This window comes from Spirosoma pulveris (assembly GCF_054781875.1).
On the sequence record NZ_BAAGTO010000001.1, the window covers coordinates 57,672 to 288,357 of the forward strand.

Genomic DNA, 230,686 nt, shown 5'->3' on the forward strand with positions numbered 1-230,686 from the left:
TATGCTCGTCCGGATTTGGTATTGGCAGGCCGCACCGTATTCGGGCACGCGCCCGCCCGTGGGCAACAGTTGGAAGACCACTATTTCGGGTCGATCCCTCCGCGTGTCAATGCGTTCATGGTCGATTTTGAGTTCGAATCCATGAAGCTGGGTATGCCCGTTCGAACTCGGCACAATGAAGTGGCGCCGGGTCAATTTGAAGTAGCGCCAACGTTTGAAGAAGTCAACCTGGCCGTCGATCATAACGCGTTGTTGATGGACCTGATGGAGAAAATTGCTGCAAAGCATAACCTGAAGGTGCTTTTTCATGAGAAACCATTCGCGGGTGTCAACGGCTCGGGTAAGCATAATAACTGGTCGATGGGGACCAATACCGGCGTGAATCTGCTGGCTCCCAGCACCAAGCCAAAAGAAAGCCTGCGGTTTTTAACGTTCCTGGTCAATGTTGTCAAGGCCGTTCATGACAATGCCGATTTACTGCGGGCCAGTATTGCCTCGGCCGGGAATGAACATCGGCTCGGGGCAAATGAAGCACCGCCCGCCATCGTGTCCGTATTCCTGGGCGAAGCACTGACGCAGACCCTGAATGACCTGGAAACCAAGTCGGAAGTGACGGTCAACAAAGGTGATAATGTCTATTACAAACTGGGGCTGAATCGGATTCCAAGCTTGATGCGCGACAATACCGACCGGAACCGAACATCGCCGTTTGCCTTTACGGGTAACAAATTTGAGTTTCGTGCGGTGGGGAGTTCGGCTAATTCAGCGTCTACCATGACGGTTTTGAATGCGATTGTGGCCGATCAGCTCAATAAATTCAAATTTGATCTCGATGCCCGTCTGGCACGGGGTGAAAAGAAAGAACTGGCAATCGTCGACATCCTGAAAGAGTACTACGCCAACTCGAAGCGTATTTTGTTCGAAGGAAACGGGTACTCGGATGAGTGGGTTGAAGAAGCCGCCAGCCGGGGATTATCGAATATCAAATCATCGCCGGAAGCGTTGGGCGTGTTCGTACAGCCTGAATCATTGGCCCTGTTCGAGCGGACGGGTGTCATGAACCATGCCGAAGTGGAGTCGCGCTACGAAATTGAGCTGGAGAAATACATCAAAAATGTGCAGATCGAGTCGCGCGTAATGGGCGATCTGGCCATGAATCACGTAGTTTCAACCGCCTTGAAATACCAGAATAAGCTGGCTGAGACGGCCCGGAATTTGGTGGAATTGGGCATGAGTGCCGAAGCCGAGCCGATCAAGGATATCCTGCGCGAGATCTCGACCCGTGTTATCGAAATCAAAAAGGGCGTAGAGGCCATGATTGAGTCGCGGAAGAAAGCAAACAATGTTAATGATACCAGCGAACGCGCTAAACTCTACGCGACTGAAGTTAAAGACCATTTCGATCTGATTCGATATGAAGTGGACAAACTTGAAGAGGTTGTCGATGATGAAGACTGGCCGTTGGTGAAATACCGGGAACTGCTCTTCGTCAAGTAAATCAGGACTATTGAAGAGCTTACGGGGTTATGGGCTATATCTTCGGGCATAGCCTGTAACCCCGTATGAATAACAGGTCGAATTACCTTTCCCGTAAATAGTTACGTAATGAAAATTCCGCAGGGCCGTCCGTCGGTTCAGACAATGCTGGAGGAACTTACGGCCTTACCCCACCGGGGAGCCGCCACCTCTAATGAAGGCAAAGCCGCTGCGTTGTTGCAGGGATACCTTTCCGACATGGGTGCTGTAGTCCGAAAAGAGCCATTCGACACGCCTAAAACGTACGCTACCATTGTTTACTGGCTTATTGGGGGCATATTGACCGGGCTGGCGTTGATTCCGGTAACGGGCGTCGCGATCGGATTGGTCTGGTATTTTATCTGGCTGGGATGGCTCTATTTTAACTGGCGGTATTCGTTCATTACCCGCTTTCCGGTGCAGCACACAGCCCATAACGTAATTGGCCGGTGGCCGGCAAAAGGGCCTACTCCCCGGAAAGTTATCTTGATGGCGCATTATGATACCGCACCGATATCCCTGCTTTACGGACCCAAACAACAGGCTAACTTCCGGTTAGTACTCATCCTATCGTTATGGCTCATGCTGCTGGCCGGAGCCACTTCGTTGCTGGAAGTTGCCGGAATTGGGCTACCTTATATTATGTACCTGCGGTATGCGCTGATGGCTTACTTTGCCGTTCAGGCCATAGTGGGAACAGTCGGGTACTGGCGCAAAGGGTATTCCAATGGAGCCAGCGATAACGCGACGGGTGTTGCTGCCGCCCTCGCTACCGCCGATCAGCTCCGGCAGGCTAATTTGCCCGATATGAGCATTGAGGTCGTCTTAACGAGTGCTGAAGAAGTGGGTATGATTGGTGCGTATCAGTACGTGGAAGCACACCGGAAAACGTGGGACCGGACGCAGACTCTCGCCATAAACTTCGATACCCTCGGTGCCGGAACGCTCACCGTTGTGGAACAAACCGGTACTGCCGAACTGATCCGGTATGATAACGAGCCCACCCGGATTGCCCGTCAGTTACTCAAAACAGAAGCCTTCCGGGATCGGGCGCGGGTAGGGCAGTGGCACACCGCCGACTTCGATAGTGTCTGGTTTGTCCGAAACAGAATTCCCGTAATGGCACTGTGTGCATTGGATGAAAAGGAACAGATGCCTCGTATTCACCAGCCCAACGATACGCTGATCAATGTGGACTTGAGCCCTCTTCACACCGCTGTCGAACTAGCCGATGCCGTTGTTCGAACGTGGGCACGAGCCGATAAGAGCTAATCAATTGACCATTGCTGGACTGGTAAAATCAGCGGGGTGATTGTGCCGATTTCTTCATTTCATATTGTCGACCGTAGATATATCGTAACGATGCCCCAAACCCCCAACCGGTACCATTGGCAACGACCGTGGCCGTTTGTAAGGACGTTTTATTGACGGTATACGCCAGGTCGGAGCGGAGCGCATTGCCCAGGCCCCAGTATTTACGCGTATAAAACCCAAGTTCCAGTTGCGGAGATAAGCGGGCGGCATACTCAACACCCAACTCTGCAAGCCCTGTAATAGGTTTCGATACGGTTGTTGTGTTGGTCAGTCGGATCGTATCCGAGCGATTGCGTCCCCGGTACGTATAGCCGATCAGACTGAATTCGCCCATCTGGCCGCTGCCGTTGGGAACAAGCCAGGCGCCTGCGGTGAGCCAGAAACCAGTGCCGTTGGCAGCCCGTGATCCCAGGCCAATACGCCGTTTTATCCGGAATGGAATGCCGAATCCGGTATTCTGGTAGTTGAAAACCAGTGGGTTCGAGCCGTTTGCAACCCGAATATTCAGATGCGTTGGCGACTGAATATAACCGGTTTCTAAGGTCCACGCGTTCCGGTAGGTATACCCGAGGTAAACGCCCCAGTTTACTTTAGTCTGCGTGGGGGTGCTCACCAGTCCATCGATGGAGTTGCTCAGGATACTGCCATCACTCCGAAAGCCACCTTCAGCCCCGACATACCAGGTTTGGGTCTCGTCGAGCTGTTCGAGTAATTCGTGCCGTTTGTCAGCTTGCTTACGGGCTTTCGATACGTTCAGGTTCTGGTCGGGATCAGCCATGAGTACCCGCCGACGCACAACTGGCGGTGGGGCGTAATAACTTGTATCGATCACAACCTCCTGTGCCTGCGCCGACATGCAAAAGGCGACCAGAAAAGAAAGAAGCGAGATGTGTTTCATTCGTAATGATGGATTTGCAGGAAACTAAACAAAGTTATACTGACAGGTACGCAAATGGTACGATCGATGTTGCCGGTCCACTGAAATTCATTGGTATAGGGGAAGGGAGTGTATCTAAGAAAAAAAACTGCTAGAGGTACAAAATCAATAAGTTAGCGCAAATGGAATACTAAGCCGTAGGATTTTCAACCAGATGTCGTTTAAGGATATAAACTCGTCTTACATGAAAAAGATACTATTCATTCTCGTTATATCCTTACTAATTCTGCAAGGGTGTGCCAAGCTAAGTGAGCCGCTGGACGCATCCGTATCTGCTGGTTCGGCCCGACCCGAAATGGCCACGTATAACTATCTGGTTGAGCTACCGGCGCATATTCGACAAGCGCTGGTGGCAACGGACAATAGCCCGGCTGATAATCCAATTACGAATGAAGGAGCCGCCTTGGGACGGGTGCTTTTTTATGATAAGAATTTGTCGCTGAATCGGACGGTCAGCTGTGGTAGCTGTCACAAGCAAGCTACTGCTTTTGACGATGATGTTGCCTTGAGTAAAGGGTTTGCCAATGCCCGAACAACCCGCAATTCAATGTCATTGCTTAATATCCGTTTTTACAAATCGGGACGAATGTTCTGGGATGAGCGCGCGCCTACCGTCGAAAAACAAGCACTTCAGCCTATCCAGAATCCGCTGGAAATGGGCCTGACGCTGACCGAGCTCGAAAGCCGGGTCAAGTCGCTCACCTACTATCCGGATTTATTTCAGAAAGCGTTTGGCAGTCCGGCAATCGACTCGGTACGGATTGCGAAAGCGATAGCCCAATTTGAGCGATCTATCGTTTCCCATCAATCGAAATACGACAGGGTAAAACAGGGTTTAGAAACCTTCACGGCTGCTGAAGCGCGCGGAGAGCAGATTTTTCTGACCGCGCCCAATCCGGGTCCGGGTGGAGGGGGCGTTGCCTGTGCGGGCTGTCATACGCCCCCTATGTTCATCACATCGACACCCGCCGGGGGCTTTTCATTTCCGCTTCAATCGGGCATCAACGGGCAAAACCGCTTCAAAAGCGGGTCATTGCGGAATATTGCCACCCGAAAGTTTTTATTTCACACAGGCGCAATAGCCGACTTAAATGCCATGTTCAGTGGCCCACAGCCTGTACCTGCGCATGGCGTACCTCCTCAGGAGGCAGCTGCCATGATTGCGTTCCTGAATACACTTACCGACGCGGTCATCACCCAGGATCCTAAATATTCCGATCCGTTCCGCTAATGCCTATGGCTGTCCGTGCGCTCGGATAATGGCTTACCAACAGGAACTCGATATGGTTTCTGATTTAGAAATAGTAGCTTTGTCCCATGGCAAATTATAAGAATGATGGGTTCGACCCTGAGGAGATCAGTGCGCTCAAAGAAGAGTGCCTCCAGGAAGGCAAATCGTTTATCTATGTAGAAGATGACGATCTGGACGTACTGGAAGAAGGCGAATGCCGCCATATTCAGTTTCCCGGAAAATACCAGGGCCAGGAAGTTATTTTCGATACACTGGTTTACACGCTGCGGCTTCACCATAGCAGCTTAGTCTATGAGATGGCCGTTGAGGAAGTTCAGAAAACCTTCCCAACCTATGTGCCGCCCGAAGAGCGCAAACCCAATTATAAAATCACGCCTGAGCTGGAAGAGGAAGCCGAAACTGCCCTGACCGAAATCATCGGGGAAATTGAAGAGACAGAGACGGTTAAAGTGCAGGAACACGTTGAAGTTGATATGGAGTCCGATTATGGCATTGCGCTCGACGTGTGTCTGAATGTTGAAGAAATAACGGACGAAGTGATCGAAGATTTTATCGCTCATTTTCAGGCAAACACCCTTTCATTAGATACCACGCTGTATTCGTTTACCAGCGAAGAGGACGAAGAATAACGTACTAGCTAAGCATGAAGAGTGTAGAGTGAAGAACAGGAGCCTATTCCTGTATCCTTTATTCTACACTCTTCATGCTTAGCGCCAAACCACCAACTTATGCAACAGCCGGATTCACTTAACCAGGTGGCGGAGTTTCACCGCACCTTTCATGCCCCTATTTTAGAAACCCCACAAATTCCATCCGAAGCACGTAGTCAACTGCGGGTTTCATTGCTGGCTGAAGAACTGGATGAACTTCGTGAGGCCATTGCTGAAGGCGATATTGTCGCCGTAGCCGATGCCCTTTGCGATTTGCAGTATGTGCTGTCGGGCGCGGTTCTTGAATTTGGTCTGGGCGACTCATTCAAAACCTTATTCGACGAAGTACAACGGTCGAACATGAGCAAAGCCTGCCTGACCGTTGATGAAGCCGAAGCTACCGTAGCTCAGTACCAGGCCAAAGGGGTTCCCTGCCACTATATCGAATCGGATGGTAAGTACCTGGTTTACCGCGATGCCGACCGTAAAACACTCAAAAGCGTCAATTACTCGCCCGCCGATCTGGAAGGCATACTGCAAAACGTTCAGTAAGCGATTTGAACGCACGATGTCAATCCGTAACTGAAATACACTAAAGAATTGAATGGAAAACTATCAAGCTTCTGAAAGTCAGGCCGATGTAGTCGAACGCTTTCTGCGGTATGTGCAGATAGACACCCAGTCGGACCCGCAATCGACGACAAACCCGAGTACCGAAAAGCAAAAAGACCTGAGCCGGGTATTGGTGCAGGAACTGCTCGAGATGGGGATTACCGATGCCGAGATGGATGAATGGGGCTATGTGTACGCCACCATTCCGGCTAATTCTGAAAAGCCGACCATACCAACGATTTGCTTTTGCTCCCATGTCGATACCTCGCCCGATGTGACCGGTGCCGGGGTAAAACCCATCATTCACCGGCAGTGGAACGGCGACGATATCGTTCTGCCGGATGATCCAACCCAGCTTATCCGCGTAGCCGACCACCCCGATCTGGCCAATCAGCTCGGGAACGACATCATTACCGCCAGCGGTACAACCCTGCTGGGAGCAGATAACAAAGCCGGGCTGGCCGAAATCATGGCGGCCACTGCCTATTTACTGGCTCATCCGGACATAAAGCACGGCCGCATCCGGTTGCTGTTTACGCCCGATGAAGAAGTTGGACGCGGTACCGAAAAAGTGGATATAGCCAAACTCGGAGCCGATTTTGGCTACACCATCGATGGAGAATCGCTGGGCACGCTCGAAGACGAAACCTTCTCGGCCGATGCCGTAAAGATTACTATTCAGGGCGTTAGTACGCACCCCGGCTTTGCCAAAGGCAAACTCGAAAATGCCCTGAAAATTGCCGCCGATGTACTGGCTGTTTTACCGAAAAATGCCCTGTCGCCCGAAACGACGGAGGAGAAAGAAGGGTTCGTGCATCCCACGCGCCTGGAAGGCAATCAGGATAAAGCCGTTTTAGAGTTTATCATCCGAGATTTCACCGAAGTGGGTTTGCAGGAAAAGGAAACATACCTGCAAAATAAATTGAATGATGTGCTGGTCAATTATGCCGGCTCGTCGGCTCAGTTTGTTGTAAAAGAGCAGTACCGCAACATGAAAGATGTGCTGGATCAGCATCCCGCCGTTGTCGACAACGCACTCGAAGCCATTCAGCGGTCGGGGCTGTCGGCCAGACGGCGCAGCATACGGGGTGGTACGGATGGGTCCAGACTGTCGTTTATGGGCTTGCCCTGCCCGAACATTTTTGCTGGTGAACACGCCTTCCACTCACGGCAGGAGTGGGTATCGGTGCAGGATATGCAGAAAGCCGTTGAGGTGATTGTCAACGTAGCGCAGGTATGGGAAGAACGCAGCTAAGGCTGTTGCCATTCCCGTGCAAGAAGAAACAATCTATTGATGCCATGGGTTAAAGGGAAATTAAACTCAACGCTCATGGAAACTCAATTAGAACAGGAGGTACCTGTCGACACCGACGGTAAAACGCCCTATGATGTTACTACCGATGTAGCGGGCATAAAAACATTGTTCGTCAATGTATTTTTTATCGGTACGCCCGGTCATGGTAATCATTGGGTGCTGGTCGATGCAGGCTTTATGGGCTATGCCAGCCAGATAAGAAAGCGGGCAGAGGAATTATTTGGCCCCGGTACCCAACCAGACGCTATTATTCTGACACACGGCCATGCCGACCATACCGGTTCGCTGAAAACGCTGCTGAAAGATTGGGATGTGCCCGTGTATGCTCACAAACTTGAGCTGCCGTTTTTGCAGGGTAAATCAAGCTACCCGCCACCAGATCCAGCCATTGGCGGGGGCGGCATGTCGTATATGTCATGGGTGTTTCCTATTGGGCCGATGGACTTTGGCGACCGGATAAAAGCACTTCCGGACAATGGAAAGATTCCTGAATTACCCGACTGGCGGGTAATTCATACGCCGGGCCACGCACCGGGCCATATTTCGTTGTTTCGGGATAAGGACCGTACGCTCATTGCCGGCGATGCTTTCGTAACGACAAACCAGAACGCTATTACGGCGGTAGCTACCCAACGCGAGGAGTTTCATGGCCCACCGGCCTACTTCACCTGCGACTGGGAGGCTGCGAAAGAGTCGGTACTGAAACTGAACAATCTGAACCCGGCGGCTGTCGGAACGGGACATGGGGTATCGGTACGGGGCCTCGACCTGAAACTAGGATTGAATAAACTGGCGCACGAGTTTGAAGCCCGTTCTATTCCGTCGGAAGGTCGTTACGTAAAGCAATCAGCCATAACCGACGAAAATGGCATCGTGGACATGCCCGCACCGACCTCGTTCCACGTAGCTCGGGTACTTGGCCTTGGCATATTAACCGGCGTGGTTGGCTACGCGATCTGGTCCGTTGTGAAGCAGAACGACTAGTCGACATTACACGAAACAAAAAGCCCTGCCTAGGCAGGGCTTTTTGTTTTAAATCTGTTTTTGTCCGTAAGATTATTTCTCAAACGTAATTGTGTACTTACTTTTGAGAAAAAGAAGATAGTCTATGGCTCAGAAAAAGCCTAAATTTTATGTTGTCTGGCAAGGCCGAAAACCGGGCGTTTACGACAGTTGGGACGAGGCCAAGGCCCAGACAGACGGATTTGCCAAGCCCCTCTTTAAGTCATTTGACAGTAAACCCGCTGCGCTGAAGGCCTTCCAGGAAAAACCACATGTTCACATCGGCCAGGCACCCAAAGTGACGGGAAAGCAAGGTAAATTAACCGAATTAGTTGGCTTGCCGATTCAGGATAGTCTGGTAGTCGATGCGGCCTGGAATACTGCAACCGGTGATATGGAGTACCAGGGCATTTACCTGGCGACCAGGCAAAAGCTGTTCCTGATGGGGCCCTATTCAGATGGAACAAACAACATCGGTGAGTTTCTGGCCATTGTCCACGCTCTGGCGCTGCTGCATCAAAAAAATAGCAACATCCCGGTTTATTCCGATTCACGAACGGCCATTGGCTGGGTGATGAAAAAAAAAGCCAATACCAAACTTGAAGAAACTGCCCGCAATGCCGAACTCTTCGAACTGCTGGACCGAGCCGAAACCTGGCTAAAGACGCACCGTTTCGCCAATCCGGTTTTAAAGTGGGAAACTACCGTCTGGGGCGAGAACCCGGCCGATTTTGGACGAAAATAGGACCGGGAATCTAACAAGATTTAAACGATTTGCATGATTATCCGATTGGTGCTGGACTCAGGAGTTTGATTTTCCTGGTTAACCTGAATAATGGTTCATATTGATAACAAGTGTCTGATTTTTAGATAGTAATCTAGCCTAATTTTTGTCATCCCGACGCCAGGAGGGATCTTCTGTACAAACAAAAAACAATCCTACTACCGAAGATCCCTCCTGGCGTCGGGATGACAAAAATTAGGCTACGTTACAGCGGTTTACAAGCCATTATTCACGTTATTTAGGCCCTTTGGAGCCATTTATAATCCCGGACTCACGTTAGTTAACTTTTTATAGTCAATCATTTGTTTGTACTGGGCTAATGCTTGGTCGAGTGTTGGGCAGGTTAACGGATTTGAATAGCGGTGGTTACGCCCAGTCCCCAATAGCCGTAGGACACCGTAGCCTGTTTGGCGACAGCCGGAAGCTCATACTTTGCAACAAAAATACCCGAATCGGGGGCGGTTTCCTGCACGGGCACCTGAATAGGTTCCTTTCCATCGAGACTTACCAACACCCAGCCTGCTTCAACTTCGGTTGGATCCTGATTGAGGGCTGCGGTTAATTCGAGGGTAACGGTTTGCCCGGCTTTCCCTGTTTGTAACGGCTTTTTTCCTATAACGTCCAGGACTCGAATTCTCTGGGTGCCTAAAGGAGCGAAGGTGAGGGTGGCCATCCAGCCTCGGTTTGAGATGGCCCAGCCTTCGGTCGCATAGGCATTCTGGCCTATATGATCTCCTTTTCCGGCAACCGAATTGTTAGTCGGCAAAGACCTGCCGGGCCGGGGAAACTGGGCATCGAGTGGCGTACCGTCGAGGGTGCCGCGTACCTTGCCGAGCATACCGTAACCATCGGGGTGCGCGCTCGGCCAGCCATTTTCGACCCCTTCCCAATACCCATTAATGGCCAGCCGTTCGGGGCTTTTGTTGCTCAGATGTGCCCCAACAGGATTGAGGCCGAACACAAAGTTCACCTGCGACCAGCCAAGGGTACGTAACTCGCGGTCGCCGAGCAGATGCGCTACGGCAAACATCGAACCGCCCAGAGCTGGAGCACCACCCAGTTCTTTAGTGCGGGGATGCGCCCATTCGGTTTCGCTGTGAACCCGATACTGCCAGAAATTGGCTGTTTTCTGCTTCATATGGTCGCGCCAGGCCATGAGTTTCTCGCGGGTGCCTTTAGGCGCTTTATCGGGCGCAAAGAGCAGGAAAAATGCCAGTGCCTGCGGGGTAATATGCTCGGCGTTTCGAATCCACCACATATGCCGTGGATTGGTAAAATCCCAGTTTTTAATGATGTCGTCGGCGCTTTCCTGTGCCCAACGCAGGTACTGATCGGGCTGGCCGTCGGCGTCCTCTTTCTCCGAAAGGTACATGAACAGGTTGCTGAATACCGACTGCCCAAAGGCGTTGCCCATTTCGTTGAATTCCTGAAAGCCTTCGTCTACCCATTTGGTACTTTGCGTCCAGTGCCGAACTACTTTGTGCCGGTCGTAGGCCTGCCAGCGTTTACGGCACTCGTTGCGGTAGTTCAGGTAGGTTTGCCGGGGCAGGTAGGGCTTTAGAAACGTATGGTAAGCTGCACAGACGGCAGCCAGTTGGTCGAGGGTGTTCCAGAAGTCGTAGTTCATGCGCGGCTGACCTTCGTAACCGAGGGTACCATGCCGGTTGGCCACCGGGCCGTTGTAGTCCACATGGTGATAGGCAAACTCGCCATGCCAGAGGATGAGGTCGATCAGGTCGGCTGTTTTTTTGTCGCCGAGTTCTGTTGTCCAGCGGTCGAACAGGGCTGGGTTTGATGCATAGAAAAGCGTTTCGAAGGTTGTTTCAAGCCCGTAAGATCCCTGATCGCGTGAGGGGCCACCGCCGTACACCTTCGCTTCGTTCGAGTGGACGGGATCTTCAGAGCCGCGAACATCCACGAAAAAATCGTAGGCCAGTTTCGAGGAAATGCCTTCCATCAGGTGGTCGGCAATGCGAAAAGGTACACTAGACTCCCGACCTTTAATACTAACAACATACTCAACCCTGGCGTCTTTTGGGTTAAAGGCGGAAAAATCGCCCGCCCGGTCTGAAATCTTTCCGCTAAAGACAACGGCTTTGTCCGATTGCCGGATGAGCTGAAAGGGAGTTCCGTCGGCGGCTTCGTAGCAGACAAACCGTTTGGCTTCTCCGCGATTATAGCCTGCCTGATTGACCAGCGGCACAGCCAGCGGATTGACCTGAGCCAATAGGCTAAAGCTCACGAAAAGGCAGAGTAGCAGAAGTGTTGTTCTGAGGGTAAGCATAGGGGAAAAGCGTCTAGTCAATGGCTCAAGCATAGCACCTGATTTCCAGCAGCGAAGCAGGGGCCAGTCCATTCATGGCGCTGAGGTGCAGACTCAGGCTTCTGGTCTCCACCGGCTTGTCAAACCGGATAATCTGCTGGCTGAGGTAATTGCCGGTCTGCTCGTAAATGCGTTCGTTGCGGTCGTCACACAGAATAAAATCCCGGACGCAGAACGGCATTGCTGTTTCGGGGTGGGTCATTAGCACTGATTCCAGCGGGTGGTCAAAATCGGCATCGAAGTGCAAGACTACTTCCCGAATCTGTTGAGGACTTTCCCACTGAAGCGTTAGCGTAGGGTTCGTATCCTGAAGGTCAGCTACCCAGGCATTCGGCTGATAAGTAGGTCGCTGAACGCCATTTCGACTGTTTATTGGGGCAAATGGGCTCAGTGGTGGCTCGATCTGTAACGCGATATTATGCCCGTTGGGTCGGCGTTCGGGTGTCCAGAACTCAAACGCATCGACGCCAATGTCATTGGTAGGCTCCTGCCTGCCGTAGTTCGATACCGCCGGATTGGTTTTGTTGAACACTGATAACAGGCCTGTTACGCGCAACTGACTGCCCTGAATGGAAACGGCTTCGTTTTCCCCAAAACAGATAAAGGCATAGGTCGTGTCGGTCATTGGCGCATCGAACTGCAAGCTGACCGACTGTTTCCCGGTATGCAATGGAATCTCTCGGGTTTCCAGTGTCACGTCGGGCGTGTGGTTTTCGGGGCGACTGCTTCGGCGGAGTTCAATGGTCAGGGTGGTGTCCTGCGCGGCCGTCGCCCAGAACGTCAGTTTCGGAACGGGACCGGGTGTGAGGGGCAGCATCTGTGCCGCCGAATGGCGCAGAGGGATTAGCGGTCCGTCGGGCGGTAGTTCGCTTAGCCTAAGTTCGCTGGATGCCGATAGTCGGGCGAGGTGAACCAGGTTTTGTTCGTCCTGTAACCGAAGGCCGGGAATGTGGTGGCCCGTCTTCATCAATTCCGTTTGCAGCGTTTTTAGCCGCTCGCCGGTGAGATCGGCCGGACGAAGTTGCTGACGGGTACAAACGGCGGCTGCCATGCCCACAGCCTGCCCCACGTAGGCGCTTGTGCCCATCACCCGCGAAGAGCCAAAGGCCACGTGCGACGCGCTGATGATGCGGCCCGCCAGAAAGAGGTTATCGACGTTTCGACTGTAGAGGCACCGATACGGAATCTGGTAAATGCCTTTGCTGTGCCACTGGTTGCAGCCCGGCTTTTCGCTGAACACACCATCCGCCGGGTGCAGGTCGATCGACCAGCCGCCATACGCCACCGCATCGTCGTGGGTGCGTTGCTCCACAATATCGGCCTGGGTCAGCATGTAGTCGCCCTCAAACCGGCGACTCTCACGTTTACCGGGAATTTGCCCAACCCATTCAAGTGTCAGGTTTTGGGCCTCCGGAAACTGACCCGAATTTTTGATGTGGTTCCAGACACCAAACACCACTTTCCACAGTTCCCACTTAATGGTTTCGGTGTCGTGAACGGTGTCCAGCCGTCCGCCATATTCGATCCACCACAGCCGACAGCCGTAGTCGTTGACATTAAATGAACGAAAACGGGGGATTTTGGTGATGTCCTGCAAAGCATAGGCGGGCGGCACAAACCGAACCGGCTTTCCCGTATCTTTCGAGTAGAAGTACATGGAATGGCCCAGCAACTCGCCGTAATCGGCGGAGGGGGCGAACTTTTCGCCGAACTCCTCCCTCGATTCTGCCCCCATCCGGAAGGCTGCACCCGCCTGAAAAGCCATGATACCATCGCCGGAAGCATCGCAAAATAGGGGGGCGGTCAACTCGTAGGTTGTACTGTTTTGCGAGCAGAAAGCGCTCACGGATTTGATGCGGCTACTGTTCTCTTTCCCATCGTTCGGGTCCATCTCCACCGCATAAACGGCCGTGTTCAGCAGCAGTGTAATGTTGGGTTCCAGCACTACTTTTTCGAGCAGAATGGTGTCGTAAATAAGGGCGTTGCCCTCGGGATTGCGGTAGAGGTTTTCGAGCAGAATTTCGTCGATGGCACCACCTTCGCGAGCCCAGCGGTTGTTGTTGCCCATGTGGGAGGTGGCCCCCAGCACCCAGAGCCGCACTTCGCTGGAGGAGTTGCCGCCCAGCACGGGTCTGTCCTGCACCAGCAGCACCCGAATGCCCGCCCGGGCCGCTGTCAGCGCGCAGCAGACGCCGGATAGCCCTCCGCCAACAACCAGCAAGTCGGCTTCGTGGCGAATGCTCTTGAGTGTTCGTTTATCAGTTGCTTGCTCGCGTATCATTCGTTGAATCAATCGTTTGGGTAAGAATTGAAAAGCCGGTTGGTTTGAGGACTTCGACGGTTAGCGTCTTGTCGAAACCACGTACCGGAAACGTAAGGTTGGCCTGTTGGCCCGGCTGTAAATCGGGAATACTGAGCCGCAGTTTATCTACTTTCAGCTGGTACTTTTTGAGGGTGTAGGCCGGGAAGTCAGGACGGGCGGTAACCCGCAGGGTAATAGTATGAACACCCTCACTGCCCGTCGTCCAGCTTACTTTTTCGACGGTAACGGGGGCCATGCCGGTCTGGTGTGCCTTGTAAAGCAGCCGTTTCGAACGGTCGCCCCGAACGAGTCCCCACGGACGGGTGCCGTCCGGGTTGGTACCGTCGTGCCGACTTAGGTAATCGTTGAACGACCACCACGACGCACCTATTACATACGGCAGTGGCCGGATATCGTTCAGGAACTTCTCAATGTGCGTTACCTGACCGGCTTCGCCCTCTTTCCCATCAGCCCTTAAGCCGTATTCACTAACGAAAATCGGCTTGTCGGGGTAAAGCGAGTGGATGTGTTTCAGGATGTTGGCGTGGTTGCCATAGGTATTTGTCGAGATAAAGTCACAGTATTGGCTGGCTTCATCTTCCGGTTTTTTAGGCAGGGTATTCAATCGCATAGATGCGAAGGTGTACAGACGCGTAGGGTCGAGTTCGCGGGCGTAGGCGATCATATCTTTGGTCCACCGCTGGCCTGCCGGTTGCTCAGACAGGTATTCGTTACCCACGCTGTAGGCAATCACGCTGGGGTGATTCCAGTCGCGCTCGGCCATCTCCCGAAACTGTTGCCGAAACTTGGTGCGCATGGTATCGTTATCCATTTGCCGGGGTGTCAGCTGCCAGTTGCCCGCTTCGCTGATGATCAGCATCCCGTTGCGGTCGGCCCAGTCGTACACGGTTTCCGAGGGCGTGTAGTGGGTCAGCCGGTGCAGTTCCATACCCGCTTCTTTCATCAGGCGCATGTCTTTTTCCACCAGCCAGTCAGGTTCCAGTGAGCCCAGCCCTGTGTGGTCAACCACACGGTTTCCGCCCGCTACCTTGATCGGCTGGCCGTTCAGGAGCAGTTGTGCGTTGCGAACCTCTACTTTTCGAATCCCGAAATGCGTCCGAATGGTATCGGTAGCGGCAATGACCTGAAGATCGTACAAAGTGGGCTGATCGACGCTCCAAAGTTTTACGTCGGCGGCCTTAAGGACCGTTTCGGCTTCCAGTACCGTCGTTTGGCCAGCGGCAACGGAACCCGCTGGCTGCTTCCAGGTCAGCACAACGGGTTTGCCGTTTTGGGCCACCCGAAAGGCCAGTTTTGGCGTGATAGCTTGCTTACCTGCGTTTCGGATTCGGGTTTTCAGAACTAACGTCGCGGTGCCTTTTACTAAGTCTGGACTAGCTTCTACTTTGACCGTTTCGGCGTACACCTCCGGCTCGACGGTCAGGTAAACGGGCCGAATCAGGCCACCGTAGTTGAGCCAGCCCGGAAACGATTCGGGCAGGTTGTTATCCTTCGCCCCCGGTATGGTCGTTGTTTTCCAGGTATTGTTGTTAACCGAAATGGCGATGGTATTCAGCGCACCCTTGGCCGATTCTGGTTGCAGAAAGTCGGTAATGTCAAATTGAAACGGGGTGTAACCGCCCTCATGGGTCCCCACTTTCCGGTTGTTTACCCAGACCGACGTTTCGTAATAAGCCGCATCGAAATGCAGGATAACGCGTTTGCCGGGGGTGGATTGAAAGGGAAAAGTCCGGCGGTACCAGGCCGTTCCGGTATAAAACTGAAAGCGGGGATCGACCGAAAAACAGTGTGGCACGGTGACCTTTTCCCACCGATTCAGGGAGGCATCATCCCGATACCAGTTGCCGTGTTCGCCCGCATCGACGGGGTCAAGGGTAAACCGCCATTCGCCGTGCAGCGGAATGCCGTTCGGGTCGCGGATGGTGTATTGGGCAAAACTGGCAGAAGCGCAAAGCGTTATCAGTACCAAAAAAAGAAGTCGTTGACGCATAGCTAGGTTAAGGAAAGTTTAGGGGTGATTAACTTCCCGCATCAGGGGTGTCGCTTCGGGGAGTACCTGAATGCGGAGGGCGGCAAACCACGAAAAAGCGGCACCGCATAAAATGAGGATGGCAATGAGCGCCGTTACGCCCGCCCCCTGCGCCGTGAGCAGACTGAGCCCCAGCAGCATGAGTGCCGTAAACGCCAGCGCACCCGCAATAACTTTCAGCCCAAAACGATTTTGCCGTTTTGTTTCCAATGCCTCCAAAGCCGCATCGTCCGACGAAATCACGGGTGTATCGGCTTTTTCCTGCACATAGCGCAGGTAATCAGCACTAACGGTAGTTTGACGTGAGGCCAGCCATTCCGCAATGGCCAGCAGCAAAATGGGTACGCCCATGCCCATCACCATTTCTTCGGCCCGGCTCAGTTTGAAACCGATCAGCACCGGAAGAATCAGTTTAAAAAGCAGATTCAGGCCAAGCGTTGAACAGGTTATCCATAAGGTAGTACGGCCCGTTTGTCGTTTGGAAAACAGCGCCCAGATGGCCGGAGCCAGCAGTGGACCACCGGTTACGGCCCCAATGCTCAGCACCACTTCGACAATACCGCCCACATAAGGCACCAGCAGCGCAATGCCGATCATGCCCATACCGAACCCCCACGACGACAGCCGGGCTACCCGAATAAGTTGCCGGTCGGTAGCTCCGGGGTTGATGATGCCTTTGTAAATATCGTTCGTAAAGACCGCCGACACTACATTCAGCGCGGTGTTGGCACTGGCCGATGTAGAGAAATACATGCCTGTGAGCATTAGTCCCAGCAGGCCGGGTGGTAATACCAGTCGGCAGATTTCGAGGTACGCATTCTCCGTGTCGAGCCCCACCAGCGATGGGTTGATGGCCTTGTAGATCATGGGTGGCAGCATCCAGATTATCGGGCTGACGAGGTAAAGCCCGGCAAACAGAAACGCCACTTTACGGGCCGATTTAGGACTGTCGACGCTGGTGTACCGCTGCACGAACGTCCAGTTTCCGCCAATGTAAGCGATGTGGTAGAAAATGAACGCCAGTACGAACCCGAAGGTGTATTCGCCGTTAAGGGGTTCGAAAAAGGTAGCGGGTACCTTCTGCGTGAATGCTTCGAATCCGCCGACTTTATCGAACGCCAGCGGCATCAGGATGAATACGGCGGCCGATAACACCACAAATTGAAGAATATCGGTCACCATCACGGCCCACAGGCCACCAACGGCCGTGTACGCAATCATGAAAATGCCGAGGCCAATGGTGGTGGGTACCAATGGAAGACTTAGTGACACGCTCACCAGTTTCGCCACCGGATACAGCACCGATCCCTTGATAAAGATGCTGACCAGGGTGAAAATGAAAATGTAAGTTTTTTGGACGGGTAAGCCTAGCCGTTTCCGAATGAACTCAGCGGCAGTAAGAGCCCCCGTTTTTTTCCAGCGGGGGGCCAGCCAAAGTCCGGTGATGATGGCCCCAATGCACATGGTCCATTGAATAGTGATAGCCACCCAGCCGTATTTATAAGCAATGCTTCCCCACGCGACGAACGTACCTGCCGAAAAAAAGCTCATGAAGAGCGACAACCCTCCAATGAACCAGGGCACCGCTTCGCCCCCGGCAAAAAAGGACTTAAGGTTGCGGCCGGTACGGGCAAACAACATGCCGATGACCAGCACAAAGGCCGAAAAAATAACGATAACGGCGGTATCAATGGTTGTATTCATAAGCTGAAACCCTATCAAAAAATACGTTTATCTTAACTCCACTTCCAGTACCTGCTGACCGAAACCCGGTACGTCGATCGCGATGTCGCCTGCAGGAACAGCCTGGTTTGTTGGGAGCCAGCGGGCCTTGGTCATTGTTTTGTGAATGACGGCCGGGTTTAGCTTTACCGTTGTTTTCGTGGCCTGCGCCCGATTGTTCTGCAAAACGACATACAGCTTTTTCTGATCGACAGAGCGGGCCAGGATGTAGTCGATAACTGGGCTGTCGGGCTGCACCAGCCCTTCCTGAACAAGCAGACTGGCCGGTTGGCCATACACAGAACCCGCACTGAAACCGTATGTCTGGTGCGGCCCCACTTTAGGCGTTACGAACCCACGCGGAAACGTCACTTTTCCCGCCGAGCGGAGTTCGGCTTCGGCCATCAGGTAGTCGGTAAGCCAGCCGATCTGCCACCAGGCATGGTGCGGATACGGCCCCGACCCTTTATTCATCCGTTCCCAGTAGTAAGACGCCACACTCGTTTTCGGGTCGACAAACGCATCCCGGCCGATGGCTCCTGACCGGGCCATATCCGCGAAAATCGGTTCTCTCATCAGTTGATACATGCGGATGAACAAACCTGCGTGGCTGCACAACTGAATTGGTCCCAGCCGCGTGGCCGAGCCAAAAATGCCGCCATGCTCAAAGCTTAAGCCCGTCTGGCTGATTTCCCAGTCTTCGCGCGGAATCCCATTGACCGTTTTCGGTTTATGGCTGGCAATGGGGTGGGTGTAAATTGAGGTCGTGTAAATTTTAGCCGCCGTAATCGCCGAACGCTGATAACGGATGTCGTTCGTCAGGTCATATAAGTCCAGCAATGCCTGCGCGGACTGGCCCGTTGCGAAATCGGGCGCGTAGCGCGCATCGCCACAGACACCCAGAAAGCTCCCCGTCTCGACCGCGTTTTTGATGAACCAGTCGGCCCCTTTTCGGGCAGCAGCCAAGTATTTCGGGTCTTTCAGAATTCGATAGGCAACAATCAGCCCGTAGAAGGTGGGGCGCACATCCTGAACATCGGTGAATATCTCCTGTTCGGTGTTCCGGTCGTAGGCCACCGCCCAGCGGCCATCGGGTTTCTGCCAGGTCAGCAACCGGTCGGCACCCAGTCGCAGCCGTTCCTTGAGTTCCGTATTGGCCGGATCGAAGAGGAGCATGTTGCCCATGTCGAGCATGGTGTAGTACGTGAGACCAATCGGCTCCACGACGGAGCCCCATTCCTCTACAAACTTCTTCGACTTTGCCAGATAATACTGTCCTTCGGGTGCCCCTTTGAAGAAACTGTTGCCGGTTTCCTGCTGGGCCAGCTTGAAGTTTTGCGCGTAGGGAAGCACGTTTTCGGTCAGGAGCGGGTCTTGGGTGGCGTTGGCGAGCATCCACATGGCACCGTAGTCGGAGTTTTTCATGGCATCTCTGTCGGAGCCGACAACGCCACCCAGGTACGACTGTGCACCCAGTTTTTTGCCGTCAAACTCCTCTATATTCCACAGCGACGTTTTTGGGTCGGTGAGGTAGTGGTGCATCTTCTGGATACGTTCCGTCAACGACTGGGTTGACTGCCGCAGCGCCAGTGTTTCCCTAAATTGATAGATGTCGTACACGGCATGGTTAAGCGTTTTGAACCAGTCGCCATCCGTCAGACTGTATCGGAATGTATAGCTGATGCTTTCGCCGGGTTGCAGGCTGGATTTTGGCTCACCCAGCACCGGGTAGTAGAGCGTTGGTGAAAGCTGCGCCTTCCGGTTCATATGCGACAAGCCAATCTCCCAGTCAATCTGCGTGCTCTTATCTACGGCCCAGGGGTCACGCGATAGACCCGGTTCCGGAATAACTGCGATGGTAACGCCGGTTTTCGTCGTCAACATCGGGCAAAGGGTGCTGGCGCAGCGCTCCCGGTAAACGGCCGGGAGAGTTGGAATGCCGTGCCCGTAAGCATAGGCCAGCGCAAAGTTCGGCTGGAGTTTGTTGCCCTGAAAATAGCCCGGAATGGTTGCCCAGCCCAGATTCTGCTCCGAAACAGTGAACAGCGTTGGGCTGGCCAGCGAAAAATACCCCGACTTTCTGGCGGTTACGGTCTGTTTCACCACAATGTCCGACGGGAAGCGGGGATCGAATGACCAGACCGTACTGACCGTAGCCGCTTCTGTCTCGTGCTGAAATGACAGGCTATTCGGACGTGTCTGTTTTGCTTCTTTCGAAAAAAAATGCAGCGCCTTGCCCGCCTTGTTCAGCGACACCGGATTGGTACTTTCGGCCCACTGTTTCTGCTGGTAATGATATCTTTCGGCGGGAAAAGGCTGGCCTGTAATATCCTTAAAGGTGGTATCGGGCTTATCGGAAGGCTTATCGGCGGCATACAGCAGGGTGTTTTCGCCGGAGGGCGTCGACAGGTTTACCCAGTTCGCGCCTTTTCGTACGGTCACCTGACCAATGGCCCAGCCTGCCGGCGTATTTTTCCAGCTAATTCTGACGCGCTCATTTGCCAGTGCTACTGGCGGATTCGTTTGAGCCCGTACTGTGAGCCAGCCTACGCTTATAAGTGCAATTTTCCAGATAGAGTGCATTGAGTGAGTATTTACGATAGGACCCGGGCTATTTCAGGATTTTAGCTTGATCTGAATGTTGTACGATAAGTCCGAATCATCGGCATCATCCTTCGCTTTCACGGCCAGAAACAGCACCGATGGTTTCCCGTTTTCGAGCCAGACCTGCGGCTGATCGAGCCGGTGGAGCCGGTCGCTGACAGACCCGTTGGCCCAGCGCAGGTGAAAATCCGACACAAACGGATGCGCGGCCAATGCCCAGTCGCGTCCGGTTACAGACGTAAACAGCACCAGTGACTCTTTTTCTACTGAACCCGGCCGAGCCTGTTTGGTGTAAAAGCCCCGATAGTCTTTCACGATGGCGTAAAAACGGCCCTCACCGTTCCCGGTCGGCTGATACCAGATGAAGTTATCGTCGGTTGGAAATTGCTCCGTCGGATGATCGAAGAGGGTTATGTTCTCTTTTTTCCAGGGCCCTAAGGGGTTTGTTGCCGTAGCCAGGCCCATCCGGACCTTGCCGCCAAACGGCATCGGCCCCTCGCTCACGCCTTTGTAAACCATCACGTATTGTCCGGTCCGGCTGCGGGCTACGGTGGGGCTATTAACCAGCAAGCCATCGAATGAGCCGGGGGTTCTGTCGAGCAGCGGCTTGTCGAAGCGTTTCCACGGACCGGCCGGATGGTCGGCAACGGCTACCCCCAGCCGCTGGTTATTGCGGTGAATCCACCAACCATCTTTGGTGCCGTTGCGTGGACCGAAATTGCCGGAATAATAGAGGTAATACTTGCCTTCGAATTCCTGGATCAGCGGGTTATGCAGGTTGTCCGCATCCCAAAAGCCGGGTCGACGATCAAAAACCGAGCCCGTCACGGTCCAGGGACCAAGTGGGTCGTTGCTGGTGGCGTGGGCAATTTCGGAGTGCGTCACCCAGGCATTGAACCCCTCCTTACGGGGCCAGCGGGCAAACAGCATATGACAAACGCCGTCGACAGTGCGTACCATACCACCGCCCCAGATAAACCAGTCGGGGTCGCGCAGGATTGAACGGGGTTGTATGGGCTGCATTAGCGCGTTAATGTCGAGGGTATCAGACTTCTGGCCGGTCAGGTTGTGCCCAAGTGCCCCCATAGCGGAGCCCGTCAGGAACAACCCGGCGGCAGAAGCCAGAAACGTGCGTCGGTCGGTCATAGTTGACAACAAGGCAATAGGGTAGGGATTGTTCAGTTATTTCCAGGCTGGGTTTTGCTCCAATTTTGAATTGGTCAATACTTCGACGTTCGGGATGGGAAAGAATCGGTGCTTGTCCTGGACCGGCCTCGATGGATAATACGAGTTCAGCACATTGGCCACCATCTTGAATTTGCCCGTGCGGGTAAGGTCATACCAGCGATCGGCTTCGACAAACAACTCCCACGACCGTTCCTGCAACACGGCTTCGATGAACGCATCTTTGCTCAGGCCCGGCGTCAGGTCGGGGATGCCCGCCCGCCGACGAACGGTATTGATGGCGGTATAGGCAACGGCTGTCGGGCCATTCTGCCGCGCTTCGGCCTCGGCCGCAATGAGGTACACGTCGGCCAGTCTCAGAATCGGGAAGTTGTTTTCGCCGTTGGCTCCGTTGGAGTTGGGATCCAGAAACTTCTTGATAATCACCCGGTCTTTCAGCGTAGCATCGGCCTGACCAATCAGCTTGCCGGCTGAATTGACGTAGGCTGTATCGAGCAGTTGCCGACGCTTATCGGCCGGATTAAACGAATTGTAGAACGACATGTACCCAAAGGCTGATCCAAAGGCCGTTTTCGAGAAGACTGGTGGCGAATTGGCCGGGGCATAGAAACCAACCAGATCAGAACTATTCAGGCCACTCAGGGATGAATATTCAGCCGCAAAAATCTGCTCTGTTCGGGCCGCGTCCTCTTTAAGCGGATTGTACAGGTCCAGCACATTGGGCATCAGGCTGTAGCGGTTCGACTGAATAACGGCCTGGGCATTTTCGGCTGATTTTGCCCAGTTTCCTGCATACAGGTGCGCCTTCGCCAGCAGCCCCTGAGCCGCTCCGATTGCCGCCCGACCCCGGTCTTTAGGCGTTGCGGGCAGGTCCTTTATCGCCTGTTCAAAATCCTTGACAATGAGCGCGTACACGTCTTCAACTTTGCTTTTGGCGGCTTCCGTCGATGCTATATCTTTGGTACTGGTCTGTTTGATAGGGACCTCGCCAAACGTTTTAACGAGGTGGAAGTAATACAGCCCACGCAAAAAATAGGCTTCGGCCAGAATCTGCTTCTTTCGGGTGTCGTCCATCGCGATCTTCGGGACATTGTCGAGTACCTGATTGGCCCGGTTGATCCCGTTGAAACAATGCTGCCAGTAGCCACCAATCAGGTCCATGGTGGCATCGTAGGAGAACACCGTCAGTTGGTCGCGGCCGACGACGGCCCTCGGAAACGACTGATCGGCGGAGTAGTCGGGCAATTGTGTACCCACCCGGCCATACAGATCGGTGACGGGGGTATAGGCAGCTGTGAGAGCCGCTTCGGCATCGGAAGCAGAGGTATAAAACTGTTGGGGCGAAACGAAGGAGTAGGGCGTTTCGGTTAACTGACAGGCGCTCAGTTGCGCCAGTAAAAAGGTCAGCCCCAGAAATGAACAGATACGGGTAAATTTCATGATCGGTGTTGGCTACGGTTAGAAGTTGAGTTGAAGACCAGCAATGAACGACTTGGACACAGGGAACCCGATGTTATCCACGCCGAGGTTGAGGTTGTTCTGTCCGGCGGTGTTTACCTCCGGGTCATAGCCCGAGTATTTGGTCAGGGTAGCGAAATTGTTGGCACTCACATACACCCGCGAATTTGCTAACCAGGCCAGTTTGCCAGCGGCAGGAATCGTGTAGCCGAGGGTTATGTTCTTAAAGCGGACAAACGAACCATCTTCAATGTGAATGTCAGACTGGTTGACCCGCTGCCCCGTCGAGGCTTTCAGGTACTGGTTCGACGGGTTGGTGGGCGTCCAGCGGTTTACGTAGCTAGCGTATTGATTGATGGTACCCGCCCCGGCCTCCAGCCGGACTCTCGACACGGCAAAAATCTGATTGCCCTGTACACCCTGCACGAACAGGCTCATATCGAAGCCTTTGTACTTCAAGGTGTTGTTTATACCGAAGATATAGTTTGGGTTTGGGTTGCCGATAATGGTCTGATCTGCTCCCGAAATGGTCCCGTCACCATTCAGGTCGCGATACCGGATGTTGCCCGGAATGCGCCCCGTCGGGATGTTGTCGCCGGTTTGGTAAATACCATCAAAGACGTATCCATAGAACGAACCGATGGGCGCGCCAACCCGCAGGATGCTGTTGTTGGTGAAGGCGCCAACGGAGCCATCGCCACCACCGGGAATGATTTCGGTACGGGTCCCGTCAATGAGCGTCAGCTTGTTGCGGTTGGCCGAGATGTTGCCGTTGATGTCCCACTTCAGCGGGCCATTCAGCACACCCGCATTGACGGTTACTTCAATGCCCCGGTTCTCGACCGAGCCGAAGTTCCCAAATACAGACCCAAATCCCGACGAGAGCGGAATGGTCCGCGACAGCAGTAGATCGGTCGTTTTCTTGTAATACACATCAGCCGTTACCTGGATCCGGTTGTTGAGCAACCCGAAATCCAGGCCAATATCGGCCTGCGCACTTTTCTCCCATTTCAGGTCGGGGTTGCTGATGTTGGCCGCAGCAATCCCAATGGTGCGCACATTATTGAAATTGTAATTGCCAACCGAGTTGAGTCGCGATAGGGAATTGTAGAGCGGAATGTCGGCGTTGCCTGTTATGCCAAAGCTGGCCCGGAGCTTCAGGTCGCTTAATACCTGCTGCCCCTGCATAAATCCTTCTTCCGACACCCGCCATGCGCCCGCTACCGAAGGGAAAAAGCCGTATTTGTTATTCGCACCGAACCGGCTTGAGCCGTCGACGCGGCCCGTCAGTGTTAGCAGATACTTACTTTTGTAGTTGTAGTTTATCCGGCCGGTATATGAATCTAAGCGCCAGGCTTGTTTGTTGCTGGCAATGGTTAGAATAGATGCCTGCGACAGGTTGTCGTTCAGCACAAGGTCGTTGGGAAACTGCTGGCCGGTCATGGCATCGGCGGTTTGTACCTGCCCCTGTGTCGAAAATACGCCGGTCAGGTTTATATCATGCGTACCAAACAGCCGGTGGTAATTCAGCAGACTTTCGTGCAGCACCGTGTTGGTGTTGGCATTGCCTTTACCCCCAATGCCGTTTACCTGCGAACCGGCCCGGATGTTGCGGGTAACGTACGAGTCGCGGGTGTCCGTAACGAGGTCGCCCCCAAACGAGGCCCGGTAGGTTAAGCCATTGGCAATGGTCCAGTCGGCAAAAATGTTACCCAGAAATCGGCGGGTTGTATTTCGGTTCAGCACCTCCGTAGCCAGCGCAACGGGGTTGTTGAGGTCCAAGTAGCGGTTGGTGAAAATGGTCGGCGTACCATCGGCATTGTAAGGAGAAAAGACGGGCGGAGCGGTAAGGGCCGACAGAATAATTCCCCCCGCCGGGCCACCATCGCCCAGTGTGGCGGTAATGGCTCCATTATTAACGGAGTAAGTATAGGTCAGGCTCGTACCTATTTTGACGTTTTTACTGACCGTATTATCCAGATTGACCCGCACCGATCCCCGCTTAAAGTTGGAGTTTATGATGATTCCATCCTGATCGAAGTAATTCATCGACAGCGCAAACTGCGAGCGTTCGTTGCCGCCCGATACGGACAACTGGTGGCTCTGCATAGGCGCTTTCCGGAAAATAAGCGACTGCCAGTCGGTACCCTGCCCTAACTGATCGGGATTGGGGTAGAGCGTTGTACCGGAAATTTCGTTCTCATATTTGGCAAACTGCGCAGCATTCATCACATCCAGCGTTTTACGGATTTGCTGCTGCCCGTAATAGCCGTCGTAACTCACGCGAGTCTTTCCGGCTTTACCTCGTTTGGTGGTGATCAGCACGACGCCATTGGCTCCGCGCGTACCGTAAATAGCGGTGGCCGAGGCATCTTTCAACACCTCCATCGACTCAATATCATCGGGGTTCAGCGTCGACAGCACCGAGAGCCGGTTGCCATTGTCGTTGCCTAGGCCGCTGCCGCCCCCCGCCACCGGGTTGTCGCCCCCGGCAATGGGAAACCCGTCGACGACATAGAGCGGTTCGCTGCTGCCGCTAATCGAGTTATTGCCCCGAATACGAACGCTGATGCTGCCCCCCGGCGCACCCGAGTTCTGGGTGACCTGCACCCCCGAAGCCCGGGCCTGAAGGCCCTGAACGAAATTGGCAATCGGTGTTTGTTTCAGCTCTGCGGCTCTCACCGATGAAACCGATCCGGTCAGATCGCTCTTTTTTACCGTTCCGTAACCAACAACAATGACCTCGTTCAGCGAACGATTATCCGGTTGCAGGGAAATGGTTAGCTTGCTCTGGCCCGAAACCGGCACTTCCTGTGTCTGGTAGCCAATCGACGACACGATCAGCACGAGCGAACCCGCTGGTGCTGCCAGCGAAAACTCACCGTTGGCATTGGTCGTTGTACCCTGCTGGGTATTTTTGACCATAACATTGGCGCCGGGTATTCCCTGGCTGCTTTCGGCTGAGGTAACCAGACCGCTGACGGTAACGGACCGGTTCGATTGGGCTAGCACGGGTAATGCCAATACGAGCAGCAGGCCGATAAGCCACCCGATTTTTAGCTGAATTAAACTAGTGGTAGAAAATGGCATAAATAGAATATGGTAGTTTAAAGGGTTTTGCTGGAAAAATACAATATGAGTCGTGGGTCGTTGAGTCACTCTGTCAATTAACACATAAGCAGTTTAGTAGAACGGGTGGATGCTTATGAGCTGATAAGTGGAAGTTTTTTATTGTGTTTCTTCTTACAGCACAAAATTTAAAAAGTATAGTACAATTAGGTAGGCCATTTAAAAGTATTTTCCTTTGGGAACGCTCCCATTTTTTGGGAACGTTCCCAAAAGAGTGACTTCAATTCAAGGATGGGACTTGAGGGCACTCTTGTTTTATTACAATGGATGCCGTCATGTTTCGGGATTGGCTCAATTTGTAGTATGCGCCTAAATCACGTTTTTTGCTGGTTTAATGATTGCCGGCTTTCAAATGGGTATTTCTGAGCAAATACCCGCAACCATACTATGTTTTCCTTTAAGCAATTCACTATTCGGCAGGATCGAACAGCCATGAAAGTCTGTACAGATGCCTGCGTGCTGGGAGCCTGTGCTGATGTTGAGGGCGAGAGGACGACTGATCAGGTATCTCGAATTCTGGACATTGGAACCGGCACCGGCTTACTGGCGCTCATGGCGGCCCAACGGAATCCAAAGGCGATGGTCGATGCAGTTGAGGTAGATGAGGCTGCTTTTAATCAAGCGATTGAAAACGTAGCGGCAAGTCCGTTCGCTGACCGGGTGCGGGTTATACAGGACCGTATACAGCAATACCAGCCTGCCACTCGCTACGATCGAATCCTGACCAACCCGCCGTTTTATACCAATCACCTTCGGTCGCCGGATGCAGCCGTTAACCGGGCTCTGCATACCGACGATTTACCGTTTCCGGAACTGGTTGAGGCTGTTACCCGGCTGATACAGCCCACCGGGCAATGGTGGGTACTACTACCACCTTTTGAAACAGATTTGTTAACTGAGCTGGCCCGAAAAACGGGTTTACACACGTTTAAACGCCTGTTTCTGCGGCACAACTCACAAAAGGCCGCTTTTCGTATCGTGAGCGGATATTCTTATGTGAAAAGGCCCCTCGATGAGAAGACGCTGACAATTTATGAGCGTGTCGATGTGGCCGATCAGGCGAAAAGCCAGTCAAAAGAAATGTATTCACCAGAATTTCGGGCATTACTACGGGATTTTTACCTGATATTCTGAAAACTCTGCGACCTTTGTAAAAATCTTTGCGCCCGTTTCGGCGTGGGGCCGCCCGTGCGGTTCGACCTTGCGTTTAGAATATATATGCCAGAACCGCTTCAACTAACCATTTTAATTCCACTTTACAACGAAGATGAGTCGCTGCCCGAACTGCACGACTGGATTGTGAGGGTTGTAACGGAGCACCAGTATACATACGAAATTCTATTCGTTGACGACGGGAGCACGGATAATTCATGGAGCGTTATTGAACAACTGGCGAGTCGTAACCCGAATGTGCGGGGCATTCGATTTAATCGGAATTACGGCAAAACGGCTGCTTTGCAAACCGGCTTTATGGCTGTTCGGGGGCAGGTTGTCATTACGATGGACGCCGATTTGCAGGATAGCCCGGACGAAATACCGGAGCTGTATCGCATGATTACAGCGGATAAATACGATCTCGTTTCGGGCTGGAAACAGAAACGATACGACCCGATCACCAAAACGTTGCCGACCAAGTTGTTCAATGCGGTTTCGCGCTGGATCTCCGGGGTTCAGTTACACGATTTTAACTGCGGACTGAAAGCGTACCGGCAAAAAGTGGTGAAAACCATTGCGCCATCGCTTTACGGCGATATGCACCGGAATCTGCCCATTGTTGCCAATTGGGACGGTTTCAGCCGAATCGGAGAGAAAGTTGTGCAGCACCGGGCCCGGAAATACGGTACCACCAAATTTGGTTTGGAGCGTTTCGTGAACGGCTTTCTGGATGTGCTCGTTATCGGGTTTGTCCATCGGTTCAGCAAACGGCCCATGCACTTTTTCGGAACCTTCGGGACGCTGTCGTTTTTTATCGGCTCGGTACTTGCCATCTGGCTCATTATCGAGAAGCTCATCAATATTTCAAGAGGGGAGAAATTCCGGAATGTGACCGATAACCCGCTGTTCTTTTTCGGTCTGGTGGCGATTATTCTCGGAGTGCAATTATTTCTGGCGGGCTTTCTGGGTGAAATGCTCGTTCGGCAGAGTTTGAATCGCTCAACGGATCAACTGGTGGCCGAAAAAATAGGATTTACTGACCAAAACGTGCCGGTCTAAACGGCTTTTCTTTATCAATCAATAGAATAAATTAGTAATACAACCAACCAATGAAGAGTAATTTTAAAGCCCATCCCTGGCACGGCATTTCAATTGGCGACTTAGCGCCCAAACAAGTAACGTGCTTTATCGAAATCGTACCGACGGATACCGTCAAGTATGAAATCGATAAAACCACCGGCTACCTCAAAATTGACCGGCCTCAGCAATATTCCAACGTCCTGCCAGCCTTATATGGCTTTATTCCACAGACGTTTTGCGGTGAGCAGATTGCGCGTCTGGCCAGTGAAAAATCGGGCCGGACGGTTGAACTGGGCGATGGTGACCCCCTCGATATTTGTGTGTTGACCGAGCGTGAAATTACGCATGGCGACCTTATTTTACAGGCTATCCCCATTGGTGGTTTCCGCCTGATCGACAAAGGAGAAGCAGACGATAAAATTATCGCCGTTCTGAAAGGAGATGCCATGTATGGTCAATTTACCGAACTGGCTCAACTGCCCGAAGGTGTAGTAAAGCGGCTTCGCCACTACTTCATGACCTACAAAAACCTGCCCGATGAACCAGCCGTAATGGAGCTGGCCAACATCTATGGACAGGAAGAAGCGTGGGAGGTAATCCAGACCTCGATCAACGATTATAAGCTGATGTAAGGTTTACGCCATTCGTCCGCTATTTTCGCGTACTTAACACTTTTATAGCCCGGAAACTTACTTCCGGGCTATATTTGTATATAGCCCGATTTGGAAAGGCTTTACATTAATACTAATTCATGCGACAGTTTCTTAAATATGTTCTGGCCACAATCGTTGGCCTGCTGTTGTTTTCCTTTGTCGGCTTTCTACTCCTCATTGGGTTAGGAACGGCCTTATCATCTTCGGATAAAAAAACAACCGTTAAGGAAAACACCGTTTTAAAAATAGACCTGGACAAGCCAATTGAAGAGCGGAGTGTTGATAATCCGTTTAACGGGTTTGGACCGGTAAGTGGCGGAGGTGATGCCATTGGTCTGATCGAACTGAAAAAAGCGCTAAAAGAAGCGAAAGACGACGACAAGATTAAAGGGATTTACCTGCAAACCGAAAGCCCACAGGCCGGCTGGGCATCCCTTGAAGAAGTTCGTAATGCGCTGATCGACTTCAGACAGTCGAAGAAGTTCGTGTATGCTTACGCCGAAACAATGACCGAAAAAGGGTATTACCTGGCTTCGGTTGCCGATAAAATCTACCTGAATCCGGCTGGAGATCTGGAGTGGAACGGCCTGAATGCGGAGCTGTCCTTCTTTAAAGGAACACTCGATAAACTGGGCATTAAAGCCGAAATCTTCAAAGTGGGCGATTTTAAAAGCGCCGTTGAGCCGTTTATTCGGGAGGACATGAGCGACCCCAACCGCAAACAGGTAAACTCATTCCTCAACTCCGTGAACGACCACATGCTGGTTCGGATTGCGCAGAGCCGGAACCTGCGGGTCGATTCGCTCAAACGCTATGCCGATAACCTGACCATCCAGAAACCCGCCGATGCGCTTCGTACCAAACTGGTTACCAACATCGGTTATCAGGATGAGCTGGAAAGTGTGATCAAAAAGCAGCTGGACATCGACGAGAAGAAAAAGATCAACTATGTTTCCCTTAGCAAATACGAGGATTCGGAGAAAGTCGATACGGAATCCGAAGGAACCGGTTCGAGCCGGATTGCCGTTATCATCGCTTCGGGCGATATTCAGTCGGGGAAAAGCGGGGACAACAGCATTGGTTCCGAAACAATTGTCGACGAACTTCGTAAAGCGCGACTTGATGATAAAGTGAAAGCTATCGTACTGCGGGTTAATTCCGGTGGGGGGAGCGCCCTGGCGTCGGATGTGATGTACCGCGAAGTGCAGTTGGCCCGCAAAAGTAAACCTGTTATTGGCTCCATGTCCGACTACGCGGCCTCCGGCGGCTATTATATGCTCATGGGCTGTGACAAAATTGTAGCCCAGCCCAACACCATAACAGGATCTATCGGGGTTTTTTCGCTGCTGTTCAACACCGAAAATTTCTTTAAAGACAAACTGGGTGTCACCTACGACCGGGTGAAAACCAATACCAACGCTGACTTCCCGACGGGTACGCATGAAATGACGCCTTTCCAGAAGCAGACGATGCAGCGGGCCACCGAGCGGATCTACGCCGAGTTTACGGGTAAAGCCGCAGCCGGTCGCAAACTGCCGGTTGATAGTCTTCGAGCTATTGCCGGTGGGCGCGTCTGGACGGGTTCACAGGGGAAAGCCATCGGCCTGGTCGATCAGCTTGGCGGCCTGGACGATGCCGTCAAACTGGCGGCTCAGTCGGCTAAACTGAAAGAGGGTGATTATAAACTGAAATATCAGCCCCGGAAAAAAGAATTCTTCGAGCAACTGATGATGTCGTTCGGAAATGACGAGGATGCGAAGATTCAGGCTCAGCTTGGTGAGCTGGCGCCTTACGTAAAGTACATGAAAAAGCTAAAAACGATGCAGGGCATGCAAATGCGATTGCCTTTCGAAGTAGAGATTCGATAAAAAATAGTGCTTGGAGGGAGGGCAGCTAAGCGCCATATCTTGGACATATGGCGCTTAGCTGCCCTCAAAACTCTACTATTACCCAACTTTTCGATTCCGACCTATACGCGTTAAAGCCACAACCGTGGCCCGGTGTATAGGTCTTTTTTTTACCTTGCAATCAGCAACGTTATCCTGATGCAGACCCTTCCTGTTCACCTCGACCTCTTTGCCCTTATTATCCTTCTAGGTGTGGCGCAGGGCGTTTTTCTGGGCATTTTTTTTCTGACCGGCCAGCGGGTACACCGGATAGCGAATCGCTGTCTGGGGTTCTTTATGTTGGCTTTATCCGCCATGAGTGGTGAGATATTTCTGAATTATACAAACTACACGTTTCGGGTTCTGTGGACCAGCGACTTTGCGGAACCCTTCAATTTTGCCATCGGGCCGTTGTTTTACTTTTTTGTTTATGGGCGAATCCGGCAGCGATTACCTCGTTTCTGGGGCTGGCATTTGCTGCCATTCGCTATTTGGCTGGTAAACTCAATAACCTGGCATTACCAGCCTGTGGAAGTCAAATACAATGCGTACATCAACGCCCAGCATCCCGAGTTACCATTTATTCATCAGCAACCGTATTGGCAGGATGATTTTACGGGGCTTCGGGATTTTATCGATGAAATGACGTTGCTGAGCTGTGTGGTGTATGCTGTACTGGCCCTTCTAACCATACGAACGGCCAATCAAGGGCAAGACGGTAAAAAGCAACCCACGGTACACACGTCATTACGCTTGTTAAGTTTGCTCTTTGCGTTAGTGCCATTTCTGATTGTGTTGGTGAAGCCCCAGTTTTACAACGATGTTGGCGACTATCTGCTGGCTACGTACATGGCCGCCACCATTTATGCTACCAGTTTTTTAGTCATGCGGGGCTCGGATTTTTTTCTGGATATTCCACCCCCCGAGCTAACGGCGGTTGCAAACGAATCTCTGGCGGAACCAAAAAAGAAATACGAAAAATCGGCCTTATCGGAAGAAGTTGAAGATGCCGTACTAAATAAACTCGCCCGTCTGCTCGAAACCGAGAAGCCCTACCTCGACAGTGATCTCTCATTACCCAAACTGGCCGCCCGACTCGATACCAGCCCGCATCATTTATCGCAGTTGCTAAATGACCGCCTAGGGCAGACGTTCTTCGACTGGCTGGCAACATACCGTATTGCTGAGGCCCGGCAATTGCTCAGTGGACCGGCTACCAGTCATCTGAAAATCGACGAAATTTCTGAACGGGTAGGGTATAATTCGCCCTCTGCTTTTCATACAGCCTTTAAACGGTTGACCAATCAGACACCGGCGCAGTTTCGAGCCAGAGGGCTTGGACAAAGCGCCGAACCATAGAAGACTAGGTGTTTTTTGTTCGTCCCGATAGGCGCGAAGTGCTTATTTGCCGGGAAATAGGGCGTTAAGGGGGTATGATGAGCACTTTTGCTGCATCAACTCCGCAATGTGAAACCCCATGCAACCAACGTCCGTTTCTACCCCCAATCCTTCGCTGAACGTGATTTCTACCCGACGCTACGACCTCGACTGGCTCCGGGTAATCGCTATTCTAACCCTATTATTCTACCATACCGGCATGATTTACGTGTCGTGGAACTGGCACATTAAAAGTGTCGAACACAGCGTGCCCATGGAAGTCGTGATGCGCTGGCTGCATCGCTGGCGGATGCCGTTACTGTTCTTTATCTCCGGTGCCGGTGCCTTCTTTGCCCTCAAAAAACGTTCATATGGTTCGTTCGCCGGTGAACGCGTCCGGCGGTTGTTCGTGCCACTTGTTTTTGGGATGTTTGTAATCGTACCCCCGCAGATCTACATAGAATGGCTATTTCGGGGACGGTTCTCGGGGAGCTATGCCGAGTTCTACCCGGAGGTCTTTCACTTTCAGCCATATGAAGATGGCGGCACGGGCGGGGCTTTTAGCTGGCATCACCTCTGGTTTGTCTGCTACCTCTTTTTGTATTCGTTGATCAGTATCCCCGTATTTCGGTGGCTGAAACGTGAATCGGGCCAGCGTTTCGTTGACCGAATTGGCCGGTTGATTGCCCGGCCCGGTGGGGCGCTTTGGCTGGTTGGTTTTTTATTGCTGAATGATGTGGTTTTAGGCGGATTCTTCCCCCACGAAACCCACGCCCTGATCAATGACTGGGCTTATTTCATGAACAACCTGCTGCTCTTCTGGCTCGGTTTTATTTTAATCAGTCGAAAAAGCTTCTGGCAGATCATCACCGACCAGCGCCATTACTTTCTGGTAGCAACGCTTATCTGTACGGCGATTATGTATGGCTCCCGGTCGTTAATCAGTGATGATACCGTTGATGCGTCCAAACTGCTCACTACCTTGTTTAGCTTTAATCGACTCGGGCTGACGTGGTTTTCCGTCCTGGCCACAATTGCGTACGGGTATCGGTATCTGAACGTGAATCACCCGATTTTGCCACACTTAAACGAAGCCGTTTACCCATTTTATATCCTCCATCAGACAGTCATTGTGCTCATTGGGTATTATGTCATAACCCATACAGAATTAGGTGTTTACAGCGGATTTATGATCATTAGCTTTGCGACGTTGCTTGTTTGCATCGGCTTGTATTTGTTACTGATTCGGCCATTTAAGTTGATGAGAGTAGTCTTCGGGTTAAAATGATTGTTGGTTTCTGACATTTGATTTGCGATTTTTGATAACTCATAGCTCTTGGGCTAACGCGTTTCACTGCTCCCATTTGTTTCGGAGCTTATCATTAAAAAAGTAAATCCATGCGTACCAATTGGACTCGCGCTGAAATCGCAGAAATTTATAACTCGCCCGTGCTGGACCTGATGTACCGGGCCGCTACTGTTCATCGTCAACATCATGATCCGCAGGAAGTACAAGTCTGCACGCTGCTGTCGGTTAAAACCGGCGGTTGCCCCGAAGACTGTGCCTATTGTCCACAGGCTGCCCGCTACCATACCGCAGTGAAAGTCCATAAGCTGATGGAAGTCGATGAAGTATTGACGGCCGCTCAACGCGCTAAAGACACGGGAAGTACCCGCTTTTGCATGGGCGCTGCCTGGCGCGAAGTACGCGACAACAGCGACTTCGATAAAGTGCTCGACATGGTACAGGGCGTCAATGAAATGGGGCTCGAAGTGTGCTGCACGCTCGGTATGCTCACCGAAACCCAGGCGCAGAAACTGAAAGATGCCGGGTTGTATGCCTACAACCACAACCTTGACACCAGCGAAGAGTTCTACGGCGATATTATCAGCACCCGGACGTATGATAACCGCCTGGATACACTAGGCCACGCCCGTAAAGCCGGTATATCGGTTTGTTCCGGTGGCATTATTGGCATGGGTGAGTCGGATCAGGACCGGATTGGTATGTTGCATACGCTGGCAACCCTGCCGCAGCACCCCGAATCGGTCCCCGTTAACGCGCTGGTGCCCGTAGAAGGAACGCCCCTGGAAGACCAGCCGAGGGTGTCGGTCTGGGAAATGATTCGGATGATTGCTACAGCCCGAATCATTATGCCAAAAGCCATGGTCCGACTGTCGGCCGGGCGGGTTCGGATGAATACCGAAGAACAGGCCCTGTGTTTTCTGGCGGGTGCTAACTCCATCTTCGCCGGGGATAAACTCCTCACAACGCCCAACCCGAATGAAGACGCCGATCAGCAATTATTCCAGACCCTGAACATCCGTCCCCGAAAAGCATTTAAAGATGCCAGCCAGCCTGCTGTGGTGTTCGAACAAATACCTGTATAGGTTGATGGATTGCCCTTTTAAAGGCAGAACCGTCTAATATAATATATTGATGGCTGGTGAAGACTGGAAGGTGTGCCACGGTTTCAACCGTGGCACACCTTCGTTCTCACATTCCAGCCCGCCCCGCTTATAGATACGTAAATTCGTTTCCTGAGGGTATATACGAAATCTTTAGGCCAGGTAACTGGGGTTTTAACCAGGAAACGACCCACTCCATCCCAGCGGCTTCGCTCATGATATGGCCCAGAATAACCAGGGATAGCTTTTTGCCCTGACGCCGGGCGTCCCGCACGTACTCCGGTGTTTCCCATTCGCTGGTTTCTCCGCAAAAAATGACATCCGGTTTCTCTTTTTCGATCGCGGTAATCTGGCTACGCCCCCCCGATGCACCCGGCATGAACAAAATCCGCTGACAGGCCTGGGCAGGGTCGCCTACAACTCGCACCATTTTGATTCCCAACTTACTCTTCGTGTGATTGATAAGTTGACTTAATGGGGTAGTCGGCATTGTCAGCACATGCGGGTCTGAAGCACTGGCAAATTTGGCCCAGCCTAGAGCCGCTAACATACCCGCCTGAATGCCATCGGGCCGGTGGGAGTGGAGGTAATCATGAAAACGCCAGAGCGCAATTCCATTCTTTGTCAGTAAATCGTGCTTGTATCTGAACACGTCACTGGTTTCAAGCCAGTCCGTTTCATCAGCATGGTTGTAGAATGTTGGTTCGTGAGCGATGATAAAATTGGCCCCCGCAGCAATTGCTTTCTCAATGACATCTACGGTCGCAAACATCGTAGATACGATGCCTGTCACTTTTTGGGACGCACTACCTGACTTTAGTGTGTCGACCGTTTTGGGAAAGGGCGCATTCGGAATGGTTTTAAGTATGAGGTCCATGACCTGCCCAACCGTAAATGACTGTTGACTGGCCAGAGCTTCCTGATTCAGGCCCAGCGTTGGCAGCAGTAGGGCTGCTCCAACCCCTTTCGTAATAATACCTACAAATTCTCTTCTTCCGGCTAGTTCCTGTTCCTGCATGTTGGTTCACTATTTTGAGTTGTCTAAGATAGAGGTTAGGCACAAAAAAAGGTAGCCGGATCATTTCCGCTACCTTTTCAAGGGAGTTGTTATGAATTACAACCGCTTCGTGTATTCGTTTTCGGAAATTCTGTCGATTATAACTTCGGCCAGGCTCTGAGCGCGCTCTTTCTTCACCTCGGCTTTATCTTTCGACTCAACAGTAACATTGATGATGTGGTTGTTATAGAGAACGTGCATTGCACCTGTCGATGCGTCCCAAACAGCTTTGTCGCCAACATTCGAAACGGCCTCAAAGTGACCCGTGCTAACGGCATGGCCGGTAAGGGCTGGCGTTGCAGACGTAACACCGGCATGCTGTGGGTGGTTGTCGGCTGTCGTGTGCTTTGTTTCTTCCGGTACCGTTGTTTTAGCTGACGTCTCCGCGTTGGTTCCTTCGGTTTCTGGACCGCTGGTAGTTGAGTCATTTGCGGCTTCAACCGGCTCCGTCATAGCAATGGCTGGCTTGCCCTGAAACTGATTGTCGAATGTATACTCGGCCAGAAAGGTAGACGAGTAGGGACGTTTACCGCCAAACGAGACAATAACTTTATTGCCTGCCCATTCAAATCCGCAACCGGAATGCTCAATTGATTCTTCCAGTTTAGTCGTTTCTTCCAGGTTGAATGTCTGACGAACATACTCCTCTCCGAGTATATTACAAGGTTCGTCGTAGTTGGCATCGGTAGACAGTGCATTGACACCAGCGACTTGTTTCGCCAGTACCGGGCTGGCATCCATTTGGTTTGCAGGATCGGTAGTAGGAGCGGGGCTGCTGCAGGCTAAACACAAAACAGGGAAAGCCAGTATCAGTGATTTGATTTTCATGGGATGAATTTGAGAAAGCCCAAAATTAGCGTTTTCTTACATACCAGATGAGTAGTTATGTTGTTTTTGTCTTAAGTCAACGCTTTTCAATAAATGATTTTACTGAAGGGGACGGCAACCGTCAGGCCAACCCGAAGGCGGTCACTCGATTTTCTGCCCGGTAGAACAGAATGATTGATGTCAAAATAGTTTAACTGAAACTCAAAATTTGCCGCGGGTGCTCCGACTTTATCAATCAGCACAACGGGAATACCAACGGTCCAGTTTAAGGAATGGAAGGTGCCTATATTTTTTTCGAGAGACGAACTGAGGCCAATGTGCGACTCGGCCGGGTAGTAAACAAAGCCAACTTTTACTCTGGGCGTGAGAAAAGAGGCATATTCGCCCACGAAAAGTGAGCGTATGTTTCGCTGGGCCAGGGTAAGTGTGTCAAGCCCGCCCGAACTTTTGTACTGACTATAAGTGATCGTTTCCTGCGAAAAGCTTTGAACAGAATTGTTGAGGAGAAGATTGCCCTCGAACGAAAGAAATAACCTGCCCATTCTTTTTGACTCCAAGAATCGGGTATGCGTGAGCGCTAATTCGAACGGGTACGATTTTTTTGTTTCCGTCAGTTGAGTGTACGAGGGGAATACGGTAAAGCGCTGCAGGATGATCGGCAAATACGCATTGAGGGTTGTCCAATGAGTAGTAATTTGTTTGAAACGAGCCGTTTCGGCTAATTCGAGGTATTGCTGGGTGGCAAACTTCCTTGTGTACTCATCCCGTAAGCCCGCATAGAAGTTTTGGATCAACTCCGCTTTAATTTGCGCGAAGGCCGCATCCGAGAGGCCGTCCTGTTTAAGTGAATCGACAGATTTCCTAAAGTCGGCTTCTTTTGATCGTAATTCCCGTATGAGGAGATTCAGGATGGATGCCCGCTTTGTGTCCATTATGTTTTTCTCCCGGCAATCATTTATCGTGGTTTTAGGCTTACCTATCCAGGCTTTTTTCAGTGTAGCTCCCAATTCATTGGTATAGGGTTTGTCCGAGAAGGTTGACGCCAGCGCGTTCATCACATTGGCTTTAACGCCCACGACCAGAAATGACCTGACCGGCTCGTCGATGCCCGTAGCCTGAAAGAAATTATGATTAAGTGAAAAAACGCCGTCCTGGGTATTGAACGTAATGTAATTTTTATAAAACGAGAGGTTTTTATAATCAGTGAGGTAGCTCCCGATCCTGTCGGACAAAAACAGGTTCATTGCCCTGTTCGAGATCAGCTGTTGGTTCGTACAAGTAGTACTCCGGATAGCCGTATGAATGGAGTCCAGTTCAGCGATCAGCTTTGCCGACTCTTGCGCCTTTAGCCTGTAACCTGACCAGATCAGTATGATTGAGATAAGAAACGTTCGGGAGAGCTGATACATCTTTTAGGCTTAAAGATGTATTTTTTACTGACATCAGGTCCGGTTCACTGAGTGAACGGTAATCGTTGTGTAATTTTACGGTTGAATTCCCGTATGCATGTCTGATCTCGAAACCATTTCGCTTTCCCCTGGCCGTAACGTTTACTTTGCGTCCGATTTTCACCTCGGTACACCATCAATCCAGCAGAGCCTCGACCGGGAGCGGGCCGTGGTAGCCTGGCTGGACGCCATCCGGCACAATGCCGACGTGATTTTTCTGGTTGGCGATGTATTTGATTTCTGGTTCGAGTACAAGCATACCATTCCCAAAGGATTTATCCGGCTACAGGGCAAGCTGGCCGAACTTACCGATGCCGGTACGCAGGTTATTCTCTTCACCGGTAACCACGACATGTGGATGAACGACTATTTTACGCAGGAGTTGGGCATACCTGTCTATCGAAACCCGCGCCGGTACGACATCAACGGGAAGCAGTTTTTTATTGGGCACGGGGATGGACTCGGCCCCGGCGATTTTGTCTACAAACGCCTGAAAACAGTTTTTGAAAGCAGGCTGGCTCGGGGGCTGTTTCGCTGGCTACACCCCGACCTGGGTGTTGGTCTGGCTCAGGCGTGGTCGCGCCGGAGTCGCATAGGTAATCAGGAGAAAGGGGAAGACCATTTTTTGGGCGAAGACCGCGAGTGGCTCATGCAATACTGCCGTGAGGTGGAAGCCCAACGCCACCACGATTATTACATCTTCGGTCACCGGCACCTGCCGCTCGATCTGGCCGTTACGCCATCGAGCCGCTACATAAATCTGGGTGAATGGGTGTTCGCCAAAACCTACGCCGTGTACGATGGTAATCTGCTGAGCCTGAAAACGTGGGAAGTGAAATGATACTTTCATGACCATGTTAATGGCGCCACCAATGGCATCGCCCCCCTTACTTGGCGTCAGGGCCTTATTCACTTCCAGTTGGTCGAGTAGTTCAGACAGGAAAATGTCGAGTGGCACGTACCGGTACCGATTGTCGGGGCTGTGATTTTTTACCCCGTTGACAAGCGTGCAAATACAGGGTTTGTTGATGCCACGCAGAATAGCATACTGCCCGTTGCCATAGTGCTCGTTAGAAATGCCGGATACGAGCTGAATAACGTTCGTCTAATGGGGCGATAGTTCGATGGTACGTCCCGAAACGTCTATTCATTTTTGCACTGAACTGGGCAATTTCACGTTCTTTCCACTCTAAATCATTCACGGTCGGCTTTCTGGTAGAAGACAGTTGAAAGCAAATAAGTGGCGCATCCCTTATGGATTAACTTAATCCATAAAGGGCACAGAATTTTCGTGATGTAAAGGGATTATTACCAAATAAGGTACTCAGTTGTTCTCCTGAAGAATATCTTTCCGCGTCATGTTTTCGCGCGGGGCTTTATTCAGCTCACTTCGCCATTCTTTGGTCTTTAAATCACCCCGCTTGACGGAGCGAATAAAGTTAGCCCAGGCAAATGGGTTTGTAAACGCAAACGTGGGAGTTGCGCTGCGGCCAATGAGTGATTCACGCCCAAAAAACTGCTGATTTACGAAATTCTGGTGGTTGGCCAGGGCACCCATGGGCATGGTTGCGGCTTGCCGCATAATAGCTTCCGGACTGGTGTTTCGGGCCAGATTCTCGCGCTCTTTTTCGTCGGGGAGCTTCAAATTAACGAAGGCCTCTTTAAACAGTTCTTCCGTCGCGTACGGGTATACCTTTACTTCGGCCAGAGTTTTTACATCTTCCTGCAACGCTACAACTGCCGAGTACGTAAGGTCTGTAAGGCGACGGGGAATAATATGGTACTGCGTCCGGAAGCCGACATAGCTGAAAATGACACTGTCACCCGGAAAGACCGGCAGTGCAAAATAGCCGTTCGGAGCCGACAAGACGCCCTTTCCTGCTTTAGGAATATAAATATAGGCACCGGGAAGCGGCTCGTTCGTTTTACCGCCGGTGATGAAGCCAGTGAACGTGATTTGCCGTTCCTGCCCCTGCGCATGCGCGGTAGAAAAGAGGCCCGCCAGCGCCGAAAGCACCAGAAGACAGACTAAAAACGTCAATGACTTCTTCATAGACAAATGAACCATACTACAAAGTAAACGAGGAAAAGGCAGGTTATGGTTTCTGTTACCCGAATTTTAAGAGAATTTAGGCTTTTTAGGTTTATTTAAATGTACGAAGAGTAAGATGGCAAACACGTATCGAACAACGAGACTTAAAGAATAAAGCCTGATAATATCTGGCAGTCAGATGATTATCCGAGAGGGAAAAGCTATACTTGCTGCGTCTCGACTTACGCTATTTTTTCGTTAGTTGGCTCAGGCAAATAGCTTCAAAAAGGTAATAATAAAGGGGGCCGCCAGCAACAAACCGTCGAAACGATCCAGAAATCCACCATGGCCGGGAATGCTGCTGCCAGAGTCTTTGATGGCAATACTCCGTTTAAATAACGACTCGACCAGGTCGCCATACGTGCCCGTCACGACGATAATGCCGCCAACGCAATACCACTGCCAGGGGCGCAACTCGGGAGCCCAGAAGGTAAGCCCCAGGGCTACTAGTGCCGCAGCGGCTGCTCCGCCTATGCTGCCTTCCCAGGATTTTTTGGGCGATACCCGCTCAAAAAGTTTGCGTCGGCCAAATTTGGTCCCGGCAAAATAGGCACCGATGTCACTCGCCCATAAAAGCAGCAAACAGCCGGTAATGATCATAGGGTGAAACTTACCTCCCTGAAGCGCCAGGATGATCAGCAGCGCGAAGGGCATGGCCACGTAGATAATTCCCAGAAACGTAAAGCCAATATTGGTAAAAGGCTTCATGTCTTTCTTCTTGTACAGCTTGATCAGGAAGATCATTGACGAGGCCGGACAAATGAGGAAATAGTTACCGGTACCCATCTGGTCCGTTTCAATAAAATAAGCCAGTACGCAGATCATGGTGCCCACCACCGTGCCATAGGCTGTTAGCGGTTCGAAGCCGTCGAGGCCGAGCAGCCGGTAAAACTCACGCTGAGTCAGTGCACTCACCAGACAAAACAGGAGGGCAAACGTCCAGGCGTCATACCAAATCATGAATAAAATAAAGGGAACTCCCGCTACGGCCGCAATGACCCGTTGTTGAAGGTTCGTAAGTTTAGCTAAACGTTGCTTCATTCTCCAGGATTACTTTGGCCAGGATGGCGTCTTGAGTTGGTACGTGTACTTCGCTTTTTCCCCAGCCAATGGTAGGGTAACTGCTGCTCTGTTTGTTGATGACTACCGCAGAAATCTCATGTTCGAGCAATAGGGCTTTCGCCAGTTCGGCCCGATGAGGCAGTGGTGTTGAATAAATTACTTCCCAGTTTTCGGTCATATTCATGTGAGGGTTAGGCATCAGCAGGTAAAAGTAAGGCACCCGCGCAAACAGCATGTTTAGCTTTCCCGGCTTGCTGCCTGCCCGTCATTACTTTTCCTGAAATAATAAAGTAACACCAGTGTTAAGGCACCTGAAACCAGGGCACCAACCAAAGGTACTGTTTCTGTATCTTCAATATTCATGGAGGTCACTTTCTGCTGATGCAGATACACCATCAGGACGGTAAACCCATTGTTGACAAAGTGGGCCAGAATCGGAATCCACAGATTACCCGACCACAAATAAAGGTAACCAAATAATGCCCCGAGGAGCATCCGCGGAAAAAATCCGAGAAACTGTACGTGAATTGCACTAAAGAGGGCAGCCGCCAGCCAAATTCCGACGTGAACATTGCCCGTCCAGTAGCTTAAGTTGCGTTGCAGAATGCCGCGAAATAAGGTTTCTTCACCGATTGCCGGGATAATGGCAATCACCAATAGTGCCATCAGCAACTGGCCGGGCGTTTGAAAGGTGGTGAGGTATTTGGTAATACCTTCCAGTCCTTTTTCCTTATTCCGGATCCATTGCTCAACCGGAGCGAGCGTTTCGGGTAAATGAAGATTCTGGTTCCATTCGATGATCAGCCCGTCGAATGGCATAAAGGCAATGACAATGAAGGTAACAACGCCCACGCCTGCCACCTGCCAGAACGACTGGCGATTGAAGTGCGACCACGTCCGTCGTTCGATTAGATACCAGTACGCGAGGCTGGGCAACAGGAACGTGCCGAGGTGATTAACAGCCTGAAGCGTCATCAACTCATACCAGCTGCCGGGTGATTTAGCGGGTTGAGTCGCTAATGTTGTCAGATAAGCCTGAGCATCAACGAGACCCATGCCTTTGACAAGAGCCAGAATAACGAACAAAACCAGGGTGCTGACAACGCCCCCGATGAGTACAAAGCCGACGAGCATGGACAAGCCCCCGAGAGTGGGTGGTCGTGATGTAGTGCCCTGAGGCATATAACTTGGTTGCATAATTTCCTGAAATTTATATGAATGTATGCAACCGGTTAAAAAGCAGGTACTTGGAAGGTTGGGAATGAGGCAGCTCGAAAACAATCATCCTTTTTTCGGGTAATTTGCGCAATTTAACCAGAAAAGGGTAAACCATGGCTTTTCGTGAGCTTGGGGATGCGAGCTGGCTTAAAAAAACTAGCTACTGAACACTACAGCTCAGTTTTATTGCTGCTGCTACCGAAGCAGTCCATGTTGCTGCCACTATATATGCTTACGCATTCAGTATATTGTTAATAACTTATATAATACTTATAAGTACTTATATATTTAAAATAATATATTTAAGGTTATTTCTTTAGTCGTTACCTCTCTGCCATCCTGTTGACTTCCATCAATATGTTACAGCCCAACATTGATCAGCAATCCATCCATAACGGATACACTTTAGCGAAGAGTCAGGAAACTAAAGAAATTGGCTTTTGAGAGCGATTCTTAGACTTTATTAAGCTGAACACGGATCTTAGGGCAGCCCTACTTCTGATATTTATGTTCGGTCTTGTTTTACTTTATGTGTCAGAGGTGCCAAACGAACTTCATTTGCCACTGGGTGAAATAGCCATTAATTAGGTGTGCTGGGTATTTCAAATATTAATCATTACATTAAAATAAAAGATATCGTCAAATCGATTGTTGAAAATAAATGCACGTACAGAGTAGTTATTTATGATTCAACTAATGACGAAGTACCTAAGAAACGAGTGAGAACGGTTGGTGTAAGCCTGGAGGAGTACATGAATGATATAAGAAATACCTTGTTTTTCTTGTAAAATAAGTGGCGAGAGTTAAAAAAATATGACGCAAAAAATAATACAGAATTTAATCAGAAAATAGAGTTTAGGGTTCAAAATGATTTCATTGCCGGCTCTATTGTAGACTTTAAAAATTATTTCTTATATGGCTTTTATTTTCACAATACAATGTCATCAAGTAATCTGCAATTGTTGATCGATAAAGCCTACAGGATAAAGAATCTCTATTTTACAAACAGATCGCCGAACATTTTGAAATACAGCGGGCTATTGCTTATAAATCAGTTGAGTTTCGAGTAAATCAAGGATATACTTTAATTGAGCATGACGTAATCTAAATGGAACAGTTCCACTTGGGCAGCTTAAAAAATTATTACCCTAATCAGTTACATTTTCTTGTGCGCTCATAACATAGAACTAAATTCTACTAGGTGACTGGAAAACCTGCTGGCGTAGGCTGATTGATCTATTCGTTAAAAGTTAGAAAAGATGTCGGCCAATAGACTAAATTTACTTTTCAAGAGCCCCTCTTTAGGCCTCAACAGATTCGTCTTTCGATCTGGCAGTACACGGCTAAGAGTCGTAGGATGGGCAGCTGTGTTTATTATTCGTTTTCTTTACTCAACAAATGAAACCAGTTTTCCGGCAGCGCGTCAACAGGGCAACCCTATTGCTGTTCCTCTTCGCAGTAGTTGGTTGTAAGGAGGTTATAGTCCTCAATCGGACATACCAACGCATTCGTATCACCGATTTTTCGATACCGGTTCGTACGGTGCTTCCGCCCCCCAAAGCCTATCCAAACTCCATGACGATTCGGGTTAGTGGTACCATTAGTCAGCCGGTTGCGATGCATGTCGATCCACTCGCGTCCGGTCAGGGTTCTTATCCTATTCGGCGGGATACGCTGGCTGCCGGTACCTATACGGATAAATCCTTTCGGAGCGACTTCTATTCAACGAGCCAAACAGAACTGGTCGTAACGGGAGCACCGGGCACCACCGGCTCTCTAACCATCGAATGGTTCTGCCAGTAAACTTCCCTGAACGTTATGAAACACTACCTTATTCTGTTCATTGGCTTGTTGGCGTCGGCTCAACTAAATGCCCAGGCACTTATTGGGCGTAATTCTGTCCGTTTGGGCGTTGATCTGACCAAACTCGATGGGCCCGACGATCTGGGGCCGCGTTACGTAGGCCGGTTGGCCCATCATTTTCGTAATGACCGTGTTCTGGTATCGGCCGAACTGGGTTACATGCGAATTACGTCAATCAATCAGCCATTCAATGATGTTGTTCCGGAGCCTAACCGCAGAGAACGCTTCACTGCCGATGTTACTTTGCTTGCAGACCTGATGCGGCACCCGCGGCATGCTCTGCGTTTGGGTGTGGGGTTTTCTGCCTGGTACCGGCGTGATGACATCTACAGGGGTGGGGCGGCTCTGTTCTCGCCAAACGGCTTACAGGCTGTCGCAATCAATCGACAGACCAGCCAAACGTTGAACACCGGAGCGCACGTAGCTACCGAATACGAGTGGCTTTTTGATCCACGCTGGAGTGCCGACGTTCGACTGCGATTAGCTAATTTAAATGATACCGGCATGAGCTTCATGCTCGGCACGGGCATTAGTCACCGGTTTTAGCGGGGTTCGTTAGTGTCAGCCAGACGCTTGCCTCAGCCGTGCCACCTTTTCGAATGAACTCCCCTTAGTTTATACGGCTTGGTACATGGGTCTATTGGATGCTCAGGACGTTCCGTAACTTTACAGGCCGGTCCGCCGATGACATTTAGGGAACCAATTTGCGTCATGGATTGTGCTAAATCAATAGATTATGTCGGGGGCGGCTTCCTAAATTCGAATGGATTAACAGGAAATTTGTACCCCTTTTAACGGCTAGATAAATACATAAGCAGACAATGGTCAACATTGGTGATATACAACTACCGGATTTTCCGCTGTTACTGGCTCCCATGGAGGATGTGAGCGACCCGCCGTTTCGGGCGGTTTGTAAAGCAAACGGTGCCGATTTAATGTATACCGAATTTATCTCCTCGGAAGGTCTCATTCGGGATGCTGCCAAGAGCGTTCAAAAGCTGGATATATTCGAGTACGAACGGCCGATTGGCATTCAGCTTTTTGGTTCCGATGTGGAAACGATGGGCGAATGCGCCCGGATTGCCTCTCGCGCTAACCCGGATTTGATCGATATTAACTACGGATGCCCGGTGAAGAATGTAGCCTGCCGGGGCGCCGGAGCGGCTTTGCTGCAGGATATTCCCAAGATGGTGCGCATGACCGATGCTGTTGTGAAGGCGACACACCTGCCCGTAACGGTTAAAACCCGGCTTGGCTGGGATGAGTCTACCAAAAACGTGGGCGAAGTGGCCGAACGTCTGCAGGATATTGGTATCAAAGCGCTCACCGTTCACGGCCGTACGCGAGTGCAGATGTACAAGGGAGAAGCCGACTGGACCCTCATCGGCCGCATTAAAGACAATCCACGCATCCAGATTCCGATCTTCGGAAACGGTGATATCGACTCGCCAGAGAAAGCAGTGGAATACAAAAACCGGTTTGGCGTAGATGGTGTGATGATAGGCCGGGCCAGTATTGGGCATCCCTGGGTTTTCAATGAGATCAAACATTTTGTGCAGACGGGTGAGCACTTGGCTCCTCCGACTGTGGGCGACCGGGTGGCCGTTTGTCGGCAGCACCTTGATTTCTCGATCCGCTGGAAAGGTGAAATTTTGGGTCTGTTCGAAATGCGACGCCATTACGCCAATTATTTCAAAGGGTTACCCGATTTCAAACCTTACCGGATGCGTCTGGTCACCACCGATTCGTACAGTGGCGTGAGTGACATTCTCGACGAAATCCGGGAAAATTATATCATAGAACTTGTTTGACAGGGTCGCGGGACACACCCGCGACCCTATTTTTATGGCTGATGACTACTGAAGAACCCGTTGTTATTCCCCAAAACCGGCCCTTGCTGGCGTGGGTATTGTTATGTGCCCTGGCGCTGGTATGGGGCAGTTCATTCATTCTCATCAAACGAAGTCTAGGTGCTTTTCCACCAGAGCAGGTAGCCGCCGGTCGACTGGTGTTTGCTCTATTGTTCTTCAGCCCTTTTCTGGCCCGGCAAAGTCAGCAGACAGATATTCGGGCGATGGTCCGGCATCGATGGGTGGCGTTGCTGGCATCGGCCATTATCGGGTTTGTCATTCCGGCTTTTCTCTTTGCCGAAGCGGGTGCCCACCTCAACAGTTCGCTGTCCGGTGCACTCAACTCCCTAAGTCCTCTATTTACGCTCATTCTGGGCGCCGTATTCTTCGGTCAGGCCCTCAGGCTGAAGCAGGTTGCCGGAATTTTACTTGGGCTGGCAGGATCACTGTTACTCGTGTTTTTCAGCGCCACCGGTTCCTTTCAGATCAACGGGTACGCCCTCCTGATTGTCCTGGCAACCATATGTTACGGGTTGAACACCAACCTGATTGGCCGTTATCTGAGTCACTTACCAGCATTGGTATCAACGGCCTGGCTGTTTGCCTTTGCCGGTCCCATCGCCCTGCTTACGCTGGTCCCTACCAATTTTTTTAGTCGGGTGGTCGATGCACACAGCAACTGGTCGTTGTGGGCGCTGGTTACACTGGGCATATTTGGCTCGGGCCTGATGTCCATTTTCTTTAATCGGGTCATGCAACTGGCTTCTCCCTTGTTTGCGGCCTCCGTCACATATCTCATCCCTATTGTGGCACTCATGTGGGGGGTGCTGGATGGCGAAACAATTTATCTGGTACAGTTTGCCGGGATGGGCGTTTGCCTGATCGGTATCTGGTTAGTAAATAAATCGTAGGTTGCGGTTTTAGGGATGTACCGCTTCGATGGACGAACACGACAACCTAAACTTCGACACGACACAACAAGTATTCGACTATGTACACGGCAACCCTGACCAATACAGATACTCCACCCGTTAACATTGATTTCCTGAATGGACAGCCGGTCGTTAACGGCGAGCCCTTTGACTGGGATTTCGTTAAACTCAATGACCGGACGTTTCATATTCTGCACGAGGATAAATCGTTTACGGCTGAGCTGGTAGAGTTCAATACGGTCGATAAAACGGTCATGATCAAGCTGAATGGGCATATTCACCTTGTTCAGCTCAAAGATCGGTTCGACCTGCTACTCGAAAAAATGGGTATGAGTACGGTAGCCAGCAGCAAGGTCAATGAATTGAAAGCGCCCATGCCGGGGCTGATCGTTGGCATTAGTGTGCAGCCGGGCGATGTGATTCACAAAGGCGATAGCCTGCTCATTCTGGAGGCCATGAAAATGGAGAATCTCCTGAAAGCACCCGGCGATGGTACCGTTAAAAATATCCGGGTCAACAAGGGCGACCGGGTTGAAAAAGGACAGGTACTGGTAGAATTTGCGTAAGCTGGCTTTTGCTGGTATGGATACCCCCTATACCCGACGACGCTTTGTGAGACAAATGGCTTGGGCTGCCGGTGCGCTTCCGCTGGTAGCAACTTCAATTCCGGCGCTAGCCGGAGAGGTCGATCTACCACTGCCCGACGTGCATATTTTCTCGAAGCATTTGCAGTTTCTGAACTATGCCGATATGGCCAATGCCGCAGCCGAAATGGGCTTTGCCGGTGTTGACTTAACCGTTCGGCCGGATGGGCACGTTCGTCCGGAGCGGGTTGAAGACGACTTGCCGAAAGCGGTCGAAGCCCTTAAAAAAGCAGGTCTCTCCCCCAAACTCATGACCACAGCAGTGGGCGATGCCACGAACGCCGTTGATGTTCGGTTACTCAGAGCAGCGTCGAAAGCCGGTTTCAAGCTGTACCGGATGAAGTGGTATCAGTACGACGACCGCAAATCCATCCCAATGTCTATAGAGGGGTATCAGCAGCAACTGCGAGCGCTGGGAGAACTAAACAAATCGCTGGATTTGATGGGCTGTTACCAAAACCACGCAGGTTTGCTGGTCGGGGCTTCTGTCTGGGAGATCTGGGAGATGCTGAAAACCGCCGACCCATCGCACATGGGCGTACAATATGACATTCGACATGCCACCGTAGAGGGTGGCCAATCCTGGCCCAATGGACTGCGCCTGCTTCAGCCTTCGGTTAAGTCGATTGCCATAAAAGATTTTGTATGGTCGATAAAAAATGGGGTGGCAACCGTGCAGGACGTACCGTTGGGCGAGGGGATCGTCGATTATAAACGCTACTTTTCCCTACTGAAAAAATATGGCATTCAGGTGCCTGTCTCTCTGCACATTGAGTATCCGGTAGGTGGGGCTGAACACGGGGCAACTCAGTTGACTGTCCCCCAAAAAGAGGTGTTTAACGCTATGAAACGAGATTTAAACCGGCTCCGTGAACTCTGGAAATCGGCTTAAGATTAATTTTCCTGCCCGAACGTTCGGCCTTTTTCTTATCTTTGCCCGCAAATTTTCCCTTCATGACATCGCAAACAACGTATAAACGCATCCTGCTCAAGTTGAGCGGAGAGGCTCTGGCTGGTCCCAACGGATACAATATCGACCCGGCTATACTGGAGCAATACAGTCAGGAAATCAAACAAATCGTTGACTTAGGTGTCGAAGTAGCCATTGTTATTGGCGGGGGGAACATCTTCCGGGGCGTTTCCGGCGAGCGGTCCGGTATCGACCGGGTACAGGGTGACTACATGGGGATGCTGGCGACGGTCATCAATGCCATGGCACTTCAGAGTTCCTTCGAAAAGCACGGCATGTACACCCGGGTGATGTCGGCCATTAAAATGGAGCAGGTCTGCGAACCCTACGTACGTCGGCGGGCGGTGCGTCACCTCGAAAAAGGACGCGTCGTGATCTTTGCGGCTGGTACGGGCAGTCCCTATTTCACCACCGATACCACCGCCAGTCTGCGGGCTATTGAGGTTGAGGCCGATGTGGTATTGAAAGGTACCAAAGTCGATGGTGTGTACACCGCCGATCCTATGAAAGACAAAACGGCTACCCGGTATACGACGATTACCTTCGAAGACGTTTACGAAAAGAAATTGAGTGTGATGGACTTAACGGCCTTTACGCTTTGCCAGGAAAATAACCTGCCCATCATCGTGTTCAACATGAACACAAGAGGCAGCCTACTTAAGCTGGTGCAGGGCGATAGCGATCAGGGTACACTCATTACAATGAAATTACCAGAATAAAGAGTCTGAATTAATCTGTTTATGAGTATGGTGATTGAATCGACCAGGTAACCATTCACTCATTCGCTCATTCACCCATTCAATTATTGAAAAATGGAAGAAATCGAGTTATTTCTCGACGATGCAAAAGATACAATGGAGAAGGCGCTCAAGCACCTTGCCATTGAATTGACAAAAATTCGCGCAGGAAAGGCTAACGCGGGTATGCTCGACGGGATACAGGTAGAGTACTACGGAACGCTCTCTCCACTCCACACGGTTGCGTCCATCAACACACCCGATGCACGAACCATTGTTATCAAGCCGTTCGAGAAAAAGCTCATCAGCGAGGTGGAAAAGTCGATTCGTAACTCTAACCTCGGCCTGAATCCAAACAACGACGGTGAGCAGATTCGCCTGAGTATTCCCCCCCTCACCGAAGAACGTCGGCGCGACCTCGTTAAAAAGGTGAAACAGGAAGTTGAAACGGCGAAAGTCAACGTGCGTAACATCCGCAAAGACACCAACGACGACATTCGTAAATTAACTAAAGACGGTGTTTCGGAAGATGCCGTTAAAGTAGGTGAGGAACGTGTTCAGAAATTGACCGACGCCTTTATTGCCCGCATCGACGAGACGTTTGTGGCGAAGGAAAAAGATATCATGGTGGTGTAATGCTGGGATATCGACACTGTATAAAAGCCGCTTTCTTTCGAGACAAGCGGCTTTTCGTTTTCCAGCCCATTCCGAACGGTTTATCATGTATGTAGCTGAGGAACGATCGAAGGCATTCAGATCGCTAAAAGCTATTGTTTAAGCTTCTTTTTAATTTCCCCCGAACCCGTCTGTCGCATTGCCGATTTTATATAATCCAGGGCGATTCGCCGGATGGCTGGCTCTTCTACATCTGCTGTGCGTTCGCCCCGGTGTTGGTACGGAATGATCTCGCCCGTGAGCATGTCGAAAATGCCGTAGGGAAGCAGTTCGTATTCTTCGTACCCCCAGAATAAAAAGTCGATTGCATCGGAAGAGTCTTCGAATGCAACGGCATAGCTAATCTCCTGTTTGGCAAAAACAACGATGTAACGCATGTCAGCCTATACGAAATGTGGAGTCAAAGGGTTGCGTATCAGGCTTGATTTTTAGTGATTGACTGCCATCCCCTCCAGAATCTCCGTTTCAACAATCAGCCCGGCACGTTATCCGTTTTAGTACAAACATGTATCTTTGGGCTACGTACCTGTTGATTTTATGAACCAACCAACCCTTTTACAACCGAACCGGCGGACCGGCCTGGTCCCACACCTGATTGCCGTGCTTGGGCTTTTTGTGCTGGCCGTTATTTATTTCTCGCCGGTTATGTCCGGTAAAACCCTAGCCATGCACGATGTGCAGGAATCCGTAGCATCGGCCCGTGAGATCCGCGAAATTGCCAAAGAGACCGGTGAGAAGCCACAATGGACTGACGCCGTCTTTAGCGGAATGCCCGCCTACATGATCGATTATCGCTACCCTTATATTCTGGTTTACAAAGCCGTAATGGGTGTGGTGGAAGCGCTGCCCAACACCGCCAACGTCATTTTTGTGGTACTCCTCAGCATGTATGTGTTGTTGGTTGTACTCGGCTGTAATCCATGGCTCTCGGTACTCGGGGCCGTTGCCTATGGGTTCGGAACATTCGGCATAGTGAGTCTCGAAGCCGGGCACGTCTCCAAACTATTTGCACTGGGCTACGGAGCCGGTGTTCTGGCCGGGGTGATTCTGACGCTCCGGGGCCGATACCTATCCGGGGCTGCGCTGATGGGCTTTTTTACCTGTATGGAGTTTGGAGCCAACCACATTCAGATTACCTATTATCTGTTCATGACAGTGGGTCTGTATGTGCTATTTGAAAGCGTTGCGCTCATCCGCGCCGGAAAAGGACGGCAACTGGCGCTAGGTCTGGCCACACTGGCCGTTGCTGGTGCGCTGGGGGCCGGTAGCTTCGCCAAACGGGTGCTGGTGCTGAACCAGTACACTAAAGAGACCATTCGCGGCAAGTCGGAGTTGACGGCTAAAACGACCAATCCCGACGGAAAAGCACCATCCAGCGAGTCGAAAGGGGGGCTGGATAAAAACTATGCCTTCACGTATAGTTATGGCAAAGCAGAAACACTAACGCTCCTTGTCCCGAATGCTGCGGGCGGATCGTCGGCTGGGGGTGGTTTGACTACAGATTCCGAGTTCTACAAAGCCATGGCCAGCCGTGGAATTGACCCAGCGGCAGCCAAGCAAATGGCCGAACTTGGCGCGCCAACCTATTGGGGCGATCAGCCCATAGTAGGCGGTCCGGCCTATGCCGGGGCGGCTCTGTTATTTTTGTTCGTGCTGGGACTGTTCGTCATCCGGGGACCCATCCGGTGGTGGCTGCTGAGTGCTGCGGTGCTGATGATCATGCTGGCCTGGGGTAAAAATCTGCTGTTCTTTAACGAATTCCTATTTGATTACCTGCCGTATCTCAATAAGTTTCGGGCCATGACGATGGCGTTTTGCCTGGCCCAACTGTTCTTCGCGGCTGGCGCTGTGTTGGGTCTACAGACGATCATTAACCAGAAGATGACCCTGGCCCAACTTCGGCAACCGCTGCTCATCAGCCTGGGCCTGACGGCGGGCGTGGCGCTTATTCTGGCGGTGCTGGGTGGTGCCCTCTTTAGCTTCCAGTCGCCGGGGGATGCTGATATGCTGGCCAGAATTTTCGGCGAAGCGGGTCGCGAGTTTCAGTCCGCCCTTGTCAGCGACCGGCAGAGCCTGTTGCGGGCCGATGCATTCCGGTCGGTTATCCTGATTCTGCTGACAGCCACAGCCCTGTGGTTGTTCCTGACGAACAAGCTCAAAGCCGGGCTATTTTATCCCATCGTGCTGGCGATTGTTATTTTCGATCTGTTCTCGGTCGATAAGCGTTTCCTGAACAATGCCGATTTTGTGTCGAAAGCTGCTGCCAGTGTTCCCTTCGAGCCAACACCGGCCGATCAGCAGATCTTACAGGATAAGTCACTGGGATACCGCGTGTTCGATCAGACAGGTTCGTTCATGGAATCGAACCGGACGTCGTACTTCCACCGATCTGTTGGTGGGTATAATACGACACGTTTACGACGGTATAATGAGCTAATCAATTATGCCTTTCAGTACAATACGCTGCACATACTGAACATGCTGAATGCAAAATACGTGATCCAGCCGGGGCAGGCCGATCCGGCCAATCCGCAACAGCAATCGGGCCCTGTGGTGATCCCCAACCCCGACGTACTCGGTGCGGCCTGGTTTGTGGGTACGGTGCAGCAGGTGGCCAATGCAGACGACGAACTGGCGGCAATGAAAACACTCAATCCACGGGATTCGGCCATTGTTGACAAGCGATTCGCGGCTGAGTTGGGCAATTTGCCCGCCACCATGGATCATACGGGCAGCACCATCCAGTTGACGAGCTACCGCCCGGATAAGCTACTGTATACGGCAAATGCTACCCGCGATGGCCTGGCCGTTTTTTCGGAAGTTTACTACCGGGGACACGAAGACTGGCAGGCGTTTATTGATGGCAAAGCCGTTCCCCATCTTCAGGCCAACTATGTGCTGAGGGCTTTGCGGATTCCAGCCGGGAAACACACCATCGAGTTTCGGTTCGATCCGCCCCTTGCCCATACCGGCGATACAATCGACCTGATTTGCAATGTATTACTGATTGGCCTTATCGGTTTTGTCATCTTTGCAGAAGGCAGAAGCCGCCGTACGCAACCTGTCAATGAGCCTGAACCTGTGCTTCCGGTAACCCCGGTTGAGGTGACGCCTGTCGCAGAATCAACAAAACCGAAAGGAGTAAATCCAAAAGGAGCTAAGTCCCGGTAGGTGTACGCAAGTCTATCAAACACAAAGACGGGCCATTACGGCCCGTCTTTGTGTTTGATAGACTACAATGAATTACTTGAATCCGTTTCTGGCTGTTTAGCTACAGGAACGTTTTTTTGTGCCTTTCTGGGACGAGTTTTACCGTACGAGCCCCTCGAAATCTTACCTCTTTTTGACTTTTTATCACCTCTTCCCATAATCGTAACGGTTTTCGTTTAGTATACTGTTCACTACCAGAAACCGCTGCGATTGTTTTATTTTCACCGTGAATCAACCCGCTGTATAAGGCAACATTACTTCAATAACCGGGCTTCTACCCCCTCAACCGTAATTTTTACTGGTTTAATTTTGCCATCGGCATCGAAGTACATTTTGTCGATACAGGTTTCGCGGTGGTTGCCATCTGTTTCGGTTAAAGGCCGCCGGTGATAGACAATGTACCACTCATCTTTGCCGGGAACCTGGATAACCGAATGGTGGCCCGCTCCGGTGGCTACCTTGGGGTCCTGTTGTAAAATCTTGCCTACCCGTTCAAACGGACCAAAGGGTGAATCGGCTACGGCATAAGCGACGGAGTAATCGGGACCTGTCCAGCCTCCTTCCGACCACATAAAATAGTACTTTCCGTTCCGAACAAACATTGTTGGGCCTTCGACGTAGCCTTTGGGCGTAATTTCCCGAAACAGAGTGCCATCGTCAAATGGCTGAAAACCGGTAAAATCGCTTTTCAGCCGGGCTATGTTACAGTGTCCCCAACCGCCATAGAGCAGGTAATACTGTCCGTCTTTGTCTTTAAAGGCAAACTGGTCGATGGGTTGCGCGCCGTTATGAATCTGCCCGACGAGGGGTTTGCCCAGGTAGTCACGAAATGGACCGGCCGGATTATTGGCTACGGCCACACCAATGCCACCGGTTTCTTTTTTGTCATCATGAATATCATTGGCACCGAAGAACAGAAAGTATTGGCCATCTTTTTCAACAATAGCAGGTGCCCACATGGCTCGCTTCGCCCATTTAACGGCGGTAGAGTCCAGAATGCGGGGGTGTTTGGTCCAGGTCACTAAATCGGGCGACGAGAAGGCGTCGAAAAAAACCTGTTTTTCGTAGGGAGCCGAATAGGTTGGATACACCCAGTATTGTTTGTTGAAGAGGACACCTTCGGGGTCGGCGTACCAGCCGGGGAAGATGGGATTGCCGCTTTTTCGACCAGCCGAGGCCGGACGCTGAGCGAATGAACAAATTGAGAGTTGGGTAAACAAAAGGAGAATGATACTGAAGCGGAACATACTGCGTATACGTTTGTTAGGAATGCCGTAAAAGTAAAGCCGAATGATCGAATAACGTAATCAGTCAGTCAATACCAGGCTCCAAAGCCACTACTCAGCTATAAACAACGGCATACTTTTTGCCCGGCAGTGAACGGATGAATCCCTGAAATTCGAGCGTCAGCAGGAGGGAAGCCAGCCTACCCATTGGAATCTGGCTTTTCCAGCTTAACTCATCCACGTGCAGATCGGTCACTTGCCGGAGCAGGGCCAGAATCTGACTTTCTTCTTCAGTAATAGTTACCGGTAAAGCCGGTGGCGTTTTGGTTCGTGAAGCCGATGCACTGGATTGATCCCAGTTCATGGCTTCGATGATGTCTTTCGGGTTGGTATAAATCTGGGCTTTGTTCTCCCGGATGAGCTTGTTGCAACCCGCCGAAAAGGCCTGATTCAACTGGCCGGGCACGGCGAATACCTCACGGTGGTAATTGTTGGCATATTCGGCCGTGATCAGTGCACCGCCTTTGGCGGCTGCCTCCACCACCACAACGGTGTCGCTCAGGCCCGCGATGATGCGGTTTCGGGCGGGGAATAAATGGGCATCGGGTTTTGTACCGGGGCGGCTCTCCGTAAGTAAGCCACCCAGCACCAGCATTTCCCCCGCTGTTTTTTGATGAACATTCGGGTAGATAACATCCAGGCCGCTGGCCATAACGCCAATAGTAGGCAGGTTGTACGTCAGACTGGCCCGGTGAGCAGAAATGTCGATCCCATACGCCAGGCCACTGATAACGTGTACACCCAAAGGAGCTACCGCTTCGACGATCTCACTGGTAACCCGACGGCCGTAGTCTGTAGCTTGCCGGGTGCCCACCAGCCCAATTGTTCGCTGAACATTCAGGTTTGCCGTTCCCCGAAAATAGAGCAGGGCAGGGGCGTCGTACAACGTTTTAAGGCGGGTGGGGTAGGCTTTGTCGGTATAGAATAGGGCCGTAGCACCCAGTTTCTCCAGCCGCCCGATTACCTGTTCGGCCTCCGTCAGCACACCGGGTTTAAGAATAGCACGGGCTGTAACTTCCCCAATGCCCGGAACCTTCATCAGTCGGGCGAGTGGTGAGCGGAACACATCCGGCGCTGAGCCGCAATAGCTGATTAACTGGCGGATTAAAATACTACCAACGCCGGGAACCAGCGTCAGGGCAATTTGATGGTGAGATTCGGTGGACACGAAACAAAGGTCAGGCTAAGTATACAAACGGGTAGTATGCGTAACGTTTGCAAGCTTACAGCTTTCTGTCGGGAAAAACCAGTTTGAAATGGATTGATGAATGATAGGCTTGAATTCAGTAGCTTTATGTCTGGTCAAAAGCGGGATATACACAGAAGATAACCAGATGTAAATGGCACGTTAGCGATGATCCACTCTGCTACAGAAAACAACATAAGTCCGAAAGCTCCCCTGGTCAACAAATCTTACCTCCTCGAAAAATTTCCCGGTAAAGTTGGCTGGACGTATGCCGCTATCCCGGAAATTTTGCCGAACCCCCATACCTATTTCGGGTGGGTTCGCGTTTGGGGAACAATTGACGGTTTTGCCCTCCATCGGTATAAGTTGATGCCTATGGGAAACGGGACGTTATTTTTGCCAGTCCGGGCCGAGATCCGAAAAAAAATTGGTAAGCAGGCAGGTGATTTCGTTCAGGTTATATTGTTTGCCGATGACCTGCCAACTCAGCTTCCTGAAGAATTGCGACTTTGCCTACAGGACGAACCAGCGGCTTATAAAACGTTTTTAACGTATCCTGAGGCTAAACAAAGTACGCTGATCGACTGGATTTACTCGGCTAAAACGGAGGAAACAAAAGTCGAACGTATTGCCCAATCAATTGATAAGCTGATTAGAGACAAGCAGTAAGTAATGGTGTTAAGGCAGGAGATGGTTAGTGACGAAGTGGGGATAATGATCCTTAGTCGGCGTGTGGTTCTTCTGCTTCAAGAGGAGGTTGTGGCCTGTCGAGACCTGCCCGCATTTTTTCCAGAAACGTTTTGATGTGTTTCAGCTTGTTGATGTAAACCGCGTGTTCGCGCCGGTTGGACTCCTTAATCCTGAGGTATTCCCGCGCACCGGGTAAAGTATACCCTTTTTCGTTGGTCAACTCAAGGATCTCCTTTAGATGATCAATGTCGGACTGGGTGTAAACCCGATCGCCGGAGCGGTTTTTTTTGGGCTGAAGGGTTGGGAATTCTTTTTCGTAATACCGTAGTTTCGATGCATTGATGCCAAACATATCTGCCACTTCCCGAATCCCATAATACAACTTGCCGCCGTTTTCCATACCGCAAACTTGGAAAGCCATCGGAATAAACGCAAGTTTTGGCGTAAATTTGCGGCACTTACGTGAACTACATGATGACTTCCCACAAAATACGTCGGCATTTTCTCGACTTCTTCCAGTCTAAACAACACCTGATAGTTGCTTCCGCCCCGCTCGTTGCCAAAAACGACCCGACGCTGATGTTCAACAACTCGGGCATGGCTCAATTCAAGGATTTCTTTCTGGGCAACGGAACGCCCCCGTCCAAACGGGTGGCCGATACCCAAAAATGCCTGCGCGTATCCGGTAAGCACAACGATCTGGAAGATGTAGGGTTCGATACCTACCACCACACCATGTTCGAGATGCTGGGAAACTGGTCGTTCGGCGATTATTTCAAGAAAGAAGCCATAACCTGGGCGTGGGAACTGCTGACGGAGGTGTATAAACTGCCGAAAGACCGGCTCTATGTGTCGGTGTTTCAGGGTGATACCAAAGACAACGTTCCGTTCGACCAGGAAGCGTTCGACCTCTGGAAACCCATCGTTGGCGAAGACCGGATCATTTACGGCAACAAAAAAGATAACTTCTGGGAAATGGGCGATACGGGTCCCTGCGGCCCTTGTTCGGAGATTCACGTCGACCTGCGTACGCCCGAAGAGATTGCCGATAAGCCCGGCAAGGAACTGGTTAACGCCGACCATCCACAGGTTGTCGAAATCTGGAACCTGGTCTTCATGCAGTTCAACCGAAAGGCCGATGGTTCGCTGGAGCCGCTGCCCGCTCGCCACGTCGATACGGGTATGGGCTTTGAGCGTCTGTGCATGGCAATCCAGAACAAACGGTCGAACTATGACACCGATGTCTTTACGGGTACCATCAAGGTAATCGAAGAAATATCCGGCATCACCTACACCGCCGGTACCGGTATGACGGATGTCGCCATGCGCGTGATCGCCGATCATATTCGGGCTGTTTCGTTTGCCATTGCCGATGGACTGGTGCCATCGAATGCCAAAGCGGGTTACGTAATTCGGCGGATTCTGCGCCGGGCCATTCGGTACGGCTATTCCTACCTGAACCTGACCGAGCCGTTCATGACCAAACTCGTGCCAACACTGGCCATACAGTTTGCCGACGTATTTCCCGAACTCACCGCCCAGCGCGATTTTGTGGCTACCGTTATTCGGGAAGAAGAAATCTCGTTCTTACGGACGCTGGGAACGGGCCTCGGTCGCCTTGACCAGATCATCGGTCAGTTAACGACCGAGGGCAAGACAGAAATTCCCGGCGAAACGGTCTTTGAACTGAACGATACCTTCGGCTTTCCTGCCGATTTGACCGCGTTGATCGCCCGCGAGAAGCGCCTTACGATTGATGAGGCCGGTTTTCAGAAGGCCTTGCAGGAGCAAAAAGCCCGGTCGCGGAAAGATGCGTCCTCATCGGCAGGTGACTGGATCGACGTGAATGAGACCGACCGCGTTGAATTTGTTGGCTACGATCAGCCTGAAGCATACGCCCAGATTGTCAAGTACCGGAAAATTCAGAACAAGCAGGGCACACAGGTTCAGGTGGTGCTCGACAAAACACCGTTCTACGCCGAATCGGGTGGGCAAATTGGAGATACGGGTGTCCTCGAACTGTTTTCTGGTTCCGACCAGATCGGGACGCTGACGGTGCTGGATACCAAAAAAGAAAATGACCTGACCATTCATATCGTTCAGGACGTTACCGGCATCGACGATCTCTTTACCGAAGCTGATTCGGTTTACGCGGTTATTAACACGGCCCGTCGTGGCCTGACGAGCAGCAACCACTCGGCAACGCACCTGCTTCATGCCGCGCTGCGGGATGTATTGGGTACGCACGTAGCGCAGAAAGGATCGTACGTTGGTCCCGACGCCTTACGGTTCGACTTCTCGCACTTCAGCAAAGTAACCGATGAGCAACTGGCCGAAGTGGAGCGCATCGTCAACGAGAAAATTCGCGAAGACATTAGACTCGACGAGAAGCGGAACGTGCCCATTGCCCAGGCGAAAGAACTGGGAGCAACGGCGTTGTTTGGAGAGAAATACGGTGACTTCGTCCGGGTCATCACGTTTGATCCGGGCTACTCCGTTGAACTCTGCGGGGGAACGCACGTTCCGGCAACGGGCCACATTGGTCTCTTTAAATTCACGGGCGAAGGCTCCGTTTCGACGGGTATTCGCCGGGTGGAAGCCAAAACCTCGGCCGGTGCCGAAGCGATGATCAACGAACAGATGGCGGTTGTCAGCGAGTTGAAAGAGCTGCTGAAAGCGCCGAAAGACGTTGTGAAAGCCGTACAAACGCTGCTGGATGATCGGGCTGCCTTACAAAAACAGGTTGAAGCCTTACAGAACGAGAAAGTTCAGCAACTGAAAAACGAGTTGTTGATGAAAATACAAGCCGTTAACCAAAACGGTGGACCGGCGCATATGGTGCTGGTGGAGCGCGTAGAAGTGCCCAACGCCGATGCCCTTAAGCAACTGGCCTATGACCTGAAAGCGAAGGTGGACAACCTGGCTGTGGTGCTGGGTGCCGACATCAACGGCAAACCACAACTAGCCGTGATGCTGCCCGAGTCGCTTATTCAGGGTAAAAGTCTGAATGCTGGTCAGGTGGTTAAAGAACTGGCGAAAAATATCAAAGGCGGGGGCGGTGGACAACCCTTCTTTGCCACGGCGGGCGGCACCGATTTGTCGGGGCTGGATGCGGCTCTGACCCAAGGGAAAGAACTGCTGGGGTGAACCTCCAGTAAATCCAGGGCAACAGGTCAATTGCCACTCTACTTTCGTAATTGTCTGTCATGAAAATGAAATGGCTATGAACTGAATCTCATCCCAAAATGAGATTCAGTTCATAGCCATTTCTCATTTTATTGGTGATCTTAAAATTTAAGCGAATCTTAATCAGGTACGGTAAACTAATTGTTATTACAAATGTAAAAATCGTTTATTTTTGCTTTTAAATTATATACTATAAGTTTATCATATATGCGACAAAGTATACTTTTACTAGTACTCATTATTTTCTTTTCAAATTGCAGGCGAACCACAATAGACACAACAATAGTCCCCAAGCCCTCTCCTGGAACAATTGTCATAATTGGCTCATCGACAGCGGCAGGCTGGGGCGCTTCGGAATATAAATATTCATGGGCGGGCTTACTAGCCCAAGAGTTGGTGAATAATCGCGTTGTCAATCTGGCCAAAGGGGGGTACACCAGTTACCAGCTTTTACCCACAAATGCCAGTCATCCGGCTAACCGGCCCGATGCCGACACGTTACGAAATATAAATGCGGCTCTAAAAGAGAAGCCCGTTACGTTAATTCTTAGTATATCGTCAAATGATCTTGTTGCTGGCTACAGTGTTGAGGAAATCATAGCCAATTTCAATGCGATCCGGAGTAAGGCTTTAGCCGCTGGTGTAGCCCATGTAATTATAACGACGCCCTTACCGCGCAACTACAGCGCAGAAGTTACCGCCAACTTGTTGCTTCAGCGAGATCTGGTGCTGAAGAACTATGGCTCATCTGCCGTCAATATTTTTGACCCGCTTGCCAACGAGCAGAATCAAACAAAGCCGGAATACCTGAGTTCGGACGGCATCCACCCGAACGATAAAGGGCATGCTGTAATTTATAAACAAATCGGAGGTTTCATTCTTTAAAGGCCACAGGCCATAATCTACATGAATAACCTTGATATCAGTTACTATATATTTCAGGATTGGAAGGCAAATAGCGGTAATGTAAAGGCTCAGTTTGTTTTAACGCTGTTTCGCCTGGCCACCTGGGCTCGAAGCAATAAAATTCTGGTTATCGCCTTTATCTGGTACTTACTCTTCTATCGTTTTTTTGTAGAGTGGGTACTGGGTATTGAACTGCCGTGGAGTTTAAGGGCGGGTAGTGGCTTAAGACTTCAGCATGGGCAGGGGCTGGTGGTACACGGACAAACCATCCTTGGAAAAGGCTGTAGCCTTAAACACTCGACAACGATTGGCATCCGGATCAATCCCGATGGTAGTGTGGGCAGGGCTCCTATTATCGGGAATAATGTAGATATAGGCGCTCAGGTGTGCATTATTGGCGAAATTGAGATTGGCGATAATGTAGCGATTGGGGCGGGCTCTATCGTTATCAAGAGCATCCCATCAAACTGTGTAGTCGTAGGAAATCCAGCTCGTATCATAAAAGTCAAAGAAGTCACCGAGGCTATTTTATAGACGTCTGTGAGCCAGTTTTGCTGTTGTCTTTTCAGACCTAAATTATTTGTATCGCACGTATACTAAACACCGTGAAACTTTAGATGACGCTGACTGATTGCACGTTAGACGGTTCGTGCCGATAGTTTTTTTACAATGTGAGCGTAGTTTTAACCATAAAGCAACCTGAGAGGTTATCTTTCAGACTCCCGTTAGCCCGCCACTGAAGCAGAAATCGTACCTCGCTACGAAATTGAAGGGCTCGGTCTGTTTAATAATCGGTTAACAATGACTATAACCTCTCAACCCATTGGCGTATTCGATTCGGGCTACGGCGGCCTGACTGTTCTTCGTGAAATCGTCAAAAAGCTACCCCACTACGATTACATCTACCTGGGCGATAACGCCAGGACACCTTATGGTACGCGCTCTTTCGATACCGTGTATCACTATACCCTCGAATGTGTGCAGCACCTGTTCGACCGGGGGTGCCGACTGGTCATTCTGGCCTGCAATACGGCTTCGGCCAAAGCATTGCGAAATATTCAGCAGCTGGACTTGCCCGTTCAGCACCCCGACAGGCGTATTTTGGGTGTTATCCGCCCCACTACCGAAGTGATCGGTAACTATTCCAAAACGGGCCAGGTTGGTATTTTAGCGACACGTGGAACCGTTACGTCCGAATCGTATGTGGTTGAGATCGAGAAGTTCTTTCCCGGTTTGCACGTCTTTCAGGAGGCCTGTCCCATGTGGGTGCCGCTGGTCGAAAATGGCGAATACAATAGTCCTGGCGCAGACTATTTTGTAAAGCAGCACATCGACCGGCTGCTGGCCCAGGCACACAATATTGATACGCTCCTGCTGGCCTGTACCCACTACCCGCTCTTGCTTGAGAAAATAAAACAGCTTGCGCCACCCCATGCAACGATCCTTAGTCAGGGCGGCATTGTTGCCGACAGCCTGGCCAATTACCTGCACCGCCACCCCGAACTCGAAACCCAGTGCAGCAAACATGGACAGAGAACCTTTCTGACCACCGACTCCACCGAGGATTTTGACCGACAGGCAACCGTTTTTTATGGGCAGCCTGTTCAGTCCGTACATCTGGCTTTGTAAAACCTTAGAGCGCGACCCGGTAACTCAGGACAGGGATGAGGCCATTGGCATAATTGGTTCTTACCAAACCACTGGCAGGATCGAAATAGTAACTGAAAATATTCCTTCGGTTGATGAAATTCTGTAAATCGAGGGAGAGGGTGCGGGTCGAACGGGGGCGGTTTTTCTTCCAGCTTAAACGAAGGTCGGGACGTAAATAATCGGGAAACTGCCTGGTATAGGACTGGGTATCGACAAAAACGGTCTCGCCCAATCGCTTCGACTCCGCTACATCGACGGGGGTATATCGGTAGCCGCCATAGTAACTCATTTTCAGGTTCACCCCGAAAACATTCGCGCCGGATACCCATTCCTTACCCACCAGCAAACTCTGGGCGTGGCGGCCATTCCAGCGGGTACTGCGCCAGATTTGATCCGACCCCTGATACTCTGAATTGTACAGCGACGACGACAGCAGGAAATACAGACTGTTTCCCGAGGCTGCCTGAATCAGAAATTGTTCAAGTGTTAACTCAAGTCCGTAATTCCGGCCAAGGCCCGTGTTGGCAAGCGACCGGTCGGTGAGGCCGTCGAATAGGTTAATGATCGAGAAGGCGTCATGCTGGCTGGCACTGACTGGTATGTTAAACAAATGCTGGTAATACGTTTCGACTTTCAGCCGTAATGGTGGAGCATCCCGGCGGCTGTTGAGCCGTTGGTCGTACGCCAGCACATAATGGTGGGATCGGCTGAAACCCAGATTTCGGTTAGAGGCCATATTCTCCGACGGCGTAGTTGGAAGCACAAAATACGTTGCCGGGTTCTGCAACTGACTGTGCAGCCCGTAGCCCAGACTAATCGACTTATCGGGCGAGAAAGCCCAGCGCACCGAACCGCGTGGTTCGAAGACTGAGGTGCCATTTAACGCCAAATGCAGGTAATGGAGCCCGGCATTGATCGTCAGTTGTTCCGACAGTCGGTAGTTCCATTGACCAAATGCCTGTACCGTACTGGTCTGGTCGGTAACCCGAATGCGGGTTAACAGTCGCTGCTGATCAGCCTCCCACGATTTTTGCGACAGGTCGTACTGCAACTGTGTACCGATCAGGCCGGCCCGGAACGTTTGCCGGGGATTGAGTTTATAAGTCAGGGTAGTTGACAGAATTCGTTTCTGCGTTAAAAACGATTCGTCGTTACGTTGCGAAGGGGCATAATCAAACGCGGGTTCCAGACGTGAACTTTGGTATCGGTTTTCGTAGCCGGAAGCCAGCAGTATCGTTTTAAGTAAGGCTTTTCGGCCAAGAGGCAGGGTATGCGTGAGGCCAATGGCGCCCGTATTTGCCCGGAAGTTTTCATTATAACTTTCATAGGCTGATGTCCATTTTGTCGAATCGGTCAGGGCGTTGATCTTACTACTGCTCAGGCCGCCGAAACCAAAGAGGGTGAACGCTCCGGCTTTACGGGTTGGCAAATACACATTGAAGGATAAATCCTGAAAAACCCGGTCGCCGGTGCCAATGTCGATGCCCAGTTTGGAGATCAAACCGAGAGTCGAGTACCGGTAGTTCATCAAATAAGAACCTCCGTACCCTTTGGAAAATGGTCCTTCGGCGGCCACATCCAACCCCAGTACACCGGCCTGAATGGTGTATTCCCGCTTGGTATTGTTTCCCCGTCGAAGCCGCAGGTCAAAAACGCCCGACAACGCATTGCCGTATTCGGCGGGAAAGGCGCCTGTTAAAAAATCGGAGTTGGTTAACAGTTGCGCGCTCAAAATTGAAATGCCGCCACCGGCAGCCCCTAGATTGGCAAAATGATTGGGGTTCGGAATTTCGACGCCTTCCATCCGCCACAACAAGCCGTTGGGAGCATTGCCCCGGATAACAATCGAGTTACCGCCATCGTCGGCACCCACCACCCCGGCATAAGCCGTAGCCATTCGGGCCGGGTCGTTTACCGCGGCCGCAAATTTCTGCGTTTCCTCCACCGAGAAGGTTCGGGCCGAGACCGCAGCCATTTCATTGAGTGGTTTATCCTTGTCAAGCGTTGGCTTTACCGTTATTTCCGATAATTGGCTAACGGCTTCTTCCAGCGAAATGGGCAGTACCAGCTCTTTGCCCGCATCGATCGTGATATTTTGCAGCGTAGCCGTCTTGTAACCGACGACACTTATTTGTAGCGTTTGTCGACCCACAGGCACCTGGGTTAGCCGAAATTGTCCGCTGGCATCGGTGCTGGTTCCTTTCATTGGTGAACTGGTAAGGAGCGTAACCGTTGCACCGGGCAGGGGTGTTTGCAAACTTTGATCGACAACCGTACCCCTGATGGTCTGGGTGAACGATTGGGCCGGAAGAACAGTGGGAACGAGCAAAAAAAGGATTGATACAAGATGCTGGCGGAGCCTGAACGGAGTGAGGGCCATGGTTAATGAATTACATTGGTTTGCCCCTCAGACAGCCCGTTGCCGGATTACCCCTATGTTCGTGTAGTGTTTTTTTGTAATGCCGAGCTTGGACCCGAGGGCTTGTATTTGTTCAAAAAATAGTTTCAATGGGCATAGGGGTAAACCGTTGGCTAGTTGTCATAGGGGCGACCAAGTGTGTGTTGAGCGAAAAATGATAGCTTTACAGTCTCCCAGCAAACCAAAATCAGTTGTAGTGCTACCAACAGAGCAGGACATACTCTCGGCGATCCGGGCGGGTAATGAACGGGCATTCGAATCTGTCTTTCGGCAGTACTATGCGCCCCTTTGTCGATATGCCCGCCAGCTATTGCCCGACCCCGATGAAGCCGAGGAAGAAGTTCAGGCTATGTTTCTGGCCGTTTGGGAAAAAAGAGATAGTTTATACATTACTGCTTCCCTGAAGTCGTACCTCTACCGTGCTGTGCATAACCGCTGCCTGAATCGCATTAAACACGAATCCATACGCGACGAACATCGGGACTTCTCCTGTTCTAGTAGCGATGCTCATGTTGAGTCGCCCATGCAAAAAGTGTTGGGCGACGAACTGGCTGACCGAGTACAGGCTGCCATACAGAAATTGCCTGAACAATGTCGGCTGGCTTTTACCCTGAGTCGTTATGAAGAATTGAAATACGGCGAAATTGCCGACCAGTTGGGGATTTCAATCAAAACCGTTGAAAATCAGATCGGAAAAGCCCTCCGCATCCTGCGAACTGAACTGAGTGAGTACTTACCTGTTTTAACCTTGTGGCTGCTAAGTCACCCTGAGCAATGGCCGATCAACAACCCATAGACGACGCCCTGCTGGGCAAGTTTCTGGCGGGCGAAGCCGATCCAGCCGAATCGGCGCGGGTGAGGCAGTGGCTTGCCACCCACGAGGATGGCCCCGCACAAACCAGTCCCGACGATTTTGCTCGATTCGAACGCATCTGGGATGCCGCAAAGCCGGACTCCACCGAGGTCGATACTGATGCGGCCTGGCGGTCTGTTCAGCAAAAGATGCGGGTATCGGATCGAAATCCGGCCAGACGGAATCAGCCGGTTGTGAAACCCATGTCCGTGCCGCAACCGACACGTCGATTGTTGGACACTTCACCATTATGGCGCATTGCCGCCCTGCTAACGCTCGTAGCGGGTATGGGCTGGCTAACGGTCAAACTTATATTTTTTGGTCAGCGCCATCCGGCCGAAGGAGTGGTAGTGCTGACGGCCAATGAGCAGCCTATCAGTAAGACCTTACCCGATGGCACCCATATTTTGCTGAACCGGCATTCGACCTTGCAATACCCGACGGCTTTTGCGGAGGATCGCCGGCATGTTGCCCTGACGGGTGAGGCTTTCTTCGACGTAACGCCCGATGCTGCCCGGCCGTTTCACATCGACGCCCGCAAAAGCGTGATTCAGGTGTTGGGAACATCGTTTACCGTTCGGGCCTACGACGCCAATGTGAGCGTGGCCGTACGGACGGGGAAAGTGCGGTTTTCGAAGGGAAGAAAAGCCATTCTGCTTATCAAAAATCAGCAGGCCTCTTTCGACGCTTCGGGCGATACCATCCGACGGCTACAAGCATCACCAAACATGTTCGCGTATAAAACGGGGGTGCTGGTGTTCGAGAAAGAACCGCTGCGGGATGTTGTTCAGGCCATCAATCAATACTACAATGCCGATGTTCAACTGGCCAACGCCAAACTCGGTAACTGCCTGCTGACGACTCGTTTCGAGAAGACACCGTTAGAAACCGTCCTGAATGTTACCGCCGAAACGCTTGGTTTACAGGTTCGTCATGTTGGTAAACAGGTAATTTTAGACGGAAATGGTTGCCAGTGAATAGGGGGAAACCGGTTTATGGCTGTCATGGGGTAAAAAAGAACCTTCTGATGAATTCGTTTCGATCCTGTCTCCTCTGGCTCTGTCTTCTTGCGCAAACGCATGCATTCGCTCAGGGCATACCCCCACTCGAACGTCTGATTACGGTCGATATTCGAAACGCCCCCCTCGAAAATGCGCTGCGTGAGATTAGCCGGGCCGGACGTTTTGAGTTTTCCTACAACCCCGCCCGTATTGATGGGAAAGCTGCCGTAACCGTCCGACTGACAAATGCACCGGTTCGGGAGGTGCTTAACCGAGTCTTCCAAAGTCAGATTACGTTTAAGTCGCGGGGAAACTACGTTATTCTGGTCCGTACGGAAACGCCCGAATCGACCCCGAAGAACTTTCTGCTCGACGGTTATATTCTGGATGAGAAAACCGGCGAACGCATTGCGCAAGCCAGTATTTTCGAAAAAACGACCCTGGCTTCAACCGTCAGCAATCCGTTTGGATACTACCGTCTGCGCTTGCCAACGAATCTCCCGGCGGTTCGTCTGGACGTTCGAAAGCAGGCTTACGTGGGTGAAACTGTCCTGATTCGTTCGCGGCTTTCGCATTCGGTGAGCATCCGGATGACGCCCGTTCCGCCACGGCTATCGCTGGAAACACTACCGATCCGGGTAACGGAAGACACGGCCCAGTCGGTGAATATACTGGCTGCCGTAACGGTCGACCTGCCCGCTCCCGGTCTGGATTCAACGGTGCAGCCACGACCGAAATCTATTCTGGAGAAGGGCCGTGAGGGGATCACCCGGTTATTTGTGTCAGCCCAGCAATCCATCCACGATGTAAACTTGAGCCGGGATACTCTCTACCGCGATTGGCAGGTGTCGTTTCTGCCCTTTGTCGGTACCAATCATCGCCTGAGCGGACGCATCAGCAACCGCATCTCGGTCAATGCGTTGATTGGGTATTCGTTTGGCGTGCGGGCGTTCGAAGTGGGCGGTTTATTTAACCTCGTTCGGTCGGATATGACTGGATTTCAGGCGGCTGGCTTGGGGAATATGGTGGGCGGTAACGTCAGCGGGGTACAGCTTGGCGGGCTGTTTAATCTTAATAACGGCACAGTGGCGGGCGTACAGGCGGGCGGCTTATTCAACGTCAATACGAAACAGGCAGGGGGTGTTCAACTGGGCGGTCTATTCAATGCCAATGGGGGTGAACTGACGAATAGCATTCAGGTTGGTGGTTTAGTGAATGTGGCGGGCAAGTCGGTTCATGGGATTCAATTGGCGGGACTGGCCAACGTGGCGGTGGGTGATGTGCACGGCTGGCAGGTGAGCGGCATCGTTAACCGGGCGCGGTCGGTGCAGGGAGGGCATCAGATTGGCCTCATCAACCTGGCCGATTCGTCGGGCAGTGTGCCGATTGGTCTGTTCAGCCATGTGCAGAAAGGGGGGTACCGGCGGTTCGAAGTGGCGGCCACTGAAATTAATCTCCTCAACCTTACGTATCGAACGGGCGTTCGCCAATTCTACAACATCCTTTCCGCAGGTTATAATTTTGGGCGGGAGGGGAGCTCTGACCTGACGGCGGGCTACGGACTGGGTACAGGCTTCGTGCTGTCGCGGTCGACCCTGTTCACGGTGGAAGGAACGCACCATCATCATTTCTATTTCGACCAGCGCGATAATGGCGGCTGGAACAACCAGATTCGCCTGAGTGCCCTCATCGAAACAAAGCTCAGCAACCATTTGTCTCTGGCCTATGGTCCTTCCATCAACTGGTATTTTAGCACCGATACCATGATTCCGCCCGTCCGTAGGCCATCTATCCCGCTCTTTTCTGAAGAGACAGATGGCTTTAGCAATAGCCGCCACTGGGGTTGGATAGGGTTTCAGGTGGGACTTCGGTTCGGAAATTCGTAGAAGCCGGGTGGTGTTGAAGCGGCTATTTTTTACTTTCTTCTACCTTTTTTTCAATGGGAATTACCGCTACATCCCGTTCCCGTTCGGTCTGTTCAACGTATACGGCGTAATCTGCTGGTTCAATTTTTATCCCGAAATGATTGGCATAGGCCTGGGTGAACTCGGCCCCGAAGTACAGAATGGCCGCTGTATAGTAAATCCAGGTCAGAATTACGATGAGCGAACCGGCAGCCCCATAAGCTGAACTGGTGCTGGTGGTTTCGATGTACAGCCCAATCAGGTACCGGCCCAGCATGAAGAGCAAAGCCGTAAAAAAGGCACCCCAGCGCACATCTTTCCAGGAGATCTTGGCGTCGGGCAGCACTTTGAAAATGATGGCGAATAAAACACTCACCACAGCCGTGCTGATCAGGAAGTTAAAGCCACTGACCAGATAAACGCCGATGCCCGGCAAGTAGCGGGACAAAAAGTCGCTCATGGCTAAAATGAGCCCGTTGATGATGAGCGAAACAAGCAGCAGGAAACCCAGACTAACAACCAGTGATGAGGAAAGGAGCCGGTCTTTAATCAGTTTCAGCCAGCCCCGTTTTGGTTTCGCTTTTACCCGCCAGATCATGTTGACGGAATCCTGGATCTCAACAAAAATACTGGTGGCACCAATCACCAGCGTAATGATCCCAATAGCCAGGGCGGTGTTGGTTTTACCGGACAGACTCACACTTTTGATCATGTCCTGAATCTGCTTGGCGGCCTCATTGCCCACCAGTCCGTTTATCTGGGAGAAAATCTGTCCCTGAATCGCATCCTGCCCCAGAAAGATGCTCACGACTGAGATGATAAGTACTAACAGAGGAGCCAGTGAAAAGACAGTGTAATACGCAAGGGCTGCGCTTAGCTTCAGGCATCGGTCGTTCAGAAAACCATTGAAGGCATCCCGGATAACGATCCATGCGTTGGTGAAGAATGATTTAAGTGTGTTGGCGGTCATGGTCGTTGAGTGGTTTACGGGCGGCACCGATAGTTGTCATTGGCAAGGCTAGACGGCAGGTGTCTACAGAAACAACCAGAATAAAAGGGAGTTGTTGGCCTTCCTGTTTCGGAAAAGCATATGAATGGATCGTTCAGTATATTTTCCCATTCGTTTAGATTTCGAAACAACCGGCCTGTACAGGGGTTTCGATTGTATATATCGACTTACTTCAACTGTTATGAATTCTGCTGTAGAAACCTACCCGCCCGATGTACGGCCCCCTTCGCTGCCTCCTGTTCACGCTGTGAGACTGACGGTTAACGGTAAAGACACCGAATTGCAAATTTCTCCCTGGACAACGTTACTCGATGCGCTGCGGGAGTACATGGACCTGACCGGCACCAAAAAAGGGTGCGATCACGGCCAGTGCGGGGCCTGTACGGTATTGGTTAACGGCAAGCGTATTAACTCCTGCCTAACACTCGCCATCATGCAGGAAGGTGCCCAAATAACGACGATTGAAGGAATTGCTCAGACCGAAGGCAACGACAACGCAGGGCCGCTTCACCCCCTGCAAAAGGCGTTTATCGAGCATGATGCGTTTCAGTGTGGCTATTGCACACCCGGCCAGATCTGTTCGGCAGTGGGACTTCTGAACGAAGGCAAAGCGAAAACGACCGCTGATATTAAAGAGTTAATGAGTGGCAACATCTGCCGGTGTGGAGCTTACACGAATATCGTGGACGCCATTGAAGATGTTATGAACCAGAAAAACGCATGAATAGCTTCACTTACTTTCGAACAGATGCCGTAGACACCGCCGTACGCGAACGGGCATCGGAGCCAACCGCCAAATTCATTGCCGGGGGCACGAATCTACTCGACCTGATGAAGGAGAATGTGGAGCATCCCACACATCTGATCGATATTACCCGGCTCCCGCTGACCACCATCTCGGACAACGTAAATGGAGGACTTCGTCTCGGGGCGCTAGTCACGAATGCCGATACGGCATATAACGAGCAAGTCATTGAGCGCTACCCATTGCTGTCGCAGGCCATTTTAGCGGGGGCATCGCCCCAGTTGCGCAACATGGCTACCGATGGCGGAAACCTGTTGCAGCGTACCCGTTGCTACTATTTTTATGATACGGCAACGCCCTGCAACAAGCGCGAACCGGGTTCGGGTTGCTCGGCCCTTAATGGCTACAACCGAATCCATGCGATTCTGGGCGCCAGTAATCATTGTATCGCCACCCATCCATCGGACATGTGCGTGGCGCTGGCGGCTCTTGAAGCGGAAGTTCGGGTAACGGGTGATAACGGCGAACGTACCATCCCGTTTGCGGAATTTCACCGCTTGCCGGGCGATACACCCAACATTGACAATACCCTCGAACCGGGTGAGCTGATTACAGCAATCGATCTCCCTGCAAAGGGGTTTCCGCAGTACTTCCAATACCTCAAACTCCGCGATCGGGCATCCTATGCTTTTGCGCTGGTGTCGGTAGCAGCTGCGTTGGAAATGGAAGGCGGAACGATTACCGCTGCCCGGATTGCGTTGGGCGGGGTAGCACATAAACCTTGGCGGAAGCCCGAAGCGGAAGCTGCGCTGGTGGGTAAACCTGCCAACAAAGAAAACTTCCAGGCCGCAGCCGAGCTTTTGCTGGCGGGCGCGCAGGGCTATGAACATAATGCATTTAAAATCGAACTGGCAAAACGCGCTATTGTGCGGGCATTGGGCCAGGCCGCTAAACTTGAACTAACCGCATGAGTACGCCAATAGTAACAAATTCGATCGGAAAGCCCATTAACCGCGTCGACGGTGTCGATAAAGTGACGGGCAAGGCCAAATACGCGGCCGAGTTCAATGTGCCAGATCTGGCTTATGGGGTAGTTATTTCCAGCGCCATCACCAAGGGCAAAATAAAGTCGTTCGATGCCAGCGACGCGCTCAATCTGAAGGGTGTTCTACAGGTATTCACGCACGAAAACCGGCCCAAGCTGGCCTGGTTCGATATTAGCTATAAAGATCAGGATGCCCCGCCGGGATCGCCGTTCCGGCCCCTGCATAATGCTACGATCAAGTACAGTGGACAGCCAATAGCGCTGGTGGTAGCCGAAACCTTCGAGCTGGCGCGTTATGCCGCCACGCTGGTACGGGTCGAGTATGAAGAGCTCAAGCACGAAACCGATCTGGAAGCCAATCTGCACAAAGGCAGAAAGCCTAAACACGGAGTCGCCGATCTGTTAAAACCACCACCACCTAAACCTCGTGGTGATTTTGATCGGGTGTATGCCGAAGATCCGAATAAGATAGCGGGACGCTATGTGCATTCGGCCGAGCATCACAACCCTATGGAGCTGTTCGCCACCACGGTATCGTATGAGAAGAACGGCAAGCTGACAATTTATGACAAAACACAGGGCGTCACGAACAGCATCCTGTACGTAACGCAGGTGTTCAATATGCCATTCAGCGATGTACGAGTGCTTTCGCCTTACATGGGCGGTGGTTTTGGCTCGGGACTGCGTCCGCAATACCAACTGTTCATGGCCGTGATGGCCGCTCGCGAATTGAAACGTTCGGTTCGAGTTTCACTGACGCGTCAGCAGATGTTTACGTTCGGTCACCGCCCGGCCACTGTGCAGCAGGTAGCCTTGGGTGCTCAGTCCGATGGAACCATGAATGCGCTCTACCACGATGCCATGGGTGAAACCTCAAAATTTGAGGATTATACAGAAGTGGTCGTTAACTGGGGTGGCCAGCTTTATCCGCCCGAAAACGTTACTATGGAGTACAATCTAGTTCCGCTAGATGTGTATAGTCCGCTCGACATGCGGGCACCGGGGGGCGTAACGGGGATGTCGGCGCTGGAAGTCGCCATGGATGAACTGGCTTACAACCTCGGCATGGACCCGCTCCAGTTTCGGCTGAAAAACTATACGGATCACGATTACAACCAGGACAAGCCCTATTCCAGCAAGGAACTGCGGGCGTGTTACCAGCAGGGGGCCGAACGCTTTGGCTGGTCGAGCCGAACCATGGAACCGCGATCCATGAAGAAAGACCATAACCTGATTGGCTGGGGTATGGCGACCGGCATCTGGGAAGCCAACCAGATGCCCGCCCGCGCCGAAGCCGTGTTAATGGTGAACGGAAAACTACGCGTGAGCAGTGCCACCGCCGATATTGGTACGGGTACCTACACCATCATGACCCAGATCGCAGCCGATACCCTCGGCTTGCCGGTCAGCGATGTGTTATTTAAGCTTGGCGATACGGATATGCCGGTAGCGCCTATTTCGGGCGGTTCCTGGACGGCGGCAACCATTGGGACGGCGGTTCAGACGGTGTGTCAGGAAGTAGGTAAGAGCTTGCTGAAGCTGGCGAAAAACAAGCCTGATTCTCCGTTTAAAGGCGCGAAATGGGACGACGTCACCTTCTCCGACAAGCATATGCGGCTTAAAAGTGACCCATCTGTAGCAATTTCCCTGCAGGCACTTGTCGATCTGAATGGTGGAAAAGCGGTTCGGGAGGTATCGACCGGGCTGCCCAACGCACTGAAGCAGAAAGATTTCTCCCGGGCTACGCACTCCGCTGTTTTCGTGGAAGTGATGGTGGACGAAGATCTTGGCACGGTTAAAGTTACCCGTGCCGTTACCGCCGTGGCGGCTGGTCGTATCCTGAACCCCAAAACAGCCCGCAGTCAGATTCTAGGGGGGATGGTTTGGGGCCTTAGTAAAGCACTGGAAGAGGAGAGCGTCATGGATCATAATTTCGGTCGGTTTATGAACCATAACCTCGCCGAATACCACGTAGCGGTCAATGCCGACATTCATGATCTCGATGTCATATTTGTGGAAGAGCATGATGAAGTCGTGAACCCGCTGGGCATAAAGGGCCTTGGCGAGATTGGTATTGTAGGGATGCCAGCGGCCATTGCCAATGCTATTTTTCACGCCACCGGCCGCCGGGTAAGGGATTTGCCCATTCGGCTGGATGCGTTGCTATAAATTCATAGGCCCTAAAAAGCAGATTGGACAAATGCCATGTTTGTATAGACATGGCATTTGTCCAATCTGCTTTTTTTACAACCCTGTTAGGCCACTATTTTTCCATCCAGCACGGGGCGTTTGTCTTTGGTTTTGTTCAGGATACTCAGGCTGCTCTGAAACTCAACCTGAACGCCTTCCTTCCCAAATCGGCAGGTGACCTTATCGTAATGAGCCGTTTCAATGAAACGCCACAGCATAACAAAGGTCGTATCGTCCTGCCAGCCACCGCTCCCGGCCACTTTTCTGACGTTCCCCCCCGGCACAACCGTTGGGGTAAGGGACAGCGGAGCAACCGAGAACGTGGTTGTCCCGTCGCGCCAGCGACCCAGGCCGCAGAGTACCTGATGGTCACCCTGCTCGTCTTTCAACTTAAAAATACAGCCATCCTTGCCAAAAGTGAGAGAAACATCTTTCACGTGCGAGGCATTATCCGCAACGGCAAACGTCTTCCCGCTGATCTGGCTGGCGATCGAAGCACTGGTTTGCGAGGTAGCCGGAGGGAGGGTTAACGCGCCAAGCTTCTGGGTTAGTGCCGCCTGCTTAATTTTTTCGGCGGGTAGCCCGTTGCCCTGAAGCGCTGGCAAGATGTGGTCCCAGATGGCATTGAGAACGCCCTGCATGTCTGCAGTTTCGGAGGTTATCGCAATAACGGCATCTTCTTTTGGCAGTACGATGCAATATTGACCAAAGGCGCCATCACCCCGGTACGCGTCGTGGCGGCAACGCCAGAACTGATAGCCGTAGCCCTGAATCCAGTCGTTGACGGATTCATCACCTTTGCCACCTTTCGATTGAACTTCTTTTCTCGTTGCATCGGCAATCCACTCTTCGGCAATGAGCCGTTTGCCATTCCACATGCCTTTTTGCAGGTAAAGCTGCCCGAATTTGGCAATATCTTCGGTACGCAGCCGCAGGCCCCAGCCGCCGGTATTGATGCCTTTCGGGTCGACCTCCCAGTCTTCCCCTTCGATACCCAACGGGCCGAATAGGCGCGGTTTCAGGTATTCGACAACGGGTTGCCCGGTCAGTTTCTGCACAATGGCCGACAGCATGTATGTGGCCCCGCTATTATACACGAAGAACGTGCCCGGTTTATGCTCGACCGGCTGCGCCAGAAAGGCTTTTATCCAGTTTGTGTTGCCGCCTTCGCGCAGGGCTGGGGTCGAATCCTTATCGTGACCCGTCGACATGGTCAGCAGGTCTTTCACCCGCATAGCAGCCAGGTTATCGCTTACCGTTGCCGGTAATTCGTTCGGGAAGAACGAAACGACCTTATCTTCCACGGTCAGGCGTTTTTCGGCAACGGCCATACCAACGGCCGACGACGTAAAGCTTTTGCTGAGCGAATACAGTGTATGTTTCAACTGGGGCGCGTACGGCGCCCACCACCCTTCGGCTACTACGTGCCCGTGCCGAAGCACCATCATGCTATGAACATTCAGTTTGTTGGTTTCGATGGTATTGACAAAATCCAGCAGACCGCCGGGCGCAACCCCCTGGGCTTCGGGTAGACTGCGCGCCAGTTTGCCTGATTTGGTTGGCAATGCCCAGCCCGTTTCGGGTAGGGAAGCAACAACGGCAAGACCTGCCGCTCCAAAGCCAAGCTGCCGGAGAAAATCGCGTCGGTTAAGGTTCATCAGTTTAGAGGAGTTATCACAGTGATAGAAAAATAGGTTCATTGATCGAGGGTAGCAACAAAAGAGAAAGGCGGTACAGAATTACTAGTCGACACGGTTAAAATAAACCGGGTACCTTATATTCGTAAATCTGTCCCGAACGGGACCAGTCTGCACGGTTTACGTATGTCCAAACAATCGTTATTTTTTCTCCCGCCCGGATCTTTATGTCTGTTGCTTTTTCTAATTACTTCTTTGCCGGGCTTTGGCCAATCCAACGGTCAAACGCCCTACGAGCGTGATACAAGTCAGACGGCCACCTATCCCCAGATTATTAGCTGGTACCAGCAACTGGACCGGCAGTATGAGCAGGCCAAATTGATCGAGATTGGCAAGACGGACATCGGGAAGCCGCTACATCTGTTCCTGCTGGCGGCTGACAAACAGTTTACGGCCCGGCCGGATCGCGTTACGCTGTTGATCAATAACGGTATACATCCCGGCGAACCGGAAGGGATCGATGCCTGTATGATGCTGGCGCGTAACTTGCTGAAAGAAAAAACATTACCCCCAAATGTGTTGATCGCCATTGTTCCCGTGTACAACGTGGGCGGAAGCCTGAACCGGGGCGTGTCGCGGGTGAACCAGAACGGGCCAGTGTCCTATGGGTTTCGCGGCAACGCCCGCAACCTGAACCTCAACCGCGATTTTATCAAGGCCGAAGCCGACAATACAAAAGCGTTTCAGGCCATGTTCCAGTCCCTGAAACCACAGGTATTCATTGATAATCACACCAGCGACGGCGCGGATTACCAGCATGTGCTCACTTATTTTGCTACCCAGAAAGATAAGCTTCACCCGAAGTTGTCGGGTTATATGACGACGCGCTTTCAGCCGGAACTGGATAAACTGCTCATAGCGAAGGGTTTCCCGCCCGCACCCTACGTGAATCATGCCGGCGACACGCCCGAAAGTGGTTTGATTGGCTATAATGATACACCCCGCTATTCGACCGGATACGCGGCCCTGTTCAATTGTTTCGGATTCACGCTGGAAACCCACATGTGGAAGCCGTTTCCGGCCCGGGTTCAGGCATCGTATGTGTTCGATGAAGCCGTTATTCGTTTGTGTGAGCGCGAAGCCCAAACCATCCTGACCAACCAGAAGCGCGCTAACGAAGCCGTTCGTGTTCAGAAAGCATTTGTATTGAACACGAAACTTGACCGTAGTAAAACGGATTCGGTAACCTTCCGGGGATATGCTGCTGCCTACAAACCCAGCGATGTATCAGGCTTGAAGCGGCTCTATTATGACCGGTCGAAGCCGTTTACAAAGCGCGTCCCTTATTGGAACACATTCTCGGTCGAAACCCAGGTGGATAAGCCCCGGGGCTATGTTGTTCCGCAAGCCTGGCGGGAAGTTATCGGCGAGCTGAAACGGAATGGTGTTCGGCTGCAAACTCTGCCAAAGGATACGCTCATGACCGTTTCAGTCTATTATATCACGGACTATAAAAGCCCACAGCGTCCCTACGAAGGTCATTTCATTCATACAGGTGTGAAGGTGCGGACGGAGATGCAGCCTATACAATTTTACAAAGGCGATTATCTGGTTCAGACTGATCAGGCAACCAACCGGTACCTTGTTGAAACATTGGAACCGCAGGGTGTCGATTCCTTTTTTGCCTGGAATTTCTTCGACAGCATCCTCGATCAGAAGGAATATTTCTCCAATTATATTTTCGAAGACACTGCCGCCGAGCTGGTGAAAAACGATCCGTCGTTGCGTAAACAGCTGGATGAAAAAAAAGCAACGGATAAAGCATTCGCTGAAAGTGCGAACGCCCAACTGGATTTCATTTACCAGCGGACGCCCTATTACGAAAAAACGCACAATCGCTACCCGGTTTACCGCCTGAATTAACACACCATGACGATTGTACTGCGCATCTTTCTGATCAGCCTGCTATTGGTGCCCTGTTGCTTGTTGGCACAAAGCAAAATCCATACAAATACGTCTGAATCAGCTGAGGTTACCCTTATTCGGGCCTTGCGGCAGGAGTCAAATCTTGCCATTCAACACCGTGACCTCAAGGGCTTCGGCGAAGCCATGATGCCGGAAATTGACGTTACGCGGGGGAGTGGTTCGCATGTGTCGGGCCGGGATTCGGTGCTGGCCTCAGTAATGGTGCAATTCAAAGACCCGGATTTTCTGGGATATGTTCGCACGCCAGACAGCATTCAGGTCAGCACATCCAATCCGCTGGCGGCCGAGCACGGGCACTGGGTCGGTCGATTCAAACGGGCCGATGGTATTCAAACCATAACGGGGACCTATTTGTCGATGTGGAGAAAAACCGATAAGGGCTGGAAAATTCGTTCCGAACTGTTTGTGAGCCTGTCGTGCACGGGGAGCGCGGCTTGCGGGAAGTGATTGCCTGTGAACCGGGAAGGTTTCGATAATTACTACCTGCTACAGCAGCCTGGTTTTTCGTTGAAAAAGCTTATCAGATTTAAGTACTTGTCCTCCATTATCCAAGGGTGGAACCTACTGGATTGGAATACTAACTTGTCTTGGCCCGTCGAATACGTTTCAGCGCAGCGGCCAGCCGTTCCTGTGGTGTGTTTGTCCAACACTATGCCTTGTTATAAGATGGAATATCATTGCTATTGTTAGGTATTGGGAGTGTGTCCGTAATCAATAAAAATAGTGTAAGCATTTGTTCCTGATGCTCCTGGCGATGCATTTACGAACAAACTCTTACACTATTTTTTATTAATAAATTAAAGTTCCTTATACCCGTTATCCCTTCTTCTGCTCTTTCGCCCAGGCGTCTTTTAGTGTGACCGTCCGGTTGAAAACGGGGCGTTCAGTGGTGGAGTCCGCATCGAGAATGAAGTAGCCTTTGCGCATGAACTGAAAATTGGTCTGCGCACCCGAACGGGCCGCTTCGACCAGGGCTGGTTCAACAAACGCGCGGACCACTTCCAGCGATTTGGGATTCAGCAGTTCCTTGAACTCCCGCTCGTCGGCGGCCGGGTTCTCGACGGAGAAGAGCCGGTCGTACAAACGAACGTCGGCTTCGACCGCGTGAGGCACCGATACCCAGTGAATCGTACCTTTCACGTTGATACCCGAGGTGTCGGAACCGCTCCGGCTTTCGGGAATATACGAACAGCGCAATTCGATAATCTCGCCCGCGTTGTCTTTGACAACTTCATCGCATTTAATAATATAGGCCCCTTTCAGGCGGACCATACCTCCTGGATACAGCCGGAAGAACTTCTTCGGCGGGTTTTCCATAAAATCGTCCCGCTCGATGTACACTTCCCGGCTGAACGGCACATTACGCTCACCTGCTGCCGGGTCTTCGGGGTTGTTTTCGATCGACATGATCTCCTCACGGCCCGGCTCGTAATTGGTGATCACGAGTTTAAGGGGCTTTTCGTCGAGAACAGCCATGACCCGGTGCGTCGTTTTATTCAATTCTTCGCGAACACAAAACTCCAGCAAACCCACATCGATGAGGTTATCGCGTTTGGCGATGCCAATCCGCTCGGCAAATTCACGCAGGCTGGCTGGTGTGTAACCGCGCCGACGAAGGCCTGCAATGGTTGGCATCCGGGGATCGTCCCAACCATTCACATGACCTTCTTCTACCAGCAGTTTGAGTTTACGTTTGCTCATGACCGTATAGGTCAGGTTGAGTCGCGCAAATTCGATCTGACGGGATGGGAAAAGTTCGAGTTTATCAATAAACCACTCGTAAAGCGGGCGGTGTACTTCAAACTCCAGTGTACAAAGCGAGTGCGTGATGTGCTCGATAGCGTCTGACTGGCCGTGGGCGAAATCGTACATCGGGTAGATACACCAGGCATCGCCCGTACGGTGGTGGTGCGCGTGTTTGATGCGGTAGATGATCGGGTCGCGCAATTGCATATTTGGCGATGCCATATCGACTTTAGCCCGCAGAACTTTGGCCCCATCCGGATAGTCGCCCGCTTTCATGCGCCGGAACAAATCCAGGTTTTCGTCTACGGAGCGGTCGCGGTACTGACTAGGTCGGCCGGCCTCGGTAGGTGTACCTTTCTGAGCAGCTATTTCTTCGGCTGTGGAGTCGTCTACATAGGCTAATCCTTTCTGAATCAGTGTTTCGGCGAACTGATAGATCTGGTCGAAGTAATCAGAAGCATAAAACTCATTTTCCCACTCAAAGCCAAGCCAGCGCACGTCATTCTTGATGGAATCGACGTATTCGGTGTCTTCGGTAACGGGATTGGTATCGTCGAAGCGGAGGTTTGTCTGCCCGCCGTATTTATCGGCCAGACCAAAGTTCAGGCAAATGGACTTGGCATGGCCAATGTGCAGATAACCGTTCGGCTCGGGAGGAAAGCGCGTATGAATACGGCCCCCATTTTTGCCGGTGGCCAGATCATCTTCAACAATTTGTTCAATAAAATTCAATGAACCCCCGGCATGGCTGGGTTCGTCAGCGTCTCTGGTTACTTCGGACATGTCGCTAAATCGCTACTGGTAAAGGGCCGAAATTACGGCCTTTGAGCGGGTTTGACAAACATGATACCGAGTTGTTCTGAAATGAAAGACGATAGGTAGTTCTAAGCAGGTAGTATCCCGAATCGCCGTGAAAGACCGGGCTTGATTAAAAATATAAATTCTTCCTAGGGCCAGACAACTTCCGTGAATTTTAAGAACTGACTGAACATCAGGGGCATGGCTCTAGTTAATTCTTAAGCGCTGACTTTAGGAATATTACTTAAGTAAGCAAAGTTCTTTAATTAATTTATTATTAATCGCGAACAAAAGGGCAATCAGAACGAGTTGTTGGATAGTACACACTGTTGACTATCCCTTGTCGCGGTGTACCAATGCCACTTGTTGCTTTATGAAGAATTGTTGGTTTATCCTCTTTATTGCGCTGATGAGCGCATATTCGGGGACGGTTTTCGCGCAAAAAACAACCGATTCGTTAGCCAGACAGGCCTACCTCCCCGATTGTATTCAATATGCCCTCGGGCATCAGCCTATTGTTCGCCAATCCGTCATTGATCAGGAAATTGCTGAACGAACGGTACAAAGTTCGTTGTCAGCCTGGTATCCGCAGATAGGAGCGGGGTACAATATTTTGCACTACCTCAAATTGCCCGTCACCCTCATTCCTGATGCTACTACCGGCGAACGCCGACCGGTTGCGCTGGGGGCGCAGAACACCTCGACGGCCTCGTTTTCGCTAACGCAAAGTATTTTCAGCCGCGATCTGCTGCTGGCCAGCCGTACGGCTGATACGTACCGTGCCCAGGCGACTCAAACGACGGTTCGTAACAAGATCGATGTTGTCGTCAATGTTAGCAAAGCGTTCTATGATGTCATTCTGACGCAGCGTCAGGTAGAGATTTTAAGTGAGGACATCGTCCGTCTCCAGCGGAGCTTGCAGGATGCTACCAACCAGTACCAAGGGGGCATTGTGGATAAGACAGATCCCCAGCGGGCACGGATCGCTCTGAATAACTCCCGCGCCCAGCAGAAGCAATACCGCGATCTGGTGGGTGCCAAGGTGCAGACGCTTAAACAACTCATGGGTTATCCGCCCAATATGAACCTGAATCTAACGTACGATACGCTTCAACTGGCCAACGAAGTCATAATGGATACGACCCTGCTGGCAAACCCACAGAATCGGATCGAGTATCAATTGTTGCAATCACAGGGGCGGCTGCTGGAAGCCAACGTTCGGTATAACCGATGGGCGTATTTACCAACGGTGAGCGCCAATGCAAACTATAACTTACTGTTTCAGAACAATTTCTTTGGTCAGCTATACAATCAGACATTTCCGAACTCATTGATTGGTCTCTCGGTAGCGTTGCCCATTTTTCAGGGAGGGCGACGGATTCAGCAGACAAAGATTGCCGAGTTACAGGTGCAACGGCTCAACTGGGACCTGGCCGCGCTGACCAGTGCCGTCGATGCCGAGTATGCCCAGGCATTGGCCAATTACAAGGGCAACCTGGCTAATTACCTGGCCCTGCGCGAAAATCAGCTCCTGGCCGAAGATGTCTATCGCATTATCAATCTTCAGTACCGATCGGGTATAAAAACATACCTGGACGTTACCATTGCTGAAGCCGACTTGCGTACGGCACGACTGAATGTATTCAACGCCCTGTATCAGGTGTTGATCAGTAAGCTGGATGTTCAACAGGCTCTGGGCGCTATTCAATTCTAATTTTTTGACCTACTTCGGCACCGCCCGGCTTTGCCAGCATGACGAACGTTTTCTGGAACTATGAAACAGTCTATAAATCTATCTATTATAAGCTCTGTCATCGCTTTTTCGCTTGCCGCTTGTGGTGGTAAGAAAGATGACCAGCAACAGGCTCCACCACCCCCTACGGCCGTTTCGGCCATAAAGGCAGAAAAAGGTAACGCCACGTATTATGACGAATTCCCGGCCACCATCACCGCTTTGGTTGAAGTCGAAATTCAGCCACAGGTGGCCGGTAATATCACGGGTATATTTTTTCAGGATGGCCAGCAGGTTCGTAAAGGGCAGAAACTTTACACCATTGACCCTCAGCAGTACCGCGCAAGTTACGATCAGGCGGTGGCTAACCTGAACGTGCAGAAAGCGAACCTCAATCGAGCTCAGAAAGACGCCGATCGGTACAATACGCTGGCTCAGCAGGATGCCGTTGCCAAACAACTGGTCGATAATGCCAATGCATCGCTGGAAGCAACCCGCATGCAGGTAGAAGCCGCACAGGCCACGATTCGGCAGGTGGGTACTAACCTGAAGTATACCACCATCTATGCCCCGCTGGACGGCACCATCGGTATCTCGCAGGTGCGGCTCGGTGCCGCTGTCGCGCCGGGCTCAACGCCCCTTAACACAATCTCGTCCGACAACCCGATTTCCGCCGATTTACAGGTAGATGCTTCAGAGATTCCACGGTTTCAGAAGCTGCAAAACCAGACCAGCGTTGGTCGTGATTCAACCCTTGTGTTGACGATGCCCAATGGACGCAACTACAAATACCCCGGTTCTGTACGCATTATTGACCGCGCTGTAGATCCGCAGACAGGCACACTTCGGGTGCGGATCGCTTTCCCGAATCCGGATAAGGAATTGAAGGTGGGTATAAACGCCAATGTGCGGGTGAAAAATAGTACGGGGCAGCCTCAATTGCTCATTCCTTACCAGTCAGTTATTGAGCAGATGAGCGAATACTTCGTGTTTGTGGTGGGCGATAGCAGCAAAGTGACCCAGAAGAAAGTGACATTAGGCGCTCGCATTAACGATAAGGTAATTGTGAAGGAAGGCCTCAAAGAAGGTGAAACGGTGGTGACCGAAGGAACGCAGAAAGTTCGTGAAGGCGCAAAAGTGAGGGTAACTAATAGTAAGTAATAGGGGCGAGGAGTGAGGAGTGTGGAGCCTTCCGGCTGTGAGAAAAGAGAACATTAGTACATTCAGCTACTGTTTCCGGATGGCTCTTCACTCCTCGCTCCTCGCTCCTAACTCCTAAAAAAAATATGTTCGCAGAAATATTCATTAACCGACCCGTTACGGCTATTGTATCGTCCATTGTCATTGTGATACTGGGTGTGCTGGCCTTACTTAGCCTGCCGGTCAGCCAGTATCCCGATATTACGCCCCCCGTTGTTCAGGTTACGGGTACCTATACCGGTGCGGATGCCCAAACGGTGGAGCAAACGGTGGCGACTCCCATTGAAACCCAGGTGAACGGTACACCGGGAATGGACTACGTACAGACCAACGCCACCAACGACGGCCGCATGAGCATGAACGTAACCTTTAAAGTGGGGACCGACGTGAACATTGCCGCCCTCGACGTTCAAAACCGGGTAGGTATCGCGCAGCCGCAGTTACCGCAGGAGGTTACCCGGCTCGGCGTAGTGGTTCGGAAACGAAACCCGTCGCTTTTCATGCTGGTTGCCATGTATTCGCCGAAGGGTACGCACAACGTTTCGTTCCTGGACAACTACACCAATATATACATTCGGGACGCCCTGTTACGGGTGCCGGGTGTGGGTGATATTTTCAGCCGGGCCGATGACTTTAGTATGCGAATCTGGCTCAAGCCCGACCGGCTAGCGCAGCTGAATCTAACTCCGGATGAGGTGGTAGCCGCGTTGCAGGAGCAGAACCTGCAGGTGGCGGGTGGTTCGGTAGGGGCATCTCCTCAACCCGCTTCACAGGCGTTTGAGTACTCGGTCTTTACCAACAGCCGACTCAGCAAGGAAGAAGATTTTCGAAAAATTATTGTTCGAAGCGATCCGGCAAAAGGGTCGCTGGTGTATCTGAACGACGTAGCACGGGTGCAGTTGGGTAAGTTCTCCTATGCCAGTAACTCGTTTGTCGACGGCAAGCGGGCGTCGTATCTGCTGGTGTATCAGTTGCCGGGTAGTAACGCGCTGGAAACGGCCAAAGGCGTTTATGCGGCCATGGATAAACTGAAAGAGACGTTTCCGAAAGACATCGAATACGTGGTGCCATTTGAATCGGTTTCTGTAATTCAGGTGTCGATTGGCGAAGTGGTCGAAACACTGCTCGAAGCGCTGGTGCTGGTTATTCTGGTCGTATTCCTGTTCCTGCAAAGCTGGCGGGCTACGCTGATTACGTTGCTGGCCATCCCGGTATCCATCGTCGGCACCTTTGCTTTATTCGTTCCACTTGGTTTTACGATCAATACGCTTACGCTCTTTGCGTTCGTACTGGCCATTGGTATTGTGGTCGATGATGCCATTGTGGTGGTGGAAGCCGTGCAGGTAAACATCGACAAAGGCATGTCGCCGAAGGATGCTACGAAAGAGGCTATGCGTGAAATATCGGCTCCGGTAATTGCCATCGCACTGATTCTGGCGGCTGTGTTTGTGCCGGTGGGTTTTATTCCCGGCATCGTCGGACGATTGTATCAGCAGTTTGCTATTACCATCGCCGTTTCGGTATTGATCTCCGCTTTTGTCGCCTTGTCGCTGACGCCGGCTTTGTGTACGTTGCTGCTGAAACCCATGCACATCGACGAAAACGCGAAGGGGTTGAACAAGTTTTTTTACAAGTTTAACCAATGGTTTGAGCGGGTCACAAATGCCTATTCCAACGGGGTACAGCGGCTTATTAAAGCCACTCCGCTGGTCATTGTGGGGCTGGTTGTCGTGTATGTCGGGACGGGGTTATTATTCCGGGCCAAGCCAACGGGTTTTATCCCGACGGAAGATGAAGGCCGGTTGATCGTGACCTACGAAATCCCCGAAGCTGCTTCCACCACGCGAAGCCTTGAGGTACTTAACCGGATCATGACGATTCTGAAAAAGCAGCCTTATGTCAATCACTTTGCGGCTTTGGGTGGTCTGAACGCCATCACCTTTGCGTCCAAGTCGAACAGCGGTACAGTATTTATGCAGCTAAAGCCCTGGGAGGAACGTAAAGAGCGGAACATGCAGGCCGATTCGCTGGTGGTTAAGCTGCAGAAGGAACTGTCCGTTCTGAACGATGCCCGCCCGCAGGTGCTTCAGCCACCCGCTATTCCGGGTCTGGGTCAATCGTCCGGGTTTACCTTCGAAATTCAGCAGCGTGAATCCAACGACGATGTTCGGGCCTTTGACAACGTTGTGCAGAACTTTCTGGCGGAGGCCAACAAACGCCCCGAAATATCCCGTGCGTTTACCTACTTCACGGCTAAATCACCTGCTTACCGGGTCGACGTTGACCGGGACAAGTGTAAAAAACTGGGTATACCGGTCAGTTCGGTGTACACCACCATGCAGACGCTGCTGGGTAGCCAGTACGTCAACGACTTCATTATTTATGGCCGGAAATTTCGGGTTGTGGCGCAGGCTGATACCATGTACCGGGCCGACATAAAGGCCCTCAATAATTATTACGTCCGGAATAGTGGCGGACAACTGGTGCCGATCAGTACGGTGATCAAAACGAGTGTAATCGAAAATGCACCGTTGATTTCGCACTTTAACCTGTTCCGGTCGGTCGAAGTAAACGGTGGCGCCAAGCCAGGGTACAGTACCAGTCAGGCCAACGATGCCCTGCGCGAAGTGGCGGCTAAAGTGCTTCCCGCCGGTTACGCTTACGATTTTGGCGGGCTAAGCCGCGAGGAGATCAACGCAGGTAGCAGCTCGATTTATATTTTCATGCTATCCGTTGGTTTCGTTTTCCTTTTTCTGGCGGCTTTATATGAAAGCTGGTCGGTGCCGTTCTCGGTACTCCTCTCCGTTCCGATTGGGGCGCTGGGTGCCATTACCGCCCTGATCATCTTCCCCTATCTGACAAACAACGTTTACGCCCAGATTGGTCTGATTACCCTTATCGGGCTGGCGGCTAAAAACGCCATTTTGATCGTGGAATTTGCCAAAGAACGGGTGGATAAAGGGGAGGACTTACTCGAATCAACCATCGAAGCGGTTCGACTGCGTCTGCGCCCGATTCTAATGACGTCGCTGGCGTTCATTTTGGGTGTGTTTCCGCTGGCGATAGCGAGTGGAGCGGGTGGGGTTGCCCGTGCTACCATTGGCCGGACCGTACTAGGTGGTATGCTTGCCGCTACCTCGCTGGCCATTTTCGTCGTGCCGGTCTTATACGTTGGTATTACACGCCTGGCCTATGGTAAAAAGGGGTTGGCCGCGTTAAAAGAGAAAGGCGAACAAGCAAAACGGGATGAGAATCAGAATGGAACGACTGAGCTAACACCACAACCTGTTTCATCCAATGGACATTCCGGCGACAAAGTTCGTCACTGATCTGGTTAACAGTTTGCCAAGTAAAAAGGCCATTCCAAGCAGGAGTGGCCTTTTTACTTGATAGTCTTGTCGCTGTATCCATCTGTTTTTAAGAACGATTCCCTACATTTAGCAGGAGCAAAACAGGCTATTATGTTAGATCAGGTTATCACGGCGCGGTCTGCGTCTATTGGCAATGGGTTCGATGTCAGGCGGATTTTGCCGTATCGGCTGCAACGAATGTTAGGCCCGTTTATATTCATGGACCATGCCGGGCCGGTTAGCAAAACACCTGCCGAGCTGGTCAAGATGGATGTATTACCGCACCCGCATATTGGCCTCTCGACGGTGAGCTACCTCTTCGACGGGCAGGTGACTCACCGCGATAGTCTGGGCGTACAACAGATTATTCGACCCGGCGAAGTGAACTGGATGACGGCCGGCCGGGGTATTGCCCATTCCGAACGCTTTGAAGATCCGGCCCTGCTGGCCGCCAACGCCTTCGAAATGGTACAAACCTGGGTAGCGCTGCCCGAAGCCGTCGAAGAAAAAGCGCCTACCTTTACAAATTACCAACCCGACGCGCTCCCGATTTTTACAGACACCGGTGTCTGGATGCGGCTGATTGCCGGTGATGCTTATGGTCTCAAAAACGGCGTCGCAACCGATTCTCCACTTTTTTATGCGCACGTAATCTTGCAGCCCGGCGCTCGTTTTGGTCCGCCAACGGGTTTCCCGGAACGCGGGGCTTATGTGGCGAAGGGCAGCGTAGAGGTCAACGGGCATACGTATGGCGTAGGGCAGTTGCTGGTTTTCAACAAGGGCGTCGACCCGGTGGTAATTGCCAGAGAAACCAGTACGCTGATGCTGTTGGGGGGCGAACCGCTGGGCGAACGCTTCATCTGGTGGAATTTCGTTTCATCGAGTCGGGAGCGTATCGAGCAGGCCAAAGCCGACTGGCAGGCCGGGCGTATTCCGCTGCCCCCGAACGACAATACGGAGTTCGTGCCGCTGCCACCCGACGATAAATCGCGTCCGGCAAGTTCGAATCCGCAGCCACAGGCGCTTTCCTGACCCTCGCTTTAATCATCCATGTTATCGGTGGGTGGCAAGGCCAGGTCGCCGATTGGCAGACCGAGCCAATTGGCCAGCACTTCGACGATGATGCCGTGGTCTTCGCGCATGGGAACCCCCGAAATGGTTATGGCACCAACACAGGCGGAACCACGAAGCCGGATCGGGAAGCCACCCCCCGCAGCTGCGTTGTCGCGTAACGGAAGTCCTGCCTGATCGGTAAGCGTAGTCTGCTTTTTCTTTAACGACAGTCGCACCGCGTACGAACTGCGGTGAAAGCGTTCGACGACGTTCCGTTTCCGCCGAATCCAGTCGATGTTATCGGGTGTGGTGCCGGGCATGGCGTAGAAAAACAAGGGATGGCCGAAGAATTGAATCTCGATGGCTACAGCCTTGCCACGGGCTTCTACGGCTTCTTTCAGACGCATACCCAGTTGCCAGGCAGTATCGGCGTTGAAGGTGTCGAATTGGAGCTGCTCTTCCTGTAGCGCCAGCAGCGTTAAGTCGGTATCGATATATGAATTCATGGGGCAAACATACGCAAAAGCTATAGCCCACCAGCCAACCAACTGGTATACTGCCCCGGAACGCTACTTTTACATTTCCTTTACATTGTTTTACAGCGGGTTGACAACTGATACTTTCCTGTGCCTGTACATTTGCTTCATGACTAAACAAGCAACTATCATGAAAAAGGTAATGCAATTTGTACTGGTTTGCGCTGGCTGCTGCCTCGGCACGGTGAGTATGGCGCAGGAAAAATTTTCCAATTGTTCAGCCGCTTTTGTAGGCAGCAAACTGATTGTCGATCGGTATAGTCCGACCGGTCAATGTCGGCTATCAACCAAAACCAAAGGAAATCTATGCGTTTCTACCGTCGCTCTCACAGCCACGAACACGAAAGCCCTGAACAAGATCGATTTTAAACTGGCTATCCGGGATAAGGACACCAAAACGGTACATTTATTTTCGGAAAAGACATTCCGGCAGATTCCCGTGCAAAACGTCCTGAGCCGCTGCCAAAAAGGGGACCGGATTTTGCTGTTGACAACAGATAAACGGTATTCGTTGCCTCATAATGAAATTCTGGTGCAGTAAGGTATTAAATTACAGTCGCTTAATAAATAAGAGCCATGTTCTATCCAGGTTTTATACTCGTTTGCCTGTTGGCTGCGGTATCGTTTTCGGGAAATAAAGAAGTAGCCCCAACCGTTTACTCCGATGCCGTTACTGTAAACGGACATCCCATAAATTATAATGCCATCCCCCTGCATAGCAAAGGAGTTCTGGCTTTTGCTGAAGGTAACCCACAGTCGCCGGAACATAAGCCGATGCCATTTCGGGTTACCCTGCGTCGGGCGGGTACTGCTGTTCAGCAATGGCCCGCTAAAGGTAAGGAGGGTGTTTATTCGGTTCCGCTGGAGGAGATATGGCCGGTTGCCCGACCTGGCGACGAATTGCTCGTGGAGCCGGTTGGCACCGACATAAAACAGGAAGCCTACAGTCGGGGAAAACGGGTTATCCAGCTGATAGCGGTTAACTGGTTGTTGGTAAATAATTGTTAATCAATATGCAAAAGAATTCGGGTTTCGGTACAGGTTTACGGGTATTAATCGTATCCAGTTCCCTGCTGTTTACAGGGCTGCTATTCTTCCGGTTCGTGGGGGTGAACTCCCCCACGGATAGCCCGTACTCGCCCGAGAAAGTCAATCTGGCCCTCCGCCGAACAGCGCATCACCTGCTGCGGGCGGCTGGCGATTCTACATCCCGAATTCCGGTGGTAGAGCAAACGAATCCGCAAACGTTTCGTATTCAGCTGGGACGAAATTTTGACTATGAGCAATTGCCTGGTATTCTTCAGGCGTCTTTCCGGCTTCATAAAGTAACCCGTCCGTACGATGTTGCCGTGCTGGATTGCGCCAAAGGAGAGTTGCAGCTGGGTTATTCGGTCCACGAACTGATAGACGGTCGATCAATACCCTGCAGTGGACGGTCCATCAGTGCGGGTTGTTATCAGTTGCAGGTTACGTTCGAGGAGCTGGCATCGCCCGTTCAACGGGTACCGCTTTGGCCAATTTTGGGCCTTGGCGGGGTGTTGGTTGGTTTGCTGTTTGTCGGCTGGAGTCGGAACAGGCGTTCGGATGAGCTAATCAGAGAATCCCTGCCGCTGGCTCCTAATTCGTCGTTGCTTTTGTTTGGTAGTTCCGCGCTGGATGTGGCTAACCTCACACTTTCCATCGGTACGCAACAGCAGAAGCTTACATATCGCGAGGCTAAGTTGTTGCGGCTGTTGGCCAGTCATCCCAATCAGGTACTCGAACGTGACCAGATTTTGAAACTGGTTTGGGAAGACGAGGGAATCTTCGTGGGCCGGAGCGTCGACGTGTTCATTTCCCGCTTACGAAAGCTGTTGCAGGCTGATACGACCCTCAGGATTGCCTCTGTCCACGGGGTTGGCTATCGGCTGGAGATCCAGGAAATTCACTAACATGGGTTCATCCCATTTTTTGAGGGGTTCAGCCCATTTTTGACCACCTGACTAATTACCCACCTACTTTTGGTGGGTAATCAGGTAAGGCAATGCGGGACATCCAGCTTATAAGGCGCTACGAACTATATTTGGTACTCACCTTCGTTTTCATTTACGTCATCAGGCGGTTAATATGGGATATTGATCACCTAAACGTTCTGATCGAGGTGGTGCAGTTGAACGGTGTTCTTGCGGCTGATGTCTGGCGAAGTCTGGCCAACTACGACCACACCGTCAACAACAATGTGCCGCTGATTGTTGGTGCCTGCCTGATGCTGGTAGCCTGGTATGTGTTTCACAATCTGGCTGTTCCGCTCCTCAGCGACCTTTTGGATGATAAAAAAGGCTGGCTGTATATTGGACTGTCAATCGTACTGATGCTGGCCGGCGTTTTCACCTATCATTATCTGAAGTTGTACGTCCGTTACCGAATGGACGAGGTTGGAAAGCCAATTGGCTTACACGTGTTTTCGCTGTACCGTAAACGGACGGTGTTGGCCGATACCATTGGCTTTGGGATACTGATTGGTTCGTACGAATTCTGGTTTCAGTGTTACGGGTACCTATCCGCCCGGATCAGGCAGGAGTCCGAAGCGCACTTCCGAATTGTAAGTCTATTACTGGGAAGTGGTATTTGTATATTCGCCTTAATACTCGCTTTGTTTGGGCACCTGCCGCCAACCTTATACTATGGTGATTGGCGTATTGTGCTGCTGGTGATGGGCATAGGTGTACAGGTTTGGTTTCTTCAGGGGTATTTTTACTCGTATGTCCTGCCACTGTTAAAAAGCTCCCCGGCTTCCGGGGTACTGCGAGCCGGCCGAATCGCGACGTACATGCTCGTCATCATGCCATTTCTAAAGACTTCGTCAACATCGGAGGTCCTGCTGGCTAGTCGTATAGCCACTTTTCTGCTGATGGTTATTGTAACCAGCTTAGTTGTATGGGGCGCTTGTACAGGATTTCATTATACTAGTCGCACTCCGTTTCTGCTAATGTGCCTGGTGTTAACCCTCTCTGTTTCCATTGCGTTTATCCGGCAGTCGTTACAAAAAGAGAACACAGAACTACAGACGAAGGTATCCGCTACATCGGCGGAACTGGCCAATCTGCGGGCTCAGATCAATCCACACTTTCTGTTCAATGCCCTCAATAGCCTGTATGCGACGGCGCTTAAGGAGAATAGCGAAAAAACGGCTGACGGCATTCAGAAGCTGGGCGATATGATGCGGTTTATGTTACAGGAGAACAACCACGACCAGATTCCCCTCGACAAAGAAATTGAATATCTCCGTAATTACATCCAGATTCAGCGACTGCGCATCGACGAGACGCAGGGCATCGACATTCGAGTCAACATTCAGGAGCCGAACCGCGCTGTTTATATCGCACCCATGATGCTGACGCCCTTCGTGGAAAATGCTTTCAAGCATGGCATCAGCCTCCGATACCCGTCCTGGATTTATATTACACTGACGATGGACGATTCCCGATTGTATTTTAAAGTACATAATTCCCGGCAAGCCAAAGCTACAAACGACCCCGAAGAAACGCAGTCTGGTGTAGGTTTGGACAACGTTCGGAAACGACTTGAATTGATCTATCCCCAAAAGTATGAACTGTCCATTCAACGATCGGAGCAGGATTATTTTGTGTCGCTGACGCTGGTTTATGTGTAACACTGTATCGACAGCCCGGCAACCGTCCTGGTCGGCATTACATATCTGCTACCTTTATCAATCATTAACCGTTACTACATGACCCTCACTGCCATCGCCATCGACGATGAACCGCATGCTCTGGAAGTAATAAAGCTCCATGCGGCTAAAGTTGCGTTTCTGGATTTAAAGGCATGTTTCACCGATGCCTTCGAGGCTATAGCCTGGTTGCAGTTAAACCGGGTCGATCTGCTGTTTCTCGATATAAAGATGCCGGATATTTCAGGTATGGATGTTGTCAAATGCCTCCCCAAACTACCCATGGTTGTGTTCACGACCGCTTATGCTGACTTTGCCGTAGAGGGTTTTGAGCTGGATGCTGTCGATTATTTACTGAAGCCGTTCTCGTTTGTTCGTTTTCTAAAAGCCGCAACCAAGGCGCTCGATATGCATACCTTGCGCTCAGATAAAGGACAGGAATACATCTTCGTTAAGACGGGGTATGAGGAAGAGAAGGTCATGCTCGATGACCTTCTGTACATTGAAGCCGAAGGGAACTACCTCATCTTTGTCCTGAAAAATCGGAAGCTGCTAAGTCGCCAGACAATGACCGACTTACTGCAACTCCTACCCGCCAACCGGTTCATTCGGGTACATCGGTCGTACTGTATTGCGGTGGATAAAATTGAGAAAATAGCCCGGCAGGAGATTACTATAGCCGGTCAAGTGATACCCATTGGCGCGTCGTACGAAGAGTCCATAGCCGACATTCGGGCCCGATTGAAATAAGGGCTAAGGATTGGGTAAATACTGCGTTATTTACGGTATGAAAGCCATACTCTGCCGCTCCTTCGGCTTGCCCGACACACTAACCTTCGAAGACGTTCCCTCACTCTCGCCAGGGCCGGGCGAGGTGCTGACCCAGGTGAAAGCCTGTAGCCTGAACTTCCCGGATACGCTCACCATCCGAAACATGTACCAGTTCAAACCCCCGCTGCCTTTTTCGCCGGGGAGCGAATCGTCGGGTATCGTGAAAGCAGTAGGAGCAGGTATCACCCACCTAAAACCCGGCGACCATGTGTTTACTTTCGGCTCCCACGGCGGACTGGCCGAAGAGCGGATTTCAGATGCGAGAGCGACCATTCCGATACCCGAAGGAATGGATTTTATAACGGGCGCGTCGACTCTGTATGCGTATGGAACGTCCTATTATGCGTTGAAAGACCGGGGGCAGCTTCAACCCGGCGAAACCTTGCTGGTGCTCGGCGCTGCCGGTGGCGTTGGACTGGCCGCTGTTGAACTGGGAAAACTCATGGGGGCTACGGTCATTGCGGCTGCTTCAACCGACGAAAAGCTGGCCGTTTGCCGGGAGTAAGGAGCGACGCATTTAATCAACTATACCACCGAAGATGTACGGGAGCGGATTAAAGACATCACGCAGGGCAAGGGTGTCGATGTCGTGTATGACCCCGTCGGCGATAAATGGGCGGAACCCGCTATCCGATCACTGGCGTGGAAAGGGAGATACCTGGTCGTTGGTTTTGCCGGGGGCGAAATCCCGAAGATTCCCCTCAACCTGGCCCTGCTCAAAGGCAGTTCGCTGGTGGGTGTGTTCTGGGGCGCGTTTACCCAGAAAGAAGCAAAACCGAGTATGAAGAACATGCAGGAAATTGCTGGCTGGGCTATGGAAGGTAAAATTGCACCGCATGTGGCCAGCCTATATACGCTCGCTGAAGCCCCGCAAGCCCTCAAAGACATGATGGAACGCCGGATTATTGGAAAAGCGGTTGTTGTACTTTAGAGGCCATTTTCTGCTGCAGCCATTATGAAGAGGAGACTTCCTGCTTTTTCTGTACATCCGGCTATTTCCAGCAGGTGGCTGCTTTATCTCTTCTTGATGGGCTGCCCCATCGTTGGATCAGGACAAGGGTTTCAAGGGCTTCGGCTGTTAGGTATTCCACTGGATACGCTGCTTAAAACCAAAACCCCACGGGTAGACCGGGCTTACATTATGACCTACTACCGGCAGCTCCACCTGTTTATGGTGAGCGATCGGCAGGATTACACGATGCGGGTGGTGGGTAGTCCCTATTCACTAACCTACAAACCGAATCTGGCTTATACACTAGGACTCGGAGTCGACTACAAATGGCTGGGAACGGAAATAACGGTCAAGCTGCCGTTCTTTGGGTACAATATAGACCGAAGGGGCAAAACGAAACCGTTCGGGGTAACGATCAACGTTAATAATCGACGGTTCTGGTTTTCTACCCAGTATCAGTTTTATCGGGGTTTCTACATCAATAATCCAGATGTTTTGCAGGCAAACTGGTTCGACCATACCACGGCTTATCCGTATCGAAATGATTTGCGCAGCCAGACCGTCATGAGTCACGCGCTCTATCAATTCAATCCACAACGCCTTTCGGTGCCTGCCACATTGCTTCAGAAGGAGGAACAACGTAAAAATGCCCGCTCCTGGAACATCGGCGGGTCATTATCCTATCAGTACATTCGCGCTGATTCATCATTGATCCCTTCTGTTATAGCCGCCGATTTCCGACCTGAATCCCGCTTGATGAGTCTGCAATCAGTGTCGTTGGGAATCGATCTGGGTTACACCCAGACACTTGTATTTAGGAAGCACTACTTCGTCAGTTTTACAATCCGTCCGGGTATAGCGTTGCTGTTTCAACAGAATCGCACGGCTTCGGCTGAGTCGGAGAGGCATTGGCAGGCGGGATGGGAGGGAACCGCATCGGCAACAATTGGGTACAGTTCCAGCGTATTTTATGGTGGACTGTATGGGTCAACAACGATGGTCAATCGTACCCTCTCGCCCGGATTAATAAATACCACGGCCAGCTATGCACGAATCGTTTTTGGCAAACGGCTACGGTATCGGCCCAAAGGAATCATAAAGCAGGTGCCAGGGCTAAACTGATGATTATACGGGAATTACAGATGATTTTTTAAATTTACAGTTCGTTGTTTTTGCCATCCCAACGGAAGGAGGGATGACAAAAAAAACGTTTAGTTTCTTAAATAGAAATTTGTGCTGATCAACTCATTTGGCTGGGCTGTATCACTTCTTCAGTGGCTTGGCGCTCATATAAAATGTTAGCTTACCGCCTTTCATGATGTCAGAGTGAGTAATGGTTGGCTCCGTCAGCAGCTTGCCGTTGAGAAGTACTTTCTGCACATACACATTTTTGTCGCCCTGGTTGATGGCTTCGATGGTGAACATCTGGCCGTTTTCCAGATTTAATCGCGCGCTTTTCACAGACGGACTGCCCAGCGAATACACCTCCGAGCCAGGCGATACCGGGTAAAAACCCATGGACGAAAACATATACCAGGCACTCATCTGGCCGCAATCGTCGTTGCCGCCCAACCCGTCGGGCGTCGATTTGTACTGCATGTTGAGGATCATCCGAACCCGTTCCTGCGTTTTCCAGGGTTGACCGGCCCAGTTGTACAGATAGGCGATGTGATGGGCCGGTTCGTTGCCGTGTATATAGCCGCCAATGATTCCCTCGCGGGTAATGTCTTCCGTTTCGGCGAAGAACTCATCGGGCAAGTGCATCGAGAAAAGACTATCCAGCCGGGTCGTAAACTTTTTGGCACCGCCCATAGTCTCCATCAGTGCCTTGGGGTCTTGCGGAACGAAAAAGCTGAAATTCCAGGAATTGCCTTCTATAAATCCCTGCCCGTCGGTTTTGTACACATCAAACTCCTTCTTGAACGAGCCATCCGCCAGTCGGGGGCGCATGAAACCAATCGACTTGTCGTAGACGTTTTTCCAGTTCTCCGACCGTTTCAGATATGTTTGATAAACGTCCTGCCGGTTCACCTTCCTCGCCAGTTGGGCAATGCACCAGTCGTCATAGGCATACTCCAGCGTGTTTGATACCGACGTGCCGTTTGACGTGGCGGGTATATAACCCCGGTCGATGTAGTCACCGATTCCCTCATAAGGTCGGTGGTTGGAGGTGGCTATACAGGCGTCGAGGGCTTTGCTGGCATCACCTTTATACACGCCTTTGATAATGGCATCGGCCACCACCGACACGCTATGGTAGCCACTCATGCACCAGTTTTCGTTGGCGTAATGCGACCAAACAGGCAGCATTTTCAGCGTGCTCTGGTCATAATGCTTCATCATGGATTGCACCATATCGTTGTTCCGCCCCGGTTGGATGAGGTTGAAGAACGGGTGCAGCGCCCGGTAGGTGTCCCAAAGTGAAAAGGTCGTGTAATTGGTAAATCCATTGGCCGTATGCACACCCTGATCCAGCCCTTTGTACTGCCCGTTGGCGTCCATGTACATCGTCGGATTGATGAACGAGTGATAGAGCGAGGTGTAGAAATTCACCTTGTCTGTTTCCGACGCGTCGATCTGAATCTTGTTCAGCTCACGATTCCAGTCGGCCTGCGCTTTGGCTTTGGTCTGGTCGAAGTTCCAGTGGGGGATTTCGGATTGCATATTCGCCAGCGCATTTTCCTGACTAACGGGTGATAAGGCCATCTTAAGTTTTACCTTCTCGCCCGCATCTGTATCGAAATCAAAATACATCCGGATTCGCTTGCCCGCAATCTCGGGGAAATTCTTCGTCTGGTCGAATTTTCGCCAGAAGCCCTTGTATACCTGCGGCTTATCCAGGTTTTTCTGGCCGTAGGATTTAAAAGGTTTAGAGAAAGACAGCGCGAAATAGACCGTTCGGGTGCGGGCCCAGCCGTTCGTTTGCCGGTAACCCGTTATCAATGTGTCGTTCACAACGCGCACATACGTCCAGACAACTTTATCGTCGTAATTGTAAATGCCGTGAGTCAAATCCAGAATGATGTGCGACTGGTCGGATTTAGGAAAGGTGTATTGATGAAAGCCAACCCGGCTGGAAGCGGTCAACTCAGCGGTGATGGCATGGTCGTCGAGTTTGACCTTATAGTAACCTGCTTCGGCCACTTCATTGGCATGGGAAAATGCCGAGCGATATCCGGTCTTAGGGTCCGAGGCTACACCCGGATTAAGTTGTAGAGACCCTTGGGTGGGCATGATTAGAAAGTCGCCCAGGTCCGAGTGGCCGGTTCCGCTGAAATGGGTGTGGCTGAAGCCGACGATCGTTTTGTCTTCGTACTTATACCCCGCGCAGTAATTATAGACTTTACCGTTGTACTTGCCATTGAGTTCATACGAAAGTGTATCTGAATCGGGGCTCAACTGCACGGAGCCAAAGGGCACAGTGGCACCCGGAAAGGTATGCCCCATTTTTTCCGTGCCAATGAGCGGGTGGACAAACGGGACGAGGTTCTGTTGTGCGAAGGAGAGGAGAACGAAGAACTGAAGAAGGAATGTTAAACTAATTTTCATCATTTTTTGCCACAGATCGAACCGCCGAAGCGGATACACGGAGGATAAGGAGATGCACAGCGTTTTGTGGATTTTCTGAAAAACGCACTCAGCCTGTAAAGCTAAGGGCTAAAAACTATAAAATCATTGGTAAGTGCTTTGGATGCTTAGTGGTGGCTTGTTTTTAAACAAACTATGAAGGTTATGAACACAGCGGCACAGAGGAGTACTTTAGTGAAACTCTGTGTTCAATAACCTTTTTTTATACCTGGTGGTCGTGCGAAACTGTAACGAAGTGTGCGAAAACGCACATTATTCTTTTGTCGATTTTTGTATAATATACTGATTATCAGTTAACTAATGGCTGGCACGCTGTTTGGCTACTTATCTGTGAGAAACTGCACAGAAAATGGATAAGGAACTTGCACCGGAAATCGCCAATCGTGGCCGCAATCGAAACTGGGTCGTCGGGATCACGGTGGTGGCTGTGCTGGCCCTGGTGATTGCCTGGACGCGAAACGCACTCAAAACCTCCGTCGATGCCAATCGAATCCGGACGGCAACGGCGGAATTGGGACCAGTGGAAAATTCACTCAATGCCACCGGCGAAGTCATTCCGGCTTACGAACAGATTTACACCAGCCCCATACGGGCCAGCATTCGGCGAGTGCTGCTTACCCCCGGCACGGCGGTCAAACCCGGCCAGCCCATTCTCGACCTCGATAAGTCGCTGACCGAAATCGAACTCGAAAAGCTGAATGACCAACTCGCGTTGAAGCGCAACGGAATCGACCAGCTACGGATGAAACTCAACAAAAGCCTGTACGATGCTGAAGTTAATGACCAGATAAAACTCCTGAACATCAGCCGGCTCCGGGCCGATCTGGAAGGAACGAAACGCTTACAGAAAGTAGGGGGGAGCACCGGCGAAGATGTAACTCGCGCCGAAAATGCCCTTCGAGTAGCCGAACTGGAGAAGAAACAACTGGAAAACGACCTCGCCTACAACCGGCAATCCATGGGTGCCAGCCTCCGCGAAACAAGCCTGCAAGCGCAGATCGAGGAGAAAAACCTGAAAGAACTGACCCATAAACTCAAGCAGGCCGATATCATTGCCGACCGGGCAGGCGTACTGACCTGGGTGAATGAAAACATCGGTTCGTCGGTGAACGAGGGCGAAATGCTGGCTAAGCTGGCTGATCTGGCCAGTTTCCGGGTCGAAGGGTCTTGTTCCGATGTGTACGCGGATCAGGTAAAAGTGGGCCTGCCGGTCATCATCAAAATGAACGAGACCAGTTTGCGTGGGCTGATTACGCAGGTGAAACCCGCCGTAAAAAACGGCATCGTTCAGTTTGTTATTCAACTGGACAACAGCCACCATGCTTCCCTGCGGCCGAATATGAAAGTGGAGGTATTTGTCATCACCGATCGGGTAGCGAATGCAGTGCGGGTGGCCAACGGTCCGGCGTTTAAAGGCAAACGGAAGCAATATGTGTTCGTCCTGCAAAAGGGAAGCCAGGTGGCGCACCGTCGGGAAGTGGCCTTGGGCCTGTCGAATTTCGACTTTGTGGAAATAAAGTCGGGTCTGCAGGCGGGTGAGCAGGTGATCCTGACGGATCTGAGCGAGTACGAGAATCTGGAAGAAATAACGATCGACCCCAAACGCTGAATCCAGATGGTTATGACCCGCTTTTACGTTTACTTAATAAGCTTGATTTTGGCCGCTCATCACCTCTTTGCCCAGGCCCAACCAACTCAAATAACGACCCTGGCCGACGTTATTCAACAGGCTCAGGGGCAATCGGTGGCGGCTAAACGGGCCAATACGCAGCAGCGCACCAATATCTGGGCCTACCGCTCGTTTCTGGCGCAGTTTAAGCCGCAGCTTAGTCTGGACGGGTCGCTGCCCAATTTTACGCGGTCGTATATACAAGTGACCCAGCCTGATGGAAACATCCGATTCGAGCCGGTTTCGTACAACAATTCGATTCTAAATCTGTCGCTGAGCCAGACCATTGCGCCAACGGGCGGAACCATTTTCGTTCAGAAGCAGATTCAGCGATTCGATAATTTCATCCAGAATAACACCCTTTACAACGGGATACCGTTTGGCATCGGGCTGGCGCAACCGCTGTTTCAGTTCAACCCCATGCGGTGGGATAAGAAGATACAGCCGCTGTTGTTCGCCGAAGGAAATCAGCAACTGATTGAATCGCTCGAACAGGTGTCGCTGTCGGCCACGACTTTGTATTTCGATCTACTGGTGGCGCAGGTGAACCTTCAGATCGCCGAAACGAACCGGGCTAACAACGATACGCTCTATCGAATCGCCCTGCATAAACTGGATCTGGGAAAAATCTCACAAAACGACCTGCTTCAATTGCAGTTAAGTGTGCTGAATGCCGAAAAAGATCTGGCGTCGGCCCTGCAAACGGCAGCTGTGGCGTCCCTCAAATTGAAAACGTTCGTCGGGTATCGGAACGAGAGTTCGGGCCAGTCGGCTCCCCTTGAGCTGGCCATTCCGAATCAGATTCCGGTCTTTGAGGTAGATGTAAAACGGGCCATTGATGAAGCGGTCGCCAACCGTTCGGCAGCCATCGGTTTCCGGCGGAGGCTGCTGGAAGCACAGCGTGACCTGGAGAAAGCCCGAAAAAATAACGGCCTGAATGCCACCCTGACAGCTGGTTATGGCCTCTCGAATCAGGGACCAAACTTCGGCGACATCTATGTTCGGCCGCAAAACCGGGAATATGTGGCGCTTCAGTTTACCCTCCCGATCATGACCTGGGGCCGGGCACAAGCCATTGTCGAAACGGCGAAGGCCAACCGGGAACTGGCCCAGCAAACGGTAGAGCAGGATAAACTAACCTTTGAGCAGGAGATTTTTACCCAGGTGACGCTCCTTCAGATGCTTCGACAACAGGTGACGCTAACGGCCAAAGCTGACCAGATTGGCCAGAGCCGCTACCAGATCGCGCAGGATCGGTTCAAACTCAGCGACCTAAGTGTGACCGATTTGGGGATTGCCACTCAGGAGAAAGACCGCGCCCGTCGCGATGCCATTCTGGCCTTGCGCGATTATTGGCAGGCGTATTACACGCTTCGATTGCTGACTTTATATGATTTTGAATCAAACCAGAAAATAAAATAGCAAAGGGCATAGGGTGTTGGGCATTGGGTAAAAATTCGCCACACCCCATACCCCACATCCTCTACCCAGTCCCCAACGCCAAACAGCCATGATATCACTCCAAAACATCGAAAAAGTCTACCGAACCAGCACCATTGAAACGCTGGCGCTGAACAACATCAACCTCGACATCAAAAAAGGGGAATTTGTGTCCATCATGGGTCCCTCGGGTTGTGGCAAGAGCACCTTGCTGAACGTCATGGGCCTGCTCGATGAGCCCTCAAAGGGGACCGTACAACTCGACGGCCAGCCTGTAACCAAATACACGGACAAGGAACTGGCCAAACTGCGAAACCAGAAGATCGGCTTCATATTTCAAAGCTTCCACCTGATCAATGACCTGACCGTGCTCGATAATGTCGAGATTCCGTTGCTGTATCGGTCAACGAACGGGAAACCCCGGCAGGAGTATGCCAAAGAAGCCCTCGCCAAAGTAGGGCTAAGCAACCGCATGAAGCACTTCCCGAAACAACTCTCGGGTGGGCAGAAGCAACGTGTAGCCATTGCCCGCGCCATTGTTGGCAACCCGGATATTATTCTGGCCGATGAACCGACTGGTAACCTCGACAGCGCTATGGGCAACGAAATTATGACGATCCTTCAGGAACTCAACAACGAAGGCGCCACGATTGTCATGGTCACGCACGACGAACAAATGGCCAAACGCACCCACCGACTCATCCGCCTTTTCGACGGCACGCAGGTAGTTTAAAAAGCGAAAGAGTAAAAGAGTGAAAGAGCGGTTGGCGCGTCAACCCACTTTTTCACTCTTTCGTCAACCACTCTTTCGCTCATTCACTCTTTCGCTCTTTAGTCATGCTACTGAACTACATAAAAATCGCCTGGAAGGTGTTGCTGCGGCATCCGTTCTACACCTTCATCACCCTCTTCGGTATCAGCCTCACGCTGACCGTGCTGATGGTATTGACCTCTTTTCTGGACCATCTGATCGGGAGCCATTATCCTGAAAATAAGCGGGATCGGATGCTGTACATCATGCAAATGCGTCAGCAGGATTCGAGCCGGACGTCGAATATGTCAGGCCCCATGAGTTTTAAATTTTTAACAGACTATGCCAAATCGCTAAAAATGCCTGAGCGGGTAACGATTACCACCTTTATCAATAGCTCGAACGCCTACGTGGGTTCTCAGAAAATTAAACTCAATACGAAATTTACCGATGCTGACTTCTGGCAGGTAACAGACTTTGACTTTCTGGAAGGTAAACCCTACAATGAACAGAATATTGCCAATGGTGATCAGGTGGCCGTGATCACTGACGACTTAAAAAAGCAATATTTTGACAATGCAACTGAACCGGTTATTGGTAAGGATATTGAAATAGAAAATATTCATTACAGAATCATTGGCGTGGTCAAAGCCAGTCCCTTCACCCGGCCCTTCACGTATGCCGACGTTTTCTTTCCGTACACTGCGCCTAAAAGTAATTACCGTGCCGCCGGGATGCGGGGTGGTTATGTGGCGATGATATTAGGGAAAGACAAAGCTGACTTGCCCGCCATTCAGGAAGAGTTTCAGAGTCATATCGACAGAATACCATTGCCCGGTATACAGGATGGATTTAAATACTCACTACTGGAGGTGAAAAGTGAGCCTTATCTGGATAATTTTTTAGGCCCTCTTCTGGAAGGAAACTCCGGATTAACGACTATTTTCTTTGGGGTAATTTCATTTGTCCTATTCATGTTAATGGGCTTGCCGGCCATCAACCTGGTGAATATCAACGTCAGCCGGATTATGGAACGGGCCTCAGAAATCGGTATTCGAAAAGCCTTTGGCGCACCTGTCCGAACCCTTATGTGGCAGTTTATCGTCGAGAATATTTTCATTACCCTCATTGGTGGCATCATTGCCTTAGGCCTGACAACAATCGCCATTCAGTTGATCAACACCAGTGGAATGATCGCCTACGCCGATCTGACAATCAATCTGAACGTCTTTTTAATCAGCTTACTCGTTTGTTTGATTTTTGGCTTGCTCTCGGGGGTATTACCGGCCCTCCGTATGTCAAAACTAACGATTGTCGAAGCGCTTAAATCTTAATCAACATGATCGCTCATCTGTTTAAACTAATCTGGAATAAAAAGAAGGCGCACGCTCTGCTGATCGTAGAGATCTGGGCGTCGTTTATGGTCCTGTTTGGCCTGGCCACACTGATTGTTGTGAATGTGGGAAACTATAGAGAACCGTTGGGTTTTAGCTATGAAAACGTCTGGGCGATTGGCCTGAAAGCGAACCAGGATACGGTTGGGATTGCCGATAAATTACAACGGGTCCAGCAACGATTGAGAGCTTACTCCGAAGTCGAGTCGGTTTCCCGAATGGGTAGCAATGTTCCATTTTCGTCAAGTCAAACGAACAATGGTATCGAGTACAAAAAGCGGAAAGTACTCGCCGACTTTTACACTACCGATGAGAATTTTGCAAGAACACTCGACATTTTAGTACCCCTTGGGCACTGGTACCGAAATGCCGATAGTGTAGGCAAATACACGCCGATACTAATTAATGAGAAGGCAAAAGAGGAATTATTTGAGAATGAAGATCCGCTGGGAAAAATCATTGGCGATCGGTTCAAAGTGGTTGGTGTGATCGCCAATTTCAAGGCAAAGGGTGAATTTATGTCGAATAAACCTGCCGTATTTGAATTGGCAAAAGCAGATGCCACCTGGGTGGATACGATGCTGATCAAAGTCAAACCCGGAACCGATGCTGCGTTTGAAGCCAAGGTTGTAAAAGATATTGCAGCCATGGTGACTGGGTGGAGTGTCGAAGTCGATTACTTAACCGATATGCGGAAAAATCAACACAACCTTGTCCTCGTACCGATTATCATTGCCCTAATCGTCAGTAGCTTTTTGCTGATTAACGTGGCGCTTGGCCTGTTCGGAGTGTTGAACCTGAGTATCGCCAAACGACGGGGTGAAATCGGTTTACGTCGGGCGTTGGGCGCTACAGCTAACGGAATCTCTACTCAGTTCATCGGCGAAATATGGGTATTAGCTACCTTCGCGCTGTTGATCGGGTTGTTGTTTGCCGCGCAGTTCCCGCTGCTCAATGTGTTTGATGTGAAAGCGGGCACCTACGTGACGGCCATTTTGATCGCTATGCTGATCATTTATGGAATTGTCACCCTGTGCGCCTTATTCCCCAGTCGGCAGGCAGCAGGCATCCAACCCGCCACGGCTTTACATGAAGAATAGACATTGGATTGGAACGCGGATCAAAACATGCTCCTCATCATAGACGACGATATTGCCATTCAGACCTCCCTTTCCTTACTGTTCAGGAAAGAAGGGTTCACCGTTCGCGTGGCCGATGGTCCGTTTGACGCCTTCGAGGTGCTGGATGACGAAACTCCCGAGTTGATATTGCTCGACATGAATTTCTCCGTGTCGACCACCGGCGATGATGGGCTTCGGTTACTGCGTCGGCTGCGGGAGCGGATCCCCAATGTACCCGTAATTTTGATAACGGGCTGGGGGAGTATCGACCTGGCAGTGGAGGGTATGAAAGCAGGGGCGAAAGATTTTATTACGAAACCCTGGCAGAATGACCACCTCGTGCAATCGGTACGGACAGCCCTCAACCTGGCGCAGCCGGTGGCGTCGTCGCCCAGTCGCCGGAAACTCGACCAGCAGTTTCGTTTTGATAATATTGTAGGGGAAGACCCGACGCTGCTCGACATCCTGACGACCATCGGACGGGTGGCACCTACGGATGCTCCCGTGCTCATTACGGGCGAAAGCGGGACTGGCAAAGAACTCATCGCCGAAGCCATTCACCAGAACAGCCGACGTCATCGGCAACCGTTCGTAAAAGTGAACTTGGGTGGCATTTCATCGACCTTGTTCGAGAGTGAGTTGTTTGGTCATGTGCGCGGGGCCTTCACCGACGCCAAAACCGATCGGATAGGGCGCTTCGAACTGGCCAACAAAGGATCTATTTTCTTAGACGAAATCGGCGATCTGGACCCAGCCAGTCAGGTTAAACTCCTGCGGGTATTGCAGGACCGCACTTTTGAGCCGTTGGGGAGCAGCAAATCCCGGACTGTTGATGTGCGGGTTATCTGCGCCACCAATCGGAACCTCGAAGAGATGGTCAGCAAGGGGCAGTTTCGGGAAGATCTGTTTTACCGGATCAACCTGATTTCGGTTCGACTCCCCGCCCTTCGCGAACGCCCCGGCGACATTCCTCTGCTGGCGACCTATTTTGTCGATAACCTCAAAATGATCTACGGCCGCCCCGACTTGCAGGTGAGTTCGGCGGCCCAGAAGTGGCTGAAAAATCTGTCCCTGCCCGGTAATATCCGGCAGCTCAAGAACGTAGTGGAGCGAACCGTTCTGTTGTCGGCCAATGATGAATTGCAGCCCGAAGACTTTGAGCAAAACGTTTCGCAAACGCCCGGCTCATTGGCTTCTGCCGGAACGCCGTACCACCCAACTCCACTGCCGCCCGTTGGGTCAATGACGCTGGAAGAAATGGAGTACCAGATGATACAGCGGGCTATGGCGTTTCATCAGAACCGGGTAGCCAAAGTGGCGCGGGCGCTGGGCATTACCCGTTTTGCGCTTTACCGCCGATTAGAGAAATTTGGCATTCCCTACACCACAGAGGAATGAAACTACCCCTGCGAACGCGTTACCTGATTTACATCACCCTGCTGCACCTCGTGCTGTTGGGAATGATTGGTTGGGAGTTGCGCGAAAATAAACTCCTGTTCATTGCCTCCGAAGTGCTTATTTTAATTTCCGGCTACGTGGCTGTCCGTATCTATCGGGCGTTTCAGCAACCGTCGGAGTTTATCGCGTCGGGTATTGAAGCCATTCGGGACAAGGATTTTACCGTCAAATTTGTGCCGACGGGCAATCAGGAGGTCGATGAACTCATTACGGTTTATAACCTTATGATCGACCAGCTTCGGCAGGAGCGCACCCGGCAGGTCGAACAGCAATTTTTCCTGAATAAACTGGTTGAAGCGGCTCCCATCGCCATACTGATCTTCGATTTCGATGGCAATATTGCGTCAATCAATCCCAGAGCCAGCCAACTGTTGTCGGTGCAGCCGGACCAGGTGGTTGGGAAACCGCTTTCCGATATTGGGTTTTCGCTGCTTGCCCAGATGGCCGACCTGGAAGACGGTCAGTCGCGGGTGATGAAGCCCAACGGGATCGAGACATTTAAAGTGCTCCGGTCGAACTTCATGGATCGCGGCTTCCGGCGGTCATTTCTGATCATTGAAGAGCTGACGCCCGAAATACTGGCTACCGAGCGGAAATCATATAGCAAGGTGATTCGGATGATGGCCCATGAAGTGAACAACTCCATCGGTGCCGTCAACTCAATTCTCGATGTAACAACCTCGTATGTGAACGAGCCGGATGTGAAGCACGCCATACAGGTCGCCATTGAGCGGAACAACCGCCTGAATCGTTTCATGAGCCGATTTGCCGATGTCGTCCGCCTGCCCCAGCCCCAGAAACGACCGGTCGATGTGAACGAACTATTGCGTAACGTGGTGCAGCTGTTACAACCTCAGGCCACTGCCAGGGGCGTTTTGCTGACCGGCGTGGCAACAAGAATAAACCGGCAGATGGTCGATACGGAGCAGATAGAGCAGGTACTGATCAACGTCATTAAAAACGCCATCGACGCCTGCGAAGCCGGGCAGCGTGTTGAGGTAATCGACACGCCAACAACTCTTTTGATTCGCGACAATGGACAACCCATTCCTGAAGAGGTGGCGCCTAACTTATTCAATCCGTTTTACAGCACCAAGCCCGAGGGACAGGGCATTGGCCTTACCCTCACGCGGGAGATTCTGCTCAGCCACCAGTTCACGTTTTCGCTGAAGTCCAACGAAGAGGGGTGGACCGAATTCCGGATTGGATTTTAGGCGATGCAACTTTTTTTGTGACTAACGTTATATTTGTACGGATATAACGGGTGGATTCTCCTGGCAGAATCAAAAAGATCAATGAAAAAACTGCTTATTTTTTTGCTTCTCTGTCCAGTCACTCTTCTGGCGCAATCGCTTCGGGTGGCGGTGGCGGCCAACGCCCAGTTTGTGATGGAGCAGTTGAAAACTACATATCAAAAAAGGACCGGAACGGCTATTGAGATGATTGTCAACTCGTCGGGAAAGCTAACCACGCAAATTCAGCAGGGGGCCCCCTACGATGTGTTTCTGTCGGCGGATATGCAGTACCCGCAAACGCTGCACAAGTCCGGACTGACGGTTGACACACCAGTGATCTACGCCTATGGGTCGCTGGTGCTTTGGTCAACGGGCGACTTACCCATAAATGCTGATCTTTCTGTGCTAGCCAATACTGCTGTTCGGCATATAGCCATTGCCAATCCCGAAACGGCTCCGTATGGCGAAGCGGCCATTTCGTATCTGAAGTTCAAAAAGCTACTGGATAAAGTGAAGCCCAAACTGGTGTACGGCGAAAGCATTGCGCAGGTCAACCAATACATCTTGTCGGGAGCGGCCGAAGTTGGATTTACGGCCAAGTCGGTGGTGCTCGACCCCGGCTTGAGCAAGAAAGGACACTGGATCGATTTGCCACAAACGGGCTATGCGCCCATTGCGCAGGGCGTGGTTATTCTGAAGCGAACGAGTCAGGAGAAAGCTGCCCGACAGTTTGTTCAGTTTTTGCGTAGTCCGGAAGCCCGGCGTACTTTGCAGCAGTTTGGTTACCGTTCACCCGCTTCCTGATTTTGTTTCTCATGCCCATTGACTGGGAACCCATCTGGCTAACCCTCCGCCTGGCCGGTATAACCACAGTTTTACTCCTCCTGATCGGTGTGCCGCTGGCTGGATGGCTGGCCCTCAGCCGTTTCTGGCTCAAGCCGGTTGTGGAGGCACTCATTAGCCTGCCGCTGGTTTTACCGCCTTCGGTCGTTGGCTTCTATCTGTTGCTGGCCTTCAGCCCAACCAGCGCGCTTGGTGCCTGGCTACTGAAAACGGTTGATGTGCAGCTTGTCTTTTCGTTCGAGGGGCTGGTAATCGCGTCGCTGCTGTACAGTTTACCGTTTATGGTTCATCCCATTCAGGCGGGGCTGGAAAACCTGCCCGTCTCGTGGCGTGAAGCAGCTTACACCCTTGGTCAATCGCCAAGGCGAACGTTTTGGCGGGTGTTGCTGCCCAATTGCAAACCCGCCTTACTCACCGGCATTGTGCTGACCTTTGCACACACTATCGGCGAATTCGGGCTCGTGCTTATGATTGGCGGGAACTTGCCGGGGCAAACGAGGGTGGCTTCCATTGCCATTTACAACGAAGTGGAGCAGCTCCATTTCGAAACCGCCCATGCTTACGCGGCTCTGCTGCTGGGAATTTCTTTTGCCATACTTTTACTGGTGTATGCCATTAATAAACGGGTTACGGTATGATACACATCGACGTTGTGATGCCCCGGCTGTTTACCGAAGGGACCCGTGACTTACAGGTTAAGCTAACTATTGAACCCGGCACCCTCACGGCACTGATCGGTCCGTCCGGCTCCGGGAAAACGACCCTGTTGCGCTTGCTGGCCGGACTGGAAAACCCAGCACAGGGCCGGATCACGGTCGAGGAGGAGGTGTGGCTGGATAAGGAGATGAAGCTAAATCTGTCTCCTCAAAAGCGGTCAATCGGCTTTGTTTTTCAGGATACTGCCTTGTTCCCAAACATGACCGTACTGGAAAATATTCTGTTTGCTGTCCCAAAAGGCCAGTCGGACTTTGCGCACGAGCTAATCAAAACAACCGGGTTAGACGCCTTTATCAATACGAAACCATTAGCTTTATCGGGTGGGCAGCGCCAGCGGGTAGCCCTCGTCCGTGCCCTTGTCCGACAACCGAAACTATTGCTGCTCGATGAGCCATTTGCTGCTTTGGATGCTCAATCTAGTGAACAGCTTCGGCAAGTGCTCCTTGATTTACATACCCGTTGGAGTACGACAACGCTTTTGGTGAGTCACCACGAAGCGGATGTGGAGGCTTTGGCTGATCGGGTGGTTCAACTGGTGCAGGGGCGTATACAAACCGACAGACGCCGGGGGGAGCGGGGGGCTGCTGCGCCGGTTGCTGAACCCATAACGAACATTACGTTTGATGAGCAACTGCAACTGTGGGTCATCGAAACGGCAACCACACAAATACGCTCTGCAAGTCCTGTTTGGGAACAGTGGAAGGTAGGGGATTTAATACAGATTGGAGGGGTCGTAAAGTAAGTGGTTATATGATATTCACCCCACCCCAACCCCTCCCCTAAAAAAAGGGGAGGGGCTAAAAAAGTGACCAGCAAAAGCCCCTCTCCTTTTTTTTCAAGGGGAGGGGTTGGGGTGGGGTAGACACTTCATAATTTATACTATTTTTATTTCATAAATAGAAGATTATCAGGTAGTTGTGATGTTTGTATTCTGAACCAAACCCCACCCTTAGCTGTTATTTAGTTACATCTGCAAATGCACGTTATGCCCGATTTCAATCCGTCAATTATCCTGTATACAGCCGACGCGCTCAACGATAGGGGAAAAGCGGTTCTGTCGCAATTTCCTCAAGCAGAAACGCTTGAAGTGAAGCAGCATAACCGCCTACCGGAGTTGGGTATGAACCATTTCAAGGTCAAATCCGATGTGCTGGTACTGGGTAAGCTCAAAACGCAGGATATTAAGTGGAGCGGCCGGAGTTCAGATTATATCGCGCCAAGTTTAGCGAACGGCTGCTTTGGTGCCTGTACCTATTGCTATGTCGACCGGCACAAGAACGTGAATCCCATTACGCTCTTTACAAATATCGACGAGAATCTGGCGAGTATCGACGCCCATGTCAACTCGCTGGCCTGGCCTAAGCCCGTAAACCAAACCGATGCAACATTCTGGACCTACGATATTGGCTGTAACTCCGACATTTCGGTTGATTATGACCTGACGCCCGGCATTCAGCAGGTCTTTGAATTTTACCGCGACCATTCCAAAGCGAAAGCTACCTTCGCCACGAAGTTCGTGAATCCGGCAATGCTCAACTTCGACCCGAAGCGGAAAATACGAATCCGGTTTAGTCTAATGCCTGCTCACGTCAGCAAGCTGGTCGATGTGCGCACCGATTCGATCGAGAAGCGCATAGCCGCCATCAATGATTTTTACGAGGCTGGGTATGAAGTACACGTCAATTTCTCTCCCGTCATTGTGTATAGCGGCCCCGATGGGGATAAGAAAGCTTGGCGAAACGACTACCGGGAGTTATTCCGCCAGCTCGATGCCTCTTTGCGCCCCGAAGTCCGGCAGCAACTCAAGTGTGAAGTTATCTTCCTGACGCACAACCAGCGGCAGCACCAGGCTAACTTAGCCATCAACCCTAAAGCTGAAGAATTGCTTTGGGTGCCCGAATTGCAGGAGAGCAAAGTAAGTCAGTTCGGGGGGTGGAACATCCGATACGAGCATCAGCTAAAGCGAAAAATGATTGCCGTTTTTGAGGATATGGTCCGCGATGAAATACCCTGGTGCGAGATTCGCTATATATTTTAAAGAAGAAGGCCCGTCAGTAACGGGCCTTCTTCTTTGTTAATCGACGCTGTTCGCGTTCTTCTTGCTCTTCTCAACTTTATCCGGATCGTTCTTTTCCGTTGTCTTTTTTGTTGACCGTTGATGGCTGCCGCTTTTACCGGCTTTGCCTTCCTCCTTCTGGTTCTTCGAACTATTAGCCCCACCAATTTGTGGCGAATAGTACTTGATAAACAGGTTCATACCGGTAGCGATTCAGGAATTAATTCGTCTTACTACCGCCTTTGCTGCCGCCCGACGAGCCACCGGCACTGCGGCCGCCTTTCGACGAACTTTTGTGCGAAGTTGAACTCCGGCCGTTTCCTTTTTCGCCGTGACCAGTTCCGTTGTCCTGATTATCCGTAATTCGCTGGCCTTCGTACGATTCTTCGACTTTTTCCAGGGTCTTGTCTGCCATAACGTTGTTTGGTTTAGTTGTGGCAGAAAAACGGGTCAGCGGGCGTTTTGTTTGACGTGTTCGTCCATCGAAAACCGACCGGAACCGATGACTAGAAACAGCAGCAGGAGCATCAAAACGATGACCGAAAGCCACAATTCCGAATTCATTGGCGAGAAGCCCTGACGGATATTGACGAAGAAGAGCGCACCAACCAGAATGGGTAGTTGCAGGACGACCATCAACCGGGTCAGGCAACCAAGGGCAATCAGAAAACCGCCCATCAAATGCGCAAACGCTACGTAATGAACGAGAATAACCGGGAGAAGACCGAAGTGAAGACCACCAACCAAATTGGTCAGGTAGGCCGTGTCGCTAATGAAACTTACGCCTTTCAGAAAGAGAATAATCCCTAACACAATCCGTAAACCATCCGTCCACGCGGGGTGGTGCGTGTCGCCCCATTGTTCAACGCGATTTAATAGGTTCATAGCTGTAAGCGGTTTAGTGAAAACTAACCGAATATAAGCGAAATGAACTTGATTGTCAAGGGGTTATTTGTTTGTAAAAGGCTGGCGCGAGTATATACTCGTGCTTTGATAAAGTCAGAATTCACTGACGCAAGCGAACCGGGACGCCGGACCGGCTTGCAATATAAAAGGCACGAGTAAATACTCGCGCCAGCTCTACTCCAAAGGCCCAACATGCACGGGTGCCATGTGCTCGGCCTCGTCGGGCTCGAATAAGCGCGACCGGATCATGAAACGGACGCCCATTGGTATTTCGAGGGAGAAACTGGCTCCCCGTCCGGGAGTGACGTCAATGGTCAGGTGTGTGTGCTGCCAATATTCAAACTGGTCGCTCGACATCCAGAAATTACACCCTTCGATTTGCCCAAGCAACACGTCCGACGAGCCGATGATGAACTCGCCTTCCTCGTAGCACATGGGCGACGAGCCATCACAGCATCCACCGCTTTGGTGAAACATCAGCGGGCCGTGTTCAGCTTTGATTTTGTTAATAACATCGACAGCCGCTGGAGTTATATCAACACGGGAAGTGGTTTGAGTCGTCATAAGCGAGAGTTATTAATACGTTTTAGAGCACCCGAACCACCTGTGTTAGTGGCTGCACATCCGTAAAGTTAGGGATGTCGCCCAGCAGTTCAGCACCGTTTGTTCCCATCCCTTTGTCCAGTTCGTCGGCTGTGTTGAAAGACAGAAAGGTAATCATCGCATAAGGCGGGGGCGTGTCACCGCCAGCCAGTCCTTCATTCATATCAACGCCGATGAGGCCAAACGGTGTTAGCCGCTCTTTCACCAAAGGAATGTGTTTTTCCAGGTAATATGTCAGATCAAACTGACTTTTTTCTGTCTTGGGGTAAAGAACGGTTAAGCGAATCATAGCAAAATAATTAAAGAGCGCAAGCATGAAAGAGCGAGAGCGTGAAAGGTAGCTATTTGCCGGGGTTTTCACACTCTCGCTCTTTCATTCATACGCTTTTTGTTTCAATCAAAAGAAACCAAGTTTGTTTTTGCTGTAAGAAATCAGCAGGTTTTTCACCTGACGGTAGTGGTTCAGCATCATCAGGTGGTTCTCGCGACCGAAGCCCGACTTCTTATAACCGCCAAACGGTGCGTGAGCCGGATAATCATGGTAGCAGTTCACCCACACCCGACCGGCCTGAATCTGCCGGGGAATGGTGTACAGCTCATGCGCATCGCGGGACCAGAAACCGGCACCCAGGCCATACAGCGTGTCATTGGCAATGGCAACGGCTTCGTCGGCATCCTTAAAGGTCGTCACCGACAGGACGGGCCCGAAGATTTCTTCCTGAAAAATCCGCATTTTGTTGTTGCCTTTGAAGATCGTTGGCTGAATGTAGTAGCCACCCTCTATGGTATCAGCCGGGCCACCACCGGTCAGCACTTCAGCGCCTTCCTGCTTGCCAATGTCAATATAAGAAAGGATTTTCTCATACTGGTCGTTGCTTGCCTGGGCACCCATCATGGTGTCCGGATCGAGCGGGTGACCAAGCTTGATGGCTTTGGTCCGGGCAATGACTCGCTCCATGAACTTGTCGTAGATGTCTTCGTGAACCAACAAACGCGACGGGCAGGTACAGATTTCGCCCTGATTCAGCGCGAACATGACAGCACCTTCTACGCACTTGTCGAAGAACTCGTCGTCGGCATCTGCTATGGACTTCATGAAGATGTTCGGCGATTTACCACCCAGCTCCATCGTAACCGGAATGAGGTTTTCCGACGCATACTGCATAATTAGACGCCCGGTGGTGGTTTCACCCGTGAAGGCTACCTTATTAATTCCCTTGTGTTGGGCCAGTGGTTTGCCCGCTTCCGGTCCGAAACCCTGTATGATGTTAACCACACCCGCCGGTACAATGCCTTCCAGTAACTCGAACAAGACCGTCAGCGACGTTGGCGTCTGCTCGGCGGGCTTGATCACTACGCAGCAGCCAGCAGCCAGCGCCGGAGCCAATTTCCAGGTTGCCATCAGCAGCGGGAAATTCCAGGGGATAATCTGACCAACTACGCCCACGGGTTCTTTAATGATGAGTGACAGCGTATCCGCATTCAGTTCGGTGGCTGAGCCTTCTTCGGCCCGAATGACACCGGCAAAATAGCGGAAGTGGTCGACGCAGAGCGGAAGGTCGGCCGCCATCGTTTCGCGAAGGGCCTTACCGTTCTCGACTGTTTCGACACGCGCTAAAAACTCCAGATTCTTTTCAATTACATCAGCAATCTGAAGGAGCACTTTGCTGCGCTCTGTAGCTGATGTTTTACCCCATGTTTCAAAGGCTTTCTGGGCAGCGGCAACGGCCAGATCGACGTCGGCCGCTTTTGAGCGGGGCATCTTGGCGATCAGGCTGCCGTCTACCGGCGATGTATTTTCAAAATACTCCCCACCAACCGGTGGTACCCACTTGCCACCAATATAATTATCATAATGCGACCGGAACTTAGGCCGGCTTGGGTGGGTCTCAACGAGCTCAAGGGTTTCCATACAGCTATAAGAAAGGATTATGTTCTACTAAAATCGTCACAAATTTTGCCAGAATTATTCAATTGGAATTGAGCAAAAGTATCGCATTGTTGCACTATCCTATCAAATAATTGTGCACTTCCTTTCTTCAAAACGTTAATTTGACTACTTTCTTCTAAAAGTATGCCAATAAACTATGGGAAAAAGCATATAAGCTTGACAAGCTGTACTAAATTGCAATACACTACCATAGACCTGGCCATTTACTAACCGTTGATTTCCCATCATGAAACGTGAAGCGATTGTTTCTTTCGATGTTTCCAGCCACCTGAAGGGCCGCAAGCTTGAGCAGGAGGTTGAAAACAGGACGGCATACACCATCGATACCGCTGAACTCAATATTTATGAAACACAGCATGTTGCTGAAAAGGTAGAACTGACGTTTACCAGTCCGGTACTGGCCAGCATGATACGGGGCAAAAAAGTGATGCACCTGCCCGGCACGCCATCGTTCGATTTCTTACCGGGAGAGTCCGTCATCGTACCCGGTGACGAAACCATGTGCATCGACTTTCCGGAAGCGCAGGTTCAGAATCCAACCCAATGCCTGGCGCTGGCGATTGCCCCTGATAAAGTTCGGCAGGTCACCGATCTGCTCAATGACCGCACCCCACTGATCGATACGCAGCAGGGCTGGCAGTTTGGACAGCATAATTTTTTCCTGACCAACGACGTTCCCATTCACCAGCTGATTGCGCGTCTGGTTTATATTTTTACGGAAAATAACCGGGCTAAAGAGGTGTTTGCCAACCTGATAATTCAGGAATTGGTGGTTCGGCTCATGCAAACACAGGCCCGAACGTTACTACTGAGTCCCGAGACGGCCTTCGCTAACGTGAACAGGCTGGCGCATGTGGCGCAGTATATCAATAAACACTTGCATCGGAGTCTGCAAATCAAGGAGCTGGCTGATGAGGCCTGCATGAGCGAACCCAACTTCTACAGAACGTTCAAACAGACGTTTGGCATGACACCCGTTGATTACATCAACCAGCAACGGCTGGCACTGGCTTCTCAATTGCTGCGCACCACAAATCGCAGTTTAGACGATATTAGTATGGAGTGCGGATTTAACAACCTGACGTATTTTATGAAGTTGTTCAGGCGCGAGATTGGGGCGTCGCCAACGCAGTACCGCAAACGGATTCTTCCGTCCTGAAAAGGCCATTCTTTGGCAGTAAAGGTGATTCGGGTTGCCGAACTCAGATCAGGATTGGTTATCTTTGACTAATCATGACAACAAAGACTTCATCGAAAGCCGCCTTTACCGCGCCTACACTTGAGTTCATGCGCGAACTCGTTGATAACAACAATCGGGAGTGGTTTCACGCCAATCGACCACGTTACGACGCGGCTAAAGCCGAACTCATGGGCGTGGTAGAGCGGGTGCTAACGGGACTTAGCCCCTTTGAGCCGCTGGCTAATACCGCCGTTAAAGACTGTATTTTCCGGATCAACCGCGACATCCGTTTTTCTAAAGACAAAGCCCCCTATAAATCCAACCTGGCTTTCGCCATTGGCCCCGGCGGACGGCAATCAGGTCGTATTGATTATTACGTTCATATTCAGCCCGGCAATCAGTCGTTTCTTGGGGCAGGTATGTGGCAGCCAACACCCGCCAACCTGGCCAAATTCCGTCAGGAGATCGACTACAATGTACAGGAGTTGAAGGATATTATTGAGGCTCCTGAGTTTACAGCCTATTTCCCGGAAGCGTCTGGCGAGTCGATGAAAACATCGCCCAAAGGCTACTCTGCCGACCATCCCGAAATCGACCTGCTCCGCCGGAAAGAACTGTTCTTCCTGCACCGTTACACCGATAAGGAAGTACTCAAACCCAATTTCGCCGATGAGATCGTACGCGGCTGCCGCATCATCAAACCCTACTGCGATTTGTTGAACTACCTCTTCTTCGATGAAAAAGAAGAGTCAGTGACGTTATAGTCGGGATAGTTTCGGTTGGACGATGGGCCGGTTATATTACCTCGTCCGACCGAAACTGAAACGTGGCTGGGTGGGCTGGCATACAATTAAATTCCCCTTTTCAGGCAGTAGCATCAGTGTCGTATACGCTTAAGGTATGATTGAAGTTGAGGTTTATCAAAGCAGTACACAGTTACACAATGGTTACGAAGGCAGTCCTACTCATCGCATTAATCACAGTTCAGTTTACAGCCTGTTTTTCGCAAAATCGGACGCCGGTTATAAAAGAAAACATACCGCTGGATTCGATTCGGCTGAGCGACCCGTTTATTTTGGCAGATAAGCCTACCTCCATGTACTACATGACTGGTACAGGAGGCATGCTCTGGAAAAGTAAGGACCTCAAAGCCTGGAGTGGCCCCTACAGTGTCACTAAAACTGACCCTGACTCCTGGATGGGGAAGAATCCAATGATCTGGGCCGCCGAACTGCACCACTACAAGGGGAAGTACTACTATTTTGCCACCTTCACCAATCGGGCCGTTAAGATTGATACGGTGGGTGAAAATGTTATCGAACGTCGGGCCAGTCATATTTTAGTCAGCGACAGAGCCGAGGGACCGTACGTGCCCATGAAAGACCCGATTTATCTACCCGCCGACAAACCAACGCTAGATGGTACTTTTTGGGTGGATAAAGACGGGAAGCCTTATATGGTGTATTGCTACGAGTGGCTTCAAAATCTGAACGGCACCATGGAGAAAATTGCGCTCAAGCCAGATCTAAGCGGCTCTATAGGCGAAGGGAAGCTGCTTTTTCGAGCCAGTGACAGCCCCTGGAGCCGCGAGAAATCGACGGGTGGCCCCAATAAAGTAACGGACGGGCCTTTTCTGTTCCGTACGGGAACCGGCCGACTAGGCATGATCTGGACCAGTTGGATTGATGACGTATATACGCAAGGGGTGGCTTATTCGAAAAGTGGTACCCTTGATGGCCCCTGGGAGCACGAGAAGAAGCCAATCACCCCGCCCAATTTCGGTCATGGTATGCTTTTTCGCACCCTGACCGGCAATTGGCTGATGTCCGTACATAGCCACCGGAACAGTAATGGCCGTTATATTCGGAACCCCCATTTGTTTGAGGTTGACTTCTCGGGCGACAAACTGATTATTGGTAAGCCATATATTCCTTAATTTACGACAAACCGGGCTTTGTGGAATTTGTCATTAACCGTGGAGCTATACGAAGCGTATTTAGGGCAGGTCTTTGATAAAACAGACAATACGTTCGACTTCTTCGAAGCCTGTTTTCTTATGAAAGTCAATACTCGCAACGTTCATTAGCTCCGTGTCGGAAGCAAGTTGCGTCAGTCCTTTGTGTTTAGCCCAGTCCTCAACTGTCCGAACCAGTTTTTGTGCAATGCCCTGTTTTCGATAAGCGGGCTTCACATAAATCCCTTCCATATAGGCCACCGGTAGTTCTACAGATCCTTCCACATAATCGTATCGGCAGCTTACATGGACAAACGCTACACAAGAGTCCTCGATTTTAGCCACAAAGCAAGCGTCATTGTCCGAACTGAGTAACCGGGCATAGTTTTGTAGTTCTTCGTTGAGGTCACAGTCGGGCCACAGTTCCAGAACGAGGTCAACAACGGCATTAAGCGTGTACCTGGATAAGGGTTCGATTTCCATTACTGAGAGCGAAATTTTGGTTAAGAGCAGATTTTAATAAACATCACTGCGCTATGAAAGCCCTGACAGGCCGAAAAAATAAGGTTATTTTCAGCAGTCAACCTTACTTCTCAACCAAAGAACTCCAGCATCGAAGTCAGGGCCTGTTCATTGTGCATCCGTTCGCCGTTGTCAAGCGATTCCTGAGCCATAACGGATGCCCGTTTACGCATGGTTCGTTCATAATAAGAAATAGCCTCCTGTAGGGTGTTGTAGTTTCCGGATGTTAAGACGTCACTCAATTCCAGGGCGTCGAGCATTGCCATATTCACTCCTTCGCCGGCAAAGGGAGGCATTACATGAGCGGCATCGCCCAGCAGGGTCAGATTTGGCCATGTTTCCCAGGTTTGATCCAATGGCATGCAATAGATAGGACGTGGAATAAACGGAACCGATGCACTTGTAAACAGCTCGTTCCAAATCGGGCTCCAATCGGAATAAACTTCGTTGAACCAGGTCAATACCTCTAGTTTGTTCGAAAAATCCAAACCACTTGCTGAAGCCCAGTTTTCTCCCGTTTTAAAGCTTATATAAAAGCCGATTTCGCCATTCGCTTTCTGTCCCATTAGTATATCCTGCTTATTTCCGAAAGCCATTACTTTCCCTCCACGAAGCAAGCCGGAAATTAACGGTGCAGCTTGGACGGCGTCATAAATATTGCCTTCAAGCATGGTTATGCCCGAATAAAACGGTTTGATGTCTGTGAGGTAAGGCCGAATTTTTGAGTTTGCCCCGTCGGCCGCAATAACTATATCTGCATATGCACTTGTGTCATTTTTGAACTGTATTTGCCAGCCTTCATGTTGTTTTTCCATCGACACGAAATGGCTGTCCCACACAACCGTTTCTGCGGATAATGAGTCGAGCAGTATTTTTCGTAAAGCGCCACGGTCTATCTCGGGTCGAAAATGCTCGTTGCCAAAATTTTCCTCAATTTTTGTTTCATGGTCGCTGAATACTATTTCCGCACGTTCGTTGACGATGACCATTCTATCCGCACCCGGAAGAAAATTCTTTTTGAATTCGTCAATCAGATTGGCTTTCTCCAAAGCTGCCAATCCTGAGTCTTTATGTAAATCAAGAGGTGAGCCCTGCACCCGGGCATCTTTGTTAAGATCTCTTTCATACACGTTCACCTGTGCGCCTTTAGCTTGTAAAAGTCTTGCCAGGGTTAGTCCGCCGGGACCACCACCTATAATTGCTATTTGTTTATCTTGTACCAGCATAGTTTTGAATCTTAGGCTGCAAAACTATAGCTGGTCATAGACCAGGAATTGTAAAAATCGGTCATTTTGATTTTTGAACAGTTCCTTAGGCGATACCCCCGAGAGTTTTTTGATCTCCTTAACAAAATGCGACTGGTCGGTAAAGTTGAGTTGCGGAAAAAGGTTGCCTTCTTTTATGTAAGGAAGCGAAGCCTGAAAACGGAGAATAGTACAATAGGCTTTGAGGGAGAGTCCGAACTGCCGGTTGAAATAACGGTTAATTTGGCGCTCGCTCCAAAAGACCTCTTCCGACAGTTTTCTTATTGTAATCTCCCCGTTAACGGCAAAGATCAAGTCAAATAGTTTCCGTTTTCGTTCGTCAATTTCAGGCGGTAAGAGTGAATGAACTCGCTCTGACACCTTTTCGCAGAACCCATCAAAATCGTTCAGGTCGTCAATGCTGAAATCCCAAAAGGTATCGGGGAGGGCTTTTCCTGTATTTAGTATGTCGGCAATTGAGAACCCGAAAATGTAGTCTACCGCAAGCGGATTAAAACTCACTGCAAAGAAATTTGAAACATCCTGTTTTGCATATTTTGGCTCCGTCTCCAAACCCAGCAATGAAATATGAAGCCGGTTATCCGGAGTCTTTGTAAAGACCAGATCAATTTTTCCATTTGGAATAATTACCGCTTCGTTACTAACTGATAAATTTTGTAGGGATGAAAAACAGTAAACAAAATCAGCCAGCGATTTGTCGGGTTTGATGAGTTTGTAAGTTAAGCTGTTGGACATGGCTCGAGTATACTATTGGTTATTTTGGCTGAACGTTTTTGCCTGCCCGCTCAACATTTTATGCAACCGTCTGTAAGCCAAAAGGCTGTAAAATTGCCGCTAGTTTCGTATTTTTCCCTGAAACTCATTTGACAAACTGGTATGTTAATCCCTCAAATCAAGAAGACTGGCGTTTTGCTGGCGATCACCGCAACCGCAGCGTTCGCTCAGCCTTCGCCCCAACAACCCAAAATGACCCAAAATCCATTTCTCTCGTCGTACTCAACACCGCACCAGACGGCGCCGTTCGACAAAATTAAAAATGCCGATTACTTGCCAGCATTGAAAGATGGTCTGGTACAAGGCCGAAAGGACGTGGATGCAATCGTTACCAGTACCGCTGCGCCAACTTTTGAGAATACCATTGTTGCCCTCGAACGCGCGGGCGATCTGCTCGGCAAAGTAACATCGGTACTGTTTAACCTGAACAGTGCTGAAACAACGCCCGAACTTCAGAAAATTGTGAAGGAAGCGTCGCCCCTGTTGAGTGAGTACGGGAACGACATTACTCTGAACGCAAAGTTATTTTCCCGGATCAAAACCGTATACGAGCAGCGTGATAAGCTGAAACTGGATCCCGAAAGTGCCATGCTGCTCGAAAAAACGTACAAACGCTTCTCGCGCAATGGGGCCAATCTGGATGAAAAAGGCAAAGAGCGTTTGCGGGCTATTGACAAAGAACTGTCGCAACTGTCGCTCCAATTTGGTGAGAATGTCCTGAACGAAACCAACGAATACATGATGGTTGTGACGGACGAAAAAGACCTTGCCGGTTTGCCCGATTTCGCGCGTGATGCCGCCAAAGCAACGGCAAAGCAGAAAGGTAAAGAAGGCTGGGTGTTTACGTTGCAGGCCCCAAGCTATGGTCCGTTTATGCAGTATGCCGACAACCGGGAGTTGCGGAAAAAGCTTTTCATGGCTTCTAACGGTCGCGGTTTTCACGGCGATAAGAATGACAACTCAGCCATCATCAACAAGATTGTCAACCTGCGCTACGAACGGGCAAATCTGCTGAACTACAAAACCCATGCTGATTTTGTGCTGGAGGAGAGTATGGCCGGTTCGAGAGATAAGGTGCAGAGCTTTCTGGATGAACTTGTTTCCTACGCCCGTCCGGCAGCCGAGCGTCAGCTTGTGGAACTGACGACCTACGCCAAAGCTCATGGTTTCAAAGAAGATAAATTGCAGGCTTGGGACAGCGGTTACTATTCTGAAAAGCTCAAAAAAGAGAAGTACGATCTTGACGATGAAACGCTGAAGCCGTACTTTAAACTGGAGAACGTCCTGAACGGCGTGTTCACGATAGCGAACAAGTTATACGGGGTTACCTTTAAGGAGCGTACCGATATTCCGGTATACAACCCGGAGGTGAAAACTTTCGATGTTTTTGACAAAGATGGTAAGTTCCTTGCCGTTTTTTACGGAGATTACTTCCCTCGGGCCGGTAAGCGGAGCGGTGCATGGATGAATGATATCCAGGGACAGAAAATTGAGAACGGAACCAACATCCGTCCACATATTGTCAACGTCTGTAACTTCACCCGACCAACGGATACCAAGCCGTCGTTGCTGACATTTTATGAGGTAACAACCCTTTTCCACGAATTCGGGCATGGCCTGCATGGTATGTTGGCAAATGGTAAATACGAAAGTCTGAGCGGCACCAGCGTTCCCCGCGATTTCGTTGAGTTACCCTCGCAGGTAATGGAAAACTGGTGCTACGATCCCGAAGCGCTCAAACTTTTCGCGAAGCACTACCAAACCGGTGAAGTGATTCCCAATGAACTGATTGAAAAGATCCGCGCCAGTCAGAACTTCATGGCGGGTATGGCAAACCTGCGGCAGCTGCGTTTGGGATTGATCGACATGTATTACCATGGGCAAAAACCAACGGGCGAAACGATCTCGCAGGTTGAAGGTCGGGTAGATTCTGTGGCAAACTTGTTCCCCCATGTGGATGGGGTGGCTATCAGCCCGGCTTTCTCGCATATTTTTGCGGGGGGCTACTCCGCCGGTTACTACAGCTACAAATGGAGTGAAGTGCTGGATGCCGATGCTTTTGAGTTCTTTAAAGAAAAAGGCGGACTCGAAAACAAAGCTGCCGCCGACAGTTTCCGAAAGAACGTACTCGAAAAAGGCGGAAGCGAAAAGCCTATGGAACTTTACAAAAAATTCCGGGGTCGCGAACCATCGCCCAAAGCTATGCTCCGGCGCAGCGGATTGATCTTGTAAGGTTGTCTCCATAAACCATCCCGAATTGTAACGGTATGTAAAGTTGGGTTTCCATAGTGAAGTCGGGTTCTCAGACCCGACTCCACGGCATAAAAAAGGGGCTGCCATTATTTGGCAGCCCCTTTTTTATGGATAATAAATATACTTTAATGAGTTAGTAGCTATTGAGTCAGTTGTAATAGGTTTACAGCCTGATTTGTCGTTAACAGCTCAATACCATTAACCAGCGACTAATTAAACGATTGCCTAAACTCCAGGGGCGACAACTGGGTCTTACTCTTGAACAGTTTATTGAACGATTGCGGGTACTCGAAGCCAAGCTGGTACGCAATTTCGCTGACGGATAAAGAGGTGGTGGTTAGACTCTCTTTCGCTTTGTCGATCAGTTTGTTGTGTATATGCTGCTGAGCGCTTTGGCCCGTAAGTTTCCGAAGCATATCGCTCAGGTACGTAGGCGAAACATGGAGTTTTTCCGACAGATACTGCACCGATGGCAAGCCCAGCTCCCGAACCTGCTCATGGTCGAAATAATCCGACAAAAGGGCCTCCAGGCTAGTCAGTAAGTCATTGCTGGCGTTTTTACGCGTGATGAACTGCCGGTTGTAATACCGGTTTGCATAGTTGAGTAGAACATCAATATGCGATACAATCACATCCTGGCTATAGTTGTCGATAACGGACCGGTACTCCTGATCGATCGTCTGCATGATCGTATTGATCGTCATCTCTTCCTTATCGGATAGAAAAAGGGCTTCATTGACTGCATACGAAAAAAAGCCATGTTCTTTGATGCTTTTCGCCAGCGGATAGTGCTGAATAAAATCGGGGTGGATCACTAACCAGCAACCCGTAAGCGCCATGTCGTCTGGAGTGACCGTCGATATTACCTGCCCAGGGGAGAAGAAAGTCATCACACCCTCATCGAAATCGTAGAAGTTCTGGCCGTATTTCAACTTCCCTGTAAAATCTTTTTTAATACAGATTGAATAGAAGTTGTAGACAACACGTGTAAGACTCTCATCGAAGTGGCATTTGATCTCAGCGAGATTAATGACGCTTACGCAGGGGTGCGCTGGTTTAGGCAAACCCAACAGGCGATGCAACTCGGAGATGGAGTTAATGATATATGGGGAATTCGTCTCTTTTCTCATGGGCTTGTGACTAATCCGGAATTCTATTGATCGATCGACTGCATGCCTGCCGCATCATATCGGTCACCCGTCGACATACCTAACGGGACAATAGCCTCCAGTCGTTCCAACTCATCAGCCGTTAGCGAAATACGGGTTGCCGCAATGTTCTGCTCCACGTACGAAACCCGTTTGGTGCCGGGAATTGGAACAAACCCTTTAGCTATTACCCACGCCAGTGCCAGTTGGGAAGGCGTTACCTCTTTTTCGTTGGCCAACTGTTTGATCGCTTTTACCAATTCGAGGTTCTTGTAGAAGTTGTCGCCCTGAAAGCGGGGAATGCTGCGCCGAAAATCATCGGCAGGAAAGTCGTCCGGGCTTTTAAAGGTCATATCTCCCGATAAAAAACCTCGTCCCAGGGGCGAATAGGCAATAAAGCCAACACCCAGTTCCTGTAATGTATCGGTGATGCCCGCTTCTTCCGCTGTTCGCTCAAACAGCGAATATTCTGTCTGAACGGCAGTTAGCGGGTGAATCAGATGAGCTTTTCGGATGGTTACCGACGACACTTCCGATAGGCCGATGTACCCAACTTTCCCTTCCTTCACCAGATCCGCCATAGCACCTACTGTCTCCTCAATGGGTGTGTTGGGGTCGAGCCGGTGTAAATAATACAGATCGATGTAATCGGTGCCCAAGTTTTTCAGGGAACGTTCAACGGCTTTTCTGACGTAGGCGGGTTGCCCATTGAACTGCCAGGTAAGTTGTTCATTGTCGTCAATTTCGAAGCCGAATTTGGTCGCAATGATGTAGTCGTTTCGGTTGCTCCGGATCGCTTTGGCGAGTAGCCGTTCGTTGGCCAGCGGGCCGTACAAATCGGCGGTATCGAGGAAGTTGCCGCCTAGTTCCAGCGACCGATGAATTGTAGCGATGGCTTCCGCTTCATTCGCTTTTCCGTAGATATCAGCACCGGCAATTTGGGTCATGCCCATGCAGCCCAGTCCAATAGTGGGTACCACAAGTCCTTGACTCCCTAAATTCACTGTTTCAATCCTTTCCATAACTTGTCTACTCGTTGTTTAAATTTCTTTCACAAAGGTCATTATGAGCAAAAATCAAACAGTAGCCATATTGAGGAATGTTGTATCCGAATTTTGGGCGGTAGCAATCCGGGACTAAAACGCCGGTTAACAAACGAGGGAGATTTTATGAAAACCTCCCTCGTTTGTTAACCTTACTTTTCTGTGCCCACCGCCAGTTCCTGCGGTTGGGTCTGGTATTTGTAGAGGTACTCGATCAGATCGGCAACGAGGCCCGTCCAGCCGGTTTGGTGACTGGCACCCAAGCCCATACCATTGTCGCCGTTGAAGTATTCGTAGAAGAGATAAATATCCTTGAAATGTGGGTCGTTCTGCATTTTTCGGTCGGCTCCAAAAGCCGCAATACGACCGGATTCATCGCGACGGAAAATGTTCAGCAGTCGTTCGATGACGAGGAGCGTTGCTTCTTTCACACTCATAATATGGCCCGAATGCGTGGGGTATTCAATCTCGAAATCGTCGCCGTAGTATTGGTAAAACTTCAGCAGGGAGTCGATAAGCAGAAAGTTTACCGGGAACCAGATGGGACCGCGCCAGTTGGAGTTACCCCCGAACATGCTCATTTCCGATTCGGCCGCTACATAACGTACCTGGAAAATCTCGCTATTCAGTTCAAATTGATACGGTGTCTTCTCATGGTATTTCGAGAGCGCCCGAATCCCGTAATCCGACAGGAATTCGGTTTCGTCGAACATCCGTTTCAGGATCATCTTCATCCGGTGACCGCGCAGCAGGCTCAGGAGGTGCGTTTCGCCCTTGCCCGGCTCATGCCAGCGTGACACCAGCGAGGCCAGATCGGGCCGGTTCGTCAGTACCCATTCAACCCGGCGTTTGAAGTCGGGCAGTTGCGAGAGCAGTGATTCGTCCAGAATCTCGACCGCGAAAAGCGGAATGAGCCCTACCATCGAGCGGATTTTCAGCAGCCGTGCGTTATGGTCGGGCATGTGCAGCACATCGTAATAGAACTGGTCTACCTCGTCCCACAGGCTGATGTTCTGTTTGCCGAGGTTGTTCATGGCCGATGCGATATGCAGGAAGTGCTCGAAAAACTTGCTGGCCATATCCTGATAGGAGGGACGGGTGAGCGAAATTTCGCAGGCAATTCGAAGCATGTTCAGCGTATACATGGCCATCCAGCCCGTACCATCAGCCTGTTCAATGCGTCCGCCCATAGGCAACGGCTGGCTCCGGTCAAAAACCCCGATGTTATCCAGCCCCAGGAAGCCACCGCCAAAGATATTATTACCCGAAACGTCCTTCCGGTTTACCCACCACGTGAAGTTCAGCAGCAGCTTGTGAAAAACCCGTTCCAGGAAGTTAACATCCCCAACACCATTCTGCTCCTTATCGATTTCATACACTTTCCAGGTGGCCCAGGCATGAACGGGTGGGTTCACATCGCTGAAATTCCATTCATAAGCCGGAATCTGGCCGTTGGGGTGCATGTAGTACTCGCGCAGGATAACAGCGAGCTGTCGTTTGGCGAAATGCGGATCGAGTCGGGCAAGGGTTAGCGTGTGGAAAGCCAGATCCCAGGCAGCAAACCAGGGGTATTCCCACTTGTCGGGCATCGACAGGATGTTGGCCGTGTACATATGCCGCCACGTTTCATTGCGGGCATATACCCGACCCTGAAACGGCACCGGCATTTTGGGGTCGCCTTTCAGCCACTCATTGACATTGTAATAATAGAATTGCTTGCTCCAAAGCATGCCCGCGTAGGCTTGCCGCTGAATGGCGAGCAGTTCGGTATCCTGTACATTCTTCTGCAAATCGGCATAAAAGGCATCTGCTTCATTGAGCCGGTTTTGCCAGATGGCGTCAAAGTCCTCAAACGGACTGGTCATTGTCGTTTGATCGCTGAAACGAAGCCGAACGCTCACGCTGCCGCCCGCCGGAACAGCCCGTGTGTACTGCGCCGAGGCTTTAGTGCCGATCTGGTTCGGATTTATAAAACTTTTCTTCCCCCCGGAGACGATGTAATTATTTATACCATCTTTGGTGTATTTCGATACGTTCGGCCGGCCGTAGAGTCGTTCTGAATTGGTGTCATTATCACAGAAAAGCAGTGCGTCCGCATCTTCGCAATAGAGTTTGTATTTTCCTAACTGCTTGTGATTAACTTCAATCTGGTTATTGGCAATGCCGTTGAGCATAGGCCGGGAGTTGTACTGCTCGTATCCCCATGACCAGGTATTGCGGAACCAGATGGTGGGCAACAAAGTCAGCGGAGCTTCCGTGGCCGACCGGTTATGGGCCGTAACGGTAACCAGCCAGTCGTTTTGATCAGCTTTGGCATACTCGATAAAAATATCGAAGTATTCGTCTTTATCGAAAATGCCCGTATCGGTGAGTTCAAATTCGGGCTCCTGCCGGTTCCGGCGCGACGACTCAATGACCAGCCTGTTGTAGGGAAATTCCTGCTGAGGGTATTTGTACAGCATCTTCATGTACGAGTGCGTTGGGGTGCTGTCCAAATAATAATACAGCTCCTTCACATCTTCGCCATGATTACCCTCGGGTCCGGCCAGACCAAAGAGTCGCTCTTTCAGAATATTATCTTTATGATTCCAGAAGGCCAGGGCAAAGCAGATGTGCCCTTTGTTGTCCGAAATGCCGCCAATGCCTTCTTCACCCCAGCGGTAAGCGCGGGAGCGGGCCATGTCATGACTGACAAAGTTCCAGGCATCTCCGTACGGACTATAATCTTCGCGGACGGTACCCCAAGCTCGTTCGGAAAGATAAGGCCCCCATTTTTTCCAGCCCTTGTTATCGGCTCGTTCGTAAATGCGTTCGCGTTCAGCAGTAGGCATAATGAGTAGCTAAGATCAATTTTACGGTGGTTGAGTGAGTAACTCGGTGATTTTAACTATCAAAGATAGTATGCGTGCCGAGTATATTTAAGAAAATTCTTTTGTACTCTACTACCTGTTCAAGGAAATTGTTTGGCAATAGCCTCGTTAATACTGCATTATTTCTGATAAAGAGACATATTTCAGAATTTTAATATGTCTACCTAACTGAAAATGCCATTTCTATTCTGCCAGTTTAGACTGCTCTTTTTCCTGGTTTGTCACGATCTAACTATAGATCAACTAGAGCGGAAAGGGTTTATTTTTTTTACGGAGGATTTTGGTCTTAAAACATCGGGATACTACGAAGTGTTTTCCCCGGCCTTTTCCAGATGACTTTCTTCTGAAGTATTGGTTATTATGTTATTGGATTAACCAATAACCATTAGCCGGTACGTAAATTATTTATACCGTTTTTTGCAGGATGAATACGCAACCCAATAATCCACTGCACGGCAAAACGCTCGAAGCCATTCTAACCGAATTAGTCGCTCATTATGGTTGGGAGCGGCTGGGGAGGAAAATCAGGATCAACTGTTTTGTGAGTAATCCAAGCATAAAATCAAGCCTTACATTTCTGCGTAAGACCGACTGGGCACGAAAGCAGGTAGAAGAACTGTTTCTGGAAATGAGTGAACGTAAGCAGTAACGCTTTCCCTTCGGTTAGTCAGTCATCAACTTGAGAATATCCTGTAAGATGGCGTCGGTCTGGCTCGGGCGTTTGGCGTCTTGGTCGGCAACCTTGCCGTTTTTGTCGATCAATAGATAGCGCGGGATACTGCGGATGCCGAAATACTGAACGGTTCGGGAATTCCAGCCGCCTTTCGACAAGCCATGTTCGCCGGGTAGCTGTAGGGTGTTGAGTGCTTTTTTCCAGGCCTCTTCGGAATCATCGATGGAGAGGTACAGAAAAACAACCTGTTCTTTCTGCTTCTTCGTCAGGCGTTCCTGAAGTTGTCTGGAGAACGGGAATTCGGCCCGGCATGGGCCACACCAACTCGCCCAGACATCCAGGTAAATTACTTTTCCAATAAATTCATCAAGGGTAACGACTTCGCCACTTTGGCTGGTAAAGGAAAAGGCATTCGGGTTGGCGGGCTTCTTCTTGACGATAGCAACGGGGTCGTCTTTCCGGTTCATCACCTCACCGCATCGGGTTTTCACGATCGTTACATAGCTGCTTGCATCGGGCGTATTGCTCAACAAGCCGAATACCGTTCGAACGGAAGCGGGGGTTGCTTTCTCGCAATTTTCGATCAGCAACCGCGCCAGTGCATACTGATAAGGACGCCCCGTCAATTGATTACGCGCCACGGCTGCTTTGTCGGTTAAACTAGTGTGCATATCGTCCTGCGTGTATTTCACAAAATTGCGGGCTCTGGAGTTGATGTAAGTGATGTAGAAATACAGGAAATTCTGGTAAGCTTCAGCGGGGAGGGCTGCTTCGTCATTTACGTTCAGGCCTGCCAGCTCATCAAGCATAATGGTGGGCAGCGACAGCACGTTAAGCTGACTTGTTTGTGCATTACCGCGTAGAATGGGGTAAGCCAGCAACAAATGCCAGTAATTCCACCGGATACTGGCCTCAATGTATTGTTTGAAAGGGGCTGAAAAAACACTATCCTTCGGATAAGCTTTGTAAAAAGCCAACTGGGCTTTACGGGCGTCGAATAGACTCATCTCCCAGGCATCGAGGCCGGTAGCGGCTAGTTTGGCGTATTGACCCGGTGCGTCGAAATCGGCCTTGAACGTTTTTGTGAATGCGGTCAGAAAGGCGGTTTCCGCTTCGGTCGTCGCCAGCGTCTCGGGTTTAGGACCCTGATAAATCGATTGGGCAAAACCCTGGCTAAAGCCCAGGAGCAGTAGTAGGATAAGAAAGCGATAGCAATTCATAAACTTTTTTTGTCTGGTCGAGGGGAAGAACAAGTCATTCTTTGCCCAATTTTGCAAGCCGGTAATCCGAAAGTGTTCGTCCGGTTTCTACTCAATCGTCAATTCTGTCGGCAGAGAACCTGCTCTACCCATAGCACAGGCAAACATCATTCCAAATGAAATGTATTAATACGCTGGTCGTCGCGTACTTTTTATCGACTGTCGGATTGGCGCAGTCATCAAATTCAATCGGTATGCCCTTTGTCCCGGTACCGGCGGGCCGGTTTTATATGGGGTCAGAAGGCGAGGGAAAGGATGCCGATGAAAATCCGGTACACCGGGTGACGATCACAAGTGGGTTCCGGATGTCGGCTACCGAAGTGACCAACGCTCAATACGAACGCTTTAGACCAGACCATAAAGCCCTGCGGGGTAAGAATGGTTTCTCGAAGGAAGACGACGAAGCCGTGGTTTTTATTAGTTATACCGAAGCCGTTGCTTTTTGCGACTGGCTCTCCCGTAAAGAAGGAAAATCGTACCGGTTGCCCACGGAAGCGGAGTGGGAATATGCCTGTCGGGCGGGTACTGTCAGTAATTTCTGGACCGGAAACGTCTTACCGCAGACTTTTCAGAAAAGTCAGAAAACAGACCGTAATCCCATTGTTGTCTCCTTAAAAGTAGGGCAGGCACCGCCTAATCCCTGGGGCCTGTACGATATGCATGGCAATGTGGAGGAGTGGTGTCTGGACTGGTACGGGCCTTACCCGGCGGTCGAGCAGCAGGACCCGGTTGGTCGGGAAAGTGGCCTGTTTCGGCTAACTCGGGGCGGGAGTCATGGCACACCGGTGTCCTTCCTGCGGTCGGCTAACCGAATGGCCATGTTACCCGACAACAAAAGCTGGCTGGTTGGGTTTCGGGTCGTGGAAGCTGGTATGCCCGCTACAAAACCTCTGCCAGCAGTAGCATCGACGGTGATGGTGTCGCAGAAGAAGGCCACCTGGCGACCGGCACCGTCCCAGATTCCCATCTTCAGCGAACCTAAACGATACATCCGAAAACCCGATTGCAACGCACGGGTGCCTTTTTACAGCCATAACCACCAGCCAGCCATAACCTGGTGCTCCAACGGTGATCTGCTGGCGATCTGGTTTTCGACGGATGAAGAATCCGGTCGCGAAATGACCGTTCTGGCGAGCCGATTCCGGGCCGGTGCGGCAGGCTGGGATGAACCGTACGAATTTTTCAAAGTGCCCGATCGGAATATGACCGGCGCGTCGCTCTTTCATGATGGCAAAGGCACAATCTACCACATGAATGGCGTAGAAACAGATGGCGACTGGCAGGATCTGGCCATGGTGTTGCGGACCAGTACGGATAATGGTGCCACCTGGTCAACACCACGTTTTGCCAACGCGGAGCACACCAAACGTAATCAGGTTATAGCCGGGATGTTTCAGACGAAAGAGGGTTGGCTTGTTCAGGCGGCCGACGCCGAACCCGGTCCCAGCGGTGGGAGTGCCATTCACATCAGTAAAGACGGCGGCAAAAACTGGGTGAAACCGTATACCGGTGAGCAAACACCGTCATTCGGCGCCGGGGAAACCGGTGGACTTATTGCCGGTATTCACACCGGTGTGGTGCAGCTGATGGATGGACGTTTACTGGCATTCGGGCGGAAAGACGATATTCCCGGGCCTAATGGTATTGGTCCACGAATGCCCATCAGTTTATCCAGCGATATGGGTAAAACGTGGACTTATTCGGCATCAGAATTTCCGCCGGTCTGGAGTGGGCAGCGGCTGGTGTTATATCGCCTGAACGAAGGGGCCATTCTACTGGTCTCGTTCACCCATCACCCCGACGAACGGGATGGTGAAAAGGCGGGCATGCTGTTTAACGATGCACAGGGGAATACGTATAAAGGTTACGGCATGTATGCGTCCGTTTCGTTCGATGAGGGCAAAACCTGGCCCGTTAAAAAACTCCTGACCGACGGGAAAGAGCGTTACCTCAACGGAGGAGCCTGGACTGGAGCTTTCCAAATGGACGCTACGCATGCCGAACCAAAGGGGTATCTTGCCATGACCCAAACGCCGGATAACATGATTCATCTGCTCAGCAGCAGTGTGCATTATCAGTTCAATCTGGCCTGGCTCAAGCAACTTCCGGGAGCGGTTAAATGAGCTGATTTGTTGGAATAAAATGTGTATTCTGAGAACGGGGGCAGCGATCTTTAATCAAAGATTAACGCTGTTATTATCCCTTTTTGAGGCCAATTGATGTTCTTATTGTAGTCGATGAAATGGCCAGCCACGGCATGAGAATCACCTTTTGCCGTGTGCAGAACCGAATCGCTGACAGTCAGCTTAGTGTTGATAAACCGTTAAATCAAGGCATCAATCATGAAAACGTTCATCCATCGTATTCCGGCCAAAACCCTGCTGCTCGCACTCGGGTTGGTGGCCGCAGGATGGCAACCCATCATTGCCCAGAATACACCTTTCGAGCAGCAGCCCGTCGTTACGACCAACGACCCCAACCAATCACTTTCGTCGGCCATCGCGCCTTACCGGGACGATGTTCGGCAGTCTGTTTTACTGGCTGCGGGTCAGCCGCAGATCATAAATGGCCTGGTCGCTCAGCGAGCCGCCAGCCAGCAGGCGTTTACCAGCCTGATTCAGACCTACGGGCAAACCAAGCAGGGCTGGTTCTACGACCTGTCCCGCTTTCCAGATGTTATGCATACGCTGGCTACACAGCCCGCCGGTTCGAGTGAACAGGAGGTGAAGGCGTTGGCCAAAAGCCTGCCTGCCGATACCCAGGAAGCAGCCTGGAAATTATACCGGCATCATCATGCCGATCTGGTTCAGGTCGATAACATTAGCCAGCAGGCACAGCAGGCGTTCGATGCGATGATTGCTCCCCTCGACAATCAGACGCAACAGGCTTTTCGGCAATTGATCGACATGCCGGACGTGCTGACTAAACTAACGGAGCATCCCGAGCAGACAGCCCAGCTTGGCGAAGCATTCCGCAACAATCCCGATCAGGTAACCAAAGACCTGACAGCCCTGCACGATACGCTTCAGGCACAAAGTCAGCAGGAACTGGCCGATTATCAGAATCAGTTGAACCAGGACCCACAGGCACGCCAGGAGCTACAACAGGCCGGGCAGGCTTATGCACAGGCGAATGGCTATAAAACGGGTGGTATCAATCCAAATCCAGCCTGGGTGAACAGCTCAAATTATTATCAGAACCCGTACCCATTCTGGTTTGGTTATCCATACTGGTACACCTCGGCGATGTGGTACCCATCGGCCTGGTGGTACGGTACCGGCTTTTACTATGGAATGGGGGGTAATATGGTGGTGTTCGGCTTGCCTTCGTTTGGGTTCTCCAACTGGTTTTTCCGAACAGGATACACCTATTATCCGCACTTGTACGGGCGTTATAATCAATATTATAATCGCTACGTAGGCATGAACCGGGCCTACACACCGGTCAATACCGGATTTATGTCGGCAGCTCGCCGGGCATTTGGTTCACCATCGGGTTTCTCACCTTCCCGTGCCAACTGGTTGAACAATGGGAGTCAGTACAGTGGCCCAAGCCGTGGTTTCAGCGGAGGAGGTCGGGTAGCTGCACCCGCTACTAATTTTGGCGGTTCCCGTGTACAAAGTTGGGGAGGTGGTGGCACGCGCTCCTTCGGTGGGGGTGGCTTTAGTGGCGGCTTTCATGGTGGGGGCGGTTTTCACGGCGGTGGCCGTCGATAAATAACGCCGTTAATTCGTTTAAACCTATAAAACGCAGCTAACCAGAGAGGCCCCGCCATGGCGGGGCCTCTCTGGTTAGCTGCGTTTTATAGGTTTAAATCTGCTATCGCTCCAGCTTGAAACCCGGGTCTACCTTCACCCGGTCCGGACGGTTCGCCACATCCCAGCCTGTCAGGTAAATCCATTTGGCAATGCGGGTTACCTTGGCGGTGTTGATACGGTCGGGTTCGTCTTTCGGCGTGTGGTAATCAGCGTGGAGCAGGGTGGTGAAGGCAATAGCCGGAACGTTGGCGCGCGCATAGGGGAGGTGGTCGGACCGGAAATACCAGCCTTCCGGATGCTCCGGCTTATCCCATAAGGTGTCGAGTTTAAAATGGGCTTCGGACTGGTTCACCGCCAGCGCGGCATTGACCAGATCGGTTGAGTTGCGGTGAGGAGGCTGCTGCCCCAGAATAGCCGCGCTGTCGGGCGCATTCCGGCCAATCATTTCGGCATTCAATACCGCTACAATAGACCCTTTGGGGACCGTTGGGTGTTCTACATAGTATCGCGACCCCAGCAGACCGCGCTCTTCGGCCCCGTGAAAGACGATCAGCGCCGACCGCTTGCCGGGTTTCTGTGCAAAGGCCCGGCCAATCGCCATCGTCGCTACACAGCCGCTGGCATTGTCGTCGGCCCCGTTCCAGATTGAGTCGCCCGCTACTGCCCGGCGAACGCCGTCGTGGTCCTGGTGGGTACTGAATAACACGTATTCATCTTTAAGCTTGGGATCCGTTCCCGGCACCTTGGCAACGATATTGACCGATGGGTAGTTGAAGCTTTCCACATTCACCACGTTTGTAAACTGCTGTCCGGGTTGTTTTACCCACTCCAGCGCACTGGAAGGGAGCCAGACCGTTGGTGCCTGAGAAAATACTCGCGTGTTGGCACCGCCCGGTAAATCGTAACGTCCCCGTTCCAGACCGGTTGTCCAGCGTTCAAAATACGATTGAGCGGGTGTATCTGAAACCCAAACGACAGCCAGCGCCCCTGCTTTTACCAGCTCCGAGGCCCGGCGAGTCATGGTGCCAAACAAATACCGGCGGTAGCTGATATCGGCCGGACCGGTACCCGAAAACTCCAGCGCCACGGCTTTGCCTTTGATGTCGACCTTCGCCAGCTCTTCCGGCGTTCCTTTACCCACGAAGACCAGCGGGGCATCGACCGAGGCAATGGCCGGTGCCAAAATGAACGCGTCCTGACCGTGAACGAGTTGATGTGAACCGATATTCAACCGGCTGGTTTCCGTAATGCGGGTACGCTGAATGTGAAAAAACTGAAAGAACGTGCCGTCATCGCCAGCGGGTTGCAGACCCATGGCCCGCAGTTGGTCGGCAATCCAGACGGATGCTTTCAGTTCATCGAGCGAACCTCCTTCCCGACCACGGAAATGATCGTCCGCCAGGGCAAACAGATCACGCTTGATATCGCTCTCCTTGATGGCTGATAGCGCATTGGTCGACTTGGCGGCACTCGTTTTGGGCTGGCTATAGCCAGGAACCTGGCCGAACAGTACCGAAAAGGCCAGCACGGCAGCAGGGATGAATCGCATCTTTTTCAAAGTAAGGTTAATCATTGATTTATTATATGTTGATGACTGGGCCAGAACAAATCTACTCCAGAAGCCCGGATGATTTGGCCGGAACGCCTAAAAAAAAGTGTTTTGTCGCACTGAAAGGTAATAATGCGCTATCTTGGAGAGGTAATTAGCCTGAGATGAAAAATAATCTACTTGTACTTACACTGATTGCCTGTTGTTGGTCAACATCGCCGGTGGTGGCTCAATCGAAGAAATCCGCTCCGGATCCGGTGGCCCGCTATGATGCGTATGTTCAACAGGCAGTACGCGACTGGAAAGTGCCCGGCCTAACAGTTACGGTCGTTAAAGACGGCAAAATTCTGCTGAAGAAAGGGTATGGCGTACGGGTAATTGGTAAACCCGAGCCCGTTGATTCACAAACCCTGTTTGGCATGGCTTCGACAACCAAAGCTATGACGGCGGCCTGCCTGGGTATGATGGTCGACGAGGGTAAACTGAACTGGGATGATCCGGTAACCGATTACCTGCCCGACTTTCAGTTATACGATCCTGCTGTAACGAGGGAACTGCGGGTGAGGGACTTGCTGATTCACAATACCGGTGTCGGCAATACCGATGTGTTCTGGGTGGCTATGAAAATCCCGAGCGACGAAATCCTTCGCCGGATACGGTACGTGAAGCCGAGCTATTCTTTGCGGGCGGGATTCATTTACCAAAATATTATGTACCTCGCAGCGGGAAAGGTGCTGGAGAAAGTGAGTGGCATGTCGTGGGATACGTTTATCCGCACCCGTATTTTCGAACCGCTCAACATGCGCCGGACAAGGGCGCTGTTTAGCGAAGTGGCCGATGCCAACCGTGCGAAACCACATCTAGCCGTAAATGATACCGTTCGACTGGTCGATAGTCCGCTGGAAGAGGGTCTGGTTGATGCCGTTGGGCCGGCCGGATCGGTCTGGACCTGTCCCGATGACGTGGCAGCCTGGATGCAGTGTATGCTCGACTCAGGGCGCTATCAGGGTAAAACGCTCCTGAAACCGGCCACCTGGGCCGAGTTGTTCAAGCCCCAAACCTTCGTGACCGATGCTGAGTTTTACCCGACTCAATTGCTCACCAAACCCGTCTGGAAAACTTACGGACTCGGCTGGTTTCAGCAGGATTACCGCGGGCATCGCATTAATTTTCACACTGGCAGCGTGACGGGCATGATTGCCATTCACGGCCAGTTGCCCGATCAGAAACTGGCCGTCTATGTGCAGGGTAACCTCGATCATGCCGAACTGCGCCACGCGCTGATGTTCCGCGCATTCGATGAGTTTGCCCTGGGGCTGGACCATGACTGGAGTACCGATTTTCAGAAATTATACGGTGGCTTTAAACAGATGGCCAGACTTGCCGAACGTAAAGCCGACAGCACGCGGGTGCTGAACACTAATCCATCGCTTCCGCTAACGGCTTATGTCGGTACGTATAACAGCCCGGTTTACGGTAAGGTTGAGGTAAGCCTACGGCAGGGTAGGCTTTATGCATCTGTGAATGACATCATGACCGGAAGAATGGAACATTGGCATTACGATACCTTTCGGCTGGTTTACGACCAATTCTGGAATGGGAAAGACCTCGTGAGCTTTGTCCTCAATACGCAGGGGAAAGCCGATAAATTAAACACATTTGGCCTTGAATTTACTAAGGCTGATTTATCTTCTCATCACCCAAACCATTGACTATGTTCAGTAAACTCACCTTGTACGTATTGATTTTTCTGTCGGTAAGTGTATTCGCCCAAACACCGCAGCAGCGGGTCAGGCAATACCGGCAGTCGCAGGAAACCGCCCTAATGGATGAGTATCGGGAGTTCCTGTCCATTCCCAATGTCTCCGCCGACTCGGTCAACATTCGTAGAAACGCAGCCTTTATTCTTCAGATGATGAAGAAGCGGGGTATTTCGGGAATGCTCCTCGATGGTCCAACACCGGGTTCTACACCTGCCGTATTCGGGGAAGTTCGAGTGCCGGGTGCTAAAAAGACGCTTGTTTTTTATGCTCACTATGACGGACAGCCGGTTAACCCGAAGCAGTGGGGAGAGGGCCTTCAACCGTTTGTACCCGTCTTTATCACGGCCCCGGTAGAGCAGGGGGGAAAGATCGTGGCCACCTATAAATCAGGCGATCCAATCGACCCGAACTGGCGCTTATCGGGGCGGGGCAGTGCCGATGATAAAGCGGGTGTCATGACCATCCTGAACGCTTATGATGCCCTGGTAAAGTCAAACATACCCCTCACTACTAATCTGAAATTCTTTTTTGAAGGAGAAGAAGAAGTGGGTTCAACGCATCTGGGCGAAATCTTCGACAAGCACCGGGATAAACTGGCCAGTGATCTCTGGATTATTGCCGATGGACCACGCCATGTATCGGGCAAGCCCGTGGTGCAGTTTGGTGTTCGGGGCGATGTGAACATGTACCTTACGCTCTACGGCCCCAAACGTCCGTTACATAGCGGCAATTACGGTAACTGGGCACCTAATCCGGCCATGCGGATGGTGAAGTTATTGGCCAGTATGAAAGACGATAATGACCACGTTGTTATTAAAGGGTTTTACGATGATGTAGTCCCTTTAACGGCCAGCGAACGGGATGCTATGGCTAAAGTGCCCAATATGGAAGCAGCCTTAAAGAAAGAACTGGGCATTGCACAACCCGACGGAAATGGAAGCTCCTTTGTGGAGTTGCTCATGCGCCCGACGCTGAATATCAATGGCATGCAAAGCGCAAACGTAGGTGCTATGGCAGGCAACATCATTCCAACGAAGGCCGAAGCTGTCCTGGATTTACGGCTCGTGCGGGGCAATGAGGTAACCCGGCAAGTTGGGCGTGTAATCGATCATATCCGGGCGCAGGGGTATCAGGTACTGGACCATGAACCGACTGATGCCGAACGGCAGCAATTTCCGAAACTAATTAAAATTACGACGGGTCATGGCTACAATGCCCAACGGACGCCAATGGATTTGCCCGTCGCCCAGGGCGTCGTGGCTGCTGTTCAGGCAGCCAGCCCCGAACCAATCGTTTTGTCGCCTTCGTCGGGAGGCAGCTTGCCGTTGTATATGTTCGAAAAAGTGCTGAAAGCCAACGTGGTATCGGTTCCGGTGGTGAATTACGATAACAACCAACATGCCGAGAACGAGAATGTGAAGGTGCAGTACCTTTGGGAGGGGATCGAAATAATGGCGTCGATTATGCTTGTTAAATAACGTAGTTGAAAGCTACAGTCTATTCTTTAGATTGGATGGATATGCCCTTTGAAAAAAAAGCTGAAATTTAAAAAACGAGTGAAACGATTCCTGGAAATTAAATGTATATACATCAAATACTTTAACACGTAATAAACGACTCAAACAATGGAAACGCAACCCGCAACCGCTACTACCTGGTCTATTGACCCAACCCACTCCGAAATTCAATTCAAAGTTAAACACCTTGTTATTTCAACGGTAACGGGTTCGTTTAGCCAGTATGAAGGACAGGTAGAAACTACAGGGGATGATTTTACCGATGCTAAAATCTCTTTTTCGGCCGATATAAACAGTATCAGTACGGGTCAGGAACAACGCGATGGCCATCTGAAATCAGCTGATTTCTTTGATGCTGAACAATTTCCAAAACTGACCTTTGTGTCGACATCCATGACCAAAACGGGTGACGATACGTATTCTTTGACCGGCGATTTATCCATTCACGGCGTTACGAAGCCGGTAACCCTGAAAGTTGAGCATGGCGGACAGATGGTTGATTTCTACGGACAAACCAAAGCTGGTTTTGAGGCCACCGGGACCATCAAACGCAAAGAATTTGGCCTGACCTGGGATGGCGTTACCGAAGCCGGTGGCGTGGTTGTCAGCGACGACGTTAAACTGGTGTTGAATATCCAGTTAACGAAGCAAGCCTAATATTGATCTACGGGCTATACAAGTCGCGTAGTTTGGTTCTAAATCCGGTACCCGTTTAACGCGTACCGGATTTTTTTGTCGTTATAGGGCTGTCTCATTAACGTACAAGTAGAATTCGGCCCCGTGTAACAGGTTTACCGGGGGCTGTAAACAGCGTGTAGGCGTAGACACCCGTTGGCAGCGCCGTTCCGTTAAGCGTTCCGTCGAAGGGATTGGTGTACCCTTTGCCAGACGAATAAATGACTTCGCCCCAACGATCAAACAAGGTGAAAACTGCATCGGGGAAAGCCGCAATGCCAGGTAGCTCCAGAATATCGTTCTGACCGTCACCATTGGGCGAAAAGGCATCGGGCACCCAGGCACGGGCAAAAACGGTGATTCGGATCGTGTCTTTCACGGCGCAACCGGTGCTGTTTGCTGCATCGATGGTGTACGTAATATCGTCAGTAATATCCGTGATGGTTGGATTCGCGGCTGTGGGATTATCCAGATACTTACCCGATGTCCAACGAAATTGAACGGGATCGCCGGTGTAAACGGGGTTCAGGGAAAAGGTGTTGCCCTGGTAGGTCGTCATTGAATCGATCAGCTGAATGGTTGGGACCGGGGCCACAACGGCAATCCGGGTCGCTACCGTTCCGGCACATTCGGGGGCTGGCCTTACCGTGTAGGTAACGGGGTGATTGCCCACACCAGCCTGCTCCGGGCTGAAGGCATTTGTTTCGATACCCGCTCCGCCAAAATCGCCACCCGGCGGATTTCCTGTTAAGGTGTAGGGCGGGTTATTAGGGCCGCAAACGCCCGGAATAGAGTCCAGCGTAACCACAACCGGTGCAACGCTGGTGATCGTTACCGGATTGGATGTGCCTTCGCAGCCGTATATATCCGTAGCCGTAACCACAAATGTGCCTGGGCTAGTGGCTACCAATTGCGACGACTCATTATTGCTGATTGGTTTTCCATCCTTCTGCCAGCGGTAAAGTAGTCCACCGCTACCGATCAGGGGAAGTGAATTGTCCGGACAAATCCGATTAAAGCCTGATGAGGACGTAATGGATGCTACAACAGCAGCGGAACGGTCAAGAACGGCCGTATCGGTATGGGCTTTACAGCCTAGTGTACGGTATGTAAGAATGGCCCAGTATTTACCAGCCTCCGTGGCCCGAAGTGAATCTGTTGTCTGATCAGTTAAGGACTGATTATCCTTATACCACTGGTAGGTAACATCCGATGCACCCGTTGCTACCAGCTTTATGGAGCCTGTTGTGGCGCACAAATGCCCCGTTGTCGACACGTGGGCATCACTTCCGATCACGTTAACCGTGATGACATCTGAATTTCCCACTTTACTGCAAACGGCTTTTTGCGAAACCACAACACTATACTGACCTGACTCCCGAACGGCCAGGGTTGAATTAACAGCCCCCGCAATATTGATGTCGTCCTTACGCCACTGGTAATTCCAGTTTGGGTCTAGGGCTGCTACGAGTACGGCCGAGTCACCCTGGCAAATGGTTGTTTGGGGTTGTTTGGGCCTGTTCTTTACCTGAACGGCCGGGTCTGGTGTGGTTTGGGGCGGGCAGTCGATTACCAGAAATTGAAAGTCACGCCGTACTTCGCCAATTTTTACTCCATTCCTGTACTCTTCAACTTTAACGGCAAAAACAAACAGACCCAGTTGAGTGGCCGTTACCGACAATTCGCCGGTTTTAGCGTCAACCTGCAGACTGGGGCTACCGGGAATTGCATTGTCGGCGTTAAAGCCTGAGAGCCAGTTTACATCGGGATAGGGGCCAGGGGAAACAGGATTGGTTGTGTTATTCTGTCCGTTAGCTCCCTTTTGGTTGAGAGGGGTGATCATGGAGTAACGGAGTTCATCGCCATCCGGATCCGTGCCGCCGAAGGGAAATGAGAAAGCGTCTCCTAAACAAATATATTCTCCATTTATGGGGCCAAAATGGGGTGACGAATTGACAAACAACTGATTATTCTGCTGTTTAGCCGGAAACTCCAGATAAAAGGTAAATCCTGTTTGATCGGGACCGCTAATATTGTTGATACCCGCGTTTCGGTTTCGAGTCTGATAGGAAATATAATAGCCCTCCGGGTCGGCAAAGCTTGCGGGCGGGAGCTGAATATCCGCTTCATAGGTTAAGACAATGAACTTAAGGTTACGTTGGGCTGCGCAAAAGCCATTGGCATAAACGACGGGTACCCGCGAACCCGTTTGCCGGACGATGAAGGTTGTCATCAGCGCATTGTCCCGCTTTCGGAAGATGCCTAATATCCCCGAAGTAGATTGATTGGCCGCCCCACGGGTACCATCCTCAAGGTAGTTGATAACGGTAATTCGATACTGCCCGGCAGTGTTTCCCACGGCTTTCATCTCAATATGCCCGCCAACCTGATGACTCCCCCTTGCTGCCAGCGGTACACCTAAAATCAGAAACACAAATAGTTGTCTTAAGGTAAATGTGCGCATAAGCAAGCAGTTCTAAACTTCACTTTCACTCACTACAACTGGTACTGGTTGATTTACTGGGGGTTACGGAGAAGGAGGGCTTCTTTTATCACTGGATACGCTTCCGTATCCGGTCAAGAAGTTGATCTGCTAATAAAAGGAAACTGATTCATAAATATACGCACTCCATCACGGATAAACGTAAACCAATACCGGCCTGATCGTAGGCATGCTACCGAAGTAAGGGGGGAGGTTTACCAGGCTGCATATGATGGTTTAACGGACTTTCGGTAGTGGCCATGGCCCATGGCCACTACCGAAAGTCCGTTACTTCAGTTTTGCCAAAAGGGTTACGCTGTTTGCGACCATTCCTGTAGTCCGCGTGTAATGTCCGTAGCGAAGTTCGAGGCTTTGCCAGTGGCCGATACCAAATAGTCCGCCGGGGGGAGCCATTCGAATACCCGTCCCTAAAAACTGACTGGTAAATCCGGAGATGTCATAATCACTTGTATAATATCTCTGTGTCAACTGGTGCTCGCCATAAGGCGCAAAATACCGGACGGCTGTCTGATGGCTGAACCGATAAAATGGACTTATCGAAATAAATGACGTTAGTTTAATGGGCGTTTCGAGATTGACAGTATGTGCCTGCATGCCCCAGTCATCGATATAGTACCGGTAAAATGCCCGGACAATAACCCGGTCGCCCAGGAAATAATGGAGCCGGACCCCAATGGGTAACTTCAGTCGGCTGCCCGGTAGTCGCTCCACGGTTTCGGCTCCGTCACGAAAGTAAATGCGGTGGAAAGGGGTGCTGAGCAGGCCCTGCTGAAACGCGGGTTCTACTGTCAACAGCACCTGCATTCGCTTGTTGATGATCTGCGAAAACGACAGGCTGGCGTTATAGGAGTTACGGGGCTTGTAGTCGATGGGGTCGCGATCCCCCCTGGCCCCGGAGCCATAGCCTTCCGGTCTTAACTCGGCGGGTAAGATCACTTTCCAGGTATCAAAAAAAGCGCCCGCTTTCAAGCTTACCTCCCGGTTGTTATCGGCAGAGGCTTTGGCAAAGCTCAGGTTGATTCCGTACGATTTGTAATCATACTCGGTCGAATACGAGAGGGCAACGCCCTGCGTGGTATGGCGGTTGTCGTTCTGCACACTCCAGGAAACGGACGGGTAAATATGCGTGTCACTCCGCGAGGCCGATGAAACCGTGAGCGGGTCGATCTTATCCGACGAAGCCGAGGTGTAGTGATCGACGTTCAGGTCGAACGCCAGGGTATGCTGGCGATTCAGCCGGTCGGTGCTTTTAAGGACCAGGTCGATAGACTGGGCATAGTCGGTTAACTGTTCGGAGCCAATACCTCCTGTAACGGCTGAGTTGTTCCCGTTTTGGTTGTAGTAGCTCGATACCAGATTAACCTCCTGCAGACTTAATTTTCGGGTTTCGTAGGCTGGTTTTTCGATGGATTGGGCATGGCCCGAACGAAATAGACTAAGCAGTACGCCAACAGTTATACAGATTTTTTTCATCGTCCCTTTGCTTAGTTACAACCACAGCCACCGCCACTTTTTCCGCCATTTGCCCCCGCAGCGCCTTCGCGGTAGAGGTAAAAATTCTGCTCGAACTTCTCCGATTTGCGAGCCGACAGTTCCATTTCGGCGTCGTTGATCCGATTCTTCTGGTACTCTTTAACCGTTGTGCAACCCGCCAGCCCGAGCAGGAACAGGCTAGCTAGCAGGACTAGATTTGTGGTTTGTTTGGTTGTCTTCATGTCTTGGTTTTGTACAGTTTTTTAAACGCTGGCCGGTGCTACCAGTCGGATATTGGTGGAAGTATGCAGTTTATCCGTATCGTCAATAAGAATGCAGGCAATGTGTCGCATTTGGTTAATCAGGTTGAGGCCTACCCGAACGCCCATCACCATCACAGGAGTAGCCAGCGCATCGGCCAGTTCAGCGTTCGGGGCAATAATCGTCACACTCTTAATTCCCGATACCGGAAAACCAGTTTTTGGGTCGATGGTGTGTGAATACCGTTTACCGTCGATTAAGGCATATTTTTCATAGTTACCAGAAGTTGCAACGGCCATATTACTGATTTCCAGATAGGAAAATGCCTGCTGGATTGTCTGATTCGGATCGGCAATGCCGATTGTCCAGGGCGCTCCGTTGGGTTGTGTTCCCCAAGTGGTGAGGTCACCGGCAGCATTGACAATGCCGCTCTCCACGCCCAGGTCGCGTAACACCCGTTTTGCCTGTTCTGCGGCATACCCTTTGCCAATGCCTCCAAAACCAATTCGCATGCCCTTTTCTTTGAGGAAAACAGTCTGTTGTGCCGAATCCAGTATCACGTTCCGGTAATTGATCAACCGAACCATATGCCGGGCGGTTTTAGGGTCGGGGAGGGCCGTCATGGTCGTATCAAAATTCCAGAATCGCTTGTCAATGGATCCGTACGTAATGTCAAATGCCCCTTGGGTGAGGGCTGATAAGCGCAGAGCCCGTTCAATAAGCGCAAACACTTCCTGATCGATGGGTTCAGGTTGAAGACCCGCGCTGGCATTGATTCGGTTGGTTTGACTATCGTCGCTATACGTTGTAAGTAAGCGTTCAATCCGGCTGATTTCTGTCACAGCTTTATCAAGGCAGTCGTTTGCCCAGGCAGCATCGGTACTAACGACGCTCAGCTCAAAGCGATTGCCCATGAGCCGCTGTGTCCGCTTGTGAATCTGGGATTCGATACTCATTTCGACGCGGGTGTGGCCGACTGAATGGCGTCGATAAAGCCGGGTATTGTCAGCGATTGAGGATAGCCATCCCACTCTTTCAACACCTTGCCATTCGCATCCAGCAATACTGTATATGGAAACTTACCCTGTTTGTTGTACTTCTCCGCCAGAGACTCGTTATGTGCGGTTTGTCGGGTATCCAGCTGGTTTTTAGACAGTCGGGGGAAGTCAGCGCGGACGAGTACCAGGTGCTCATCAGCATACCGGCTGAATTCGGCTGACTCAAAAATCGTTTTCTTAAGTTTGATGCAGGGGCCACACCAGTCCGAACCCGAAAAGTTGAGGAGTATCAATTTATGAGTTTGGACCGCTTCGGTTTTGGCCTGGTCAAAATTTAGTATCCAGTTCGGAGCCAGCGTTGTCAGGCTTATAAGCAGTGAAATCAGGGCTAATTTCATGGTTGTTCAGGGAAACTGTGTTTAAGGAAAGAGGCTTAACTATAAACGACCAGGGTTTTGCCATCGGTGGCTACTTTGTAGACGGCGATTCCCCGGCTGCCGAAGCTGTTTTTACCGACCCCGTTGAGGTCGAAGCGGGCACCATGCTGAGTGCAGTAAAACTCTGTTTTGTTGAAGATAATGGCCTTTTTAGGTTCATGGCTGCACGTTTGTGTAACGGCGACGTAAACACCGGCGCTAACCTGAGCCACTACAATGCCACTTTGCGCGATGTAGCCACCAACGGTTTTGAGCGCCGATGCCGCCGTGCTGGCCAGATCGATGGTAAGCAGACGATTCTTAATGGTACTCAAGTCAACCCCGCTGGTAGTTGTCGTGGTCGATGCCGGCGTAGTCGTGCTACCCGAGCCGGGTGTCGTGGTTGTGCTGGTCGGTGGGGTAACTGTAGTGCTTTGGGTGCCTGGCAGTGTCAGTGCATTCACAACCGTGTCTTCTTCATGGACGCAGGAAGTAAGCGCTGCCATTAAGGCGGCTCCAGTAAAGCCCATCGATTTTAAAAAATCGTAACGTGTCATAAAGGGATTTTTAAAAAGTTAGGCAAGTGGGTATTCATTTTTGTACCTGTACGTTTGGACTGCAGTAAACGTGGCAAATTCTACGGGAATGCCTAAACCGATAAATCAACAGCTTCTTTACTTATTGAATACATAAATTAACGTTTCACCACACAGAATAGGTGTTGTTACACATTAAAATGGGATTGAAATTGACGGCAAAAAGCGGAGGTAGGATCTAGTCGTAAGTACGTACGTTCAGTGTAAAACGTTGCGTTGCCTTTAAAAACAGGTTGATGTCCATAGTAAGAAAATCACCCCTGGTGGTCCATTAATGGCTGGCTACCAAAGAAAATTTAAATCATCTTTTCAGGATAAAACCGGAACTGGATGCTTTCCTGATAGAGCTGGTTTGTAAATGTGCTATAAACCAGTTTATTTATCTGAAAAACCTTATCATTTGCAATGAAGCTAAATCGCTGGTTGTGCCTGTCTTTATTTTTCTCAACGCCGATATGGGCGCAGTCCAATCTAAAACTTTGGTATACGAAACCCGCTGCGGTCTGGACAGAAGCCTTACCCATTGGCAATGGACGGATTGGCGCTATGGTCTTTGGGAAAGTAGAGGATGAGCTCATCCAACTCAATGAAAGCACCCTCTGGTCGGGCGGTCCGGTTTCCAGTGGCGTCAACCCCGAATCTCCGTCGTACCTGCCTCAGGTCAGGCAGGCCCTAGACCAGGAAGATTACAAGCAGGCCGTCACGCTGGTAAAAAAGATGCAGGGTCTATACACCCAGTCCTATATGCCGCTGGGCGACCTGTCTCTGAAGCAGAACTTTAACGGGGCCATACCAACCGGCTACTACCGGGATCTGGATATTCAGAAAGCCATTGCCACAACCCGCTTCACGGTCAATGGCGTTACCTACAAACGCGAAATGTTTACCTCCGCACCCGATGGCGTCATGGTGATTCGCCTGACCGCCAGCAAACCCGGTCAGCTCAGTTTCGATGCTTCAACGAGCAGCCAGTTACGAACTGAAAACAGGCTGGGGAGTAACGGTGATCTGGTTATGAAAGGCAAAGCGCCCGCCCAGGTCGACCCGAACTATTACAACCCCAAAGATCGCGAGCATGTTATTTATGAAGATGCTACGGGTTGCAAAGGAATGCGGTTTCAACTGCGGCTGAAAACCCTTAATACGGGTGGTACGGTGCAAACTGACAAAGAAGGTATTCACGTTCGTAATGCATCGGAAGTTCTGTTGCTGGTGGCGGCTACAACTAGTTTCAACGGCTATGATAAATGCCCGGATAAGGACGGGAAAGACGAAAATAAACTGGCTGAAGACCTCATCAAAAAAGCTGCCACCGTTAAGTATCAAACGCTTCTAAGTCGGCATATGGCTGATTATCAGTCATATTTCAATCGATTTTCATTTCAGATTACCGATACTACCCATGTCAATAAAAACGCAGCCTTACCGTCTGACGATCGGCTCGAAATGTACAGTAAAGGCGTTTACGATCCCGGTGTTGAAATGCTGTACTGCCAGTACGGCCGCTACTTGTTGATTTCCAGCTCGCGGGTGACCGATGTGCCCGCTAACCTGCAGGGCATCTGGAACAAGGAACTGCGGGCTCCTTGGAGCTCGAACTACACCATCAATATCAATACCCAGATGAACTACTGGCCCGTTGAGGTAACGAACCTCTCGGAGTTGCACCGGCCTCTACTGAGTTTTATTGGTGAGCTGGCCAAAACGGGAGCCGTGACCGCCAGGGAATTTTATAACATGAAGGGCTGGGTGGCACACCACAACACTGATATCTGGGCCATTTCCAACCCGGTGGGCGATAAAGGAGAGGGCGACCCTAAATGGGCCAACTGGAACCAGGGAGCGGGTTGGCTGAGCCAGCACCTTTGGGAGCATTACCGTTTCACCGGCGATAAGAAATTTCTGCGCGAATCGGCTTATCCCATTATGAAAGGGGCCGCTCTTTTTTATCTGGATTGGCTCATCGCCGACAAAGACGGCTATCTGGTGGTGTCGCCCTCCGTATCGCCGGAGAACGATTTTATCGACGCTAAAGGACAGCCCGCGTCGATTTCCACCGCGACAACCATGGACATGTCCATTATGTGGGATTTGTTTACCAACCTGATCGATGCATCGACGGCGTTGAATATCGAACCGGATTTTCGGAAGTTGCTGATTGAGAAGCGAAGTAAATTTTATCCGCTGCACATTGGCCATAAGGGAAACTTACAGGAGTGGAATAAGGACTATGAAGATGTCGATCCCCAGCACCGGCACGTATCGCACCTGTTTGGCCTGCACCCCGGCAGACAGATTTCGCCCATCAGTACGCCCGAATTTGCAGCTGCGGCTAAAAAAACGCTCGAACTCCGGGGCGATGCCGGAACGGGCTGGAGCCGGGCGTGGAAAGTGAACTTCTGGGCCAGACTGCTTGACGGTAACCATGCGTATATACTTTTGCGTGAACTCCTGCGCTACACCAGCCAGACGAAAACCAATTACGGCAGCCAGGGTGGGGGCGGCACGTATCCGAACTTCTTCGATGCCCACCCCCCCTTTCAGATCGATGGTAACTTTGGCGGTACGGCGGGCATGGCAGAGATGCTGGTGCAGAGTCATCTGGATGCCATTCATCTGCTGGCCGCTTTGCCGGATGCCTGGCGGGATGGCCGCGTTTCCGGCCTGCGGGCACGGGGTGGGTTCGACGTGGCTATGCAGTGGAAGAATCGTAAGCTAACAACCGCGACCATTAAATCGCTGAATGGTGCACCCTGCACAATCCGAACGAGTCGGCCAATTCGAGTAAAAGGGGTCAATTTCGAATCAAAACCATCCAATTTAGGGTATGTTACTACGTTTAATACCCAGACCGGTGCTGTTTATGAACTAACCGGCATGTAACTTTGTGAGAGAAGGCTTCTATAATCAGGTTAAATCATGTACCGTAAATTTCTCTGCCTGCTGGTCGGACTGCATCTTTATGCGCTGAGCACGCTGGCACAATCGAGTGAGCTGCCTTACTCAACAGTAAATCTTCAAAATCTGGCAGATTTCAAACCAACCGGTTCGAACTGGAAGATCGTGGGCGATGTCTTCTACGATCTCAACAAAGAGGGGAAAGGCACCACCAAATCCGGAACGGGTGTGCTGGTCAATGATCTGTCCGGCAAGAGTAAAGAGCAACTTTTTACCAAACTGGAACACGGTGATCTGGAACTTGACCTCGATTTTATGATGGAGAAAGGGTCCAATTCGGGTATCTATCTTCAGGGACGGTACGAGGTTCAATTGTTCGATAGCTGGGGCGTAAAAGTGCCCAAATCAAGCGACTGCGGAGCTATTTATGAACGTTGGGACGATAAAAGACCCGATGGGCAGAAGGGCTATCAGGGACACCCGCCAACCCAGAATGTTAGCAAAGCACCGGGCTTATGGCAGCATTTCCATATTGTTTTCCGGGCACCCCGCTTCAACAAGGCGGGCGAGAAAATTGCCAACGCTCGATTCCTGAAAGTTGTTCTGAATGGCGTAACCGTTCAGGAAAACATAGAAGTGCTGGGGCCAACACGTTCGGCCGGTTTTGCGGATGAAAAACCAACGGGGCCATTGATGATCCAGGGTGATCACGGTCCGGTGGCGTTTCGGAATATTCGGTACAAAGCGTACGAAACGGAGCTCGTCACGCTCTCGAATCTCAAGCTGAGTGCCTACGAAGGTAAATTCAAATCGGTTAACGAGTTGGCTTCCCTCACGCCGAAGCGGGAAATGAACATCGATGTACTGGCCCATTCGGCGCCCGGCAGCCGCGACAATTTTGCCGGTAAGATTACGGGTACTGTCCACATTCCCCGCGCTGGCGAATACGTACTCTCGTTGCAGCTTCCCTGGATTCCTACGGAGGTGAACAAAACCGTGCGCAATGGAGCCGGTGAACTGAAAATCGCCGGTAAAAAAATTCTTTCCATCGACACGGAAGATGGCGGTAAGGCATCGGCTAAACTAAACTTACAGGCGGGCGATTTCCCGATCGAACTGAACTATTATAAGAATTTTGGGCTTTGGTACGCGCGCAGTAACGACATCACGCTGGCGGTAGAGGGTCCCGGCGTTCCCTATATGGCCCTCAACCAGGTGATCCGGGCTGAGGAGCCCGTCGGTGAAATTTCGTTGCTGGCGAAAGATGAACCCATCATGCAGCGAGGCTTTGTCAACCACCACGGTATCAAGCATACGCACACAATTTCGGTGGGCGAACCCGGTGCGGTCAACTACACGGTCGACCTGCAGAAAGGGCAGTTCCTCCAAATCTGGCGGGGCGATTTTCTGGAAACGACGCCCATGTGGTACGGTCGTGGCGAAACCCAGTTGTCGGTACCCATCGGGAGCGTAATCGAGCTTTCGGGTAAGCCATCGCTGGCCATGCTGGCAAATCAGAATGCTGCCTGGCCCGACTCCAATACCACGTACACTAATCTGGGGTACGATGTCGATAAGAACGGTCGGCCGGTGTTCAAATACACCTTGGGAAGTGCTTCTGTTCGGGAGTCGTTTGCCGCTGAGGATAATGGCCGGAAGCTGGCGCATTCATTTACTGTAACGCCGGGTGCAGCTGGCAACGGCGAGATCTGGTGCCTGGTGGCCGAAGGAGCCGACATTCAGCAACTTCCGAATGGATTGTATGGCGTAAACGATAAACAGTATTTCGTTGAACTGCCGGGAAATGAGAAACCGGTTATCCGAAGCACCGCCCGGAATACCAAAGAGCTGTTGCTGCCGATCAAATCGACTGCCAATAACGGCACGGCGAATTATTCAATTATCTGGTAATCAGTCAGCGTTTTGCGTGTATCTTCTTATGAAACGTAATCAATCAACCATACATCATTTTGCCAGAATGGCCTTGCTGGCCGCTGGCCTTGCCTGGTTCGGCCAACCGGCTGCCTGGGCGCAGATTCAGTCAAAGACCGGGTTGCCTGTCAGTTCCAGCAGTAAACAACCGGCACCCGCTCCCAAGGGACTGGCTAAAGTTGAAGCGGACCCCGAAAAAGAAGATGATTTCTACAAACTCATTTCGCTGCCCGTTCCGGAAGATATTATCCTGGAAGTAGGAGGGATGGTTACGCTTCCCGATGGAAATCTGGCGGTTTGTACCCGCCGGGGTGAAGTCTGGACTGTTTCGAACCCTTACATCAGCGGTTCAAACCGACCTATCTACAAGCGGTTTGCCTATGGCCTTCACGAGCCACTGGGACTGGCCTACAAGGATGGCGACATCTACGTGACTCAGCGTAGTGAATTGACCCGCCTGCGCGATACCGATCAGGACGGACGGGCTGATTCGTACGATAAAATGTACTCCTGGCCTTTATCGGGCAACTACCACGAGTATTCCTATGGGCCGACTTTTCTGCCCAACGGAAATATGCTGGTCACGCTGAACGTAGGCTGGAGCAATAGTCTCGGACATGGTGTGAGTCTCGCTCCCTGGCGCGGCTGGACGCTGGAGATAACCCCCGATGGCAAGATGATGCCCTTTGCGGCCGGAATGCGCTCTCCGGCGGGCTACGGCATGAATGCGGCCGGTGACTTTTTTTACACCGAGAATCAGGGCGACTGGGTTGGATCGGGTCGTATTTCGCAAGTAGAAAAGGGTGATTTTATGGGGAATGCCGAGAGCTTACGCTGGACGGGTTTACCAGGCTCACCACTAACCATTAAGCCGCAGGACGTGCCCAATACCGGCGAACCGCTGTATGATGTGGCCAAACAATTTACAACGCTGAAAGCTCCTGCTGTCTGGTTACCTCACGGCATACTGGGGATTTCAACGTCGGGTATGCTGCTGGATAATACCAAAGGCGGCTTCGGTCCGTTTGAAAATCAGCTATTCGTGGGCGATCAGGGGCAGAGCATCGTATCCCGCGTAGATTTTGAAAAAGTGAAGGGTAAGTACCAGGGCGTTGTTTTTCCATTCCGCGAAGGTTTCTCGTCGGGGGTGCTGCGTATGGTGTGGGGCCACGATGCGTCCATGTTTGTCGGCATGACGAGCCGGGGCTGGTCATCGACCGGCAAAGAACTGTTCAGTCTACAGCGTGTTGTCTGGACCGGTAAAATGCCGTTTGAAATGAAAACCATTCATGCCATGCCGGATGGGTTCGAGATTGAATTCACGTCCCCCGTCGATCAGGAACTGGCAGCAGACCCCGCTTCGTATAAAGTAACGGGCTTCAACTACAAGTATCACGCCACTTACGGAAGTCCGGTAATCAATCGGGCGGGTTGCCCGATTCGGGGAATTGTTGTCTCAAAAGATGGCTTGAAAGCCCGTCTGGTGGTCGACAGTCTGCGGCTGGGTTATATTCATGAGATTACTACCGCCGGTGTCCGTTCTGCTACGGGAAGAGCCCTGTTGCACAACGTAGGTTATTATACGCTGAACAACATTCCCGATGGCGAAAAGCTGGCCGTTGCTGCTTTACCCGCTCAACATGACCATGCAGGCATGATGACGGCGTCTACCTCCACAGCACCGCCAGTGGGTCGTAAAGCTTCAGGCATGAAAACAGCTTCGGGGAAATCGGCCGGGGCTGTGAAAGCTTTAGGTAAAGCAGCGGCCAAGCGGATTACGGAAATGCCCCCTTCCTGGGGTGAGCCGGATTATACGATCAACATGGGTACCAAACCCGGCCTCAAATTCTCGACCGAGCAGTTTCAGGTAAAAGCCGGGAGTAAAGTACGAGTCGTTTTCAATAATGAAGACGACATGCTTCATAATTTCGTAGTGGTAGCTCCCGGATCGGCGGTTCAGGTGGGCGAACTGGCCATGAAACTCGGACTGGAAGGGCAGGAGAGGAACTACATTCCGCAAACGGAAAAAGTACTGCATCACACCAATCTGCTTCAACCCAACACCAACGAGTCGATTTATTTTATCGCCCCCGATAAACCCGGCGACTACCAGTACGAATGCTCCGTTCCGGGGCACTTCTATGTGATGCAGGGAACTATGAAAGTGGTGAAGTAAAGCCTAGCCTGTTTATTGGTTATTCGTGAGTGGTTATTGGTTAATGGTGGACAGATGAACCAGTAACTGATAACCACTCGCTATATACCCGCACTACGGTTGTGGAAGGTATACGCTGAAAGTTGCACCCTGGCCGGGCTGGCTGCTGGCACTGATGGCCCCACCATGATTTGCCACCACTTTCTCGCAAATAGCCAGACCAATACCCGTTCCAACAAATTCACTTTTACCGTGCAGCCGCTGGAATACCTGAAAAATCCGGTCGACGTATTTTTCTTCAAAGCCAATCCCATTATCCGCCACATTGATTCGATAATAGGACTTCATTTGCTGAGTTGGCTTAATGGAAGTGGGTAACTGTCTGGCAGCTACGAGTTCAGCGCTTACATGAATAACGGGCTGAACATCCGGACGGCGGAATTTCAGCGCATTCGTCATCAGGTTCTGAAATAGCTGCTCCAACTGCGACTGGTCGCCCTGGAGGCTGGGCAATGGATCAATGGTAATGACCGCATCTGTTTCCTGGATGCGCAGGTCAAGATCATTCAGCACATTTTTGAATACGGCCGTCAGCGCAACCGGCGCTACGGTATCCTGTTGGGTTGAAATGCGGGAGAAGCTCAGCAGATCGCGAATAAGTGTCGACATACGACTGGCTGCCGACTGCATTCGCTCGAGGTAATTAACCCCATCGCCCAGTTGGGCGGCATAGCGGTTTTTGAGCAGATCACCAAATTGCTGCACCTTACGCAAGGGCTCCTGCAAATCATGGCTGGCTACATAGGCAAATTGCTGTAAATTACTATTCGACCGGTTCAATGCCTGGTTGCTGATCTCAAGGGCTATATTCGTTTGCGCCAGCTGCTCATTCTTTACCTTTAAGAGTTGCTCCGTCTCTTTTTGTGCTGTTAAGTCCGTTAGAATGAGACTCAGGCAATCTCCGCCATCCAACTGCATGGGCGTTACGGAAAGCAGGCAGGGCACTCGTTTGTTGGTGGTACTGGTAACCGAAAGTTCGGCTTTGTGATTTCCGGTCCAGCTTTCTTGAAAAAGACTATCGAAGGTTTTCCGATCCTGGTCGTCGACAAACTGCCGGAAAGCCAGGCCAAATACTTTGGTCAAGGGTAAATCTACCATGGCCGCAAAGGCCGAGTTACTGTACAGAATAAGGCCTGACCGGTTGAGGGTTACGGCCCCTTCGTTCATGGTTTCAATGAAGATACGGTACGTCTGATCGGCCGTTTTTAGTGTGTAGAGTTCATGCCCTTCCCTTCCCTGAACCACCAGCGCATCGATCTGGCCCGTTCGAATGGCCTGAATAGTTTCTGTTGCTTCGTCGAGTTGCCAGCGCAGGCTTTCGTTTTCGGCCAGCAGTTGCTCGTATGTTTTCGCCCCGTTCATCCTACTTAATGACTAATACCTAAACCAGATAAAACCTTTTTTGTATCGGACAGGTCACCTATCAACCTGCGTTCCGGGAGGGGGAAACGTTTGATCAGCAAGGGTAGGGCAATGAGTTGTTCAAGCTCGGCGAGTGATTTCTGCTGGTGTACGTCAATAATTTCCAGCGAGTATTTACCGGGTAGATACTGTTCACAAATTTGCTTGATATTGGCAATCGCCCGTACCGAATTCAGAGAAATGCCGGTTACAAATAATTGTAAGACATACAGCTGATGTTCGTCATCCGGGTCAGTATTCTCCTGGGTTGGTGATTGATTGATCATTTACTTGATTGCCGGACGAATATTCAAGCCTACCAGCACTTTTTCTTCATTCGATAAGTCGCCGATAATCTTCCGAATGGGTTCAGGTACTTTTTTTACAAGGGTCGGTACCGCAAATATCTGGTCGCCTTCAGCCAGTTGTGGTTTTACCAGCAGGTCAATAACCTCAATCAGGTATTTACCCTTTAGATGCTCTTCGCAGTACTTTTTTAAGTTAGAGAGGGCAAGTTGGGATTTGGGAGTGTTGCCGGCAATGTAGAGCCGTAGTTCCCAATTTTCATCGTTCGTTTCCATTCATTAAGTAGGTAATCATAAGCATTGGGTTGTCGGCTATTCGCCTGAGCGGTTATTTGCTGACGATCAGCAGGTCATCCAATGACGACTAACCTTGCTACTACAATATTTTACAAGCCAGAAAAAAATTATTCGTTATGCCGACTACGGGTCATCTGTTCCCGATTTTTCTGCATGACTTCTTTCCGTAACTCGTCTTCAATGTAAGTTTTATTCAACTCATCCTGAACAGACTCAAATTCTTCTTTCAGGCTGGCGATCTTCGATTCGAGGATCAATTTTTTGCGCTCGATTTCGCGATCTTTCCGGCTGGTTGCGTATTCGCGTAAGACAACACCCGTCTCTTCGAGTAGTTGCTGAGCTTCTCTGGCGGAGCCAGTCAGAACCCCCTCTGAGCCAAGGTAAACATCAACAAGATCAAGCCCTTTGTCGGTAATGATAAACTCCCGCACCTGGTTGGAGTGTTTCATGCCCCGAGATTTCATCACATACAAGCCCCGGTTTCGTTCCCCGTTGAATTCAATATCTTTCACAAGCAGCCAGGCGTCGACCAGCGATGAAACCCCTTCGTCGGTCTGCTCATTGATAACATTATTGAGCGTCAGGGCCGTAAACAAGACGGTAATCTGCTCGGCCTGTAAAAAGTCGATCAAGCGAATCAACATCGACTTTACGTCACTCACTGTGCCAACGGTAATCAGGTTGGTAATCGGGTCCAGTATAACGACTGATGGTTTAAATTCATTTATCTGCCTATGGATCGCCACCAGATGCATTTCCAGCCCATTTAGGGTTGGACGGGAAGCCTGAAATTTCAACAAGCCCTTATCTATATGTGTCTGAAGATCGAAGCCAATTGACCGCATATTTCGGATGATCTGATGCGAAGACTCTTCAAAAGCGAAATAGATACACCGTTTGTTTTGCAGGCAGGCTTCGTTGGCAAAGCTGGCCGCAATACTTGTTTTTCCCGTGCCGGCGGTGCCCGAGATCAAAATGCTGCTGCCTTTGAAAAACCCCTGGCCGTCGAGCATTTTATCCAGAGCCTGAATGCCGGATGATATCCGCTCGGACGATACAGGATGATCCAGTGTTAGGGAGGTAACGGGCAGCACCGAAATCCCCTTCTCGTTGATCAGGAACGGGTATTCGTTGGTGCCATGCATGGATCCACGATATTTGACGATTCGCAGCAATCGTGTCGAAATCTGGTTGCTTACCCGATGGTCCAGTAATATGACACAATCGGATACGTATTCTTCCAGACCGTGACGGGTTAGAGTGCCATCGCCCCGTTCGCCGGTGATGATGGTCGTAACTTTCCGTTCTTTAAGCCACTCGAAAAGTCTTCTTAGCTCGGCCCGAAGAATCCCCTGATTAGTCAGACCAGAAAACAAATTCTCAATGGTGTCCAGAACGACCCGTTTGGCGCCAATTTGATCAATAGCATACCCGAGCCGGATGAACAGCCCATCCAGGTCATATTCGCCAGTTTCTTCTATTTCACTCCGTTCAATGTGGACGTGATCCAGTTTAATGAGTTTATCCCGTTGAAGTTGGTTTAGATCAAATCCAAGAGAGACTACATTTTGGGCTAGCTCTTCCGATTTCTCTTCAAAAGCCATAAACACTCCCGGTTCATTAAACTCCAAGGCACCCCGTACAATAAATTCCATCGAAAAAAGCGTCTTACCGCAGCCAGCGCTACCGCAGATCAGGGTTGGACGGCCTTTCGGCAATCCACCCTTGGTAATTTCATCCAAGCCTGTGATGCCGGTAGGCGTTTTTGGAAGCGATGATAGAGAAGAATTTGACGTGTTAGCTGTTTCTAAACTCATTTACGTACAAAAAGGATGAACGACTCTTACTGTTGACTTTTTAGAAAAAGTTTCCGAATCTGACAAATACCAGGCTTATGACTGTTTATTCTGATAATTCTGTGTTTAATCAGTTAAACACGGTTATATGTTAATGCCAAACAAGGTAGTATATATACTATTAATCGTACTGAATAGTTTGAAGATTTGGCCAGAGCGGAGCCCGAAAGCAGGCGTTAAAAGATTAGCCATCGTTAGAACGGCACCTCTCTATTGAGTAAATAAGTATACTGTTATTTATATAGATTATGAGCGCACAAAGATAGATGATGCCTAATTGATTTAGGCGTTAACCGATACCAAATCAGCGAGTGTCTGATAATGGCGATGAGCTATTACCGGACACTCGCTGATTTGGTATCGGTTAGTAGGAAGCGGCCAAATGTTTGGACGCTATGAAAGTAAATTACTTTTTGGCTCAAATCGCTGACTCAACCAGCGACTTACAAATGACCGGCTTAGGTACCGGATGTAACGAACAGCTTTAGTTGCAACTGGTCATTCTGCTTAAACTGATTCCCCAGTGTAGAGCGCTGGAGCAGTGTCCGGACCGAATACCCACCACCATTCGAAGGGGTTGGAACGGCAAGCAGAAGCGGTTGGGCGAGTGCTTTTTTCTTGATGATCTGACCGATGAAATAGGTTAAATCAATCGTATAACTATCCGTAAAAAGTATAGCAAACGGATCTACATAATAGTTGCCACTAGGGGTCTCACCACCCGAGACACCACCCGGAACAGAGGCAATAAATTCGTTCTGGTTATTAGTCTGGTACAGTTGCAGACTCGATACCGGCGGATTATTGTCTCGTCTGTCAAGGCGAACAGAATTGATAACCAAAAGTGCTCTATTCAGATCGGCAAGGTTCTCAGGTCGGTAAAAATTATTCAGGTAAGGGAATTCTACCCGGGTTTGCAGACCGGAACCCAACGAAACAAAGGTCGTATTGTTGGTCAGGGTACTATTAACAATGTCTGATTTGCTTTTTAGGGCACTCAAGGGTGTACCGCTGCGGTCATTGATTATTTTGGTAAAGTGCAGCGAAGTAATCGGGAACAGTAGGGTAGCGGCCGTACGATTCAAGTCTGTATCGTGGTAGTACATACGTAACCCGCTTACGGTACTGTTCGTCGATAACCCGAGCATTGTATTGGCGGTAGAGGTAGAGGTCAGCGCAAAGCCAGGCAGGTAATCATTCAGGTTGGTGTTGTTGCTAACCTCTCCGCTGATGAGTTTATTAAACAAATTCTGCGCCAGCGAATCCGGCAAGCGAACCTGTATTTGACGGGTACCGCTCAGTGGACGAGGAAGAAATGAACGCTTGGCAATGGGCTTGGCCGCATACCCAACCGAACTGGTATTATAATAGAACTGGGCTGGCATTGGTCTGCTCAGGAGACTGACATTCAAATCAAAGGTTGATGTTGTATCACCATAGACAAAAGAATATCCAAATTCCAGCACTAATGAATCCAGCCGAAAATTTGTCTGGGATATTAAGGAGTTAGCGGGGTAATCGATAGCCGCGAACGATTGAACGGTTTGCTGTCCGGTTTGCGCGTCCTTCCAATAACCAACCGCTACATCGGCATCGCTCGATGTTAGGAATGAGTCGGTCCGCATAACCGTGGAGGTTTTTACCGTAATGGAGTCGAGGGAGAACACCTGCAACTGCTGCGGATTAATAACCGACTGACCCACGTTGAGATCGCCCGATTGACAGCCAAATAGCACGATACCGGCCAGCCAAAGCAAGCCGGCGTACCAAAGAATACGCATAAGCAAATAATTCAGGGAATTTTTACGCCCAACTGGCGTAGTTCGTCATTCGTCAGGGTAGGCAGTGCCTTATCCTTTTGTATTTTCTCTACTATCCGCTCACCAACGCGCTTTGCCTCCTCTTTGGAAGCAAAGCCTACAATTCCGGGCTGACCCGGAATTGTAGGCTGGTGAATAAGCAGCTTTCCGTTGGTTACGATGGAATAGCCCCAGCCGCCGGTTGTTGGATAAACCTCAACCGTGTAAGGATTCTGACGCTGGTAAACAAGCCTGACCGTTAGAACCGCCAGTACGAGTAACACCAGTAGTAAGCCTTTTCGGACTAGGTTAGTTTTCACCGATGGGCCAGCTTTTTCCAATGAGCTATCCTGCACCTTAAATAACCTGCTCAACGGCCGGATCAAAATCCCACAGGTCGTCAAAACGGCTTGTTCCGTTGGCACTACCGGTGGTTACGTAGCCTTTGTTGCCGATGGCGAAACCAACTGCATTCTGGCGGTTAGCTCCTTCAAAAGAACCAAGTTGCGACCAGGTGTCATCCGCCGGATTATACTGCCATACGGAGCCGTTATCGCCCAGAGTTACATACCCTTTACCGTTGATGGCAAACCCAACGCCATAACTACGCTGAACAGCCTGGTCGGTCAGGAAGTCAAGCTTCTGGGTCCATACATCTGTGGCCGGGTCATATACATACCAGTCCCGTTGGCCAATACCGTTGTTATTTCCGGTACCTGCATACGCTTTACCATCAATCACAAAAGCAACACCGCCTACGCGTTTTTCACCACCATAGCTGGCTACTTTGGCCCAGGTGTTGGCAGTTGGATCAAAAGCCCACATGTCTTTGAGGTAGTTGCCGTCATTGCCGGTAGCCACATACCCTTTGTTGCCAATAGCGAAAGCAAGTGAGCCATACCGGGCTGTGCCGCCAAAATCAGTTACTTTAGTCCACGCGTTGGTGGTTGGGTCATAGCTCCAGAAATCCTTCAGCTTGTCGCTATTAACGTTGATACCGGTACCGATGTAGCCTTTGTTGCCAACGGCAAAACCTACACCCGAGTAACGGGCTACACCACCGTAATTAGCTTTTTGGGTCCAGGCATTTTTGGCCGGATCATACGCCCAGAAATCCTGAAGCCGCTGGTTACTGGCATCAAGGCCGGTACCCATGTACGCAATATTATTAATGACAAAACTTGAGGCACCGGAACGGCCTACGCCTTCAAAGGCGGAACGTTTCGTCCAGTCGCCGAGGGTCGACACCGTCGTGGAGCTGTTACAGCCGATCAGCAGTCCTGCCCAGCCGATAGAAAGAGCACCCAGCATCCAGTTTATCCGTTGCTGTTTTTTGCCTGTCTTCGTTACGGGAGAGAGCGATGCCTCTTGAGTTACAGATTGCGGCTGGGAGTCGGTAGCCGAAAGAAATCGGAATGGTAAATGAATCATGAACAAGAGCGTAAACGAACGAACTAAAACGTAAAGTTATACCAATTTGAGTTAAGAACGATGATTTTGCCATCCCGGCGGGGATGAGTTAGCCCGGCGAGAAGCCTGAACGTATCACAAATGAGGTAAACTGGACAACCTTCAGCGTGAATGGGTACTTAAAAGCGTTCTGCAAAATTACGTCAAACAGGCCTTACTTACCAACGAGCTACTTTCATAAAAATTCTTAATTATTGGCGAATAGACGAAGGAAACAAAGTAAGACGACTACCATAACAGGACCCGCCCGGTATGGTAGTCGTTGGAATCGTACCTGAAAAAAGCAATTATAATTTCAAATTCTTGATCACCCGGACCATGGATTGACCACCGGCTTTCCGTTGAATCGATGAACCCAGTTGTATAAGCGGGTTTCGTACGGCTGCCCGCCGTCCGCTTGCTGGATTGCCCGAAATCTGATTCAGGGCTTCATTGAGCATCGGTTCGTTGGTATCGCCCAGGGGTAACAGGGGCGAAGTCTCATCTACCTCAACGTTCGGCGTAAATCCGGTTGCATAATCGGACTGGCCCAGACTGTTGTACGATTTAAATACAATGGGCTGCATGCCCCATTTAATCTTGCCTGTCTCGTCGCTAATGGTAATTGATCCTACATTTTTACCATACGTGGTACTGCCAATTGTCGTGACGGTCATGTAGGGGCGCAGACCGTTGATGATCAACTCACTGGCCGAAGCCGTATGGTCGGTTGTCAGGACAAATACCCGCGATAAATTAGTGCCGATGTTCTGCGCTTTGTCCAGGAAGTTCTGCACAAAGAAGTTACTGCCGTACTCCTCCTGTAAATAGGGGGTAATTGTCTTGTTCCATTCTTCGCGGAAGTATAATTTGCTGGAACTGACTCCCTTCCCGATTAGGCTGGCCAGATTGGCGGACGACGACGTATAACCGCCTGGGTTATATCTCAGATCCAGGACGAGCTCATTTACACCCTGGGCTTTGAAGTTACTGAAAACTGCATCTACCTGCGCATCATATTCGTTGGCCTTGCTGCCATTGGCACCAGGAACGAATTGATTGTAAACGAGATAACCTACTTTCTTGGTGCCTACAGTGTAAATGGAATCGAGGAATACTGGATTCTCCTGAAATACCGTTGCCGTTACACTCCGGGTTTGATCGGAGTCTACGATTGTTGTGCCACTCACCGTACCCAGACCATATGTAAAGGTCGTGCCGGTAAACAACAGGTCCGAGTAGTTCGTGGTCGTCAGTAACTGACCGCCTACCTTCGTTATTATATCACCCCGTTTCAAACCCGCTTTTTCGGCCGGAGAGCCGGGCAATACATAAAGCACCTGAGCTATAACCCCCGTTGACCCCCGCAGATACAGGTTGAAATCCATACCTGTCGTGACCGATTCACCACTCAATTCCGCCGTTAGGGTGTTCGCATCATTTTCTATCCACGAAAAACGGTCGCCATCCGGGTTCGAGGTAGCATTGAATTTGTTCAGGATCGAGTCAAAGAATACATCGGGAGCCAGGGTCGTGTCGGGGTTAGCCGGAATTTTGTCATTCCAGTAATACACATCCCGCATCCTGGACAGTATCCAGCTATCTACTGTACTGTTCTCGCTGGCTGTTGTTGTTGTCGTTTTTGGGGTAACGTCATCAGTCGTTTTCTTACATCCCGATAGTGACCCGATAAAACCAAGCAGTGCTACGGTCAGTACCGACTTATTCTGCCTGAAAATCTGATTTAAGGAAGCCCGCCGGGCTATGTTCACAACGTGTTGTTTCATAGAGTTTTTAGGCTGGCTGAAAGACTTGCCTGCCTACTCTATTTTACGTATCCCAAATGCTAAATGTTGCAGAAGCACACGAAAGAAAGATGATTTAATAAGCATTTAATATGATTGATAAATACTCGTTGTGATTGTATTTACTAGTATAGTGATCAAGTAGTTTAATTGATTGTGAACTGAGCAGACTTCGCTTGTAAAGCTAAGGTAATAAGGTAGGGAATACCCTAGTATTAGCTTTAAATCCAGGTATTTATGAAAAAGAACGGTATACAATAGAGCCATTTATATCGTTTATAAGGTATAATTCGTCCATGTTTGTTTTATATCTTTGACAGACTAATCAACGATTGTAGTAACTATTCCTGTGGAAAGACGTAATGCGTTAAAAACGATGGCGGGGGCCCTTGGCGGGCTTGTAAGCCTACCCGCCTGGGCCAATGGCTGGACGGCTGAAACTGTCCATTCGACCCAAAAAATCCTCTCCCAAAGCCAGACCGACCTGCTGGCCGAGTTTGTCGAAACGATCATTCCGGCAACGGATACGCCGGGGGCGAAAGCACTCAACGTACATCAGTTTGTACAAAAGATGGTAGCCGACTGCTACCCGAAACCATCGCAGGAGACGCTTCAAAAGGGCCTTGATTCGCTGGATGGGCTGGCTAAAACCTCGTTTGGCAAATCGTTCACAGAAGGAGACACGGCCCAGCGCACCGCCCTGCTCACTCAATTATCGAAATCGTCGGATACGGCTCAGAAAGATTTTTATTCCCTCGTTAAAGGACTAACCATCCGGGGTTACATGACATCGGAATACGTCATGACCAACCTGACCCATTACCAGTTTATTCCCGGCCACTACTATGGTTGCGTGCCTGTTCAACCCAAGGCTGTTTCACAGACCAAATAAGTTGACGTTGCCCGCGCTCGGTACTTTGATCGGCGGGTAATACTCAACCACTAATAAACCACGATAAACATGTCTTATTTTAATATAGATGCTCAGGCGCTCAACACCTACGACGCCATTGTCATTGGCTCGGGTATCAGTGGAGGATGGGCCGCAAAAGAATTGACCGGTAAAGGATTGCGGACGCTCGTTCTCGAACGGGGTCGCGATGTCCGGCATATTACGGATTACCCAACGACCAATACACAGCCCTGGGAGTTTGAACACCGCAATCAACTCCGGAGAGAGGTTAAAGAAGCAAATCCGATCATCAGCAAATGTTACGCCTTTTACGAAGGAACTGAACAGTTCTTTGTGAAAGATGCCGAACATCCGTACATTCAGGAGAAACCGTTCGACTGGATTCGGGGCTATCAGGTGGGTGGTAAGTCGCTGATGTGGGCACGGCAAACACAGCGGTGGAGCGACTTTGATTTTGAAGGTCCTGCCCGCGATGGTTTTGCCGTCGACTGGCCCATTCGTTACGCCGACATAGCTCCCTGGTATAGTTACGTTGAACGTTTTGCCGGAATTTCAGGCAATAAAGATGGACTGGCGACGCTGCCCGACGGCGAGTTTCTACCCCCGCACGAGTGGAACTGCGTGGAAAAGCACTTTCAGAAAAAAGTAGCCGGGAAGTACAAAGACCGGCACGTCATTATGGGGCGGGCGGCTCATATCACCAAGCCGCAGCAGGTACATTATGATCAGGGCCGGGCGCAGTGCCAGCACCGCACCATTTGTGAGCGGGGTTGCCCGTTTGGTGGATATTTCAGCAGTAACTCATCCACCATTCCCTGGGCGGCAAAAACGGGTAAAATGACCCTCCGGCCAAACTCGGTCGTGCATTCGATCATCTATGATGAGAAAAAAGGCCGGGCAACCGGGGTGCGGGTTGTTGATTCCCAAACCAAGAAAATGACCGAGTATTACGCCCGGATCATTTTCCTTAATGCAGCCGCGCTGAACTCAAACTTGGTGTTACTTAATTCAACCTCCAGCCGGTTCCCCAATGGACTGGGTAACGATAGCGGGGTGCTGGGTAAGTATGCCGCATTCCATAACTATCGGGCAGGCATTTCGGCAGAATACGACGGTGACCTCGATTCGACCACCGACGGACGTCGGCCTAACAGTCCATACATTCCCCGTTTCCGGAACGTACTGAAACAGGAAACGAACTTTCTGCGGGGTTATGCCGCTGGTTTCTCGGCCGGGCGTAGTTCCTATTCCGACCAGAGTAGCGTTGGCGCCGATCTAAAGCAGAGCCTGCTCAACCCAAAACTTGGCGGCTGGTATGTGGGCTCGCACATGATGGGCGAAACCATTCCTAAAGAAAGTAATTATGTAGCCCTCGATTCGTCGCAGAAAGACCCGTTTGGTATTCCACAACTGAAGATATCCATCGCCTATGACGATAACGACGATAAGATGGTGAAGGATTATCAGGAACAGCTTACGGAGATGTTTACCGAAGCGGGTTTCAAAAATATCCGTGTTCGGGACAGCCATGCCAGCCCCGGCCTCGATATTCACGAAATGGGTGGCGTACGAATGGGAAAAGATCCTAAAACGTCGATGCTCAATAAATGGAACCAACTGCATGCCGTTAAAAACGTTTTTGTAACCGACGGCTCCTGCATGACCTCCACCTCAACACAAAACCCGTCTCTTACCTACATGGCACTAACCGCTCGTGCGGCCGATTATGCCGTGAAGGCTATGAAGAAAGGTCTGGTGTAAAGCAACTTGATTTCCGGGTTCGAGCAAGGCCATACGTATATGTACGTATGGCCTTGTGTTTTTAATGGATTTTTTATTACATAAAACGAGTGCTTCCGTACCTTTATCCGTTGAAAGCACGGGTAATTGGCCCGTAGCCCGTTAATCGATTTCTCTTCATGAATCAGTCCACTAAAATTACCCGCCAGCAGTTTCTTAAACTTGGCGCTTTAGCAACGTCGGCCGTTTTCCTGCCGCAACTGGATGCGTTCGCAGCCTCGTCTAAAAAAGTTGGTTTGCAGTTGTACACCCTGCGCGACCTGATGGCTAAAGATCCCGAAGGAACCCTGCGAAAAGTTGCCCAGTTAGGTTATAAAGAAGTTGAACCTTTTGGGTATTCGGATGGGAAGTTCTTCGGTAAAACACCTAAAGAGTTTGCTGCCCTGATGAAAGAACTGGGAATGACGGTGCCCAGCGGTCACTACACGACGGGCAAAACGATGCCTAAAATGAAAGGGACGCTGACGAACGACTGGAAGCGGGCTGTTGACGATGCGGCTGCCGTTGGTCAGAAGTACATGGTTTGTGCCTACCTTTTCCCTGAAGAAAGGACAAAACTGGACGATTACAAAGCCTTTGCTGACCTATTCAATAAATCGGCTGAAGTATGTAAAGCGGCCGGAATCCAATTTTGCTACCACAACCACGATTTTGAATTTCAGCCACTTGGCGGGAAGATACCCTATGATGTGATAACGGGCGGAACGGATAAAAATCTGGTCAAACTCGAACTCGATTTATATTGGGCAACCCGAGCAAATCAGGACCCCGTCGCTTTATTCAAGAAGCACCCGGGCCGGTTCCCGCTCTGGCATGTGAAAGATATGGAAAAAACACCCGAGAAGGCATTTGCACCGGTTGGTACCGGCTCCATTGATTTCCAACGTATTTTCGACGCTAAAAAAACGGCGGGTATGACCCACTACTTTGTTGAGCAGGATGTTTGCAAACTGCCTCCTTTGGAGTCGATTGCCATTAGTATCAAGAACATCGACAAGTTGAAAGTATAAGTTTTTTACAGGACCAGTGGGCCCGTGTTCTGGGGTAAGATCAATGAATACGGGCCAGATGGTTCTAAAAGATCAGATAGGAAGGGTTACCGTTAGTGTCGTGCCCACGTTAAGCTCACTCGACAGGTCTATCTGGCCGCCCATTAGCACAACGTATCGATTGACGATATGAAGGCCCAGTCCGGTTCCCTGAATAGTCGATACATTTTTAGCCCGGAAAAAACGCTGGAATAATTGTTTCTGGTCTTCCGGGGATATACCGATTCCCTGATCCTGAACGCTCATTGTCAAGAGCTTGTCTGTACAGGCGATTCGAACCGTTATGACAGTGCCTCCGCCCGAATACTTTACTGCATTTGAAAGCAGGTTGATGAGGATTTTACGGAACAAAGAAGGATCCAGACGGATGGTATCCATACACGAAAGTTGCATCTCTATGGTTTGTCTGGGCTCGAGCGCATCCCGGACGTAATTCACCGTTTCAGCAACTACCTGCCTTAGATCGACTTCGACACGACGTACATTGATCTGCCCTTCCTGAAGTTTTTCCAACGATAAAAATTCTTCCAGAATATCGTTGAGGTGTCTGACCGCAATTTTTATTCGCTCGATATGTTTGGTTTGCCTATCCTGCTGGTTATTGATTTCGGCGTATTTTTCCAGGAGCGAGGTAGAGGTCAGAATCGTGGTTAAAGGGGTCCGAAATTCATGGGATGCCATGGAGACGAACCGAACCTTCAACTCGCTCAATTCCCGTTCAACAGCCAGTGCCCGTTCCAGTTCATTTCTTGACTGTTCCAGTTCGCCGAGCGTAAAGGAGAGCGCTTGGGTTCGTTCGGCTACTTCCAGTTCCAGTTCAGCACTGTAGCGAGCTTGTTCTTCAGCCCGCCGTTGCTGGGTGACGTCTACAAACGTAATGATAGCACCCGTACCTAATTTTGAAATGACCGAAAAGATGACCTTATTATCGGGGCTTTTCGCATCACGTCGAACTGTCTCACCGGTTTCTATTACTCTGGTTAAAAGATCAACCATCTGGTCCGCATTACCCAAATAGTTAACGGAACGTACTGTCTGGTCTGGAACCTGATGCCACGATTCAGGTAGCGAACTTTTGGCCTGCTCGTTAAAGTAAGTGTACCGGAAATCAGTAATCTTTCCTTCTTCATCCCGGATGGGCTCGGTTGTTAGGATGCCGATCTTCACCGACTCACTGATGCGCAACAAAAGGTTGCCTTGCTGGATGCTGGCTTCTTCGGCCAGTTTCCGGGCAGTTATGTCAACATACGTTAACATTAACCCATCGCCGAGGGGTACGCCTACGATATTGTACCATTTATTTAACGGTAGATAGAAATACTCAATTTCGAACGGGATGCCCTCCTCGCAAACATTCCTGAAGCGGGTCATGGTTGCCGGAGTGACCGACTCCGGAAAAACATTCGTAAGCAGTTGACCTGTAACATTGTTTGATGCACCAATCAGTTCTTGACCTACTCGATTAACCTGTACAATACGAAAGTTTGTTATATCGCCCGATTGATCTCGAACCGTCTGATATACGATGATGCCCAATAAGGTTGTCGAAAACACACGCTCAAGCAGATTGTTTTGCTTTTCCCTTTGTAATTCGGCCTCTTTTCGTTGAGAAATATCGGTGTAGGTAACGACAATAAACTCTTCAAACTTACGGAGAGATGCTTTCAGCCAAAGATAAACGCCATCCGTGCGGTAGGTAAACACTTCCCGATCGAGCGGTTGACCGGTTTCACTAATCAGTTTAAGTGCTTTAAATCGTTCGTCATGGATTCCTCCGGGAGTCAACTCGCTGAACAGCTTGCCAATAGCATGATCGGCAGAAAAAGACATAAGCTGGGCTGACAGCTTGTTGGTCATTACGAGTCGGAAGTCTACCGGAACACCCGATTCATCGTAAACAGTTTCAAAAACACTAATTGCGTCGGGCGAGGCATCCAGAATTCCCTGAAGTAATAATCGGGTCTCCATGTTATATACGGTGTAGAAAATACGAACAGTAGCCTTAGGTAACCTGACAGTATTGTTATGGGATGCAAGTTACGGGCAGTTAAATGTAGTGAAATGGGTAAATAATCAAACTATAGAAACTACTAGTATAAATAAATCTTATTTGGGTCTCTAGCTGCTAGTTCATTGTTTATAAAACGAGGTATACTAAAACAGACTCTAAAACCTATGCATTGTAGAATCTGTAGGCTTTAGAGTCTGTTTTGTTTATCATTATTATGCGAAGTGGTACCCGGCATTAGGACAATCGGCCAAAGCGCTCGAACGCCTGCCGGTCCAGCTCCTCCCGATGGTCGGGATGAGCAATGTTGATGAGTGCCCGGGCACGCTGACGCAGGTTTTGTCCGTATAGATCAGCGATACCGTATTCTGTAACGATGTAATGAACGTGAGCGCGGGTGGTCGTTACGCCCGCCCCCTCTTTCAGGAAGGGCACAATTTTGCTGAGGCCTTTACTCGTCGTTGAGGGGAGGGCAATAATGGGTTTTCCTCCTTCTGAAAGCGATGCGCCCCGCACAAAGTCCATCTGGCCGCCAACACCCGAATACTGGTAGGTTCCAATGGTATCGGCACAAACCTGACCGGTCAGGTCAATTTCAATGGCCGAATTAATGGCCGTGACTTTGGGGTTACGCCGGATAATGGCCGTATCGTTAGTAAAACTGGCCTGCTTCATGGCAACCCCCGGATTATCATTGATGAAGTCATACACGCGCTGGCTGCCCATGACGAATGCCGAAACAATTCGGTAAGGAAGTACCGTTTTGTGTTCGCCGGTAATGACACCCCGCTCCACCAGATCAATGACGCCGTCCGAGAACATTTCGGTATGGATACCTAGCCCTTTGTGGTGAATTAACTCGGCCAGGGTAGCGTTGGGAATCCCGCCGATCCCTAGTTGAAGCGTAGCGCCATCCTCTACCAGACTGGCTACGTACTGCCCGATTTTACGATCGTCGGCGCTTATATCTCCAGGCAGTACTTCATAAACGGGTTCATCGACTTCCACGGCAGCGTGTAACATCGACGTCGGGATCAGGCCGTCGCCGTGGGTGCGGGGAACGCGCGGGTTGATCTGGGCAATCACGTATTTAGCCGCGTGGATGGCCGCCAGCGAAATATCGACCGATGGACCAAGGGAGCAGTACCCGTGCGCATCGGGTGGTGATACCTGAATGAGCGCTACATCAATGGGTAATATATTCCGGCGGAACAGGAGTGGAATCTCACTCAGAAAAACAGGCACGTAATCGCCTATGCCCTGATTGAGCTGCTTCCGCATATTGGCCCCGATGAAAAATGAATTTGGTCGAAATGATGCCTGTAGTTTGCTGTCCAGGTAAGGCAGTGGACCTTCGGTATGCATGTGGCATACTTCTACATTGGTCAATTCACTGGCCCGGTCCACCATGGCCTTGATGAGTACGTGGGGTGTTTGGGCTACACTGTGAATGAAAACACGATTGCCGGACTGGATCGCCGAGACGGCTTGTTCAGGCGTGGTGATCGGAAGGATTGATGGCATAATAGTGAGGTAAAACAGGCTCCGGCTGTTTTGTTCTACTAAGAAAAGGTAAGGAAACAGCCGGAGCCTGTTTCAGTCGCAGGAGACTCACCCACACAACATTGGGATGAAGAGGGAGGTTTATCGATTGCGGATATTAGTGATTCTTTAGGACAGGACTGGCTAACATTTGCTGGAACCAGCGTCCCGATGCCTTTACAATTCGTTGCTGCGTCCGGAAGTCGACATACACCAGGCCGAATCGGGGACGGTAGCCTTCTGCCCATTCGAAGTTGTCGAGGAAGGTCCAGGCAAAATAACCCGCCACCGGAATCCCTTCCCGTTTGGCCCGGAGAACGTTCCGCAGGTAATTCTGGTGGTACTCCATGCGGGCAATGTCGTTCACCCGGCCCTGCTCAACCCGGTCGTAAAAGGCGGCCCCACTTTCGGTGATGTATATTTTTTTGACGCCTTCGTACCGGGCAAACTGATTGATAATCCGGTACATACTTTCGGGGTATACTTCCCAGCCCATTTCGGTGATGGTCTGCACATTCCGGCGGAGGGGCGAAACGTCTTTGGCCCATAAATACGGCATGAAGTACGACTGTTCGACCACCGCCCTGAAATAATGCTGCAACCCGATGAAGTCAAAGTCGAAGGCAAGTCGCTCCATATCACCGGGTTTGGCTACTTTTTTGGCAATGCCCGACAAAAAAGGAAGTTCGTTGGTTGGATAACCCATACCGAGGGTTGGCTCCATAAAAAGCCGGTTCATCAGGGCATCCACTCGGTTGGCGGCTGCCTGGTCGCCGGGGGTAAACGGATCGATAGGGGAGCAGGAGAAAGTAGTTCCCACCTGCGCATCGGAGATGTTCTGCCGCACAACCCGGCCTCCTTCGGCTTGCGCCAACGTGGTATGGTGAATGGCCGGCAATAAATTGCGGAAGCTTCGACGGCCCGGCGCGTGCTGCCCGGTGAAATACCCAAGAATGGAAGAGGCCAGGGGTTCATTTAGAATGAGCCAGTGCTTGACTTTATGCCCAAACGCTTTCGTGCACACGTCGGTGTACTCGGTAAACCAGTCGACAATCTGCCGATTGGGCCAGCCCCCTTTGTTTTCGAGCGCCTGCGGTAAATCCCAATGGTAGAGCGTAATCCAGGGGGTGATGCTCAATGACAGGCAGTGATCGATCAGCCGGTCGTAGAAACGAAGTCCGGCTTCGTTAATACGACCGCCGTGTTTTGGTCCGACACCATCGGGGAGAATGCGAGACCAGGAGATCGAAAAGCGAAATGCATCGAAGCCCAATTCCTTATGGAGCCGGAGGTCTGATTCAAAGCGGTCATAGAACTCACAGGCGATATCGCCATGCTCACCGGTTTTAATTTTACCTTTCTGATGACTGAATGTATCCCAGATGGACGGTCCCCGCCCGTCGCGGTCAACTGCCCCTTCGATCTGGTAGGCGGCTGTGGCCGTTCCCCAGACGAAATCGGGTCCGAAATCGTGCTTCATAATTCGTTTAAAATCGACAGTTCACCGCGTACCACCCATACGTGAAGACGGACGTCATTCAATGGTCAGCCGGGAATGCCGTAGTCTGCGTACATTTAAGGTAAAACTTAGGCACTGACTGGTTATGCCCATCATTACCCGAAAAAAGCAAATTTACTCGATTGGTAACCGGTTGCGGGATTACCTGGTTCAGTACAACCGCGAACACCCGTTGCCCATTCAGTACAGCGATCTGCTCCGGTACGATAATTCAATTGCACTCTTCGACAAACGCGACCGGGATACACTTTGGGAAACGGTTTTTTATCCGGCCTCCGAAGTCGACGAAATTCTGCTGGCGCTCAAGACGATCTACGCCATCCTGAAAGCTGACGGCGACATGTCTGTAACCGGCCATTTAACCATTGATCGGGTCGATTTATGCTCGTACGGCAACACAGCGCCCTTTCGGGTCCGGGTTCGTAACCTGGTAAATGATAATTTTGATTACTTCTACATCAAAAACGCCGATGCATCCAGGGTGTATGGGCTGGAACTGGAGCACATTTTATCCCCCAATCGGATAAGTTATTTGACCAGTGGGAAGACGCTGATCGAAGAACACATAGCCGGAATACCGGGCGATATGTTCTTCGATCAGCAAATGCAGGACCCTGATCGGAATCCGGTTCGGCTGTGTAAAGAATTTGTGAAATTTAATGAACGGTGCTTCGTGAGGCTGTTGGGCGATATGCATTCCAGCAATTTCGTGGTGGATATTACTCCGGATTTCGATGAAGTCTACTACCGAATCCGAGCCATCGACTTCGATCAGCAATCGTATGAAGGCCGAAAGTCGGTATACATGCCGCAGTATTACCGGCAGAATCAACCCATCATCGATCTGGGCCGGGCATGCCTGACGCCCGAGAGTGTACACCAGTACCAGGTTGAGGAGCGGTCGCTGGTGGCGGGGCGGTTGCGGGTCGAGCAGATCCGGATACTTGAGTTGATGGCTGCCATGCGTCAGGATACGATTGCCCCCGCAAATCATGTAGAACAGCTTCGCGAAGCGCTAAACCGACATTACCAAACCCGAAATTTCAACAACTGCCGGACAATGGGCGATATCGTCTGGCAAAGTCTGGAAGTGGTGTCAACTCATTAGCCTATAACGACCAACAGCCCCGGTCCTTTGCAGGGCGGGGCTGTTGGTCGTTACGGTAGGATAGATAAGAGGGTGCGCTGATTAGCCACGACGACCGTAAGGCATGGGTCGGTTGTTAGGTCGATTGTTTTGCTGGTAGGCGAACAGGCGATCCCGTTGCGAAGAGGTCAGCACGGCCAGCACATCCTGACGTTTGCGGAGCTGAAGCTGGCGGAAACCATCGGGCGTCATGCGGGCAGTGGCAAAAAGCTGGTCGTAATTATTTTCGATCTTACGGAGCTGCTTTTCCTGCCTGCGGCTTAGGCCAACAATGGCATCAATACGGTCAATTTTGAGTTCGTCCTGAACCTGGTCGTTGTTATAACGACCCTGTGCCTGTGGCGCACGATTGTCAAAAGGTCTTGAATAAACGCCCTGGGCAAAGCTGGTGGCGGTGGCAAGAGCGAAGAAAGTAAGGGCGGCTGCGATTGTCTTTTTCATGATCAAGTTGTTTGTTTTTTTGGGTTACTTGATCGTTAGAGGTAAATAGACGGGCAGCGTTTAACGAAGGTGTAGGGTATACTCGCTGAGTGCCCGGTTTTGCGGTCCGGATCGGACTAAATTACGTCTGAATGGCCTTTTCTTTTTCCTGTTGCCGATGGGCCATGCCTTGAGCAATGATACTCGCCACAATTAACTGGAGGGCATGGTAGATCATAATAGGCAGCAGCACAACCCCGGCAATACTGCCCGGGAAGAGTACCTTGGCCATCACGCTGCCCTGTACCAGCGATTTTTTAGAGCCGCAGAACAGCGCCGTAATTCGGTCTTCCCGGTTAAAGTCGAAAAGACGGCTGATCAGGTGAACAAATCCAAAAATAAGAAAGAACAACCCCAGCATCATACCCGCCAGTTCAGCTAGGTCGCCCGCCGAGTAACTGGCGAATAAATTGAGGGAAAACGATTCGCAGAAGGCCGTGTAAACGATCAGTAGAATGGTCAGTTGGTCGAAGTAGCGCAGATAGGATTTGTGGCGTTCGGCAAACCAGCCCAGCCGCCTGTTCAGCAGCAGACCCAGTACTACGGGCACAATGACCTGAATAGTCAACTTCCCAATCACGCTGTTGAGGTCGTACTGGCCACTGGTGCTGCTCAGCAAATAACTCATCCAGAGGGGGGTAATGAACACGCCAAGCAGACTGGAAATACTGGCGTTAAAAATGGCGGCAGGAATGTTGCCTCCGGCAATGGAGACCATAACAATGGACGACGAAACGGTAGAGGGCAAGGCAGCCACGTAGAAAATGCCCAGCCAAAGTAACTCTGTATCGGCCGTCTTCAGAACCGAACGGGCGGCCAGCACAACAGCCGGAAAGACAACAAAGGTGGTCAGGTGGATAAGCAGATGCAGCCGGTAGTTACGTAAACCCGCCCTCAACTGATTGAAATTCAGTCGAAGGCCATAGAAAAAGAATATTAAGGTAACCCCGTAGTTCGCTAGCGCTGACAGAGAAAAAGGGCCATCCTGAATGCCGGGTTCGGGCCAGAATTTAGCCAGCCCAATCATAGCCAGTAACGCGAGAATAAACCAATCGAGCCCAACACGGGCCAAAAGTGAGCCTAACGAAGTGTTTGCCATATAATCCGGGAACGTACCCGTAAACCTATCTAATAATTACCAAGTCCTGACGGATCAGCCCCAAATCCAATTAATTCAGATTCGTATTTATAAAAAAAGCAAGAGTCATAATGTTTGACGTTTGGTTTACTTCCTGAAAACCAACAATTACTCCTTTGCATAGCGTGTCAACACATCGAATAAAACTTTATTCGCCTGTTGAGTTGACATTGCGTAGGTGTGCATGATCCCTTTTATCAAAGCCGAATACAATACGGTTATGCCACGGCGACACCGGTTTATTTCTGGGGAGTCGGCAAGTTGTGTTATCGGTTTTCCAATCAAATCGTCGTAGCGAAGCATCCGGCGTAAAGGTTTCGCCGGTCCGGCTGGTTCTGAAAATTTGCTGGTCGCCAGCTCCTGCAAGGCCAATTCAAGCGTTGCTCGAAGTTTGTTGATGCACACCAGTTCACTCCGGTAACTTGGGTTGTTGTAAATGGCCTCTACGAACTCGTCATGGGTTTGCATGGTGTTGGTCTGGTTTATAAAAACAGGTACGTTTTAATTCGAGGGAAGGGATTAAAAATAGGGAATTCGCACAGGAAGATACAACCAAATTGCCAGTTAAGCGATCTATGAACTAATCGGAATTCGATTGTCTATTTTTGATAAAATTGACTCGGCGCTTCATGGATAACTTCTATAACTACTTTAGGGGAGCATGTGTTAACCTGCTTGTTTTACTGATGTTAGGCTTCGGTCTGGCCAAAAATCCGGCCCAGGCGCAGTCGAGCCAGAGTTATAGAAACTGGTATTTTGGGGAGGGCGCTGGCCTAACGTTTAGCGGAGGAGCCGTGAAGGCACTTACCGATGGAAGTCTACACACCGGCGAAGGTTGTGCTGCCGTATCGGACGAAACAGGGCAGCTTCTTTTCTATACCGATGGCAGCACAATCTGGAACCGTAACCATGCCGTTATGTCCGGTGCTACGGGGCTGGGCGGAAGTAGTTCCAGTTCTCAGTCTGCCCTCATTGTCCCGTATCAGAATAGCACCGGACGATTTTATGTGTTTTCCGTCTCGCCCACTACGGGGGTGCAATATGCCATCGTCAACATGACCCTGGAAGGTGGTTCTGGCGGGCTGGAAACGAAGAATAAAGTAGTAACGGCTTCCGCTACCGAAAAGATTACCGCCATCAAACACTGCAATAACCTCAATAGCTGGATAATCACTCACGAAAAAGGAAATAACGTATTTCGGGTTAACCTGCTTAATGACAATGGCTTGATTATAAATGCTGATCAGTATGCAGTAGGCAGCGTGCATCAGCAAAATAAAGGGTACATGAAACCCTCTCACGACGGAAAAAAGCTGGCCGTGACCGTGTCGGACGGAACGGTGGGTGGGTTTCTGGAAGTGCTTGATTTTGACAACAAGACGGGGGCTATTACCAATCCGGCTAAACTGGCTGGCCCAGCCATTGAAGGGGCTTATGGCGTGGAGTTTTCGGCAGACAACACCCTGCTCTACCTCTCCACCTTGTTCAGCAATAAGCTCTATCAGATCAGCGTCGACAACCTACAAATCAACGCTATCTTACCCGTTCAGCTCCAGCGCAATAACGTAAAAGGGGTAGGGGCGCTGCAACTGGCCGTTGACGGCAGGATCTACGGAGCATTGCCGGGAGACGAATACCTGATGGTGATTAACCAGCCCAATCAAACAGGGACAGGTTGCGGAATCGTATCGCAGGGTGTTTACCTGAGTGGTCGAACCAGTACCGCCGGACTGCCGTTTGTGCTGGATGAACAAAAATTGTTGCCGCCCGGTGTAACCGTTTCAGTAAAGAAACTGGCAGACTGCAACAAGTTTCAACTCGACGCCAAGGTGCTGAATCTCGATTTAAACTACCTTATTTATGAGTGGTACGTTGATGGCAGTGCTGTAATGGGGGCTACCGGTCCATCGCTGAAACCAACAAAATCAGGGGCTTATTCGGTTAAAATCCGGGAGACGAAATGCCGGGATATTCAGCTTACCTCAACCCCGGTTTCCGTAACATTAGTTGAGGCAAATCCTAAAGCAACGGCGATTCCGGACTCATGCGGCACGTTTTCGCTGGTGGCTCATGCTACCGGGGGCGTGGTGAAGTGGACAGGACCCGGCATCGACCCGATCCGCAGCCGGTTGGATTCGATTCTTGTTTCCGTTAGCAACGGAGGCCAAACGTATCATGTCCGGGTCAGCAGTCGGGATGATTCCACCTGCTTTACGGATAAGGATGTAACGGTCAGTTTTTCGGCCCCACCGCCCTACCAGTTTTTGCCCGCTACCCGAAGTCGATGCGGGGATACGCTGCTTCTTCGGGCCGTACCTACTACCGACTGGAATACGTTTTGGTGGCGGCTTCCGGATGGCAGTTCTGTAGCAGGGGTGACAGTTACCGCCCGGCAGAGCGGAAGCTATCACCTCATTGCCTCAAGTACCACTTCGGGCTGTAAAAGCGAATCCGATGTTTCTGTTTCACTTCAACCGAATCCGGTTATACGCCTGCTGAACCATCAACTGGATACCTGTTTCGCCACCAACCCAACCACTGTACTGCAACTGGATGCAGGAGCGGTGCCGAATGGAGAGTATACATGGACCATAGGAGGGGTAAGTCTGGGAAATAGTCAGCTACAAACGGTAGATGATTATGGCGTTTATCGTATAACTGTGCGTACTTCGGCCGGGTGTTCGGCTAGTGATTCCGTTCGTGTTGTGTCTACCTGCCCACCACTACCGCCCTTGTTGACTATACCAGATGCCTTTTCGCCCAACGGAGATGGCATGAATGAAGACCTGCTGATCTATGCCTCGGGTATCGAGCGAGCAAACTTATTTATCTTTAACCGCTGGGGCGAGGTCGTTTATACGGTTCTGAGCGCAATACCAGCCCGTTCGGGGTGGCACACCTGGGATGGAACCTACAAGGGACAGCCAGTTGACGGGGGGACGTACACGTACCGACTGGAACTAACAAGCGTAACCCGGCAAAAGCCGGTTATCCGGCAGGGTGTGATCCAGGTGATTCGGTAGTTGATCTGTTATTTCAGCGGTTTCAGTCATTTTGCCAAATTTAGCTTAAGGTGGTTAGACCGGCCCCCCATCCTGCTTTAGTTAGTATGGGCCCAGGCCGATCGTGTAGGTGTAAAAACGCATTCGAACAATCCTCAATTTCATGTTTCCACGTCTAAATTATATTACGCTGGGTGGCGCCCTGGTTAGTGTCCTGGGTTTGCTGGCGGGTGAGTCCGGTAAACGGGAAAGACCGTTGCCCAACCCAATGGTGGCACAGGTCGACACCACGAAGCGGCCGGAAGAGAACCGCTTCACCAAAACGGTGCTGTCCAACGACCTGAACGAGCCCATGGAACTGGCCGTAGCTCCCGATGGTCGCGTGTTCTTCGTTGAACGGGGCGGTAAATTCTACATGTACGACCCCGTGCAGCGGAAAACCCGCTTGCTGTATGATTTCCCGGTGAAAGCCGTCGACAAATACCTGAACGGGTTACTCGGCATGACCATCGACCCTAATTTCAGCAAAAATCACTACCTCTACTTCTTTTACACCATTCAGGATAAGGAACAGACAAGGCAGCGGATTGCCCGGTTCGTGATGAACAACGACAATACGCTCGATATTGCCAGTGAAAAGTCGATCATTGAATTTCCGATCGACCTCGAAGTGAGCGCTCACACGGGAGGCTCTATGGCGTGGGATACGCACGGCAACCTGTTTATTTCAACCGGCGATAATACTGTTCCTTTTGAATCGAGTGGGTTCGCGCCCATCGATGAGCGGGCTGGTCGACTAACGTTCGATGCCCAGCGGTCGGCGGGGAATCCGAATGATCTGCGGGGTAAAATCCTGCGGATTCATGTCGAAGCTGATGGCTCATACACCATTCCGTCGGGCAACCTTTTCCCGAAAGGGACAGCAGGAACGCGCCCGGAAATTTATGTGATGGGTTGCCGGAATCCATATCGTATTTCGGTCGATCCGGCCACATCTATCGTGTACTGGGGTGAAATTGGGCCGGATTCCGGTACCGATGGACCGCAGGGACCGCGTGGCTATGATGAGTTCAATCAAGCAAAAAAGGCCGGAAACTACGGCTGGCCGTATTTTGTGGGCGACAGTAAAGCGTATCACCAGTACGATTTCGCCAGTAAAAACGTCGGGGTGCTGTTCGACCCGGCGGCACCTGTCAACAATTCACCGAATAATACCGGTGCCAAACAACTCCCGCCAACCACCAAAGCGATGGTCTGGTATCCGTACAATAAATCCGATGAGTTTCCTGAACTGGGAGTTGGTGGCCGTTGCGCCATGGGCGGACCGGTCTATCATTACAACGCGGCACTCCAGTCGAAGACGAAAATTCCGGCTTACTACGATAAAGCCCTGTTCATGTACGACTGGATGCGGAACTGGGTCTTTGCCGTGCGCCTTGACGATCAGCAGAATTTCCAGTCGATGGAGCAGTTCATGCCTGCAACGGGCGACTTCCGGCGGCCGGTCGACATGGAAATCGGTCCCGAAGGCTCTTTCTACATGCTGGAGTATGGTTCGGTCTATGGTATCGACAATGACGATGCGCGGCTGGTACGAATTGATTTCAACCCCGGCAACCGGGCACCCGTGGCCAAAGCTGCGGTAAGTGATAGCATCGGTCTGGCCCCGTTGACGGTCGCGTTCAAAAACAAGAGTTACGATTACGACAAAACGGACAAACTACGCTACCAATGGCGGTTTGAGGGTAATAAAATAGCGTCGACCGAAGCGAACCCAACTTATACATTCCGCAAAAACGGGGTTTACAACGCCCTGCTGACCGTTACGGACCCGTCCGGAAAAACCAGCACCGACACCCTGACCATCAAAGTAGGAAACCGAATGCCGCAGGTCGCCATTGCTACTACAGACAACAGCACGTTTTTCTTCCCGGATCAAACCCCGTTACGTTATTCCGTAGCCGTATCCGATCAGGAAGACAGAGTGATCGATAAGAAAAAGGTAAACGTAGCATTGACCTACATTCCCAAAATAGCCGGTAACGATCAGCCGATGGGTCACCAGCAAATTTCGGCTTCGTATAATCTGGGTAAATCCCTGATTGCCGGCAGCGATTGCAAAGCCTGCCACCAGATAGCCGCCAAATCGGTTGGGCCATCCTTCACGGAAGTCGCCAAAAAATACCAGGGTGATAAGACCGCTACCGCTAAACTGGCCAACAAAATCATTATTGGGGGCGGTGGCGTTTGGGGCGAACATGCCATGAGCGCTCACCCACAGCTTTCGCGGGAAGAAACAACCGAAATGGTTAAGTACATTTTCTCCCTGGCCAACCAACCCACCGACAATCGGCTTCCGCAGCAGGGTAGTCTGGTGCTGAAAGACCATGTCGGCAATGAGGCCCAGAGCCGGTACCTCCTGACTGCGTCGTACACCGACAAAGGAAGTGCGGGTGCACCCATGCCCAAACTGGCGCTTACAAAAAGCGACGTACTCATGCTGCGCCCGGCAAAAGTACTCGGTGCCGAAGCCGACTCCGTTTATAAAATGTCGAAGCAGGGTCGACGCCTGGGGAACGCCAAACACGCGTCGTACTTTGTGCTAAAAGATATTGATCTGAAAGACATCGATCAACTCACGTACCACTATTCATCGAAGGAAGAAGCAGCCACGATCAATGTGCACACCGGTTCGCCCACCGGGCCCGTTATCAGTACGCTGAACTACACACCAACGGGCGAATGGAAGAACTACTCGGATGCGAGTGCTCCGGTCCAGAATCCGGGCGGAAAGCACGATCTTTACTTTGTGTTCGACAAGCCCGGTAGCCCCGACAAACCACTGATTTCGCTCGAATGGCTCCAGTTTAAACGGAAAGCGATGGCCACGAGTGAACTGAATAAACCCGCTGGTAAGTAATAATAAGTAAACCAAGTTAAGTACGATTATCCCCAATCCATGAACAAGTCTTTTGTAGTAATTGCCTGTCTGGTTACCTCCATTTCCACGCTGAACGGTGTGTGTGGGTCTATTCCCAAACCGCCCGTAAAGGCTGCAGCCCATGCGAAAAAATCCATTACCGGAGCGGAAGTTAAACTGCCCGCCGGGTTTTCTGCCGCTGTCGTAGCGGAGGAAGTGGGTGCCGCCCGGCACATCGTCGTGACCAAAACCGGCGACATCTACGTGAAACTGGCCAAACTGAAAGACGGCAAGGGTATCTACCGCTTGCGCGACACCAACAAAGATGGCGTAGTCGATGAACGGGTGGGCTTTGGCGATTATCCGGGGACAGGTATTTTTATCCGGAATGGCTATCTGTACACCTCGTCTAACAACAGCATTTTCCGGTACAAGCTGAACGAAAATCAGGAAGTCATCAACCCGGATGCGCCCGAGAAACTCGTATCCGGATTACGGGAAAAAGACCGCGATAAGTCGAAGTCCATCGCCGTCGATAATCAGGGAAATGTGTATGTTAACATTGCCTCGGACAACGATGCCTGCCGCGAGGCCGAAACGGGAAAAGGGCTGATGCCCTGCCCATTACTCGACTCGGCAGCCGGTATCTGGCGGTTCAAGGCCGATGTTCCGGATCAGCCTTTTGCCAGCGGAGTACGTTTTGCTACCGGACTGAAAAACGTTGTTGGGCTGGACTGGAACAGTAAAACCAACTCGCTGTTTGTAGTACAACACGGCCGGGGTAAGTTCGATGATTTCTACCCGCAGTATTATACACCCAAACAAAGTGCTGAGCTGCCCGCCGAAACGATGTATGAAGTGCATCAGGGCGACGATGCAGGCTGGCCTTACGTTTATTACGACCATTTCCAGAAAAAGAAAATTTTGGCTCCGGAGTACGGTGGCGATGGCAAGAAAACCGGAACGGCAAAAACCATTAATCCGGTGGCCGCTTTCCCGGCGCACATGGGACCTAATGGCCTTTTATTTTACACCGGAACGGCATTCCCGGAGAAGTACCGTAATGGGGCGTTTATTGCCTTCCATGCGCAGTCGCAGGAGTTGCATAAAGGGTATTTGATTGGCTTTGTTCCGTTTAAAAACGGTAAGCCAGCAGGGCCGTGGGAGATCTTCGCCGATAATTTTGCCGGTACGGATCTGGTGAAGCCAACGGGTCCGGTTCAACACCGGCCATGCGGATTAGCGCAGGGACCGGACGGTTCGCTGTACGTGACGGACGATCTGAATGGAACATTGTTCAAGATCAGTTATCAGGCGTCGAACCAAAAAGCAACTGCTTCTTCGAAGAAATAAAGTAAAGCAGATCGACCCGCCCGCAAGCGGGTCGATCTGCTTTACAACCTTACTTCACTTCGCTAATTTCCAACACTACACTGGTTCGGCGGGTGTCTACCTGGGGGTTGAAGCCAATGGTCATCAGGTAGTTACCCGAATAGGCTGTTGTGTTCGTGTTAATTCGGGAAGTTGTGCCCGGATAAACGTTCAACTCCTGAATGCGGTAGCTTTTGGCGGGGTCGAGGCCGTTGAGTTTTATGGGTGCTTGGCTTCCGGCTTTGTATCTTGAATTGACCAGATAGGTGAACCACACCGCCCGGTCGCGGGCCTCGCTGACGTACATGGAGGCCGCCACATCATTTGTGTATGGGGAAGCAAGTCGGTACAAATCACCTTTCCAGATTACATTTTTGATGCGCTCATAGGTTTTGAGCGCCTGCTGGCTGAAAGCTAATTCCTCCTCGGTCAGTTTACTAACTACAATGTCGTAACCGATTTTCCCCATCATGGCTACGTCGGTACGGAACTTAATGGGTTGTTTTCCCCAGTCGGTCACGTGGTTGCAACTGGCAATAGATGGGAAAAAATAGGAATAATTCCATTGAATGAAAATCCGTTCCTGCGCATCGGTATTGTCACTCGGCCAGTATTCGGTAAAATATTTCAGAGCACCGTAATCTACCCGGCCCCCGCCACCCGAGCACAGCATCATGGGCAGGGCTGGGTGCTTGGCCCGAAGTCGGTCAAGTACCTTATAAAGGCCCTGCACATAATCGACGTACAGGTTCGACTGGTTCTGGATGGTGGCCGAGAACGCATTATAGATCACAGCGTTGCAATCCCACTTGATAAAGCCCAGCGTTGGATTCTTTGTCAGGAGACCATTGACCAGATCGTACACAAAATCCTGCACTTTGGGATTTGATAAATCGAGCACCAATTGATTTCGGAAGTAATACTCCGATCGGTTTGGCAGTTTAATGACCCAGTCTGGATGTTTTTCGTACAGTTCACTTTTGGGGCTTACCATCTCCGGCTCCAGCCAGATCCCGAATTTCACCCCCGCGCTTTCGGCGTCCTTCACCAAATAACCCAGACCATGCGGCAGTTTCTTCACATTTTCCTGCCAGTCGCCCAGCCCGGCCCGGTCGTTATTTCGGGGGTATTTATTACCGAACCAGCCATCATCCAACAGGAACAAGTCGACGCCAAGTTTTTTGCCATCCTTGAACAGAGCACTTAACTTCTCCTCGTTAAAGTCGAAGTAGGTAGCTTCCCAGTTGTTCAGGAGCGTCAGGCGGTTACCTTCTCCCTGCGGAATGCGGTGTTTGCGGGCCCAGCGATGCAGGCTCCGGCTGGCTCCGCCTTTGCCTTTATCGGAATAAGTGAAGAGGAATGCCGGTGTGGTAAATTCAGTTCCCGGTGTCAGCGAATAAGCTGATGCATAAGGATTGATGCCCGGTATGATGCGCAGATTGTGCAGCGGGTCGACTTCGAATGCCAACTGGTAGTTACCCGACCAGGAAAGTGTACCGGCAATCACTTCACCCTGCTCTTCTTCGGCAGGTTTATTGAGCGATACAAGAAATGACGGCGGCTGAAATAGATCGGCACGGGTGCCGAGCTTGGAGTCCAGCATCTTGATTCCTTCCGTAAGCGGTATCTCGCTGGGATTCATTTCGTTGGCCCAATCGCCGTGAAAGTGGGTCAGGTAATAATTCTGCGCCGGGATATACAGGTTCGCCGATGCATATTTCAGGAGCGTTACGGGTTTCTTCTCCGTATGGCGAATAGTGCTCCACTGCTCGATCACGTCTTCGTTTTGGTATGCTTTGTAGTAAAGCGTAACGTCAAAAGGGTATTGCGGGTCTTTGAGATACACTTTCGTCAGTACTACGCCGTCGGCCATCGACTGGCTTTCATGTCGGACGTACTTCAAATCGAGGGAAGGGTTGCCATCGGCATGGGTAACCTGAATGGCGGGCTCCAGCAGATTGCGGCTGCCAGCGGGTGTATAAACGGAATTGTAGATGTCCGTATAGTCTTCACCCCGCTTGCCTCTGGCCGGAATCGCTGCATATTCTGCCGCATTGCGGAGTTTTGGTCCCAAGTGAACAAGGGTAGGGAGCTGGTCTTTATCTACCCGAATAACAAGGGCTGTCTGCCGGGTTTCAATGGCAATATGGATGTCGCCCGGTGCTGCCTGCACGCGAGGCACAACTAGGAAAAAGAGAAAAAATGACAGACAGAGCTGTTTCATTGAAAATGGTAAAAATGTGGTGAATTGATTAGCTAATAGCGAGTTAATGCGTGCTTTCCAGCTCCTTATACAGGGCTTCCAGGTCGATCTGGTGCGATGGTGTGGTGTCTGCCTGGAGTACCCGCTTCATATAGGCAAGCGCATCGTGCGTATGCTCGGGTTTAATTGAGGCTACACAATCGTCCGGAATGGAAAGGGTAAAATCGCGCATGTAAGCGTCGTTGGCAGAAAAAAGTACACAGGAGTCGGTACTTACTCCGGTCAGAATGATATGCTTCACGTTCAGGTAGTTGAGCAGCATATCCAGTGTAGTTTCATAGAAGGCGGAGTTCTTAGGCTTTAGCACAAAATAATCGTCTTCATCGGGTTTAAGCACCTGAGCCAAATATTCCCCCCGAACACCGTCGTTCAGTACATGTTCAACCACTTCGTTGAAGTCAGACCGCCACCGGCCAAAGTTATCATTGGCATAAATAACGGGTATATTCTGTTCTTTGACGCGTCGTTTGAGGGCTGAAACAGCCTCAGCTGCCCGTTTAGCGGGCTCCAGAAACTCATCACCTCCCGGAAATTCCAGGTCATTGATCATGTCAATAATTAGCAGAGCAACTGGTGAGGTATCCGGTGCGTTTCCGTGCAGGTCGTTATTTTTTGTGTCCATGATGGTCCATTGAGGGTTGATTATTCGTACATAAACCTTCTTAAGTCCGAAAATGTACCATCCCTAGTCCATAATAATTAGTTGGCGGGGCGGGTTGTATATTCCATAAATCGGTAGACCTCCTGCCGGGTAAAGTCGAATAGTTGGGCTGTTTGATTGCGGAGTTGCTTGTATGCCTGGGCTGGCATAACGGGTGTCGGCGAATCTGCCAGTACCGGGTTGCCAACGGCACCAAGACTCGTCACGTAATTGGCAATGCTGAATTCATATCCTTTTTCACTGCCGTTGGGAATAACCAGGGAGGAAAAATCCCATCCCAGTAAGTTGCCACGTTTAATTCGCTCGGTACTTAATTTCTTGAGTTGGCTAACCACACCTTCATAATCTGCACCGGGGTTCCGGCGACGAATACGATCCACGATCATAAACTGCGTACCATCGGGTGCGAATTTCGGCGCGAATGTGCCATCGGTTATCTCCCAGATCTCAATTTTAACTACGGGGGCAGTCTGCCGGTCACGTTTTTGTAAATCGGCCATTTTAATCTGAACGCTATCGCCATAAATTCGTGCCATTGCCTCGGGCGATGCTCCTTTAATAGCCATTTCGGGCGTAACGATTCGCGTTACATAGTCATATTCGGTTTGGTTTGGGTTCGATGTAAACTGTTTGACGGTCATGTACCAGCCTTCCAGCTTACCTTCATCGACTGCAGCCTGGTTTATCTTTTTCCATTCGCGTTCTACGGGTAATGCATCCTGAATGGTAAGACCCGGCGATAGCTTGTGGTAGATCAGGTACATGTACTTTTTCTGAGGTGTAGTTGACTGAGCATGTCCATAATTGAAAACAGGAATGAACAAGCTTAATAAGGTCAGTTTTCTAAGTAAATGAGAAAGCAAAGTCATGAGCGGAATTTGGTTATACATAGAGTTTAAGGTGCGCAATCTAACTAAAAAGGGCTTTTTGGTAGAATATACTACAGGATGAAAGGCATTAAAAATAGGGTAGAGCATGCGTTAATCCGGTTAACGGGCAACTATATTAACACACAAAAAAGGCCCGGCAGAACGCCGGGCCTCTTGTTAGTCAATGTACAATCTGCTTATTTATAGGCAGGATTTTGAGTAAGCGTTGGTTTACCCGCGATCGACGAATTGTCGATGGCTTCCTGAGGGATTGGGAAATACTCATTTTTCCCTTTAACAAACCGGGCTCCTTTCAAATACGTCCGTTTGTTGCCTTCCGTTGTGGTGTATGCCGTTAGCACATCGGCGGCAACACCCCAGCGAACGAGGTCGAAGAAGCGGTGGCCTTCCATGGCAAACTCAAGCCGGGTCTCGTGCCGGACAGCTTTGCGGGCAACTGCTTTGTCTGTCCAGGCAGCTGTGTAGCCTTTAATGACGTAATTGGCTGCTGGTTCGCTGGTTTCGGTGTAGGCATCGCGAGTTGGTCCCTGTATGGCTTTTTTTACCCAATCCGCTGGGTTAGCTGCCCGTGTCCGTACTTGATTAACAAGTGCTCTGGCCCTTTCCAGATTACCCAGTTCGACTTCAGCTTCGGCAAGCCAAAGCAGGACGTGAGCGTAGCGAATCAGGCGGAAGTTGTTGCCGGTAAGGTTTGTCCAGCCAACACCCAACAAGGTGTTTTTCTTGGAGGCAACGTGCTTTTTAGGTGAGTAAGGACCGGCATACGTCTGGTCACGGATGAAATCGCTGTTATGGATTTTGAAATCCTTGTACAGGATGCCACGGCGACCAACCGTCCAGTCAAGGCGAGGGTCAAGCCGACCTGCATCGGGCGTATAAGCTGCTTCAAGTGGGATACCCTGGTCGTTCTTCACGTCAACATCGTTAAACGTGTCCAGAAGTGGTAAGCCGTTCGCATCGGTTTTGTAGGCGTTCACCAGGTTCTGAGAAGGCTGGTAAAATCCGCAGCAGCCCCAGGGCGAAGCATAGGGGTGAGCCAAGCCCATCCCAGCCGTTGCCGCTCCATCGTCGGAAGCTGATTTGGCATACTGAACTTCAAAGATGGATTCAGCATTGTTGCGGGTATCGGAGTCGAAGTTTTGCGAGAAGTTATCGATGAGTTTGAACTTGCCGCTGTTTACGATCTGATCGAATACCGTTTTCGCCTGTTGAAGCTTGGCTGTGTTAGGCGCTCCTGTTGAAATATCGAAGCCCTGGTACATATACGTCTTTCCCAGGTGCGCCAAGGCTGCATATTTGGTTGGCCGGCCGGGTTGATCCTGAGATTCTGGAAGCACGGCAGCCGCTGCGGTGAAATCAGCTTCGATATTCGGCCAAATCTCTTTGTCGTTGGGGATTTTGGTCGAATTCGGGTCACTTATGTCGTAGACTTTCTCATCGATATAAGGCGCATACCGGAATATCTTCCGGGCTTCGAAGTGAAAATAACCACGAAGGAATTTAGCTTCTGCCTCAATCTGTTTACGACGGGCATCGGTGATGTCCTTTACCGTGGGCAAGATATCGAGTACGTTATTGGTCCGGGCAACACCTTCGTACAAACCGCGCCATTTGTTGCGAATATGGTTGTTCGTTGGCTGAAAGTCGTACCGTTCAATGAAGGACTGCTCAGGCTGGTCGCCCGCATCGGTGCCTTTATAGGCGTCATCGGAGGGAATACCACCGAATACCCAGTTCTGGACTTCGTTATTCCAGGCATCCTGACCACCAATTCCCTGGCCATCCAGCATGCCATAGGCACCAACCAGAATTCCCTCAATCCCTTTGAGGTTTGACAGCGATGCCGGGCTATACTGACCCTGTGGAGGACGGGTCAAGAAAGAATCGTTACAACCATCCAGCACAATAAGGCCTGTGACCGTAAACGCAGATAGTAGAAGCTTTTTATGAAAAGTATGCATGATTTTTTACAAGTTGTCAGGTGAAGAGTAGCTTAGAATCCAACGCTTAGGCCAAACAGTAGTGTCCGGGAAGCAGGCAGGTAACCGCCGTCGAAACCAAGGTTCCGGTTTCTGTCACCGCTGGAGTTATTCGAAATGCTAATCTCCGGATTAAGCCCCTGGTATTTGGTGAATGTGAGCAGGTTCTGGCTCTGTACGTAAACCTGGCAGCTGCTCAGGCCCAGCTTGGAAAGCAAACCGGCAGGCAGTGTGTAGCCCAACTGAACGTTCTTAATCCGGAAATACGAACCATCCTCAATGAAGTAGGAGGAAGGACGGCTGCTGATCTGGTCATTGGCATCCGGAATGGGTACTGTACCGCCCGGGTTCGTTTTTGACCAGGAATCGTACAATGCCCGACGGGAGCGGTTACCCTGGAACGTATTGAAATCCGTGAAATACCGGGTGTAGTTATAAATTTTGTTTCCCTGCGATCCGTTTCCGAAAATGGTCAGGTCGAAGTTTTTATAACCAAGGTTCAGGTTGATACCGTAGGTAAAATCAGGGTGGGGGCTACCGATAACGGTACGGTCAGCATCATCAATTTTACCGTCGCCGTTGATATCGGCCATTTTAAATTTACCCACGGCGTTGTAATCACCATAGGGAGCCCAGGCTTTTGCTTCTTCGGCCGTCTGGAAGATGCCGAGTACCTGATAGCCAAAGAACGAGGAAATAGGGAGACCAGCCTGTGTCAGAGTTACGGCCGGTACACGGGAGCCATAGCCGAAGTATCGGGTATTATCGCTTTCGTCCAGTTTCAGAACTTTGTTGCGGTACGTGGCAAAGTTGATGCTGGCTCCGTAACGGAAGTCACCTTTTCGGTCTTTGTAGCCAATGGCGAGGTCGACACCCCGGTTTTGCATGCTACCAACGTTATACGCCGGAATATCAGCGTCGCCCGCAGTAAACGTAAAGGGTGAAGTGAAGAGCATGTCGGTCGTTTTCCGGCTCCACACATCGAAGCTTACATCTAACTTATTGGATAACATGGCCAGGTCGAAACCAAAGTTGGTCGAAGCCGTTGCTTCCCATTTTGCATTGGGGTTACCAAAACGCTGTGGGCTGAAACCCGCGGTGGCGGTAGACATACTTCCATCAATTGGATAACCATTCGTGGATGTATTGGAACGATAGGTGGTGTAAGCATTGTAATCACCAATGGCCTGGTTACCGGTTTTACCCCATCCGGCCCGCAGTTTCATGTCGCTTACGAAGGCCAAGTTGTTCTTGAAGAAATTCTCCTGCGAAATACGCCAGCCCGCCGAAATAGCCGGGAACAAAGCACTGTTCGAGGCCGACAGGAAACGCGATGATTTATCCTGCCGAATAATGGCCTGGAACAGGTATTTATCGCTGTAAGCATAGTTCACTTTACCGAAGACTGAGAACAGGGAGTAATCCTGCTCAATGCGCCCTTCGTTACTGGCCGAAGACTGTGTGCCCAGATCAAGATAGCTTTGAATATCTTTCTGTTCAGTAAAGTAACCACTACGAGCGGCTCCGAAGAACTCCTGATACTGACGGATGGCTTCCGTACCAACGAAGGCATCTACCTTATGGACATTTTTAAACGTTTTCGAGTAGTTCAGCGTGTTGGTCCATACCCACTGATAAAAATAGCGGTTCTGATCGGTCAGGCTATTGTTGAAGCTACCCTCGATGTATTCCGGATTGGCCCGTCCCAGATACTTGGCGCGGTCTCCATTGGCATCGAGGCCCATTGAGGTACGAGCCGTCAATCCTTCGATGATGTCAACTTCGGCGTACGCATTACCAAACACGCGAAGACTGTTATAGCGGTTGTCACGCTCGCGGAACAGGGTAGCTACCGGGTTGGAGTTATTTCCCAGATTGAGCCCGCGGCTACCGGCAAAGTTTCCGGCAATATCGTAGACTGGAAGCAGGGGATGGTGTTTGTACGAACCCGATACGGCATTCTGCTCTTCGTTGTTATTGAAACCTCCTTTGCGGCTGCTGTAAGCGGCTGTCAGGTTCTCACCAACGCGAATGCGTTTTTTAACATTGAACTCCGTGTTAGCTCGAATGGAATAGCGGTCGTAACCAATATCCCGAACCGTGCCCTGCTGGTTGAAATAACCTACCGATAACGCGTAACGTCCGGTTTCTGAGCCTCCTGTTGCACCGAGCTGATAGTTTTGAATGGGAGCCACCCGAGAAACTTCGTCAAACCAGTTCGTATTGGCCGAGCGGGTAATGGCATAGATGTTATCTGGCGTGAGCGAATACTTGCTGGGGTCGACGGCGGCCGTGCCCTCAGCTCCCTTGCTGGGGAACACATAGGCCGGAATAGTTACCTGTCCATTTGCACCATAGGTATATTGGCCGTGAGAAGGAGTTTTGCCTGCGTTAACATCTGCCAGATACAAATACTGACCCAGTTCCGTAGCATTCAATACTTCGCCTTTTTTAGCCCATTGCTGCGAACCGTAATAAGCATCGAACGTAATCCGTGATACGCCTGCTTTACCTTTTTTGGTCGTTACGATAACGACCCCGTTAGCCGCTCTGGAACCGTAAATAGAAGATGCAGAAGCATCTTTCAGCACCTGAATGGTCTCAATGTCATTTTGGTTGATGGTGCCCAGATTCTGGGTTGGCACGCCGTCAATGATGTAGAGCGGGTCGTTGTTGCCAATGGTACCAAAACCACGGATCCGCACCGTTGCTGAACCGCCCGGTGTGGCATCATTCGTTACCGTTACGCCGGCTACCCGACCCTGCAATTGCTGCGCGACATCGGTTGCCGGAATAGACAGTAATTCTTTGGTGTTCACCGTCGATACAGCCCCCGTAATGTCCCGCTTGGATTGGGCACTATAACCTGTTACAACAACTTCGTTAAGCGTGGAAATATCTTCCGACAGGGTGACATTAACTACAGACTGATTACCAACAACTACTTCCTGTGCTTTAAATCCAATAAATGAAAAAACAAGGGTTGTTCTGGCAGGTGCAGCAATACTGTATCCACCGTTGGCATCACTAACAACGCCCCGAGATGTGCCTTTAATCGAGACGTTTACGCCGGGAAGCGCGCTGCCGTCACCTTTAGACGTAATACGTCCGGTAATCGTGCGATCCTGGGCTAAAACTGCCGTGTGCATCAAAAGTAAGGTAATCCATAGTAAAATGGATCCCCTACATAGATAGTAGTGATTCTTCATACAATTTAAGTATAAATCCTTAGTGAGATTGGTTTAACACTGCAGCAAAATTAAAATCTTTCTCAGTAAAAAATTACCATAATAAAATTATTTGACGAAAATATTAACTTTTTTCGGACTGTTTAATTCTTTATGGTATATTATGTATACTAGTGAATTTTTAACTATTTTAAGAAATGTACTTAAGTGTGTGGCTTAATAATATGTATTACTACTCAAAATAAATATTGTTAAATAGTGGGTAATAAGTGTTTTGCATGTCATATGGTAACTAGAATGGATATTTGTTGTCAAAGATGTAAGACTAATTGTTTTTTATTAATAATTGTAAATAGCTGTAATTGAGTGGTCGTATCAAAAATAGGCCGGTTGAAAATTAGATTATTCTTATGGGGTCATTTTGACACGTAATTGGACGCTACTGTGGGTGACAAAAACTTCAGATTTATAAAACAATATTCCACTAGGCCAGTAAATAGCGTTTTATTTCAATTCATTGGTGGCTGATGACTGTCAACTTAGGGAATAATTCTTAGGTGGGTAGGTAATATGTTTAGTGGCCTGGAGTTAAGCCTGAAGTTTATCTTAAGAAATGAACAATATTTAATATGACTTTAAATGGTAGAATTTGTAAAGTGTGGCTTTCAGGAATAGACCTCAATTTGAGCAAAGCATAAACTGGTATTTTTCCCTAATGAAAAAGCTACAAATCAATTTCCTGTTCTATCTACATGGCCTATTCCTGTTAACCAGCGGGATGGCCATGGCACAAAACCAAAGTCTGGGCGTATTTGACGGTCATGGCGATATTGGTGCAGTTTTAAAACCAGGCTCTGCCTCTTATAACCCGAAAACGCATGAATATGAGCTCTCTGGCTCAGGTTATAATGTGTGGTTTGACCATGATGAGTTTCATTTCATGTGGAAACGCATGAAAGGGGATTTCATCCTGTATACCCGAGCCGCTCTGGTTGGGAAGGGCGTTGATCCGCATCGGAAAGTAGGCTGGATGGTAAGGACAAGCCTCGATGGAAAATCGGCCCACATCAACGCGGTTGAACACGGCGATGGGCTTACATCCCTGCAATTCAGACGGACGGCCGGTGCCAATACAGAAGAAATTCGGTCCAAACTAACGGGCGCGGATGTCATTCAACTGGAACGAAAAGGGAATACCTATACCATGCGGGTGGCTAAATTTGGTGAGCCTTTTGTAACGGAACAGGTCGCCGACCTTCCACTTGGAGACGAGGTATACGTCGGCTTGTTTGTGGGATCGCATAACAAAGATGTGCTTGAGCGTGGTGTTTTCCGCGATGTGCGGATCAGTGTTCCTGCTCACGACGGCCTGGTGCCTTACCGCGAATACCTGGCCAGTAATCTGGAAATTCTGGATGTAACAACCGGTAATCGGCAGGTAATATACAATGTACCTAAGTCAATTCAGGCACCCAACTGGACGCCCGATGGGAAGACATTGCTCTATAACAGTGATGGACTGATGTATACCTTTAATCTGGCAAAGGGTAAACCAACTGTGCTCAATACAGGCGATGTAAAGAATAATAACAATGATCACGTACTCTCTTTCGACGGTAAAATGCTGGGGCTAAGCAGTGGCGTAAAAGAACTGGGAGGCTCTATTATTTTCACCGTGCCCATTAAGGGAGGAGCGCCCAAACAGATAACGCCTATAGGACCTTCTTACCTGCATGGCTGGTCGCCGGACCGGAAAACGCTGGTCTTCACCGGCTCCCGCAATAATGAGTACGATATCTACAGCGTACCCTCGGCCGGTGGTCCGGAAGTACGATTAACCGAAGCGAAGGGCCTTGATGACGGTCCTGAATATACGCCCGATGGAAAGTATATCTATTTTAATTCCAGCCGCACCGGTACCATGCAGATTTATCGCATGAAGTCCGACGGCAGTGAACAGGAAGCGATTACCAATGGCGAATTCCATGATTGGTTTCCTCACATCTCCCCCGATGGCAAATGGATTATCTTTTTGTCCTTTCTAAAAGAGGAAGTTAAGCCGGACGATCATCCATTTTATAAGCATGTGTATCTGCGAATGCTGCCTATTTCTGGGATCGGGCAACCTAAAGTGCTGGCGTATATCTATGGCGGTCAGGGTACAATCAACACCCCTTCGTGGTCGCCGGACAGCAAACGAGTGGCCTTTGTCAGCAACACCGCCGAAAGTAGTGTTAGCCCAGTCGAAAAGTAGATGACAGTTGAAGCGGAACGGGCAATTGGAGCCGGTCGGGGAGGGTTAAGCACCCGCTACCGAAACCGGCTTCATTTCCGTACTTTTGTGTGATGGAATTACTCCAATTGGAAATGCCTGGAATGGAAATACTTAAAAGTGATCGGCTTACACACCTAAAATACGATATTCGGGGGCCGATTTATGAAAAGTCCCTTGAGCTTGAAAGTCAGGGTTACAAAATAATCAGTCTGAATATTGGCAATCCGGCCACGTTTGGCTTCGACGCTCCCGACGAAATTGTTCATGATATTATTCTGAATATCCGCAACGCACAGGGCTATTCCGATTCGCGTGGGCTGTTTGCGGCCCGCAAGGCGGTCATGCATTATACCCAGAACATTGGTTTACCGGGCATTGCCATTAACGATATCTACATTGGAAATGGTGTAAGTGAACTGATCATGCTTTCCATGCAGGCGCTGCTTAATGAAGGAGACGAAGTGCTGGTACCCTCGCCCGATTACCCGCTCTGGACGGCCTCTGTGGCTTTCTGTGGGGGTAAACCCGTTCACTATAACTGCGACGAAGCGGTCGGCTGGAATCCCGACCTGGATGATCTGGAGCGCAGAATAACCCCTCGAACGCGGGCCATCGTTGTCATAAATCCAAACAATCCGACGGGGGCCGTGTACGAAAAATCGGTACTGGAAGGCATTGCCCGGATTGCCGAAAAACATAAACTCATTGTCTTTTCCGATGAGATTTACGACCGAATACTTTACGACGAAGCCATTCATTACCCGATTTCCAAGATGATACACGAAACGCTGTGTATCACCATGGGTGGCTTGTCGAAAAACTACCGGGCGGCCGGTTTTCGGGGTGGCTGGATGATTTTAAGCGGGGCGAGGCACCGGGCCAAGTCGTACATCGAAGGGCTGACATTACTGGCCAGTATGCGCCTGTGCGCCAACGTACCCACACAGTTCGCTATTCAGACGGCATTGGGTGGTTACCAGAGCATTAATGACTTAGTCATGCCAACAGGGCGTCTGCACAAGCAGATGATGATGGCCTATGAGCGCATGACGGCTATTCCGGGGATTACCTGCGTAAAGCCCAAAGGAGCTTTGTACATTTTTCCGAAGATAGACTTAACTCAGTTTGACCTGATCGACGATAACGATTTTGTCCTAAACCTGCTCATTGAGCAGAAGGTGCTGGTTGTGGCTGGTAATGGGTTTAACTACAGCCAAAATGATCATTTTCGAATCGTTTGTCTGCCAACACTCGATGAATTGACCGTAGCCATGGACCGTATCGAGTACTTCCTTGAAAGTCGACGGAAATAACCCAAAATATACCTGCATTAATTAAGCACGAATCCATAGTGAATGGTGAGTGAAGCTTTATTGCTCACTCACCATTTCTATGTCAGGCAGTCGACAAGCTGTTAGTAACTCGAAGACCATAATTTCGGATGGCATGATCATCCTGGTTTCAGTCAGGTAGTGTGTGCGTACCTATGGTAAGTTCTCCGTATAGAAATTATCCAGCACACCATGCTATAAAGGCTTTGTATAGATGCCCTCAGTAATTGGCTTTTTGATTACTCGGTCCGCAGACTTTTAACGGGGTTCATTCGGGCAACTTTTAGGCTTTGAAGGCCGATGGTTAATAACGCAATGGCCAGGGCCAGTACACCCGCCAGAGCGAATATCCACCAGTCGATGGTAATCTTATACGCAAAGTGCTTAAGCCAGTAGTTCATGGCATACCAGGCAATAGGAAAGGCTAATCCAATAGATACCAGGATCAACCTTAGGAAATCCTGGCTGAGCAAGGCCACCAGGCTTGTCATCGAAGCCCCCAGCACCCGGCGAACGCCAATCTCTTTAGTCCGCTGCTGGGTAGATAACGCCGACAGACCCAACAGACCCATGCAGGAAATCAGGATGCACAGGGCCGAAAAAAGTCCCATAAACTGCAACGCCTTTTGATCCTGCCGGTAGAGTTGTTCGAACTCATCATCAGCAAACGCGTAGACAAGGGGCGATTGTGGAAATGTTGTTTTGAATAAGGCCAGCGCCTGCTTAAGACCCGTAACGGCCTGTCCTGGCTGTGTTTCTATCAATAAGGCAGCTGCGTTGGGTAAATTGGCCCGAATAACGACAGGGCCAATCGGTTCGTGCGCCCTTTGGTAGTAGAAATCTTTCACCACCCCAATAATAACGCCATTATTGAACCGTTTGCCCACGACGGGCTGGCTAATTCCGAATTGCTTAACGGCGGTTTCGTTGAGTATGGTGTTAGCCTGGTCCGTTTGAATCTCTTTATTGAACCACCGGCCCTGTACCAGCCTGAATTTCATAATGGCCTGCAGATCCACATCGGCTCCGTAGGAAACGTACGGGGGTTGAAACGCTGAATCACGACCGTCCCAGTCAACCCCCCCGGCAGTTGTGTAGCCCCCATTGACAATGGACTCCTGGTTCATACGCACCACATGTTTGATGGAGGGAAGAGCCAGTAGTCGTTGCTTTAAATCAGCCAAACGAGAAAATAATTGCCTCCGGTTAGCCTGAAACTGATCAAAACTGGTACTGGGAAGATGCTCGTCGGGTACCTGGATTGTCAGGAGCTGGCTGCGTTGGTAGTCGTTATGTTGCTGCTGAAGAAAAGTTACCTGACGATACACAACGATCACCCCAATTATCATGATAACAGTAATGCTAAATCGACTTATTATCAGTAGTTTACGGAGGGTAGTGTTCCTGATTTGAAACAATCCTGTACCCCGGAGTAACTCTATAGGAGTGATCGCTGAAAGCAATAGGGCAGGGTAGATACTGATCAAAAACAGGGTAACTAGCCAGGTGCCCAGCAGTAAGACAGCAATGGGCCAGGCGGTAAAATCGAATGTAAAGGCCTTACCCGTGAACGTATTGAAGGCGGGCAGACTCAGTTGGATTAGCAGAACAGACAACGCCATGGCGAACACACTCATCAGGACTGACTCCGTCATGAGCTGCTTGAACAGTTGGTATCGATTGGCACCAATCATCTTGCGGACACCCAGTTCTTTGGTCCGCAGGGTGGTTTTTGCAATGGCCAGATTGATGTAGTTAACACCAGCGGCCAGCAACAGTAAAATAGCCAGCAGTGTAAACGTATGGGTGGTAGTGGGGTTGGTATGGTCGAAGGCCGTAACGGAAATGTCGGTCTGGAAGTGGAGGGAGGTTAGAGGTAAAAGGCTGGGCGTTAGGTCGTTGTTTGTTCGGTTCGTAGCGTAGAGCCTGGCTATATCCATGGTAACCTTTGCCGGATTAGCCGAAGGCGCGAGTCGAATAAATGTTTTGTGGGATGGATATAGCCAGGTACTCGCTTCTGCTCGCTGATTAGGGGTCTGCAGTTTGGCTGAGAATGGAATGAGGACGTCAATCTGAAAACTGGAATTTACGGGGTTGTCCTGAACAATGGCCCGCACGATGTAGTCGGTAGTGCCGATTCGTACCCGGCGACCGGTGCCGCTGCTATTGCCGAATAGCTGGCGAGCTTTAGACCGGGTCAGTATAAGGCTGAAAGGGTGGGCCAGAAAGGACTGCCAGCTTCCTTCTACCAACTGATACCTGAACATCTCGAACCAGTGTTGATCGACATAGGCGACATATTCCTGGATAAAGTAATTTTGACCAACCTGTAGAACGATTTCATTTCGGAATGATCGGGCCATCTGAGCGACAAGCTCAACCTGGGGCAGTTGGCTGGACAGGGCAGCTGCCAGCGGATATGGGCTATTTTCTGCCTTGATGGACTGATTACTATTCGATTGGTATTGATTCGTGATCAGATAGATTCGGTCGGCGGCTGGATGATAGGTGTCGAACCGCCACTCATTTTGCACCCAAAGCATGATCAGCAGGAAGGCCGCAATAGCCAGGGCCAGTCCGCCCAGACTCATTCCCGTTTGCAGGGGTTGCTGTTGGCTGCTGCGCCAGGCGATTTTGATGTAGTTCCGAATCATGCGCGTTGAGGTTCAGGTCAATACAGGATAAAACCTGTTTGATAAACTCCAAAAAGTATACCGTAAACGTAAGTGATTCACAGCTAATAAATTATTCTATACCGATCCGACTATTTGTCCAGAATCGGACAGCTTTCTGTTCACTTATGGACGCTTAACTACCCATATTGGGGAGTAAATCTTTGCTAATCAGTGCGTAGCTTTGGAATATCACCCTGGCCCATTATGATTACCATCGTACTTTTTGAGGATAACAAAAGCCTGCGAAAGAGTTTATCGGGCTACTTCGCCAGTATCGATGAGGTGTTTCTGGCCGGGGCCTATGGGGATGCTAACGAAGCCGTTGTCAAAATTCGCAAACATCGACCCGATGTGGTGCTCATGGATATTCAGATGCCGGGGCTATCGGGGATCGAAGCTATGCAGCACATCATGGCCGCCTATCCTGAAACCAAAGTACTGATTCATACCGTATTTGAGGATGAACATCGGATCTTCTCTGCACTCTGCGGAGGGGCGTCGGGCTACGTTCTCAAAAGTCCCGATCCGGACGATGTGCTCCAGGCCATTGAGGATGTTTATAATGGCGGAGCACATATGTCGCCTACCATTGCCGCTAAAGCATTACGGATGTTTCAGCATCAGTTTGTAAAAAATCAGCCTACCTACGTAGAATTAACTGAACGTGAGCGTGATGTGCTCACTTGTATGGTACGGGGCATGAGCTACAAAATGATTGCCGATGCCTGCTCCATTAGTTTCCATACGGTGCATTATCACATCAAGCACATCTACGAAAAACTTCATGTCAACTCCGCGCCGGAGGCCGTAGTGAAAGCCATTGAGCAGAAACTCGTCTGAGCGCGATACCAGCCATAAGTAGGGCTAGCGAAAGCAGCATTGACGATGATCAGTCCATTTAGGTGCCTGAAAGTTGGTTAATCTATTGAATTACAGCATATTTATGTAGGATTATCCACAACCATCGTGTCAATCATACGTATCCTTGCGGGCTGCCTGTTGCTGTTTCTCGTTGTGCCAGTTCTGGGGCAGTCAGTCCTGACGATTACCGATGCCCGAAAAGCAAATCCGGTTGCGCCCTGTGTGTATTTTCTGGAAGATCTCTCACACACGTTAACCTACGAGCAGGTTTCCAATTTTCCACTGGACTCATTTCAGGCAATGAAGCGGAAAGAAGTTGTTCAGCTCGGTTACCGACAGGGCACCGTGTGGCTACGGTTTGATATTAACAACCGAACGAACAGGAATCTATTCCTGATTTCTTCTTACCGCCGATACAAGCAACTGGATGTGTTCATTCGGGATACCAATCAAAAACAAATTCACATTCAGGGTGGATACGATTTGTCATTGTTCAGGCAACAGATCGCCGTTAATCCACCCGTCATTTCATTAGGTCTGGACCCTGGAAGGATCTATATGAAACTACTAACTGTCGATTCCTGTGGTGATTATCTGCATATCGGCGATTTAAGTCAGGCATTTGTTTACAAACAGCAAACAAGTCGCTGGCAGAATCTGGCACTGGGGGCATTCTTAATTGTGTTTCTGTTTGCACTGGTCTTTTTTATTCGACTTCGGGACCCGTTACTAGGTTGGTACACGCTGTTGATGGGCAGTTTTATTGTGTTCTATATCGACTTTTATGGCTTCTTGAGTGGGTACTTAGACTATTCATTTTGGCGACAATACATCCCGGCCGCTTTTATTTATTTATCATGCTGGTCACTTTTCCATATTCAGTTTTTGAATCTGCGCCATTACTCTAAAGTACTTTACAGGGCAATCATTTGCATAAATGCCCTGTATTGGATCGACTGGCCTATTTCCATGATTGTAACTACGGTTACCGGCACCTATTTTTCGTTGCTTTACTCTCTTTTCTACTGGCTTGGCATTGATTGGGGTGGCTTCATTCAGATAGTCTTGTTTCTATTGTTGATTAGCCTGATCTACGTAAGCCTGAAAAAATCCCGAAATATATTTCTGTATGCAATTGCATTCCTGACCAGTCTGGTATCCATGATTATAAGCATGTTTGCTCTGTACAGTATGGAGTGGCTGCCCTACGTTCCCTATAATAATCTATTTGTACCGGGCACCCTTATTGAAATTATTATTCTGGGTTATATACTGGGTGATCGGGCCAATGAACACCGCCGACAGCAAGCCCAGACCCAGCAACTATTCATCGACCAGCTTCAGGAAAACCTCAATCAGAAAAACAAACTTCTTCAAATACGCGACGAGATTGCCCGTGATCTTCATGATGAAGTTGGCGCTACGCTCACCGCTATCGCCATCTCCACTAAACTGGTACAAAAAAAAGTCAACGGCCAGCAACCTGACATTACCCCCATTCTGGCCCAGATAAAAGCCGACTCGGAAGAGACTATTCATACCATACGGGACACGATCTGGGCCTTGAACTCCGACAACGATGCCCCCGAGAAGCTCCTCGAACGGATGCGGGCCGTGGCCTTTCAGCTACTGGCTCATCAGGATGTCGATGTTGCGTTCGAAGCGAAGCTGCTTCCGAATGCCTTGCCGGTGTTCTCCATGGAGCAACGGCGGCATATTTATTTTGTCTATAAGGAAGCCCTCCACAATATCGTTAAGCACGCTCAGGCTACCCACGTAGGTGTATCTATTTCCCGGAGTTCGGACGAGCTGCACATTCAAGTCATGGATAATGGTATCGGGTATAGTTCAATGCCGAATGGGGATGGGAACGGGTTGAAAAACTTTCACAAACGTGGCGCTGAGGGTCGCTTTAAGGTGGTCGTTTGCTCAAAACCCGGGAGGGGAACAACCGTGGATATTCAGATTCCTCTCTAAAAACTACCCAAATTGGGGATGGCGTAACCTGCTGACAGGCAGTAGCTTTGGGTGCCATAGCGCACGAACCTCTAACCTGTTTATCATGAAAACCACCCTCTTCATACTGGCCCAATTGTTTTTTAGCGCGGTCGGATTCGCTCAATCTGCCGACGAGACTGCTATTAAAAACGTGATTGCGGCAGAAACAACCGCCTTTCATCAGCGAAATGCGAACAAAACCATGTCGTATTGGGCTAATGTGCCCTACGCATCTCACTACTACACCGAAAAAGGAATGGGATATGTTCGGGGGTACGACGCGATCAGTAAATCCGTGAAAGCCGTGATCAGTCGACTGCCTGCCGATAATAATGTGTACAAAACCCACGACTACCTCCTTCACGTCAACGGAACTTCGGCCTGGGTTTCATACATAACCGATATACAGACGGGTACTAAAAAGCGCCAGACACATGATGCCCGCTACTTAGAAAAAGTAAGCGGCACCTGGAAGTTAGTAAGTGTCGTTTCTACGCCTGCACTCTAACAGATAATTGGAACTAGGATCAATTAACGCCCTCTATTCCACTAACCTTTTACCGCAATGATACAGAATCTACCTCCCGAATGGATGACCCCTGAAGCGGTTGACAGCCTTTCGGCAACCTTTAGTGGCGTGCTGCTTAGTCCGGATGATGACGGCTACGATCAGGCCCGTGCTGTGTGGAATGGTATGATTAACCGTCACCCTGCCCTGATAGCCCGCTGTATGAGCAGTGCCGATGTGAGCAGCGCAGTCAAATTCGCCAGGCGACACAATCTGCTGGTGTCGGTGCGCGGGGGTGGGCATAACGTAGCTGGAAACGCCGTGTGCGCTGATGGCCTTATGATCGACCTTTCGCTCATGAAAGGTATTGACGTCAATGCCGATAATCGAACCGCCCTTGCCGAAGCGGGTGTTCTCTGGAGTGAACTGGATCAGGCTACTCAACAATTTGGACTGGCCACCACAGGTGGTACCGTGTCGCACACGGGTATTGCGGGTCTGACACTGGGCGGTGGTTTGGGCTGGCTGATGGGCAAACACGGACTCGCCTGCGATAACCTGCTCTCGGTTGACATTGTAACGGCTAATGGGGAATTGTTGACGGCCAGCGAAACCGAAAACGAAGACCTGTTCTGGGCTGTTCGGGGTGGGGGTGGTAACTTTGGAATCGTAACTAAGTTTACCTACCAGCTCCATCCCGTTGGGCCAATGATATTGGCTGGTATGGTCCTATATCCAATGGATCAGGCCAAAGCGGTACTCCGTTTCTATCGCACCTTTGCCCGTAGCACCCCCGATGAATTGATGGTCTTTGCCGTGTTGATGAACACCCCCGATGGGCTGCCTGTGGTCGCGCTGCTGGCCGGGTGGTTTGGGCCGCTTGCCGAAGGCGAGCAGTACCTCAGGCCTTTACGGAATTTTGGCACTCCACTGGCCGATTTAATTAGCGAGGTGCCCTATTTACAAAATCAAACCATTTTTGATGCTGCCACACCGCACGGTATGCATCGTTACTGGAAGTCGGGGAATTTGCCGGACATTGAAGACGGGTTCATCAATGTCGTAATTGATCAGGCAGCTAAACAAACGTCACCCTTTTCGTTTATTCTGTTTCTTCATATCAAAGGCGTTGCTGCCCGCATTGACCCCGCCAGAACAGCTTTTGGATTACGGGAGGACCAATGGGATTTTGATATCGTCGGGCAATGGACAGATCCGGCGGAAAACCAGATGCACACAGATTGGGTTCGGACGTTCTGGAGTCAGGTAGAGTCCTACACCAAGGGCGTTTATGTTAACCATTTGGGGGGCGAAGATGAAGCCACGCGGGTTAAGGCGGCTTATGGGCCAAATTACGAACGACTTATCGCCTTGAAGACCAAATACGACCCTGACAATTTTTTTCGGCTGAATAATAATATTACTCCTGCTTAAGCGACCTTATTGGTGATTCTGCAACGCAACTAATTTAATTGCTGCTTTTGATTTTTACCAGCCCGGTCAACGAGATAGTCATCGCTGGCCGGGCTGGTGTTTATTGTATAAAATAGGTATTCCGTTGAGTACTAATGAATGATAAATAGTAGCCTACTCGGTTAATTGTCAGGCGGTCATCGCTATTTTTGGCTAGCCAAATCAAAAGGAATAACCAGGTTATACTTCACATTGACGAATCGTCCGGATTGCCGGCCAGGTTTCCAGTCGGGCATGGTCTGAACCAGCCGAACGGCTTCCTCATTGATACCGTAGCCAAGGCCTTTCAACACGTTAACGTCTTTAATAAGACCCCGATTGGTCACGATAAACGAGACGAACACTTTGCCGTCAACCTTCGCTTTACTGGCGGCCTCCGGATAGCGTAAATTCTGCCGTAAGTAATTGCCAAGCTCGGCGCTTCCCCCCGGGAAACTGGGAGGGATTTCGCAAACAGTAAAAATCTCCTCCTCCTCAAAAACCGGCTGATTGGCCGCCTGGTTTACGGACTGATTCGTTGATTGACCTGATTGTGTGGTTTGACTACGCTGGCTACAGGCTATGGGTAGTCCTGACAGGAGTGAGCTGATCACGAGTACCAGCCCGTACTTGTTGACTAGCCAGTTTCTTTGTTGTGGTACCATGTGCGTGGTTTGTTAAGGTGAAAAGAAAGTTATTACGTTAAATTCGAAGCCTATCGCATCATATGGACTTAGTCGTAACCTGAGTCGAATTATGTAACAGGATTGATACATAAATACGTTGTTTCTTACATGGGGTCGTCAGGGTTTTTAGCCTTCGGTCATTCTGTTCAGGTTGTCGACTAATTAAGGGAAGGGGGCCGCAAAGGGCGTCTGATCAGTTAACGCTTACCCGCTTACCACACTAGTAAACGTACGCTACCCCTTGCTGGACCATACCCTTCAAGCGCCCGGCATCAGAAAGCCGTATTTGGCGATACATCTGTAGAATAAAATGGAATCCAATATGAATAAAGGGCCTGAGAAGTTGTTCGGTACGACTAGTATATTCCGCTTTCATCAAACATTGATCGAACGGCATGGTGCCGGTACAACCCGGGCACTAGGGTGGCAGAAAATAGAAGGGCAAACGATTCGCTTCGACAAGTTAAGTCAGATAGGGGATCTTAGCGGACACTCCGTGCTGGATGCCGGATGTGGGCATGCAGATTTTTTCCCATTTTTAAAGAAAAGGTTTTCTTCGATAACTTATTATGGCTGTGAGCAGATACCGGAACTGCTTCAAATAGCTGCCAAGCGATACAAACAAGAGAACAATGTCATACTCTTACAAGGGGACTTTCTAGATACAGCCATACCCGAAACCGATTTTGTGTTGGTTAGCGGCTCACTTAATTATGGCTATAGTGATGAAGATTTTATCTACAACGCTATTGAGGCCTTGTTTTCCAAATGTCGTATTGCCTTAGGATTTAACCTGTTAAGTGGAGGGGTCGAGTTTAACACGCTGCTGAGGGCTTACCAACCTGATGACATACTCCACTTCTGTCGGACTCTGTCAAAAAAGGTTCAACTTCAGACTGGCTATTGGCCGGACGATTTCACCGTTTTCGTGTACAAAGAATAGGGGAGGCCTTCTCAAATAGTATGGCATCAAAGGGACATATAGCACCTGGTTGATGTAGAATATTCCCTTTTTCAACCGTTAACTAAATTTATAGTTTAGTCAATTGGCAGGCTGCATAGAAACAGTCTGTGTTTTCGTTTCGTGGATAGGTTCTACTTAATCCGCCTATCTCATGCGTTTTACACTCTTTTCTCTTTCGCAGATTGCGATATTCAGTCTGGCAGCTTCACTGTCTTGCGTGGCTCAAAAGCCCAACTATGATGTAACGATGATCGCGGATGGCAAGCCCCTTGATCTCGGCCAGGGCATTCCGGTCCATACCAAAGTGCTCCAGTTGAGGGGCCGGCTAACTCAAGCCAGCCAGCAACAGTATCCGCAGCTAAACCCCACTGTAGTGATCAATAAGGCTACGTTCAATTTAATACGAGACACAAGACGTGTTAGCTATATGAATTGGCCGGGGCAGGAATCAATAGCCCGTCTATTTAAGCAGGCTAAAGCAGGGGACCGATTCCTGATTCAGTTTGAGGATGTCGAGTCGCAGACAAAACAGGGCGTAGTGCAAAAAATAGACAATTTTAAAATTGTTCAAGTGACTGTAAAAGAGTAGTACTTAGGTGTATTAAACCACAGTATTTACCCTATTTACGTGCAAATAATTAATTGAATTCGACGAGAAACGTACTTCTGTTTATGGCTCTCCTGCTGGTTGGTTGTCATGAATCGATTAACCCAATCGAAGCTGAATTCGTAGAACCAGCAGAGGGAGTGTGGTTTATTTCGGTTGAATAGGATAGGAAACGTTTCGACTTCATTGAGAATCAGAATGGTGTTAAATCACTCGGTGCTACGTTTGCTAACTTTTCAAGTGATACAGTGACTTCTCAAATGGGAATAGCAGTAGCCGGCTTGGGTGAGAGTCTTTTGGATTCACTTACTAATACCCAGTGGACTATCATGCTTTGCTTTACCCGGCAGGAGTGGTTATTCAACCAAAGCAACTCCACTAATCTGTTAAAATCAGGATCGTACGACTTCTTATATCAGGATTCATGCTATCATTTAACCGGGAGCAGAGGGGCTGTGATCAAAACCATAAAATGGGCAGATGATGGTAATGGATTGGGTAACTCAACCTTAATTGAGCAAGAAAATAAGACTCGATCGTTTACAATTAGCAGGGTCTATTACAATAACCTGACGAATGCTCAATTACTCTATCCTTTAATCTGGATAGAAGGCTCTTTTGATAGGTGGATGCGGGATGACAAGAGAATTAAGGGCAAGTTTCGCATTAAAATGCAACCTAACTTATGATTTATATTGATCGTGGTACGGACACATAAAGTAGATAATTAGAAAACTGATGAAGTGACTGTAACGGAGTAATACTTCCATCTGTACCACAAAAATGAATGCATTAAACTCGACGAATAAACATGAATACTCAACTTATTGGAAAACGCAAATTTCTTTGCGCGACGTTCATTTTAACGATTACTACGCTCATCGTCAGTTCTTGCTCCAAGCCTGAATCTGCGGAGCCGCATGCCATTCTGCCAACTAATTACCAACTTAAAGACATTCGGTATTTTTTTGATACGGGTGATCGAGCTGACACCACAATTCTACAGCTGAAGGGAACGAGTCTACAAAATCCGGGGAGCACTTCGATAACTCAACAGGTAACAGAAGATCTTAGTGAACTGGTTAAAACGTCTCGGTTCACTATAGATCCTGCAATCCAACTGCCAAAAGAGCTTGACTTGAATAAATTGGAGGTGCATGTTCCTCAGGAGTGGTACGGTGGTAGCTCGCTTATTCAATCCATCGAAACTTATCCTTTAAGTTCTGTTCAACAACAAAAGCCGTACGCGCCTAATCGGGGCGCTACATCAACTATTATTATTCCTCCGAAATCAAAAATTGATATCATCCGTCAGATTGAAGCCTATTATCTTCTCAGTTCTTTTGAATGCCTATTAGAGAATAAAACAACCGGTCAACGGTACACTTTAAAAGGAAAATGGCAAGGTTTTTTACAATACAATAATTTAGCTGTAACCCTAAAGCAGTCGGCTTTGTAGAAGCTTGTGCTGTTATATCAGTTTTCTGCGTCACTGACTGGATAAACTAATCAGGCTAATCACGATGGTTTTTGCAAAGGTCAACAGAGTTATGAATTCGGCAGCTAGGTAAGTAATTTCTGCTTTGTACAAGGGTTGGAAATGGTTGATAAACAAAGATCATCGCTAAGTGTAAGGCCACTAATAGATTCGCTGCTTTCAAACATATTGGCGTTGTATAAGCACCAGTATGTTTGATGGCACTTTGAGCAAGTGCCATAACTTAGGTTTCTAATACAAAACTATTTGCCTGCTTTCAGGTGCTTTTCCACTCAGTGGCCTTACACTTCTATACATATCACTACTGCCTACGACTCGCACTTCGTTTAAAATAAGGCTGTTGTCGATATACTTTTCGGGTAAGGTATTCGTGGGTACTCGTGGCTTACTGTCCTCACTGTAATTTATATATACGAAGGCGACCGGCAATATATAACTCCCTTTGTAACGAGAAGTTAACCGGGGGATTTGCTTCAAACTGTTGATTAATTCATACTCGAAGCCAAGGCTTTTTGCAATCTTAGGACTTATCTGTGGGTACAAAACAGCTATATTTTGGAGGCTGCCTATCGAGTCGATGGCGAATTTTACATAAAATCTACCATAAACACTTCCCCTGATGGCTGTTACAGGATAATGAAGATGTGCAGCAATGGTAGCTGTAAAAACGGGATCTTCGTCAAGCGCATACCCCGTGACCTGAGCCTTAGCTAACGGTCCGGTCAACAGAAAGATGACTAGTATTGAATAAAGTAGTTTCATAAATAAGGAAGTGAAATGTGAATGATCTATTCCCGTAATCTGAGTGGTGGGTTCAAAGCCAATTCTGTTCCAGAATCGCTTACTTGTTAAGTAAAATATTCTGTAAGATAAAAACAAGGGTTGTCCTACAGAATGATAGGACAACCCATAATTCGTCAATAACCTGGATTACTTTAACAACTCCAGCTTGCTTAACCGCTACTAGCGGGGAGATTTTGACCTCGCTGGTGCATGCGTAGCAGTCCCGAAACTCATTATTCTGGATCTGCTTTCATCATAAGCGGAGTTTTCGATGAAGCAGTTTAATCGGGCTATGCTTTTTTGGGGAGGGGTTCTGCCATAGCATAGTGACAAAATACGGTTACCGCTTTGTGCTGCTCATTCAGCCGAAAGACTTCGCAAGCCAGTCGATCATTTACGGACGTGTAGTAGATAGCCAGCGTGTCGACACCTACAAAAACGTTGTGCAGGATGAAATGGAGATTGGGATAAGTCCCTAAGCCAAGCTGAAAATAGCGTTCCAGGTCGTCTTTGCTGGTAATACAACCGGACTCATTAAACTTCAAGAGAGGAATAAAAGGCGAATAAAAGGCCAGCTCATCAGCATAATGCTCCAGAATAGTGTGAAGATCATGGCTATTAAATGCACTAATCCATTGATCAGCAAATTTATGGGCTTGTTCCTGGTTCATAACGTTTGGTTTGTTTCTGATTCGTCGACTGCCGATTGGGCAGGTTTCAAGTACGCATCGGTAAAATGTTCTTTATGTTTAGGCTGGGCGAATTTCTCGGCGTTGTACTCGCTGGATTTTCCCCTTGGAATCGAAAGCGATGCCCAGTTTTCGGCCAGCATTTTGCCCAGAAAAACTAGCTGGCCGATGTGGTATGGGTAATGAGCTAATTGACGGTTAATGGCCTCGGTAACCGTATGACCCTGGTTTCTGATGTAAATTGTCCGGGTTAAATCGTCTTCTCGAAGCGATTTGAGTGTCCCTAAAAGAACATGCCAGCCTTCGTTCCATTTCTGAAATAATTCATCCCGCGACTGAATGTCATTAGTAAACTCACCTTCCCGGTCGCGCCAATCTTTCTCACCGTCCGTCGTGAGGAAATCCGTCCAGCGACTCAGCATATTGCCCCAAAGGTGCTTTACCAGCATTGCGATGCTGTTACTTTCTTCGTTGTACTGCCAGAAAAGCGCTTCGTCGGGAAGTTGAGCCAGTGTTTTTTCGCCTAACCATTTGTAATACTCAAATTGACTGATCACACTGGGTAAATAATTGTCCTGCATGGGATAAAGTAGTTTTTGCTGATAAAAAACGCTATTTCATAAAAGTAGAGGAGGTTCATCGTAGAAAACGGGCTATGACATCAACTACTTCATCCATTTCGTCCAGGGTATTAAAATAATGCGGAGAAAGTCGAACTAGCCAATCTACCCCTTTCCGCCGAAAGTCAATGAGGGCACCACCTGAATATTGCACCGTAAAAATCACTCGTTCACGTCGGAGGGACGCTTCCAGCGCGGACAGGGGTTCACGGGGCGTATGAAATGTCAGGATATTGCTTAATCGAGATCCTTCGTCAAGCAGGGCTAAACCGTCAAGCTTCGCTAAACCCGTTCGGAGTCGGTGCATGAGTAGTTGATTCTGTTGAACGATGGCCTCCATGCCTATCTTATTGACGTAACGAATGGCTTCGGCCAGGCCTACAGTGAGCAACGAAATCTCCTGGGGCTCAAATTGGCGGGCACCCGGCAGCAAGGAATAGGTATCTGGCCCTGTCCAGGCGGCCGCCCGCCGGTCGATAAACAGGGGAGCCAGCCCGGCTTCGAGCACGCGGTCGGAGACATACAGAAACCCGGTATTTCGTGGCCCACGCAGAAACTTTCGTCCCGTGGCTACCAGAAAGTCAGCCTGAATACGGGTAACATCAATCGGCAACTGCCCCACCGACTGAGCGGCATCGAGCAGATACCAGATCCCATATTTACGACAGAGTTTACCCATCTCCTCAGCCGGTAATACCAACCCCGAGTTCGTGGGTATATGGGTCATCGCTATCAACACTGGCCGGTGTGCCCGAATCAATTCCTCCGCATGCGTTAGGTCCGGATCGCCGTTGGGTAGATCATTGAGCCGCAGCAGCCGGATGCCTAACCGTTGCTGCATGGACAGAAACATCAGCTGGTTGGAGATGTAATCGTTTGTGGTTGTCAGAATGGTATCGCCCGGCCGGAATCGAATGGCCGACAGCGCCTGAATCGTAGCATCGGTGGCACTGTAAGCATAAGCGATGTTACCTGGCTTGGTATTCAGAAACCGAGCCGTTTCTTCGTAAAAACTTTCGATCTGGTCCTTCATCAACCGTTCGACTTCGTACCCACCCAATTGAGTTTCCTGCTGAAGATATTCCTGCATCGCTGCCACGACGGGCTGAGGCATGAGCGAGGCCCCGGCATTGTTCAAAAAAAGTGTCTCGTAACAGCCGGGGGTATCGGCCCGGAGCCGGGAAATAGCATGAAGAGTAGTCGTTTCGTATTGCATGAGGCAAAAGAAGGCCACGGAATTGTATGAAAACAGATACACTTCAGGCATTCCTGGACCGTACAGATTACTGGTTAAGCTGTTGCCTTGAGGGCTCAAACTGTATGCCCTGATTTATCGAAATCTGTATGGTATTGGATACAGTTGTGAGTCCTACATTTGCTCAAAAAAGACGAATGCAAAGACGGCTATGCAAAAGTCCCAATCGATTCCCAAGTATCAGCAGATCGTCCGGCAATTGGGCGACAAACTGCGCGCTGGCGTGCTGAGCGAGGGCGATAAACTGCCTTCGGTGCGCCTGCTCAGCCAGGAACTTGGCGTTAGTATCAACACGGTGCAACAGGCTTACTACTGCCTGGAGGCTGAAGGCTTAGTTGAAGCGCGTCCCCAGTCGGGCTACTACGTTCGCAGCTTAGTTGAGCGGATGGGGATCGTTCCGCGCCGGTCAACGCCCCAGGGAACAGCTCGTCAGACATCCCAGGCCGATCAGGAGCCTATCTTGTTAAGGCTGATGCGACAGCAACGGGAACCAGACTGGCTCCCGTTTTCCCTGAGTGTGCCTTCTCCTGCCTTACTGCCCGTCGCTAAATTGACGAAGGCGCTCCAGCAGGCGCAGCGAGAACTCCCACATGGGGGGATAGAGTACGAACAGATGGCTGGAAATGCGGAGTTACGTCGCCAGATTGCCCGGTATGCCTTATTCTGGGGCAGTCAGCTCACCGATGAAGAGATTATAACCACAGAGGGCTGCACAGCTGCACTTACCCTATGCCTGAAAACGGTCGCTCAGCCCGGCGATACCATTGCCGTCGAAAGCCCCGTTTATTTCGGTATTCTTCAGACTATTCTCTCGCTGGGACTGCATGTTCTCGAACTGCCGACCCACCCACTGACGGGTGTTGATCTGGATGTGCTGGAAAGTCATTTGCAATCCGGAAATGTACAAGTCTGTTTGATGGTACCCAACTTCAGCAATCCATTGGGAAGCTGCATGCCAATTTCCCACAAACAACGACTGATGCAGCTCATGGAAACGTACCAGACCCCGCTCATTGAAGACGATCTGTATGGGGATTTGCATTTTGCCCCTGACCGCCCGCTACCCTGTAAGGCATTCGACCGGCAGGGGCTGGTACTCTGGTGTGGGTCTGTCAGTAAAACCCTGGCCCCAGGCTACCGGGTAGGGTGGGTGGCTCCCGGACGCTATTATGCGGCCCTGCTTCAGATAAAACGGTATCAAGCTGGTTTTTCGCCGGGTATCACCCAGCAGGCTGTGGCTAATTTCCTGGCCAACGACCGATATGAATTACACCTGCGTCGGTTACGGCAGCGGCTGAAAACTAATTGTCAACGCTACCAGCAGACGATCCGTGCACATTTCCCGACAGGCACGCGCATCAGCGAGCCGCAGGGTGGATTCACGTTATGGGTTGAAGCAGATGCCCGGGTGAATACACTCGAACTGGCCGACCAATTGGCGCCGTATAAAATCAGTATTATGCCGGGGAGTTTATTCAGCCTTCAACCCCAATACGCCAACTGCATGCGGCTCAGTTACGGCCTGCCCTTCGACGACCGCGTTGCCTGGGGACTGCAAACCATTGGCCAGCTCATTCACCAGCAACTAGCCGTATGAAAAACGTATCCCGGAAGACGATTTTACGTGTAGTATGTAGCCTGTTTTTGGCCACCTGGATATGGTTGCCTGCACACGCCGTTGAGCCGGTGCGTGAGCAGTATCAAAAAATGGAGTATAAAATTCCCATGCGGGATGGGGTTCTGCTCTACACAGCGGTGTATGTACCTCGCGATGCCTCTCCAAACAAGACCTATCCTTTTCTATTGGAACGGACTTGTTTTGGGGTTACTCCCTACGGACCTGATCAGTATAAAACAGTCATCGGCCCTTCGCCCGCGTTGCAGAATGAGGGCTATATCTTTGTCTACCAGGACGTTCGGGGACGCTGGGCCTCGGAAGGCCGTTGGACCAGCATGACACCCGTTGTCAGCGACCAACTGAAGCAGTCTTCCTCTCTCGCTATTGACGAAAGCACGGATACCTACGATACGATTGAGTGGCTGCTCAGTCATGTGCCCAATCACAATGGCCGGGTGGGGCTTTGGGGTATGAGTTATGCCGGTTTTTATGCGATAGCCGGTTCGATCAATGCGCATCCGGCGTTGAAGGCAGCATCACCCCAGGCACCTGTCGCCGACTTTTTTCGGGAAGACATGCATCACAACGGCGCCTTTACCCAACTGGCTCTGCTGGCGTACCCGCTGTTTGGTGACCGGCCAGACGGGCCAACGACAAAACCCTGGTTCCTCAAGGACTGGATACAAACGGGAGACCAGACCGAGTTTAAATGGCATCAGCAGTTGGGACCTCTGACTAACGCTCAATCCTATCTGGCCCAAAACGCATTCTGGCAGCAAACGGTAGCGCATCCCAATTATGATGCCTTCTGGCAGGAGCGAAACGTTCTGCCCCACCTGAAAAAGATTCGGCCCGCCATGTTGATCGTTGGCGGGTGGTTCGATGCCGAAGACCTGTATGGGCCATTGAGTATCTACAAAACGCTTGTGCAGCATAGCCCGGCATCGCGTCCAATGCTGGTGATGGGACCGTTCGGCCATCGGGGCTGGTCGGAGGAAACCGGCCATACGCTGCACAACGATCTGTATTTTGGCGACAGTTTGGCAACGTATTACCAACGATCTTTGGAAGCGCCTTTCTTTCAGCATTACCTGAAAGGCGCTGGCGACGGAAAAACCGGACTGCCTAATACCTGCCTGTTCGATACCGGCTTGAAGGTCTGGCGGACGTTTTCGGGCTGGCCCGCAGCCGACAAAAAGCCCTTACGTTTTTACTTGACGCCGACTGGTCAGCTATCTGAAGAGCTGACTAAACCGACTGGTTTTAGGGAGTACACCAGTAACCCCGCTCACCCTGTTCCTTACGGCGAAGCAACCCTAACCGCCGAGCCTGATTTTAGTGCGCTTTTCAGCTACATGTCGGCGGATCAACGGTTTGCCGGTAAACGGGCTGACGTACTCACATTTCAAACTGGTTTCCTTACCAGAAATCTGACGGTTGGCGGGGAAATCTCGATTCGGCTGAAGGTCAGTACGACGGGCACCGATGCCGATTGGGTGGTTAAGCTGATTGACGTGTACCCGCCCGACGAGCCGAATCATCCCTACCTGCCTAATCCCAAAATTAAGTTGGCCAATTACCAGCAACTGATCAGAGCCGATGTGCTACGGGGACGGTTTCGCCATAGTTTTGAAAAACCCGCGCCCTTTATACCGAATCAGGTAACGGAGGTGACGATTCCGCTCCAGGATGTACTGCACACCTTTAAAAAAGGACATCGGATCATGATTCAGGTGCAAAGCAGCTGGTTTCCACTCATCGATCGAAACCCGCAGCTGTTCGTTGAAAACATTTACAAAGCAAAAGCCACTGATTTTAAACCGGCTCGCCACCGTATATATGGCAGCTCGGTGGTGGAACTGCCTACATTACCCTAAACACTCAATTTTGAGATATGTATGGAATCGCCAAATCGTTCCTGGGATGCTGACCTTTATCAGCAAAAGCACGCTTTTGTACACCAGTATGGCGACGATCTACTGAGTATCCTTCAACCACAGCCTGGCGAACGCATCCTTGACCTGGGTTGTGGTACCGGTGAACTGACGGCCCGATTAGCTGAAAGCGCAGCCGAAGTCATCGGTCTGGATACTTCCCCATCGATGATCGCCAAAGCCCGACAATCGTTTCCTCAGCTTACTTTTCAACAGGGTGATGTCCGGGATTTAAGTACAGATCAACCATTCGATGCAGTTTTCAGCAATGCCACACTTCACTGGATTCTGGAACCGGATCAGCCAGACGTCTTAAGCGCAGTTTTCAACGCACTCAAACCGGGTGGCCGTTTCGTTGCGGAGCTGGGCGGTCAAGGAAATGTAGCCCGCATCCTGAACGCATTAGCCCAGGCCCTGCATGAGTTGGGGGCAAATCAACCAGCTAATCCTAATTATTTCCCTGGCGTTGGTCAGTACACTATGCTGCTGGAGGCCGCAGGTTTCTCAGTTAGATGGGCGCAACATTTTGATCGGGACACACCCTTGAGCGATCCTGAAACCGGACTAAGTGACTGGCTTGCCATGTTTCGAGGGGAAATTTTGACTTCTCTTTCCAGTAAAGACCGGCAAACCGTTTTAACGTCGGTTAACAACCAGCTAAGGCCAACAAATTTTCGGAACGGGCATTGGTTTGCGGACTATAAACGCCTGCGTTTTATGGCGATAAAACCTTTAATACCGTAAACAGGTAAACTCTTCCTTATCTCATGCAAAGCCCAATTTACATCCTCGGAGTCGGTGCCATCGGCATGACCTTAGCCGTACTGCTGAAACATTCGGGTAACGAAGTTATACTGATTCGGGGTCGCTACGGGAGGCCGCTGGACATGGAAAACACGGATCTTACGGTTGACTGCAGTGAAGGTAGTAGCTTAACGGCTTCTATTCCTATTCGTCGGTTGGAGCAGGTTGACTGCTTACAGGGCATTATTTTAGTCACCATCAAATCGTTCGGTAACCGGGAACTGGCCCAGCGATTAACCGGAAAGACGGGACAGTCGCCACTGGTTCTGCTACAGAATGGACTGGACATTGAGGAGCCGTTTCTGAAAGCCGGATTTCCTGAGGTGTACCGGTGCGTGCTCCTGGCCACCAGTGAGGTACAGACACCGTATTCCGTTCGTTATAAACCCGTAGCCGCTTCGCCCATTGGCGTGATCCGCAGCCAGAAATCACAACTGGCGGAACTTGTCAGCCAGCTTAGTACACCTTTATTCCCGTTCCGGGCTGAGGATTCGATTCAGCGCACCATTTGGGAGAAAGTCATTACAAACTGCGTCTTCAATGCCATCTGTCCATTACTTGGTGTCGATAATGGTGTTTTTCATCGGAATGCCCCGGTGCTGGCACTGGCATGGGAAGTTATTGACGAATGTATTGCCGTAGCGGGGGCAGTGGGGGTTGTACTGAAACGGGAAGAAGTGGGCCAGCGCTTGCTGCAAATCAGCCAGCGTTCGGAAGGACAGCTCATTTCGACGCTGGTGGACATTAATCAAGGCCGCGAGACGGAAATAGAGGTGTTGAATCTGGCCGTTGCCCGGCTGGCCCTGCAACTGGGTAGGCCTGAACTGGCCAGCCGAACGCGTTTACTGGGCGAGCTAATCCGGCTGAAGTCAGCAATGAGCCAGGCACAAATTTCTCTGCATGATCAATAAATAACGTGAATAATGGGCAAGTCTTAAGTTAAATAATTAAAAGTCAAATGGTTATATGGATGAAATTTTTGTCATCCCGACGCCAGGAGGGATCTTCGGATGAGCCTTAGTTTTCTAACCTACCGGAGATCCCTCCTGGCGTCGGGATGACAAAAATGAGTTTTTTTCAGCCCTTAACTAAGCAGTTAAATAGTACTGGTTTTAGTTTAAGTTGACCAGCGGCTGAAATAGTCTTGAAAAGGGACAAGTAAAGGGCCGTTGCTAAATGCCTTTAAGTGATTAGCAAACCCGCTTAAATAAAGTGGCTATGAACTGGTGGATTGTTTTCCAGATCGGACAGTTGCTGGCCAGACTGCATAGTCCTCCAGCCCCCTATTTACTCAGCGATGAAGCGTTTTTTGCCCAGCCAATCAGTCATCAAAAGATGACTTTAGGTAAACCGGATACACTTTTACTGGACGTCGCTCTGTTTCAGGCTACCAATGAAGCCCGACGTCTGGCCGGGTTAGAAATACTCCAGTATGATCAGGCTTTATACCTGGCCGCCCAGAATCATGCGGTTTCGATGATTAAGCATGATTACACGAGTCATGAAGACCTGTATCAGTTATCCGATCTAAACTTGCTCAGGCGCGTACAGAAACAGACAAGTCGGTTTAATCGGCTAGCCGAAAATATTGGTCAGTATCAAACGATTGATACCGCTGATTGGTACGGGGTTCGGTTCAACAGGCGTCATCAGTTGTATGAATATGTCAATTCGGAGACCAGGCAACTTTATGAGCCCTTCACCTATGCCGCCTATGCTCGATATGCAGTGCAGCAATGGCTTAATTCGCCCCATCACCGGGCTAACTTATTGAATCCGTTATTTACCCATGTTGGTTGTGCAGGGCGTCTATCTCTGCGCCCGTTTGAACAGCGTCGTGCTCCGTTTGGCCGTTTAGTTCAGAATTTTGGCGCCCAGCCCAGCACGAATCAGGCAAGACGATAAGTAGTTGCAATCAGTTATCGCCATTTGCATTGACCACTACCACTAATTCATTCCAATCAAGAATCGATTTTGTTATTACCCAACGTCGATCAGACAATATCCAGCCTTTTAAGGCGAAGGACCAGGCCATCTATTATAAACTGCCCATGCAGGCTTTTGATAGCACCAGCGATGAGTTTTTACGGGGAGAAAACTATTTGATGCCGGTGCTGCCTTATCCGCCTTTACTTGCAAGCCCTAATTAAAATGCGACTGGCTAAGTCAGGCAGAAAATAAAAACACACCGTGTTGGCTTCCGCCTTAAGACTTTCACGACTGATTGTGCAGTTGAGCAAGGTGTCAGCAATCTGTCAGGATCAGAGATGACTCAGGATTTTTCGATCGATGTAGAACGTACCGAAGGGAATAACACACCCCAGCAGTACTTTCCAGGTAGTGGCAAATCGCCAGCGTTGTTCGATGCCCACCTGAAGCGTATTGAGTGCAAACAGTAGAAATAGCAGCCCATGTACCGGGCCAATGGCTCTTACCAGCGACGGATTAGCGAAAGCGTATTTAAGTGGTACGGCAATGCCCAGCAAAACCAATAGAGAGATACCTTCAAGGAAGCCAATTAGCCGGAGCCGACCAATTTTAGTTGTCAACAGATTTTTCATAATTAAAATAGCCGGAAATAAGGTCGGTTGGCAAATGGTGAAAATGGCCAGGGAATAGCCAAAAAGATAAGGAGTAAGCCTAATGAAAACCAGATGAGCATGGTGCGGAACTTGGCTCGATCGGCTGATTGCCGTTTAGTCATTGACGAGCCAAGGGTAATCAAAACGATGGCCAGCAGCATGAGGCTGATGTGAATGATCCCGAAAAATGCTAATTGCCCACCGGCTTTGCCCCCTTCCTGTCGGAATGACTTGATAAGCGGGCTGATGAAGTACAGAGTAAACCCAAGCGTCAATTGAACATGGGCGATAGTAGCCGTCCAGTGCCGTACCGAATTATCGGCGGATAAAAAGGGCCGTTGACCTGCATAACCCCGATAGGCCCGGATAATGGCGTACAGTAAACTGATCAGAACCAGCCAGCGAAACAGCGAATGCAAAAAGAGAAAGGTTGAATACATACAAACCGTAGAAATTATTTACATACTAAATGGTATGTTTTTGGGTAAAAAAATTACGCCAACTGCTGTAGATAGCGTTTCAACTCATTAAGGTACGTCTGGTAGCAAACGGCACCGAACAGCTTGCCCATGTTTCGGATGCCACTATAGCCCATCATGATCACTTCAGCAACTTCACCAGCATCCACCTCTTTCCGAATTTGGCCGAGTGCCTGACCGCGCTTTATCGTTTCGCTCAAGGCCTTTAAAAATTGGCTTAGAACGCCATGCAGGGCTTTATGAAGCGGCTCGCTGACGGAAGCTACTTCATTCACCAGATTGACCATCGGACAGCCGTATTGGATTTGAAAGTCGGGGGAGGTCTGAAGCATGTATTTCATCAGCGCGTAAATGTCGTCGGCGGGGTGGTTGGAATGAGATAGTCGGTTAACAAAGCCTTCTTCCATTCTGGGTTTAATCACCTCGGTTATCAGGGCAAGGCCCATTTCTTCCTTGTTTTTAAAATGGTAAAAAAAGGCGCCTTTCGTCACCTGCGTCGTGGCGATAATGGTGTCAATGCTGGTGGCCTGAAAGCCATTCCGGTAAATTAAATCGAAGGCCTTTAGCAGAATCGCCTGTCGAGTTGCCGCAGCTTTGGACATAAAAGACTAATTTTCTACAAACATACTACTTAGTATGTTTGTGATCAAGAACGCGATGCAGGAATAACGAAATTGGAACTGTTTAATGAATAAGCACTCGAACTTCGTTATCTGTGGAAGATCTTTGCGGCATGGCGTAGTTGTGAGCGTTCGATCTAAATGCTGAATGACTCATGCTTGGGAATTCCAACGCCGTGCCGAAGAAATAAGGGAAAACTTATACTCGGTCTTTATTTGAGGGCTCCTGTATTCATGTAGGATCTAGTAACGCTTCAACTATTCGCAGAATACTTTCCGGTTTTTCGAGAGAAGGTTATAACCCATCTGCTTTTCTACCTTACTGATAACTTTTCCGTAAATTTCATTTATACAGGACACCCTTTCGATGGTAATTTGATGTTAATTTCAGTAATTGATTCTTTTTCATTATGATTTTACCTCTTTCTGTAAGCAAAAGATGGAGGCTTAATTTGTCACTATGCCTGTTGATCAGTTAAAAGCGCTTGTCCAGGGTATTCATCCGCTCGTCGAGCAGGATTTAGACGATTTTATCAGCATTTGGCAACCGTTTATAGCGAGCCGCAAACAACAATTAACACTGGCAGGTCAGACTGAAAATTATCTCTACTTTGTGGTCGATGGCGTTCAGCGCGTCTATTATCTGGATCAACAGGACCGGGAAGCTACGCTGGTTTTTTCATATCCTCCCTCGTTTGGCGGAGTAGTTGATTCGTTCTTATTGCAACAGCCATCACGCTACTATTATGAAACGTTGACTCCGTCCAATTTCCTGAGGGCAACCTTTTCCAGCTTACAAACAGTAATGCAACGCAGGCCAGCAGTGGAAACCATGATTAGACTGGGAATCACCCATGCCATGTCAGGTGTACTGGAACGGCTGGTTGAAATTCAATGCTTCTCGTCAACCGATAAATTTCGAACATTGCTTCAGCGAAGCCCCCATATTTTACAGCTCGTTCCCCACAAGTATTTAGCCAACTATATTGGGGTCGATCCGACAAATTTTAGCAAATTGATCAACAGCATTAAGGTCTGAAATCTTGGTAAATACCAAGAACCAGGAACTGATGGATGCGCAACTTTACAGCGTATTAAATGGACTGATCATGCAAACAAAATTAATCCGTAAACGCGCGGCTCAGGGCTTTATCCTTTTATCGGCACTGGCTCTGCTATCGGTCAGCGCACTGGCCTTCTTCAATCCCCAATCGGTCATGGATCTGGTGGGTGTTAAGCTCACCAATACCGATGCGTTCAGCTCCATCCGTGGCGTGTATGGGGGAGTAGGTTTAACCCTGTTCATTACCCTGATTTACCTGATGGTATGGGATGTTCAGAAAGGTCTAGTATTTCTAAGTTTGTTATGGGGCTCATATGCGCTATCCCGCACCATCACCATATACGCGGAGGGAGCGTTAGGCGTTTTTGGGAAGCAGTGGCTTTTCATTGAGTCGATCTTCTGCCTGATCTCTATTCTCCTGTTATGGATAAATCTAAAAGGGAATTCCACATCCATTCTTCCCTCCAATGCAACCCATAGATAAGGCGTCCTGGCTGGCCTCGCTCGGCGGGCAAGTGGAGTGTCACATACAGGAGGCTCTACAGTATTTTCAAAACCTGGATGAAGATAGCCTCTGCCGACCTTCCCCAACGGGTGGCTGGAGTATCGCTCAGTGCCTGGCTCATCTCAATTCATACGGTTATTATTATTTGCCTTACCTGCAGAGAGGCATAGAAAGACAGCTGGCAAGCACGTCGGGTGATCCATATGTTCGCTCGTGGTTAGGTACCTTCCTGATCCGCTTAATGGATCCCGACCGGAGTCAAACTAAATTTAAGTCCATTAAACGACACCAGCCCACTCAGACCCTTGACCCGCATGCGATTGTGGCTACCTTCGTTGATCAACAGGAGGTCATGCTTGGGCTGTTGATTCGGGCCCAGCATGCTAATGTCAATGCCATTCGGATCCCCTTGTCCATTAGCCCCTTTATGCGCTTATCGGCAGGGGAAGTCTTTGAATTTCTGGTTATTCATACAAAACGGCACCTCATTCAGGCAAAACGAAACATATAGCCCATGGGACTTGGTTATAAAAAAAGTTTGCCTGCGACTGTGTGTTGCCTAAATAACCTGTTTCAATACATGTCAAGTAGAGCGCAATAGCGATGGTCAGCCATTGCGGTCTTCTTGAGAGCATACATAAATTGTTGCCGAATCATTAGTAAGGGTGTGTTTTGATTAGGTAGATTAAGTTTCTATGGTCTGCCGTTACAACTAGCCGGTTGACCAAATTTCTTCTTGCTTAGGTAATTCATTCCTCAATTGGTTCTCGCCTGGCAGTCACAACTGCCCACGCGTAGTTGGTGGCTTGCCGCTGCATTGATTGCACTTACCGAGCGAGTGGCCACTTTTTCATTCCAACCATTCTTCTGACAAAATCGGTCATTCAGTGTCCTTGTGGATTGGTTTCAACTACATCCGGCATTCGCTCACGTTAGTGGCTCATGTATTAGCCTTGCATGCCTTCAAATTACTTGTATAACTGAACAGTATAGTACGTTTGGCCTGGTTGGTAGGTATGTTCAGGAAATATCTATAGGCCGGGCCGATCAATGAAGAGTGAAAAGCCGTAAATGGTAAAACAAAAGCCAGACAACATGAAGTCACCTGGCTTTCTTTCTGCTCTGTGTGCAGTTTTATGGCTGCGTTTTAAGTGCATCTAATACTACTTCGAGCAAAATATACTGGTTAAACCAGGCAGCCAGTTAATTGTTTAAATTATAAGCCTATTTTCGGGTATTTTGAAAATTGAGGCTATTATTTTTCAGATTTTGCCATTGGTGACGGTGTACATAGCTTCAAGTAAACATATAATTTAGGGTATACGCCTGACTGAGTTGCCCAATTATGAGCTTAACTAAGCATGAATATGTAAAAGCTGGCAAGCCTCGGCTACTTTATGCTTTACCTGAGCCAGGGCTTCCTCTTTGTCTTCCTCGGTTAACGATGTAATGAAGGTCACGTACTCGCTTGTCAGAGCCGAGTCGATTAGACTTGCCGCATTGCCAACGCTATCCTTCTCCGTGGAAATGGTACTGTCCAGGTGGCTGATGCGCTCCCCAATAAGTTTAAGCTTTTCCTTGATTAAGTCGGGATTGTCGTGTTTGAGACCTAATAGCGTTGTGTAATCGTCCAGTATCTTCTTTTTAATCGGCTCGTTTTCCATGGGTAAAATAAGGGGTTAGTTTACTGCGTCTAACCTTGACTAACATCAGTCGCTAATGCATTGTTAGATTAAACCGGCAGCTCCTTAATATTCATTATCCAGATTAGGGAAATTAACTACTTGACTAATTGTAATGCCTGATGTTGGGGGGGTACATACGCGACGGATTGCAATCGTCAGGTAGCGGCTTCTGTAAATTCATCTACAAGCCGGATGCTTATTTATGACCAAGTTTGCTGCAGCCGGGCGTACAAGTCGAGTACTTGCTTCTTTTCATAATCGCTGCTGAGTGTTTGCTCGGCGTAGCTTACCAGAAGAGAAGCCTGCTGACTCAGAATCGGTTTGCGGTCTACTGAACAAACGGCCTCATTGACCAGTGCCAGTGCCCGCAACAACCGCCGGAAAACAGCGTGGTTCCCTTTGGCATTGATGCGGGGAAGGTCAAACGCCAGTCGGACATAATCCTCGAAACTAAAGCTGCGCAGCAGAACCCGCAGGTGTTTTCCATCGGAACGCAGTCGGGATGGAAACTCGCGTCGGGCCAGTCGTTCACTCACTGCGCCAAGATAATCCACGGCCATAATCGCGGTCGTTGTGTCGTTGATACCCGGTGAGAGGGCTTTCAGCGCTATATCGACCAACTGTTGAATGCCAAAGGCAACATCCTGTTCCACATTCCGGTGTCGGCCAATGCTCACAAACGTCATCAGGTCATTGGGCCAATCGGCTTCTGCCGGATCAGGCCGTTCCATACCACTACGAACGCTGAAGAGTACGGTTCCTTCGCCCACAAAAGCACCCATCTCTTTCTCAATACGAAGGACAACATGATTTCGGATCGCCCATTTGAGGAGACCATCTGTGTTGATGCGTTGCAGGTAGCCCGATTGGCTGGCTTCAACAGGATGCCAGCCCGTTTGCTCATCGGCATAATGGAGGGCGGCTTCTGCCTTTTGGGGGTCGTCGATGGGTTCGCCAAACCGATCGGGAAACAAATTCTCGATGGCTTTGCTGGTTTCGTGGAAAATATGCTGAACGATGGTGCCGGTCTGGAGTGATTCGGCGATGTGATGAATGAAAAAGATCAGGGCGGCTACACCACCCAGGGCCAGGATCAATCCCGCCAACACGGCCGTGGCAGGAACAAATTTTATTTCGTCGGTTCCGCGGATAGTACCCAGTACGATGAGGCAGTACGCAAAAACACTCACAAAATACCCCATCACCACTTGATTGATTCGGTCGCGCATGAAGTTGCGTAACACGCGGGGCGAATACTGGCTACTAACCTGAGTAATGGTAGCCAGCGTGAGGGAAAAGGCCAGTGCGGCCACCGTGAGCATGGAGCTGGAAATGGCTGATAACATACCTCTGGCACCGTCGGCTCCCGTGCCAAACAGCAAGGGAATTTGTTTTTGTCCCTGCCAGCTGGTATGCACATCGAACTCTACTAAACCGTAAGCCAGTCCAAATGACGTAAGTACCATCAAGCCGGGTACAAACCAGAGTGATTCCTTAAGCTGTTGCCAGTACTGTTGAAGCCGGGTCGTCATGGGTGGGTAGGCGAGGTGTGCTTTTACAAACCCGGCATTCTCAAAATGGTTTATCAGTCTTGATCGCCAATCTGCCTGATATGGGCTTCCGCCAAGACCAGCACGTTTCGGTCGCGTTCATCTACCGCATTGGCCATTTGAAATATTCAGTGAGTTTTGACGGTTTTTTCAGTGAGTGAACTTAAGATAGGCAAGCCCGGCTAACTGGCCAGGCTTGTTTCTGTATTGTCAACCGTATCCCGATTACTTCCTGTTAGGTAGTGGCAACGGAAGCTCTTCACCTGGTCTCGTTTCATTGGGTCTGGCCTGATAACCGCTACTAAGGCCGGACGCTATCCATAATATATCCCCTAAGGTTAATTCGGTGCCCGACAAAAAGCCGTACTCGGGTGTACGAAACAGCTCATCACCATGGGGAATGAGTCGAAACCACTCGTTGTCACCCATCTCATTAAATTCATGAGTAGCCACATAGTACTGGACGTCTTCCCGGGTGAGGGTAGGAATGAGATTGTTGGCCTGGGTTAGCATGATAGTATTATTTAAAGATGTTGTTTACCTATATAACGAAATAAGCTAGTGAAAATGTTTGCAATATGGTGCGAATTTACTCAAGAATCTGCCTTCAATTACCCCTAACCAGTAACCACAAGTTGACTTAGTGACAAAGTTGTTAACGCCCGATTTGATTATGAAAAATTAGTAGGTATGATTCATTCGCTCACGCCTTATATGGTCCCAAACCACCTTATTTTTAAAGTAAGACGCTAGCGAATAGTCGTTTAGGCTGCTGAACGGTATGTCCGGAAACTGAGCTAGTTTGGTTTGATGTCTATCTCAACCACCATGAACATTTTAATCGCTTCGTATCTAGTCACTTCTTCACCCTCCGGGGTGGTGACCTACTACCAAAAACTAGCCGCTGATCTGGCTATGGCCGGTTTTAAGGTTCATGTTGTCGATTCTTCCCATACGCCAACTATCTGGCGCAAATGCCTGGGCATTTTGAAACGCATCATGCGGCCCATGGGCGGCAGTGCCCGAGCAGCCTACGACGAGTTTGCCTATTTTACGGGCGTATACTTGTCGGTTCGCAACCTGCGCCATACTACATTCGACCTGATCCATGCCCAGGATGCCCGTTCTGGCGTGGCTGCCGGGCTGGCCCTGGGCAAGCATGTGCCCGTCATCCTGAGCTGTCATTTTAATGACGATCCTGTAACTGAATTAGCCCTTGGTTTTTCGTTGAAGCCCTGGGCAACGGCCCGACTCTCAAGCTGGTACCGGTATTTATTTTCCAGCATCCGCCACTATGTATTTAGTTCTGAATACGCCTACTCCAAATCCAGGCACCTCTTACCGGCTAACTTTAACAAATACATCCTCTACAATACAGTCGACTTGCGGGCTACGACTGACCAGTTGAGCCGATGTCCGTCTGATCAATTGCGCATCAGTAATGTAGGCTATATCGATCAGCGGAAAAACCAGCAATTACTGCTTCTGGTCGGTCATGAACTACGTCAGCGGGGCTATGTCGATTTTACGATCTGGCTGATCGGGGAGGGCCCACAGCGGCTAGCTTATGAGCAGCTGGCACTCTCGCTGGGTTTGGCCGAACAGGTTCGATTTTACGGCCAGCAGGCGACCCCCTGGGCGATAGTGGCCCAGTCGGATCTTTATGTGCATACAGCCCTGAATGATAATTGCCCGTTTGCTATACTGGAAGCGTTTGCGGTTGGCACACCGGTGCTGGCTCTGGCCGTAGGTGGTATTCCGGAAATGCTGCCAGTAGGTTCGGGCCTTCTGCCGGACGCGGATGTCAGCCGCCTGACAGATGAGGTGATTCGTTGTTTCGAGCCGTCCTATCGCGCCGGGTTAGCCATCGCCCAGTCAACGTTTGCCCATCAGCAATTCGACCACCAGACAAATCTGGAGAAGTTACTTTTGTTCTACCGGCAAGCAGTTGTATCACCTTTATCCTAAATTAATTGAAGTGCTGAATGCCCAAGGCGAGAGCTACGTTCTGGTCTAAAACAATTTGCTGAATGAGGGCAAATGATCGAAATACAATTCATAAGCAATTTCGCAAACCGTCAGTTTCATAGTTGATAAATTTTATATCCCTTTATCAATCAGCTTTTCGTGAATGTGTGCCGGGTGTTTTGACACGTCAATATCCTTAATACATTACTTAAATACTTGAGCGACAGGCTCAGTTGTTCGTCAGCCTAACGAATGGTTGGTAAACCCCTTTTATTAAATCTGAGGCCGTATGTCAGTAGGCCATTTTTTTAGATTCTACACTTATACGTACTTATATAAGGTGTCTACAGAGAGGCAAAAAAGTTATAGCCTGAAAGCGACACGTTTCAAAGGTTTCGTTCAGGGGGCGATGAGTAGCGGGCCTAAATTTTACAGATTTAAGTGCCATCAAAGCGGCCACAATTTTTAATGAACCGGCCCAAAATCCGCTTAATACAGCATACGTGATAAACTATTTCAGGTATTTTATAAAAGAGTTATTACTGTACATTTCGCTTTTGCAACTCACTGCCTGGGGCCATGCTCAGGGACTGACAATTAGCAGTAAAGTAGATGGAAATTGGACAGATACATCGATCTGGTCGTGTGGATGCGTTCCAGGCCCGGGCGATGTTGTTGTGTTGAAGCATACGATAACCCTGCCCGCAAGCCTGACTGTTTCAGTTAAATACTTTACCTACAGCGGAGGAAGTCTGGTTTTTAGTAAGGAAGCTTTTTTACATCTCGACCCTTCTGTGATTAGGTCCGTTCAGGATAGTAGCAAAACAATATTTCTCGAAAATAGAGACAATGATTTATTGGCCATAAATGCAAAAGATGGAACGGTAAAATGGAAAATAAAAAATTTGTCCGGCTACAATTACATAGGCGTAATGGCCGATCAGCAAAATGTTTATGCTAGTGATTTTGGAGGTATAGTTTATGCCTTTGATATAGAAACGGGAGCCAAAAAATGGAGTGTTCCAGTGAATGGTCTATCCAGTGGGCAATCCAGGCCTGAATTAACAGGGGACTTAATTTATGCGGGCAGCACTCAAAAAAACATATATATACTCAATCGATCCGATGGAACTCAAAAATCAGTAATATCAACTCCCAGGGGGGTACAACCCAGTTTAGTTGTAGCTGATCAAGTTGTCTATGCAGGTACGGAAGATTATGATAACAAATTCTACGCTTTCGACGCTACCACCGGTCAACAGAATTGGGTATATCCAGTTAAAAAATCGTTCTTCAGCAAACCGACTGTGACGGAGGGTATTGTGTACATGGCTTGATTGTGAAGTGTTGGAACAAGCCGTTGTATACGTACCAAATAATGAATCTATCGATCCACTTTTAGCCTTTTACAACAGGTGACTTTTCTGCGAGTCATAGATAAATGTATCACCGGCGTCATTCTCGTTTCGCTCACTACCGAATAGTTTCGTCTTATGAAGGATGTAGTTGAGTTTATTCACTTCCTTAATAAACTCAATTTGCCGAATCAGATTCGTAACGTCCTTTTTTTGGTTTATCGATATTGGCAAATCCTTTGTGAATTATTCTAAGCAGAAGGATTCTGAGAAAACCCTCCCGCTTAAGAGGAGGAAACATTCCTGAACCGATCTCAATTAAATTTTTTGTGGGCCTCATTGCTAACCGGCGTGAAGGAGTTTACCAGATCATCATCAAGATCTCGAAGCAGCAAGAACCGGTTACCCCAGGGCATAGTCGTCGGCTTGTGAGCGATCATCCCGCTCAGGTTGCTCATTAGTCTTTTAAATCTATAGAATAATTATCATATTGTCAGTAAAACCTTGGTTGTAAGTCCTTTGGCGAGTAGTGACTCTGTCTGAATTCTCCACTCTTAGCCCAATTAGCTCTTAACATCCAAAAAAACCTCTACTCATCCCGTCTGCTTCGGGCAGACTTCACCCATCCCTTGAGGTCGGCAGCTGTGCTAAAGCTCCGACAGCGATGCGCTCCGTTTTCCTACATTCGGGTCCACCCGAGTCGTCAACCCCTGCACCGGTTAACAATCTTAAATCTATCTACCCCTTATCGCATGACACGCTTCGTTACCTTCTGCCCAAACTCCGTCTACATCGGACTGAGCCGACTCTTTAGCTTTTTAGCCTGCTGCTGCCTCAGTCTGCTCACGGGCTGGGCCCAGGTCAGTTACGTTACTCCAACGGGCGCCGGCCAGCAAACCGGCACCGACTGGGCCAATGCCCTGCCCGGTCCAGCCCTGCAGGCCCGTTTGGCCAGTGCGGCTCCGGGTGCCGTGTTTCGCCTGGGGGCTGGTCTCTACAAGCCCTCTCAAACCGGGGTGCGTGCTTTATCCTTCCTGATTCCTGCGGGTGTTCAGGTTTATGGAGGCTATCAGGGTAGTGGGCCCGCCCCGGATCAGCGTATTGACTTCGCCATCGCCGACCAACCCAGCAGCACCACCCTGTCTGGCGATATTGATAACAATAACCAACTTGACGAGGGCAACAGCGATCACGTCGTTGTCTTTTCGCTCGCTTCGGAGCAGACCCGTCTGGACGGTGTGGTCATTACGGGCGGCAACGCCAGTCAACCCTACCGCAATCCCTCTCAACTCAGTTCTCATATTGGCGGAGGGGGCATCTACAATGAGGCTTACGGGGGCGATAGCAGCCCCACCCTGGAGAACTGCCTGCTGGTGAACAACAAGACGAGCGGTAGTGGCGGAGCTTTATTTAATGATCTCCAAAACGGTTCCAGCCGACTCAAGCTAATCAATACCGACTTCATCAACAATTCGGCCGAGTTGGGGGGCGCCTGGTATCAATATGCCGATAACAGTGCTGGGCTGAGCAGTCTGGCCACAAACTGCCGGTTCCTCAACAACACGGCCCAGTCCGGGGGGGCGGTATACACGGCCGTCTCTTTCGAGTTTAGTTCAGGGGGCGGCTCCATTGCCCCACGCTATATAAATTGTAGTTTCAGTGCCAATACAGCTACCGATCGGGGGGGCGCTTTCTGCACGGCCTCCCGCGGCACGAACTCCTTTACCACCCAGATTACCTTGCTTAACTGTACCCTGAGCGAAAATGCCGCACCCAGGGGAGGGGCTGTGTACAACACGGCCATACCGCTGTTTGTGCGGTACCTGTTGGTCATCAGCAAGGTGGACCTGCTCAACTGCATTGTCTGGAACAATGGGGGCATCAATGCTCTGGTAAATGACGATTATGTTCAGCCCCCGGGGGTAACCAGCGGGGGGCAGGGCGTTACTATATCGACCAATGGGCTGCTGGAAGCGGGGGCCGTGCTGACTTCAGGAACGGATAACCGGTTCATCACCAGTTCACCCTTCGCCAGTGACCAGAGCCTGCAACTGGGCGCCTGCTCGCCGGCCATCAACACCGGCTCGACGGCGTTATACACGAGCCTGAACGGTCCTGCCATCGATTTGGCGGGCAATGCCCGAATCTTCCCCGGCGGGGGCCAGCTGGATCTGGGGGCTTATGAATTCCAGCAGGCCAGTGCCTGTCCTCCCGCTTTGCGGGTAACGCAGTTTTGGCTCATCAATGCGGATACCGATCAGCCTATCCGGGAGCTTACCCAGGGTGCTGTTGTAAATCTTGCCAGCCTGCCCACGCGTCATATCAACATCCAGGCGGTGACCGAACCGGCCACGACGGGTTCAGTGGTCTTTGCATTGAGCGGTCAGCAGACCAATCAAAATACGGAGACGGTAATGCCGTACGCCCTCTTTAGTGACAACCAGGGAGATTATCAAAGCTGGACTCCAGCCGCTGGGAGTTACAGCCTAACGGCTACCCCATACGCGGGGGCGGGGGGGACGGGTGCCATCGGAACGCCCTTAACGGTGTCCTTTTCGGTGTTAGATCCGCCCAGTGATCAGCAGCTGACCCAGTTTTGGCTTATCAATGCCGATACCGATCAGCCTATCCGGGAGCTAACCGATGGGCAGGAACTTGACCTGGACAAGTTACCGACTCGCCAACTCAATATCCGGGCGATGACCGAACCGGCAGACCAGGGCTCGGTGGTCTTTTCGTTGACTGGCCGACAGCAGTACCAGCAGGTTGAAAACGTAGCTCCCTTCGCTTTATTCACCGATAATGGCGGAGATTATGCCGGCTGGACACCAGAGTTGGGCGACTACAGCTTGACAGCAACACCCTACAGCGGTTTGGGCGGCAGCGGAGCAATGGGCATCCCTTTTACAGTGCATTTCAGGGTGATCAACTCAGGTGCTGCTCGCCTGGCGGCCGCTCGACCCGAGAACCCTCTGACCGAGGGCTGGCAGGTTCAGGTGCTAGGCAACCCGGTCATCGGTAACGAGGTAGAAGTTGTAGTGAGCGGGGCTCCGGGCGAGTCTCTACGCTATGAGCTTCTTGATGGGAGCGGGCGGGCAGTGCAGACCCATCACGTACAGCAGTCAGGCTCCTTGGAACGACAGCGGCTGAACATCGGCAGTCAGGGAGCTGGTTCGCTGCTTCTGCGGGTAAGCACCCCAACCCGCAGCCAAACGGTGAAGATTCTAAAGCAGTAAGCTCTTGTTCACGCCGTCGCCCGGGCTTAGGCGACGGCGTGAATTAGACTGAAATTGAAACGTGGGTATTGGGCAAAATACGCCCAGCCAGATACAATAAACAGATTATACTTCTGCTACTTGAAGCAGACAACTGATGAAATTGTGTATCAACCCGCTTTTTAGATATTACGATTGTTGCGCTTGTTTGTCTTTCCTAACCTTACTCTTATCGAATGATCTCTTCTTCTCCAATTTCTTCCTCAACTCTTCAGGACCTTCGCTCACCTAAGCCAGGTCGAGCGACCTGGCTTAGCCGGGGGTGGCTAGTCGCTTTATTATTGATCAGTCTCAGTCGTGGGGGCTGGGGGCAGTGTTTCAAGGCAACAACGGTTTCGCTCAGCCAAACGACACCGCCCGCTGCTGTGAACCCCTTTTCCGTCGCGGTGGGCGACTTTAATGGTGATGGCAAGCTCGATCTGGTCACGGCAAACGCCGGTTCTAACAACGTCTCCGTTCTACAGGGTAATGGCAGTGGGGGCTTTGGTACGGTGGGTAACTTTGCCGTTGGAGAAGGTCCTTTTTCCATCGCTCTGGGTGACTTTAACGGTGATGGTCGAGCTGACATCGCTACCGCAAACAGTCGTTCTCAAGATGTCTCAGTGCTGCTTAGCCAGGTCAGTGGGGGCTTTAGCATGGCGCCAAGTGTGCCCCTGGGTGGCAGTCCCAGTGCCGTTGCGGTGGGCGACTTCAACGGGGATGGCCGAACCGATCTGGCTGTAGCCAACTTTTCGTTTAATATTGTCTCGGTGTTGCTGGGCACTGGCCGAGGAGATTTTAGTAAAGCTCCGGATGCGCCCCTGGGTGGTAGCCCCCTTGCCCTTGCCGTGGGCGACTTCAACGGTGACGGCCGGGCCGACATCGCCACAACAAGCGGGCGGGCGGGCAATGTCTCGGTGTTGCTGGGTCTTGGCAACGGAGAATTTGAACCGGTGAGCAACTTTACCGTCGGTAATGGTCCTGAGTCCGTAGCTGTGGGCGACTTCAATGGCGATGGCCGCACCGATCTGGCCACTGCAAATGCCAATTCGAATACGGTTTCGGTGTTGCTGGGCACTGGCCGAGGAGACTTTAGTCAGGCTTTGAACGTGGCCGTTGATAATGTTCCCAAGTCGATAGCGGTGGGCGATTTCAACAGCGACGGCCGCACTGATCTGGTCACCGGAAACTCAGTTTCTAACAACGTCTCAGTGTTGCTGGGCCAGGGGAACGGAGACTTTAGCCGGGGTACGAGCGTGGCCGTCGGTGATGCGCCCAATTCAGTTGTAGTGGGTGACTTTAGTGGGGATGGTAAGCCTGACCTGGCTACTGCCAATTTTTCTTCCAACAACGTCTCTGTGCTGACTAGCTGTGCCACGCCAAGCCCACCCTTCAGTATCACTGGCGTGACAACAGTCAGCTGCGCAACGGTGACAGCTGGTGAGCGCAGGCTAACTTTCACACCCCAGTACGCGGGTCTCAACGGGCAACCCATCCGTTTCGCAGTAATTAACCAGTTGCCGTTTACTACCTCGCCGGGGCCTTACACGTTACAGGTATTCACTAGCTACCCCACTATCACCCTGAGCGCTCAGCAAGGAGGTACCATAGCTACCTACCGCTACAACTGGCTAGCGGGCTGCCAGGCGTCGGGCCGATTAGGAACCCCCGAAGCTGGTCCGGACTTACAGGTGCGGGTTTTGGGCAACCCCTTGACAGGGGAGGTTATCCAGGTCGAGGTGCGGGGCGCTGCTGACCAACCTCTGCGGTTGCAACTGAGCGACCCGGCCGGTCGTCCGGTGAGTGAGCGGTGGGTAGAGCAGGCTGGCGGGGTCGAGTCTCAAGGCTTACCCGTGGGCAGCCAACCGGCCGGTCTTCTCTTCCTGCGGGTGAGCACCTCAACTCAGAGCCAAACGCTGAAGGTGCTTAAACGCTAACCCGCCTTTGCGCGGAAAGTAAGCGGCCCCATCCAGTCAGGAGATGGGGCCGCTTCTTGCATGAATGCGACTAACTGGAGCCTACCGTTGGTGAAAGATCAGCTTCTCACCAGGGCTCCCCAATGAGGGTCAATACGAACCGGTACACGTTGAATCTGGAAGTTGCCTGCACTAGTCAACAAACGCCGATGACCTTACTAATTTTGTTGGAAATATTTGGTATATCGGTGGTCGAGCGATTGTTCCCGTGTGAGCCAGGGCGAACGCTCCTGTATGTGCTTCTCATAGGGGGTAGTAGGCATATAATATAGTCTTAACCACAAAGCCTTGTATCCTTTGATGCGGCTTTGTTAACGGTTGACGTCTAAACACGTTCTTCATCACCCAAACAGCTATTCGTTCCACAAAAGGAACTGGCTTCATGAAGTAGGGCGACGGTCTGGGGGCTAGGCCGGTAAGTAGACACGGAACGTGGCCCCCTGCTGGCCGCTGATTCTATGTAATAACTAGTATTGGAAATGTATCTGAAAATGTGCCTACCCGGGATGGTAGCTGGTTGCATGGCCATAAACCGGCCATGTGTTGATCCAGTAAAATTAGATGGGGAAGCGGACTCAACCGAAGCCGCTCGTTCAGCAAGTGGCTGCCTGAAGCAAACAGCGCTAGCGAGCAGTCGGTAAGCTGTTGTTTGAAGAGTCTAACCTATAATGTTTCCTATTTCCTAGTCACATCGAATTAGTAAGATTTCAATTGCAGTCGCCCAAGAAGCCCGTTATTATTTTATAAGTCATCAGCCCAATCTATCCAAGGTTTAGGAAACACAAGAATTTGCTGTCCATACTGTTTGAATATTCGTATCACTACCTTCCAGGCTGTTTTTACCTCTTGAGGAATTACGTGGCTGTCAAGAATACTTTTAACGTGAGCAGCAAGTTCATCTGGCATTAAAGCCAGGTGCATAAATGACTCCGCAATAAACTCTTTTAGCGCATCTGACTGGTATTTCTGTCGGGATTCTGGACCACGAGGCCGAGCCCGACTTGCAAGCCCCTGATTTCTACCGTATTCTTGCTTTTGGTATTCACCCAGATCAACCCCGAAAAAGTAATTGCTATTTTGCTTAATGACGTTAAACGCTTCTTCAAGAGCTAGGCCTTCTTGCGTTTTAATTCCTGAATCGTCTACTTGTAGAAGTCTTTGTAATGAAGCGTGCCCTAGTTCATGAACGATTATGCGCATAAAAGAGGTTTTCTTTGCCTCCCCTGGGTTGATGCGAACCGTTCGTTTATTAAAATCAAAAACCCCTCCTCCATCACCTCTGCTATCTTCTAAAGAAATCTCTTTCAATAACCCGCCTAGAACGTTCCCCCTTTGAAATGCGTCAAGCAATCCAGGATGAGTTATAAAAAAATCCAATAACCCTTGCGCATTTTCTATACTTATTACGCTATCATTAGCATTTGAAAGTACTAAGTTCTTACTTTCCAAGAGCTTACATAGATTCAATAGAGGAACTGATTGCTGATCCCATGCATCCATACCGGTAAGATCAACTCCTCTGAAATCTAGCTGAAAAGGCAACTCTGTCTTTGCCGAATGTGATCCGCTTTCATCATCTATTAACAGCACTTTTTTAGCGCTATAACTTGCTCTAAGTTCATGAACATCCGGCTCTATTAATTGTAAAGGGACTATTGAGAGCGTATCCGATCCTTGCTCAAGCGATCTTTTCTCTTGATCAAGGATCGTGCGTAGGCCTTGAATCTGGTCTAGTTTTAAAGTGTCCCGCTTTTTAGATTTTTCGCCTTGTAGTCGTCTCTCCCAAGCCTCAAGAGCCAAATAAATAGTACGCAGGAGGGCTAATTTAGCTGGTTCTGAATGCAGTGCAGCCTTATTATATTTCTCAATGGCAGCATTGACTTTTGTTCGTCCGTCTTTTGAAAAGAGGCCTCCACTACTTTTTGTACTTCCATTTTTCTTTGTCAGAATTGGTATTTGCCTGGTTTGTTTTATCGGAAAATCCATAGACATAGTTGTTTAGTAGCTACGCTAAGATAGATAAAATGTAGATAATCAGCATCTTCACTCAAAAGATGTAACCGGCGAGCCTATGTTTAAGATAGATCTAACCCTTACCGTGTTCAATCTGGACCAAAGACGGTAAGTTGGCCAAACAGCTTGACGATGCCAGTGAGGGGTTACTAATTTTTGACTCGGAAATGGAAGCTATACTCAAACAAAGATTTTGACAGTTAGCCACTTACTTACGGATGGTGATGTAACGTAATGGGTATATAACCAATCTCTGGATATGTTCCTAAGTGGAACGAAGTAGTGATTGAGTAGTTAATTCTTTGAGCGGACGTTTTCTAGGACAAATTTCAGTATAGAAAGCGCCTGCTTTCTTTTAGTAACTGGTTATCCCCAGGCGCTTAATTGCACGAACCGGCTTGGATTCACTTATTCATTCTTATTGATGAAAACCCTTTTTTGGATGGGCATGGCTGCGCTTCTCATCAGCGCATGGATCGCTCGTGAACAGGCTGTCAGCCCCTCATCAGCCGCTGCCAGACCCAACGTTTTGTTCATCCTGACCGACGACCAGGGCTGGGGTGACCTGAGCTTACATGGGAATCGATTTGTTGAAACGCCCAATCTCGACCGACTGGCCCGCAGTGGAGCCCAGTTCGAACACTTTTTCGTCAGCCCGCTTTGTGCGCCCACCCGCGCCAGTCTGCTTACGGGCCGCTACCACCTCCGCACCGGAACGGTTTCGGTCAGTCAGGGATGGGAGCGAATGCGTGGCGCTGAGCTCACCCTGGCCGAGGTGTTCCGCCAGAACGGCTATGCCACCGGCTGTTTTGGCAAATGGCACAACGGTGAACATGCCCCAGAAGACCCCAATAGTCAGGGGTTCGATGAGTTTCTGGGCTTCTGTGCAGGCCACTGGAATAATTACTTTGATACTGACTTGCAGTGTAACGACCGGATGGTGTCCACCAAAGGATATATTACCGATGTGTTGACCGATGCCGCCCTGAACTTTATGCGTCAGCACAAAACCACCCCTTTTTTCTGTTATGTGCCGTTCAATGCCCCCCACAGCCCTCACCAGGTGGCGGACCGGTATTTTGATAAGTATAAAGCCAAAGGCCTCGACGATGAGCAAGCCAGTATCTACGGCATGGTTGAAAACATCGATGATAACGTGGCTCGGCTGTTAGCTGGACTGGACCAGCTGAATTTGGCCCAAAACACGATTGTTGTGTTTGCAACTGATAATGGTCCCAACGGCCACCGCTTCAATGGGGAGATGAAGGGCATCAAGGGGTCGGTCGATGAAGGGGGCGTGCGTGTGCCGCTCTTCGTGCGATGGCCGGGTAAGATACGGCCCCAGACCCGGATTCGGCCTAATACCGCCCACATCGACCTACTGCCGACACTGGTCGGCTTGTGTGGGTTGCGCTTTAGGCCTGCCAACCCCATCGATGGTCGCAGCCTAGCGGCTCTGTTGCTGGGACGGACTGATACACTGCCCGATCGCCTGCTGTTTACTCACGTTGCCGGCATGAGCGCGGGCCGCCTTGCGGCACAGCCAGGGGCAGTTCGCACAGCACAATACCGGTTGGTCCTGGAAAAGGAGCAGGTCCATTTGTACGATATGCTTAGCGATCCGTCGCAGTCGAGGAATCTGGCAACCGGGCAGCCTAAACAGGTGCAAACACTGCAAGCCGCCTACGAGCACTGGTTCCGGGACGTATCCCAAACGATAAATCTTTCCCGGCCTGTGCCGGTGGCGGGTCGACGGGTATTGCTACAGGCCCCGGAGGCTCATTTTTCGGGTAAGGTACACTACAAACAGGGCAACGGTTGGGCGAATGACTGGCTCATTAACTGGCAGTCACAAGCCGATTCAATTTGGTGGAATGTGGCCGTTGAGCGGCCCGGGGTATATCAATTGAGCCTGCAATATACCGCTCCGGCTGCCGCTCGTGGAACGCTGCTGACAATTACCGCTGGTAATCAGACACTACAACAAACGATACAAACCAGTTTCGACCCGCCCCTGATCCCCAGCCCGGACCGGATTCCTCGTAAAGAGGTTTACGAGAAGCCCTGGGCCTGGTTGGGGTTAGGGAAGCTTAAGCTGTCTGCTGGGCGTCACCGGATTTTGATGCAGGCAGGACCGGTCCCAAATGGGCAGGTGGCCGAAGTAAAAGCGCTCTTGCTTACCGCTTCAGACTAGTCTGCTTTCAAAAT

The 230,686-nt window shown here is 50.4% G+C and carries 180 protein-coding genes and 2 pseudogenes (1 of these 182 running past the window's edge); 102 read left to right on the forward strand and 80 right to left on the reverse strand.

Annotated elements, in window-relative coordinates; translation table 11 throughout:
• Positions 1–1,497: the 3' portion of a glutamine synthetase III family protein gene (locus tag ACYVJM_RS00235; protein ID WP_461146196.1), read on the forward strand. It extends 693 nt beyond the left edge of the window; the window shows 1,497 of its 2,190 coding nt (coding positions 694–2,190); its start codon lies off the left edge, out of view; it ends in the stop codon at positions 1,495–1,497.
• Between the two features lie 108 nt (positions 1,498–1,605).
• Positions 1,606–2,787: a M28 family metallopeptidase gene (locus tag ACYVJM_RS00240; protein ID WP_461146197.1), complete on the forward strand. Its 1,182-nt coding sequence runs from the start codon at positions 1,606–1,608 to the stop codon at positions 2,785–2,787.
• 28 nt (positions 2,788–2,815) lie between these two features.
• On the opposite strand, the gene ACYVJM_RS00245 is transcribed toward ACYVJM_RS00240, so the two are convergent.
• Positions 2,816–3,727: a hypothetical protein gene (locus tag ACYVJM_RS00245; RefSeq protein WP_461146198.1), complete on the reverse strand. Its 912-nt coding sequence runs from the start codon at positions 3,725–3,727 to the stop codon at positions 2,816–2,818.
• 223 nt (positions 3,728–3,950) lie between these two features.
• Here ACYVJM_RS00245 and ACYVJM_RS00250 point away from each other — a divergent pair, with 223 nt between their 5' ends.
• The 6 genes from ACYVJM_RS00250 (at position 3,951) to ACYVJM_RS00275 (ending at position 9,342) form a co-directional block, all read left to right on the forward strand.
• Complete coding sequence (locus ACYVJM_RS00250; protein WP_461146199.1) at positions 3,951–4,997, forward strand: cytochrome-c peroxidase; 1,047 nt, start codon at positions 3,951–3,953, stop codon at positions 4,995–4,997.
• Between the two features lie 86 nt (positions 4,998–5,083).
• A complete protein-coding gene (locus ACYVJM_RS00255; protein ID WP_461146200.1) occupies positions 5,084–5,647 on the forward strand; it encodes a hypothetical protein in 564 nt (187 codons plus the stop codon).
• 99 nt (positions 5,648–5,746) lie between these two features.
• Entirely contained in the window at positions 5,747–6,220 is a 474-nt protein-coding gene (locus ACYVJM_RS00260) for a pyrophosphohydrolase domain-containing protein (protein WP_461146201.1), read from the forward strand.
• A gap of 52 nt (positions 6,221–6,272) precedes the next feature.
• On the forward strand, positions 6,273–7,535 hold the full coding sequence (pepT, locus tag ACYVJM_RS00265) for a peptidase T (RefSeq protein ID WP_461146202.1): 1,263 nt from the start codon (positions 6,273–6,275) through the stop codon (positions 7,533–7,535).
• 75 nt (positions 7,536–7,610) lie between these two features.
• On the forward strand, positions 7,611–8,579 hold the full coding sequence (locus ACYVJM_RS00270) for an MBL fold metallo-hydrolase (RefSeq protein WP_461146203.1): 969 nt from the start codon (positions 7,611–7,613) through the stop codon (positions 8,577–8,579).
• A 124-nt stretch (positions 8,580–8,703) separates the two neighbouring features.
• A complete protein-coding gene (locus ACYVJM_RS00275) occupies positions 8,704–9,342 on the forward strand; it encodes a ribonuclease H1 domain-containing protein (protein ID WP_461146204.1) in 639 nt (212 codons plus the stop codon).
• Positions 9,343–9,724: 382 nt separating this feature from the next.
• Here ACYVJM_RS00275 and ACYVJM_RS00280 read toward each other — a convergent pair whose 3' ends face one another.
• From ACYVJM_RS00280 to ACYVJM_RS00315, 8 genes are read right to left on the reverse strand one after another with little or no spacing between them, the layout of a single operon-like run.
• The gene (locus ACYVJM_RS00280; protein ID WP_461146205.1) at positions 9,725–11,665 is read right to left on the reverse strand and encodes a cellulase N-terminal Ig-like domain-containing protein; all 1,941 of its coding nucleotides are present in this window, start codon (positions 11,663–11,665) and stop codon (positions 9,725–9,727) included.
• A gap of 25 nt (positions 11,666–11,690) precedes the next feature.
• A complete protein-coding gene (locus ACYVJM_RS00285) occupies positions 11,691–13,985 on the reverse strand; it encodes an FAD-dependent oxidoreductase (protein ID WP_461146206.1) in 2,295 nt (764 codons plus the stop codon).
• Complete coding sequence (locus ACYVJM_RS00290; protein WP_461146207.1) at positions 13,963–16,017, reverse strand: glycoside hydrolase family 2 protein; 2,055 nt, start codon at positions 16,015–16,017, stop codon at positions 13,963–13,965. Before ACYVJM_RS00290 ends, ACYVJM_RS00285 begins: the two co-directional genes overlap by 23 nt.
• Positions 16,018–16,035: 18 nt before the next feature.
• The gene (locus tag ACYVJM_RS00295; protein WP_461146208.1) at positions 16,036–17,760 is read right to left on the reverse strand and encodes a sodium:solute symporter family protein; all 1,725 of its coding nucleotides are present in this window, start codon (positions 17,758–17,760) and stop codon (positions 16,036–16,038) included.
• A gap of 27 nt (positions 17,761–17,787) precedes the next feature.
• Positions 17,788–20,361 (reverse strand): glycoside hydrolase family protein, encoded by a 2,574-nt coding sequence (locus tag ACYVJM_RS00300; protein ID WP_461146209.1) that lies wholly within the window; start codon positions 20,359–20,361, stop codon positions 17,788–17,790.
• A 33-nt stretch (positions 20,362–20,394) separates the two neighbouring features.
• A complete protein-coding gene (locus ACYVJM_RS00305; protein ID WP_461146210.1) occupies positions 20,395–21,528 on the reverse strand; it encodes a glycoside hydrolase family protein in 1,134 nt (377 codons plus the stop codon).
• 36 nt (positions 21,529–21,564) lie between these two features.
• Positions 21,565–23,007, reverse strand: a complete 1,443-nt coding sequence (locus ACYVJM_RS00310; protein ID WP_461146211.1) for a RagB/SusD family nutrient uptake outer membrane protein — start codon at positions 23,005–23,007, stop codon at positions 21,565–21,567.
• An 18-nt stretch (positions 23,008–23,025) separates the two neighbouring features.
• Positions 23,026–26,115: a SusC/RagA family TonB-linked outer membrane protein gene (locus ACYVJM_RS00315; RefSeq protein WP_461146212.1), complete on the reverse strand. Its 3,090-nt coding sequence runs from the start codon at positions 26,113–26,115 to the stop codon at positions 23,026–23,028.
• A gap of 426 nt (positions 26,116–26,541) precedes the next feature.
• Between ACYVJM_RS00315 and ACYVJM_RS00320 the strand changes: the two genes are divergently transcribed.
• From ACYVJM_RS00320 to bioB, 7 genes are all read left to right on the forward strand, one after another.
• Positions 26,542–27,288 carry a tRNA1(Val) (adenine(37)-N6)-methyltransferase gene (locus ACYVJM_RS00320; RefSeq protein ID WP_461146213.1) on the forward strand — a complete coding sequence of 249 codons (747 nt, stop codon included), beginning with the start codon at positions 26,542–26,544 and terminating at the stop codon, positions 27,286–27,288.
• An 84-nt stretch (positions 27,289–27,372) separates the two neighbouring features.
• A complete protein-coding gene (locus ACYVJM_RS00325) occupies positions 27,373–28,368 on the forward strand; it encodes a glycosyltransferase family 2 protein (RefSeq protein ID WP_461146214.1) in 996 nt (331 codons plus the stop codon).
• A gap of 50 nt (positions 28,369–28,418) precedes the next feature.
• Positions 28,419–29,021: an inorganic pyrophosphatase gene (locus ACYVJM_RS00330; RefSeq protein WP_461146215.1), complete on the forward strand. Its 603-nt coding sequence runs from the start codon at positions 28,419–28,421 to the stop codon at positions 29,019–29,021.
• Positions 29,022–29,140: 119 nt separating this feature from the next.
• Positions 29,141–30,910, forward strand: a complete 1,770-nt coding sequence (gene sppA / locus ACYVJM_RS00335) for a signal peptide peptidase SppA (RefSeq protein WP_461146216.1) — start codon at positions 29,141–29,143, stop codon at positions 30,908–30,910.
• Positions 30,911–31,087: 177 nt separating this feature from the next.
• Positions 31,088–32,287, forward strand: coding sequence for a helix-turn-helix transcriptional regulator (locus tag ACYVJM_RS00340; protein WP_461146217.1), 1,200 nt, complete (start codon positions 31,088–31,090; stop codon positions 32,285–32,287).
• Between the two features lie 118 nt (positions 32,288–32,405).
• Complete coding sequence (locus tag ACYVJM_RS00345) at positions 32,406–33,593, forward strand: acyltransferase family protein (RefSeq protein ID WP_461146218.1); 1,188 nt, start codon at positions 32,406–32,408, stop codon at positions 33,591–33,593.
• 110 nt (positions 33,594–33,703) lie between these two features.
• Positions 33,704–34,696: a biotin synthase BioB gene (gene bioB, locus ACYVJM_RS00350; RefSeq protein ID WP_461146219.1), complete on the forward strand. Its 993-nt coding sequence runs from the start codon at positions 33,704–33,706 to the stop codon at positions 34,694–34,696.
• 127 nt (positions 34,697–34,823) lie between these two features.
• On the opposite strand, the gene ACYVJM_RS00355 is transcribed toward bioB, so the two are convergent.
• The 3 genes from ACYVJM_RS00355 to ACYVJM_RS00365 form a co-directional block, all read right to left on the reverse strand.
• Entirely contained in the window at positions 34,824–35,732 is a 909-nt protein-coding gene (locus ACYVJM_RS00355; protein WP_461146220.1) for a Nif3-like dinuclear metal center hexameric protein, read from the reverse strand.
• Positions 35,733–35,828: 96 nt separating this feature from the next.
• Entirely contained in the window at positions 35,829–36,599 is a 771-nt protein-coding gene (locus tag ACYVJM_RS00360; RefSeq protein ID WP_461146221.1) for a hypothetical protein, read from the reverse strand.
• An 86-nt stretch (positions 36,600–36,685) separates the two neighbouring features.
• Complete coding sequence (locus ACYVJM_RS00365; RefSeq protein WP_461146222.1) at positions 36,686–37,843, reverse strand: hypothetical protein; 1,158 nt, start codon at positions 37,841–37,843, stop codon at positions 36,686–36,688.
• 262 nt (positions 37,844–38,105) lie between these two features.
• On the opposite strand from ACYVJM_RS00365, the gene ACYVJM_RS00370 reads away from it, so the two are divergent.
• Complete coding sequence (locus ACYVJM_RS00370; RefSeq protein WP_461146223.1) at positions 38,106–38,888, forward strand: UDP-2,3-diacylglucosamine diphosphatase; 783 nt, start codon at positions 38,106–38,108, stop codon at positions 38,886–38,888.
• A 3-nt stretch (positions 38,889–38,891) separates the two neighbouring features.
• On the opposite strand, the pseudogene ACYVJM_RS00375 reads toward ACYVJM_RS00370, so the two are convergent.
• The 5 genes and pseudogenes from ACYVJM_RS00375 to ACYVJM_RS00395 form a co-directional block, all read right to left on the reverse strand.
• Positions 38,892–39,188: pseudogene (locus ACYVJM_RS00375) on the reverse strand (TonB-dependent receptor plug domain-containing protein); the annotation flags it as partial.
• A gap of 183 nt (positions 39,189–39,371) precedes the next feature.
• Positions 39,372–40,100, reverse strand: a complete 729-nt coding sequence (locus ACYVJM_RS00380) for a carboxypeptidase-like regulatory domain-containing protein (RefSeq protein ID WP_461147714.1) — start codon at positions 40,098–40,100, stop codon at positions 39,372–39,374.
• Between the two features lie 246 nt (positions 40,101–40,346).
• Positions 40,347–41,180 carry a phosphatidate cytidylyltransferase gene (locus tag ACYVJM_RS00385; protein ID WP_461146224.1) on the reverse strand — a complete coding sequence of 278 codons (834 nt, stop codon included), beginning with the start codon at positions 41,178–41,180 and terminating at the stop codon, positions 40,347–40,349.
• Positions 41,161–41,379 carry a putative signal transducing protein gene (locus ACYVJM_RS00390; protein WP_461147715.1) on the reverse strand — a complete coding sequence of 73 codons (219 nt, stop codon included), beginning with the start codon at positions 41,377–41,379 and terminating at the stop codon, positions 41,161–41,163. The genes ACYVJM_RS00385 and ACYVJM_RS00390 overlap by 20 nt, the downstream gene beginning before the upstream one ends.
• Positions 41,380–41,438: 59 nt before the next feature.
• A complete protein-coding gene (locus ACYVJM_RS00395) occupies positions 41,439–42,398 on the reverse strand; it encodes a lysostaphin resistance A-like protein (RefSeq protein WP_461146225.1) in 960 nt (319 codons plus the stop codon).
• Between the two features lie 1,419 nt (positions 42,399–43,817).
• On the opposite strand from ACYVJM_RS00395, the gene ACYVJM_RS00400 reads away from it, so the two are divergent.
• The 8 genes from ACYVJM_RS00400 to frr all read left to right on the forward strand — a co-directional run bounded on the left by ACYVJM_RS00400 (position 43,818) and on the right by frr (position 50,051).
• On the forward strand, positions 43,818–44,222 hold the full coding sequence (locus tag ACYVJM_RS00400) for a hypothetical protein (RefSeq protein ID WP_461146226.1): 405 nt from the start codon (positions 43,818–43,820) through the stop codon (positions 44,220–44,222).
• A gap of 15 nt (positions 44,223–44,237) precedes the next feature.
• The gene (locus tag ACYVJM_RS00405; RefSeq protein ID WP_461146227.1) at positions 44,238–44,828 is read left to right on the forward strand and encodes a hypothetical protein; all 591 of its coding nucleotides are present in this window, start codon (positions 44,238–44,240) and stop codon (positions 44,826–44,828) included.
• A gap of 275 nt (positions 44,829–45,103) precedes the next feature.
• Positions 45,104–46,093: a tRNA dihydrouridine synthase DusB gene (dusB, locus tag ACYVJM_RS00410; protein WP_461146228.1), complete on the forward strand. Its 990-nt coding sequence runs from the start codon at positions 45,104–45,106 to the stop codon at positions 46,091–46,093.
• Between the two features lie 41 nt (positions 46,094–46,134).
• Positions 46,135–47,043, forward strand: a complete 909-nt coding sequence (locus ACYVJM_RS00415; RefSeq protein ID WP_461146229.1) for a DMT family transporter — start codon at positions 46,135–46,137, stop codon at positions 47,041–47,043.
• Positions 47,044–47,123: 80 nt separating this feature from the next.
• Positions 47,124–47,630, forward strand: a complete 507-nt coding sequence (locus ACYVJM_RS00420; RefSeq protein WP_461146230.1) for an acyl-CoA carboxylase biotin carboxyl carrier protein subunit — start codon at positions 47,124–47,126, stop codon at positions 47,628–47,630.
• A gap of 16 nt (positions 47,631–47,646) precedes the next feature.
• A complete protein-coding gene (locus ACYVJM_RS00425) occupies positions 47,647–48,600 on the forward strand; it encodes a sugar phosphate isomerase/epimerase family protein (protein WP_461146231.1) in 954 nt (317 codons plus the stop codon).
• Between the two features lie 62 nt (positions 48,601–48,662).
• Positions 48,663–49,397, forward strand: coding sequence for a UMP kinase (gene pyrH, locus ACYVJM_RS00430; protein ID WP_461146232.1), 735 nt, complete (start codon positions 48,663–48,665; stop codon positions 49,395–49,397).
• A 93-nt stretch (positions 49,398–49,490) separates the two neighbouring features.
• Positions 49,491–50,051, forward strand: a complete 561-nt coding sequence (gene frr / locus ACYVJM_RS00435; protein ID WP_461146233.1) for a ribosome recycling factor — start codon at positions 49,491–49,493, stop codon at positions 50,049–50,051.
• A gap of 131 nt (positions 50,052–50,182) precedes the next feature.
• Here frr and ACYVJM_RS00440 read toward each other — a convergent pair whose 3' ends face one another.
• Positions 50,183–50,467, reverse strand: a complete 285-nt coding sequence (locus ACYVJM_RS00440) for a hypothetical protein (protein ID WP_461146234.1) — start codon at positions 50,465–50,467, stop codon at positions 50,183–50,185.
• 160 nt (positions 50,468–50,627) lie between these two features.
• On the opposite strand from ACYVJM_RS00440, the gene ACYVJM_RS00445 reads away from it, so the two are divergent.
• The gene (locus tag ACYVJM_RS00445) at positions 50,628–53,261 is read left to right on the forward strand and encodes a hypothetical protein (RefSeq protein ID WP_461146235.1); all 2,634 of its coding nucleotides are present in this window, start codon (positions 50,628–50,630) and stop codon (positions 53,259–53,261) included.
• Positions 53,262–53,323: 62 nt separating this feature from the next.
• Here the strand turns inward: ACYVJM_RS00445 and ACYVJM_RS00450 are convergent, their stop codons facing one another.
• The 3 genes from ACYVJM_RS00450 to dprA all read right to left on the reverse strand — a co-directional run bounded on the left by ACYVJM_RS00450 (position 53,324) and on the right by dprA (position 55,754).
• On the reverse strand, positions 53,324–53,458 hold the full coding sequence (locus tag ACYVJM_RS00450; protein ID WP_461146236.1) for a 30S ribosomal protein THX: 135 nt from the start codon (positions 53,456–53,458) through the stop codon (positions 53,324–53,326).
• 96 nt (positions 53,459–53,554) lie between these two features.
• Entirely contained in the window at positions 53,555–54,547 is a 993-nt protein-coding gene (locus ACYVJM_RS00455) for a glycoside hydrolase family 43 protein (protein ID WP_461146237.1), read from the reverse strand.
• 94 nt (positions 54,548–54,641) lie between these two features.
• A complete protein-coding gene (dprA, locus tag ACYVJM_RS00460; RefSeq protein ID WP_461146238.1) occupies positions 54,642–55,754 on the reverse strand; it encodes a DNA-processing protein DprA in 1,113 nt (370 codons plus the stop codon).
• Positions 55,755–55,940: 186 nt separating this feature from the next.
• Between dprA and ACYVJM_RS00465 the strand changes: the two genes are divergently transcribed.
• Positions 55,941–56,441 (forward strand): YdeI/OmpD-associated family protein, encoded by a 501-nt coding sequence (locus ACYVJM_RS00465; RefSeq protein WP_461146239.1) that lies wholly within the window; start codon positions 55,941–55,943, stop codon positions 56,439–56,441.
• A gap of 52 nt (positions 56,442–56,493) precedes the next feature.
• On the opposite strand, the gene ACYVJM_RS00470 is transcribed toward ACYVJM_RS00465, so the two are convergent.
• The gene (locus ACYVJM_RS00470) at positions 56,494–56,883 is read right to left on the reverse strand and encodes a MerR family transcriptional regulator (RefSeq protein ID WP_461146240.1); all 390 of its coding nucleotides are present in this window, start codon (positions 56,881–56,883) and stop codon (positions 56,494–56,496) included.
• Between the two features lie 53 nt (positions 56,884–56,936).
• Here ACYVJM_RS00470 and alaS point away from each other — a divergent pair, with 53 nt between their 5' ends.
• The 4 genes from alaS to murI all read left to right on the forward strand — a co-directional run bounded on the left by alaS (position 56,937) and on the right by murI (position 62,183).
• Positions 56,937–59,609 (forward strand): alanine--tRNA ligase, encoded by a 2,673-nt coding sequence (gene alaS / locus ACYVJM_RS00475; RefSeq protein WP_461147716.1) that lies wholly within the window; start codon positions 56,937–56,939, stop codon positions 59,607–59,609.
• A gap of 246 nt (positions 59,610–59,855) precedes the next feature.
• Positions 59,856–60,533 carry an SGNH/GDSL hydrolase family protein gene (locus ACYVJM_RS00480; protein ID WP_461146241.1) on the forward strand — a complete coding sequence of 226 codons (678 nt, stop codon included), beginning with the start codon at positions 59,856–59,858 and terminating at the stop codon, positions 60,531–60,533.
• Between the two features lie 21 nt (positions 60,534–60,554).
• Entirely contained in the window at positions 60,555–61,088 is a 534-nt protein-coding gene (locus ACYVJM_RS00485) for a serine O-acetyltransferase (protein ID WP_461146242.1), read from the forward strand.
• 267 nt (positions 61,089–61,355) lie between these two features.
• Complete coding sequence (gene murI, locus ACYVJM_RS00490; protein ID WP_461146243.1) at positions 61,356–62,183, forward strand: glutamate racemase; 828 nt, start codon at positions 61,356–61,358, stop codon at positions 62,181–62,183.
• Positions 62,184–62,187: 4 nt separating this feature from the next.
• Here murI and ACYVJM_RS00495 read toward each other — a convergent pair whose 3' ends face one another.
• Positions 62,188–64,584 (reverse strand): carboxypeptidase regulatory-like domain-containing protein, encoded by a 2,397-nt coding sequence (locus ACYVJM_RS00495; protein ID WP_461146244.1) that lies wholly within the window; start codon positions 64,582–64,584, stop codon positions 62,188–62,190.
• Positions 64,585–64,777: 193 nt separating this feature from the next.
• Between ACYVJM_RS00495 and ACYVJM_RS00500 the strand changes: the two genes are divergently transcribed.
• Genes ACYVJM_RS00500 through ACYVJM_RS00510 form a run of 3 tightly spaced genes read left to right on the forward strand, consistent with a single transcriptional unit; the run spans position 64,778 to position 68,363 of the window.
• Positions 64,778–65,419: an RNA polymerase sigma-70 factor gene (locus ACYVJM_RS00500; RefSeq protein ID WP_461146245.1), complete on the forward strand. Its 642-nt coding sequence runs from the start codon at positions 64,778–64,780 to the stop codon at positions 65,417–65,419.
• Entirely contained in the window at positions 65,398–66,453 is a 1,056-nt protein-coding gene (locus ACYVJM_RS00505) for a FecR family protein (RefSeq protein ID WP_461146246.1), read from the forward strand. The genes ACYVJM_RS00500 and ACYVJM_RS00505 overlap by 22 nt, the downstream gene beginning before the upstream one ends.
• Before the next feature lie 50 nt (positions 66,454–66,503).
• Positions 66,504–68,363, forward strand: coding sequence for an STN and carboxypeptidase regulatory-like domain-containing protein (locus tag ACYVJM_RS00510; RefSeq protein WP_461146247.1), 1,860 nt, complete (start codon positions 66,504–66,506; stop codon positions 68,361–68,363).
• A gap of 22 nt (positions 68,364–68,385) precedes the next feature.
• On the opposite strand, the gene ACYVJM_RS00515 is transcribed toward ACYVJM_RS00510, so the two are convergent.
• Positions 68,386–69,351 carry a YihY/virulence factor BrkB family protein gene (locus ACYVJM_RS00515; RefSeq protein WP_461146248.1) on the reverse strand — a complete coding sequence of 322 codons (966 nt, stop codon included), beginning with the start codon at positions 69,349–69,351 and terminating at the stop codon, positions 68,386–68,388.
• A gap of 220 nt (positions 69,352–69,571) precedes the next feature.
• Here ACYVJM_RS00515 and ACYVJM_RS00520 point away from each other — a divergent pair, with 220 nt between their 5' ends.
• From ACYVJM_RS00520 to ACYVJM_RS00530, 3 genes are read left to right on the forward strand one after another with little or no spacing between them, the layout of a single operon-like run.
• Positions 69,572–70,114 (forward strand): (2Fe-2S)-binding protein, encoded by a 543-nt coding sequence (locus ACYVJM_RS00520; RefSeq protein WP_461146249.1) that lies wholly within the window; start codon positions 69,572–69,574, stop codon positions 70,112–70,114.
• Complete coding sequence (locus ACYVJM_RS00525) at positions 70,111–71,106, forward strand: FAD binding domain-containing protein (protein WP_461146250.1); 996 nt, start codon at positions 70,111–70,113, stop codon at positions 71,104–71,106. Before ACYVJM_RS00520 ends, ACYVJM_RS00525 begins: the two co-directional genes overlap by 4 nt.
• Positions 71,103–73,349 carry a xanthine dehydrogenase family protein molybdopterin-binding subunit gene (locus tag ACYVJM_RS00530; protein ID WP_461146251.1) on the forward strand — a complete coding sequence of 749 codons (2,247 nt, stop codon included), beginning with the start codon at positions 71,103–71,105 and terminating at the stop codon, positions 73,347–73,349. Before ACYVJM_RS00525 ends, ACYVJM_RS00530 begins: the two co-directional genes overlap by 4 nt.
• Before the next feature lie 86 nt (positions 73,350–73,435).
• On the opposite strand, the gene ACYVJM_RS00535 is transcribed toward ACYVJM_RS00530, so the two are convergent.
• Positions 73,436–75,028, reverse strand: coding sequence for a serine hydrolase domain-containing protein (locus ACYVJM_RS00535; RefSeq protein ID WP_461146252.1), 1,593 nt, complete (start codon positions 75,026–75,028; stop codon positions 73,436–73,438).
• Positions 75,029–75,193: 165 nt separating this feature from the next.
• On the opposite strand from ACYVJM_RS00535, the gene ACYVJM_RS00540 reads away from it, so the two are divergent.
• Positions 75,194–76,930 carry a M14 family metallopeptidase gene (locus tag ACYVJM_RS00540; RefSeq protein ID WP_461146253.1) on the forward strand — a complete coding sequence of 579 codons (1,737 nt, stop codon included), beginning with the start codon at positions 75,194–75,196 and terminating at the stop codon, positions 76,928–76,930.
• A gap of 6 nt (positions 76,931–76,936) precedes the next feature.
• Entirely contained in the window at positions 76,937–77,440 is a 504-nt protein-coding gene (locus tag ACYVJM_RS00545) for a nuclear transport factor 2 family protein (protein WP_461146254.1), read from the forward strand.
• A 369-nt stretch (positions 77,441–77,809) separates the two neighbouring features.
• Here ACYVJM_RS00545 and ACYVJM_RS00550 read toward each other — a convergent pair whose 3' ends face one another.
• Complete coding sequence (locus tag ACYVJM_RS00550) at positions 77,810–79,522, reverse strand: glutamine--tRNA ligase/YqeY domain fusion protein (protein ID WP_461146255.1); 1,713 nt, start codon at positions 79,520–79,522, stop codon at positions 77,810–77,812.
• 388 nt (positions 79,523–79,910) lie between these two features.
• Here ACYVJM_RS00550 and ACYVJM_RS00555 point away from each other — a divergent pair, with 388 nt between their 5' ends.
• The 4 genes from ACYVJM_RS00555 (at position 79,911) to ACYVJM_RS00570 (ending at position 86,851) form a co-directional block, all read left to right on the forward strand.
• Positions 79,911–81,251: a TolC family protein gene (locus ACYVJM_RS00555; protein ID WP_461146256.1), complete on the forward strand. Its 1,341-nt coding sequence runs from the start codon at positions 79,911–79,913 to the stop codon at positions 81,249–81,251.
• Between the two features lie 60 nt (positions 81,252–81,311).
• Complete coding sequence (locus ACYVJM_RS00560; protein WP_461146257.1) at positions 81,312–82,430, forward strand: efflux RND transporter periplasmic adaptor subunit; 1,119 nt, start codon at positions 81,312–81,314, stop codon at positions 82,428–82,430.
• A 125-nt stretch (positions 82,431–82,555) separates the two neighbouring features.
• On the forward strand, positions 82,556–85,798 hold the full coding sequence (locus ACYVJM_RS00565; RefSeq protein WP_461146258.1) for an efflux RND transporter permease subunit: 3,243 nt from the start codon (positions 82,556–82,558) through the stop codon (positions 85,796–85,798).
• A 132-nt stretch (positions 85,799–85,930) separates the two neighbouring features.
• Positions 85,931–86,851, forward strand: a complete 921-nt coding sequence (locus tag ACYVJM_RS00570; RefSeq protein WP_461146259.1) for a pirin family protein — start codon at positions 85,931–85,933, stop codon at positions 86,849–86,851.
• 8 nt (positions 86,852–86,859) lie between these two features.
• On the opposite strand, the gene ACYVJM_RS00575 is transcribed toward ACYVJM_RS00570, so the two are convergent.
• Positions 86,860–87,378: a heme-degrading domain-containing protein gene (locus ACYVJM_RS00575; RefSeq protein WP_461146260.1), complete on the reverse strand. Its 519-nt coding sequence runs from the start codon at positions 87,376–87,378 to the stop codon at positions 86,860–86,862.
• 160 nt (positions 87,379–87,538) lie between these two features.
• On the opposite strand from ACYVJM_RS00575, the gene ACYVJM_RS00580 reads away from it, so the two are divergent.
• From ACYVJM_RS00580 to ACYVJM_RS00610, 7 genes and pseudogenes are all read left to right on the forward strand, one after another.
• Positions 87,539–87,949, forward strand: coding sequence for a hypothetical protein (locus ACYVJM_RS00580; RefSeq protein ID WP_461146261.1), 411 nt, complete (start codon positions 87,539–87,541; stop codon positions 87,947–87,949).
• Between the two features lie 35 nt (positions 87,950–87,984).
• Positions 87,985–88,416: a hypothetical protein gene (locus ACYVJM_RS00585; RefSeq protein WP_461146262.1), complete on the forward strand. Its 432-nt coding sequence runs from the start codon at positions 87,985–87,987 to the stop codon at positions 88,414–88,416.
• Between the two features lie 5 nt (positions 88,417–88,421).
• Complete coding sequence (locus tag ACYVJM_RS00590) at positions 88,422–89,339, forward strand: winged helix-turn-helix domain-containing protein (RefSeq protein WP_461146263.1); 918 nt, start codon at positions 88,422–88,424, stop codon at positions 89,337–89,339.
• A 131-nt stretch (positions 89,340–89,470) separates the two neighbouring features.
• Entirely contained in the window at positions 89,471–91,060 is a 1,590-nt protein-coding gene (locus ACYVJM_RS00595) for a sensor histidine kinase (RefSeq protein WP_461146264.1), read from the forward strand.
• 78 nt (positions 91,061–91,138) lie between these two features.
• Positions 91,139–91,828, forward strand: a complete 690-nt coding sequence (locus ACYVJM_RS00600; RefSeq protein ID WP_461146265.1) for a LytR/AlgR family response regulator transcription factor — start codon at positions 91,139–91,141, stop codon at positions 91,826–91,828.
• Positions 91,829–91,865: 37 nt separating this feature from the next.
• Positions 91,866–92,840 (forward strand): annotated as a pseudogene (locus ACYVJM_RS00605) (NADPH:quinone oxidoreductase family protein).
• A 24-nt stretch (positions 92,841–92,864) separates the two neighbouring features.
• The gene (locus ACYVJM_RS00610; protein ID WP_461146266.1) at positions 92,865–93,983 is read left to right on the forward strand and encodes a DUF4421 family protein; all 1,119 of its coding nucleotides are present in this window, start codon (positions 92,865–92,867) and stop codon (positions 93,981–93,983) included.
• A gap of 141 nt (positions 93,984–94,124) precedes the next feature.
• On the opposite strand, the gene ACYVJM_RS00615 is transcribed toward ACYVJM_RS00610, so the two are convergent.
• A complete protein-coding gene (locus tag ACYVJM_RS00615) occupies positions 94,125–96,413 on the reverse strand; it encodes a GH92 family glycosyl hydrolase (protein WP_461146267.1) in 2,289 nt (762 codons plus the stop codon).
• Positions 96,414–96,798: 385 nt separating this feature from the next.
• Between ACYVJM_RS00615 and ACYVJM_RS00620 the strand changes: the two genes are divergently transcribed.
• From ACYVJM_RS00620 to ACYVJM_RS00670, 11 genes are all read left to right on the forward strand, one after another.
• The gene (locus tag ACYVJM_RS00620; RefSeq protein ID WP_461146268.1) at positions 96,799–98,058 is read left to right on the forward strand and encodes an efflux RND transporter periplasmic adaptor subunit; all 1,260 of its coding nucleotides are present in this window, start codon (positions 96,799–96,801) and stop codon (positions 98,056–98,058) included.
• Between the two features lie 12 nt (positions 98,059–98,070).
• Positions 98,071–99,540, forward strand: a complete 1,470-nt coding sequence (locus tag ACYVJM_RS00625) for a TolC family protein (protein ID WP_461146269.1) — start codon at positions 98,071–98,073, stop codon at positions 99,538–99,540.
• A gap of 88 nt (positions 99,541–99,628) precedes the next feature.
• Entirely contained in the window at positions 99,629–100,291 is a 663-nt protein-coding gene (locus ACYVJM_RS00630) for an ABC transporter ATP-binding protein (RefSeq protein ID WP_461146270.1), read from the forward strand.
• Positions 100,292–100,395: 104 nt separating this feature from the next.
• Complete coding sequence (locus ACYVJM_RS00635) at positions 100,396–101,643, forward strand: ABC transporter permease (RefSeq protein ID WP_461146271.1); 1,248 nt, start codon at positions 100,396–100,398, stop codon at positions 101,641–101,643.
• A gap of 5 nt (positions 101,644–101,648) precedes the next feature.
• Entirely contained in the window at positions 101,649–102,803 is a 1,155-nt protein-coding gene (locus ACYVJM_RS00640; RefSeq protein ID WP_461146272.1) for an ABC transporter permease, read from the forward strand.
• A 27-nt stretch (positions 102,804–102,830) separates the two neighbouring features.
• Positions 102,831–104,222, forward strand: coding sequence for a sigma-54-dependent transcriptional regulator (locus ACYVJM_RS00645; protein ID WP_461146273.1), 1,392 nt, complete (start codon positions 102,831–102,833; stop codon positions 104,220–104,222).
• Entirely contained in the window at positions 104,219–105,496 is a 1,278-nt protein-coding gene (locus ACYVJM_RS00650) for a sensor histidine kinase (protein WP_461146274.1), read from the forward strand. Before ACYVJM_RS00645 ends, ACYVJM_RS00650 begins: the two co-directional genes overlap by 4 nt.
• An 81-nt stretch (positions 105,497–105,577) precedes the next feature.
• The gene (gene modA, locus ACYVJM_RS00655; RefSeq protein ID WP_461146275.1) at positions 105,578–106,321 is read left to right on the forward strand and encodes a molybdate ABC transporter substrate-binding protein; all 744 of its coding nucleotides are present in this window, start codon (positions 105,578–105,580) and stop codon (positions 106,319–106,321) included.
• An 11-nt stretch (positions 106,322–106,332) separates the two neighbouring features.
• Positions 106,333–106,998, forward strand: a complete 666-nt coding sequence (gene modB, locus ACYVJM_RS00660; RefSeq protein WP_461146276.1) for a molybdate ABC transporter permease subunit — start codon at positions 106,333–106,335, stop codon at positions 106,996–106,998.
• Entirely contained in the window at positions 106,995–107,819 is an 825-nt protein-coding gene (locus tag ACYVJM_RS00665) for a sulfate/molybdate ABC transporter ATP-binding protein (protein ID WP_461146277.1), read from the forward strand. Before modB ends, ACYVJM_RS00665 begins: the two co-directional genes overlap by 4 nt.
• A gap of 243 nt (positions 107,820–108,062) precedes the next feature.
• A complete protein-coding gene (locus ACYVJM_RS00670) occupies positions 108,063–109,115 on the forward strand; it encodes a spore photoproduct lyase family protein (RefSeq protein ID WP_461147717.1) in 1,053 nt (350 codons plus the stop codon).
• A 36-nt stretch (positions 109,116–109,151) separates the two neighbouring features.
• Here ACYVJM_RS00670 and ACYVJM_RS00675 read toward each other — a convergent pair whose 3' ends face one another.
• From ACYVJM_RS00675 to ACYVJM_RS00700, 6 genes are all read right to left on the reverse strand, one after another.
• The gene (locus tag ACYVJM_RS00675; protein WP_461146278.1) at positions 109,152–109,334 is read right to left on the reverse strand and encodes a hypothetical protein; all 183 of its coding nucleotides are present in this window, start codon (positions 109,332–109,334) and stop codon (positions 109,152–109,154) included.
• Positions 109,335–109,353: 19 nt separating this feature from the next.
• Positions 109,354–109,548: a hypothetical protein gene (locus ACYVJM_RS00680; RefSeq protein WP_461146279.1), complete on the reverse strand. Its 195-nt coding sequence runs from the start codon at positions 109,546–109,548 to the stop codon at positions 109,354–109,356.
• A gap of 35 nt (positions 109,549–109,583) precedes the next feature.
• On the reverse strand, positions 109,584–110,018 hold the full coding sequence (locus ACYVJM_RS00685; protein ID WP_461146280.1) for a DoxX family protein: 435 nt from the start codon (positions 110,016–110,018) through the stop codon (positions 109,584–109,586).
• Between the two features lie 195 nt (positions 110,019–110,213).
• Positions 110,214–110,603, reverse strand: coding sequence for a DUF779 domain-containing protein (locus tag ACYVJM_RS00690; protein WP_461146281.1), 390 nt, complete (start codon positions 110,601–110,603; stop codon positions 110,214–110,216).
• Positions 110,604–110,625: 22 nt separating this feature from the next.
• Positions 110,626–110,931 (reverse strand): EthD family reductase, encoded by a 306-nt coding sequence (locus ACYVJM_RS00695; RefSeq protein WP_461146282.1) that lies wholly within the window; start codon positions 110,929–110,931, stop codon positions 110,626–110,628.
• Between the two features lie 108 nt (positions 110,932–111,039).
• The gene (locus tag ACYVJM_RS00700; protein WP_461146283.1) at positions 111,040–112,554 is read right to left on the reverse strand and encodes an aldehyde dehydrogenase family protein; all 1,515 of its coding nucleotides are present in this window, start codon (positions 112,552–112,554) and stop codon (positions 111,040–111,042) included.
• A gap of 265 nt (positions 112,555–112,819) precedes the next feature.
• On the opposite strand from ACYVJM_RS00700, the gene ACYVJM_RS00705 reads away from it, so the two are divergent.
• From ACYVJM_RS00705 to ACYVJM_RS00715, 3 genes are all read left to right on the forward strand, one after another.
• Complete coding sequence (locus ACYVJM_RS00705) at positions 112,820–113,752, forward strand: AraC family transcriptional regulator (protein WP_461146284.1); 933 nt, start codon at positions 112,820–112,822, stop codon at positions 113,750–113,752.
• 74 nt (positions 113,753–113,826) lie between these two features.
• Complete coding sequence (locus tag ACYVJM_RS00710; RefSeq protein ID WP_461146285.1) at positions 113,827–114,537, forward strand: DUF2461 domain-containing protein; 711 nt, start codon at positions 113,827–113,829, stop codon at positions 114,535–114,537.
• Positions 114,538–114,716: 179 nt separating this feature from the next.
• A complete protein-coding gene (locus ACYVJM_RS00715; RefSeq protein ID WP_461146286.1) occupies positions 114,717–115,709 on the forward strand; it encodes a glycoside hydrolase family 43 protein in 993 nt (330 codons plus the stop codon).
• A gap of 60 nt (positions 115,710–115,769) precedes the next feature.
• Here ACYVJM_RS00715 and aac(6') read toward each other — a convergent pair whose 3' ends face one another.
• The 3 genes from aac(6') to ACYVJM_RS00730 form a co-directional block, all read right to left on the reverse strand.
• A complete protein-coding gene (gene aac(6') / locus ACYVJM_RS00720; RefSeq protein WP_461146287.1) occupies positions 115,770–116,210 on the reverse strand; it encodes an aminoglycoside 6'-N-acetyltransferase in 441 nt (146 codons plus the stop codon).
• Between the two features lie 110 nt (positions 116,211–116,320).
• The gene (locus tag ACYVJM_RS00725) at positions 116,321–117,475 is read right to left on the reverse strand and encodes an FAD-dependent oxidoreductase (RefSeq protein WP_461146288.1); all 1,155 of its coding nucleotides are present in this window, start codon (positions 117,473–117,475) and stop codon (positions 116,321–116,323) included.
• Positions 117,476–117,499: 24 nt separating this feature from the next.
• Positions 117,500–118,249: a helix-turn-helix domain-containing protein gene (locus tag ACYVJM_RS00730; RefSeq protein WP_461146289.1), complete on the reverse strand. Its 750-nt coding sequence runs from the start codon at positions 118,247–118,249 to the stop codon at positions 117,500–117,502.
• Positions 118,250–118,390: 141 nt separating this feature from the next.
• Here ACYVJM_RS00730 and ACYVJM_RS00735 point away from each other — a divergent pair, with 141 nt between their 5' ends.
• Entirely contained in the window at positions 118,391–120,520 is a 2,130-nt protein-coding gene (locus ACYVJM_RS00735; protein ID WP_461146290.1) for a M3 family metallopeptidase, read from the forward strand.
• 230 nt (positions 120,521–120,750) lie between these two features.
• Here the strand turns inward: ACYVJM_RS00735 and ACYVJM_RS00740 are convergent, their stop codons facing one another.
• From ACYVJM_RS00740 to ACYVJM_RS00750, 3 genes are all read right to left on the reverse strand, one after another.
• On the reverse strand, positions 120,751–121,671 hold the full coding sequence (locus ACYVJM_RS00740; protein ID WP_461146291.1) for a helix-turn-helix domain-containing protein: 921 nt from the start codon (positions 121,669–121,671) through the stop codon (positions 120,751–120,753).
• Positions 121,672–121,694: 23 nt separating this feature from the next.
• Positions 121,695–122,711 (reverse strand): aldo/keto reductase, encoded by a 1,017-nt coding sequence (locus ACYVJM_RS00745; RefSeq protein WP_461146292.1) that lies wholly within the window; start codon positions 122,709–122,711, stop codon positions 121,695–121,697.
• 173 nt (positions 122,712–122,884) lie between these two features.
• On the reverse strand, positions 122,885–125,563 hold the full coding sequence (locus ACYVJM_RS00750; protein WP_461146293.1) for an MGH1-like glycoside hydrolase domain-containing protein: 2,679 nt from the start codon (positions 125,561–125,563) through the stop codon (positions 122,885–122,887).
• Positions 125,564–126,026: 463 nt separating this feature from the next.
• On the opposite strand from ACYVJM_RS00750, the gene ACYVJM_RS00755 reads away from it, so the two are divergent.
• Complete coding sequence (locus ACYVJM_RS00755; protein ID WP_461146294.1) at positions 126,027–126,251, forward strand: VF530 family protein; 225 nt, start codon at positions 126,027–126,029, stop codon at positions 126,249–126,251.
• Between the two features lie 14 nt (positions 126,252–126,265).
• Here the strand turns inward: ACYVJM_RS00755 and ACYVJM_RS00760 are convergent, their stop codons facing one another.
• Positions 126,266–127,495 (reverse strand): TlpA family protein disulfide reductase, encoded by a 1,230-nt coding sequence (locus ACYVJM_RS00760; RefSeq protein WP_461146295.1) that lies wholly within the window; start codon positions 127,493–127,495, stop codon positions 126,266–126,268.
• Between the two features lie 155 nt (positions 127,496–127,650).
• Between ACYVJM_RS00760 and ACYVJM_RS00765 the strand changes: the two genes are divergently transcribed.
• Positions 127,651–129,657 (forward strand): SUMF1/EgtB/PvdO family nonheme iron enzyme, encoded by a 2,007-nt coding sequence (locus ACYVJM_RS00765; protein ID WP_461146296.1) that lies wholly within the window; start codon positions 127,651–127,653, stop codon positions 129,655–129,657.
• Between the two features lie 219 nt (positions 129,658–129,876).
• The gene (locus ACYVJM_RS00770; RefSeq protein WP_461146297.1) at positions 129,877–131,250 is read left to right on the forward strand and encodes a DUF3300 domain-containing protein; all 1,374 of its coding nucleotides are present in this window, start codon (positions 129,877–129,879) and stop codon (positions 131,248–131,250) included.
• A gap of 103 nt (positions 131,251–131,353) precedes the next feature.
• Here the strand turns inward: ACYVJM_RS00770 and ACYVJM_RS00775 are convergent, their stop codons facing one another.
• Entirely contained in the window at positions 131,354–132,865 is a 1,512-nt protein-coding gene (locus ACYVJM_RS00775) for a M28 family peptidase (protein ID WP_461146298.1), read from the reverse strand.
• A gap of 140 nt (positions 132,866–133,005) precedes the next feature.
• Here ACYVJM_RS00775 and ACYVJM_RS00780 point away from each other — a divergent pair, with 140 nt between their 5' ends.
• The 3 genes from ACYVJM_RS00780 to ACYVJM_RS00790 all read left to right on the forward strand — a co-directional run bounded on the left by ACYVJM_RS00780 (position 133,006) and on the right by ACYVJM_RS00790 (position 136,778).
• Positions 133,006–134,553 (forward strand): serine hydrolase, encoded by a 1,548-nt coding sequence (locus tag ACYVJM_RS00780; RefSeq protein WP_461146299.1) that lies wholly within the window; start codon positions 133,006–133,008, stop codon positions 134,551–134,553.
• A 2-nt stretch (positions 134,554–134,555) separates the two neighbouring features.
• Positions 134,556–136,082: a M20/M25/M40 family metallo-hydrolase gene (locus tag ACYVJM_RS00785; protein ID WP_461146300.1), complete on the forward strand. Its 1,527-nt coding sequence runs from the start codon at positions 134,556–134,558 to the stop codon at positions 136,080–136,082.
• Between the two features lie 147 nt (positions 136,083–136,229).
• Positions 136,230–136,778, forward strand: a complete 549-nt coding sequence (locus ACYVJM_RS00790) for a YceI family protein (protein WP_461146301.1) — start codon at positions 136,230–136,232, stop codon at positions 136,776–136,778.
• 97 nt (positions 136,779–136,875) lie between these two features.
• On the opposite strand, the gene ACYVJM_RS00795 is transcribed toward ACYVJM_RS00790, so the two are convergent.
• The 6 genes from ACYVJM_RS00795 to ACYVJM_RS00820 form a co-directional block, all read right to left on the reverse strand.
• Complete coding sequence (locus tag ACYVJM_RS00795; RefSeq protein WP_461146302.1) at positions 136,876–139,260, reverse strand: gliding motility-associated C-terminal domain-containing protein; 2,385 nt, start codon at positions 139,258–139,260, stop codon at positions 136,876–136,878.
• A 306-nt stretch (positions 139,261–139,566) separates the two neighbouring features.
• Positions 139,567–140,772, reverse strand: a complete 1,206-nt coding sequence (locus ACYVJM_RS00800; RefSeq protein ID WP_461146303.1) for a DUF3570 domain-containing protein — start codon at positions 140,770–140,772, stop codon at positions 139,567–139,569.
• Between the two features lie 11 nt (positions 140,773–140,783).
• Positions 140,784–141,014 carry a DUF4266 domain-containing protein gene (locus tag ACYVJM_RS00805; RefSeq protein ID WP_461146304.1) on the reverse strand — a complete coding sequence of 77 codons (231 nt, stop codon included), beginning with the start codon at positions 141,012–141,014 and terminating at the stop codon, positions 140,784–140,786.
• 21 nt (positions 141,015–141,035) lie between these two features.
• Positions 141,036–141,989 carry an FAD:protein FMN transferase gene (locus ACYVJM_RS00810; RefSeq protein WP_461146305.1) on the reverse strand — a complete coding sequence of 318 codons (954 nt, stop codon included), beginning with the start codon at positions 141,987–141,989 and terminating at the stop codon, positions 141,036–141,038.
• Positions 141,986–142,429, reverse strand: coding sequence for a thioredoxin family protein (locus tag ACYVJM_RS00815; protein WP_461146306.1), 444 nt, complete (start codon positions 142,427–142,429; stop codon positions 141,986–141,988). The genes ACYVJM_RS00810 and ACYVJM_RS00815 overlap by 4 nt, the downstream gene beginning before the upstream one ends.
• A 35-nt stretch (positions 142,430–142,464) precedes the next feature.
• Positions 142,465–143,004 (reverse strand): Rieske 2Fe-2S domain-containing protein, encoded by a 540-nt coding sequence (locus ACYVJM_RS00820; protein ID WP_461146307.1) that lies wholly within the window; start codon positions 143,002–143,004, stop codon positions 142,465–142,467.
• 444 nt (positions 143,005–143,448) lie between these two features.
• Here ACYVJM_RS00820 and ACYVJM_RS00825 point away from each other — a divergent pair, with 444 nt between their 5' ends.
• From ACYVJM_RS00825 to ACYVJM_RS00835, 3 genes are read left to right on the forward strand one after another with little or no spacing between them, the layout of a single operon-like run.
• Entirely contained in the window at positions 143,449–145,926 is a 2,478-nt protein-coding gene (locus ACYVJM_RS00825; protein WP_461146308.1) for a glycoside hydrolase family 95 protein, read from the forward strand.
• A gap of 36 nt (positions 145,927–145,962) precedes the next feature.
• On the forward strand, positions 145,963–147,852 hold the full coding sequence (locus ACYVJM_RS00830) for a 3-keto-disaccharide hydrolase (protein WP_461146309.1): 1,890 nt from the start codon (positions 145,963–145,965) through the stop codon (positions 147,850–147,852).
• 28 nt (positions 147,853–147,880) lie between these two features.
• Positions 147,881–150,049, forward strand: a complete 2,169-nt coding sequence (locus tag ACYVJM_RS00835) for a plastocyanin/azurin family copper-binding protein (protein WP_461146310.1) — start codon at positions 147,881–147,883, stop codon at positions 150,047–150,049.
• A 93-nt stretch (positions 150,050–150,142) separates the two neighbouring features.
• Here the strand turns inward: ACYVJM_RS00835 and ACYVJM_RS00840 are convergent, their stop codons facing one another.
• From ACYVJM_RS00840 to ACYVJM_RS00875, 8 genes are all read right to left on the reverse strand, one after another.
• Positions 150,143–151,450 carry a sensor histidine kinase gene (locus ACYVJM_RS00840; protein ID WP_461146311.1) on the reverse strand — a complete coding sequence of 436 codons (1,308 nt, stop codon included), beginning with the start codon at positions 151,448–151,450 and terminating at the stop codon, positions 150,143–150,145.
• 5 nt (positions 151,451–151,455) lie between these two features.
• Positions 151,456–151,776 carry a circadian clock KaiB family protein gene (locus ACYVJM_RS00845; protein ID WP_461146312.1) on the reverse strand — a complete coding sequence of 107 codons (321 nt, stop codon included), beginning with the start codon at positions 151,774–151,776 and terminating at the stop codon, positions 151,456–151,458.
• On the reverse strand, positions 151,777–152,070 hold the full coding sequence (locus ACYVJM_RS00850) for a circadian clock KaiB family protein (RefSeq protein WP_461146313.1): 294 nt from the start codon (positions 152,068–152,070) through the stop codon (positions 151,777–151,779).
• A gap of 128 nt (positions 152,071–152,198) precedes the next feature.
• Entirely contained in the window at positions 152,199–153,908 is a 1,710-nt protein-coding gene (kaiC, locus tag ACYVJM_RS00855; protein ID WP_461146314.1) for a circadian clock protein KaiC, read from the reverse strand.
• 497 nt (positions 153,909–154,405) lie between these two features.
• A complete protein-coding gene (locus ACYVJM_RS00860) occupies positions 154,406–155,728 on the reverse strand; it encodes a DUF4270 family protein (RefSeq protein WP_461146315.1) in 1,323 nt (440 codons plus the stop codon).
• A gap of 11 nt (positions 155,729–155,739) precedes the next feature.
• Positions 155,740–156,066, reverse strand: coding sequence for a DUF4907 domain-containing protein (locus ACYVJM_RS00865; protein ID WP_461146316.1), 327 nt, complete (start codon positions 156,064–156,066; stop codon positions 155,740–155,742).
• 37 nt (positions 156,067–156,103) lie between these two features.
• Positions 156,104–157,177, reverse strand: coding sequence for a Kelch repeat-containing protein (locus ACYVJM_RS00870; protein ID WP_461146317.1), 1,074 nt, complete (start codon positions 157,175–157,177; stop codon positions 156,104–156,106).
• A gap of 326 nt (positions 157,178–157,503) precedes the next feature.
• A complete protein-coding gene (locus ACYVJM_RS00875; RefSeq protein WP_461146318.1) occupies positions 157,504–158,982 on the reverse strand; it encodes a S41 family peptidase in 1,479 nt (492 codons plus the stop codon).
• Positions 158,983–159,376: 394 nt separating this feature from the next.
• Between ACYVJM_RS00875 and ACYVJM_RS00880 the strand changes: the two genes are divergently transcribed.
• The 3 genes from ACYVJM_RS00880 (at position 159,377) to ACYVJM_RS00890 (ending at position 162,723) form a co-directional block, all read left to right on the forward strand.
• On the forward strand, positions 159,377–159,892 hold the full coding sequence (locus tag ACYVJM_RS00880; protein ID WP_461147718.1) for a gluconate 2-dehydrogenase subunit 3 family protein: 516 nt from the start codon (positions 159,377–159,379) through the stop codon (positions 159,890–159,892).
• Between the two features lie 69 nt (positions 159,893–159,961).
• Positions 159,962–161,674 (forward strand): GMC oxidoreductase, encoded by a 1,713-nt coding sequence (locus tag ACYVJM_RS00885; RefSeq protein WP_461146319.1) that lies wholly within the window; start codon positions 159,962–159,964, stop codon positions 161,672–161,674.
• Between the two features lie 158 nt (positions 161,675–161,832).
• Positions 161,833–162,723 (forward strand): sugar phosphate isomerase/epimerase family protein, encoded by an 891-nt coding sequence (locus ACYVJM_RS00890; RefSeq protein ID WP_461146320.1) that lies wholly within the window; start codon positions 161,833–161,835, stop codon positions 162,721–162,723.
• A gap of 72 nt (positions 162,724–162,795) precedes the next feature.
• Here the strand turns inward: ACYVJM_RS00890 and ACYVJM_RS00895 are convergent, their stop codons facing one another.
• The 3 genes from ACYVJM_RS00895 to ACYVJM_RS00905 form a co-directional block, all read right to left on the reverse strand.
• The gene (locus tag ACYVJM_RS00895) at positions 162,796–164,730 is read right to left on the reverse strand and encodes a sensor histidine kinase (RefSeq protein WP_461146321.1); all 1,935 of its coding nucleotides are present in this window, start codon (positions 164,728–164,730) and stop codon (positions 162,796–162,798) included.
• Between the two features lie 277 nt (positions 164,731–165,007).
• Positions 165,008–166,294, reverse strand: a complete 1,287-nt coding sequence (locus ACYVJM_RS00900; protein ID WP_461146322.1) for an acetyl-CoA hydrolase/transferase family protein — start codon at positions 166,292–166,294, stop codon at positions 165,008–165,010.
• Positions 166,295–166,430: 136 nt separating this feature from the next.
• Complete coding sequence (locus ACYVJM_RS00905; RefSeq protein ID WP_461146323.1) at positions 166,431–167,792, reverse strand: GH1 family beta-glucosidase; 1,362 nt, start codon at positions 167,790–167,792, stop codon at positions 166,431–166,433.
• A gap of 124 nt (positions 167,793–167,916) precedes the next feature.
• On the opposite strand from ACYVJM_RS00905, the gene ACYVJM_RS00910 reads away from it, so the two are divergent.
• Positions 167,917–168,939 carry a hypothetical protein gene (locus tag ACYVJM_RS00910; protein WP_461146324.1) on the forward strand — a complete coding sequence of 341 codons (1,023 nt, stop codon included), beginning with the start codon at positions 167,917–167,919 and terminating at the stop codon, positions 168,937–168,939.
• A gap of 81 nt (positions 168,940–169,020) precedes the next feature.
• On the opposite strand, the gene ACYVJM_RS00915 is transcribed toward ACYVJM_RS00910, so the two are convergent.
• From ACYVJM_RS00915 to ACYVJM_RS00925, 3 genes are all read right to left on the reverse strand, one after another.
• Positions 169,021–169,419 (reverse strand): hypothetical protein, encoded by a 399-nt coding sequence (locus tag ACYVJM_RS00915; protein WP_461146325.1) that lies wholly within the window; start codon positions 169,417–169,419, stop codon positions 169,021–169,023.
• A gap of 121 nt (positions 169,420–169,540) precedes the next feature.
• On the reverse strand, positions 169,541–170,557 hold the full coding sequence (locus ACYVJM_RS00920; protein WP_461146326.1) for a bile acid:sodium symporter family protein: 1,017 nt from the start codon (positions 170,555–170,557) through the stop codon (positions 169,541–169,543).
• Between the two features lie 147 nt (positions 170,558–170,704).
• Complete coding sequence (locus ACYVJM_RS00925; protein WP_461146327.1) at positions 170,705–171,064, reverse strand: hypothetical protein; 360 nt, start codon at positions 171,062–171,064, stop codon at positions 170,705–170,707.
• A 161-nt stretch (positions 171,065–171,225) separates the two neighbouring features.
• Between ACYVJM_RS00925 and ACYVJM_RS00930 the strand changes: the two genes are divergently transcribed.
• From ACYVJM_RS00930 to ACYVJM_RS00940, 3 genes are all read left to right on the forward strand, one after another.
• Positions 171,226–173,619, forward strand: coding sequence for a T9SS type B sorting domain-containing protein (locus ACYVJM_RS00930; RefSeq protein WP_461146328.1), 2,394 nt, complete (start codon positions 171,226–171,228; stop codon positions 173,617–173,619).
• A 142-nt stretch (positions 173,620–173,761) separates the two neighbouring features.
• Positions 173,762–176,518 (forward strand): PQQ-dependent sugar dehydrogenase, encoded by a 2,757-nt coding sequence (locus ACYVJM_RS00935; RefSeq protein WP_461146329.1) that lies wholly within the window; start codon positions 173,762–173,764, stop codon positions 176,516–176,518.
• Between the two features lie 39 nt (positions 176,519–176,557).
• Entirely contained in the window at positions 176,558–177,871 is a 1,314-nt protein-coding gene (locus tag ACYVJM_RS00940; protein WP_461146330.1) for a PQQ-dependent sugar dehydrogenase, read from the forward strand.
• A 49-nt stretch (positions 177,872–177,920) separates the two neighbouring features.
• Here ACYVJM_RS00940 and ACYVJM_RS00945 read toward each other — a convergent pair whose 3' ends face one another.
• From ACYVJM_RS00945 to ACYVJM_RS00965, 5 genes are all read right to left on the reverse strand, one after another.
• Positions 177,921–180,113 (reverse strand): alpha-galactosidase, encoded by a 2,193-nt coding sequence (locus ACYVJM_RS00945; protein WP_461146331.1) that lies wholly within the window; start codon positions 180,111–180,113, stop codon positions 177,921–177,923.
• Between the two features lie 43 nt (positions 180,114–180,156).
• Positions 180,157–180,774 carry a cysteine hydrolase family protein gene (locus tag ACYVJM_RS00950; RefSeq protein WP_461146332.1) on the reverse strand — a complete coding sequence of 206 codons (618 nt, stop codon included), beginning with the start codon at positions 180,772–180,774 and terminating at the stop codon, positions 180,157–180,159.
• A 77-nt stretch (positions 180,775–180,851) separates the two neighbouring features.
• Positions 180,852–181,682, reverse strand: coding sequence for a hypothetical protein (locus ACYVJM_RS00955; protein WP_461146333.1), 831 nt, complete (start codon positions 181,680–181,682; stop codon positions 180,852–180,854).
• Positions 181,683–181,879: 197 nt separating this feature from the next.
• A complete protein-coding gene (locus ACYVJM_RS00960) occupies positions 181,880–183,664 on the reverse strand; it encodes a RagB/SusD family nutrient uptake outer membrane protein (protein ID WP_461146334.1) in 1,785 nt (594 codons plus the stop codon).
• 32 nt (positions 183,665–183,696) lie between these two features.
• A complete protein-coding gene (locus tag ACYVJM_RS00965) occupies positions 183,697–186,891 on the reverse strand; it encodes a SusC/RagA family TonB-linked outer membrane protein (protein WP_461146335.1) in 3,195 nt (1,064 codons plus the stop codon).
• 694 nt (positions 186,892–187,585) lie between these two features.
• On the opposite strand from ACYVJM_RS00965, the gene ACYVJM_RS00970 reads away from it, so the two are divergent.
• Together ACYVJM_RS00970 and ACYVJM_RS00975 are read left to right on the forward strand one after the other, a co-directional pair.
• Positions 187,586–189,124: a TolB family protein gene (locus tag ACYVJM_RS00970; protein WP_461146336.1), complete on the forward strand. Its 1,539-nt coding sequence runs from the start codon at positions 187,586–187,588 to the stop codon at positions 189,122–189,124.
• A 122-nt stretch (positions 189,125–189,246) separates the two neighbouring features.
• On the forward strand, positions 189,247–190,458 hold the full coding sequence (locus ACYVJM_RS00975; protein WP_461147719.1) for a pyridoxal phosphate-dependent aminotransferase: 1,212 nt from the start codon (positions 189,247–189,249) through the stop codon (positions 190,456–190,458).
• A 257-nt stretch (positions 190,459–190,715) separates the two neighbouring features.
• Here ACYVJM_RS00975 and ACYVJM_RS00980 read toward each other — a convergent pair whose 3' ends face one another.
• Positions 190,716–193,130: an ABC transporter permease gene (locus tag ACYVJM_RS00980; protein ID WP_461146337.1), complete on the reverse strand. Its 2,415-nt coding sequence runs from the start codon at positions 193,128–193,130 to the stop codon at positions 190,716–190,718.
• A gap of 225 nt (positions 193,131–193,355) precedes the next feature.
• Here ACYVJM_RS00980 and ACYVJM_RS00985 point away from each other — a divergent pair, with 225 nt between their 5' ends.
• The 4 genes from ACYVJM_RS00985 (at position 193,356) to ACYVJM_RS01000 (ending at position 197,952) form a co-directional block, all read left to right on the forward strand.
• The gene (locus ACYVJM_RS00985) at positions 193,356–193,991 is read left to right on the forward strand and encodes a response regulator (RefSeq protein ID WP_461146338.1); all 636 of its coding nucleotides are present in this window, start codon (positions 193,356–193,358) and stop codon (positions 193,989–193,991) included.
• 126 nt (positions 193,992–194,117) lie between these two features.
• Positions 194,118–195,989, forward strand: coding sequence for a sensor histidine kinase (locus ACYVJM_RS00990; protein ID WP_461146339.1), 1,872 nt, complete (start codon positions 194,118–194,120; stop codon positions 195,987–195,989).
• A gap of 85 nt (positions 195,990–196,074) precedes the next feature.
• Entirely contained in the window at positions 196,075–196,518 is a 444-nt protein-coding gene (locus ACYVJM_RS00995) for a nuclear transport factor 2 family protein (protein WP_461146340.1), read from the forward strand.
• Positions 196,519–196,575: 57 nt separating this feature from the next.
• On the forward strand, positions 196,576–197,952 hold the full coding sequence (locus ACYVJM_RS01000) for an FAD-binding oxidoreductase (RefSeq protein WP_461146341.1): 1,377 nt from the start codon (positions 196,576–196,578) through the stop codon (positions 197,950–197,952).
• A gap of 182 nt (positions 197,953–198,134) precedes the next feature.
• Here the strand turns inward: ACYVJM_RS01000 and ACYVJM_RS01005 are convergent, their stop codons facing one another.
• A complete protein-coding gene (locus ACYVJM_RS01005; RefSeq protein ID WP_461146342.1) occupies positions 198,135–198,635 on the reverse strand; it encodes an energy transducer TonB in 501 nt (166 codons plus the stop codon).
• 331 nt (positions 198,636–198,966) lie between these two features.
• Here ACYVJM_RS01005 and ACYVJM_RS01010 point away from each other — a divergent pair, with 331 nt between their 5' ends.
• From ACYVJM_RS01010 to ACYVJM_RS01020, 3 genes are all read left to right on the forward strand, one after another.
• Positions 198,967–199,599, forward strand: coding sequence for a class I SAM-dependent methyltransferase (locus tag ACYVJM_RS01010; protein ID WP_461146343.1), 633 nt, complete (start codon positions 198,967–198,969; stop codon positions 199,597–199,599).
• Positions 199,600–199,771: 172 nt separating this feature from the next.
• Complete coding sequence (locus ACYVJM_RS01015; RefSeq protein ID WP_461146344.1) at positions 199,772–200,209, forward strand: hypothetical protein; 438 nt, start codon at positions 199,772–199,774, stop codon at positions 200,207–200,209.
• A gap of 829 nt (positions 200,210–201,038) precedes the next feature.
• Positions 201,039–201,686 carry a hypothetical protein gene (locus ACYVJM_RS01020; RefSeq protein ID WP_461146345.1) on the forward strand — a complete coding sequence of 216 codons (648 nt, stop codon included), beginning with the start codon at positions 201,039–201,041 and terminating at the stop codon, positions 201,684–201,686.
• 270 nt (positions 201,687–201,956) lie between these two features.
• Here ACYVJM_RS01020 and ACYVJM_RS01025 read toward each other — a convergent pair whose 3' ends face one another.
• From ACYVJM_RS01025 to ACYVJM_RS01040, 4 genes are all read right to left on the reverse strand, one after another.
• Positions 201,957–202,487 carry a hypothetical protein gene (locus ACYVJM_RS01025; protein WP_461146346.1) on the reverse strand — a complete coding sequence of 177 codons (531 nt, stop codon included), beginning with the start codon at positions 202,485–202,487 and terminating at the stop codon, positions 201,957–201,959.
• 311 nt (positions 202,488–202,798) lie between these two features.
• Positions 202,799–203,179 carry a nuclear transport factor 2 family protein gene (locus tag ACYVJM_RS01030; RefSeq protein ID WP_461146347.1) on the reverse strand — a complete coding sequence of 127 codons (381 nt, stop codon included), beginning with the start codon at positions 203,177–203,179 and terminating at the stop codon, positions 202,799–202,801.
• Positions 203,176–203,778, reverse strand: a complete 603-nt coding sequence (locus ACYVJM_RS01035) for a DUF1572 family protein (protein ID WP_461146348.1) — start codon at positions 203,776–203,778, stop codon at positions 203,176–203,178. The genes ACYVJM_RS01030 and ACYVJM_RS01035 overlap by 4 nt, the downstream gene beginning before the upstream one ends.
• 55 nt (positions 203,779–203,833) lie before the next feature.
• The gene (locus ACYVJM_RS01040; RefSeq protein WP_461146349.1) at positions 203,834–205,033 is read right to left on the reverse strand and encodes an aminotransferase class V-fold PLP-dependent enzyme; all 1,200 of its coding nucleotides are present in this window, start codon (positions 205,031–205,033) and stop codon (positions 203,834–203,836) included.
• 190 nt (positions 205,034–205,223) lie between these two features.
• Here ACYVJM_RS01040 and ACYVJM_RS01045 point away from each other — a divergent pair, with 190 nt between their 5' ends.
• The 5 genes from ACYVJM_RS01045 to ACYVJM_RS01065 all read left to right on the forward strand — a co-directional run bounded on the left by ACYVJM_RS01045 (position 205,224) and on the right by ACYVJM_RS01065 (position 211,333).
• Positions 205,224–206,669, forward strand: a complete 1,446-nt coding sequence (locus ACYVJM_RS01045; RefSeq protein ID WP_461146350.1) for an aminotransferase-like domain-containing protein — start codon at positions 205,224–205,226, stop codon at positions 206,667–206,669.
• Complete coding sequence (locus ACYVJM_RS01050) at positions 206,666–208,567, forward strand: CocE/NonD family hydrolase (protein ID WP_461146351.1); 1,902 nt, start codon at positions 206,666–206,668, stop codon at positions 208,565–208,567. The genes ACYVJM_RS01045 and ACYVJM_RS01050 overlap by 4 nt, the downstream gene beginning before the upstream one ends.
• 21 nt (positions 208,568–208,588) lie before the next feature.
• Positions 208,589–209,368: a class I SAM-dependent methyltransferase gene (locus tag ACYVJM_RS01055; RefSeq protein WP_461146352.1), complete on the forward strand. Its 780-nt coding sequence runs from the start codon at positions 208,589–208,591 to the stop codon at positions 209,366–209,368.
• A 23-nt stretch (positions 209,369–209,391) separates the two neighbouring features.
• Positions 209,392–210,339 carry a ketopantoate reductase family protein gene (locus ACYVJM_RS01060; RefSeq protein ID WP_461146353.1) on the forward strand — a complete coding sequence of 316 codons (948 nt, stop codon included), beginning with the start codon at positions 209,392–209,394 and terminating at the stop codon, positions 210,337–210,339.
• 307 nt (positions 210,340–210,646) lie between these two features.
• Positions 210,647–211,333, forward strand: a complete 687-nt coding sequence (locus ACYVJM_RS01065; protein ID WP_461146354.1) for a CAP domain-containing protein — start codon at positions 210,647–210,649, stop codon at positions 211,331–211,333.
• Between the two features lie 356 nt (positions 211,334–211,689).
• Here ACYVJM_RS01065 and ACYVJM_RS01070 read toward each other — a convergent pair whose 3' ends face one another.
• Genes ACYVJM_RS01070 through ACYVJM_RS01080 form a run of 3 tightly spaced genes read right to left on the reverse strand, consistent with a single transcriptional unit; the run spans position 211,690 to position 213,091 of the window.
• Positions 211,690–211,989: a DUF3817 domain-containing protein gene (locus tag ACYVJM_RS01070; RefSeq protein ID WP_461146355.1), complete on the reverse strand. Its 300-nt coding sequence runs from the start codon at positions 211,987–211,989 to the stop codon at positions 211,690–211,692.
• A gap of 2 nt (positions 211,990–211,991) precedes the next feature.
• Complete coding sequence (locus ACYVJM_RS01075; RefSeq protein ID WP_461146356.1) at positions 211,992–212,450, reverse strand: hypothetical protein; 459 nt, start codon at positions 212,448–212,450, stop codon at positions 211,992–211,994.
• Positions 212,451–212,503: 53 nt separating this feature from the next.
• Positions 212,504–213,091 carry a TetR/AcrR family transcriptional regulator gene (locus ACYVJM_RS01080; RefSeq protein WP_461146357.1) on the reverse strand — a complete coding sequence of 196 codons (588 nt, stop codon included), beginning with the start codon at positions 213,089–213,091 and terminating at the stop codon, positions 212,504–212,506.
• 478 nt (positions 213,092–213,569) lie between these two features.
• Here ACYVJM_RS01080 and ACYVJM_RS01085 point away from each other — a divergent pair, with 478 nt between their 5' ends.
• The 3 genes from ACYVJM_RS01085 to ACYVJM_RS01095 all read left to right on the forward strand — a co-directional run bounded on the left by ACYVJM_RS01085 (position 213,570) and on the right by ACYVJM_RS01095 (position 215,188).
• Positions 213,570–214,148 (forward strand): Crp/Fnr family transcriptional regulator, encoded by a 579-nt coding sequence (locus ACYVJM_RS01085; RefSeq protein ID WP_461146358.1) that lies wholly within the window; start codon positions 213,570–213,572, stop codon positions 214,146–214,148.
• A gap of 70 nt (positions 214,149–214,218) precedes the next feature.
• Positions 214,219–214,656 (forward strand): DUF4345 domain-containing protein, encoded by a 438-nt coding sequence (locus ACYVJM_RS01090; RefSeq protein ID WP_461146359.1) that lies wholly within the window; start codon positions 214,219–214,221, stop codon positions 214,654–214,656.
• The gene (locus ACYVJM_RS01095; protein ID WP_461146360.1) at positions 214,640–215,188 is read left to right on the forward strand and encodes a DinB family protein; all 549 of its coding nucleotides are present in this window, start codon (positions 214,640–214,642) and stop codon (positions 215,186–215,188) included. Before ACYVJM_RS01090 ends, ACYVJM_RS01095 begins: the two co-directional genes overlap by 17 nt.
• A gap of 844 nt (positions 215,189–216,032) precedes the next feature.
• Here the strand turns inward: ACYVJM_RS01095 and ACYVJM_RS01100 are convergent.
• The 3 genes from ACYVJM_RS01100 to ACYVJM_RS01110 all read right to left on the reverse strand — a co-directional run bounded on the left by ACYVJM_RS01100 (position 216,033) and on the right by ACYVJM_RS01110 (position 218,425).
• Complete coding sequence (locus tag ACYVJM_RS01100) at positions 216,033–216,341, reverse strand: hypothetical protein (RefSeq protein ID WP_461146361.1); 309 nt, start codon at positions 216,339–216,341, stop codon at positions 216,033–216,035.
• A 221-nt stretch (positions 216,342–216,562) separates the two neighbouring features.
• Entirely contained in the window at positions 216,563–217,894 is a 1,332-nt protein-coding gene (locus ACYVJM_RS01105; protein ID WP_461146362.1) for a DUF2254 domain-containing protein, read from the reverse strand.
• A 243-nt stretch (positions 217,895–218,137) separates the two neighbouring features.
• Positions 218,138–218,425 (reverse strand): hypothetical protein, encoded by a 288-nt coding sequence (locus ACYVJM_RS01110; protein WP_461146363.1) that lies wholly within the window; start codon positions 218,423–218,425, stop codon positions 218,138–218,140.
• Positions 218,426–218,740: 315 nt separating this feature from the next.
• Between ACYVJM_RS01110 and ACYVJM_RS01115 the strand changes: the two genes are divergently transcribed.
• The 4 genes from ACYVJM_RS01115 (at position 218,741) to ACYVJM_RS01130 (ending at position 226,426) form a co-directional block, all read left to right on the forward strand.
• Positions 218,741–219,880: a glycosyltransferase family 4 protein gene (locus tag ACYVJM_RS01115; RefSeq protein ID WP_461146364.1), complete on the forward strand. Its 1,140-nt coding sequence runs from the start codon at positions 218,741–218,743 to the stop codon at positions 219,878–219,880.
• A gap of 557 nt (positions 219,881–220,437) precedes the next feature.
• Positions 220,438–221,217 carry an outer membrane protein assembly factor BamB family protein gene (locus tag ACYVJM_RS01120; protein WP_461146365.1) on the forward strand — a complete coding sequence of 260 codons (780 nt, stop codon included), beginning with the start codon at positions 220,438–220,440 and terminating at the stop codon, positions 221,215–221,217.
• 770 nt (positions 221,218–221,987) lie between these two features.
• Positions 221,988–224,471, forward strand: a complete 2,484-nt coding sequence (locus ACYVJM_RS01125; RefSeq protein ID WP_461146366.1) for a choice-of-anchor Q domain-containing protein — start codon at positions 221,988–221,990, stop codon at positions 224,469–224,471.
• Positions 224,472–224,686: 215 nt separating this feature from the next.
• A complete protein-coding gene (locus ACYVJM_RS01130) occupies positions 224,687–226,426 on the forward strand; it encodes a T9SS type A sorting domain-containing protein (protein ID WP_461146367.1) in 1,740 nt (579 codons plus the stop codon).
• Between the two features lie 780 nt (positions 226,427–227,206).
• Here ACYVJM_RS01130 and ACYVJM_RS01135 read toward each other — a convergent pair.
• The gene (locus ACYVJM_RS01135; RefSeq protein WP_461146368.1) at positions 227,207–228,451 is read right to left on the reverse strand and encodes a hypothetical protein; all 1,245 of its coding nucleotides are present in this window, start codon (positions 228,449–228,451) and stop codon (positions 227,207–227,209) included.
• Between the two features lie 451 nt (positions 228,452–228,902).
• Between ACYVJM_RS01135 and ACYVJM_RS01140 the strand changes: the two genes are divergently transcribed.
• Positions 228,903–230,672, forward strand: coding sequence for an arylsulfatase (locus tag ACYVJM_RS01140; RefSeq protein WP_461146369.1), 1,770 nt, complete (start codon positions 228,903–228,905; stop codon positions 230,670–230,672).
• Positions 230,673–230,686: the final 14 nt, after the last annotated feature.

What these genes read in the sequence shown, in the direction of transcription:
- ACYVJM_RS00240 (WP_461146197.1), top strand. Translation starts at nt 1,606, where the DNA reads ATGAAAATTCCGCAGGGCCGTCCGTCGGTTCAGACAATGCTGGAGGAA.
- ACYVJM_RS00245 (WP_461146198.1), bottom strand. Translation starts at nt 3,727, where the DNA reads ATGAAACACATCTCGCTTCTTTCTTTTCTGGTCGCCTTTTGCATGTCG.
- ACYVJM_RS00250 (WP_461146199.1), top strand. Translation starts at nt 3,951, where the DNA reads ATGAAAAAGATACTATTCATTCTCGTTATATCCTTACTAATTCTGCAA.
- ACYVJM_RS00255 (WP_461146200.1), top strand. Translation starts at nt 5,084, where the DNA reads ATGGCAAATTATAAGAATGATGGGTTCGACCCTGAGGAGATCAGTGCG.
- ACYVJM_RS00260 (WP_461146201.1), top strand. Translation starts at nt 5,747, where the DNA reads ATGCAACAGCCGGATTCACTTAACCAGGTGGCGGAGTTTCACCGCACC.
- pepT (WP_461146202.1), top strand. Translation starts at nt 6,273, where the DNA reads ATGGAAAACTATCAAGCTTCTGAAAGTCAGGCCGATGTAGTCGAACGC.
- ACYVJM_RS00270 (WP_461146203.1), top strand. Translation starts at nt 7,611, where the DNA reads ATGGAAACTCAATTAGAACAGGAGGTACCTGTCGACACCGACGGTAAA.
- ACYVJM_RS00275 (WP_461146204.1), top strand. Translation starts at nt 8,704, where the DNA reads ATGGCTCAGAAAAAGCCTAAATTTTATGTTGTCTGGCAAGGCCGAAAA.
- ACYVJM_RS00280 (WP_461146205.1), bottom strand. Translation starts at nt 11,665, where the DNA reads ATGCTTACCCTCAGAACAACACTTCTGCTACTCTGCCTTTTCGTGAGC.
- ACYVJM_RS00285 (WP_461146206.1), bottom strand. Translation starts at nt 13,985, where the DNA reads ATGATACGCGAGCAAGCAACTGATAAACGAACACTCAAGAGCATTCGC.
- ACYVJM_RS00290 (WP_461146207.1), bottom strand. Translation starts at nt 16,017, where the DNA reads ATGCGTCAACGACTTCTTTTTTTGGTACTGATAACGCTTTGCGCTTCT.
- ACYVJM_RS00295 (WP_461146208.1), bottom strand. Translation starts at nt 17,760, where the DNA reads ATGAATACAACCATTGATACCGCCGTTATCGTTATTTTTTCGGCCTTT.
- ACYVJM_RS00300 (WP_461146209.1), bottom strand. Translation starts at nt 20,361, where the DNA reads ATGCACTCTATCTGGAAAATTGCACTTATAAGCGTAGGCTGGCTCACA.
- ACYVJM_RS00305 (WP_461146210.1), bottom strand. Translation starts at nt 21,528, where the DNA reads ATGACCGACCGACGCACGTTTCTGGCTTCTGCCGCCGGGTTGTTCCTG.
- ACYVJM_RS00310 (WP_461146211.1), bottom strand. Translation starts at nt 23,007, where the DNA reads ATGAAATTTACCCGTATCTGTTCATTTCTGGGGCTGACCTTTTTACTG.
- ACYVJM_RS00315 (WP_461146212.1), bottom strand. Translation starts at nt 26,115, where the DNA reads ATGCCATTTTCTACCACTAGTTTAATTCAGCTAAAAATCGGGTGGCTT.
- ACYVJM_RS00320 (WP_461146213.1), top strand. Translation starts at nt 26,542, where the DNA reads ATGTTTTCCTTTAAGCAATTCACTATTCGGCAGGATCGAACAGCCATG.
- ACYVJM_RS00325 (WP_461146214.1), top strand. Translation starts at nt 27,373, where the DNA reads ATGCCAGAACCGCTTCAACTAACCATTTTAATTCCACTTTACAACGAA.
- ACYVJM_RS00330 (WP_461146215.1), top strand. Translation starts at nt 28,419, where the DNA reads ATGAAGAGTAATTTTAAAGCCCATCCCTGGCACGGCATTTCAATTGGC.
- sppA (WP_461146216.1), top strand. Translation starts at nt 29,141, where the DNA reads ATGCGACAGTTTCTTAAATATGTTCTGGCCACAATCGTTGGCCTGCTG.
- ACYVJM_RS00340 (WP_461146217.1), top strand. Translation starts at nt 31,088, where the DNA reads ATGCAGACCCTTCCTGTTCACCTCGACCTCTTTGCCCTTATTATCCTT.
- ACYVJM_RS00345 (WP_461146218.1), top strand. Translation starts at nt 32,406, where the DNA reads ATGCAACCAACGTCCGTTTCTACCCCCAATCCTTCGCTGAACGTGATT.
- bioB (WP_461146219.1), top strand. Translation starts at nt 33,704, where the DNA reads ATGCGTACCAATTGGACTCGCGCTGAAATCGCAGAAATTTATAACTCG.
- ACYVJM_RS00355 (WP_461146220.1), bottom strand. Translation starts at nt 35,732, where the DNA reads ATGCAGGAACAGGAACTAGCCGGAAGAAGAGAATTTGTAGGTATTATT.
- ACYVJM_RS00360 (WP_461146221.1), bottom strand. Translation starts at nt 36,599, where the DNA reads ATGAAAATCAAATCACTGATACTGGCTTTCCCTGTTTTGTGTTTAGCC.
- ACYVJM_RS00365 (WP_461146222.1), bottom strand. Translation starts at nt 37,843, where the DNA reads ATGAACCTGTTTTTGTCCGACAGGATCGGGAGCTACCTCACTGATTAT.
- ACYVJM_RS00370 (WP_461146223.1), top strand. Translation starts at nt 38,106, where the DNA reads ATGTCTGATCTCGAAACCATTTCGCTTTCCCCTGGCCGTAACGTTTAC.
- ACYVJM_RS00380 (WP_461147714.1), bottom strand. Translation starts at nt 40,100, where the DNA reads ATGAAGAAGTCATTGACGTTTTTAGTCTGTCTTCTGGTGCTTTCGGCG.
- ACYVJM_RS00385 (WP_461146224.1), bottom strand. Translation starts at nt 41,180, where the DNA reads ATGAAGCAACGTTTAGCTAAACTTACGAACCTTCAACAACGGGTCATT.
- ACYVJM_RS00390 (WP_461147715.1), bottom strand. Translation starts at nt 41,379, where the DNA reads ATGACCGAAAACTGGGAAGTAATTTATTCAACACCACTGCCTCATCGG.
- ACYVJM_RS00395 (WP_461146225.1), bottom strand. Translation starts at nt 42,398, where the DNA reads ATGCAACCAAGTTATATGCCTCAGGGCACTACATCACGACCACCCACT.
- ACYVJM_RS00400 (WP_461146226.1), top strand. Translation starts at nt 43,818, where the DNA reads ATGAAACCAGTTTTCCGGCAGCGCGTCAACAGGGCAACCCTATTGCTG.
- ACYVJM_RS00405 (WP_461146227.1), top strand. Translation starts at nt 44,238, where the DNA reads ATGAAACACTACCTTATTCTGTTCATTGGCTTGTTGGCGTCGGCTCAA.
- dusB (WP_461146228.1), top strand. Translation starts at nt 45,104, where the DNA reads ATGGTCAACATTGGTGATATACAACTACCGGATTTTCCGCTGTTACTG.
- ACYVJM_RS00415 (WP_461146229.1), top strand. Translation starts at nt 46,135, where the DNA reads ATGACTACTGAAGAACCCGTTGTTATTCCCCAAAACCGGCCCTTGCTG.
- ACYVJM_RS00420 (WP_461146230.1), top strand. Translation starts at nt 47,124, where the DNA reads ATGTACACGGCAACCCTGACCAATACAGATACTCCACCCGTTAACATT.
- ACYVJM_RS00425 (WP_461146231.1), top strand. Translation starts at nt 47,647, where the DNA reads ATGGATACCCCCTATACCCGACGACGCTTTGTGAGACAAATGGCTTGG.
- pyrH (WP_461146232.1), top strand. Translation starts at nt 48,663, where the DNA reads ATGACATCGCAAACAACGTATAAACGCATCCTGCTCAAGTTGAGCGGA.
- frr (WP_461146233.1), top strand. Translation starts at nt 49,491, where the DNA reads ATGGAAGAAATCGAGTTATTTCTCGACGATGCAAAAGATACAATGGAG.
- ACYVJM_RS00440 (WP_461146234.1), bottom strand. Translation starts at nt 50,467, where the DNA reads ATGCGTTACATCGTTGTTTTTGCCAAACAGGAGATTAGCTATGCCGTT.
- ACYVJM_RS00445 (WP_461146235.1), top strand. Translation starts at nt 50,628, where the DNA reads ATGAACCAACCAACCCTTTTACAACCGAACCGGCGGACCGGCCTGGTC.
- ACYVJM_RS00450 (WP_461146236.1), bottom strand. Translation starts at nt 53,458, where the DNA reads ATGGGAAGAGGTGATAAAAAGTCAAAAAGAGGTAAGATTTCGAGGGGC.
- ACYVJM_RS00455 (WP_461146237.1), bottom strand. Translation starts at nt 54,547, where the DNA reads ATGTTCCGCTTCAGTATCATTCTCCTTTTGTTTACCCAACTCTCAATT.
- ACYVJM_RS00465 (WP_461146239.1), top strand. Translation starts at nt 55,941, where the DNA reads ATGATCCACTCTGCTACAGAAAACAACATAAGTCCGAAAGCTCCCCTG.
- ACYVJM_RS00470 (WP_461146240.1), bottom strand. Translation starts at nt 56,883, where the DNA reads ATGGCTTTCCAAGTTTGCGGTATGGAAAACGGCGGCAAGTTGTATTAT.
- alaS (WP_461147716.1), top strand. Translation starts at nt 56,937, where the DNA reads ATGACTTCCCACAAAATACGTCGGCATTTTCTCGACTTCTTCCAGTCT.
- ACYVJM_RS00480 (WP_461146241.1), top strand. Translation starts at nt 59,856, where the DNA reads ATGCGACAAAGTATACTTTTACTAGTACTCATTATTTTCTTTTCAAAT.
- ACYVJM_RS00485 (WP_461146242.1), top strand. Translation starts at nt 60,555, where the DNA reads ATGAATAACCTTGATATCAGTTACTATATATTTCAGGATTGGAAGGCA.
- murI (WP_461146243.1), top strand. Translation starts at nt 61,356, where the DNA reads ATGACTATAACCTCTCAACCCATTGGCGTATTCGATTCGGGCTACGGC.
- ACYVJM_RS00495 (WP_461146244.1), bottom strand. Translation starts at nt 64,584, where the DNA reads ATGGCCCTCACTCCGTTCAGGCTCCGCCAGCATCTTGTATCAATCCTT.
- ACYVJM_RS00500 (WP_461146245.1), top strand. Translation starts at nt 64,778, where the DNA reads ATGATAGCTTTACAGTCTCCCAGCAAACCAAAATCAGTTGTAGTGCTA.
- ACYVJM_RS00505 (WP_461146246.1), top strand. Translation starts at nt 65,398, where the DNA reads ATGGCCGATCAACAACCCATAGACGACGCCCTGCTGGGCAAGTTTCTG.
- ACYVJM_RS00510 (WP_461146247.1), top strand. Translation starts at nt 66,504, where the DNA reads ATGAATTCGTTTCGATCCTGTCTCCTCTGGCTCTGTCTTCTTGCGCAA.
- ACYVJM_RS00515 (WP_461146248.1), bottom strand. Translation starts at nt 69,351, where the DNA reads ATGACCGCCAACACACTTAAATCATTCTTCACCAACGCATGGATCGTT.
- ACYVJM_RS00520 (WP_461146249.1), top strand. Translation starts at nt 69,572, where the DNA reads ATGAATTCTGCTGTAGAAACCTACCCGCCCGATGTACGGCCCCCTTCG.
- ACYVJM_RS00525 (WP_461146250.1), top strand. Translation starts at nt 70,111, where the DNA reads ATGAATAGCTTCACTTACTTTCGAACAGATGCCGTAGACACCGCCGTA.
- ACYVJM_RS00530 (WP_461146251.1), top strand. Translation starts at nt 71,103, where the DNA reads ATGAGTACGCCAATAGTAACAAATTCGATCGGAAAGCCCATTAACCGC.
- ACYVJM_RS00535 (WP_461146252.1), bottom strand. Translation starts at nt 75,028, where the DNA reads ATGAACCTTAACCGACGCGATTTTCTCCGGCAGCTTGGCTTTGGAGCG.
- ACYVJM_RS00540 (WP_461146253.1), top strand. Translation starts at nt 75,194, where the DNA reads ATGTCCAAACAATCGTTATTTTTTCTCCCGCCCGGATCTTTATGTCTG.
- ACYVJM_RS00545 (WP_461146254.1), top strand. Translation starts at nt 76,937, where the DNA reads ATGACGATTGTACTGCGCATCTTTCTGATCAGCCTGCTATTGGTGCCC.
- ACYVJM_RS00550 (WP_461146255.1), bottom strand. Translation starts at nt 79,522, where the DNA reads ATGTCCGAAGTAACCAGAGACGCTGACGAACCCAGCCATGCCGGGGGT.
- ACYVJM_RS00555 (WP_461146256.1), top strand. Translation starts at nt 79,911, where the DNA reads ATGAAGAATTGTTGGTTTATCCTCTTTATTGCGCTGATGAGCGCATAT.
- ACYVJM_RS00560 (WP_461146257.1), top strand. Translation starts at nt 81,312, where the DNA reads ATGAAACAGTCTATAAATCTATCTATTATAAGCTCTGTCATCGCTTTT.
- ACYVJM_RS00565 (WP_461146258.1), top strand. Translation starts at nt 82,556, where the DNA reads ATGTTCGCAGAAATATTCATTAACCGACCCGTTACGGCTATTGTATCG.
- ACYVJM_RS00570 (WP_461146259.1), top strand. Translation starts at nt 85,931, where the DNA reads ATGTTAGATCAGGTTATCACGGCGCGGTCTGCGTCTATTGGCAATGGG.
- ACYVJM_RS00575 (WP_461146260.1), bottom strand. Translation starts at nt 87,378, where the DNA reads ATGAATTCATATATCGATACCGACTTAACGCTGCTGGCGCTACAGGAA.
- ACYVJM_RS00580 (WP_461146261.1), top strand. Translation starts at nt 87,539, where the DNA reads ATGAAAAAGGTAATGCAATTTGTACTGGTTTGCGCTGGCTGCTGCCTC.
- ACYVJM_RS00585 (WP_461146262.1), top strand. Translation starts at nt 87,985, where the DNA reads ATGTTCTATCCAGGTTTTATACTCGTTTGCCTGTTGGCTGCGGTATCG.
- ACYVJM_RS00590 (WP_461146263.1), top strand. Translation starts at nt 88,422, where the DNA reads ATGCAAAAGAATTCGGGTTTCGGTACAGGTTTACGGGTATTAATCGTA.
- ACYVJM_RS00600 (WP_461146265.1), top strand. Translation starts at nt 91,139, where the DNA reads ATGACCCTCACTGCCATCGCCATCGACGATGAACCGCATGCTCTGGAA.
- ACYVJM_RS00610 (WP_461146266.1), top strand. Translation starts at nt 92,865, where the DNA reads ATGAAGAGGAGACTTCCTGCTTTTTCTGTACATCCGGCTATTTCCAGC.
- ACYVJM_RS00615 (WP_461146267.1), bottom strand. Translation starts at nt 96,413, where the DNA reads ATGATGAAAATTAGTTTAACATTCCTTCTTCAGTTCTTCGTTCTCCTC.
- ACYVJM_RS00620 (WP_461146268.1), top strand. Translation starts at nt 96,799, where the DNA reads ATGGATAAGGAACTTGCACCGGAAATCGCCAATCGTGGCCGCAATCGA.
- ACYVJM_RS00625 (WP_461146269.1), top strand. Translation starts at nt 98,071, where the DNA reads ATGACCCGCTTTTACGTTTACTTAATAAGCTTGATTTTGGCCGCTCAT.
- ACYVJM_RS00630 (WP_461146270.1), top strand. Translation starts at nt 99,629, where the DNA reads ATGATATCACTCCAAAACATCGAAAAAGTCTACCGAACCAGCACCATT.
- ACYVJM_RS00635 (WP_461146271.1), top strand. Translation starts at nt 100,396, where the DNA reads ATGCTACTGAACTACATAAAAATCGCCTGGAAGGTGTTGCTGCGGCAT.
- ACYVJM_RS00640 (WP_461146272.1), top strand. Translation starts at nt 101,649, where the DNA reads ATGATCGCTCATCTGTTTAAACTAATCTGGAATAAAAAGAAGGCGCAC.
- ACYVJM_RS00645 (WP_461146273.1), top strand. Translation starts at nt 102,831, where the DNA reads ATGCTCCTCATCATAGACGACGATATTGCCATTCAGACCTCCCTTTCC.
- ACYVJM_RS00650 (WP_461146274.1), top strand. Translation starts at nt 104,219, where the DNA reads ATGAAACTACCCCTGCGAACGCGTTACCTGATTTACATCACCCTGCTG.
- modA (WP_461146275.1), top strand. Translation starts at nt 105,578, where the DNA reads ATGAAAAAACTGCTTATTTTTTTGCTTCTCTGTCCAGTCACTCTTCTG.
- modB (WP_461146276.1), top strand. Translation starts at nt 106,333, where the DNA reads ATGCCCATTGACTGGGAACCCATCTGGCTAACCCTCCGCCTGGCCGGT.
- ACYVJM_RS00665 (WP_461146277.1), top strand. Translation starts at nt 106,995, where the DNA reads ATGATACACATCGACGTTGTGATGCCCCGGCTGTTTACCGAAGGGACC.
- ACYVJM_RS00670 (WP_461147717.1), top strand. Translation starts at nt 108,063, where the DNA reads ATGCCCGATTTCAATCCGTCAATTATCCTGTATACAGCCGACGCGCTC.
- ACYVJM_RS00675 (WP_461146278.1), bottom strand. Translation starts at nt 109,334, where the DNA reads ATGAACCTGTTTATCAAGTACTATTCGCCACAAATTGGTGGGGCTAAT.
- ACYVJM_RS00680 (WP_461146279.1), bottom strand. Translation starts at nt 109,548, where the DNA reads ATGGCAGACAAGACCCTGGAAAAAGTCGAAGAATCGTACGAAGGCCAG.
- ACYVJM_RS00685 (WP_461146280.1), bottom strand. Translation starts at nt 110,018, where the DNA reads ATGAACCTATTAAATCGCGTTGAACAATGGGGCGACACGCACCACCCC.
- ACYVJM_RS00690 (WP_461146281.1), bottom strand. Translation starts at nt 110,603, where the DNA reads ATGACGACTCAAACCACTTCCCGTGTTGATATAACTCCAGCGGCTGTC.
- ACYVJM_RS00695 (WP_461146282.1), bottom strand. Translation starts at nt 110,931, where the DNA reads ATGATTCGCTTAACCGTTCTTTACCCCAAGACAGAAAAAAGTCAGTTT.
- ACYVJM_RS00700 (WP_461146283.1), bottom strand. Translation starts at nt 112,554, where the DNA reads ATGGAAACCCTTGAGCTCGTTGAGACCCACCCAAGCCGGCCTAAGTTC.
- ACYVJM_RS00705 (WP_461146284.1), top strand. Translation starts at nt 112,820, where the DNA reads ATGAAACGTGAAGCGATTGTTTCTTTCGATGTTTCCAGCCACCTGAAG.
- ACYVJM_RS00710 (WP_461146285.1), top strand. Translation starts at nt 113,827, where the DNA reads ATGACAACAAAGACTTCATCGAAAGCCGCCTTTACCGCGCCTACACTT.
- ACYVJM_RS00715 (WP_461146286.1), top strand. Translation starts at nt 114,717, where the DNA reads ATGGTTACGAAGGCAGTCCTACTCATCGCATTAATCACAGTTCAGTTT.
- ACYVJM_RS00725 (WP_461146288.1), bottom strand. Translation starts at nt 117,475, where the DNA reads ATGCTGGTACAAGATAAACAAATAGCAATTATAGGTGGTGGTCCCGGC.
- ACYVJM_RS00730 (WP_461146289.1), bottom strand. Translation starts at nt 118,249, where the DNA reads ATGTCCAACAGCTTAACTTACAAACTCATCAAACCCGACAAATCGCTG.
- ACYVJM_RS00735 (WP_461146290.1), top strand. Translation starts at nt 118,391, where the DNA reads ATGTTAATCCCTCAAATCAAGAAGACTGGCGTTTTGCTGGCGATCACC.
- ACYVJM_RS00740 (WP_461146291.1), bottom strand. Translation starts at nt 121,671, where the DNA reads ATGAGAAAAGAGACGAATTCCCCATATATCATTAACTCCATCTCCGAG.
- ACYVJM_RS00745 (WP_461146292.1), bottom strand. Translation starts at nt 122,711, where the DNA reads ATGGAAAGGATTGAAACAGTGAATTTAGGGAGTCAAGGACTTGTGGTA.
- ACYVJM_RS00750 (WP_461146293.1), bottom strand. Translation starts at nt 125,563, where the DNA reads ATGCCTACTGCTGAACGCGAACGCATTTACGAACGAGCCGATAACAAG.
- ACYVJM_RS00755 (WP_461146294.1), top strand. Translation starts at nt 126,027, where the DNA reads ATGAATACGCAACCCAATAATCCACTGCACGGCAAAACGCTCGAAGCC.
- ACYVJM_RS00760 (WP_461146295.1), bottom strand. Translation starts at nt 127,495, where the DNA reads ATGAATTGCTATCGCTTTCTTATCCTACTACTGCTCCTGGGCTTTAGC.
- ACYVJM_RS00765 (WP_461146296.1), top strand. Translation starts at nt 127,651, where the DNA reads ATGAAATGTATTAATACGCTGGTCGTCGCGTACTTTTTATCGACTGTC.
- ACYVJM_RS00770 (WP_461146297.1), top strand. Translation starts at nt 129,877, where the DNA reads ATGAAAACGTTCATCCATCGTATTCCGGCCAAAACCCTGCTGCTCGCA.
- ACYVJM_RS00775 (WP_461146298.1), bottom strand. Translation starts at nt 132,865, where the DNA reads ATGATTAACCTTACTTTGAAAAAGATGCGATTCATCCCTGCTGCCGTG.
- ACYVJM_RS00780 (WP_461146299.1), top strand. Translation starts at nt 133,006, where the DNA reads ATGAAAAATAATCTACTTGTACTTACACTGATTGCCTGTTGTTGGTCA.
- ACYVJM_RS00785 (WP_461146300.1), top strand. Translation starts at nt 134,556, where the DNA reads ATGTTCAGTAAACTCACCTTGTACGTATTGATTTTTCTGTCGGTAAGT.
- ACYVJM_RS00790 (WP_461146301.1), top strand. Translation starts at nt 136,230, where the DNA reads ATGGAAACGCAACCCGCAACCGCTACTACCTGGTCTATTGACCCAACC.
- ACYVJM_RS00795 (WP_461146302.1), bottom strand. Translation starts at nt 139,260, where the DNA reads ATGCGCACATTTACCTTAAGACAACTATTTGTGTTTCTGATTTTAGGT.
- ACYVJM_RS00800 (WP_461146303.1), bottom strand. Translation starts at nt 140,772, where the DNA reads ATGAAAAAAATCTGTATAACTGTTGGCGTACTGCTTAGTCTATTTCGT.
- ACYVJM_RS00805 (WP_461146304.1), bottom strand. Translation starts at nt 141,014, where the DNA reads ATGAAGACAACCAAACAAACCACAAATCTAGTCCTGCTAGCTAGCCTG.
- ACYVJM_RS00810 (WP_461146305.1), bottom strand. Translation starts at nt 141,989, where the DNA reads ATGAGTATCGAATCCCAGATTCACAAGCGGACACAGCGGCTCATGGGC.
- ACYVJM_RS00815 (WP_461146306.1), bottom strand. Translation starts at nt 142,429, where the DNA reads ATGAAATTAGCCCTGATTTCACTGCTTATAAGCCTGACAACGCTGGCT.
- ACYVJM_RS00820 (WP_461146307.1), bottom strand. Translation starts at nt 143,004, where the DNA reads ATGACACGTTACGATTTTTTAAAATCGATGGGCTTTACTGGAGCCGCC.
- ACYVJM_RS00825 (WP_461146308.1), top strand. Translation starts at nt 143,449, where the DNA reads ATGAAGCTAAATCGCTGGTTGTGCCTGTCTTTATTTTTCTCAACGCCG.
- ACYVJM_RS00830 (WP_461146309.1), top strand. Translation starts at nt 145,963, where the DNA reads ATGTACCGTAAATTTCTCTGCCTGCTGGTCGGACTGCATCTTTATGCG.
- ACYVJM_RS00835 (WP_461146310.1), top strand. Translation starts at nt 147,881, where the DNA reads ATGAAACGTAATCAATCAACCATACATCATTTTGCCAGAATGGCCTTG.
- ACYVJM_RS00840 (WP_461146311.1), bottom strand. Translation starts at nt 151,450, where the DNA reads ATGAACGGGGCGAAAACATACGAGCAACTGCTGGCCGAAAACGAAAGC.
- ACYVJM_RS00845 (WP_461146312.1), bottom strand. Translation starts at nt 151,776, where the DNA reads ATGATCAATCAATCACCAACCCAGGAGAATACTGACCCGGATGACGAA.
- ACYVJM_RS00850 (WP_461146313.1), bottom strand. Translation starts at nt 152,070, where the DNA reads ATGGAAACGAACGATGAAAATTGGGAACTACGGCTCTACATTGCCGGC.
- kaiC (WP_461146314.1), bottom strand. Translation starts at nt 153,908, where the DNA reads ATGAGTTTAGAAACAGCTAACACGTCAAATTCTTCTCTATCATCGCTT.
- ACYVJM_RS00860 (WP_461146315.1), bottom strand. Translation starts at nt 155,728, where the DNA reads ATGCGTATTCTTTGGTACGCCGGCTTGCTTTGGCTGGCCGGTATCGTG.
- ACYVJM_RS00870 (WP_461146317.1), bottom strand. Translation starts at nt 157,177, where the DNA reads ATGATTCATTTACCATTCCGATTTCTTTCGGCTACCGACTCCCAGCCG.
- ACYVJM_RS00875 (WP_461146318.1), bottom strand. Translation starts at nt 158,982, where the DNA reads ATGAAACAACACGTTGTGAACATAGCCCGGCGGGCTTCCTTAAATCAG.
- ACYVJM_RS00880 (WP_461147718.1), top strand. Translation starts at nt 159,377, where the DNA reads ATGGCGGGGGCCCTTGGCGGGCTTGTAAGCCTACCCGCCTGGGCCAAT.
- ACYVJM_RS00885 (WP_461146319.1), top strand. Translation starts at nt 159,962, where the DNA reads ATGTCTTATTTTAATATAGATGCTCAGGCGCTCAACACCTACGACGCC.
- ACYVJM_RS00890 (WP_461146320.1), top strand. Translation starts at nt 161,833, where the DNA reads ATGAATCAGTCCACTAAAATTACCCGCCAGCAGTTTCTTAAACTTGGC.
- ACYVJM_RS00895 (WP_461146321.1), bottom strand. Translation starts at nt 164,730, where the DNA reads ATGGAGACCCGATTATTACTTCAGGGAATTCTGGATGCCTCGCCCGAC.
- ACYVJM_RS00900 (WP_461146322.1), bottom strand. Translation starts at nt 166,294, where the DNA reads ATGCCATCAATCCTTCCGATCACCACGCCTGAACAAGCCGTCTCGGCG.
- ACYVJM_RS00905 (WP_461146323.1), bottom strand. Translation starts at nt 167,792, where the DNA reads ATGAAGCACGATTTCGGACCCGATTTCGTCTGGGGAACGGCCACAGCC.
- ACYVJM_RS00910 (WP_461146324.1), top strand. Translation starts at nt 167,917, where the DNA reads ATGCCCATCATTACCCGAAAAAAGCAAATTTACTCGATTGGTAACCGG.
- ACYVJM_RS00915 (WP_461146325.1), bottom strand. Translation starts at nt 169,419, where the DNA reads ATGAAAAAGACAATCGCAGCCGCCCTTACTTTCTTCGCTCTTGCCACC.
- ACYVJM_RS00920 (WP_461146326.1), bottom strand. Translation starts at nt 170,557, where the DNA reads ATGGCAAACACTTCGTTAGGCTCACTTTTGGCCCGTGTTGGGCTCGAT.
- ACYVJM_RS00925 (WP_461146327.1), bottom strand. Translation starts at nt 171,064, where the DNA reads ATGCAAACCCATGACGAGTTCGTAGAGGCCATTTACAACAACCCAAGT.
- ACYVJM_RS00930 (WP_461146328.1), top strand. Translation starts at nt 171,226, where the DNA reads ATGGATAACTTCTATAACTACTTTAGGGGAGCATGTGTTAACCTGCTT.
- ACYVJM_RS00935 (WP_461146329.1), top strand. Translation starts at nt 173,762, where the DNA reads ATGTTTCCACGTCTAAATTATATTACGCTGGGTGGCGCCCTGGTTAGT.
- ACYVJM_RS00940 (WP_461146330.1), top strand. Translation starts at nt 176,558, where the DNA reads ATGAACAAGTCTTTTGTAGTAATTGCCTGTCTGGTTACCTCCATTTCC.
- ACYVJM_RS00945 (WP_461146331.1), bottom strand. Translation starts at nt 180,113, where the DNA reads ATGAAACAGCTCTGTCTGTCATTTTTTCTCTTTTTCCTAGTTGTGCCT.
- ACYVJM_RS00950 (WP_461146332.1), bottom strand. Translation starts at nt 180,774, where the DNA reads ATGGACACAAAAAATAACGACCTGCACGGAAACGCACCGGATACCTCA.
- ACYVJM_RS00955 (WP_461146333.1), bottom strand. Translation starts at nt 181,682, where the DNA reads ATGACTTTGCTTTCTCATTTACTTAGAAAACTGACCTTATTAAGCTTG.
- ACYVJM_RS00960 (WP_461146334.1), bottom strand. Translation starts at nt 183,664, where the DNA reads ATGCATACTTTTCATAAAAAGCTTCTACTATCTGCGTTTACGGTCACA.
- ACYVJM_RS00965 (WP_461146335.1), bottom strand. Translation starts at nt 186,891, where the DNA reads ATGAAGAATCACTACTATCTATGTAGGGGATCCATTTTACTATGGATT.
- ACYVJM_RS00970 (WP_461146336.1), top strand. Translation starts at nt 187,586, where the DNA reads ATGAAAAAGCTACAAATCAATTTCCTGTTCTATCTACATGGCCTATTC.
- ACYVJM_RS00975 (WP_461147719.1), top strand. Translation starts at nt 189,247, where the DNA reads ATGGAAATACTTAAAAGTGATCGGCTTACACACCTAAAATACGATATT.
- ACYVJM_RS00980 (WP_461146337.1), bottom strand. Translation starts at nt 193,130, where the DNA reads ATGATTCGGAACTACATCAAAATCGCCTGGCGCAGCAGCCAACAGCAA.
- ACYVJM_RS00985 (WP_461146338.1), top strand. Translation starts at nt 193,356, where the DNA reads ATGATTACCATCGTACTTTTTGAGGATAACAAAAGCCTGCGAAAGAGT.
- ACYVJM_RS00995 (WP_461146340.1), top strand. Translation starts at nt 196,075, where the DNA reads ATGAAAACCACCCTCTTCATACTGGCCCAATTGTTTTTTAGCGCGGTC.
- ACYVJM_RS01000 (WP_461146341.1), top strand. Translation starts at nt 196,576, where the DNA reads ATGATACAGAATCTACCTCCCGAATGGATGACCCCTGAAGCGGTTGAC.
- ACYVJM_RS01005 (WP_461146342.1), bottom strand. Translation starts at nt 198,635, where the DNA reads ATGGTACCACAACAAAGAAACTGGCTAGTCAACAAGTACGGGCTGGTA.
- ACYVJM_RS01010 (WP_461146343.1), top strand. Translation starts at nt 198,967, where the DNA reads ATGGAATCCAATATGAATAAAGGGCCTGAGAAGTTGTTCGGTACGACT.
- ACYVJM_RS01015 (WP_461146344.1), top strand. Translation starts at nt 199,772, where the DNA reads ATGCGTTTTACACTCTTTTCTCTTTCGCAGATTGCGATATTCAGTCTG.
- ACYVJM_RS01020 (WP_461146345.1), top strand. Translation starts at nt 201,039, where the DNA reads ATGAATACTCAACTTATTGGAAAACGCAAATTTCTTTGCGCGACGTTC.
- ACYVJM_RS01025 (WP_461146346.1), bottom strand. Translation starts at nt 202,487, where the DNA reads ATGAAACTACTTTATTCAATACTAGTCATCTTTCTGTTGACCGGACCG.
- ACYVJM_RS01030 (WP_461146347.1), bottom strand. Translation starts at nt 203,179, where the DNA reads ATGAACCAGGAACAAGCCCATAAATTTGCTGATCAATGGATTAGTGCA.
- ACYVJM_RS01035 (WP_461146348.1), bottom strand. Translation starts at nt 203,778, where the DNA reads ATGCAGGACAATTATTTACCCAGTGTGATCAGTCAATTTGAGTATTAC.
- ACYVJM_RS01040 (WP_461146349.1), bottom strand. Translation starts at nt 205,033, where the DNA reads ATGCAATACGAAACGACTACTCTTCATGCTATTTCCCGGCTCCGGGCC.
- ACYVJM_RS01045 (WP_461146350.1), top strand. Translation starts at nt 205,224, where the DNA reads ATGCAAAAGTCCCAATCGATTCCCAAGTATCAGCAGATCGTCCGGCAA.
- ACYVJM_RS01050 (WP_461146351.1), top strand. Translation starts at nt 206,666, where the DNA reads ATGAAAAACGTATCCCGGAAGACGATTTTACGTGTAGTATGTAGCCTG.
- ACYVJM_RS01055 (WP_461146352.1), top strand. Translation starts at nt 208,589, where the DNA reads ATGGAATCGCCAAATCGTTCCTGGGATGCTGACCTTTATCAGCAAAAG.
- ACYVJM_RS01060 (WP_461146353.1), top strand. Translation starts at nt 209,392, where the DNA reads ATGCAAAGCCCAATTTACATCCTCGGAGTCGGTGCCATCGGCATGACC.
- ACYVJM_RS01065 (WP_461146354.1), top strand. Translation starts at nt 210,647, where the DNA reads ATGAACTGGTGGATTGTTTTCCAGATCGGACAGTTGCTGGCCAGACTG.
- ACYVJM_RS01070 (WP_461146355.1), bottom strand. Translation starts at nt 211,989, where the DNA reads ATGAAAAATCTGTTGACAACTAAAATTGGTCGGCTCCGGCTAATTGGC.
- ACYVJM_RS01075 (WP_461146356.1), bottom strand. Translation starts at nt 212,450, where the DNA reads ATGTATTCAACCTTTCTCTTTTTGCATTCGCTGTTTCGCTGGCTGGTT.
- ACYVJM_RS01080 (WP_461146357.1), bottom strand. Translation starts at nt 213,091, where the DNA reads ATGTCCAAAGCTGCGGCAACTCGACAGGCGATTCTGCTAAAGGCCTTC.
- ACYVJM_RS01085 (WP_461146358.1), top strand. Translation starts at nt 213,570, where the DNA reads ATGCCTGTTGATCAGTTAAAAGCGCTTGTCCAGGGTATTCATCCGCTC.
- ACYVJM_RS01090 (WP_461146359.1), top strand. Translation starts at nt 214,219, where the DNA reads ATGCAAACAAAATTAATCCGTAAACGCGCGGCTCAGGGCTTTATCCTT.
- ACYVJM_RS01095 (WP_461146360.1), top strand. Translation starts at nt 214,640, where the DNA reads ATGCAACCCATAGATAAGGCGTCCTGGCTGGCCTCGCTCGGCGGGCAA.
- ACYVJM_RS01100 (WP_461146361.1), bottom strand. Translation starts at nt 216,341, where the DNA reads ATGGAAAACGAGCCGATTAAAAAGAAGATACTGGACGATTACACAACG.
- ACYVJM_RS01105 (WP_461146362.1), bottom strand. Translation starts at nt 217,894, where the DNA reads ATGACGACCCGGCTTCAACAGTACTGGCAACAGCTTAAGGAATCACTC.
- ACYVJM_RS01110 (WP_461146363.1), bottom strand. Translation starts at nt 218,425, where the DNA reads ATGCTAACCCAGGCCAACAATCTCATTCCTACCCTCACCCGGGAAGAC.
- ACYVJM_RS01115 (WP_461146364.1), top strand. Translation starts at nt 218,741, where the DNA reads ATGAACATTTTAATCGCTTCGTATCTAGTCACTTCTTCACCCTCCGGG.
- ACYVJM_RS01125 (WP_461146366.1), top strand. Translation starts at nt 221,988, where the DNA reads ATGACACGCTTCGTTACCTTCTGCCCAAACTCCGTCTACATCGGACTG.
- ACYVJM_RS01130 (WP_461146367.1), top strand. Translation starts at nt 224,687, where the DNA reads ATGATCTCTTCTTCTCCAATTTCTTCCTCAACTCTTCAGGACCTTCGC.
- ACYVJM_RS01135 (WP_461146368.1), bottom strand. Translation starts at nt 228,451, where the DNA reads ATGGATTTTCCGATAAAACAAACCAGGCAAATACCAATTCTGACAAAG.
- ACYVJM_RS01140 (WP_461146369.1), top strand. Translation starts at nt 228,903, where the DNA reads ATGAAAACCCTTTTTTGGATGGGCATGGCTGCGCTTCTCATCAGCGCA.